This is a genomic window from Spirillospora sp. NPDC047279 (assembly GCF_040643285.1).
Taxonomy (GTDB): domain Bacteria; phylum Actinomycetota; class Actinomycetes; order Streptosporangiales; family Streptosporangiaceae; genus Spirillospora.
The window spans coordinates 56,027-279,768 of the sequence record NZ_JBEYUA010000014.1 but is presented as its reverse complement, the minus strand read 5'-3'; the positions used below and the strand labels follow the sequence as shown (position 1 = coordinate 279,768).

The 223,742-nt window shown below is 72.5% G+C and carries 215 protein-coding genes, 1 tRNA gene, 1 other RNA gene and 2 pseudogenes (2 of these 219 running past the window's edge); 93 read left to right on the top strand and 126 right to left on the bottom strand.

Features of this window, described 5'->3' with window-relative positions; genetic code table 11:
- The 4 genes from ABZ810_RS32960 to dut form a co-directional block, all read right to left on the bottom strand.
- A protein-coding gene (locus ABZ810_RS32960; RefSeq protein ID WP_358409921.1) for an AzlD domain-containing protein crosses the window boundary here: on the bottom strand, positions 1-266 show its 5' portion. It extends 49 nt beyond the left edge of the window; 266 of the gene's 315 nt are visible here — the first part of the coding sequence; its start codon is at positions 264-266; its stop codon lies off the left edge, out of view.
- A complete protein-coding gene (locus ABZ810_RS32955; RefSeq protein ID WP_358409919.1) occupies positions 263-958 on the bottom strand; it encodes an AzlC family ABC transporter permease in 696 nt (231 codons plus the stop codon). The genes ABZ810_RS32960 and ABZ810_RS32955 overlap by 4 nt, the downstream gene beginning before the upstream one ends.
- A 149-nt stretch (positions 959-1,107) precedes the next feature.
- Positions 1,108-1,944 carry a DUF3710 domain-containing protein gene (locus tag ABZ810_RS32950; protein ID WP_358409918.1) on the bottom strand — a complete coding sequence of 279 codons (837 nt, stop codon included), beginning with the start codon at positions 1,942-1,944 and terminating at the stop codon, positions 1,108-1,110.
- 3 nt (positions 1,945-1,947) lie between these two features.
- Positions 1,948-2,412, bottom strand: a complete 465-nt coding sequence (gene dut, locus ABZ810_RS32945; RefSeq protein ID WP_358409970.1) for a dUTP diphosphatase — start codon at positions 2,410-2,412, stop codon at positions 1,948-1,950.
- A gap of 308 nt (positions 2,413-2,720) precedes the next feature.
- On the opposite strand from dut, the gene ABZ810_RS32940 reads away from it, so the two are divergent.
- From ABZ810_RS32940 to ABZ810_RS32900, 9 genes are all read left to right on the top strand, one after another.
- Positions 2,721-3,365: a hypothetical protein gene (locus ABZ810_RS32940; protein ID WP_358409917.1), complete on the top strand. Its 645-nt coding sequence runs from the start codon at positions 2,721-2,723 to the stop codon at positions 3,363-3,365.
- Positions 3,365-3,916 (top strand): MauE/DoxX family redox-associated membrane protein, encoded by a 552-nt coding sequence (locus tag ABZ810_RS32935; RefSeq protein ID WP_358409916.1) that lies wholly within the window; start codon positions 3,365-3,367, stop codon positions 3,914-3,916. Before ABZ810_RS32940 ends, ABZ810_RS32935 begins: the two co-directional genes overlap by 1 nt.
- Positions 3,913-4,377 carry a hypothetical protein gene (locus ABZ810_RS32930; RefSeq protein WP_358409914.1) on the top strand — a complete coding sequence of 155 codons (465 nt, stop codon included), beginning with the start codon at positions 3,913-3,915 and terminating at the stop codon, positions 4,375-4,377. Before ABZ810_RS32935 ends, ABZ810_RS32930 begins: the two co-directional genes overlap by 4 nt.
- Positions 4,374-5,012 (top strand): hypothetical protein, encoded by a 639-nt coding sequence (locus tag ABZ810_RS32925; protein ID WP_358409912.1) that lies wholly within the window; start codon positions 4,374-4,376, stop codon positions 5,010-5,012. The genes ABZ810_RS32930 and ABZ810_RS32925 overlap by 4 nt, the downstream gene beginning before the upstream one ends.
- Positions 5,000-5,161, top strand: coding sequence for a hypothetical protein (locus ABZ810_RS32920; protein ID WP_358409911.1), 162 nt, complete (start codon positions 5,000-5,002; stop codon positions 5,159-5,161). The genes ABZ810_RS32925 and ABZ810_RS32920 overlap by 13 nt, the downstream gene beginning before the upstream one ends.
- A gap of 117 nt (positions 5,162-5,278) precedes the next feature.
- Positions 5,279-5,737: a hypothetical protein gene (locus tag ABZ810_RS32915; RefSeq protein WP_358409909.1), complete on the top strand. Its 459-nt coding sequence runs from the start codon at positions 5,279-5,281 to the stop codon at positions 5,735-5,737.
- A 64-nt stretch (positions 5,738-5,801) separates the two neighbouring features.
- The gene (locus tag ABZ810_RS32910) at positions 5,802-6,104 is read left to right on the top strand and encodes a DUF6412 domain-containing protein (protein ID WP_358409907.1); all 303 of its coding nucleotides are present in this window, start codon (positions 5,802-5,804) and stop codon (positions 6,102-6,104) included.
- Positions 6,105-6,138: 34 nt separating this feature from the next.
- The gene (yidC, locus tag ABZ810_RS32905) at positions 6,139-6,849 is read left to right on the top strand and encodes a membrane protein insertase YidC (RefSeq protein ID WP_358409905.1); all 711 of its coding nucleotides are present in this window, start codon (positions 6,139-6,141) and stop codon (positions 6,847-6,849) included.
- A gap of 99 nt (positions 6,850-6,948) precedes the next feature.
- A complete protein-coding gene (locus tag ABZ810_RS32900) occupies positions 6,949-8,232 on the top strand; it encodes a cytochrome P450 (protein WP_358409904.1) in 1,284 nt (427 codons plus the stop codon).
- 265 nt (positions 8,233-8,497) lie between these two features.
- On the opposite strand, the gene ABZ810_RS32895 is transcribed toward ABZ810_RS32900, so the two are convergent.
- The 4 genes from ABZ810_RS32895 to ABZ810_RS32880 all read right to left on the bottom strand — a co-directional run bounded on the left by ABZ810_RS32895 (position 8,498) and on the right by ABZ810_RS32880 (position 12,168).
- Positions 8,498-9,184: an HAD-IA family hydrolase gene (locus tag ABZ810_RS32895; RefSeq protein WP_358409902.1), complete on the bottom strand. Its 687-nt coding sequence runs from the start codon at positions 9,182-9,184 to the stop codon at positions 8,498-8,500.
- Positions 9,185-9,197: 13 nt separating this feature from the next.
- Positions 9,198-10,274: an acyl-CoA dehydrogenase family protein gene (locus tag ABZ810_RS32890; protein ID WP_358409901.1), complete on the bottom strand. Its 1,077-nt coding sequence runs from the start codon at positions 10,272-10,274 to the stop codon at positions 9,198-9,200.
- The gene (locus tag ABZ810_RS32885; protein ID WP_358409899.1) at positions 10,271-11,458 is read right to left on the bottom strand and encodes an acyl-CoA dehydrogenase family protein; all 1,188 of its coding nucleotides are present in this window, start codon (positions 11,456-11,458) and stop codon (positions 10,271-10,273) included. The genes ABZ810_RS32890 and ABZ810_RS32885 overlap by 4 nt, the downstream gene beginning before the upstream one ends.
- A 77-nt stretch (positions 11,459-11,535) precedes the next feature.
- Positions 11,536-12,168, bottom strand: a complete 633-nt coding sequence (locus tag ABZ810_RS32880) for a helix-turn-helix domain-containing protein (protein ID WP_358409969.1) — start codon at positions 12,166-12,168, stop codon at positions 11,536-11,538.
- Between the two features lie 93 nt (positions 12,169-12,261).
- Between ABZ810_RS32880 and ABZ810_RS32875 the strand changes: the two genes are divergently transcribed.
- Positions 12,262-13,167, top strand: a complete 906-nt coding sequence (locus ABZ810_RS32875; protein ID WP_358409898.1) for a TIGR03564 family F420-dependent LLM class oxidoreductase — start codon at positions 12,262-12,264, stop codon at positions 13,165-13,167.
- A 125-nt stretch (positions 13,168-13,292) separates the two neighbouring features.
- Here the strand turns inward: ABZ810_RS32875 and ABZ810_RS32870 are convergent, their stop codons facing one another.
- Together ABZ810_RS32870 and ABZ810_RS32865 are read right to left on the bottom strand one after the other, a co-directional pair.
- Positions 13,293-14,192 carry a metal-dependent hydrolase gene (locus tag ABZ810_RS32870; protein ID WP_358409897.1) on the bottom strand — a complete coding sequence of 300 codons (900 nt, stop codon included), beginning with the start codon at positions 14,190-14,192 and terminating at the stop codon, positions 13,293-13,295.
- Between the two features lie 55 nt (positions 14,193-14,247).
- The gene (locus ABZ810_RS32865; protein WP_358409896.1) at positions 14,248-15,216 is read right to left on the bottom strand and encodes an alpha/beta fold hydrolase; all 969 of its coding nucleotides are present in this window, start codon (positions 15,214-15,216) and stop codon (positions 14,248-14,250) included.
- A gap of 120 nt (positions 15,217-15,336) precedes the next feature.
- Here ABZ810_RS32865 and ABZ810_RS32860 point away from each other — a divergent pair, with 120 nt between their 5' ends.
- Positions 15,337-15,978 carry a TetR/AcrR family transcriptional regulator gene (locus ABZ810_RS32860; protein ID WP_358409894.1) on the top strand — a complete coding sequence of 214 codons (642 nt, stop codon included), beginning with the start codon at positions 15,337-15,339 and terminating at the stop codon, positions 15,976-15,978.
- Here the strand turns inward: ABZ810_RS32860 and valS are convergent.
- A complete protein-coding gene (gene valS, locus ABZ810_RS32855; RefSeq protein ID WP_358409892.1) occupies positions 15,975-18,539 on the bottom strand; it encodes a valine--tRNA ligase in 2,565 nt (854 codons plus the stop codon). The two genes, ABZ810_RS32860 and valS, sit on opposite strands and share 4 nt — an antisense overlap.
- A 128-nt stretch (positions 18,540-18,667) precedes the next feature.
- Between valS and ABZ810_RS32850 the strand changes: the two genes are divergently transcribed.
- Positions 18,668-18,955, top strand: coding sequence for a DUF4235 domain-containing protein (locus tag ABZ810_RS32850; RefSeq protein WP_358409890.1), 288 nt, complete (start codon positions 18,668-18,670; stop codon positions 18,953-18,955).
- A gap of 67 nt (positions 18,956-19,022) precedes the next feature.
- Positions 19,023-19,640, top strand: a complete 618-nt coding sequence (locus ABZ810_RS32845; RefSeq protein WP_358409889.1) for a maleylpyruvate isomerase family mycothiol-dependent enzyme — start codon at positions 19,023-19,025, stop codon at positions 19,638-19,640.
- A gap of 1 nt (position 19,641) precedes the next feature.
- On the opposite strand, the gene ABZ810_RS32840 is transcribed toward ABZ810_RS32845, so the two are convergent.
- Complete coding sequence (locus ABZ810_RS32840) at positions 19,642-19,890, bottom strand: hypothetical protein (protein ID WP_358409887.1); 249 nt, start codon at positions 19,888-19,890, stop codon at positions 19,642-19,644.
- 62 nt (positions 19,891-19,952) lie between these two features.
- Between ABZ810_RS32840 and ABZ810_RS32835 the strand changes: the two genes are divergently transcribed.
- From ABZ810_RS32835 to ABZ810_RS32825, 3 genes are all read left to right on the top strand, one after another.
- Positions 19,953-20,492 (top strand): DUF1707 domain-containing protein, encoded by a 540-nt coding sequence (locus tag ABZ810_RS32835; RefSeq protein WP_358409886.1) that lies wholly within the window; start codon positions 19,953-19,955, stop codon positions 20,490-20,492.
- 794 nt (positions 20,493-21,286) lie between these two features.
- Entirely contained in the window at positions 21,287-21,856 is a 570-nt protein-coding gene (locus ABZ810_RS32830) for a sigma-70 family RNA polymerase sigma factor (RefSeq protein ID WP_358409885.1), read from the top strand.
- On the top strand, positions 21,846-22,892 hold the full coding sequence (locus ABZ810_RS32825; RefSeq protein ID WP_358409883.1) for a hypothetical protein: 1,047 nt from the start codon (positions 21,846-21,848) through the stop codon (positions 22,890-22,892). The genes ABZ810_RS32830 and ABZ810_RS32825 overlap by 11 nt, the downstream gene beginning before the upstream one ends.
- Before the next feature lie 65 nt (positions 22,893-22,957).
- Here the strand turns inward: ABZ810_RS32825 and ABZ810_RS32820 are convergent, their stop codons facing one another.
- Positions 22,958-23,329 (bottom strand): peptidase inhibitor family I36 protein, encoded by a 372-nt coding sequence (locus ABZ810_RS32820; RefSeq protein WP_358409882.1) that lies wholly within the window; start codon positions 23,327-23,329, stop codon positions 22,958-22,960.
- Between ABZ810_RS32820 and ABZ810_RS32815 the strand changes: the two genes are divergently transcribed.
- On the top strand, positions 23,232-23,690 hold the full coding sequence (locus ABZ810_RS32815) for a sigma-70 family RNA polymerase sigma factor (protein WP_358409880.1): 459 nt from the start codon (positions 23,232-23,234) through the stop codon (positions 23,688-23,690). The genes ABZ810_RS32820 and ABZ810_RS32815 overlap by 98 nt on opposite strands.
- A gap of 1,008 nt (positions 23,691-24,698) precedes the next feature.
- Positions 24,699-24,896 (top strand): hypothetical protein, encoded by a 198-nt coding sequence (locus tag ABZ810_RS32810; protein WP_358409878.1) that lies wholly within the window; start codon positions 24,699-24,701, stop codon positions 24,894-24,896.
- Positions 24,897-24,915: 19 nt separating this feature from the next.
- Here ABZ810_RS32810 and ABZ810_RS32805 read toward each other — a convergent pair whose 3' ends face one another.
- Positions 24,916-25,359, bottom strand: coding sequence for an ATP-binding protein (locus ABZ810_RS32805; RefSeq protein ID WP_358409876.1), 444 nt, complete (start codon positions 25,357-25,359; stop codon positions 24,916-24,918).
- Between the two features lie 109 nt (positions 25,360-25,468).
- On the opposite strand from ABZ810_RS32805, the gene ABZ810_RS32800 reads away from it, so the two are divergent.
- Positions 25,469-26,278, top strand: a complete 810-nt coding sequence (locus tag ABZ810_RS32800; protein WP_358409874.1) for a DUF5753 domain-containing protein — start codon at positions 25,469-25,471, stop codon at positions 26,276-26,278.
- A complete protein-coding gene (locus tag ABZ810_RS32795) occupies positions 26,275-26,469 on the top strand; it encodes a DUF397 domain-containing protein (RefSeq protein ID WP_358409873.1) in 195 nt (64 codons plus the stop codon). The genes ABZ810_RS32800 and ABZ810_RS32795 overlap by 4 nt, the downstream gene beginning before the upstream one ends.
- Positions 26,470-26,547: 78 nt before the next feature.
- Here the strand turns inward: ABZ810_RS32795 and ABZ810_RS32790 are convergent.
- Positions 26,548-27,266: pseudogene (locus tag ABZ810_RS32790) on the bottom strand (MarR family transcriptional regulator).
- Here ABZ810_RS32790 and ABZ810_RS32785 point away from each other — a divergent pair.
- The gene (locus ABZ810_RS32785) at positions 27,154-27,390 is read left to right on the top strand and encodes a hypothetical protein (protein ID WP_358409974.1); all 237 of its coding nucleotides are present in this window, start codon (positions 27,154-27,156) and stop codon (positions 27,388-27,390) included. The pseudogene ABZ810_RS32790 and the gene ABZ810_RS32785 overlap by 113 nt on opposite strands.
- 302 nt (positions 27,391-27,692) lie before the next feature.
- Here the strand turns inward: ABZ810_RS32785 and ABZ810_RS32780 are convergent, their stop codons facing one another.
- On the bottom strand, positions 27,693-28,508 hold the full coding sequence (locus ABZ810_RS32780) for a hypothetical protein (RefSeq protein ID WP_358409871.1): 816 nt from the start codon (positions 28,506-28,508) through the stop codon (positions 27,693-27,695).
- 14 nt (positions 28,509-28,522) lie between these two features.
- Positions 28,523-28,819 carry a DUF4193 domain-containing protein gene (locus ABZ810_RS32775; RefSeq protein WP_358409870.1) on the bottom strand — a complete coding sequence of 99 codons (297 nt, stop codon included), beginning with the start codon at positions 28,817-28,819 and terminating at the stop codon, positions 28,523-28,525.
- 528 nt (positions 28,820-29,347) lie between these two features.
- Here ABZ810_RS32775 and ABZ810_RS32770 point away from each other — a divergent pair.
- On the top strand, positions 29,348-31,012 hold the full coding sequence (locus ABZ810_RS32770) for a serine/threonine-protein kinase (RefSeq protein WP_358409869.1): 1,665 nt from the start codon (positions 29,348-29,350) through the stop codon (positions 31,010-31,012).
- 22 nt (positions 31,013-31,034) lie between these two features.
- Positions 31,035-33,956: an ABC transporter substrate-binding protein gene (locus ABZ810_RS32765; RefSeq protein ID WP_358409868.1), complete on the top strand. Its 2,922-nt coding sequence runs from the start codon at positions 31,035-31,037 to the stop codon at positions 33,954-33,956.
- Between the two features lie 18 nt (positions 33,957-33,974).
- Here ABZ810_RS32765 and ABZ810_RS32760 read toward each other — a convergent pair whose 3' ends face one another.
- Together ABZ810_RS32760 and ABZ810_RS32755 are read right to left on the bottom strand one after the other, a co-directional pair.
- Complete coding sequence (locus tag ABZ810_RS32760; RefSeq protein ID WP_358409867.1) at positions 33,975-35,348, bottom strand: HAMP domain-containing sensor histidine kinase; 1,374 nt, start codon at positions 35,346-35,348, stop codon at positions 33,975-33,977.
- Positions 35,345-35,998 carry a response regulator transcription factor gene (locus ABZ810_RS32755; RefSeq protein ID WP_358409866.1) on the bottom strand — a complete coding sequence of 218 codons (654 nt, stop codon included), beginning with the start codon at positions 35,996-35,998 and terminating at the stop codon, positions 35,345-35,347. Before ABZ810_RS32755 ends, ABZ810_RS32760 begins: the two co-directional genes overlap by 4 nt.
- Positions 35,999-36,220: 222 nt before the next feature.
- Between ABZ810_RS32755 and ABZ810_RS32750 the strand changes: the two genes are divergently transcribed.
- Positions 36,221-36,397: a hypothetical protein gene (locus tag ABZ810_RS32750; protein WP_358409865.1), complete on the top strand. Its 177-nt coding sequence runs from the start codon at positions 36,221-36,223 to the stop codon at positions 36,395-36,397.
- 132 nt (positions 36,398-36,529) lie between these two features.
- On the opposite strand, the gene ABZ810_RS32745 is transcribed toward ABZ810_RS32750, so the two are convergent.
- The 3 genes from ABZ810_RS32745 to ABZ810_RS32735 all read right to left on the bottom strand — a co-directional run bounded on the left by ABZ810_RS32745 (position 36,530) and on the right by ABZ810_RS32735 (position 39,764).
- Positions 36,530-37,339 (bottom strand): inositol monophosphatase family protein, encoded by an 810-nt coding sequence (locus tag ABZ810_RS32745; protein ID WP_358409863.1) that lies wholly within the window; start codon positions 37,337-37,339, stop codon positions 36,530-36,532.
- Entirely contained in the window at positions 37,336-38,313 is a 978-nt protein-coding gene (locus tag ABZ810_RS32740; RefSeq protein ID WP_358409862.1) for a ferrochelatase, read from the bottom strand. Before ABZ810_RS32740 ends, ABZ810_RS32745 begins: the two co-directional genes overlap by 4 nt.
- A 122-nt stretch (positions 38,314-38,435) precedes the next feature.
- Complete coding sequence (locus tag ABZ810_RS32735) at positions 38,436-39,764, bottom strand: lytic transglycosylase domain-containing protein (RefSeq protein WP_358409860.1); 1,329 nt, start codon at positions 39,762-39,764, stop codon at positions 38,436-38,438.
- A gap of 189 nt (positions 39,765-39,953) precedes the next feature.
- Here ABZ810_RS32735 and ABZ810_RS32730 point away from each other — a divergent pair, with 189 nt between their 5' ends.
- Complete coding sequence (locus ABZ810_RS32730; protein ID WP_358409859.1) at positions 39,954-41,168, top strand: MFS transporter; 1,215 nt, start codon at positions 39,954-39,956, stop codon at positions 41,166-41,168.
- Positions 41,169-41,177: 9 nt separating this feature from the next.
- Positions 41,178-42,488, top strand: coding sequence for a D-arabinono-1,4-lactone oxidase (locus tag ABZ810_RS32725; RefSeq protein WP_358409858.1), 1,311 nt, complete (start codon positions 41,178-41,180; stop codon positions 42,486-42,488).
- Between the two features lie 55 nt (positions 42,489-42,543).
- Here ABZ810_RS32725 and ABZ810_RS32720 read toward each other — a convergent pair whose 3' ends face one another.
- Positions 42,544-43,506, bottom strand: coding sequence for a hypothetical protein (locus ABZ810_RS32720; RefSeq protein WP_358409857.1), 963 nt, complete (start codon positions 43,504-43,506; stop codon positions 42,544-42,546).
- A gap of 445 nt (positions 43,507-43,951) precedes the next feature.
- Between ABZ810_RS32720 and sepH the strand changes: the two genes are divergently transcribed.
- A complete protein-coding gene (sepH, locus tag ABZ810_RS32715; RefSeq protein WP_358409855.1) occupies positions 43,952-45,766 on the top strand; it encodes a septation protein SepH in 1,815 nt (604 codons plus the stop codon).
- A gap of 30 nt (positions 45,767-45,796) precedes the next feature.
- Here the strand turns inward: sepH and ABZ810_RS32710 are convergent, their stop codons facing one another.
- A complete protein-coding gene (locus tag ABZ810_RS32710) occupies positions 45,797-47,344 on the bottom strand; it encodes a PH domain-containing protein (RefSeq protein WP_358409853.1) in 1,548 nt (515 codons plus the stop codon).
- Positions 47,341-47,892, bottom strand: coding sequence for a PH domain-containing protein (locus ABZ810_RS32705; RefSeq protein ID WP_358409851.1), 552 nt, complete (start codon positions 47,890-47,892; stop codon positions 47,341-47,343). Before ABZ810_RS32705 ends, ABZ810_RS32710 begins: the two co-directional genes overlap by 4 nt.
- 353 nt (positions 47,893-48,245) lie before the next feature.
- On the opposite strand from ABZ810_RS32705, the gene ABZ810_RS32700 reads away from it, so the two are divergent.
- From ABZ810_RS32700 to ABZ810_RS32690, 3 genes are all read left to right on the top strand, one after another.
- The gene (locus ABZ810_RS32700) at positions 48,246-49,229 is read left to right on the top strand and encodes an ATP-binding cassette domain-containing protein (protein ID WP_358409849.1); all 984 of its coding nucleotides are present in this window, start codon (positions 48,246-48,248) and stop codon (positions 49,227-49,229) included.
- Positions 49,226-50,059, top strand: a complete 834-nt coding sequence (locus ABZ810_RS32695; RefSeq protein WP_358409848.1) for an ABC transporter permease — start codon at positions 49,226-49,228, stop codon at positions 50,057-50,059. The genes ABZ810_RS32700 and ABZ810_RS32695 overlap by 4 nt, the downstream gene beginning before the upstream one ends.
- A gap of 254 nt (positions 50,060-50,313) precedes the next feature.
- Positions 50,314-50,700 (top strand): hypothetical protein, encoded by a 387-nt coding sequence (locus ABZ810_RS32690; protein ID WP_358409846.1) that lies wholly within the window; start codon positions 50,314-50,316, stop codon positions 50,698-50,700.
- Between the two features lie 84 nt (positions 50,701-50,784).
- Here the strand turns inward: ABZ810_RS32690 and ABZ810_RS32685 are convergent, their stop codons facing one another.
- Positions 50,785-54,228, bottom strand: a complete 3,444-nt coding sequence (locus tag ABZ810_RS32685; protein ID WP_358409845.1) for a BTAD domain-containing putative transcriptional regulator — start codon at positions 54,226-54,228, stop codon at positions 50,785-50,787.
- Between the two features lie 84 nt (positions 54,229-54,312).
- A complete protein-coding gene (locus tag ABZ810_RS32680; protein ID WP_358409844.1) occupies positions 54,313-55,692 on the bottom strand; it encodes an NAD(P)/FAD-dependent oxidoreductase in 1,380 nt (459 codons plus the stop codon).
- A 381-nt stretch (positions 55,693-56,073) separates the two neighbouring features.
- Here ABZ810_RS32680 and ABZ810_RS32675 point away from each other — a divergent pair, with 381 nt between their 5' ends.
- The 3 genes from ABZ810_RS32675 (at position 56,074) to ABZ810_RS32665 (ending at position 61,421) form a co-directional block, all read left to right on the top strand.
- Positions 56,074-56,655: a YbhB/YbcL family Raf kinase inhibitor-like protein gene (locus ABZ810_RS32675; RefSeq protein ID WP_358409842.1), complete on the top strand. Its 582-nt coding sequence runs from the start codon at positions 56,074-56,076 to the stop codon at positions 56,653-56,655.
- 251 nt (positions 56,656-56,906) lie between these two features.
- Positions 56,907-58,961, top strand: a complete 2,055-nt coding sequence (locus ABZ810_RS32670; RefSeq protein ID WP_358409841.1) for a hypothetical protein — start codon at positions 56,907-56,909, stop codon at positions 58,959-58,961.
- A 150-nt stretch (positions 58,962-59,111) separates the two neighbouring features.
- A complete protein-coding gene (locus tag ABZ810_RS32665) occupies positions 59,112-61,421 on the top strand; it encodes a bifunctional SulP family inorganic anion transporter/carbonic anhydrase (protein WP_358409840.1) in 2,310 nt (769 codons plus the stop codon).
- A gap of 160 nt (positions 61,422-61,581) precedes the next feature.
- On the opposite strand, the gene ABZ810_RS32660 is transcribed toward ABZ810_RS32665, so the two are convergent.
- The 6 genes from ABZ810_RS32660 to ABZ810_RS32635 form a co-directional block, all read right to left on the bottom strand.
- On the bottom strand, positions 61,582-61,830 hold the full coding sequence (locus ABZ810_RS32660) for a hypothetical protein (protein WP_358409839.1): 249 nt from the start codon (positions 61,828-61,830) through the stop codon (positions 61,582-61,584).
- Between the two features lie 236 nt (positions 61,831-62,066).
- Positions 62,067-62,462, bottom strand: an RNA gene (gene rnpB / locus ABZ810_RS32655) — RNase P RNA component class A.
- 25 nt (positions 62,463-62,487) lie between these two features.
- Positions 62,488-63,816, bottom strand: a complete 1,329-nt coding sequence (locus ABZ810_RS32650) for a TrpB-like pyridoxal phosphate-dependent enzyme (RefSeq protein WP_358409838.1) — start codon at positions 63,814-63,816, stop codon at positions 62,488-62,490.
- A 78-nt stretch (positions 63,817-63,894) separates the two neighbouring features.
- Positions 63,895-65,070 (bottom strand): bifunctional RNase H/acid phosphatase, encoded by a 1,176-nt coding sequence (locus ABZ810_RS32645; RefSeq protein ID WP_358409836.1) that lies wholly within the window; start codon positions 65,068-65,070, stop codon positions 63,895-63,897.
- Between the two features lie 2 nt (positions 65,071-65,072).
- Positions 65,073-65,816, bottom strand: a complete 744-nt coding sequence (locus ABZ810_RS32640; RefSeq protein ID WP_358409834.1) for a C4-type zinc ribbon domain-containing protein — start codon at positions 65,814-65,816, stop codon at positions 65,073-65,075.
- Complete coding sequence (locus ABZ810_RS32635) at positions 65,813-66,622, bottom strand: Nif3-like dinuclear metal center hexameric protein (RefSeq protein WP_358409832.1); 810 nt, start codon at positions 66,620-66,622, stop codon at positions 65,813-65,815. The genes ABZ810_RS32640 and ABZ810_RS32635 overlap by 4 nt, the downstream gene beginning before the upstream one ends.
- A gap of 120 nt (positions 66,623-66,742) precedes the next feature.
- Here ABZ810_RS32635 and ABZ810_RS32630 point away from each other — a divergent pair, with 120 nt between their 5' ends.
- From ABZ810_RS32630 to ABZ810_RS32620, 3 genes are all read left to right on the top strand, one after another.
- A complete protein-coding gene (locus ABZ810_RS32630; RefSeq protein WP_358409831.1) occupies positions 66,743-67,267 on the top strand; it encodes a pyridoxamine 5'-phosphate oxidase family protein in 525 nt (174 codons plus the stop codon).
- Positions 67,268-67,312: 45 nt separating this feature from the next.
- Positions 67,313-67,687 carry a hypothetical protein gene (locus ABZ810_RS32625; protein WP_358409830.1) on the top strand — a complete coding sequence of 125 codons (375 nt, stop codon included), beginning with the start codon at positions 67,313-67,315 and terminating at the stop codon, positions 67,685-67,687.
- A gap of 95 nt (positions 67,688-67,782) precedes the next feature.
- Complete coding sequence (locus ABZ810_RS32620; protein ID WP_358409828.1) at positions 67,783-68,181, top strand: hypothetical protein; 399 nt, start codon at positions 67,783-67,785, stop codon at positions 68,179-68,181.
- A 67-nt stretch (positions 68,182-68,248) separates the two neighbouring features.
- Here ABZ810_RS32620 and ABZ810_RS32615 read toward each other — a convergent pair whose 3' ends face one another.
- The 9 genes from ABZ810_RS32615 to ABZ810_RS32575 all read right to left on the bottom strand — a co-directional run bounded on the left by ABZ810_RS32615 (position 68,249) and on the right by ABZ810_RS32575 (position 87,170).
- Positions 68,249-69,292 (bottom strand): hypothetical protein, encoded by a 1,044-nt coding sequence (locus ABZ810_RS32615; protein WP_358409826.1) that lies wholly within the window; start codon positions 69,290-69,292, stop codon positions 68,249-68,251.
- Positions 69,289-71,028 carry a class I SAM-dependent methyltransferase gene (locus tag ABZ810_RS32610; RefSeq protein ID WP_358409825.1) on the bottom strand — a complete coding sequence of 580 codons (1,740 nt, stop codon included), beginning with the start codon at positions 71,026-71,028 and terminating at the stop codon, positions 69,289-69,291. The genes ABZ810_RS32615 and ABZ810_RS32610 overlap by 4 nt, the downstream gene beginning before the upstream one ends.
- Positions 71,025-72,347 carry a glycosyltransferase gene (locus ABZ810_RS32605; RefSeq protein ID WP_358409823.1) on the bottom strand — a complete coding sequence of 441 codons (1,323 nt, stop codon included), beginning with the start codon at positions 72,345-72,347 and terminating at the stop codon, positions 71,025-71,027. The genes ABZ810_RS32610 and ABZ810_RS32605 overlap by 4 nt, the downstream gene beginning before the upstream one ends.
- Positions 72,347-73,204: an alpha/beta hydrolase gene (locus ABZ810_RS32600; protein ID WP_358409822.1), complete on the bottom strand. Its 858-nt coding sequence runs from the start codon at positions 73,202-73,204 to the stop codon at positions 72,347-72,349. The genes ABZ810_RS32605 and ABZ810_RS32600 overlap by 1 nt, the downstream gene beginning before the upstream one ends.
- The gene (locus ABZ810_RS32595; RefSeq protein ID WP_358409821.1) at positions 73,197-73,871 is read right to left on the bottom strand and encodes an alpha/beta fold hydrolase; all 675 of its coding nucleotides are present in this window, start codon (positions 73,869-73,871) and stop codon (positions 73,197-73,199) included. The genes ABZ810_RS32600 and ABZ810_RS32595 overlap by 8 nt, the downstream gene beginning before the upstream one ends.
- Before the next feature lie 62 nt (positions 73,872-73,933).
- On the bottom strand, positions 73,934-74,233 hold the full coding sequence (locus ABZ810_RS32590; RefSeq protein WP_358409819.1) for a hypothetical protein: 300 nt from the start codon (positions 74,231-74,233) through the stop codon (positions 73,934-73,936).
- A gap of 2 nt (positions 74,234-74,235) precedes the next feature.
- Positions 74,236-78,801 (bottom strand): beta-ketoacyl synthase N-terminal-like domain-containing protein, encoded by a 4,566-nt coding sequence (locus ABZ810_RS32585; RefSeq protein WP_358409817.1) that lies wholly within the window; start codon positions 78,799-78,801, stop codon positions 74,236-74,238.
- Complete coding sequence (locus tag ABZ810_RS32580; RefSeq protein WP_358409816.1) at positions 78,798-85,832, bottom strand: SDR family NAD(P)-dependent oxidoreductase; 7,035 nt, start codon at positions 85,830-85,832, stop codon at positions 78,798-78,800. The genes ABZ810_RS32585 and ABZ810_RS32580 overlap by 4 nt, the downstream gene beginning before the upstream one ends.
- A 297-nt stretch (positions 85,833-86,129) precedes the next feature.
- Positions 86,130-87,170 (bottom strand): alpha/beta fold hydrolase, encoded by a 1,041-nt coding sequence (locus ABZ810_RS32575; RefSeq protein ID WP_358409814.1) that lies wholly within the window; start codon positions 87,168-87,170, stop codon positions 86,130-86,132.
- Between the two features lie 167 nt (positions 87,171-87,337).
- Here ABZ810_RS32575 and ABZ810_RS32570 point away from each other — a divergent pair, with 167 nt between their 5' ends.
- Both ABZ810_RS32570 and ABZ810_RS32565 read left to right on the top strand, forming a co-directional pair.
- Positions 87,338-87,787, top strand: a complete 450-nt coding sequence (locus tag ABZ810_RS32570) for a universal stress protein (protein WP_358409812.1) — start codon at positions 87,338-87,340, stop codon at positions 87,785-87,787.
- 73 nt (positions 87,788-87,860) lie between these two features.
- Complete coding sequence (locus ABZ810_RS32565; protein ID WP_358409810.1) at positions 87,861-88,706, top strand: hypothetical protein; 846 nt, start codon at positions 87,861-87,863, stop codon at positions 88,704-88,706.
- A gap of 57 nt (positions 88,707-88,763) precedes the next feature.
- Here the strand turns inward: ABZ810_RS32565 and ABZ810_RS32560 are convergent, their stop codons facing one another.
- Entirely contained in the window at positions 88,764-89,438 is a 675-nt protein-coding gene (locus tag ABZ810_RS32560; protein ID WP_358409808.1) for a hypothetical protein, read from the bottom strand.
- A 153-nt stretch (positions 89,439-89,591) separates the two neighbouring features.
- Between ABZ810_RS32560 and ABZ810_RS32555 the strand changes: the two genes are divergently transcribed.
- A complete protein-coding gene (locus ABZ810_RS32555) occupies positions 89,592-90,125 on the top strand; it encodes a helix-turn-helix domain-containing protein (protein ID WP_358409806.1) in 534 nt (177 codons plus the stop codon).
- 87 nt (positions 90,126-90,212) lie between these two features.
- Here ABZ810_RS32555 and glnII read toward each other — a convergent pair whose 3' ends face one another.
- Positions 90,213-91,232 (bottom strand): glutamine synthetase GlnII, encoded by a 1,020-nt coding sequence (gene glnII, locus ABZ810_RS32550; RefSeq protein ID WP_358409804.1) that lies wholly within the window; start codon positions 91,230-91,232, stop codon positions 90,213-90,215.
- Positions 91,233-91,477: 245 nt separating this feature from the next.
- Positions 91,478-91,549: transfer RNA gene (locus tag ABZ810_RS32545), tRNA-Val, on the bottom strand.
- A 209-nt stretch (positions 91,550-91,758) separates the two neighbouring features.
- Between ABZ810_RS32545 and ABZ810_RS32540 the strand changes: the two genes are divergently transcribed.
- Positions 91,759-92,913, top strand: coding sequence for an acyl-CoA dehydrogenase family protein (locus ABZ810_RS32540; protein WP_358409803.1), 1,155 nt, complete (start codon positions 91,759-91,761; stop codon positions 92,911-92,913).
- A 58-nt stretch (positions 92,914-92,971) separates the two neighbouring features.
- Here the strand turns inward: ABZ810_RS32540 and ABZ810_RS32535 are convergent, their stop codons facing one another.
- The 5 genes from ABZ810_RS32535 to ABZ810_RS32515 form a co-directional block, all read right to left on the bottom strand.
- Positions 92,972-93,772 (bottom strand): SAM-dependent methyltransferase, encoded by an 801-nt coding sequence (locus ABZ810_RS32535; protein WP_358409801.1) that lies wholly within the window; start codon positions 93,770-93,772, stop codon positions 92,972-92,974.
- 91 nt (positions 93,773-93,863) lie between these two features.
- Entirely contained in the window at positions 93,864-94,772 is a 909-nt protein-coding gene (locus tag ABZ810_RS32530; protein ID WP_358409799.1) for a PAC2 family protein, read from the bottom strand.
- Between the two features lie 74 nt (positions 94,773-94,846).
- The gene (cbbX, locus tag ABZ810_RS32525) at positions 94,847-95,821 is read right to left on the bottom strand and encodes a CbbX protein (protein ID WP_358409797.1); all 975 of its coding nucleotides are present in this window, start codon (positions 95,819-95,821) and stop codon (positions 94,847-94,849) included.
- 20 nt (positions 95,822-95,841) lie between these two features.
- The gene (locus ABZ810_RS32520; protein ID WP_358409795.1) at positions 95,842-96,285 is read right to left on the bottom strand and encodes a ribulose bisphosphate carboxylase small subunit; all 444 of its coding nucleotides are present in this window, start codon (positions 96,283-96,285) and stop codon (positions 95,842-95,844) included.
- Positions 96,285-97,718 carry a form I ribulose bisphosphate carboxylase large subunit gene (locus tag ABZ810_RS32515; RefSeq protein ID WP_358409793.1) on the bottom strand — a complete coding sequence of 478 codons (1,434 nt, stop codon included), beginning with the start codon at positions 97,716-97,718 and terminating at the stop codon, positions 96,285-96,287. The genes ABZ810_RS32520 and ABZ810_RS32515 overlap by 1 nt, the downstream gene beginning before the upstream one ends.
- A gap of 181 nt (positions 97,719-97,899) precedes the next feature.
- Between ABZ810_RS32515 and ABZ810_RS32510 the strand changes: the two genes are divergently transcribed.
- Together ABZ810_RS32510 and ABZ810_RS32505 are read left to right on the top strand one after the other, a co-directional pair.
- Entirely contained in the window at positions 97,900-98,775 is an 876-nt protein-coding gene (locus ABZ810_RS32510) for a LysR family transcriptional regulator (protein ID WP_358409791.1), read from the top strand.
- A 99-nt stretch (positions 98,776-98,874) separates the two neighbouring features.
- Entirely contained in the window at positions 98,875-100,056 is a 1,182-nt protein-coding gene (locus ABZ810_RS32505) for a saccharopine dehydrogenase NADP-binding domain-containing protein (protein ID WP_358409790.1), read from the top strand.
- Here the strand turns inward: ABZ810_RS32505 and ABZ810_RS32500 are convergent.
- Positions 100,022-101,233 (bottom strand): GAF domain-containing sensor histidine kinase, encoded by a 1,212-nt coding sequence (locus tag ABZ810_RS32500; RefSeq protein WP_358409789.1) that lies wholly within the window; start codon positions 101,231-101,233, stop codon positions 100,022-100,024. The genes ABZ810_RS32505 and ABZ810_RS32500 overlap by 35 nt on opposite strands.
- Complete coding sequence (locus tag ABZ810_RS32495; RefSeq protein WP_358409788.1) at positions 101,230-101,889, bottom strand: response regulator transcription factor; 660 nt, start codon at positions 101,887-101,889, stop codon at positions 101,230-101,232. The genes ABZ810_RS32500 and ABZ810_RS32495 overlap by 4 nt, the downstream gene beginning before the upstream one ends.
- A gap of 192 nt (positions 101,890-102,081) precedes the next feature.
- On the opposite strand from ABZ810_RS32495, the gene ABZ810_RS32490 reads away from it, so the two are divergent.
- Complete coding sequence (locus tag ABZ810_RS32490; protein ID WP_358409967.1) at positions 102,082-103,035, top strand: phosphoribulokinase; 954 nt, start codon at positions 102,082-102,084, stop codon at positions 103,033-103,035.
- 183 nt (positions 103,036-103,218) lie between these two features.
- Here ABZ810_RS32490 and ABZ810_RS32485 read toward each other — a convergent pair whose 3' ends face one another.
- From ABZ810_RS32485 to ABZ810_RS32460, 6 genes are all read right to left on the bottom strand, one after another.
- Complete coding sequence (locus ABZ810_RS32485; RefSeq protein WP_358409786.1) at positions 103,219-104,307, bottom strand: ion channel; 1,089 nt, start codon at positions 104,305-104,307, stop codon at positions 103,219-103,221.
- Between the two features lie 101 nt (positions 104,308-104,408).
- Positions 104,409-104,780 carry a hypothetical protein gene (locus ABZ810_RS32480; RefSeq protein ID WP_358409785.1) on the bottom strand — a complete coding sequence of 124 codons (372 nt, stop codon included), beginning with the start codon at positions 104,778-104,780 and terminating at the stop codon, positions 104,409-104,411.
- 63 nt (positions 104,781-104,843) lie between these two features.
- Positions 104,844-105,305 carry a peroxiredoxin gene (locus tag ABZ810_RS32475; RefSeq protein WP_358409784.1) on the bottom strand — a complete coding sequence of 154 codons (462 nt, stop codon included), beginning with the start codon at positions 105,303-105,305 and terminating at the stop codon, positions 104,844-104,846.
- Between the two features lie 154 nt (positions 105,306-105,459).
- A complete protein-coding gene (locus ABZ810_RS32470; RefSeq protein WP_358409783.1) occupies positions 105,460-105,888 on the bottom strand; it encodes a DUF3052 domain-containing protein in 429 nt (142 codons plus the stop codon).
- Between the two features lie 205 nt (positions 105,889-106,093).
- Positions 106,094-106,501 carry a YjbQ family protein gene (locus tag ABZ810_RS32465; RefSeq protein ID WP_358409781.1) on the bottom strand — a complete coding sequence of 136 codons (408 nt, stop codon included), beginning with the start codon at positions 106,499-106,501 and terminating at the stop codon, positions 106,094-106,096.
- 59 nt (positions 106,502-106,560) lie between these two features.
- Complete coding sequence (locus tag ABZ810_RS32460) at positions 106,561-106,755, bottom strand: DUF1918 domain-containing protein (RefSeq protein WP_358409779.1); 195 nt, start codon at positions 106,753-106,755, stop codon at positions 106,561-106,563.
- Between the two features lie 228 nt (positions 106,756-106,983).
- Between ABZ810_RS32460 and aceE the strand changes: the two genes are divergently transcribed.
- Positions 106,984-109,761 (top strand): pyruvate dehydrogenase (acetyl-transferring), homodimeric type, encoded by a 2,778-nt coding sequence (aceE, locus tag ABZ810_RS32455; protein WP_358409778.1) that lies wholly within the window; start codon positions 106,984-106,986, stop codon positions 109,759-109,761.
- Between the two features lie 78 nt (positions 109,762-109,839).
- Here aceE and ABZ810_RS32450 read toward each other — a convergent pair whose 3' ends face one another.
- Positions 109,840-110,691, bottom strand: a complete 852-nt coding sequence (locus tag ABZ810_RS32450) for an LLM class flavin-dependent oxidoreductase (RefSeq protein ID WP_358409966.1) — start codon at positions 110,689-110,691, stop codon at positions 109,840-109,842.
- A 169-nt stretch (positions 110,692-110,860) separates the two neighbouring features.
- Between ABZ810_RS32450 and ABZ810_RS32445 the strand changes: the two genes are divergently transcribed.
- From ABZ810_RS32445 to ABZ810_RS32430, 4 genes are read left to right on the top strand one after another with little or no spacing between them, the layout of a single operon-like run.
- On the top strand, positions 110,861-111,229 hold the full coding sequence (locus tag ABZ810_RS32445; protein WP_358409777.1) for a YciI family protein: 369 nt from the start codon (positions 110,861-110,863) through the stop codon (positions 111,227-111,229).
- Between the two features lie 5 nt (positions 111,230-111,234).
- Positions 111,235-111,555: a YciI family protein gene (locus ABZ810_RS32440; protein WP_358409775.1), complete on the top strand. Its 321-nt coding sequence runs from the start codon at positions 111,235-111,237 to the stop codon at positions 111,553-111,555.
- Positions 111,552-112,784, top strand: coding sequence for a DUF6596 domain-containing protein (locus ABZ810_RS32435; RefSeq protein ID WP_358409774.1), 1,233 nt, complete (start codon positions 111,552-111,554; stop codon positions 112,782-112,784). The genes ABZ810_RS32440 and ABZ810_RS32435 overlap by 4 nt, the downstream gene beginning before the upstream one ends.
- A gap of 42 nt (positions 112,785-112,826) precedes the next feature.
- Entirely contained in the window at positions 112,827-112,994 is a 168-nt protein-coding gene (locus tag ABZ810_RS32430) for a hypothetical protein (RefSeq protein WP_358409772.1), read from the top strand.
- A 46-nt stretch (positions 112,995-113,040) separates the two neighbouring features.
- Here the strand turns inward: ABZ810_RS32430 and ABZ810_RS32425 are convergent, their stop codons facing one another.
- The 3 genes from ABZ810_RS32425 to ABZ810_RS32415 all read right to left on the bottom strand — a co-directional run bounded on the left by ABZ810_RS32425 (position 113,041) and on the right by ABZ810_RS32415 (position 114,760).
- Positions 113,041-113,439, bottom strand: a complete 399-nt coding sequence (locus tag ABZ810_RS32425; RefSeq protein ID WP_358409771.1) for an ATP-binding protein — start codon at positions 113,437-113,439, stop codon at positions 113,041-113,043.
- 166 nt (positions 113,440-113,605) lie between these two features.
- On the bottom strand, positions 113,606-114,490 hold the full coding sequence (locus tag ABZ810_RS32420) for an SDR family NAD(P)-dependent oxidoreductase (RefSeq protein WP_358409964.1): 885 nt from the start codon (positions 114,488-114,490) through the stop codon (positions 113,606-113,608).
- Between the two features lie 96 nt (positions 114,491-114,586).
- The gene (locus tag ABZ810_RS32415) at positions 114,587-114,760 is read right to left on the bottom strand and encodes a hypothetical protein (RefSeq protein WP_358409769.1); all 174 of its coding nucleotides are present in this window, start codon (positions 114,758-114,760) and stop codon (positions 114,587-114,589) included.
- A gap of 123 nt (positions 114,761-114,883) precedes the next feature.
- Here ABZ810_RS32415 and ABZ810_RS32410 point away from each other — a divergent pair, with 123 nt between their 5' ends.
- Positions 114,884-115,417: an AAA family ATPase gene (locus tag ABZ810_RS32410; protein ID WP_358409962.1), complete on the top strand. Its 534-nt coding sequence runs from the start codon at positions 114,884-114,886 to the stop codon at positions 115,415-115,417.
- 83 nt (positions 115,418-115,500) lie between these two features.
- Entirely contained in the window at positions 115,501-115,932 is a 432-nt protein-coding gene (locus ABZ810_RS32405) for an SMI1/KNR4 family protein (protein ID WP_358409767.1), read from the top strand.
- Positions 115,933-116,162: 230 nt separating this feature from the next.
- On the opposite strand, the gene ABZ810_RS32400 is transcribed toward ABZ810_RS32405, so the two are convergent.
- Both ABZ810_RS32400 and ABZ810_RS32395 read right to left on the bottom strand, forming a co-directional pair.
- Positions 116,163-116,636 carry a hypothetical protein gene (locus ABZ810_RS32400; RefSeq protein WP_358409765.1) on the bottom strand — a complete coding sequence of 158 codons (474 nt, stop codon included), beginning with the start codon at positions 116,634-116,636 and terminating at the stop codon, positions 116,163-116,165.
- Positions 116,637-116,917: 281 nt separating this feature from the next.
- Positions 116,918-118,738, bottom strand: coding sequence for a serine/threonine-protein kinase (locus tag ABZ810_RS32395; protein ID WP_358409764.1), 1,821 nt, complete (start codon positions 118,736-118,738; stop codon positions 116,918-116,920).
- Positions 118,739-118,908: 170 nt separating this feature from the next.
- Here ABZ810_RS32395 and ABZ810_RS32390 point away from each other — a divergent pair, with 170 nt between their 5' ends.
- Positions 118,909-119,412: a DinB family protein gene (locus ABZ810_RS32390; RefSeq protein WP_358409762.1), complete on the top strand. Its 504-nt coding sequence runs from the start codon at positions 118,909-118,911 to the stop codon at positions 119,410-119,412.
- 580 nt (positions 119,413-119,992) lie between these two features.
- Complete coding sequence (locus ABZ810_RS32385; protein WP_358409761.1) at positions 119,993-120,220, top strand: helix-turn-helix domain-containing protein; 228 nt, start codon at positions 119,993-119,995, stop codon at positions 120,218-120,220.
- 357 nt (positions 120,221-120,577) lie between these two features.
- Here ABZ810_RS32385 and ABZ810_RS32380 read toward each other — a convergent pair whose 3' ends face one another.
- Genes ABZ810_RS32380 through ABZ810_RS32350 form a run of 7 tightly spaced genes read right to left on the bottom strand, consistent with a single transcriptional unit; the run spans position 120,578 to position 127,842 of the window.
- Positions 120,578-122,443, bottom strand: a complete 1,866-nt coding sequence (locus ABZ810_RS32380) for a helix-turn-helix domain-containing protein (protein WP_358409759.1) — start codon at positions 122,441-122,443, stop codon at positions 120,578-120,580.
- A 38-nt stretch (positions 122,444-122,481) separates the two neighbouring features.
- A complete protein-coding gene (locus ABZ810_RS32375; RefSeq protein ID WP_358409757.1) occupies positions 122,482-123,258 on the bottom strand; it encodes a 3-hydroxybutyrate dehydrogenase in 777 nt (258 codons plus the stop codon).
- Positions 123,255-124,259 (bottom strand): branched-chain amino acid ABC transporter permease, encoded by a 1,005-nt coding sequence (locus ABZ810_RS32370; protein WP_358409756.1) that lies wholly within the window; start codon positions 124,257-124,259, stop codon positions 123,255-123,257. Before ABZ810_RS32370 ends, ABZ810_RS32375 begins: the two co-directional genes overlap by 4 nt.
- On the bottom strand, positions 124,256-125,119 hold the full coding sequence (locus ABZ810_RS32365; RefSeq protein WP_358409755.1) for a branched-chain amino acid ABC transporter permease: 864 nt from the start codon (positions 125,117-125,119) through the stop codon (positions 124,256-124,258). Before ABZ810_RS32365 ends, ABZ810_RS32370 begins: the two co-directional genes overlap by 4 nt.
- A gap of 19 nt (positions 125,120-125,138) precedes the next feature.
- Complete coding sequence (locus ABZ810_RS32360) at positions 125,139-126,377, bottom strand: ABC transporter substrate-binding protein (RefSeq protein ID WP_358409753.1); 1,239 nt, start codon at positions 126,375-126,377, stop codon at positions 125,139-125,141.
- A gap of 18 nt (positions 126,378-126,395) precedes the next feature.
- A complete protein-coding gene (locus tag ABZ810_RS32355) occupies positions 126,396-127,097 on the bottom strand; it encodes an ABC transporter ATP-binding protein (RefSeq protein WP_358409752.1) in 702 nt (233 codons plus the stop codon).
- Positions 127,084-127,842, bottom strand: coding sequence for an ABC transporter ATP-binding protein (locus ABZ810_RS32350; protein WP_358409751.1), 759 nt, complete (start codon positions 127,840-127,842; stop codon positions 127,084-127,086). Before ABZ810_RS32350 ends, ABZ810_RS32355 begins: the two co-directional genes overlap by 14 nt.
- A 271-nt stretch (positions 127,843-128,113) precedes the next feature.
- Between ABZ810_RS32350 and ABZ810_RS32345 the strand changes: the two genes are divergently transcribed.
- Both ABZ810_RS32345 and ABZ810_RS32340 read left to right on the top strand, forming a co-directional pair.
- Entirely contained in the window at positions 128,114-129,460 is a 1,347-nt protein-coding gene (locus ABZ810_RS32345; RefSeq protein WP_358409750.1) for a tannase/feruloyl esterase family alpha/beta hydrolase, read from the top strand.
- 69 nt (positions 129,461-129,529) lie between these two features.
- Entirely contained in the window at positions 129,530-130,258 is a 729-nt protein-coding gene (locus ABZ810_RS32340) for an alpha/beta hydrolase (RefSeq protein WP_358409748.1), read from the top strand.
- A 96-nt stretch (positions 130,259-130,354) separates the two neighbouring features.
- On the opposite strand, the gene ABZ810_RS32335 is transcribed toward ABZ810_RS32340, so the two are convergent.
- On the bottom strand, positions 130,355-130,906 hold the full coding sequence (locus tag ABZ810_RS32335) for a hypothetical protein (RefSeq protein WP_358409746.1): 552 nt from the start codon (positions 130,904-130,906) through the stop codon (positions 130,355-130,357).
- A 150-nt stretch (positions 130,907-131,056) separates the two neighbouring features.
- Positions 131,057-131,452, bottom strand: coding sequence for a VOC family protein (locus tag ABZ810_RS32330; protein ID WP_358409745.1), 396 nt, complete (start codon positions 131,450-131,452; stop codon positions 131,057-131,059).
- Between the two features lie 262 nt (positions 131,453-131,714).
- Here ABZ810_RS32330 and ABZ810_RS32325 point away from each other — a divergent pair, with 262 nt between their 5' ends.
- Positions 131,715-134,813: a M14 family zinc carboxypeptidase gene (locus ABZ810_RS32325; RefSeq protein WP_358409743.1), complete on the top strand. Its 3,099-nt coding sequence runs from the start codon at positions 131,715-131,717 to the stop codon at positions 134,811-134,813.
- Positions 134,814-134,870: 57 nt separating this feature from the next.
- On the opposite strand, the gene ABZ810_RS32320 is transcribed toward ABZ810_RS32325, so the two are convergent.
- Positions 134,871-135,575, bottom strand: a complete 705-nt coding sequence (locus ABZ810_RS32320; protein WP_358409742.1) for a YafY family protein — start codon at positions 135,573-135,575, stop codon at positions 134,871-134,873.
- A 128-nt stretch (positions 135,576-135,703) separates the two neighbouring features.
- Between ABZ810_RS32320 and ABZ810_RS32315 the strand changes: the two genes are divergently transcribed.
- Positions 135,704-136,969, top strand: coding sequence for a PQQ-binding-like beta-propeller repeat protein (locus ABZ810_RS32315; RefSeq protein WP_358409740.1), 1,266 nt, complete (start codon positions 135,704-135,706; stop codon positions 136,967-136,969).
- Between the two features lie 97 nt (positions 136,970-137,066).
- The gene (locus ABZ810_RS32310) at positions 137,067-138,359 is read left to right on the top strand and encodes a PQQ-binding-like beta-propeller repeat protein (protein ID WP_358409738.1); all 1,293 of its coding nucleotides are present in this window, start codon (positions 137,067-137,069) and stop codon (positions 138,357-138,359) included.
- 23 nt (positions 138,360-138,382) lie between these two features.
- Here ABZ810_RS32310 and ABZ810_RS32305 read toward each other — a convergent pair whose 3' ends face one another.
- From ABZ810_RS32305 to ABZ810_RS32295, 3 genes are all read right to left on the bottom strand, one after another.
- Complete coding sequence (locus tag ABZ810_RS32305; RefSeq protein WP_358409736.1) at positions 138,383-139,339, bottom strand: alpha/beta hydrolase; 957 nt, start codon at positions 139,337-139,339, stop codon at positions 138,383-138,385.
- A gap of 91 nt (positions 139,340-139,430) precedes the next feature.
- Entirely contained in the window at positions 139,431-141,386 is a 1,956-nt protein-coding gene (locus tag ABZ810_RS32300) for a PhoX family phosphatase (protein WP_358409735.1), read from the bottom strand.
- Positions 141,387-141,540: 154 nt separating this feature from the next.
- Positions 141,541-142,578: a PHP domain-containing protein gene (locus tag ABZ810_RS32295; protein ID WP_358409734.1), complete on the bottom strand. Its 1,038-nt coding sequence runs from the start codon at positions 142,576-142,578 to the stop codon at positions 141,541-141,543.
- A gap of 82 nt (positions 142,579-142,660) precedes the next feature.
- Between ABZ810_RS32295 and ABZ810_RS32290 the strand changes: the two genes are divergently transcribed.
- From ABZ810_RS32290 to fabF, 10 genes are all read left to right on the top strand, one after another.
- Positions 142,661-143,986, top strand: a complete 1,326-nt coding sequence (locus ABZ810_RS32290; RefSeq protein ID WP_358409733.1) for a sensor histidine kinase — start codon at positions 142,661-142,663, stop codon at positions 143,984-143,986.
- Between the two features lie 11 nt (positions 143,987-143,997).
- Positions 143,998-144,696, top strand: coding sequence for a response regulator transcription factor (locus tag ABZ810_RS32285; RefSeq protein ID WP_358409732.1), 699 nt, complete (start codon positions 143,998-144,000; stop codon positions 144,694-144,696).
- 174 nt (positions 144,697-144,870) lie between these two features.
- Positions 144,871-145,878 carry an alpha/beta hydrolase gene (locus tag ABZ810_RS32280; protein ID WP_358409730.1) on the top strand — a complete coding sequence of 336 codons (1,008 nt, stop codon included), beginning with the start codon at positions 144,871-144,873 and terminating at the stop codon, positions 145,876-145,878.
- Positions 145,856-147,157, top strand: a complete 1,302-nt coding sequence (locus tag ABZ810_RS32275; RefSeq protein WP_358409729.1) for an acyltransferase — start codon at positions 145,856-145,858, stop codon at positions 147,155-147,157. The genes ABZ810_RS32280 and ABZ810_RS32275 overlap by 23 nt, the downstream gene beginning before the upstream one ends.
- Before the next feature lie 11 nt (positions 147,158-147,168).
- Positions 147,169-148,197 (top strand): alpha/beta hydrolase, encoded by a 1,029-nt coding sequence (locus ABZ810_RS32270; protein WP_358409727.1) that lies wholly within the window; start codon positions 147,169-147,171, stop codon positions 148,195-148,197.
- An 85-nt stretch (positions 148,198-148,282) separates the two neighbouring features.
- Positions 148,283-149,464 (top strand): helix-turn-helix domain-containing protein, encoded by a 1,182-nt coding sequence (locus ABZ810_RS32265; protein ID WP_358409726.1) that lies wholly within the window; start codon positions 148,283-148,285, stop codon positions 149,462-149,464.
- A gap of 145 nt (positions 149,465-149,609) precedes the next feature.
- Positions 149,610-150,545 carry an ACP S-malonyltransferase gene (locus ABZ810_RS32260; RefSeq protein ID WP_358409725.1) on the top strand — a complete coding sequence of 312 codons (936 nt, stop codon included), beginning with the start codon at positions 149,610-149,612 and terminating at the stop codon, positions 150,543-150,545.
- 77 nt (positions 150,546-150,622) lie between these two features.
- On the top strand, positions 150,623-151,579 hold the full coding sequence (locus ABZ810_RS32255; RefSeq protein ID WP_358409960.1) for a beta-ketoacyl-ACP synthase III: 957 nt from the start codon (positions 150,623-150,625) through the stop codon (positions 151,577-151,579).
- 54 nt (positions 151,580-151,633) lie between these two features.
- Positions 151,634-151,888, top strand: coding sequence for an acyl carrier protein (locus ABZ810_RS32250; RefSeq protein WP_358409724.1), 255 nt, complete (start codon positions 151,634-151,636; stop codon positions 151,886-151,888).
- An 81-nt stretch (positions 151,889-151,969) separates the two neighbouring features.
- On the top strand, positions 151,970-153,262 hold the full coding sequence (fabF, locus tag ABZ810_RS32245) for a beta-ketoacyl-ACP synthase II (protein WP_358409722.1): 1,293 nt from the start codon (positions 151,970-151,972) through the stop codon (positions 153,260-153,262).
- 67 nt (positions 153,263-153,329) lie between these two features.
- On the opposite strand, the gene ABZ810_RS32240 is transcribed toward fabF, so the two are convergent.
- Positions 153,330-153,824 (bottom strand): DUF3145 domain-containing protein, encoded by a 495-nt coding sequence (locus ABZ810_RS32240; RefSeq protein ID WP_358409721.1) that lies wholly within the window; start codon positions 153,822-153,824, stop codon positions 153,330-153,332.
- A 295-nt stretch (positions 153,825-154,119) separates the two neighbouring features.
- Complete coding sequence (gene lnt, locus ABZ810_RS32235; RefSeq protein WP_358409720.1) at positions 154,120-155,583, bottom strand: apolipoprotein N-acyltransferase; 1,464 nt, start codon at positions 155,581-155,583, stop codon at positions 154,120-154,122.
- Between the two features lie 195 nt (positions 155,584-155,778).
- On the opposite strand from lnt, the gene ABZ810_RS32230 reads away from it, so the two are divergent.
- From ABZ810_RS32230 to ABZ810_RS32215, 4 genes are all read left to right on the top strand, one after another.
- Positions 155,779-156,957: a S8 family serine peptidase gene (locus ABZ810_RS32230; protein WP_358409718.1), complete on the top strand. Its 1,179-nt coding sequence runs from the start codon at positions 155,779-155,781 to the stop codon at positions 156,955-156,957.
- Between the two features lie 106 nt (positions 156,958-157,063).
- Positions 157,064-157,615, top strand: coding sequence for a sigma-70 family RNA polymerase sigma factor (locus ABZ810_RS32225; RefSeq protein WP_358409717.1), 552 nt, complete (start codon positions 157,064-157,066; stop codon positions 157,613-157,615).
- On the top strand, positions 157,612-158,097 hold the full coding sequence (locus ABZ810_RS32220) for a hypothetical protein (RefSeq protein ID WP_358409716.1): 486 nt from the start codon (positions 157,612-157,614) through the stop codon (positions 158,095-158,097). Before ABZ810_RS32225 ends, ABZ810_RS32220 begins: the two co-directional genes overlap by 4 nt.
- Entirely contained in the window at positions 158,094-160,604 is a 2,511-nt protein-coding gene (locus tag ABZ810_RS32215) for a CHAT domain-containing protein (RefSeq protein WP_358409715.1), read from the top strand. The genes ABZ810_RS32220 and ABZ810_RS32215 overlap by 4 nt, the downstream gene beginning before the upstream one ends.
- 11 nt (positions 160,605-160,615) lie before the next feature.
- Here the strand turns inward: ABZ810_RS32215 and ABZ810_RS32210 are convergent, their stop codons facing one another.
- From ABZ810_RS32210 to ABZ810_RS32170, 9 genes are all read right to left on the bottom strand, one after another.
- Positions 160,616-160,792, bottom strand: a complete 177-nt coding sequence (locus tag ABZ810_RS32210; protein ID WP_358409714.1) for a hypothetical protein — start codon at positions 160,790-160,792, stop codon at positions 160,616-160,618.
- 7 nt (positions 160,793-160,799) lie between these two features.
- Positions 160,800-161,774 carry a pyridoxal-phosphate dependent enzyme gene (locus tag ABZ810_RS32205; protein WP_358409713.1) on the bottom strand — a complete coding sequence of 325 codons (975 nt, stop codon included), beginning with the start codon at positions 161,772-161,774 and terminating at the stop codon, positions 160,800-160,802.
- A gap of 47 nt (positions 161,775-161,821) precedes the next feature.
- The gene (locus ABZ810_RS32200; protein ID WP_358409712.1) at positions 161,822-162,430 is read right to left on the bottom strand and encodes a dihydrofolate reductase family protein; all 609 of its coding nucleotides are present in this window, start codon (positions 162,428-162,430) and stop codon (positions 161,822-161,824) included.
- 49 nt (positions 162,431-162,479) lie between these two features.
- Positions 162,480-163,643, bottom strand: coding sequence for a hypothetical protein (locus ABZ810_RS32195; RefSeq protein ID WP_358409711.1), 1,164 nt, complete (start codon positions 163,641-163,643; stop codon positions 162,480-162,482).
- Positions 163,633-164,844, bottom strand: a complete 1,212-nt coding sequence (locus ABZ810_RS32190; RefSeq protein ID WP_358409709.1) for a hypothetical protein — start codon at positions 164,842-164,844, stop codon at positions 163,633-163,635. The genes ABZ810_RS32195 and ABZ810_RS32190 overlap by 11 nt, the downstream gene beginning before the upstream one ends.
- Positions 164,841-165,443, bottom strand: a complete 603-nt coding sequence (locus ABZ810_RS32185; RefSeq protein ID WP_358409708.1) for a hypothetical protein — start codon at positions 165,441-165,443, stop codon at positions 164,841-164,843. Before ABZ810_RS32185 ends, ABZ810_RS32190 begins: the two co-directional genes overlap by 4 nt.
- 94 nt (positions 165,444-165,537) lie before the next feature.
- Positions 165,538-166,368: a sulfurtransferase gene (locus ABZ810_RS32180; RefSeq protein ID WP_358409707.1), complete on the bottom strand. Its 831-nt coding sequence runs from the start codon at positions 166,366-166,368 to the stop codon at positions 165,538-165,540.
- Between the two features lie 68 nt (positions 166,369-166,436).
- Positions 166,437-167,522 carry a nucleotide pyrophosphatase/phosphodiesterase family protein gene (locus tag ABZ810_RS32175; RefSeq protein WP_358409958.1) on the bottom strand — a complete coding sequence of 362 codons (1,086 nt, stop codon included), beginning with the start codon at positions 167,520-167,522 and terminating at the stop codon, positions 166,437-166,439.
- Between the two features lie 56 nt (positions 167,523-167,578).
- A complete protein-coding gene (locus ABZ810_RS32170; RefSeq protein ID WP_358409705.1) occupies positions 167,579-168,160 on the bottom strand; it encodes a DUF5998 family protein in 582 nt (193 codons plus the stop codon).
- A 135-nt stretch (positions 168,161-168,295) separates the two neighbouring features.
- Here ABZ810_RS32170 and ABZ810_RS32165 point away from each other — a divergent pair, with 135 nt between their 5' ends.
- Positions 168,296-168,532, top strand: coding sequence for a hypothetical protein (locus ABZ810_RS32165; RefSeq protein ID WP_358409704.1), 237 nt, complete (start codon positions 168,296-168,298; stop codon positions 168,530-168,532).
- 22 nt (positions 168,533-168,554) lie between these two features.
- On the opposite strand, the gene ABZ810_RS32160 is transcribed toward ABZ810_RS32165, so the two are convergent.
- On the bottom strand, positions 168,555-171,020 hold the full coding sequence (locus tag ABZ810_RS32160; protein ID WP_358409703.1) for a GNAT family N-acetyltransferase: 2,466 nt from the start codon (positions 171,018-171,020) through the stop codon (positions 168,555-168,557).
- Between the two features lie 224 nt (positions 171,021-171,244).
- Here ABZ810_RS32160 and ABZ810_RS32155 point away from each other — a divergent pair, with 224 nt between their 5' ends.
- Positions 171,245-172,171: a sugar kinase gene (locus ABZ810_RS32155; protein WP_358409702.1), complete on the top strand. Its 927-nt coding sequence runs from the start codon at positions 171,245-171,247 to the stop codon at positions 172,169-172,171.
- Here ABZ810_RS32155 and ABZ810_RS32150 read toward each other — a convergent pair.
- Both ABZ810_RS32150 and ABZ810_RS32145 read right to left on the bottom strand, forming a co-directional pair.
- Positions 172,161-173,228 carry a LysR family transcriptional regulator gene (locus ABZ810_RS32150; RefSeq protein ID WP_358409701.1) on the bottom strand — a complete coding sequence of 356 codons (1,068 nt, stop codon included), beginning with the start codon at positions 173,226-173,228 and terminating at the stop codon, positions 172,161-172,163. The genes ABZ810_RS32155 and ABZ810_RS32150 overlap by 11 nt on opposite strands.
- 114 nt (positions 173,229-173,342) lie before the next feature.
- A complete protein-coding gene (locus ABZ810_RS32145; RefSeq protein WP_358409700.1) occupies positions 173,343-175,472 on the bottom strand; it encodes a RecQ family ATP-dependent DNA helicase in 2,130 nt (709 codons plus the stop codon).
- Positions 175,473-175,586: 114 nt separating this feature from the next.
- Here ABZ810_RS32145 and ABZ810_RS32140 point away from each other — a divergent pair, with 114 nt between their 5' ends.
- Entirely contained in the window at positions 175,587-176,066 is a 480-nt protein-coding gene (locus ABZ810_RS32140; RefSeq protein ID WP_358409699.1) for a hypothetical protein, read from the top strand.
- A gap of 98 nt (positions 176,067-176,164) precedes the next feature.
- On the opposite strand, the gene ABZ810_RS32135 is transcribed toward ABZ810_RS32140, so the two are convergent.
- The 5 genes from ABZ810_RS32135 to ABZ810_RS32115 form a co-directional block, all read right to left on the bottom strand.
- The gene (locus ABZ810_RS32135; RefSeq protein ID WP_358409698.1) at positions 176,165-178,009 is read right to left on the bottom strand and encodes a class I SAM-dependent methyltransferase; all 1,845 of its coding nucleotides are present in this window, start codon (positions 178,007-178,009) and stop codon (positions 176,165-176,167) included.
- 50 nt (positions 178,010-178,059) lie between these two features.
- The gene (locus ABZ810_RS32130; protein ID WP_358409697.1) at positions 178,060-179,121 is read right to left on the bottom strand and encodes an alpha/beta hydrolase family protein; all 1,062 of its coding nucleotides are present in this window, start codon (positions 179,119-179,121) and stop codon (positions 178,060-178,062) included.
- Between the two features lie 248 nt (positions 179,122-179,369).
- Positions 179,370-179,969, bottom strand: coding sequence for a lactate utilization protein C (locus ABZ810_RS32125; RefSeq protein ID WP_358409696.1), 600 nt, complete (start codon positions 179,967-179,969; stop codon positions 179,370-179,372).
- On the bottom strand, positions 179,966-181,369 hold the full coding sequence (locus ABZ810_RS32120; RefSeq protein WP_358409694.1) for a lactate utilization protein B: 1,404 nt from the start codon (positions 181,367-181,369) through the stop codon (positions 179,966-179,968). Before ABZ810_RS32120 ends, ABZ810_RS32125 begins: the two co-directional genes overlap by 4 nt.
- On the bottom strand, positions 181,366-182,070 hold the full coding sequence (locus ABZ810_RS32115; protein WP_358409956.1) for a (Fe-S)-binding protein: 705 nt from the start codon (positions 182,068-182,070) through the stop codon (positions 181,366-181,368). The genes ABZ810_RS32120 and ABZ810_RS32115 overlap by 4 nt, the downstream gene beginning before the upstream one ends.
- A 389-nt stretch (positions 182,071-182,459) precedes the next feature.
- Here ABZ810_RS32115 and ABZ810_RS32110 point away from each other — a divergent pair, with 389 nt between their 5' ends.
- The 4 genes from ABZ810_RS32110 (at position 182,460) to ABZ810_RS32095 (ending at position 186,666) form a co-directional block, all read left to right on the top strand.
- Complete coding sequence (locus ABZ810_RS32110; protein ID WP_358409693.1) at positions 182,460-183,788, top strand: threonine/serine exporter family protein; 1,329 nt, start codon at positions 182,460-182,462, stop codon at positions 183,786-183,788.
- Positions 183,789-183,882: 94 nt separating this feature from the next.
- A complete protein-coding gene (locus tag ABZ810_RS32105) occupies positions 183,883-184,209 on the top strand; it encodes a hypothetical protein (protein ID WP_358409691.1) in 327 nt (108 codons plus the stop codon).
- A complete protein-coding gene (locus ABZ810_RS32100; RefSeq protein ID WP_358409690.1) occupies positions 184,209-185,411 on the top strand; it encodes a DUF6745 domain-containing protein in 1,203 nt (400 codons plus the stop codon). Before ABZ810_RS32105 ends, ABZ810_RS32100 begins: the two co-directional genes overlap by 1 nt.
- A 103-nt stretch (positions 185,412-185,514) precedes the next feature.
- Positions 185,515-186,666, top strand: a complete 1,152-nt coding sequence (locus ABZ810_RS32095; protein ID WP_358409688.1) for a histidine kinase — start codon at positions 185,515-185,517, stop codon at positions 186,664-186,666.
- Between the two features lie 3 nt (positions 186,667-186,669).
- Here the strand turns inward: ABZ810_RS32095 and ABZ810_RS32090 are convergent, their stop codons facing one another.
- Positions 186,670-186,903, bottom strand: a complete 234-nt coding sequence (locus ABZ810_RS32090) for a hypothetical protein (RefSeq protein WP_358409687.1) — start codon at positions 186,901-186,903, stop codon at positions 186,670-186,672.
- Positions 186,904-186,958: 55 nt separating this feature from the next.
- Here ABZ810_RS32090 and ABZ810_RS32085 point away from each other — a divergent pair, with 55 nt between their 5' ends.
- Positions 186,959-187,285, top strand: coding sequence for an MmcQ/YjbR family DNA-binding protein (locus ABZ810_RS32085; protein WP_358409686.1), 327 nt, complete (start codon positions 186,959-186,961; stop codon positions 187,283-187,285).
- Here the strand turns inward: ABZ810_RS32085 and ABZ810_RS32080 are convergent.
- The 7 genes from ABZ810_RS32080 to ABZ810_RS32050 all read right to left on the bottom strand — a co-directional run bounded on the left by ABZ810_RS32080 (position 187,257) and on the right by ABZ810_RS32050 (position 193,676).
- On the bottom strand, positions 187,257-188,159 hold the full coding sequence (locus ABZ810_RS32080; RefSeq protein WP_358409954.1) for an STM4011 family radical SAM protein: 903 nt from the start codon (positions 188,157-188,159) through the stop codon (positions 187,257-187,259). The genes ABZ810_RS32085 and ABZ810_RS32080 overlap by 29 nt on opposite strands.
- Before the next feature lie 14 nt (positions 188,160-188,173).
- Positions 188,174-189,490: an STM4012 family radical SAM protein gene (locus ABZ810_RS32075; protein ID WP_358409685.1), complete on the bottom strand. Its 1,317-nt coding sequence runs from the start codon at positions 189,488-189,490 to the stop codon at positions 188,174-188,176.
- Positions 189,487-190,278: an STM4013/SEN3800 family hydrolase gene (locus ABZ810_RS32070; protein WP_358409683.1), complete on the bottom strand. Its 792-nt coding sequence runs from the start codon at positions 190,276-190,278 to the stop codon at positions 189,487-189,489. Before ABZ810_RS32070 ends, ABZ810_RS32075 begins: the two co-directional genes overlap by 4 nt.
- Positions 190,275-191,336, bottom strand: coding sequence for an STM4014 family protein (locus ABZ810_RS32065; RefSeq protein WP_358409682.1), 1,062 nt, complete (start codon positions 191,334-191,336; stop codon positions 190,275-190,277). Before ABZ810_RS32065 ends, ABZ810_RS32070 begins: the two co-directional genes overlap by 4 nt.
- On the bottom strand, positions 191,333-192,253 hold the full coding sequence (locus ABZ810_RS32060; RefSeq protein WP_358409681.1) for an STM4015 family protein: 921 nt from the start codon (positions 192,251-192,253) through the stop codon (positions 191,333-191,335). Before ABZ810_RS32060 ends, ABZ810_RS32065 begins: the two co-directional genes overlap by 4 nt.
- 6 nt (positions 192,254-192,259) lie before the next feature.
- Positions 192,260-193,192: an STM4015 family protein gene (locus tag ABZ810_RS32055; protein ID WP_358409679.1), complete on the bottom strand. Its 933-nt coding sequence runs from the start codon at positions 193,190-193,192 to the stop codon at positions 192,260-192,262.
- Between the two features lie 97 nt (positions 193,193-193,289).
- Positions 193,290-193,676, bottom strand: coding sequence for a VOC family protein (locus ABZ810_RS32050; protein ID WP_358409678.1), 387 nt, complete (start codon positions 193,674-193,676; stop codon positions 193,290-193,292).
- A 290-nt stretch (positions 193,677-193,966) separates the two neighbouring features.
- Here ABZ810_RS32050 and ABZ810_RS32045 point away from each other — a divergent pair, with 290 nt between their 5' ends.
- From ABZ810_RS32045 to ABZ810_RS32035, 3 genes are read left to right on the top strand one after another with little or no spacing between them, the layout of a single operon-like run.
- Complete coding sequence (locus tag ABZ810_RS32045) at positions 193,967-194,908, top strand: heavy metal-binding domain-containing protein (protein WP_358409677.1); 942 nt, start codon at positions 193,967-193,969, stop codon at positions 194,906-194,908.
- 13 nt (positions 194,909-194,921) lie between these two features.
- A complete protein-coding gene (locus ABZ810_RS32040) occupies positions 194,922-195,737 on the top strand; it encodes a heavy metal-binding domain-containing protein (protein ID WP_358409675.1) in 816 nt (271 codons plus the stop codon).
- Positions 195,737-196,141, top strand: a complete 405-nt coding sequence (locus ABZ810_RS32035; protein WP_358409673.1) for a hypothetical protein — start codon at positions 195,737-195,739, stop codon at positions 196,139-196,141. The genes ABZ810_RS32040 and ABZ810_RS32035 overlap by 1 nt, the downstream gene beginning before the upstream one ends.
- 60 nt (positions 196,142-196,201) lie before the next feature.
- Here ABZ810_RS32035 and ABZ810_RS32030 read toward each other — a convergent pair whose 3' ends face one another.
- The 3 genes from ABZ810_RS32030 to ABZ810_RS32020 are packed head-to-tail and all read right to left on the bottom strand — an operon-like array spanning position 196,202 to position 196,804.
- The gene (locus tag ABZ810_RS32030) at positions 196,202-196,396 is read right to left on the bottom strand and encodes a DUF397 domain-containing protein (RefSeq protein WP_358409671.1); all 195 of its coding nucleotides are present in this window, start codon (positions 196,394-196,396) and stop codon (positions 196,202-196,204) included.
- Entirely contained in the window at positions 196,306-196,596 is a 291-nt protein-coding gene (locus ABZ810_RS32025; protein ID WP_358409669.1) for a DUF397 domain-containing protein, read from the bottom strand. The genes ABZ810_RS32030 and ABZ810_RS32025 overlap by 91 nt, the downstream gene beginning before the upstream one ends.
- Before the next feature lie 13 nt (positions 196,597-196,609).
- Entirely contained in the window at positions 196,610-196,804 is a 195-nt protein-coding gene (locus ABZ810_RS32020) for a DUF397 domain-containing protein (protein ID WP_358409668.1), read from the bottom strand.
- 247 nt (positions 196,805-197,051) lie between these two features.
- Here ABZ810_RS32020 and ABZ810_RS32015 point away from each other — a divergent pair, with 247 nt between their 5' ends.
- Together ABZ810_RS32015 and ABZ810_RS32010 are read left to right on the top strand one after the other, a co-directional pair.
- Entirely contained in the window at positions 197,052-197,465 is a 414-nt protein-coding gene (locus ABZ810_RS32015; RefSeq protein WP_358409666.1) for an ATP-binding protein, read from the top strand.
- 173 nt (positions 197,466-197,638) lie between these two features.
- A complete protein-coding gene (locus tag ABZ810_RS32010) occupies positions 197,639-198,178 on the top strand; it encodes a hypothetical protein (RefSeq protein ID WP_358409664.1) in 540 nt (179 codons plus the stop codon).
- A 19-nt stretch (positions 198,179-198,197) separates the two neighbouring features.
- Here the strand turns inward: ABZ810_RS32010 and ABZ810_RS32005 are convergent, their stop codons facing one another.
- The 4 genes from ABZ810_RS32005 to ABZ810_RS31990 all read right to left on the bottom strand — a co-directional run bounded on the left by ABZ810_RS32005 (position 198,198) and on the right by ABZ810_RS31990 (position 201,242).
- Positions 198,198-198,446, bottom strand: a complete 249-nt coding sequence (locus ABZ810_RS32005; RefSeq protein ID WP_358409663.1) for a hypothetical protein — start codon at positions 198,444-198,446, stop codon at positions 198,198-198,200.
- Between the two features lie 144 nt (positions 198,447-198,590).
- Entirely contained in the window at positions 198,591-199,400 is an 810-nt protein-coding gene (locus tag ABZ810_RS32000; protein WP_358409661.1) for a MetQ/NlpA family ABC transporter substrate-binding protein, read from the bottom strand.
- Positions 199,401-199,459: 59 nt separating this feature from the next.
- On the bottom strand, positions 199,460-200,116 hold the full coding sequence (locus tag ABZ810_RS31995; protein ID WP_358409659.1) for a methionine ABC transporter permease: 657 nt from the start codon (positions 200,114-200,116) through the stop codon (positions 199,460-199,462).
- Between the two features lie 103 nt (positions 200,117-200,219).
- Positions 200,220-201,242 (bottom strand): ATP-binding cassette domain-containing protein, encoded by a 1,023-nt coding sequence (locus ABZ810_RS31990; RefSeq protein WP_358409658.1) that lies wholly within the window; start codon positions 201,240-201,242, stop codon positions 200,220-200,222.
- Positions 201,243-201,881: 639 nt separating this feature from the next.
- Here ABZ810_RS31990 and ABZ810_RS31985 point away from each other — a divergent pair.
- From ABZ810_RS31985 to ABZ810_RS31975, 3 genes are all read left to right on the top strand, one after another.
- Positions 201,882-202,448: a hypothetical protein gene (locus ABZ810_RS31985; protein ID WP_358409656.1), complete on the top strand. Its 567-nt coding sequence runs from the start codon at positions 201,882-201,884 to the stop codon at positions 202,446-202,448.
- 167 nt (positions 202,449-202,615) lie between these two features.
- Positions 202,616-202,990, top strand: coding sequence for a hypothetical protein (locus ABZ810_RS31980; RefSeq protein ID WP_358409655.1), 375 nt, complete (start codon positions 202,616-202,618; stop codon positions 202,988-202,990).
- Positions 202,987-203,316, top strand: a complete 330-nt coding sequence (locus ABZ810_RS31975) for a hypothetical protein (RefSeq protein ID WP_358409653.1) — start codon at positions 202,987-202,989, stop codon at positions 203,314-203,316. The genes ABZ810_RS31980 and ABZ810_RS31975 overlap by 4 nt, the downstream gene beginning before the upstream one ends.
- Positions 203,317-203,335: 19 nt before the next feature.
- Here the strand turns inward: ABZ810_RS31975 and ABZ810_RS31970 are convergent, their stop codons facing one another.
- The 5 genes from ABZ810_RS31970 to ABZ810_RS31950 all read right to left on the bottom strand — a co-directional run bounded on the left by ABZ810_RS31970 (position 203,336) and on the right by ABZ810_RS31950 (position 208,841).
- The gene (locus ABZ810_RS31970; RefSeq protein WP_358409651.1) at positions 203,336-204,919 is read right to left on the bottom strand and encodes an amidase family protein; all 1,584 of its coding nucleotides are present in this window, start codon (positions 204,917-204,919) and stop codon (positions 203,336-203,338) included.
- A 149-nt stretch (positions 204,920-205,068) separates the two neighbouring features.
- Positions 205,069-205,674, bottom strand: a complete 606-nt coding sequence (locus tag ABZ810_RS31965; protein WP_358409650.1) for a response regulator transcription factor — start codon at positions 205,672-205,674, stop codon at positions 205,069-205,071.
- A complete protein-coding gene (locus ABZ810_RS31960; RefSeq protein ID WP_358409649.1) occupies positions 205,671-206,795 on the bottom strand; it encodes a histidine kinase in 1,125 nt (374 codons plus the stop codon). The genes ABZ810_RS31965 and ABZ810_RS31960 overlap by 4 nt, the downstream gene beginning before the upstream one ends.
- A gap of 70 nt (positions 206,796-206,865) precedes the next feature.
- The gene (locus tag ABZ810_RS31955; protein WP_358409648.1) at positions 206,866-207,522 is read right to left on the bottom strand and encodes an ABC transporter ATP-binding protein; all 657 of its coding nucleotides are present in this window, start codon (positions 207,520-207,522) and stop codon (positions 206,866-206,868) included.
- Positions 207,523-207,683: 161 nt separating this feature from the next.
- Entirely contained in the window at positions 207,684-208,841 is a 1,158-nt protein-coding gene (locus ABZ810_RS31950; RefSeq protein ID WP_358409646.1) for a lactate 2-monooxygenase, read from the bottom strand.
- A gap of 73 nt (positions 208,842-208,914) precedes the next feature.
- On the opposite strand from ABZ810_RS31950, the gene ABZ810_RS31945 reads away from it, so the two are divergent.
- From ABZ810_RS31945 to ABZ810_RS31935, 3 genes are all read left to right on the top strand, one after another.
- Entirely contained in the window at positions 208,915-211,437 is a 2,523-nt protein-coding gene (locus ABZ810_RS31945) for a DNA topoisomerase IV subunit A (protein WP_358409644.1), read from the top strand.
- 196 nt (positions 211,438-211,633) lie between these two features.
- The gene (locus tag ABZ810_RS31940) at positions 211,634-212,182 is read left to right on the top strand and encodes an NAD(P)-dependent oxidoreductase (RefSeq protein ID WP_358409643.1); all 549 of its coding nucleotides are present in this window, start codon (positions 211,634-211,636) and stop codon (positions 212,180-212,182) included.
- 47 nt (positions 212,183-212,229) lie between these two features.
- Complete coding sequence (locus ABZ810_RS31935; RefSeq protein ID WP_358409641.1) at positions 212,230-212,433, top strand: hypothetical protein; 204 nt, start codon at positions 212,230-212,232, stop codon at positions 212,431-212,433.
- A gap of 9 nt (positions 212,434-212,442) precedes the next feature.
- Here the strand turns inward: ABZ810_RS31935 and ABZ810_RS31930 are convergent, their stop codons facing one another.
- Positions 212,443-212,811, bottom strand: coding sequence for a nuclear transport factor 2 family protein (locus tag ABZ810_RS31930; RefSeq protein WP_358409640.1), 369 nt, complete (start codon positions 212,809-212,811; stop codon positions 212,443-212,445).
- Positions 212,812-212,991: 180 nt separating this feature from the next.
- Here ABZ810_RS31930 and ABZ810_RS31925 point away from each other — a divergent pair, with 180 nt between their 5' ends.
- Positions 212,992-213,558: a thioredoxin family protein gene (locus ABZ810_RS31925; RefSeq protein ID WP_358409639.1), complete on the top strand. Its 567-nt coding sequence runs from the start codon at positions 212,992-212,994 to the stop codon at positions 213,556-213,558.
- A 22-nt stretch (positions 213,559-213,580) separates the two neighbouring features.
- Here the strand turns inward: ABZ810_RS31925 and ABZ810_RS31920 are convergent, their stop codons facing one another.
- Positions 213,581-214,018, bottom strand: a complete 438-nt coding sequence (locus ABZ810_RS31920; RefSeq protein WP_358409638.1) for a hypothetical protein — start codon at positions 214,016-214,018, stop codon at positions 213,581-213,583.
- A gap of 150 nt (positions 214,019-214,168) precedes the next feature.
- On the opposite strand from ABZ810_RS31920, the gene ABZ810_RS31915 reads away from it, so the two are divergent.
- Both ABZ810_RS31915 and ABZ810_RS31910 read left to right on the top strand, forming a co-directional pair.
- Entirely contained in the window at positions 214,169-214,615 is a 447-nt protein-coding gene (locus ABZ810_RS31915) for an NfeD family protein (RefSeq protein ID WP_358409637.1), read from the top strand.
- Positions 214,612-215,463: pseudogene (locus tag ABZ810_RS31910) on the top strand (SPFH domain-containing protein); the annotation flags it as partial. The gene ABZ810_RS31915 and the pseudogene ABZ810_RS31910, both read left to right, overlap by 4 nt.
- A 31-nt stretch (positions 215,464-215,494) precedes the next feature.
- Here ABZ810_RS31910 and ABZ810_RS31905 read toward each other — a convergent pair.
- From ABZ810_RS31905 to ABZ810_RS31870, 8 genes are all read right to left on the bottom strand, one after another.
- Positions 215,495-216,091: a PadR family transcriptional regulator gene (locus tag ABZ810_RS31905; RefSeq protein WP_358409636.1), complete on the bottom strand. Its 597-nt coding sequence runs from the start codon at positions 216,089-216,091 to the stop codon at positions 215,495-215,497.
- 139 nt (positions 216,092-216,230) lie between these two features.
- Positions 216,231-216,890 (bottom strand): response regulator transcription factor, encoded by a 660-nt coding sequence (locus tag ABZ810_RS31900; RefSeq protein WP_358409635.1) that lies wholly within the window; start codon positions 216,888-216,890, stop codon positions 216,231-216,233.
- Positions 216,887-218,014, bottom strand: coding sequence for a histidine kinase (locus tag ABZ810_RS31895; protein ID WP_358409634.1), 1,128 nt, complete (start codon positions 218,012-218,014; stop codon positions 216,887-216,889). Before ABZ810_RS31895 ends, ABZ810_RS31900 begins: the two co-directional genes overlap by 4 nt.
- Before the next feature lie 93 nt (positions 218,015-218,107).
- The gene (locus tag ABZ810_RS31890) at positions 218,108-219,658 is read right to left on the bottom strand and encodes a N,N-dimethylformamidase beta subunit family domain-containing protein (RefSeq protein WP_358409633.1); all 1,551 of its coding nucleotides are present in this window, start codon (positions 219,656-219,658) and stop codon (positions 218,108-218,110) included.
- A gap of 69 nt (positions 219,659-219,727) precedes the next feature.
- Complete coding sequence (locus tag ABZ810_RS31885; RefSeq protein ID WP_358409631.1) at positions 219,728-221,083, bottom strand: APC family permease; 1,356 nt, start codon at positions 221,081-221,083, stop codon at positions 219,728-219,730.
- A gap of 97 nt (positions 221,084-221,180) precedes the next feature.
- Positions 221,181-222,479: a hypothetical protein gene (locus tag ABZ810_RS31880; protein WP_358409629.1), complete on the bottom strand. Its 1,299-nt coding sequence runs from the start codon at positions 222,477-222,479 to the stop codon at positions 221,181-221,183.
- Positions 222,476-222,895, bottom strand: a complete 420-nt coding sequence (locus tag ABZ810_RS31875) for a hypothetical protein (protein WP_358409628.1) — start codon at positions 222,893-222,895, stop codon at positions 222,476-222,478. Before ABZ810_RS31875 ends, ABZ810_RS31880 begins: the two co-directional genes overlap by 4 nt.
- Positions 222,892-223,742: the 3' portion of a molybdopterin-dependent oxidoreductase gene (locus ABZ810_RS31870; protein WP_358409626.1), read on the bottom strand. It continues 277 nt past the right edge of the window; only the last 851 of its 1,128 coding nucleotides appear in the window; the start codon falls outside the window, past its right edge — the gene reads right to left on this strand; it ends in the stop codon at positions 222,892-222,894. Before ABZ810_RS31870 ends, ABZ810_RS31875 begins: the two co-directional genes overlap by 4 nt.

The following is a 223,742-nucleotide window of genomic DNA, read 5'->3' as shown; positions in this document are numbered from 1 at the left end:
ATCACGACGGTCATCGGGGCCTTCAGTGCCACCGCGGTGACGGCGGCGCCGATGCCCGCGAGCTTGGCGTCCACGTGGAGCCCCTCGCTCCCGCCGAACGCGTCGTAGGCGATCAGGGCGGACAGCAGCACGGCGGGCAGCAACGCGATCACCGGGAGGGCCCACGCCGGCAGCTCGCGGCGGCCCAGCGCCGCGGGCCCGGCCGCCTTGATCACGAACGTGCCGAGGGTGAGCAGGCCGATGGTCAGCCAGAGGGTGGTCGTCATGCCGTCTCCTCCTTCTCGGGTCCGGAGTCCTCACCCCCGCCGCGTTCGGGGATCAGGCCGATGAGCGCGACGGCCGCCGCCGCGACCACGGGGACGCCCGGCGGCATGAACGCCGACCCGGCCAGGACGACGCCGACGGCGAGCACCGCCGCGACGCGGGCCCGGACGCGGTGCAGCTCGCTGCCGAGCAGCGCGATGTAGAACGCGGGGAAGATCGCGTCGAGGCCGAACGCGTCCGGGTCGGGCAGGTTCTCGCCCGCGAACACCCCGAGCGCCGTGCCGCCGACCCACCCGACGAACTGGGTCGCGGAGATGCCGAAGAGCAGCTTGCGGTCGTAGGTCCCGTCCTCGTCGCGCCCGAGGACCATGGCGGCGTCGATCACCGCCTGCCCCTGCACCGCGCGCCACGCCCGGCCGCCCCGGAAGGCGGGCGCGAACGCGAAGCCCATCGGCAGGAACCGCCCGTTCATCAGCAGCCCGGCGCCGCTCGCCGCGAACGCCCCGCCGCCGCCCGCCAGCACGCCCACCGCCGCGAACTGCGACCCGCCCGCGTACACGATCGCGGACATCAGGACGGGAGCGACCACTCCCATCAGAGGCACCGCCAGCACCCCGAACGAGACCCCGAGCGCCACGGTGGCCGGGAACACCGGCATCCCCCGCCGCACCCCGGCGCGCACCGTCGCGGACATCGGATCGCCTCCGTAACCTGCATTCGGCAATAGGTGGTTACTCTCTCATACTTCCCATCTCCCCCGGAACATGCAAAAGGCCGCCCACCGGTTTCCGGTGAGCGGCCTTCGGGCCGAGCCGACGCGGGCCCGTGTCAGGTAAGCCCGTGTCAGCGAACCTCGGTGATCTCGGGGCCGCGCTCGAACGGGTTGAAGGTCTCGACGCCCTCGTCGCCCTCGTCCTCGCCGGCCTCGGAGAACTCCTTGGGGATCTCCAGGGGCAGCAGGTCGCGCGGCGGCATCGGCGACTCGCCGCGCACGACCACGATGTTGCGGAAGACGTCCTCGAGGACCTGCCACTGCTCCTCGTCCTCGATCGCGGCGCCCTGCACCACGGCCTGGAGGAACCAGCGCGGGCCGTCCACACCGATGAAGCGGATCAGCTGCGGCGCCCAGCCCTGCTCGATGAACTCGGCCGGGATCTGCTCCTTGACCTCGTCCGGCATCTCGGCCAGGACCTCTTCGGTCAGGGCGGCCGGGACCATCGCGACGAGCTCGGGACCGAACGGGCCCTCACCCTCCTGCGTCTGGCCCTGGGCCTCCTCCTCGATGTCCTTGGCCGTCTCGCGCCGCACGTCGGCCCAGATGCCGCTGCGCTTGGGCGCGGCGAACGCCTGCAGCTGCATGGCGCTCTCCTCGTACTGGACCAGCACCGCGACCGGACGGCCGTCGAGGGGGTTGCCCTCCTCGTCGACCTCGGTGGCCTCGAAATTGACCTGGAAGCCCAGCCCCGGCGCGACCGGCACCTGCATGGATCCGAAATCCAGGCGCTGCAGGTCGGGGAAGGACTCCTCGGAGTCCCAGGGACCGCCCTCCTGACCGCCCTCCTGACCACCCGGCGCCGCGTCGTCGGGAGTCTCGGCCTCGGCGGCCTCGTCAGCCTGCTCGTCGGTCAGCTCGGGCTCCTTCGCGGGCTCCTCAGCCTGCCGGCGACGTCCAAAAGCCACGACTCACGCTCCTTCTTGACTGTGCTCATTATCCGCGAAACCCCCGGTGGAGCCGAATCCGTCGGCGCCCCGGGCGGATCCGGGAAGCTCGGTGACCTCGTGGAAAACGGCCTGCTCCACCCGCTGCACCACCATCTGCGCAATGCGGTCACCGCGCCGCAGCCGTACCGTGGCGCGGGGGTCGGTGTTCAGCAGGGTCACCTTGATCTCACCCCGATAGCCGGCATCGACCGTACCGGGTGCGTTGACAATGGTCACCCCAAACTTAGCGCCCAAACCGGACCTGGGGTGAATGAAGGCGGCATAGCCTTCCGGCAGCGCGATCGACATCCCCGTCGGCACCACCGCGCGCTCTCCCGGGGGCAGTTCGACGTCGACGGCGGCCACCAGATCGGCGCCCGCGTCACCGGCGTGGGCGTACGACGGGACGGGCAGGTCCGGGTCGAGACGCTTGATCAGTACGTCCACCTTGCTCACGGGTCCACCTCACGCTCGGTATCGGTCGCGGCGACCCTACCGAGAGGCCAGGCCGGGGCCGGGGCAGAAACGCCGCCCGGGCGCGTCCGGTCGTCCGGCGCCTGGTGGAACGATGCCCGCCTGGACCTTACCCGCTTCCGCGTGTGGATCGGATGCTGACCGGATGCGGCTGCACCTACAGACCGGAGGGCGGAAGGCGCGTAGCGTCACATCCGTCACTGCTCGTACATCCTGTACGAAGGGTCACGGCTTTGCGACGTCAGGTCACCCACCGGTCCCTGGACGGTATCCGGGTCCGGATGTCCGGTTCACACGATCTCTCCCGACCGTTCACCTCGGTGGCCCGGATCGCGGTCGGCGACCGGCTGCACGAGATCTCCAGCGGCACGAACGCGGACGCGCGGGCGTGGGCGCACGACATCGGGGTGCGTTCGTTCGACGACGAGTTCCGCATCCAGGGCGGCCGGCTGAGGGTCGGCCGCACCTCGGCGCGGGATCCCGACACCAGGAGCGCGGACCCGGTGCTGGCCGCGATCTGGGAGGGCCGTCGGCACGCGGTGTTCACGCACCTCTACCACGGGCGCCCGGCCGACGCCGTGGCGTTCTTCCACGGCCTGCGGCTCACCGAGCATCCCGACGGCGTGGTCGCGGTGGCGCGCGGCCGGGCGGTACGGCGCACCGAGCCCGCCGATCTCGTCAAGGAGGTCCCTGAGCTGGGGCTCCTGGAGGTCACCGCGCTCACCACGACGACCCGGCGGCGGCTGCCCGCCTGGCGCGGCGCGCGGGTCGCGGGCGGCGAGCTGTTCCGCGACGAGATCGAGGGGCAGGGGCGGTACTTCCTGCTGGCCACCACGTCGCTGCTGGTCACCGTGCTGCCGGACGAGGAGTGGGTCCAGGAGGTACCGAGACGGCTCGCCGGGCTGGCCGTGGAGGCGGTGGGCTGATGGACGACCCGGGCGTGACCGCCCTGCTGGGCGGGGTGGCCGCGGTCGCGGTGCCGCTGGTGCTGCTCGGCTCGTTCGTCGGCCATCTGCGCCGGCCGGGCCTGCTCACCGCCGCGCTGCGCGCCCAGCGCGTCCTGCCCCGGCCGCTGGCCGCACCGCTCGCCGGGCTCGTCCTGCTGGCCGAGGCCGCCCTGGGCGGGATGGCCGCGACGGGCGCGCTGCAAGGGCGGACGGACCTCGCGCGCGGCTCGCTCGCGGCGGCCGCCGCACTGCTGGCGGCGTACGGGCTGTACGGGGCGTATGTGACACGCGCCCGGCCGGGCGGAGTGCCGTGCGGCTGCGCCGGCGATCTCACCACCCCGATGACGGGCTGGGTCGCCGCCCGCGCCGGGCTGCTGGCGCTGCTCGCGCTGCCCGGCGCCGTGTGGGGGCCGCCCGGTGACGCCGGGGCCGTCGAGATCACCGTCACCGCGGCCGCCGGGGCCGCCTTCGCACTGATCCTGTGGACCCTCCCGCAGGCCATGATCTACGAGAGGAGCGCGGCCGGATGAGCTTCCAGACCAGCGCCCTGCTGCTGTCCTGGGTGGCGATCGTGCTGCTCGCGCTGGTGGTCGCCGGCCTCGTCCGGCAGGTGCACGCGCTCGGCCAGGCCGCCGCGGGCGGCGGCGGGCCGCGGCCGAGCCCGCTGGGCCTCGCGCCGGGCTCGCCCGCCCCCGCCTTCGACCGGCTCGGCCCGGGCCTGCTGCTGTTCCTCGACGTCGACTGCGGGGTCTGCGCCGACGTCCTGGAGGCGGCCGGGTCGCTGGGCCGCCCGGTGCACGCGATCTTCGCCGGTCCGGCGCCGGACACCCCCGGCGTCACGGTGCTGGCCCACGAGCAGGACGGGCTGTTCGCGGCCTACGCCGTCCCGGCCACCCCGTTCGCGGTGGTCGTGGACGCCGGCGGACGGGTGCGCACCGCCGAGCCCGTCGGTTCCCCCGATGCCCTGCGCGACCTGGAGGCAGCGCGATGACCGAAGCACCGCCCACCGGCGACCGGATCACCGAGGAGCCCTGGCCGGAGGATCCGCGGCTGGAAGATCTGCCGCTGAAAGATCTGCGGCTGGAGGACATCCCGCCGCTGCGCGGCCCGCGCCCGGCCGGCGCCGAACGGGTGCGGCGGCGCCCCGCGCCGCCCGACACCGGCGTCTCCGGGGTCGGCCGCCGCAACGTGCTGCGCGGCATCGCCACCGCCGGGGCCTCGGTGGGGCTCGGCGCGCTCGGCGTTTTCCCGCAGGCCAGGCAGGCCCTCGCGGCGGGTTACGCGCAGCGGCCCGGCTACCAGATCCTCGGACGGTGCCCCTCGTACGCGGCCAACCACAACTGCTCGCCCGGCTGCGGCCCGAGCGTCGTGTGCCCCACCTGCTGCCGTACGTCGGGCTCGCTGAAGGGCTACCACAAGTCCGGCAAGTCCCATCCCGGCTACTACATGCTGCGGCCCAACCAGTGCTACAGCGGCGGCTGGGACGGCTGGTTGTGGGCCTACTCCAAGAGTTGCGGCAGCTGCCGCAAGGGCGTCACCTGGCGTTGCCACGACGGCTGGAAGAAGTCCGCCAAGGGCAGCTGGTACAAGACGATCTGCCGGAAGGCGACCAGTTGCCGCAACTGACCGCCGTCCGGCGGCGGGCGGCCGAACCGCTGCTGCCGGTCGCCGCGCTCACGCTGCTGGCGGTCGCGGCGGCCGCGCTCGACGCCCGGGTGCTCTGCTGGTCGTCGCTCGGCGCGCTCGCGGGCTTCGCGCTGTCCGGCTCGGTTTGAACGCGCAACTCGGAGGCCGTCCTCTTCTCGCCAGGTTGGCGAGCGCCGGTACGGCAGGGCGAGGTCCTTGCCGTCTTCACCCTCGGGCTGCTGCTCGGGGGCAGCCTGAGCGCGGCGGTGGTGTGGCTGCTGTCCGGGCTCGCCGCTCCCCTGCCGGAGACGGTGCGCGCGGCGGCGATCCTGGTGGTGGCGGCCGCCGGCGCGGCACGCGAGCTGGGCCTGGTCACCATCCCGCTGCCGCAGAACGCCCGGCAGATCCCGCAGGAGGTGCTGCGGGTCCGGCTGCGGCGCGGGGCGGCGCAGTTCGGCTTCGAGCTGGGGACGGGGGTCCGCACGTACGTGTCGGCGTCCAGCCCGTACGTGCTCGCGCTGGCGCTCCTGCTGAGCCATCAGGGCCCGGCCGCCACCATCCTCACCGGCACCGCGTTCGGCGCGGGCCGTGCCCTCAGCGCCGCGCTCACCTACTGGTCCCGCGACCCCGACCGGGCCGCGGTCATCGCCGTCCGCATGCGGTGGATCACGTCGGTGACCGCGCTGGCGTTCCCCGTCGCCCTGGCCGTGCTTTTCCTGCTCTGATCGGAACCCACCGCCCCGGACCGCGCCCCGGGAACCATCAGGCGTTCCCGATCGTCCACAGATCGTGCTCTGGCCGCTGATGATCTCCGCGCTGCTGCGCGTCGCCGGCCTGACCGATCTCTGGCAGCCGGGCGAGGCGTTGCCCGCCCTGGCCGCCCTGACCGCCGTCGCCGGCCTGCTCATGCTGGCCGCCGCGCACATGCTCGCCGCCGCCCGGCACGAGCCGCGGTCGTCCCTGGCCCGGGTCCGCACGATGTTGCGCGACCGCACCCTGCGCACGGCCTTCCTGCCGCAGCGCGACCCGGACGCGGCGGGCCGCCCGCGTCCCCGAGCCCCCGGCTTGGAGATCACCGCCACCAGCCGTTGATCTTCATCTCTCTCATGCCGGAGGGCTCTCACCCATGTCTCTCACGTCCGTGTTCGACGCGCCCGTCTCCGCCGCCTACCACCTGGTGACCGGGCTGGCCGGCGCGCTGTCCCCGTTCACCGGCGAGCTCGCCACCGTCGCCGCGATCGTCGTGTTCACCGCCGCCGTGCGGCTGCTCCTGCTCCCGCTCGCGGTCTCGGCCGCGCGCGGCGAGCGCACCCGCGCCCGCCTCCTGCCCCAGGTGCGGGCGCTCCAGAAGAAGCACGCCAAGAACCCGCAGAAGCTCCAGCAGGCGACCGCCGACCTGTACGCGAAGGAGGGCGCGACGCCGCTGGCGGGGTGCCTGCCGATGTTCGCGCAGTGGCCGTTCTTCTACGTCATGTACCGGCTCTTCGTGTCCGCCTCGATCGCCGGGCACCAGAACGCGCTCCTCGCCCACACGCTGCTCGCGGCGCCGCTCGGGCAGAACTGGCTCTCGGTGCTCGGCGGCGGGATCCTCTCCCCCGCCTCGCTGGTGTTCCTCGGGCTGTTCGCGCTGCTGGCGCTGGTCGCGTGGTGGTCGTCGCGGCGGGTGACCGTGGAGGGGCCGATGGGGAACGTGGCGCGGCTGCTGCCGTTCGGCACCGTGGTGATGGCGGCGTTCGTGCCGCTGGCCGCCGGGGTGTACCTGGTCGTCTCGACGGCCTGGACCGCGGTCGAGCGCGCCGTGCTGCACCGCCGGATCGTCGCGGCGGCCGCCACCTGATCGAGCCGATCGATCGAGCCGTCTGATCGAAACGGGTATTGACGGGGGTGGGCGGCGGTCGGTTCGATAGAAACCGAACGGCATTCGGAGGAGGGCACCGTGGCCATCGAGACACTCGACCCGACCGTCGACCTGTCCGACCTGGAGTTCTGGGGACGTCCGCAGCGCGAGCGGCTCGCCGCGTTCGCCGAGCTCCGGAGCAAGGACGGGCCCGCCTTCTACCCCGAGCTCAAGCTCCCGTTCATCAAGTCGGGCGCCGGCTACTACGCCCTCGTCCGGCACGCGGACGTGGTCGAGGCCAGCCGCAACGCGGAGGTCTTCAGCAGCGAGCCGTGCTCCAACAGCATCGCCGACCTGCCCCGGTACATGGCGCGCTACTTCGGCTCGATGATCAACATGGACGATCCGCGGCACGCCAAGATCCGGCGGATCGTGTCCCGCGCGTTCACCCCGCGGGTGCTGGCCAAGCTGGAGACCGACCTCCAGGCCACCGCGACCCGCATCGTCGACGACCTGCTCGCCCAGGGACCGTGCGACTTCGTGACCGAGGTGGCCGCGCGCCTTCCGGTGCAGGTCATCTGCGACATGATGGGCATCCCCGAACGCGAGCGGCCGATGGTCTACGACCGGACCAACGTCATCCTGGGCCTGGGCGACCCGGAGTACACCGGCGGGCGCGAGTTCGTCAGCACCGGCATCACCCGCAGCGGCGTGCTCTTCGGACTCACCAAGGGCATGACCGCGGGCTACGAGCTCAACCACCTGGCGATGAAGCTGGCCCGCAAGCGGCGCAGGCACCCCGGCGACGACCTGGTGTCGGCCCTCGTCCGGGCGAACGTCGACGGCGAGTCCCTCACCGACCAGGAGATCGGCTCGTTCTTCATCCTGCTGGTGGTGGCGGGCAACGAGACCACGCGCAACGCGATGTCGCACGGCCTCAAGCTGCTGACCGACAACCCCGAGCAGCGCGCCCTGCTCCTCGGCGACTTCGACGAGCACATCCCCGGCACGATCGAGGAGATCCTGCGGCTGGCCACGCCGGTCATCCAGTTCCGGCGCACGGTCACCCGCGACCACGTGATGAACGGGCAGCAGTACCGGACGGGCGACAAGGTGCTGCTCTTCTACAACTCGGCCAACCGCGACGAGGCGGTCTTCGAGCGCCCCGACGTCTTCGACATCACCCGCTCCCCCAACCCGCACGTCGCGTTCGGCGGCCCCGGCCCCCACTTCTGCCTGGGCGCCAACCTCGCGCGCCGCGAGATCACCGTCATGTTCCGCGAGCTGTTCACCCGCGTTCCCGACATCCACGCCGCCGGGCGGCCCGACCGGCTCTTCTCCAACTTCATCAACGGCATCAAGCACCTCCCCTGTGCCTGGTGAATCACTGACGGTGGACATTCCCATGCCTGAAGCCGAGCCGCTGCGCCCCGAAGACCCGCAGGCGGCCCGCCCGTACCGGCTCACCGGGCGGCTGGGCATGGGCGGCCAGGGCGTGGTCCACCTCGGCTCGGGCGCGGCCACCCCGTCAGCACCACCGCCGACCCGAACTTCTCCATCTCCAACTCGCAGCACGAGGACACGGCGGGCACCTACACCTACCGCCTGATCCTGCACAGCCCGTCGACCGCCGAGAAGGTCGTCACCGTCAAGGTGTGCTGACCAGGTCGAGGACGGCGGACAGGGACGTGATCTCGGGGCCGGGCCAGTCGACGGGCTCGAAGCGGTGGTGCTCGACGCCGTCGTCGAGGACGCGGACGGCGGTCATGCCGACGGCCTCGGCGCCCTTGAGCTCGTTGCTGCCGCCGTCGCCCACGTACAGGCAGTCGGCGGGCCGGACGCCGAGGCCCTCGTAGGCGAGCGCGTAGATGCGCGGGTCGGGCTTGCGCATCCGCGCGGTGTAGCTGAAGACGGGCACCTGGATGTAGGGCGCGACGGCCTCGCCGTCCCACTCGTCGGGGAGTTCGTCGGTGCAGTCGCTGACGAGCGCGACGCCGAGGTCCCACTCGCGCAGTCGCCGCAGCGTGGAGACGGCGTCGTGCCGGAACGTGCGGAACGCGCGTTCGCGGGTGCGGCGCCGTTCGGTCGCCTCCGCGAGCTGCTCGGCGGACGGGGACAGGCCCATCCGCGAGGCGATCTCGGCGAGCGCGGTGGAGAAGTCCCCCAGGTCGCCGACGCAGCGTTCGGGCCACGTCTGCCACCACAACGTGCGGAACTCCTCCACCGGAGCGCCGATCGTCTCCGCGACCGTGGAGACGGCCGCGACCCGTTCCTCGGGTGCGCTGGCCACGGTGAGGGTGCCGAAATAGTCGAAGATGACCGCCTTGTATCGCACCCCCGCAGCCTACTCAGCCGAGCAGGCCCAGCCGTTCGGCGAGCCGTGCGCGGTGCAGGCGCGGCGGGCCCAGCAGCAGCTCGTCGCTCTTGGCGCGCTTGTAGTAGAGGTGCGCGTCGTGCTCCCACGTGAAGCCGATGCCGCCGTGCAGGAGCAGATGGTCCTTGGCGACCTGGAAGTAGGCGCGGCCCAGGTACGACTGCGCGAACGCGGCGGCGAGGGGCAGCTCGTCGGGACTCTCGTCGGCGGCCCACGCGGCGTACCGGACGATCGACTCGGCCTGTTCGAGCGTGCAGTGCATGTCGGCGAGCTTGTGCTTCACGCCCTGGAACGAGCCGACGTAGCGGCCGAACTGCACGCGCAGCTTGGCGTACTCGACGATCGTGTTCAGGCAGTGCCGCAACCCGCCGAGCTGCTCGGCGGCGAGCGCGACCGCGGCCAGGTCGAGCGCGCGGGAGACCGCCTCGGTCGCGTCGGCGGGGCCGACGCGGCGGGCGGGGGTGCCGTCGAACGTCAGCGTGGCCTGCGGGCGGGTGAGGTCGAGGGTCGTGAGCGGGGTCCGGGTGAGGCCGGCCGCGCCCGGCTCGACCGCGAACAGGCCGAGGCCGCCGTCGGCGTTCGCGGCGACGAGGATCAGGTCGGCGTCGGCGCCGTTCAGGACGCGCGGCGCGGCGCCGTTCAGGAGATCGCCGTCCGCGGTGAGGGCCGGGCCGCCGGGGACAGGGACGGCGAACGTGGCCACCGTGCGGCCGGCGGCGACGTCGGGCAGCAGGTCCTTGGCCTCGGCCTCGAGCAGGACGTTCACGGCGAGGACCGCGGAGGCGAGGTAGGGGGCGGGGGTGAGCGCGGCGCCGAGCTCCTCCATGACGACGGCGACCTCGGCGTGGCCCGCCCCGGCGCCGCCGTGCGACTCGGGCACGGCGAGGGCGGCGAGGTCGAGCTCGCCGGTCAGGCGGCGCCACACGTCCGGGTCGTAGGAGTCGGGCGACTCGGCGATCTCCCGGACGCGCGCCATGGGCGAGGTGCCGGCGAGGAACGAGCGCACGGACTCGGCGAGGTCCTTCTGCTCGTCGGTCGGGATGAGCCTCACTGGCCCGCCTCCTTCGTCTGGGTGCCGACCTTGAGATCGCGGAACGGGATCCCGCGGTCCACCTGCGGCTCGCGCGGCAGGCCGAGCACCCGGTCGCCGATGATGTTGCGCATGATCTCGTTGGTGCCGCCGCCGAGCGCCATGCCCGGCCCCCACGCGAGCGCGCGGGCGATCTTGCCCTCGTCGTCGTAGGCGACGCTGTCCGGGCCGAGGATCTCGCTGGCGATGTCGGCGCTGGACAGGGTGAGGTCGGCGAGCAGCAGCTTGGCGATCGAGCCGCGCGCGCCGGGGAAGATCCCGGCCTTGACCTCCTGCGTGAGGCGGGCGTTGAACAGGTCGAACGCGCGTTCCTGGAGGTAGAGGTCGATCAGCTGGTCGACCACGCCCGGCTCGTGCAGGATGCCGCGGTCGCGCGCGGCGGCCGACACCGCGGCGAACGAGGCGGGGCGTTCGGTGCGGGCGGCGCCCATGCCGATCGAGACGCGCTCGTGCAGGAGCGTGGTGACCGCGGCCGACCAGCCCTCGTCGACCGTGCCGACGATCTGGTCCGGCGCGACGCGGACGTCGTCGAAGAAGATCTCGTTGAAGTGCGACTCACCGGTCATGTCGCGCAGCGGCCGGACGGTGACGCCGGGGTCGTGCATGTCGATGATGAACATCGTGATGCCCTTGTGCTTCACCGCGTCGGGGTTCGTCCGGGCGATGAGCAGGCCGTAGTCGGCCTGGCGGGCGACCGACGTCCACACCTTCTGCCCGTTCACCACCCAGGCGTCGCCGTCGAGCACGGCGCGCGTCTGCAACGACGCGACGTCCGACCCGGCGCCGGGCTCGGAGAACATCTGGCACCAGATCTCCTCGCCGCGCAGCAGCGGCCGGACGTACCGCTTCTTCTGCTCCTCGGTGCCGATCGAGATCAGGGTCGGGCCGCACATGCCGAAGCCGATCCCGAACACCCCGACGGGGAGCGTGACGTCGCGGGCGGCCTGCTGGAACGCGCGCTCCTCGGCGGCCGTCAGGCCCTGGCCGCCGTACTCGGCGGGCCAGGTGATGCCCGAGTAGCCGGCGTCGTACAACTGCGCCATGAACGCGCGGGCGGTCGGCAGGTCGGGCTCGCGGGGCAGATCGGCGGCGTTGGCGTCGAGCCAGGCTCGGGCGCTCCGGCCGTATTCGTCAAGATCCGTCACAAGGCGGCTCCTCGATGAGACGCGGTCAGCGTCCACTTACGCTAATGCCTGCCCCGGCAAAACGGAATCCCGTTCGGTTAGTGTGCGCCACCCGCCGGCTCGGTGTCGGTGCCGCTGATCGCGGCGCCCGGCAGCGGCGTGCCGGGCCGGGCGCGCAGGCCGTCGAGCATCAGCCCGGCCAGCCGTCCGGGCACGGCGCCGGCCAGCTCGGCGGGGATGTCGGCGGCCTGGTGGACGTGCACGCTGATGAGCATGCCGATGTCGCCGGGCCCGACGTCCTCGCGCATCACGCCGTCCGCCTGCGCGCCCTCGACCATCCGGGCCAGCAGGTCGACCATCTGCCCGCGGACCTCCGACACCTCCGGGTCCCGGCGGATCCGGGTGTGCAGCTCCGGGTCGACGGTGGAGCTCAGCACGCCCATGCGGAGCTCGACGCAGCGCCGCACGAACCGGCTGAGCGCGCTCCAGGCGTCCGGCTCCTCGTCCCACGCGGCCTGCGCGGCCGCGACCACCTGCCGCAGCGTGTGCGCGGAGATGCCGATCATCAGCTGCTCACGTTCGGGGAACCGCCGGTAGAGGGTGCCGATCCCGACTCCGGCACGTTCGGCGATGTCCTCCAGCGGCGGCATGCCGCCGCGCTCCACGATCAGCGCGCGGCCCGCCTCGAGGAGGAGGTCCCTGTTACGCCGCGCGTCCGCGCGCAAAACCATGCCCACCGCCACAACTGGAGGAAATTCCTCCGCCTATGTTACCGTCGGGCCATGCGGAGGAATTTCCTCCGTTTAATCCTCCGGAGGTACCGCATGCGCATCGGGCTGTTCCTGAACGAGCTGGGCGTCCCCCTCGACGCCGTCGTCGACGAGGCCCGGCAGGCCGCCGAGGAGGGCTTCGCCGGGGCCTGGATGGGCCAGCGGCCCGGCTGGGACGCGCTCACCTCGCTCGCGGTGGCGGGCCGCACCGTGCCCGGCATCGAGCTCGGCACCGCCGTCGTGCCGACCATCCCCCGCCACCCGCTGGCCCTGGCCGCGCAGGCCCTCACCGTGCAGAGCGCGACCGGCAACCGGCTCACCCTCGGCCTCGGCGTGAGCCACCGGCACGTGATCGAGGGCCAGTTCGGGCTGTCGTTCGAACGCCCGGCGCTGCGGATGCGCGAGTACCTGACCGCGCTGGCCCCCCTGCTGCGCGGCGAGACCGTCGACTACGAGGGCGAGACGCTGACGGCGGCCGGAGACGTGGTGGCGCCGGGCGCCGAGCCGCCGTCGGTGCTCGTCGCCGCGCTGGCGCCCGCCATGTTGCGCGTCGCGGGCGAGCTCGCCGACGGAACGATCGTCCTGTGGTCCGGCCCCGAGGTCATCGAGGGCCACATCGTTCCGAAGATCACCAAGGCCGCGGCCGGGCGGCCCGCGCCGCGCGTGGTGACCGCCTCGTTCGTCGGCGTGACCGACGACGCGGACGCGCGCCGCGCCTGGGTCGCCGACACCTTCGGCATGGCCGGGGAGATGCCCGCCTACCGCGCGATCATGGACCGCGGCAACGCGGCCGGCCCGCAGGACACCGTCATCGTGGGCGACGAGACCGCGGTCGAACGCGAGATCGGCCGCCTCGCCGACGCCGGCGCCACCGACCTCGTCGCGATGCCGTTCGGCCCCGAGGAGGAGCAGAAGCGCACCCGCGAGCTCCTCGCCGCCCTCGCCCGGCGCGCCTCCTGACCCCGGACGCGGGTACGCCCGCCCGGTGGGACGCGGGCGGGCGTACGAGCGGGGGTCTGGACGGCTGGGCGGGGGCGGCGGGCGGCCCTCGACGGCGCGGATGCCGAGGCCCGCCCGCCACGTCGTCAGGAGGCGGACCTGCCCGCCTCGTGGCCCGCGGCGAGCGCGGCGGGAGATGTCGCGAGGTAGTCGAGGGCCTTCTGCGTCGAGCATTCCTGGGACGGGTGGTAGCCGCGCCGCAGGTAGGCCCCGGCCGCCTTGATCATGAAGCGGTTGCTGGGGAAGACGCCGCGGCGCACGGCCCGCCGGTAGTCGCGGATCCGCGGGCGCACGCCCTTCAGGGTCGGGTCCTTGCGGCAGAGGTACGCGGCGCCGAAGTAGACCGACAGCGGCAGCGCCAGGACGCCGGCGAAGAACGCCAGGAAGCGCCGCCAGTAGGCGCCCGAGACGTGCTGGAAGACGTCGAACGCCACGGAGCGGTGCTCGACCTCCTCGGCGCCGTGCCAGCGCAGCAGGTCCATCATCGTCGGGTCGGCGCCCGCCTCGTCCAGCTCGTGCGCGTCCAGGATCCACTGGCCGAGGACCGCGGTGTAGTGCTCGATCCCGGCGATCATCCCGATCCGGAAGTTGAGCCACTGCCGCCGGGAGACGACCGGCAACGGGCGCCGGTCGCCGAGCAGGTTCCGGAACAACCACTCGATCTTGATGGTGAGGGGGCGCGGGTCCAGGCCCTGGGCGAGCATCTGGCGGTCGAGCACGCCCTGGTGGGAGTAGGCGTGCACGGCCTCCTGGCCCATGAACCCCTTGACCTCCCCGCGGAGCCGCTCGTCGTCCTCGACCAGGGGCAGCGCCTGCTTGTAGACGTGCACGAACCAGCGTTCGCCCGCCGGGAGCAGCAGGTGCAGCACGTTGATGAAGTGCGTGGCGACGGGCTCGCCCGGGATCCAGTGCAGGGGCGTGTCCGACCAGTCGAACTTCACCCGGCGCGGCGTGATCGTGGGATGCCGCTCGTCCAGCCCGCTCATCGTCCGCCCTCCCTCGCAGCGATCATGTAGGACGGGAACCCGGGCGCGCAGGCGTTCACGCCGGACTCCCCACTGTGATCCCGGTGACGTTCGGCACCCGGCACGCCTGGAGCCCGGCCGCCTCGGGCGCGCCCTCGACGTGGTCCACGAACTCGGCGATCCAGCCCGCGACGAGGGCGGGGTCCTTGCGGACCGCGCCCCAGTGGCCGGCCGCGAGCTCGCGCCGCCAGAGCCTCCCGACGTACCGCCCGACGTCCTTGGACTGGTGCGGCGACACGAACGCGTCGCGCGTCGGCACGATGACCTGCACGGGGACGTCGGTCCCGCACAGCGTGCCCGGGCGCAGGAAGCGCAGCGCGTTGGCGCGGTAGAGCTTCATGCCGTACAGCGCGTCCTTGAGGAACGTGGGCGCGGGCCGGTGCTCGATGCGCTCCATGCGCTCGATCACGACCGGGAACAGCCGGGCGCCGCCGAGCCGCCAGGCCAGCCGCGGCACTCCGGGGATCGCGCCGAACGCGAGGTACCAGGAACGGGCGAACTGGCCGGCGAGCTGGGCCAGGTGGCGCGGCGTCGGGCGGCGCAGCCGGTCGCGGACCCACTGCCCGAAGTGCTCGATGCACGGCCCGGAGATCGAGGTGAACGAGGCGACGCGCCCGTCCAGCCGGCCGCCGGTGACCGCCCCCCAGCTCTGCACCGACCCCCAGTCGTGCCCGGCCAGATGAACCGGGCGGCCCGGCGACACCGCGTCGGCCACGGCGCGCAGGTCGTCGTTCAGGACGTCCATCACGTACGCCTTGGTACGCCGCGGCCGGCCCGAGGCGCCCGCGCCCCGCACGTCGTAGGTGACCACGTGGAACCGCGCGGCGAGGACCTCCGCGACCGGCTCCCAGATCGCCTGGGTGTCCGGGTAGCCGTGCACGAGGACGACGGTGGGGGTGCCGTCGCGCGGCGCCGGGCCGTACTCCCGCACGGCCAGCCTGACCCCGTCCGCCTTCACCTTGCGCACCCTGGGTGTGAGCGTCACGCCTCGCTCCCGTCCGCTTCGCACCGGTAATTGGATTCGGTATCTAATATGGGGAGCAAGTTGAACTTGAGTCAAGAGTGCGCGACGGCCAATTGGACCGGAGTCGAATATGCTGGCGCGATGACCACCGCGGCCGGTCCGGACAAGCCCCTGCCCGCGTCCACCGGACGGGGCGAGGCACGCCGCGCCGCGATCCTCGACGTCGCCGCCGGCCTGTTCGCCGACCGGCCGTACGACCTGCTGTCGATCGACGAGATCGCGCGCGAGGCCGGGGTCGCCAAGGGCCTGATCTACTACTACTTCGGCAGCAAGCGCGGGCTGTTCCTGGCGCTGATCGAACGCGCCGCCGGCATCCTCGGCTCGCTCGCCGAGGAGTTCGACGGCCTGTCCCCCACCGAACGGCTGATCCGCACCCTCGACGGCTTCCTGTGGTGGGCCGAGACGCACCGCTCGGCGTTCCAGACCGTCACCAGCGGCGGCGTCGGCGTCGACGCCGAGGTCTTCGCCCTCTACCGCGGCGCGCGGCGGCGGCTGCTCACCGCGATGTCGTACGGGCTGATCGGCTCGGCCGCCCCGCGCCCCACGCTGCGCGTCGCCCTCGACGGCTGGTTGTCGTTCGTCGAGGGCGCCACGTACTCCTGGCTCGAGGGCGACGACCTCGCCCGCGACGAGGTCCGCGACCTGGCCGTCCGCGTCCTGGGCGGCGCCCTCCAGGCCGTGGGCGTGGCCGACCCCGACGCCGACACCCCGGGTGCTCCCTAGGACGCGGTGGGCTCGGCCAGGGCGACGTCGACGGCGAGGGCGTCCGACCGCTCCTCGGTGAGGACGAGGTCGGCGATGCGCCCGGCGGCCGACAGGTCGGCCTGGGCGATCCGGCCGGTCCCGGCACCGCGCACGACCGCGCGCGAGACGTCGGCGCGCATCGACGCCCTGGCCTCGGACTTGGCCTTGCGGACCTGGCGCAGCGCCTCGGCGGTGACGGCGAGGACGTCCCGGTCGCCGCCGGACGGGAGGTCCGCCGCGTCCGGCCAGGAGGCGCGGTGGACCGAGCCCGAACGCCACCACGACCACACCTCTTCGGTGACGTACGGCAGGTGCGGGGCGAACAGCCGCAACATCACCGACAGGGCGGCGCGCAGCGCGGTGCGCGCCGACCGCGCCGCCGGGCCCTCACCGTAGGTGCGGGCCTTGACCAGCTCCAGGTAGTCGTCGCAGAACTCCCAGAAGAAACGCTCGGTGCGTTCGAGCGCCCGCGTGTAGTCGTACCCCTCGAAGGCCGCCGTCGCCTCGTCGACCACGGCGGCCAGCGCGGCCAGCATCGCCAGGTCGAGCGGCTCGGTCACGGCCGCGCCGTCGGCGGCCGGGTCGCCGCCGGTCTGGTCGCCGTCGGCCGGGCCGAAGCCGAGCACGAACTTCGACGCGTTCAGGATCTTGATCGCGAGCCGCCGGCCGACCTTGATCTGACCGGTGTCGAACGCGGTGTCGGTGCCCGGCCGCCCGTTGGCCGCCCAGTAGCGGACCGCGTCCGAGCCGAACTCCTCCAGCAGCGCGATCGGCGTGACCACGTTGCCCTTGGACTTGGACATCTTCTTGCGGTCGGGGTCGAGGATCCACCCCGACAGCGCGGTGTCGGACCAGGGCAGCGAGCCGTGCTCCAGGTGCGCGCGGACGACCGTCGAGAACAGCCAGGTCCGGATGATGTCGTGCGCCTGCGGCCGCAGGTCGTAGGGGAAGACGCGGCCGAACAGGTCCGGGTCGTGCTCCCAGCCGCCGGCGATCTGCGGGGTCAGCGAGGACGTCGCCCAGGTGTCCATCACGTCCGGGTCGGCCATGAAGCCGTTCGCCTTGCCGCGCTGGTCCTCGGTGTAGCCGGGCGCGACGTCCGAGGACGGGTCGACGGGCAGCGACGCCTCGCTCGGCACGATCGGGTCGTCGTAGATCGGCTCGCCCGCGCCGTCCAGCCGGTACCAGACCGGGATCGGCACGCCGAAGAACCGCTGCCGCGAGATGAGCCAGTCGCCCGCCAGGCCCTCGACCCAGTTGTCGTAGCGGGCCCGCATGTAGGGCGGGTGCCAGACCATCTCGCGCCCGCGCTCCAGCAGCCGCGCCCGCAGGTCGGCGTCCCGGCCGCCGTTGCGGATGTACCACTGCCGGGTGGTGACGATCTCGAGCGGCTTGTTGCCCTTCTCGTAGAACTTCACCGGCCGGACGATCTTGCGCGGCTCGCCGTCCAGGTCACCGGACTCGCGCAGCAGCTCGGCGACGCGCTCCTTGGCCGAGAAGATCGTCTTGCCGGCCAGCTCGTCGTACGGGTGCGCCGGGACGCCGGGCGGCGGCTCGGTGGCCAGCCGGCCGTCCCAGTCGACGACCGCCCGCGTCGGCAGGTCGAGCTCGCGCCACCAGGTGACGTCGTTGACGTCGCCGAACGTACAGATCATCGCGATGCCCGACCCCTTGTCGGGCTCCGCCAGCCGGTGCGCCAGGACGGGCACCTCGACACCGAACAGCGGCGTCTTCACCGTCGTGCCGAACAGCTCCTGGTAACGCTCGTCGTCCGGATGCGCGACCAGCGCGACGCACGCCGGCAGCAGCTCGGGCCGCGTCGTCTCGATGTAGACGGGCCGGTCGTCCCCGTGGAAACGCAGCCGGTAGAACGCGCCCGGGTGGTCGCGGTCCTCGAGCTCGGCCTGCGCGACCGCGGTGCGGAACGTGACGTCCCAGAGCGTCGGCGCCTCGGAGACGTACGCCTCGCCCCGCGCGAGGTTGCGCAGGAACGCCCGCTGCGACGCCGTCCGCGACTCGTCGCCGATGGTCGTGTAGAGGTGGTTCCAGTCGACCGAGAGGCCGACCCGGCGCCACATGTCCTCGAACGCCTTCTCGTCGATCTCCGTCAGGCGTTCGCACAGCTCGATGAAGTTGCGCCGGCTGACCGGGATCTGCCGCTTGGCGTCGGGCTTGTCCGGCGGCTCGAAGCCCGGGTCGTACGACAACGAGGGGTCGCAGCGCACGCCGAAGTAGTTCTGCACGCGGCGTTCCGTCGGCAGGCCGTTATCGTCCCAGCCCATGGGGTAGAAGACGGCCCTGCCCCGCATCCGCTGGAAGCGGGCGATCGTGTCGGTGTGGGTGTAGGAGAAGACGTGGCCGACGTGCAGGGACCCGCTGACCGTGGGCGGGGGCGTGTCGATCGAGTAGACCTCGGCGCGTTCCCGCGTCCGGTCGAACCGGTAGGTGCCCTCGTCCTCCCAGACGCGTACCCACTTCTCCTCCAAGCCGTCCAGGGAGGGCTTGGCGGGAACGTTCGGCGTACGCGGCTGTTCTGTCATGTCCCAATGGTATTGACAACGGGCGTGCACGCATGCCAATTAACCCGCCGCCGGGGCGATCGGGCACGTCACCCGGGACGCACGGTGTTCCGGTAGCGTCGAATCAGATCCGAGGTAGTGGAGGAACGATGGCGGACAAAGGTGACATCGGCTGGCGCCTGATGGCGGGTGCCGCCGCCTTCGCGGGCGGCTGGGTGGCCAAGAAGGCGATCACCCTGGCCTGGAAGAAGAGCACCGGCAAGGAGCCGCCGACCAACCCCGAGTCGCCCGACGTCGCGCTGAAGGAGGCCATCGGCTGGGCCGTCCTGATGGGCGTCGGCATGGAGGTGGCGCGCCTGCTGGCCACCCGGGCGGCCGCCCACCAGTGGGCCAAGGGCACCGGCCAGAACCCTGAGAAGCTCAAGGCCGAGGTCTGACCCCTCGTTGGATCAGGGGTTCGGTGCCCGCCCCCGAGGGCACCTGCGTATCGTGGTCGATCCCGGCGTGACGAAGGGATCGACCACGATGCCCGCACTCCCCTACGAGAACGAACTCAAGGCCGAGCGCCACCGCCTGATCGACACCCTCGACGGCCTCACCGACGACGACTTCGACAACGGCACCACGCTCTGCTCCGAGTGGGCGCCCCGCGACGTCCTCGGCCACGTGGTGGGCCTCGACCACTTCCTGGGCTCCTACCTCCCGTACGGGATCCGCGTCAACGACGCCAACCAGGCCCAGGCCGACCGCGCCCGGCGCGTGTCCCGCGACCGCCTCATGGAGTGGGCCCGCCACTGGGCCGCCCACCCGTCCATGACCAGCCGCCTCGCCGCCGGCATCCTCCTCGGCGACCTCGGCGTCCACCACCAGGACGTCATCCGCGGCCTCGGCCTCAAGCGCGACGTCCCCGACCCCGTCGCCACCGCGATCTTCCGTGAGGGCCTCCAGCTCAGCATGTGGCTCAACCGCCGCACCGCCCGCTACCGCCTGATCCCCACCGACGGCCACCGCCCCGTCGCCCTCCCCACCGCCAACCAGGGCGAGGTCCGCGGCACCCGCGAAGCCCTCGGCCTCTGGCTGACAGGCCGAGACTCCGTAGTCCCCGAACTGGAGTTCTCCTGACCTACGTCCGGCGCCAGCGGCGTTCGAACTGCCGCCGTCTCGACCGTTCCGAGATGGACGACACCAGCAACCCGATGAGAAGGCGCATCAGGAACGACGCCGCCGACAAGCCGCCGAAGAAGAGCGCCGTGAACCCCACCCCGCTCCAGTCGGCCTGGGCCGCTAAAGCCACCGCGAACACCACTCCGACGGCCATGAAGAAGAACCCCATGACCGTCAGCCGACCCAGATAACCCTCAGGCACGCTCATCCCTCCCGTTCATGAGATGAGGCGGACGGCGACCAGGTTCCCGCCGCCGTTACAGTGCGGGTGTGCCCCTTACGCCCGAACCCCCCTCGTCACGAATCGGCGACACCGACCGCGAATCAGCCGTGAAACGCCTGCAGAACGCGTACTCCGAAGGGCACATCTCGCACGAGGAGATGGACGAACGTCTCGACCGGGCGTTCGCCGCCAGGACACAGGGCGACCTCGCGCAGGCCCTGGACTCCCTTCCGCAAGAGAAGGTCAGCACGTCCTCGATCGGCGCCATCACCGGACGCATCAAGCGGCGCGGCGCCTGGCGCGTGCCCCGCCACCTCAAGGTCGAGTCCGCGTTCGGCCGGGTGACTCTGGACATGTCCCGGGCGGTCTTCGAGCATCCGGAGGTCGACATCGAGCTCCGCCTCACCACCGGCCGGGCCAGGATCGTCGTCCCGCGCAACTCGACCGTCGAGATCGACGGCCTGGAGACCGCCTGGAAGGCCACCGCCTACAAGCCCCGGCGGAGCACCCGCCCGGACGGCCCGACGATCCGCATCTCCGGCTCCATGGGCTTCGGCCGCCTCAAGGTCCGCCACGCCTGGCGCTGACCCCCTGGGAACGTGCCAGAACGACCCGGACCAGCTTCCCGCCCTCGGTGAGACCCTCGACGCTCCAGTCGTCCACGAGCTGATCAACGATGAAGACCCCGCGCCCGCCCTGCGCCGCGACATCGGGCGCCTTCATCACGACCGGCTCCGAAGACTCGTCCCACACCTCCACCATGGGCCGATCGACGACCCGGCGTACCCGGCCGGGGTCACCGGCCGGATCCGCGCCAGGCGGACGGCGTCCACCAGCGCGGTCCACGAGGTCCGACCGGTCTCCGACGCGCGACGAACGAATACGGTCGGCCCGGGATCCATCAGATGCCCGCAGCAACTGCAACCCGCCAGCGCCCAGCGCAGCCGCGCCCATCAATGCGGCCCCGGTTCACCGCGTCATGACCACGCCGATGCTCTGGCGCCAGCGCCAAAATCCACCTACGTCCTCATCGGCCCATCCGTGCACAACACCGCCTCGACCAGCTCGAACAACGCATCCGCCCGAGCCGTGGCAGCCGTACGACTCAGTCCGGAACCCCGACAGCACAGCTGGCGTCTGCCCGCAATCCGGCGCTGTCGGCGGGTTGAGCGCGACAGCGTGAGCAGGGGCCTTGTGAGGGTGCCGCGGGAGGGCGACCATCGGTGGGAACCCCAGAGCATGAGCCCTGCCGACATGGTCGGCGTTCAGAGCTTCTGCGGATCCGGAGCCGGTGCCGTCACCCCACTCGACATGAAAGTGACCTGGGTCACATCTGGTGAAGGTCAGGGACTGCCGGACATGTTAGGGGCGAGGAGGGAAGGTGGTGGACCTTGAGGAGCAGTTCACTGAGATCTTCCGGCGTCACCATGAGGCGGTCTGGCGGTACTGCGCGCGGCGCGTCGGCCCCGATGCGGCCTTCGATGTAGCGGCTGACTCGTTCCTGATCGCCTGGCGGCGTCTGGGTGAAGTGCCGGCTGGTGGTGGGGATGTGCTGCCCTGGCTGCTTGGGGTGGCGCGCAAAGTGGTGGCCAACGAGCAGCGTCGTAGGCGGCGCGGCGATCGGCTGGTCGCCAAACTCGGTCAGTTCGCCCGAGCACCCGCACCGGTCAGTGGGAACTATCCGGATGCCGGTATGGCGTTGCCGGACCTGGTGACGGCGATGCGCACCTTGTCACTTCGGGACCAGGAGGCTCTGCAATTGGTCGGGTGGGACGGCTTGAGCGCGAGTGAGGCTGCGCGTGTGGTCGGCTGTTCGCCGTCGGCGATGGCCAACCGTATTAGGCGTGCTCGGCAGCGATTGGAGACCGCGCTGGACGTATCGGGCGAGCGGGGTGTGAACGCGGACCGTAACGCACCGCCTCACGGAGAGGGAGTGGCATATGAGAACTGAGGACGGTCGTGACCTGGTGGCGACAAGCGATCCCTTGACACCCGCCGAACTGGAGGGCCCCGCACGGCAGGAACGCGAAGAGCGTGCGCGGGCGTTGTTGCAGCAGATCCTGACAGAACCGCGGACCCGCGGCGATGCGCGGGAGAGGGCACCGAGTGGGCCCCACGCGAACCGTCGGCGCGTCCTGCTGGCCGGTGCGGGCGCCGTCGCCCTGACCGTCACCACTGCTGTTGCGTTGTCGGCCGTGGAAGGAAACGGCGATGAGGACCACATCGAAACGCCGCGATCACTGGACTATCAGCTGGCGTCAGGAGGGGATGTTCCCGAGCTCGCCGACCTCCCTCCCGCCGAGCCGGTGTTGCTAAAGCTGGCAACTGCCGCCGACCGTCAGAGCAGCGAACGTCCGGTCGCGGGGTCGGTCGCCTACACCAAGACTCGAGATTGGTACCTCAACGCGTCAGTGCGGAACGGGCAGGGCACTCCGGAGCTTTCGGAGGAGACTGTTCAGAGGCTCTGGGCACCGGATGGCACCCGGCGCTCCATCACACATCGACCAGGCGAACGAAGCGAGGATTCCCAGCAGGAGGGAGCACGCCCTCAGTGGCTGGATCCCGAGTTCGATGCCGCGCAGCTTGAGCGCCGCCTGCTGGAGCAGCCTCAGCACGGTGAAGAGCCCCTAAGTTATCGGCTGGTCGGCGCGGTCGCCGACGTCCATCTCAACGAAGTCGTCGAGCCGCGGGCAGCTGCTTCTGTGTGGCGGCTCCTGGCCACTCAAGCGCAGGTTCGTTCACTGGGGCAGGTCCAGGATCGAGGCGGGCGAATCGGTCAGGCCGTCACCACTGATTGCAGTTACGCCGGAGGCTGGTCTGAGCGACGCGTCCTGATTATCGATCCCGGCAACGGCCGCCTCCTGGCCTCGGAGAAGTTGTATGTGGTCAAACCGAAGCGCTTGATGGTCCACACCCCGGCAGTCAATGAGTACCACGTCTACCTCGACCGGCGCTGGGTTGCCCACATTGACAGTGTTCCGCGATAAGGAAAGCTGTCGCCGCCATTCATGAAAGGCGGCGACAGCTCAACCTCATGGCATGGGAGAAAATATCAGCAGGGGTTGTTGCTCTCCGCCAGGTAGATGAGACGGTAGTGACGTACGTTCGTGGAGTCGCTTACGCGCGTACCCGCCTGATAACACTTTGATGGCTGACCCTGGTAAGGTGCTATGAATACCCGGTTACTGCGCCGGTTGTAGAACGAGTAGAACCAGGGGACGCCATAGTCGTCCAGGTTCTGCCAGTACCCTTGAGAGCGGAATTGATACCGTGCGCCGCCATAGAACTGAGCGGCCCAAACGCAATACCATCCGCTGGGGCAGTCGTTGAGGCCCCTGACGCAGAAGACATTGATCAAGGTGTTCCTTGCATGGCCGCATCTGGACCATCGCAAGGCGCTGACCGGCTTCACACGCACGGTCATGGTGCGTGCATTCATCAGCGAGCGCCGTGCGGCTCGATGGTCGCGCGAGCTCCTTGTCGAGCACAGTCCGGAGCCTGAGCCTTCGGACACCTGCCAGCACGGCGACGACACTCAACTCCTACTTGAACAGGCGCTGGCCACCCTCGGGCCCCGGCAAAGAGCGGTCGTTGTCCTCCGCCACTGGGAGCTCCTCACCGTAAGTGAAGTCGCTGATACTTTGAGCTGTTCGCCGACAACGGTGCGCAGTCAGACTTCTCGCGCTCTGACCGCCCTGCGTTCGTGGCTTGGGCGTTCTCAAAGATTCCGGGATGCTGGTGACGACGCCTGCTCCGATCGGATTGGGCTGCGTTATGAAGATTAGGTCTGTTCCGAAGTGAGATGAGGGGCGAGTGTCCTGCGCCGACATTCCAACACCGGGGCGTTTGATGGCGCCAAGGGTGATTGTCCGGCGCCGAACCAATAGGAAACAGGCGGTCTTGGCAAGCAGGTCGGGTCGCCGCCTCCGGGGGCAGCCGCGATGAGGCGAGTTGGTCATGCCGTCACACTCGATGTGCACGGATACGAACGAAGTGACATGGTCGACGACGAACTCCGAGAACTCGCGCGGCTGACCCGGATGCGGCAGGTATCGCGTCCGGCCCCCGGCTGGAGCGCCGTGATGTCCACTCTCGGATTCGACGTTCCCGCCGACTAGAAGCAGTTCATCGACAGGTACGGGGGCGGGAGCTCTCAACGACTATCTGCAGATATATGGCCCCGCGGAAAATGTCCAGGCCTTCAGCTTGAAGGTGAAAGGGGCTGTACTGGGACACTTTCCTCAAGGAAATCTGGGAAGACGGCCTCCAGCTCTTCTGAATCGCCGAACCCGAGACCCACCAGATCGCTGGCCGGTGGCCTTCTACAGAGTGGAGGGTGAAGCCTGGGAATTCCATTCACGCTCGGCTGTTGGGTCCTGCTCGCTCTCGCCAGAAACGAACTCTCCACCGAGCCGTTCCCGCCGTCCTGGCCCTCAGACGAGGGTCTCACCCACTGCCCATACCCCTGACGACCGGGTGGCGACGAAGAGTTCGGTCGGCGCGCAGCCGCTTTCTCGTAGGGAGGCTCCCTGCACAGCACGCCACCGCCAGGTTCCGGGCTGATCGCGTGGCGGACCAAGGTGAAACGGTGACCCCTCCGCCAAGACGCACTCCGAGCTCATGCAGGCTCTGGACTCGCTCCCGGAGGAGGCCCCAGACACCACGTCCACGATCGCCGTCGCCAGCGGGCGGATCCAGCGGCGCGACGCATGGCGGGTGCCCCGGAATCTCAAGGTCGAGTCCGCGTTCGGAGCAGTGCACCTGAATCTGTCCCGGGCGGTGTCGAACATCCGGTGGTCGACATCGAGCTGCAACTCGGCACCGGCCGAGCCAAGATCACTGTGCCTCGCGACGCGATCGATGGTCTGCAGACCGTATGCAAGGACACCCTCTACACGCCCCGGCGGAACGCCCGCGCCGGCGGGCCGACGATCCGGATCTCCGGGACCATGGGGTTCGGACGGTTGAAGATCCGCCACGCCCACCGTTGAGGCACTTCCCGTTCGCCGTTCACCACTCCGGCCTGTCGGTTGTGAACGGCGGGGCTCCTAGCACTACGCGGATGAGCTTGCCGCCCTCGGTGAGGCTCTCGACGCTCCAGTCGTCCACGAGCTGGTCCACGATGAAGATCCCGCGCCCGTCCTGCGCCGTGACGTCGGCCGCCTTCATGACGATGGGCTCCGGAGACTCGTCCCACACCTCGACGACCGGCCGTCCACCGGCGCCCAGATAGCAGCGGAGGACGATGAGCTGGTCATCGCGGGACGCCCGGACCGCGTTGGTGATCAGTTCCGAGACCACCAGCCGCACGGTGTAGTCATCGCCGAGACCCCAATGCGACCACGCAAAAGCCGCAATATCCCGCGCTTCCTTGATCGCACTGTTCACCGGCTTCAGTACGACGGTGAATATGAACGGGTCTTCGCCTTTTCCCAGCGAGCATGTGATCGTCATTGACCGGCCTTCGCGTTTTCGGAATCTGCTGACGAGAATGCATCGCCGGAGCTAACTTGTCGCGTGTCGATGACACATCCGACACACCGGAGCGAGGCGCATGGCCCCTGTGAAGTCACTGGACCCGAACAGCTCGCTCAAGCACTGGATAGCTTCCGACCTGCGCTTCTGGCGGGAAAGGGAAGAGCTTTCCCTCTCGCAGATGGGCCAGATCATGGGGTGCAGTAGGCACACCGTGTCGAACGTCGAACACGCGCGCGACGGATGGAACATGAATGAAGATCAGGCCGCGCGGCTGGACACGCACCTCAGGCTCAACGGCCACTTCAGCCGACTCCTTCGATACGCCCGCAGCGCCCACGATCCAGATTGGTTCGCCGAATACACCAAGCACGAGGCCAAGGCCCTGGAGATCCGCCTCTACCGACTTTCCCTCATCCCAGGCCTCTTTCAGACACCGGAGTACGCCCGCGCTCTCATTGCGGGAACCCGAATGGTCGAGGATGTCGAAGCGGTCGTCGAGGAACGCATGAGGCGGCGTGAAGTCCTGGCTCGGAACGATCCCCCGCTCGTCTGGGTGGTTCTCGACGAGAGCGTCCTCTACCGGCTGGTCGGTGGATCGGACGTGATGCGGCAGCAACTCACGCTGCTGCGGGAGGCCAGCGAGATGCGAAGCGTCACAATTCAGATCGTTCCCCAGGACACGGGGTACTACCTTGGACTCGACGGATCTTTCAATGGACTCACCATGAACAAGGGTGATCTCGTCTTTGTCGAGGCCCCTGGCGGCGGCAGGCTTGTACATGGCGATACAGAAGTCCGCTATTTCGGGGTACTTTGGGCCCAGATCGGAGCGAGTGCCCTGCCCCGGAACTCCTCACGAGACGTCATTGAACGAGCACTGGAGCGGATCAAATGATCACCTGGCGCAAGTCCAGCCACAGCGGCGGCGGAAACGCGGGCGGCCAAGACTGTGTCGAGGTCGCGGACCTGAACGAGCTTGTCGGCATGCGCGACAGCAAAGCCCCCGACACCGGGCATTTGTCCCTGCCCACCGAGGCGTTCGCCGACCTCGTGGCGCGTGCGAAGCGGGCGGAGCTGGACCTTTAGAGATCGAAACGTCGACGAGCCCCGGCCATGCGCCGGGGCTCGGCTGTTTCTGGGCCCCTTCTCCCTGGCTGTGACCGTTTACCTATCCGCGGGGGGAGTCGTCCCAGGTGTTTCGGGTGTGGTGTGGAGGATCTCGCGGGCCTGCTCTGCGGCGCGGGTGAGGCTTTCGCCGACGAAGTCGAGGTAGCGGGCGATGTTCTCCAGGCGGGTGGCGGCCGGCGTGTCGCGGCCGAGAACGCCGACACCCTGCCGGGCGAGGTCGACGCCCTGGATGAGGGACCGGGCGCTGGCGACCGTCCACTGGTGCCAGAGTTCGTCGTCGACGACGTAGCGTTCGCGGCGGACGAGGTCCTGACTGTCCAGGAAGGTGATCGCCTTGGAGATGGACGCCGGGCTGACCTGGAGGCGCTGGGCCAGCTCGGACGCGGTGAGGCTGCCGGAGTCGGTGGTGTAGAGGCAGCTCAGCACCCGGGCCATCATCTTGGGCAGGCCTGAGCCATGAGGACGGTGGTGAACGTCTCCTCGTACTCACGTACGGCCTCGGAGTCGCGTCCGTGCGGCTGCGGGACCGACTGCGCCCCGCGTCGCGTGCTCTGCCTGCGCCGGTGGGTGCGGCGCTCGGTGGCGCGGTGGGCCAGGTCGGCGCGGTAGCCGGTGGGGCCGCCGTTCCGCATCACCTCACATGTGATCGTCGAAGTCGGACGATCCAGACGTCTGGCGATCAGCCCGAACGCCGAGGCCGCCAGCAACAACGCGATGCCACTGATCCTGCTGCCGCTCCTGTCCAGCGCCTTCATCCCGGTCGACACGATGCCGGGCTGGTTCCAGCCGATCGCCGAATACCAGCCGTTCAGCCCGCCGTCGAGACCCTCCGGGGCCTGCTGCTCGGCACCGAGATCGGCAACAACGGCTGGCTCATGATCACCTGGTGCGTGGGGCTCTCGGTCCTCGGCTACTTCTGGTCGGCCGCCAAGTACGACCGCGACCCGAAGTAACCGCCATGACAGAGCGGGCCACCTCCCGCAGTCCCTCCCACCCAAGGGCGGCGTACACCGACAGCATGTCGGGGTGCGCCGCCCCGTTCGCGTCCAGGGCGGGATCGGGCGATCACGGCCACCATGAACGGCGGCGCGGGGGCCTTGTCCCGAGGGGGCCGGGACGAAGCCCCAAGGGGGTGTCCGAGCGAGGTGTTGGAATGGGGTTGCTCAGAAGCGAGGTGGCACTTACTTGCCCGCGTGCGGGGGGTCCAGGGGCGGGCGGGGGTGGAGGTCGAACACCGGTGGGGCCTTGGTGCCGCGGAGGTCGTGGCGGATCTCCTCGGCCAGGCGCTTGGTGGCGGCGCGGTTGAGGGCGGCGCCGGCGGCGGCGCCGGTGAGGAAGGGGCCGAGGGTGCTGAGGCTGCGACCCATGGTCTTGAGCAGGCGCTTGCGGAGGGCGACCTTGGCCGCCGAGCCCAGGGCGCTGGTGAACGAGCCGGTCTCGAGCGGGTTGACGCCGCGGCGCTTGGCCCAGGCCGTCATGAACGCGGCGGCGCGGGCGGTGCCGGAGCCCTCGACCCGGACGCCGTAGACCTCGTGCAACTCGGCGATCATCTTGACCTCGATCGCGGCGATCACGACGGCCTCGGCGGCGAGCTGGGCGGGGGCGGTCAGCAGCAGCGGGGGCGCGGCGAACTGGACCGCTGCGAGCGCCCCGCCGGCGGCGCCGACGGCGGTCGTGCCGTTGGAGGCGACCCGGACCAGGTTCTCGGCGAGGGCTTCCCCTTCGAGGTCGTGGTGGTGGGCGCGCAGGGTCTCCAGGTCGCGGATCGGGATGTGCGGGCCGGCGGCTATCAGGATGTCGGCCATCAACCGGCCGCGCGCGTAGCCCGCGGCGCCTGCCTTGCGCGTGCTCTGTGCGAGCAGGCGGGCGAGTCGCCCGAGCAGGCGGCCGCGGGTCTCGCGGTCCATGTCGTCGTCACCGGAGAGCCGGCCGATCAGCTGGCCGATCTCCTCGCTCTCCGGGACGGCGACCTCGTTTTCGCGTTGTTCCCCTGCCACAGGCGCGCCTCCTTTCAGGCGGCGCACTCGCGGCAGATCGGCTGGCCGTTCTTTTCGCCGGCCAGCTGGCTGCGGTGGTGAACCAGGAAGCACCGCGTGCACGTGAACTCGTCGGCCTGCCGAGGGACCACCCGGAAGGTGAGCTCCTCGTTGGACAGGTCGGCGCCCGGGAGCTCGGCGACCTCGCCGGCGTCCAGGTCCTCGTCGATGATGCTCGCGGCCTTGTCAGCCCGCCGAGCCTGCAGCTCCTGGAGGCTGTCCTCGTTGAGGTCGTCGTCTGTCTTTCGTGGGCTGTCGTAGTCGGTCGCCATCTTCTATCTCCATCCCCCTCAGTCCTTTATGCGCCCCGTCGCGCGGATCTAACGCTCGGGAGGCCGTTCTTGTGCCCGATCCGGGCGGGAAATTCTGTCACGGGCAGTGGCCTGCGACACACAAGGCGCGACTGATCCCACCGGCGACACCGATCACCCCAGATCACTCCCCCGATATGTGTCATACATCACATTCCCGGTCGGGTATCCCAGACTGAATCAGGGTCGAGACGCCCCACCGGGGCATCCCGCGGCGGCGGGATCATATCGGTCCCGGAGGCGTTGTGCGCGCCGACCGGCCCACCGCGCCGAGGAGGGCCGGAATCAGCCGTGGAATGAAGAGGAGAAGGCAGGCGAACCAGACGCTCCGGTGAAACGTCTGAACTAACGCGATATCGTGCCCGCCTGAGGTTGGGGCGGGTCCCCTATCCGGGGCGCTCCCGCATCATCACGGTCCGGGGTCGTCCGACGACGGGGGCCGGCGTCCGACACGCGGCACATTTTACTCATGGGTCACTGGAGGATCAGATGCCGGATGCCGCTCCCCTGGAGCCAGGCGATCCCCGCGCACTGGGGCAGTACGAGGTCGTCGGGCGGCTCGGCGCTGGCGGGCAGGGCGCGGTCTTTCTCGGCAAGACGGCGGGCGGCGAGTACGTCGCCGTCAAGCTGCTGCACGCCCAGATGGCCGCCGACCCCGCCGCGCGCGCCCGTTTCACCCGCGAGGTGGCCGCCGCGCAGAAGGTCGAGCCCTTCTGTACGGCGCGGGTCATCGAGGCCGACGTCCACGGCGACCAGCCGTACGTGGTCAGCGAGTTCATCGACGGTCCCTCGCTGCACGACGTGGTCGCCCACAACGGCCCGCGCTCCGCCGAGGAGCTGGAACGGCTGGCGATCGGCACCGTGACGGCCCTCGCGGCCATCCACGAGGCCGGGATCGTGCACCGCGACTTCAAGCCCAACAACGTCATGCTGGCGTCCGACGGGCCGCGCGTGGTCGACTTCGGCATCGCCCGCACGGTCAACTCGCAGGAGAGCGCGGTCACCGCCACCGGCATGGTGGTCGGCACCCCCGGCTACCTGGCACCCGAGCAGCTCACCGGGGCCCCGCTGACGCCGGCGGTCGACATCTTCGCCTGGGGCGCGACGATGGTGTTCGCCGCCACCGGCCAGTCGCCCTTCGAGGCCGACACGCTCCCGGTGATCATCAACAAGATCCTCAACGAGGATCCCGACCTGTCGGCGCTGCCCGCCGGGCCGCTGCGCGACCTGGTCGGACGCTGCCTGTCCAAGGACGCCGGGCTCCGGCCGCCCGCGGCCACACTGCTCCTCAACCTGCTGGGCCACGTGGGCGCCGCGCCGTCCAACCCGGGCGCGGGCCAGGAGGACCTGCTCAACCAGGGCACCCGGATCGCCGCCCAGATGCAGGCGCCGCCGCCGGTCCCGCAGCAGCAGCACGCGCCGCCGCCCCAGCAGATCACCCCGCCGCCGATGCCGCTGCACCAGGGCGGGGGCCCGCACACGCCGCCGCCGCAGCCGATCACACCGCCGCCCATGCCGATGTACCAGGGCGGGGGCATGCCGCCGGGGCCGCAACACCAGCAGCCGATGCACATGCGGCAGGGCCCTGGCGTCCCGCCCGGCCCGCCGATGTACGGGCCGCCGCGGCAGAGCGGCTCGTCCAGCGCTCCGGTGATCATCGGTGTCGGCTGCGGCGCCCTGCTGATCGTCGCGATCCTGGTCGTGGTGCTGCTGGCCGCCATCGGCGGGGACGACGACCCGCCGCGCTACACCGCGCCGACGTACACCCCGCCGACGCTGAGCATCCCGACGGCGCGGGTCACGCCGCCGAGCGACGGCGAGCTCATGGGCACCTGGGAGGGCCCGGCGAGCCAGCCCGCCCAGAGCGACCCCGACCACCGCAGCTTCACCGCCCGGTTCACGATCTTCCGGAGCACGGGCATCGCGCGGTACACCTACAAGGACATCTCCGACAACTGTTCGACCTCCCTGTCCTATGTCGGCGGCGACAGCAGCAAGGCGACGTACCGCGAGAGGGTCATCGGCAGCAGGGCCAACTGCGCGGACGGCTACGTCACGTTCTTCCTGAGCTCGGGTTCGTCGATGCGCTGGGAGTGGCGCGAATACCAGACCACCTCGGCCGCCCAGGCCTTCGGCACGGCCACCAAGCGCTGATCCCCGGGGAGGGCACCCGTCCATGCAAGTGCTCCCGCTGAGGCCGGGTGACCCCGACCGGCTGAGCGGCTACCGCCTGTCCGGCCTGCTCGGTGAGGGCGGGCAGGGGTCGGTGTTCCTGGGCGAGGACGACGACGGCGTGAGGGTGGCCGTCAAGCTGCTGCACGCGCGCTTCAGCGGCCACCCCAAGGCCCGGCAGCGGTTCGCCGCCGAGCTCGAGGTGGCGCGCCGGGTGGCGGTGTTCTGCACGGCGCGCATCCTGGACGCCGACGTCGAGGGCGACCGGCCCTACATCGTCAGCGAGTTCATCGACGGCCCGCCGCTCGCCGACGTCCTGACGTCGGACGGGCCGCGGACCGGGGCCGACCTCGACCGGATCGCGATCGGGACGATCACCGCGCTGGCCGCGATCCACCAGGCCGGGGTGGTGCACCGGGACTTCAAGCCGGCCAACGTGCTGGTGCCGCCGGACGGCCCGCGAGTGATCGACTTCGGTATCGCGCGGGCCCTCGACGCCACCGGCACGTTGTCGAGCACCGCGGTCGGCACGCCCGCCTACATGGCGCCCGAGCAGATCTCCGGCGCCCGGGTGGGGCCCGAGGCCGACGTCTTCGCGTGGGGCACCACGATGGTCTTCGCGGCCACCGGGCGGCCCGCGTTCGGCCAGGACTCGATCCCGGCGGTCATGCACCGCATCCTCAACCTGCCGCCCGACCTCGGAGCGCTGGCCGACCCGCTGCGCGACGTCGTCCTGCAGTGCCTGAGCAAGGACCCGGCGGTACGGCCGTCCTCCCAGCAGGTGCTGGTCCAGCTGCTCACCCTGGCGGGCAGCCTGCCGCAGGCGGGCGGCTCGGGCCCGCAGGACCAGCCGGCCACGATGCTCACCCAGGGCGCCGCCGCGGCCGCCGCCGTGGACGCCGGGCCGCTGCTGCCGCCGCCGTCGGGGACCCCCGCCGGGGCCTCAGGGCCTTCTGGGGCCTCCGGGCCGGGTGTGCTGGCCCCTCCGGCGCTTCCGCCCGGATTCGAGCGGCACGAGTCCTACCAGCCGCCCCCGCCACAGCAGCACCAGCAGCAGCTCCCGCACCAGCATCAGCGGTTCCCCCATCAGCAGCCGCCGAACGGACCGTACGGCGCGCCCGGCCCGTATGGGACGCCGCCGCCCGGCGCACCGCCGCCCGGCAACGGCGGCGTCGCGGCCCCCTGGCAGCAGGCCGGCACCTCGCCCGGCGTCCAGATCACCTCGCCGCCCGGAGGCCCCGGCGCCCCCGGCGGGCCGCGCAGGCGGCCGAGCCTCGGCGTGCTGGCGGGCGCGGGCAGCGCGGCGCTCGTCGCGCTCGTGGTGACCGGCTCGGTGATCGCGGTGAACGTGCTCGGCGACGAGGAGAAGGACCGCCCGACGACGACCAGGAAGGGCGGCACGTTCAGCACGGTGCTGAACAAGTTCTACACCGGTGAGGATCTCAACCCCACGCAGGCGGGATTCGGCACCGGCAGCCGCTTCGTCACCAAGCAGCTGTTCACGGGGCTCACCGAGGTCACGCCGGCCGGCGCGGTGACCAATCGCGTCGCCACCCGGGTGGCGCCGATCGACTCCGCCTGCACGTCCTGGCAGATCGACGTCAGGAGCGGGACGCGGTTCAGCAACGGCGAGGCGGTGACCGCCGAGTCGTTCGTGCGGGGCTGGATCCGCGCCGCCCAGGGCAAGGCCGGCGCGGCGGGCACGCTGATGAGCAATATCAAGGGCTACGGCGAGGTGAGCGGGGGGCGGTCCTCGGTGTTCACCGGCGCCCGGGCCGCCGGGCAGAGCCGCATCGACGTCACGCTCGACAAGCCCGACTGCGAGTTCGACCGGCGGCTGTCCGATCCGGCCTTCTTCCCGGTGCCGTCGACCGCCGGCAAGTCCGACCACTCCACCTACAACGGCAACCCGGTCGGCAACGGCCCGTTCAAGATCGAGTCCTACACCCGCGACCAGCGGCTCACCCTGGTGCGCAACGAGTCGTGGGGCTTCGGGCAGACCAACCTCGACCGGGTCGACGTCCGGTTCACCGACGACGCGCAGACCGTGGGCCGCGCCGGGTTCGGCTCCGGGGAGTACCACTGGACCGAGGTCTCCACCCAGCAGCTGCCGGCCGCGCGGGCGAGCGCCGGATCACAGGGCACGGTGCTCGTCCGGCCCTCGATGAGCATGAACTACCTCGTGCCGATCACCACGACCGGCCCGATGAAGTCCAAGGAGGCCCGGCTCGCGGTCTCCTACGCCCTCGACCGCAAGGAGATCACCAGCACCCTCTTCGGCGGGGCCTACACCCCGGCGGCCGGCCTGGTCTCCCCCGCGGTGCCGGGCTTCGGCCACGCCGGCGTCTGCCCCTCGTGCGCGGCGCCGGACGCGACCAGGGCGAAGCAGCTGGCCGAGGACGGCGGACTCAAGCCCGGCAGCAAGCTGACGTTGTACGTGCGCGACCTGACCACCTACCGCCAGTGGTCGGAGATCGTCCAGCGGCGGCTCCAGCAGACCCTCGGCGTGGTCGTGGAGATCAAGACGGTCCCGCTGGACGACGCCGGCATGCGGAAGGTCATCCTCGCCAAGGACGCGCCGGGCGGCCTGCTGACCTACGGGTGGGCGCCGGACTACCCGTCCGCCTACAGCGCCCTGCACCCGATCCTGGGCGGCGACCAGGTCGCCACCGGCGACAACGGCCTGGTCAACTTCTCCGGCTGGCGGAACGAGGAGTTCGACCAGGCGCTCGGCAACGCGATCAAGACTCCGCAGGGGTCGTCCCGGCTCAGCGGGTTCCAGCAGGCGGAGAAGCTGGCGCTGGACGACATGGCCCTGATCCCGCTGTGGAGCTACGGGCGCCCGGTGCTGGCCAGCACCAAGTTCGCCGGGCTGGGACCCGACCACGACGGCGATCCCCAGCTCGCCACCGCCTCGCTCAAGTAGCCCGGCCTGGCCCCGGTCTCAGCCGAGGGGCAGGCGGACGGTGACGATGAGGCCGCCGCCGGACCGGGGCGTCGCGTAGACCGTGCCCCGGTGCGCCAGCACCACCGAGCGCACGATGGACAGCCCCAGCCCGGCCCCCTTGGCGGACTCGACCCGGTCGGAGTTGAGGCGGCGGAACGGCTCGAACAGCCGGTCGACCTCGTAGTGCGGGATGAGCGGCCCGGTGTTCTCCACCTGGACGGTCGCGAAGCCGTCCAGGACGCCGGTGCGCACCCAGACGTCGCCGCCGTCCTCGTTGTGCTTGATCGCGTTGTCGACCAGGTTGGAGACCAGGTGCTCCAGGAGCACCGGGTCTCCGAGGGCGTTGCCCGGGGTCAGCTCTCGGTGCACGGCGACCTCGTTGTCGTGGTCGCGGCGGGCGCTGACGTCGAGCACGGCCTCGGCGACCTCGCCCAGGTCGACGGCGGTACGGGTGGTCAGCTCGCGCTCGCTGCGGGCCAGCAGCAGCAGGCCCTCGATCAGCCGTTCGTGCCGGGCGTTGGTGGCCAGCAGGGTCTTGCCGACGGCCTTGAGGTCGCCGGACACGTCCGGATCGCCCAGCGCCACCTCCAGCAGCGTCCGGTTGATCGCCAGCGGGGTGCGCAGCTCGTGCGAGGCGTTGGCGACGAAGCGCCGCTGGGAGTCGAAGGCCTCGCCGAGCCGTTCGAGCATCGCGTCGAACGTGTCGGCCAGCTCCTTGATCTCGTCGTCCGGGCCCTCCAGCGCGATGCGTTCGTGCAGCGTGCTCTCCGACAGCCGGCGCGCGGTCGCGGTCACCCGCTGCAACGGGCTCAGCGCCCGGTCGGCGACGAAGTAGCCCAGCACCAGCGCGATGACGCCGACCCCGGCCAGCGCGACCAGCGAACGGCCGACCAGCTGCCGCATCGTCTCCGAGACGTACTCGTGCTTGAGCTTCTCGAGCACCTCGGGGCTCAGGAACGGGTCGTAGATGGTGATGCCGCCGAGGATGTTGGCCACCAGGACGTACATCACGAACAGCAGCAGGCCGCCCGCCATGAAGAACAGCAGCCCGTACAGGACGGTGAGCCGGAGCCGCACGCTCACCTGGCCGGGCAGCGCCTTGAGGTCCGCGGCCAGCGAGAGCCCGTCGCGCCGGCCGCCCTTGCGGCCGCCGCCGTTCTTCGGCTGGTCGATCATCTGCCGGCCGGGCGCCCGGAACAGCCGCCGGCCCGCCGTCGAGGTCGGCCGCGCGGTCTGCGTGGTCTGTGCGGACGCGTGCGTGTCGGCGTCGGAGATCACGTCCTGCGGCCCGGTGTCCTGGGCGCGGGCGGCATCGCGGGCGCCGTCTCCGGCGCGGTCGCGGTCCTGGTCGGGCGTGTGTGCGGAGCTCACAGCCGGTACCCCACTCCGGGCACGGTCTCGATGACCGGCGGATCACCGAGCTTCTTGCGCAGGGTCATCATCGTGACGCGGACGACGTTGGTGAACGGGTCGATGTGCTCGTCCCAGGCCTTCTCCAGCAGCTGCTCGGAGCTGACCACGGCGCCCTCCGCCGCCAGCAGCACCTCCAGGACCGCGAACTCCTTGCGGGTCAGGTCGACCGGACGCCCGTCGCGCAGCACCTCGCGGCGGGACGGGTCGAGGGCGATCCCGGCGCGCTCCAGCACCGGCGGCAGCGGCGCCGAGGCGCGGCGGCCCAGCGCGCGCACCCGCGCGATCAGCTCGGCGAACGCGAACGGCTTGGCGAGGTAGTCGTCGGCGCCGATGGACAGTCCCTCGACCTTGTCGTCCAGCTCCCCCGCGGCCGTGAGCATGATGATCCGCGCGGGGTAACGCTGGGAGACGAGCTGCCTGCACACGTCGTCCCCGTGGATCCTGGGCAGGTCGCGATCGAGGACGATCACGTCGTAGTCGTTGATCCCGGCGCGCTCCAGGGCGCCCGCCCCGTCGTACGCGACGTCCACGGCCAGCGCCTCCCGGCGCAGCCCGGTGGCGATCGCGTCGGCGAGCACCCGCTCGTCCTCGACGACTAGAACACGCACTCGCAGTCCCCCTCGGTCGTGATGCGCACGCGCCGTACGGCACCATCGTCAGGTATGTCACGGGGCTCGTAAGACGCCCGTAAGCCTCCCTTCAGCATGCCGCCACACCCCCTCTGGATGATGTTGCGGGGGCGTTCGGGAAGCTTCGCGAAATCCCCCTTGGCGATAGGTTTACTTTCAGCGCGGCCATGGGTAGGGACCGCCTGATCCGGAAGGAGGCCCATGGGCGAGCTGTCACGAATGATCAGGCAGCGACTCGATGACGCGTACGAGTCGCTCCGGAGCGCCCACGCCGACGGCGACACCTACCTGGCGGACATCCGTCAGGAGGAGATCAAAGAACTGCGCCGGATCGCAGCGAACCATGACATCGGCGTCGAACCACCCCGCTGCGACTGAGGACGCCTCTGAAGAACATTCGAGGAGACCGGGCCCCGCGGGCCCGGTCTCCTCGTCTTTCGCGTTCCCAGAGCCGCTCAGGCCCCTTTCCTGGCCCCTTTCCGGGCTTGGACCGCTCCCCGGCCCGCCGGGTCAGTCCCGGGCGGGGTCCAAGGGCGCCAGGAGGTCGTGGAGGGCCTCGAACGTGCCGGGGCCGGCCGCGATGGTGATCTCCGGCCCGGCGGGGGCGCCGTGCAGGCCTCCGACCAGCCCGCCCGCCTCCTCGACGATCAAGGACCCGGCGGCGACGTCCCACGCCTGGACGCCCCGCTCGTAGTAGGCGTCCACCCTGCCCGCGGCGAGCGAGCACATGTCGACGCAGCACGAGCCGCCGCGCCTGATGTCGCGGACCCTGGGCAGGACGCCGGTCAGCACCTCGGCCTGGCGGGCCCGGCGCTCGGCCGCGTACCCGAACCCGGTCGCCACGAGGGCCTGGCCGAGCGGCACCGCCGCGTTCACCTGGAGATCGCGGGCGCCGGTCGCCGACCGCAGCAGCGCGCCGCCGCCGCGCAGCGCCGTGCAGGTCTCGCCGCGCCGCGGCATCTCGACCACGCCCGCCACGGCGACGCCGTCGACCTCGGCGGCGATGCTCACCGCCCAGTCGGGCAGGTCGTACAGGTAGTTGACGGTGCCGTCGATCGGGTCGATCACCCAGCGGACGCCACTGACGCCGGCGGAGGTGCCGCCCTCCTCCCCGAGGAAGGCGTCGTCGGGCCGGGCGGCGCGGATGCGCTCGACGATCAGGCGTTCCGCCGCCCGGTCCATCTGGGTGACCACGTCGGTCGGGCTCGACTTGGTCTGGACGACGTCCGGGCCGTCCACCGGCCGCTTGTCGACCAGCATCCGGCCCGCCTCGCGGGCGGTCTCGACGGCCAGCTCCAGCAAGTCCTCGGACCCGCTCACGGTCGTTCCCCCTCGGTCGGCGGCTCGGTCGGCGGCTCGGACAGCGGCTCGGACAGCGACTCGGACAGCGACTCGGTCAGCAGCTCGCGGGCGAGCGCGGCGAATCGTGGATCGGTCCCGGGAGTGGCGACGCGGACGAACCGCATGCCCAGCTCCTCGGCCTTGCCCGCCGCCTCGACGTCGAGGTCGTACTTGACCTCCATGTGGTCGGACACGAAGCCGATCGGGACCGTCACCACCGAGCGCACGCCCTCGCCGTGCAGTTTCTCCAGGTGGTCGCTGACGTCGGGCTCCAGCCACGGCTGGCTCGGCGGCCCGCTGCGGCTCTGGTAGACCAGCGCCCACGGGACGCCCGGCGCCGCCTCGTCGGCCACGGTTTCGGCGACCTCCTCCAGCTCGGCGACGTACAGCTCGCGGCCGGGCTGCTCCAGCGGGACGCTGTGCGCGGTGAACACCAGGCGCGTGCCGTCCGGCGCCTGCGCCAGCGCGGCGCGGGTGCCGTCGACGAACGGGGCGACGAACCCGGGGCGGCGGCAGTAGACGGGGAGCTTGACGATCTCCGGCGCGCCGGGCACCTCGGCGCGGGCGCGGACGATGTCCTCCACGTACTGCTCGCTGGTGGAGTAGCCGTTGTAGGCGGACGTGACGAAGGCCGCCGCCCGGCGCACGCCGTCGGCCCTCATCCGGCGGACGGTGTCGGCGAGGTAGGGCTCCCAGTTGCGGTTGCCCCAGTAGACGGGCAGGCCGATCGAGTGCGCCGCGAGGTCGGCCTCGATGGCGGCCTTGAGCTCGCGGCACTGCTGGTTGATCGGGCTGACCCCGCCGAACAGGAAGTAGTGCTCGCCCACCTCCTCGAGACGCTCGCGCGGGATGCCGCGGCCCCGCGTCACGTTCTCCAGGAAGGGGATCACATCCTCGGGCTTTTCGGGCCCGCCGAAGGACAGCAAGATCAGCGCGTCGTACGGCGTTGTCATGCCTCCATCCAACCAGCCGTCCCGCCGTGCCCGGCGTCACCCCCGGCGCGCGTCACACGTGGCGTCCGACGTGCGCCTTTCGCCTGTTGCGGGGGTGCCGGGAGTGTCGTGACACGACCGGATCAGCGGTAGCGGGCCGCATATGCCCGGGCCAGCCCCAGCACCTTCTGGACGTACCAATCGGCGTGGTTGTAATGCCAGACCGCGCGGTAGAGCTGCTTGCCGCCCCGGCCCGCGCCGTTCGCGCACAGGTACTTGGCGGCGGCCGGCACGGCGTCGTAGGGGTTCATGATGTCGGCCTTGCCGTCGCGGTCGCCGTCCACCCCGTAGGCCTTCCACGTGGCGGGCATGAACTGCATCGGGCCGAGCGCGCCCGCGCTGGACCGGCCCGCGTTGCGGCCGTGGTCGCTCTCGACCTGGCCGATCGCGGCGAGGACCGTCCAGGAGAGGCCGGGGCAGCTGGTGGCGGCCTGCCGGTAGAGGTCCATGTAGCTGCCGGGACGGCCGCCGTCGCCCTGCGTCTTGTACTTGGCGTCGTTGAGGTCGACCACGTTGGCGCCCGTGCCGAGGACCCTGCTCACCGCCCGGACGACCTGGGCGGGGTCGGCGCCGGGCGCGTTCACCATCACCGCGACGTTGGGGACCAGCCCCAGCTGGGTGCCGGTCTTGCGGCTGACCAGCATGTCGATGCCCGGCAGGCCGAGTGACCCGGCGCCGCCCATGGTCACGCTGGGCATCGTCCGGGCGACAATCGGGTACTGGAAGCCCCTGCTCAGCCTCAGCTGCTCGGCCGCGGCCGTCGAGACCACGAACTGGTCGGCGGCGAGCGCCGCCCACAGCTCGGTCTTCTTGGCCGTGCCCGGCGGCGTCCAGGAACGGAAGGACGACGGGTCGACGGCGAAGGTGTTGACGGCGCGGCCCTGGAGCTGGACGGCCCCGCCGGCGACCGCGACCACGTCGCGCACCTTGCCCAGCTTGGCGATCCTGGCGATCTGGGCGGGCGCGATCGAACCGCCCCCGCCGCTCACGGCCAGCACGTCCGGCGGCACCACCCGGCGCAGCGGCGCGACCTGGCCGGGGTCGGTCACGTTCGTCACCGGCCCGGTGGGCGGGACGGTCGGCGGCGGCTCGGACGTCGATCCCGCGCCGGGCCTGCCGGAGCCGCCGCCCGAGCCGGCCACGGCGTGGACGCCGCCCGCGACGCCCGCGGCGAGCAGCACGGCGACGCCGGCGACGAGAAGGGGCCGGCGGGACCGCTTCCCGGACCCGCCGGGCTTCGCGGCCTTCCCGGGCGGGACGGGAGGCGGCGGGACGGCGGCGTCGTCGCGCGATTCGGCGTGCGGCTCGGCGTGCGGCTCGGCGTGCGGCTCGGCGCGCGCTTCGTCGTGCGGTCCGCCGGGAGCCTCGGCGTCATCGTGCGACTCGGCGGAAGGCGGCTTCGCGGCGGCCATCTCCGCGATCGAGGGGGCCTTCCGAGAGGTGCTGTCGCGCGGTGAGGGAGGAGCCACAACCAATCCCAACGAGAGTCGCTACGGGTGGGTTACTTGTCTTTGCAGTTGTTTCGCCCAGGTAACGTGATCTTGGGTCTGCAGGTCAACGACGAGACCGGGGCCGCGTCTCCGGGGGTGAGGAGACGAGAGTTGCCCAATCCGTACCGGGAACTGCTGGCCGTTCCCGGGGCCCGGACCTTCGTCGCCGCGGGCTTCGTCGGACGCATGTCGATGGCCATGGTGGGCATCGGCATCGTCCTTCTGGTGTCCGCGGTCACCGGATCGTACGGTATCGCCGGTGCGGTGTCGGCGGCCCTCTCCCTCGCCTACGCCGCCGGCGCCCCTCTCAGCGCCCGGTTCGCCGACCGTTACGGCCAGCGCCGGGTGCTCGTCCCGCTTGCGCTGGCGAACGCCTCGAGCTTCGCCCTGCTGATCGCCTTCAGCCTGCTGCGGCTGCCCGTCTGGACGCTGTTCCCGGTGGCGGTGCTGGCCGGGCTGACGCAGCCGTCGCTGGGCGCGTGGGTGCGGGCGCGCTGGAAGCACGCGCTGCGGGCGACCCCGGCGCGCCTGCACACGGCGTTCTCGTTCGAGTCGGTGGTGGACGAGATGATCTTCGTCTGCGGCCCGATGATCGTCACGGCGCTGGCGACCGGGGTGCATCCGGCGGCGGGCGTCGGCGCGGCCGCCGCGTTCACCCTGGCCGGCTGCCTGGCCCTGGCGGCGCAGCGCGGCAGCGAGCCGCCGCTCAGCCCGCCGCCGCCGGAGGGCGGCTCGGGCAGCGTGCTGCGCAACCCGGCGGTGATGGTCATGGCGCCGGTCTTCCTGATGCTCGGCGCGGTCTTCGGGGCGATCGACGTGAGCGCGATCGCGTTCGCCGAGGAGAAGGGCCACAAGGCGCTCGCCGGGGTGCTGCTGGCCTGCTACGCCCTGGGCAGCGCGTCGGCGGCGCTCTGGTACGGGGCGCGGCACTGGCGCAGCCCGCTGCACCGGCGGTTCCGGATCGGGCTGCTGCTGCTCGCCGCCGCGCTGGCGCCGCCGCTGCTGATCTCGAACCTCTACCTGATGATGTTCGTCGTCTTCTTCTCCGGCCTGGCGATCTCCCCGACGATCATCCCGGGGTACGGGATCGTCGAGCGGGCCGTGCCGCCGCACCAGCTCACCGAGGGCCTGGCGCTGGTGTCGACCACGGTCGGGCTCGGGGTCGCGCTGGGCGCGTCCACCGCCGGCCGGGTGGTCGACGTGCACGGGGCGCACGCCGCGTTCCTGCTGCCGCTGGGCGCCGCGCTGATCGCGGCGGCGATCGGCCTGGCCGGGACACGGAGTATCAGTAAACATGAACTTTCTTCACGTACGTTGTCCGGGTAGAGTCGCCGCATGTCCCCCGCGAGTACGCAAAAGTGGCAGAACTGGGCAGGGAACCAGCAGGTCACGCCCCGGCGCGTCGTGACGCCGCGCACCACCGACGAGGTGACCGGAGCGGTGCGCAACGCCGCCGCGGACGGCCTCACCGTCCGCATGAGCGGGACCGGGCACTCCTTCACCGGCGCCGCCCTCGCGCAGGACGTCCTGCTGCGGCCGGCCGGGCTGACCGCGGTGCGGTCGGTCGACACCGCGAGCGGGCTGGTCACCGTGGAGGCGGGCCTCCCCCTCCACCGGCTCAACCGGATCCTGGACGAGCACGGGCTGGCGCTCGCCAACATGGGGGACATCCAGGAGCAGACCGTCGCGGGGGCGCTCCAGACCGCCACGCACGGCACCGGCCGTGACGCGGCCGGCCTCGCCTCGCAGGTCACCGAGCTCGAGATGGTCATGGCCGACGGCAGCGTGATCACCTGCTCGCGCGACGAACGGCCCGAGCTGTTCGACGCGGCGCGGGCCGGCGTGGGCGCGCTCGGGGTGGTCACCGCCATCACCTGGCGCACCGTCCCGAAGTTCCTGCTGGAGGCCCGCGAGGAGCCGATGAAGTGGGACGAGGTGTTGTCGCGGATCGACGAGTTCGACGCGGCCAACGAGCACTTCGAGTTCTACTGGTTCCCGCACACCGAGGGCTGCCTCACCAAGCGCAACAACCGCGTCGAGGGCCCCGCCCGGCCGCTGCCGGCGTTCAAGGGCTGGCTGGACGACCGGTTCCTGTCCAACACGGTCTTCGGCCTGATGCAGCGCGTCACCCACCGCGTCCCGGCGACCGCGCCGTTCCTCAACGGCGTCTCCGCCAAGGCCCTGGGCGCCCGCACGTTCAGCGACACCTCCCACAAGGTGTTCACCAGCCCGCGCACGGTGCGCTTCAAGGAGCAGGAGTACGCGATCCCGCGCGAGCGGCTCGTGCCGACGTTGCGCGACCTGCGCGCGCTCTTCGATAAGCGCGACTGGCGGATCAGCTTCCCGATCGAGGTGCGCCTGCTGCCGGCCGAGGACGCGTGGTTGTCCATGGCCCACGACCGGCCGTCGGCGTTCATCGCGATCCACGTCTACAACCGCGACCCGCACGAGGAGTACTTCCAGGGGGTCGAGGAGCTCATGACGGCGGTCGGCGGGCGGCCGCACTGGGGCAAGATGCACACCCGCGACGCCGCCTATCTCGAGACCGTCTACCCGCGGTTCGGCGACTTCCTGGCTGTGCGCGACCAGGTCGACCCCGACCGGCGTTTCCTCAACGCCTACACCCGGCAGGTCTTCGGCGCCTGACCGGGCGGGCCTCCCTCCGGAAGGTCCTTCCTCGGGAAGGTCTTCCTCCGGCGGGTCAGCCGCCGTCCTGGGGCACGGTGTTCCTGTCGGCGGGCGGGGGCGTGTCCGCGCCGCCGTCGTCCGGGGTCGAGGCGGACGGGGTGGGCGCGGGGGTCTGCTCGGACGGCGCGGGCTCCGGAGCGGACGGGCTCGTCTCCGGAGCCGTCGGCTGACCGCTGCCGCCGGTCGGCGTCGGAGTGGGCTCACCCGAGGGGCCGTCGGACGGACCCGTGCTGGGACCGTCGCTCGGCGTCCGCTCGGAGGGCCGGTCGTCCGGCTTCTCGTCACCGCCGCCACCGCCGGTGAACGCGTTGGACACCTTGCCGCCGCTGTTGCCGAACGCCGCGCCGGTGCGCCACTCGAAGATCGTGATGCCACCGATCACCAGCGCGAAGACCGCCACCGAGGAGACGGCGAGCACGGCCCAGCGCCGCTTGACCCATTCCTTGGTGTTGCGGAGCGCGGCGCGCGAGGCGGCCTCCTTGACCGCCTCCTCGCCCGCCTCCGCCGCGAGCGCGTCCGCCACGGCCTCCGTCGGCGGCCCGTCCACGCGGGTGACGTCGGCCGCCCGCGCGATGTCGGCCCGGGTGGCGTCGTCGGCCCGCGTGACGTTCGGGTCGCCGCCGAGCGCCCGCAACCCGTCCACGCGGGTGGCGTTGGGGTCGTCCATGAAACGTGTCGCGTCGACGTCACCCGGCCAGGCCACGGTCCGCGTCGGGTCGCTGCTCGTCGCCCGGGACGCCGCTCCGCGCGCGGCCTGCTGCTCCTGGAGATGCGTCATCTCCCGCAGCTGTTCCTTGCCCTGGTCCAGATAGTGCTTCCCGACCGCGGCGCCCGCGGTCGAGGCCACGCTCATGAACGCCGCACCCAGGATCGTGCCGTACACGCCCAGGTACGACGCTCCCCAGGCGGCGGCGAGCGTCGCCACCCCGCTGGCCACCAAGCCCGTCGTGCTGAGATCCGGCAACTTGTGCCGCATCAAACAAACCCCCGTTCCGGTCCTTCCGCATTTTGCCCCGCAGAGGAAACTAGCCGGACCATGCGGGTGTTCCAGACTTCCGGCGTGATGTCCGCTACCCAAAACGGTGGAGCTCGCACGTCCCTTCAGGCACAGTGTGGAAAAGGATCCACAAGAATGTGGCAGGGCGTCCCCAGCGGTCCTCCGGCAGGGGCAAGCTAGGTCAGGTGCCCTCTTCACCCTCGTGAGGAGGGCTTCGAGAGCGGCGATGTTCGGACATGCCGGGTACGGTGCTGGCAGCAAGGCGTGTCCGGAGGAGAGACTCGGGAGTCCGGGGGAAGGGCACGCATGCGCCCTCGGTGGGCACCGAACGACCGACCGTCACGAGCACGAGTGAGGCGGGCTCGCGACCGGACGTGTCGTCCGGCATCCATCGGTGCCGTCTGGAAGGGCAGGAAGGACACGCATGCAGGAGCTGCGCCTCGTCGCGGTCAGCGAGGACGGTACGTACCTCGTCCTGGCGACCGCGGGCCGAGGCACCCGGTTCACCCTGCCCGTCGACGACCGGCTGCGCGCAGCCGTACGTGGGCACTTCTCCCGCCTCGGCCAGTTCGAGATCGAAGTGGAGAACCCCTTGCGTCCCAAGGAGATCCAGGCCCGGATCCGGTCCGGCGAGACGGCGGAAGAGATCGCCGAGTCCGCCGGTATCCCCGTCGAGCGTGTGCGCTGGTTCGAGGGCCCGGTCCTGCAGGAACGCGAGTACATGGCCCAGCAGGCCCAGCGGGTGACCGTCCGCCGCCCCGGCGAGTCCACGCCCGGCCCGCCGCTCGGTGAGACCGTCGAGGAACGCCTCGGCCGCGGCGGCGTCGACCTCGAAGAGGTCGAGTGGGACTCCTGGAAGTGCGAGGACAGCACCTGGCGCGTCCGCCTCTCCTTCTTCGACAACGGCCGCCCGCACGCGGCCGAGTGGGTCTTCGACCCGCGCCGCCGGCACGTCTCCCCGCTGGACGAGGTGGCCGCCCGCCTCACCGCCGTCGAGTGGGACGACTCCCTCAGCGACACCGTCACCCCGCTGGTCCCCCGCCGTCCCGCGATGAAGGTCGTCTCCGACGCCCGCACGGTGGAGCCGCCCGGGCGCAGCGAGCCCCCGATGCGCAGCGGGCCGCCGGTCCGGAGCGAGCCGCCCGTACGGAGCGAGCCCCCGGTGCGGAGCGAGCCGCCGATGCGCAGCGAGCCCCGCCGCGAATACATCGTCGAGCGCGGCCGCATGGTCGACCCGCGCCCGCAGCCCGCCGAGCCCGCCCGCGAGTCCGCCCGCGAGTCGGCGGCGGCACCCGCGCCGCCGCGCATCGAGCCGCGCCTTCCCGAGACCGAGTCGCTGGTCCGCGTGCCGCCGCCGATCCAGGAGGAAGAGCCCGCCGCTCCCGTCGAGGACCGTTCCGTCGTGGAGCGTCCCGCTTCGCCCGCGCCCGCGCCGCAGCCCGTGGCCGTGCCGGAGCCCGCCGCCGAGCCCGAGGCCGTCGAGCCGGTCGCGGAGGCCGAGCCCGTCGTCGAAGAGGTGGCCGAAGAGGTCGAGCCCGAGGTCGCCGCCGCTCCGGAAGAGGAGCCCGCCGCCGAGGCCGAGCCCGTGGTCCAGGAGATCGAGGACGAGACCGAGGACGAGGCGGAGCCCGAGCCGGTCACCGCGGAAGAGCCCGAGGCCACCGACGAGGTCGCTGAGGACGAGCCCGCCGAGCCCGAGGCCGAGGCCGTCGAGGTGGACGAGGAGGAGCCGGAGGCCGCTCCGGAGCCCGCCGCCGTTCAGCAGGACGAAGAAGAGCAGGAAGAAGAGGACGCCGAGGACGAGGCGGAGGACGAGGACGAGGCGCCCGCCGCCGCCGCGCCGGTCAAGGAGGAGGCGCCCAAGCCCGCGCCGAAGCCCAAGCCCGTTCCCGCCCCGGAGCCCGAGCCCGAGCCGGTCGCGGAGGAGGCTCCGGCGGAGGAGGAAGAAGAGGAAGAGGCCCCGGCCAAGCCCGCCGCGCCCAAGCCCAAGCAGCAGGCGCCCAAGCCGGCGCCGCCGCGCCACCGCGAGCCCGCCCGCGCACCGGCGAAGAAGAAGCCCGCGGGCCGGCCGTCCATGCCCGCGGCCGCCGCGGCGGACAAGCCCGCCGAGCCCGCGGAGACTCCGGCCGCCGCCGGGCCGCCTCGCCCGGCCGCCCGCAACCGCCGCAAGGCCAAGGGCAAGCGCGCGTCCGTCCCGTCCTGGGACGAGATCATGTTCGGGGCCCGCCGCCCCGAGTAGAGCCGAACGGCCGGCCCCCTTTCTCGCCCGTCAGCGGTCGAGGAAGGGGGTCACCCATGTCGGGGTGATCCCGGCCGCGAAGGCCGTGGCGTCCTCCTCGGACATGTCGATCGCGGGATAGCCGCCGTCGCCCGCGCCGACCGCGACCACGAGGGTCGCCAGGCCGAGGCGGCGCTGGAAGAGGGTCTGGCGGACGCGCCAGCCGACCACCGCGCCGTGCTCGACGACGGCCTGGTGACGGCGGAGCGAGCCGGAGCGCACGGTCAGCCGTTCGCCGTCGGTGGCGTGGCCCAGCTGCCGGTAACGGTCGATGCCCAGCGGCACGGCGAGGACCACCACGACGGCGCAGCCGTACGCCACCCACGGCTGGCCCGCCAGCACGGCGAGCACGCCGATGCCGGCCGGGGGCGCGATCGCGCGCATGACGCGGCGGCTGCGCGCGGCCTTCGGGTGTGCGATCAGCGGCGCCGGTACGGGGCCGAGCACGCGCCGAGCGAGGGCCTCCACGGCGGTGCGCGGCGCGGCGGGCAGGAGGCGTCCGCGATGCGCGGCGTCGCCCAGCCCGGTGACGAGGGCGCCCAGCCGGAGCACTCCGGAGACACGTTCGAACGGGTTGTCGGCGAGCTCCACGCCCCGGATGCGGCGGCGTTCGAGCGACACGCTGCGGCGCGTCATGAGACCGCGCTCCGCCACGATCGAGCCGTCGCGCTCGTACACCGTGAAGTCCCAGTTGAACAGCGTGAACACGATGACCGACATCACCGGCATGGCGACCAGGAACAGGATCGCCAGGATGATGACGGCGAGCGTCGGGAGGCCCACGACCTCGTGGCCGAGGTCCTCCAGGCGCTCCCGGGTGATCAGCCCGAAGTCGTCGCTCAGGTTGTAGAGGGTGCCGAGGAGGCTGCCGGCGAGCGCGAACGGGGTGAGCAGGTAGGCGCCGCTGAGCGGGGCGTACACGTACCAGCGCGGGTTCATCCGGCCGAGGACGCGGCGGCGTGCGGCGGGGTCGCCGGCCTCTCCCGCGGCGCCGCCTTCGACGGCGCCGGCGGTCTCCGCGGACCCGGCCGCGGCCGGTCCGGCGGCCGGTGCGGCGCGGGCGAGGAGCACCTTGCGGAGGCGTTCGGCCTCCTGGCGCGAGACCGCGTTGAGCGCGCCCTCTCCCCCGTCGGCCCCGGCGTCGACGTTGACGATCGCCAGCCGCAGCAGGCGGTGCGGCAGCGTGGCACTGATGTCGACGCCGCGGATCCGGTCGCGCGGGATCGTCTTGACCGACCGGCCGATCAGGGCGCGGCGCAGCTCGATGCGGTCGTCGTGCACCGTGTAGGTGAACGTGGCCCACGTCGCGATGTGGAAGACGAACCCGACCGCCAGGCCGGCGAGCGTGAAGTAGAACGCGGTCGACAGGCCGCCCACCGCGAGCCCGGCCGCGCCGGCGGCGAGCAGCGCGAGGAGCTCACGGGTGGCGCCGACGACGAAGGTCAGAGGATGGAGGCGCAGGGCGGCGGGCGGTGGCGGCTCGGCGGCGCCGGGCGGCGGGGGTCCCTCCTCCGGAGGATGAGCCTCCTGGACGTTCACGTCGCGTCGTCCCGCAGGTCGTGGGCGCGGTGCGCGAGATCCTCGGCCAGGCGGGTCGCGATCGCGACGGGCAGGCCGGACACCTCCGACGAACCGGCGTGCGAGGCCGTGTTGACCTCGATCGTGGCCAGGCCCAGCAGACGTTCGAGCCAGCCCTGCTTGGTGTCGACGGTCTGGATGCGGCTCACCGGCACCAGCAGCCACTCGCGGCTGAACCAGCCGGTGCGCGTGTAGACGACGTCGGAGCTGACCTCCCAGCGGTGGACGCGGTAACGCCAGACCGGCGCGATCGCGATCATCAGGACGCCGGCGGCGCCCACGATCGCGGGCAGCCACCAGACGCGCCCGTCCAGCCAGCCCGGCAGGCCGTCCCATCCGGCGTCGTCGACCCAGGCCGCGGCCCCCCACGCGAGCCCGAACGCGACTCCCCACGCCAGCAGGTATTCGAGCGCCCAGTAGGTGATGGCACGCGGGGACACCCGATGGGCGGGCGGCCGCAGGCGCGGGCTCCCGCCGTCGGGCTGGTGGGCGCGGCGCACCGACGTCACGGCCACGAGTCTAGATCCCAGGCGGCCCCCGCCAGTGGAGCGTCACCGGCAAGCCCCGGCGCGGATGCGGCGCTCCCGGCCCGCGCTCGGGAGGGATGCCGACATTGAACGGACCTGGCGTATTTGCCCTGACTTGACACGAAGATGTGCTCCCGATGCTCGGGGCGACGCAAGATGAAGGAATCGCGGCCGGGCCCGGTCGTCCTCTCAGCGTTTTGTCAGACCCGCGTGCGAGCATCGACGATCTATCAGCGATCTGCCAGAGCCGCCGGAAAAACTGGATGCATCACCCCGCGCAGGCCTTGTAACTTTGCACGCCGCCCCGGCGGAGACCAGTACCTAGGAGAGATCAGATGTCACACGCCATCCAGGCCGAGGGCCTGGTGAAGCACTTCGGTGAGACGAAGGCGTTGTGCGGAGTCTCGCTCCAGGCCGAGTCCGGCACGGTGCTGGGCGTCCTCGGCCCCAACGGCGCGGGCAAGACGACCACCACCCGCATCCTGGCCACCTTGATCCGCCCGGACGAGGGCAACGCCCAGGTCGGCGGCTACGACGTCCTCAAGGACGCGCACCGGGTCCGCCAGCTGATCGGCCTGACCGGGCAGTACGCGGGCGTCGACGAGATGCTGACCGGCACCGAAAACCTCGTGCTCATCGCCCGTCTGCTCGGAATGTCGCGCCCCGACTCCAAGTCCCGCGCGGCCGAGCTGCTCGAACGTTTCGACCTGTCCGACGCGGCCGAGCGCGCCGCCAAGACCTACTCCGGCGGCATGCGCCGCCGTCTCGACCTGGCCGCGAGCCTGGTCGGCCGCCCGGAGATCCTGTTCCTGGACGAGCCGACGACGGGGCTCGACCCGCGCAGCCGCACCGGGTTGTGGGACATCGTCCGCGGCCTGACCGACGACGGCGTGACCGTCCTGCTCACCACGCAGTACCTCGAGGAGGCCGACCAGCTGGCCGACGACATCATCGTCATCGACCACGGCACGGTCATCGCCAGCGGCACCTCCGACCAGCTCAAGGCGCAGGCCGGCGGCCAGGTCCTCCAGGTCCGCCCGGTCAACGCCGCCGACGAGATCACCGTCGCCCGCGTCGTCGCCGACCTGCTCGACGCCACGCCCGAGCAGCGCGACGGCCTGGTCTCGGCTCCGGTGACCGACCCCGCCGTCATGCCGGCCGTGGTGCGCAAGCTGGACGAGGCCGGGGTCACCCTCAGCGAGCTCAACCTGCGCAAGGCGACCCTCGACGAGGTCTTCTTCGCGCTCACCGGCCACCACACCGACGACTTCGAGGCCGAAGCCGAGGAGCTCATGTCCCAGGAAGAGGCCAAGGCATGACCGCCGCCACCCACACCACGCCGCTCCCCCGCCAGGTCGGCCTGGGCACCGGGCTGCGCAACACGATGACGCTGACCTGGCGCAACCTGGTCCAGATCAAGCACAACCCGATGGAACTGATCGACCTGAGCATTCAGCCGATCATGTTCGTCCTGCTGTTCGCGTTCGTCTTCGGCCCGGCCATGGCGGGCAGCGTCAGCGACTACCTGCCGATCCTCATCCCCGGCATCATCGTGCAGAACGCGCTGTTCGCGTCGATGACGACCGGCGTCGGGCTCAACACCGACGTCACCAAGGGCGTCTTCGACCGTTTCCGCAGCCTGCCGATCGCCCGCACCGCACCGCTGGCGGGCCGCATCATCGCCGACACCGTCAAGCAGGCCTGGTCGATGCTCATCGTCCTGGTGGTCGGCTTCGCCATCGGCTTCCGCGTGGAGACGTCCTGGATCAATCTGGTCCCCGCGTTCCTGCTCCTCCTGGCCTTCTCGCTCCTCTTCGCCTGGGTCTCGGTCTTCGTCGGCCTGGCCGTCAACGAGCCCGAGAAGGTGCAGATCTTCGGATTCACGATCATCTTCCCGATCACGTTCCTGAGCAACGCGTTCATCCCCGTCTCCGACAAGTACCCGACGTGGATCCGCACCATCATGGAGAACAACCCCGTCTCCCTCCTGGGCGACGCCATCCGCGGTCTCCTCATCGGCCACGACGTGACGGACCCCAGCGTCGCCCAGCCCGTCGCGGGCCCGGCCATCGCCGCCCTCCTCTGGGGCGTCGCCATCGCGGCCGTCTTCATCCCCCTCTCCATGCGAGCCTTCCGCCGCGGCGTCTGACCCCGGAAGCACCACCCACGAGCGGCACGACAGGAACGCGGCACGACAGGAACGCGGCACGACAGGAACGCGGCACGACAGGAACGCGGCACGACAGGAACAGCGACAAAGAGGCGTCCGGCCAAGCCGGGCGCCTCTTGCCATCCACCGTGAACCTGCCCGCGTTCCCTCCGCGGAGATCGTTCCCGCCGAACAGGCAAAGCTCCCACCACCGGCCATTGCACTCCGTGATTCTCTGAACGCACTATGTAGTCATGCTTCCAAGAAACAGGACGAACACCACGACCCTCACCAGCCGCGCGGGCAAGGGTGCGCTCATCACAGCCGCCGTCCTCGCCCTCGCCGCACCGCTCACACCGGCCGCGGCAGCCACCGGAAGGCAGGCCTCGGCAGCGACGTCCGCCGCGGTTCCGCCACCCCCGACCGGCTGCGGCCAGACCTACACACGCGAGTGGCCCTACCTCTACTACTTCTGGAAGAACTGCAGCGCGACCAACGCCCGGGTCCTGGTGGTCTACTACAGCGGGGGCAGGGAGACGATCTGCGTCGAGAGCAACTGGTACCGGTACCTGGGCCGCACTCTCGAATCCGGCGGAGCGCCCTTGCTGTCCTACACCGACCGCGTCGGCACCTGCCCCTGAGAAGCGGAGCGCCGGAGCTCTGAGTCGGGGGTCGTCCCCCCCGTTCCGATCCTGGGGTGCGCCGGATCGTTCCGCGGCGTGCGGCTAGCCGGAGAGGGCTTCGCCGGGTGAGGTGGGGCGTTCGAGGGAGTAGACGGTGAGGACGTCGTCGAAGGTCCAGGCGCGGCCGCGTTCGTAGGGGGCGACGAAGGCGTCGCCCAGGGCCGCGCGGGCCGCGGCCTCGACGGAGAGCCCGTCGCGGAACGAGGCGTCGGGGCCGCCGCGCAGGCCGTCGGCCGCGCCCAGGAGCAGGGCGCACTTCTCGAAGTCGGACTCGGCGAGGGCCAGGGCGGCGTGGCCGACCAGGGCGACGGCGACGATCGGGTGGTCCAGGACCTGGACGGCGCAGCGCAACGACTCGGCCAGCAGGGGCCGGGCGTGCTCGACGTCTCCCCTGGCGATGTCGAGCAGGGCGCGCGAACAGAAGATCATCGCCTGAAAGTGCGGCGGGCCGGAGACGGTGGCGATGAGGTCCTGCGCCTGGGACAGGTGGCGGGCGGCCAGGGTGTGGTCGCCGTCATGACGGGCGATCTCGGCGAGCTGGAAGTGCAGGGCCGCCATGCCCTCGGGGCTGCCGGCCCGCTCGAACTCGCGCAGGGCGAGCCGGAGCATCTTGACGGCGCGGTCGTGCTCGCCGAGGAGGGTGAGCTCGTTCGCGAGCTTCATGTGGGTCTGCATGACCGGGGTCGGCCCGCCGCCGAGCACGTCGTTGAGGCGCAGCGACTCCTGGTAGAGGGCGACGGCCTCCTCGTGGTCGCCGCGGCGGCCCGCGAGCTCCGCCTGCGAGGTGAGGGTGAACGACAGTCCCCAGCGGTCTCCGGTGAGCCGGAAACATTCGAGGGCGCGGGCGAAGTCGGCCTCGCCCGCGTCGCGGTGACCGTAGTTGAGCCGGAACTGGCCGCGGGTGAAGTATCCGATGCCGCGCACCCAGGGGTCGGCGTCGTCCAGGAGCGGCTCGACCGCCCGCACGGACGACTCCTCCCAGCCCTCCAGGTACATGTCCAGGGCGACGCTCGTCGCCCGCAACATCGGAGAGAGCCGTTCGGGCTCGTCGGCGTACAGGTCCCGGATGCGGCGCGCCTCGAGCAGCCACGCGGTCACCCGCTCGGTCTCGCCGTGCGTGTGCAGCAGCGTCGCCGCGCCGAGCACGAGAACGACGGCGGTGGTCCGGTCCTCGGGCAGGCCGGGAAGCTCGAGGACGCCGATCACGCTGTCCTCGCTCTCTTCGAGCATTCCGCGCATGAACCAGTACCACCCGAGCGCGGCGCAGATGCGGGCGGCGAGCACCGCGTCCGACACGGAGATCGCCCAGCGGAGCGCGGCGTGGATGTTGTCGTTCTCGGCGAAGAGCCTGCGCAGCCAGCCGAGCTGCTCGTCCCGGTACAGGTGCGGCTCGGCGGTCTCGGCCAGGTCGAGGAAGTGCCCGGCGTACGCGCGGCGCGTGCGCTCCTCGTCGCCCGCCTCGGCCAGCCGCTCCAGCCCGTACGCGCGGATGGTCTCCAGCATCCGGTAGCGCGGGCCGTGCTCGGTCTCGGTGACGGTGACCAGCGACTTGTCGACCAGCGCCGTGAGGACGTCGAAGACGCCGGACCGGGCGAGACCAGGTCCGGCGCAGACCTCCTCGGCGCTCTCCGCGGTCGCGCCGCCGCTGAAGACGGCGAGCCGGCTCCACATCGCGCGTTCGGCCTCGTCCAGCAGGTCCCAGCTCCATTCGACGACGGCGCGGAGCGTCTGGTGGCGGGGCAGCGCGGCGCGGTTGCCGCCGGCGAGCAGGCCGAAGCGGTCGTTGAGGCGCGCCGCGACCTGGGCCGGCGTCATGGAACGCAGCCGGGCGGCGGCCAGCTCGATGGCCAGCGGCATGCCGTCGAGGGCGCGGCAGATCTGCGCGATGGACGCCACGTTGCGGTCGGTCACGGCGAAGCCGCGGGAGACGGCGGCGGCCCGGTCGGCGAGCAGCCGGACGGCGGGATAGGCCAGGGCCTCGACGGCACCGGCCTCCGGTGGCGGCAGCTCGAGCGGGTCGACCGGCCACAGGGTCTCGCCGATGATGCCGAGCGGCTCGCGGCTGGAGGCGAGGATCCGCACCCCCGGGCAGTCGGCCAACAGGCGGGCGGCCAGTTGCGCGGTGGCGTCGAGCAGGTGCTCGCAGTTGTCGAGGACGAGCACCATCCGCTTGGTCGCGAGCGCGGCGGCGAGCCGGCCGAGCGGATCGGCGCTCTCCATGGCCCTTCGGCCGCCGGCGGCGCTCGTCCACACCGTCTTCTGGACGCCCAGCGTGGTCAGCACGGTGACCGGGACCTCGGCCGGGTCCTCGACCGGCGCGAACTCGACGAACCACACGCCGTCGCGCACGCGCTGCTGCCAGCGTTCGCCCGCCTCCTGCGACAGCCGGGTCTTGCCCGCCCCGCCGGGCCCGGTCAGCGTGACGAGCCGGTCGGCCGCCAGCAGTTCGCTGACCTGGGACAGCTCGTCGTCACGTCCGACGAAGCTGGTGATCCGCGCTTTCAGGTTGCCGAGCGGCTCGTCCGCAGCGCCGGAGGGCCGAGGCCGCTCCGAAGCGCCGGGCGGCAGGGGCCGGTCCGGACCGCCGTGAGGCCGGCCCAGGGCGCCGGGAGGCCGAGGTTGCTCCGGCCCGCCGGACGGCTGGGGCTGGTCCGGGGTGCCGGGCGCCCGGTCCGGGGTACCGGGAGGCCGGTCGGGGGCCGCGGGCCGCCGCCGGTCGGCTCCCGTCGGCGCGGGACGGGCAGGCCGGGGAGCGGCTGCGAGGGAGGGGTCCTGGCGGAGGACGGCGAGGTAGACGTTCTCCAGCTCGGGTGAGGGGTCGACGCCGAGGGCGTCGGCGAGCGCGGACCTGGCGGCGGTGTACTCGGCCAGCGCGTCGGCCTGGTGGCCCGCAGCGTAGAGGGCCCGCATGAGCTTGCCGCGGAGGGGCTCGCGGAGCGGGTCGGCGGCGGTGAGGGCCTGGAGTTCGGGGATGAGCTCGACGTGCCGCCCGAGCCGCAGGTCCGCCTCGATGCGTTCGTCCAGCGCGGTGCGGCGCAGGCCGTCCAGGCGCGCGGCCGGTCCTTCGGCGAACGGGCGGCCCGCCACGTCCTCCAGCGCCGGGCCGCGCCAGAGGTCGAGCGCCCCGCGCAGGGCGGCCGAGCGGCTCGCGGCGTCGTCGTCGCGCAGCGCGCGGGCGACGCGGGACTCGAAGTCGTGGGCGTCCACCGCCTCGCGCGGGACGAGGAGCCGGTAGGTGCCCGGTCGCGACTCGAACGCCTCGCGCCCGAGCACCGCCCGCAACCTGGAGACCAGGGACTGGAGGGCGTTGACGGCGGCGGCCGGCGGGTCGTCGTCCCAGAGGCCGTCGATCAGCCGTTCGGCCGAGACGGTGCGTTCGGTGGTGAGGGCCAGCAGGATCAGCAGGGCGCGCAGCCGCGCACCGCCCACCTCCACGATGTGGCCGTTCGCGGCCACCTCCAGGGGGCCGAGGATCCTGATCCGCACCTTTTGATTGTGTCCCAAAACCGCAGTGCCCCGCCGCGCGGAGGCGGCGGGGCACTGCGGTTTCGCGATCGTCGCGCGGCGCCGTCAGCCGAGCTGGCGGGCCGGAGCCTCGATCTGCTTCTGCGTGACGTCGTCGATCGCCGCGAGCTGGAAGTCGGCCCGGGGCTGCTCGATGGTGCCGAGGGAGATGGTCTCGCGCTTGAAGAACAGCGCGAGGGTCCAGTCTGCGAGCACCCGCGCCTTGCGGTTGAACGTCGGGACCATCATCCCGTGGTAGGTGCGGTGGAACCACCACGCGGGCAGGCCCTTGAGCTTGAAGCCCATCGGGTTGGCCACGCCCTTGTGGAGGCCGAGGCCGGCGACCGCGCCCAGGTTGTTGTGCGCGTACGGCTTGAGCGACTTGCCGCGCAGCGCCCGCACGATGTTGTCGCCGAGCAGCTTGGACTGCCGCAGCGCGTGCTGCGCGTTGGGCGCGCAGAACATGCCGTCCTGGGTGAGGTCGGGCACCGCGGCGTTGTCGCCCGCGGTCCAGGCGCCCACGACGCCCTCGATGGTGAGGTACTCCGTGGCCTTGATCCGGCCCTTGTCGTCCAGCGGCAGGTCGCTGGCCTTGACGACCGGCGACGGCTTGACGCCCGCGTTCCACACCAGGGTGCCGGCCGGGAAGTCGCTGCCGTCCGAGAGCTCGATCCGGCCGTTCACCGCGGACTGCAGGAAGGTCTTCATCTTCACGTCGATGCCGCGGCCGCGCAGCTGCTCGGCGGTCCACTTGCCCATCTCGGTGCCGACCTCGGGCAGGATGCGGTCGGCCGCCTCGACCAGGTAGAACCGCAGGTCACGGGGGGTGACCTTGCGCATGTACTTGGTGGCGTCGCGCGTCATGTCCTCGATCTCGGCGACCGCCTCGACGCCGGCGAACCCGCCGCCGACGAAGACGAACGTGAGCGCCTTGCGGCGGATCTCCTCGTCGTCGGTCGACTCGGCGATCTCCAGCTGGCCGAGGACGTGGTTGCGGAGGTGGATGGCCTCGCCGACGGTCTTGAGGCTGATGCCGTGCTCGGCCAGGCCGGGGATCGGCAGGAGGCGCGGGATCGCGCCGGCGGCCATGACGATGTAGTCGTAGGAGATCCGCTCCGGCGGGCCGGCCAGTGGCTGGACGATCGCCCACCGCTCGGAGTGGTTGATCTCGGTGACCCGGGCGTTGCGCACGCTGCACAGCGGCAGGGTGCGGCGCAGCGGCACCACCACATGCCGCGGGGAGATGTTCCCGGCGGCGGCTTCGGGGAGGAACGGCTGGTACGTCATGTACGCGTTCGGGTCGACGACGGTGACCCGGACGTCGCCCCGCTTGAGCTCGCGCTTGAGCTTCTTCTGAAGGCGGAGCGCGGTGTACATGCCCACATAGCCGCCACCCACGATCAGGATGTGGGGAGCGCCAGGGGTCCCCTCGGCGGTCCTGGCCATTGCGGCCCTCCAATGTCACGGTCGGCTTGTGAAGACATTCACAAGCTACCGGATAGAACGCACCAAGCGCCAACCAAATTCCCTGAAACATCCCCAGAACTTTCCAAAACGGCAATCTGGAACGTTACGAGCATGTGAACTTCTGCACTCCTTCGCCCCGGATCGGACTCCAGGGGACGGACCACCCATGATGAACGTCACACCGGGATTCTCCGGGAGCGCCGTCGCCCCGAGGGAGAAAAGGCCCGTTCCACCCCTGGAGAGCGCCTAAGGTTGGGGCGGACGAGGAAAGGGCCGCCGCCGGTGCGGTGCGCCCGCCCCCAAGATGAACGGAATCCTGCGGAGCGCGGCGTACCATCTCGCCCGGGAGCGATATCGATGATGAGCAGAAAGCGGCGTCCGATCCTGGCCGCGACGGGCGCCCTGGTGGTGGGTGGGGCCCTGACCGGCTGCGGCCTGATCGGGCTGCCCCAGAACAAGAGCGCCGAACTTTCCGAGTGGTTTCCCGTGACCAGCCCGGTGTTCCGTGATGGGCAGGACTTGCCCACGCGCTACGGCTGCGCGGCGTACTCTGGCGGACAGGGCAAGACTCCGCCGCTGCGGTGGACGGGCAAGCCGGCGGGGACACGGTCGTATGCGATCGTGGTGGACGACCCCGACGCCGGCAACGGCGCCTACGTGCACTGGGTGATCGGCGGCATCGGCGAGAACACCCAGGACCTCGTCGAGGGCACCAAGATCGACAAGACCTGGGTTCAGGGTCTGAACACCGGCAAGAAGGTGGGCTACCTGCCCCCCTGCCCGCGACGCGGGGGCGGGGAGCACCGGTACAGGTACACCATCTACGCACTGGACAGCGCGGTGCCGTTCGAGCAGGGCGCATCGCTGAAGGATTCGCTCGGGGCCATCGCCAAGCACACGGTGGGCCGGGGCAGGATCATCGGGAACTTCGGGACCGAGTAGGCGCGTTCATCCCTGAGGCCATCGGGCAGGGAGGGACAGAACAGGTCTCCGAGTGACGAAGCTGACGGGGGCGTACGGGTCGGCCGAATTGGCCGATCGGTGCGCGCCGTGTGAGGGTAGATGTGCGCGAAAGGTGTGACAACGGTCATAGCGGTCGGCCAGAATCGGTTTAGGCTCCCGTCGGGAGCCGGGCCGCTAGCGATAATCAGGACGAACCCGCGGGCCGTAGGGCCAAGGCATTGGGTGGTGGCATGACTTCTTACATCGTGGTCTTCGGCCTCATAGTGGTCGTGGTCCTGGTGGTCGTCCTGGTGGCCTTGGGGATGCGGGCCAGCAGGGGCGGCCGCGACGACGACGACTGGATGGCCGACGAGCAGCCGTCCAGGGGCTACCGTTCCGCCCCGGCGGACGAGATGGCCGACGACGGCTACAACACCGGCTACGACGGCGGGTCCTATGGACCGGGCCAAGGCGAGCCGGGGTTCGACCGTCGCGTCGCGGGCAACGCCGGCGGTGCCGGTCCGCTCGCCGCGAGCCCGCTCGCCGCGCCCACACCGCCTCCCGCGCAGTCCTCTCCCCCGCCGCCCAGCGGACCGGCCAGCGACGAGATGGCCGACGACGACTACTGGGCCACGATCACCTTCGACAAGCCCAAGTTCCCCTGGCAGCACGACGGCGCCCCGGAGAAGACCGAGGCCGAGCTCGCCGCCGACCCGCTCAACAACCAGGGCGGCCCGCAGTCCCCCGAGCCGCCGGTGCCCGCCGAGCGGCCGGTCCCGGGCGGGCTGGCCCAGCCGGTCTCCATGAACGACGGCGCTCCCTCCCATGGTCCCGGGCAGGGCCCCGGCGGCCTGGGCGGCCCCGGCCCCTCGTCCGGTCCCGGCTCGGGCGCGGTGGGCGGTCTGCTGGGCGGCCGCAACGGCACCGGCCCGCAGCAGGTGCCCAGCCCGCCCGCGTCGTTCACGCCGGCCGCCGCCCACTACAACAACGACCCCAGCGCGACGGCCGCCGACCTCCAGCCGCTCGGCGGCGGGACGCAGCCCCCGTTCGGCGGCGGCGACCCGTCCTACGGCGCGGACCAGCCGGCCTACGGCCCCTCGTCCGACCAGCCCGCCTACGGTTCCTCCTCCGACCAGCCCTACGGCATGGGCGACCAGCAGCAGCCCTACGGTGATCAGCCGTACGGAGACCAGCAGCCCTACGGTTCAGAGCAGTCCTCGCCGTACGGAGACCAGCAGCCGTACGGCTCCGAGCAGCCCTATGGCGACCAGCAGCAGCCCTACGGCGGCGGCCAGGAGCAGCAGCCCTCCTTCGGCGGCGGCAACACCGGGGGGCAGAGCTCGTTCGGCTCCAGCGACCCGCTCGGCGGCGGCCCGCTGTCCTCGCCCGGCCGCCAGGACTCCTTCGACCTGCCGCTGTCCGGCGGCCCTCTCTCCAGCGACCCCCGCACGTCCGACCCGCTCGGCCTGCCGCTGGGCGGCACCGACCCGGGCCGCGGCTACGGCGAGCCCGCCCCGGCCGCGGCGTCCCACTCCGACCACCCCGGCGGCGGCTGGGACAACGGTGCGGGCGGCGGATCGGCCGGCGATACCGACGGCAACAAGCTGCCCACCGTCGACGAGCTGCTCCAGCGCATCCAGACCGACCGCGCCCGCTCGTCGGCCTCCACGCCGGGCCAGTCGGGCTCCTCGTCGTACGGCAGCGGCCTCGGCGACCCGCTGGGCGACCCGCTCAACACCGGCGGCGGCTCGTCCTCCTACGGGTCCTCCAGCGGCGGCTGGTCGTCCTCCTCGGCGGGCACCGGCTACGACTCCGACTCCAGCGGCACCGGCGGCGGCTTCTCCGGCCTGCCCGGCGGTACGGGCGACGGCGGCAACGGCTACCCGTCGGCCCCCTACAGCGAGGCTCCCCGCTACGACGACCCGCTGGGCGGCGGCACCGGCGGCGGCACCGGCGGCTCGTACGACTCCTACGGCTCGTACGGGAACGGCTCGGGCGGCTCGGGCGACAACGGCACCTCGCCGGGCAACTACGGCGACTTCAGCGGCAGCAGCTACAACGGCGCGTCCGACCCGCTCTCGGCTCCGCCGGAGTCCGGCCAATACGGCGGCGGCTACGGCGACCCTGGGGCGACCCAGCAGTTCGGCAACGGCTCCTTCGGCTCGCAGCAGCAGGGCGGCGGCTACGGCCAGTCCGGCGGCGACACCGGGGGCCAGTACGGCAACGGCGGCAACCCGCCCTCGTACGGCCAGCGCTCGCAGCAGCAACACGACGACTGGGAGAGCCACCGCGACTACCGTCGCTGACGCGCCACCCCAGCACAGAGCCGGAGGGCCGCCCGATTTCGGGCGGCCCTCCGGCTTTCGCCACGAACCGCATGACCTCGCACGAGATCCGGTCCACTCGTTTGTGTCATCCCGGGCGGACATGATCGGTGCCGTGATTGCATACGTTGCGTGACGTTCAAGACACTCAACGTATCCACGCTGCGACGAGACCTCCCGGCCTCGTTCGTCGTCTTCCTCGTCGCGATCCCGCTGTCGCTGGGCATCGCGGTGGCCTCCGGGGCCCCGATCGCCGCCGGCCTGATCGCCGCGATCGTCGGCGGGATCGTGGCCGGCCTGCTCGGCGGCTCTCCATTGCAGGTCAGCGGCCCGGCCGCCGGCCTCACGGTGATTGTGGCCTCACTGATCCAGACCTACGGCTGGCGCGCGACCTGCACGATCACGGCGCTCGCCGGGCTGCTCCAGCTGGCGCTGGGCTCGGCCAGGGTGGCCCGGACGGCGCTGGCGGTGTCGCCCGCGGTCGTGCACGGGATGCTGGCCGGGGTCGGCGCGGTCATCGTCCTCGCCCAGGTGCACGTGGTGCTGGGCGGCAGCCCGCAGCACTCGCCGCTGAACAACCTGTGGCAGCTGCCCGGCCAGCTGCTCTCGTCGCACTCGCACACCGTCCTGCTGGGCGTGCTCACGATCGCGGTGCTCGTGGTGTGGGCGCGGCTGCCCAAGACCGGGCTCGGCGCGAAGCTGCGCTGGCTGCCCGGGCCGCTGCCCGCCGTCGCGCTCGCCACGCTGGTGGCCTGGGCGTTCGGCTGGGACGCGCCGCGCGTCGACCTGCCCGACACGCTGCTGGGCGGCTGGCAGCCGCCGGCGCTGCCCAAGGGGACGCTGCCGGAGGTCTTCGGCGCGGTCGTCTCGGTCGGCGTCGTCGCCGCCGTGGAGTCGCTGCTGTGCAGCGTCGCCATCGACCGGACCCGGCCGCGCGGGGTGCCGTCGGCCGACCTCGACCGCGAGCTGCTCGGACAGGGCGCGGCCAACACGGTGTCCGGCCTGCTGGGCGGCCTGCCCATCGCGGGCGTGATCGTGCGGAGCTCGGCGAACGTGGCGGCCGGGGCGCGGTCCCGGACGTCCACCGTCCTGCACGGCGTCTGGATCCTGGTCCTGGCGCTGTCCTGCGGCCCGGTGATCGAGCAGGTCCCGCTCGCCGCGCTCGCGGCGCTCCTCGTCGCCCTCGGCGTGAAGATGATCGACACCGCGCGGGTCCGTGACCTTCGTCACCACCGCGAGGCGCCGGTCTACTTCACGACCATGCTCGGCGTCGTGGTCCTGGGCCTCGGCGAGGGGGTGCTGCTCGGCATCGGGATCTCGGCCGTGATCGCGCTGCGGCGGCTCACCCGGCTCACCGTGCGGGTGGAGCAGGCGATGACGGTCCCGGTCCAGATGTCGCCCGAATTCGCTGGTGACGTACCGCCTCCGGGCCGCTGGCACGTGATCGTCGAAGGCACGCTGACCTTCCTCGGCGTACCGAAGGTGACCAAGGTGCTGCGCCAGGTGCCGGCCGGATCGAGCGTCGATCTGGACCTGAACGTGGACTTCATGGACCACGCCGCGTTCGAGGCCATCCACGAGTGGCGGATGGCCCACGAGCGTCAGGGTGGCAGGGTCGACATAGATGAAGTCCACGAGGGTTGGTATGAAAGAGCTGTGACTGGTGATATGTCGCCGCCGCGTAAATCGTCCCCGCCTGCCCGCTGGTGGGCTCCGTGGGCGAATCGTCGGCGCCGCGCTGAAACTCCGGAACTGGACGCGCCGGACGTGTCCCCGAGCGCCCTGCTGCTCGCGGGCGTCCGCGAGTACCACGGCCGGACGGCCCGCCTCGTGCGGCCGATCATGGCCGAGCTCGCGTTCGAGCAGAAACCCGAGCACCTGTTCATCACCTGCGTGGACTCGCGCGTCGTGCCGAACATCATCACGGCCAGCGGTCCCGGCGACCTGTTCATCAACAGGAACGTCGGCAACCTCGTCCCGCGCCACGGCTCCCGCACCCACGACGACTCGGTGGCCGCCACCGTCGAATACGCCACGAACGTGCTCGACATCAAGACCATCACGGTCTGCGGCCACTCCAACTGCGGCGCCATGGCGGCCCTGCTGGCGGGCGGCACGGAGGTCGACCACCTCCCCGCCCTCTCGCGGTGGCTCAAGCACGGCAACCACAGCCTGGCGCGCTTCCTGGCCGACGAGCCCGAGGACGGCGTGCCGCCGCTCACCCGGCTCTGCCAGATCAACGTGATGCAGCAGCTCGACAACCTGCTCACCTATCCCTGGCTGCGCAACCGCGTCGAGGCGGGCAAGCTCGAACTCGTGGGCCTCTACCTGGATCTGGAGTCCGCCGAGGTCAACGTGCTCGACCGGACGGCGGAGAGCTTCATCCCCGTCCCGGACGAGGCGCCCGACGACGACCCGACCGACGCCCGCGCGCTGACCTGACCCGGACCACCACCCGACAACCACCACCCGACCCGGAAAACGATCATGGGTCGTCCCCCGACAGGACGACCCATGATCTCTACCCGGCCCACGGCACCCGCCTCCGTGGGACCGTGTTCGGCCGCTCCCGGCAGGCCCTGTCGCCGGGAGACGGCGATGGTCACATCCCGACGAGCTCCTCGTCGGCCCGTCGTTCCCCGCGCCCCGCCGGGCGGGGGTTCCACTCGTCGCTCCGTGCCGTCTGGTCGTCACGGATGTACATTCCGGCCACCCGGCGCGCCCAGCGCGCCTGCGCGCCGTCGGCAGGCGCGTACAGGGCGTCCCGTCGGCTGGACCGCGAGAACGCGGCCACCATCATCAGTGGCACCAGCAATCCGACGAGCGCTGCCACCGCGATCACGATGAACATCGGCGCTCCTCTCCGCGGAGCGCCCGTTGGTCCGGCACTCCGCCGCCACCGCCGATCTCCCCCAAGGGATCAGCTGTACCTAGGACGTTAGAGGCGCCGTTTCCGATCCTTTGTGTCGTGTGACCCGAACAGACCGAGATGAGACCCACTTCCCGATTCGGTGTGAAGTTCACGAGATCAGGGAAGGGACGGAGTGTCGCTGAGGGGCCACAAAACGCCTGAAAGGGCAAGAAGGGCGGACGAGTCGGCCTGTAAGCCGGGTTTTGTGGCCCGCCCGCTGGGGCGGGTGGCGGCCATCCATCTCGGACCGCCGTTGCCGGCGGTCTCCAGCGGTCTACCCGCAGGCTCGGGCGGGCAGCCCTCAGGCACCTGCGCGAAGGGCCTGTCGGCCCCTCTTCTTGACCTTGCTCCAGGTGGGGTTTACCGAGCCGCCCACGTCACCGTGGGCGCTGGTGAGCTCTTACCTCACCGTTTCACCCTTACCACCGGCCGGAGCCGGTGGCGGTCTGCTTTCTGTGGCACTGTCCCGCGGGTCACCCCGGGTCGGCGTTACCGACCACCCTGCCCTGTGGAGCCCGGACTTTCCTCGGCGGGGACCCGAAGGCCCCCGACGCGGCCGCCCGGCCGGCTCGTCCGCCGTACCAAGAGGTTACCGCCTCAGGGCAGGCGGCCGAGCGACTCGGCGACGCGTTCGGGCGAAAGGTCGAAGTCTTCCATCTCGCCGGACAGGTAGCGGTCGTAGGCGGCCATGTCGAAGTGGCCGTGGCCGCAGAGGGCGGTGAGGATCACGGTCTCGGTGGTGGCCTCGCGGGCCGCCTCGATCGTGGCGGCGAGGGCGTGGGTGGGCTCGGGCGCGGGCACGATGCCCTCGGTGCGGGCGAACAGGACCCCCGCCTCGAAGCACTCGCGCTGCGGCTTGGCGACCGCGTCGAAGAGGCCCAGGTCGTAGATGTGCGAGAGCAGCGGCGCCATGCCGTGGTAGCGCAGGCCGCCCGCGTGGATCGGGTCGGGGACGAAACCGTGGCCGAGCGTGTGCATCTTGAGGAGCGGCGTGAAGCCCGCCGTGTCGCCGAAGTCGTAGGCGTAGCGGCCCTTGGTGAACGAGGGGCAGGCGGACGGCTCGACGGCGAGCAGCCTGGGGGCCATCCGGCCCGCGAGCTTCTCGCGCAGGAACGGGAAGGCCAGGCCGGCGAAGTTGGAGCCGCCGCCGGTGCAGCCGACGATGAGGTCCGGGGTCTCGCCGAGGAGCGCCAGCTGCTCGCGGGCCTCCTCGCCGATGACCGTCTGGTGCATGAGGACGTGGTTGAGGACGCTGCCGAGCGCGTAGCGGGTGTCGTCGGCGGCGCCCGCCTGCTCGACGGCCTCGCTGATGGCGATGCCCAGCGAGCCGGGCGAGCCCGGGTGCTCGGCGAGGACCTTGGCCCCGGACGTGGTGAGCGGCGACGGGCTGGGGTGCACGTTGGCGCCGTACAGCTCCATCATCGAGCGGCGGTGCGGCTTCTGGTCGTAGGAGGCGCGCACCATCCAGATCTCGCACTCCAGCCCGAACTGGGCGCACGCGAACGCCAGCGCGCTCCCCCACTGCCCGGCCCCGGTCTCGCTGGTGAGGCGGCGGACCCCCTGGCGCGCGTTGTAGAACGCCTGGGGCACGGCGGTGTTGGGCTTGTGGGAGCCGACCGGCGAGACGCCCTCGTACTTGAAGTAGATGCGGGCCGGGGTGCCCAGGGCGCGCTCCAGGCGGCGGGCACGGACCAGCGGCGTGGGGCGCCACAGCCGGTAGACCTCGCGGACCTCCTCGGGGATCTCGACGAAGGGGTCGGTGGTGACCTCCTGCGCGATGAGGTCCATCGGGAAGAGCGGCGCCAGGTCGTCCGGCCCGACCGGCTCGCGGGTGCCCGGATGGAGCGGCGGGGGCGGCGGGGCGGGCAGGTCGGGAACGACGTTGTACCAGCTCGATCCGGCTCGCGGGATCCCGGTGTCGGCCACGGCCCCTCCACTTCTTCGTGACGGTCCTCATACGCACAGTAGTCGAGCGCGGGGCGGCCGAGGAATGTCCGGAACCGGTCAGCCCCCGATGTGGTGGGTGTCGTTGAACGAACGCAGGCTCGCCGGGCCGTCGTCGTACCAGTGGATGGACGACAGGGCCGCCACGTCCAGCTGCATCCGGTAGATCACCCCCATCGGGGCGCCCAGCGCGTCCTTGATCAGGAGCTTGATCGGCGTCACGTGCGACACCACCAGCACGTGCTGGTGGCGGTGGCGCACCTTGAGCTTGTCGAGCGCGGTCCTGACCCGCCGGTCGGTCTCGGTGAAGCTCTCCCCGCCCGGTGGCGGCACGGAAGGGTCGGCCAGCCACGCTTTCAGCTCGGCGGGCCACCGTTCGCCCGCCTCACGGAAGGTCAGGCCCTCCCAGTCGCCGAAGTCGGTCTCCCGGAACCCCTCCTCGACCCGTACATCGAGGCCGGTCACCGCGGCGACCTCGGCCGCGGTGTCGCGGCAGCGGCGCAGCGGCGAGGAGACGATGGCGTCGAGACCGGCCGCCTTGAGCGCCACCGCCGCCGCCCGCGCCTGCGCGAGCCCGTTGCCGGTCAGCGGATAGTCCCCCGACCCGGCGAAACGTTTCTCCACCGACAGCGGGGTCTCGCCGTGGCGGAGCAGCAGCGTGCGGGTGGGCACGGCCGTGGCCCGCGACCAGGCCGGCGCCACCTGCGGCTGCTCGGCGGGCGTGCCGTCGGCCCCCGGGTCGTCGAAGAGACCGGGGGCCCGCGGTTCAGGGGCGGGCGGCTCCTCGTCGAGCTTGCGCTCCCACTGCTCGCCGCGGGCCGCCGCGTCCATGGCCTCGTTGGCCAGGCGGTCGGCGTGCGCGTTGCGGTTGCGCGGGATCCAGGTGTAGGTGACCGAGCCGAGACCGCGTTCGGCCAGCTCGCGGGCCTCCAGCGCCAGCGGCACCATGTCCGGGTGCTTGATCTTCCAGCGGCCGGACATCTGCTCGACGACCAGCTTGGAGTCCATCCGGACCTCGACCCGGGCCTTCAGGTCCAGGGACGACGCCGCCCGGAGCCCGGCGATCAGGCCGCGGTACTCGGCCACGTTGTTGGTCGCGTGGCCGATCGACTCCGCGACCTCGGCGAGCACCTCGCCGGTGAGCGCGTCCCGCACCAGCGCGCCGTACCCGGCGGGCCCCGGGTTGCCCCGGGAGCCGCCGTCGGCCTCGACGACCAGTTTCCGCCCCGACGCCACGCCTAGAGGCCCGACTCGGGGGTGCGGATCAGGATGCGGCGGCACTCCTCGCAGCGGATGACCTCGTCGGCGTCCGCCGCGCGGATGCGGTTGAGGTCGACGGTGTTGAGCGCCAGGTGGCAGCCCTGGCAGGCGCCGCGGTAGAGCTTGGCCGCGCCCACCCCGCCGAACTGGCCGCGCAACTTCTCGTACAGCGCCAGCAGCTCGTCCGGGACGTCCTTGGCCACGGTGGTACGGGCGGTGCTGGTCATGCCCGCCTCTTCGTCGATCTTCTGCTGGGCCTCGTCGCGGCGACCCCCGGCGGTGGCGAGCTCCTCCTGCGCGGTGCCCTGCTCGGCGCGCAGCCGGCCGACCTTGGAGTCGGCCTCCTCGCGGCGCTCCATGATCTCCAGCACGACCTCCTCGAGGTCGGACTGGCGGCGCTGCAACGAGGCGAGCTCGGCCTGGAGGCTGCTGAGGTCCTTGGCCGAGGTGACCTGGCCGGAGTCGAGCCGCTTCTGGTCGCGGTCCGCCCGGCTGCGGACCTGGTCGACGTCCTGCTCGGCCTTCTTCTGCTCGCGGTCGAGGTCGCCGACCTCGGTCTCGGCGGCGACGATCGCGTCGCGCAGCTCGGTCAGCCGCGATTCGAGCCGCTCGATGTCGGCCAGCTCGGGCAGCGTGCGGCGGCGGTGCGCCAGCCGGTCGAGCGCGGTGTCGAGCTCCTGGAGGTCGATCAGGCGCTGCTGGGCTTCCGATGCGGCTTTCACTTTGCTCCTTCGTAATGCAGGCTCCACGCGTCGGTGACGAGCGTGGACACCCGGGTCGTGACATCGAGCTTGAGGGCCAGCCGGCGTTCGGCATCGGCCAGCCAGGGCCACTCGGTCGCCCAGTGCGCCGCGTCGACGAGTGCCGGGCCGTCGTACTCGGCGAACTCCGACGCGGGATGGTGCCGCAGGTCGGCGGTGAGGTAGACGTCCACTCCGGCCGCGCGCGCGGTGTCCAGTAGCGAGTCTCCCGCGCCGCCGCAGACCGCGACGGTACGGACGGGACGGTCCGGGTCGCCGGCGGCCCGGACGCCCTGCGCGGTGGCGGGCAGCCCGGCCGCGGCGCGGGCGGTGAACTCCGCCAGCGTGACGGGCGCGTCCAGCTCCCCGATCCGGCCGAGCCCCCGGGCCGGATCGTCGGCGGACGGGACCATCGGGCGCAGCGGCCCGGTCAGTCCCACCGCCCGCGCGAGCGCGTCGGAGACGCCGGGATCGGCCACGTCGGCGTTGGTGTGCGCGGTGTGCAGCGCCATCCCGCTGGTGATCATCCGGTGGATGAGGCGGCCCTTCGGCGTCGTCGCGGCCACGCTGCTGACCCCGCGCAGCAGCAGGGGGTGATGCGTGACGATCAGGTCGGCGCCCCACTCGCGTGCCTCGTCCACCACGGCGGCCACCGGGTCGACCGCGAACAGCACCCGGGAGGCCTCCTGATCAGGGTCGCCGCAGACCAGTCCCACGGCGTCCCACGACTCGGCCCAGGCCGGGGGGTAGAACTCCTCGAGGACCGCGATGACTTCGGAGAGGCGCACGTCCCGCAGGCTACCGTTCCCGGCGGCCCCAGCCGAGTCACGCAGGGCGACCGAACGTGTCCGCGTCCGGAACCGTCTGGAACGATGGGGGCGGAAGAGCCAGACCGAGGGGAGAACGCCATGTCGGCTAAGGGCACCGCGCAAGAAGTGGTTCCCAGCGCCAGCCGCCCGTACATGCCCGGTTACGGGATCAAGAGCGCGACGGAGGGCACCGGCCTGCTGCCCTGGTCATGGGCGGTCGAACGGCTGAAGACCACGCGCAACTTCTGGCTCTCCACGGTGTGGCCGGACGGCCGCCCGCACACGATGCCGGTGTGGGGCGCCTGGTCGGGCGACGCGTTGTGGTTCAGCAGCAGCCTGCCGTCCCGCAAGATCGCCAACATCCGGGAGAACGAGCAGGTCACGGTGGCCACCGAGGACGCGGAGAACCCGGTGGTGCTGCAGGGCAGGGCCGAGCTGGTCACCGAGCCGGAACGTCTCCAGGGCTTCATCGACATGGTCAATGCCAAGTACGACACCGGCTATCGTGTGGACTTCCTGGATCCTGAGGTCAACGCGACGGTCGCCGTGTGGCCGGATTGGGCGTTCGGGCTGCAACAGGGAGACTTCAGCGGTTCTCCCACCCGCTGGTCGTTCACACGATGAACGGCGGGCGGGATCAATTCGGAGACTCATCGCGTTGGAGAGTGTGTGAAGTCACCCTTTCGCCGCCGCAAGCGCGTCAAGGGCCGCCCCCTGGGGACGGCCCCCAAGCCCGCCGAGCATGAGCCGGTCGACTGGCCCCAGGAGGGCACCGGCAAGTCCTCGCTGATGGGCGCCATCCGGGGCGACGGAGAGACCGGTGCCGGGTTCGGCGGCGGCATGTTCGAGGACCTGGCCTCCGCCTTCGAGGGTTCCAAGAAGGTCAAGATCGAGGAGCAGGAGCAGCAGAAGCTGCGCAAGGCCGACGACATGCTCCAGGCGGGCTCCAGCGGCCGCGACAACCTCGACTCGGGCAAGATCCGCATCCGCCGCTCGAACGGCGAGGGCGAGACGCGTCCGAACGACACGCGCCCCGGCGAGTGACCCCCCGGTTCGAGTGACACCACCTCGGTACGAGTAAGGCCCATGTGTCCCATTTATGTCGAACATGAGTTCGAATATCGGGTTATCGTGAGCGGGTGAGCACGTACATCCCGCCCGGCTGGCCCGCACAAGTGCACCCCCCGGGCACCGAGCGCTTCGAGGACACGGCGATGACCTGGCTGCTCGAGCTCGTGCCGCCGGAGTACCGCCGCTACGGGGTGCTGCGCCGCTACCCGATCGCGCTGGCCCGCATGGCCCGCCACCACGTCGACGCCTCCGTCGAGGCCGCCCGCGACGGTTTCCGCACCGCCCGGGTGGAGCTCGCCGAGGCCGTCCCGCCGCACGGCATCGAGGCCGTCCTGGAGACCTACCGGCGCGAGGGCGGCCGCCTGGTCGCCCTCGCCTCGGCCATCCAGCTCGTCGAGACCGCCCTGCGCAGCCAGGACCTGCCCGACGACCCCGAATACCGCCGCCCCTTCACGCCCAAGCTCTGACGGCGCCCGCTCCGGCTCACGCCGCTCCGTCTCGTGGGCGAGCCCTGACGCTCCGGGCGGCGCCGCCTCACATCGCCCGGGCGGCGCCGGGCGACGGGGTGGCGGTGAGGAAGCGGGGCGCCCGCCGGGCCCGGCCCGCCAGGCGGGTGGTGACGGCGGCGCGGATCTTCGGCACGGCGCTCATCGGGACCAGGGCCACCCCGCAGCGCCCGATGACCAGGCCGCCCAGGGCGCCCGCCTCGCGGGCGGTGTCCAGGGCCAGGTCAAGGGTCGCCTCGCCGCGTGCGTGGGCCTCGGTGAGCAGCGGGCCCAGCGCGGGGATCGAGCCGGCGCGCAGGGCGGCGGCGGCACGTTCGGCGAGGGCGCCCGCGGGACGGGCGGGCGGCGCGGCGGACGCCCCCACATCCATGATCAGCAGGCGTAGGCCGATAGCGGTCAGATCACAGGGCAGGTGCTCGACCCTGCCCGCGACGCCGGAGCCGGCCCCGGCTCCGGCTCCGTTCCCGGTGATCAGCAGGGCGTGATCGGCGCGGGCGTGCCGCGCGGCCAGGTAGGACGCGGACGGGGCGCCGGCCCCGCCGGGCCGGGCCTCGCCGGCGCCGAGGCCCAGCTCGACGGCGCAGGCGGTCTCCGCGCCGGTCAGCAGGCCCATCTCGGCCGGCAGCTCGCGGTTGACCATGACCCGGGTCGCGGGGCGGTCGCAGGTGATGAGCGCGTTGACGGCGGGGAGCGCCCACTCCGGGACGGCGCCCGCGGCCAGCGCCGCCGGCAGCCGCCCGCGGCCGACCGAGAAGCGGTCGGCGTGATGGCTCATCGAGTAGAACTCGGCGGTGCCGTCGTCGCCGGCCGGGCCGAGCGCCGCGATGACGCCCCAGGGCAGCGCGACCGCCAGCTCGGGGCCGCCGCCCAGCAGGGTGAGCCCGCCGGGCGCCCGCCACACGCCCGCGGGCGTGTGGCCGTAGGCGCGCTCGAAGACGTGCGCGGTGATGCGCACCTCGGGATCGACCGCCAGTTCCGGATCGACGGCCGGCCCGGAGTCGACCGCCGGCCCGGGATCGACCACCGGCGCCGGGTCTGCGACCGGCTCGGTGCCGGTTCCTGCGTGGGTCACCCTTGGTCCTTTCGTGCCAGCACCCGGTAGCCCGGGAACGGTGCGGCCCAGGCCACCGCGGCGATCCAGCGGGCCACGGCCGCTGTCCTGGCCGTTCCCGCGCCGCGCAGCGGCCCGGGGCCCGGGGCCGCGTACCGGTGCCGCGCCCGGCCGCGGGCGACGACCCGCAGGCCCCGGCCGGCGAGCGCCGCCTCCAGGTTGCCCCTGGAGATCAGGTGCCGGTGTCCCGGCTGCGACCAGCGGCCGACCCTCGGGTCGGGCAGCTCGATCAGCAGGTGGCCGCCCGGCGGCAGGATCTTGGCGGCGGCGTCCAGCTCGGCGAGGGGGTCGTCGACGCCCTGGAGGTAGTGGTTCATGCTGACCAGGTCGTACCGCCCGGACAGCTCGTCCTTCAGGTCGGTGAACCGGCCGCGGTACGCCGCGCGCAGCCACCCGCGCCGCGCGCCCTCGGCCACGCCGGCGGCGGTGTCGAGGCCGTCGAACGCGGTGCCCGGGACGAGCGTGCGGGCCGTTCCGCAGAAGCGGCCGTGGCCCGCGCCCACGTCGAGCCAGGCGCGCGGGCGGACGGGGACGTGGGACGCCGCGAACTTCACCCGTGCCCGCCGCGCGCCCAGCCGTTCGGTGGGCTCGGAGCCCAGGCCGAAGGGCTGGCGGCCGTGCACGTCGCGGCCGTAGAACTCCCGCCCGGCGTCGTTGAGCGCCGGGTGCTGGAAGACGTGCCCGCAGTCGCCGCACCGTTCGAGCGTGAACCGCCCCGGCCGGTCGTGGACGACGTCCCCGCTGGTCAGGATCTTCCGGAACGCGAGCGACCCGCACCAGGGGCAGTCGTCGCGGCGCGGCTGGAGAAACCGGTCGACGCCGTGCGCGACCTCACCCGCGTACCGCGCGGCGTCCTCGCGTTCCCGCTCGGCGAGCCGCCGCTCCCACTCCCCCGGCCGCCCCCTGAGGGTCGCCCAGACCTGCCACGGCGTCCGGACGACGCGCAGCAGCGCCGACCGGTGCAGGTCGCGCGGCCTGATCGCCGACCCGGCGAACACGATGTAGGGCACGGCGCTGTAGGCGACCACCGCGAGGACGCCCCACCAGGGGTCGGCCACCAGGGCCGCGCCGACGAGGCCGTACGAGACGAGCGTCGAGCCGGTCCGGCGCGGCACCGAGACTCCGAGGCCGCGCAGCCACGCCCGGCGCCCGCCTCCCGACGTCGAACGCGGCGCCGTGCGGCACGGCACGGCGACCATGCCCGCCCCGCTGCCGACCCCGTCCATCGGCGGCAGCGCGTACTGCCGCAACCGCGCGGTGGCCTCGCCGAACGCGCCGCGGTCCAGCGCTCCGGCCGGCACCTCCGCCCGCGCGAGCACGTCGCCGGCGACCAGCGCGGCGAAGCCGGCGCCGCGCCCCGGCGCCACCGGGTCGCGGCGGTAGGTCCGCAGGTCGACGTCGCGGGCCAGGTCCAGCGCCCGTTCCACCGGCAGGTCGGCGGGGACCAGGTCGAGCACCTGGAGGTCGTGCGCGAAGGCGTGGTCGAACGCGGCGCGGCGCAGCCGGCCGGGCACCGCCACGCCCTCGGCGGTGACCAGCTTGTACGCCGCGTCCCGCCCGTCGTCCTTGTCGCCGGCGCGGCGCGCGGCCTGCTCGTCCTCCGGCACGGGCAGGACGCGCAGTGGCGCCAGCCTCCGGCGCAGCCGCACCGCGCCGGCGACGGTGCCGGACGCGACGAGCAGGGGGATCCAGATCATGCGAGCTTCTCCAGCCGTTCGGCCGCCTGGGCCGCGCCCCCGGCGGCGGTGAAGGAGTCCCGGACACGCTCGGCCGCGGCCCGGTAGGACGGGTCGGTCAGCACGTTCTCCAGCGCCGACCGCAGTTCGTCCGCGCGGACGCGGGCGAACCGCACCGGGATCCCGGCGCCCGCCGCCTCGACCTGCCGCGCGACGACCGGCTGGTCGTCGCGGATCGGCGCGACCACCAGCGGCAGGCCGTGGGCCAGCGTCTCGCAGACGGTGTTGTGACCGCCGTGCGACACCACCGCCGACAGGCGCTCCAGCAGCGCGAGCTGCGGCACGTGCTCGCGGACCAGCACGTTGGGCGGCGGGTCGGCGACGGTGCCGGGCGGGGTGACGAACACCGCGCGCACCGGCATGTCCCGGACGGCGTCGGCGGCCACCCGGAAGAACCTCTTGCCCGCCGCGCCGTTGATCGTGCCGAGCGACACGAGCACGGCGGGACGGTCGTCGCCGTCCTCCAGCCACTCCCACGGGAAGTCGCCGCCCGGCGGCCGCCCGAGCGCGGGCCCGACGAACGCGATGTGGTCCGGGAAGAACGAGACGTCCCCGACCAGCGCCGCGGTGGAGAACACCAGCACCAGGTGGTCGGAGAACCGCAGGTCGAGCAGGTCCTCGATGCCGTGGTCGAGCTGGAAGTCGGCGATCTGCTCGCGCACCCACTCCTCGACCAGCGGCATGCCCGCCAGCGGCCGGGTGAACTCGGCGGAGGTGGTGGCGGAGGTGGCCCAGGGCAGCCCGCGCAGCCGCGCGGCGACCGGGGCCGCCAGCACCTGCTGGTCGGAGACGACCACGTCCGGGTCGAACGTGTCGATCGCCGCCTGGACGCCGGGCATCATCACGTGCCCGAGCGGGACGATGAACTCCTCCCAGAGGAACTTCAGCGCCGCCGGGCCGCGCAGGTCGAGCCACCGGCCGCGCGCCGCCTCCAGGCGCCTGGTGAACGTCTCGTTCTCCGCCGGGAAGATCTGGGCGCCGCCGGGCAGCAGCGGCTCCAGGCCGGCCCGGTGGCCCACCCAGGCGACCTCGTGCCCGCGCGCCGCCAGCTCGGCCGCGACCGCGACCGTCGGGTTGACGTGCCCGGCGAGCGGCGGCACGGCGAACAGGAACCGCCGCCGCGGGCCTGTCTCGTCCACGGTCGGCCCGTCCTCCTCCGGTTCCGCCGCGGCCTCCTCCGGTTCCGGAGCGGCGTCCTCGGGTTCCGGCGCGGGCTCAGGGGCCGGGGCGAGCAGCGACGGTACCTGGACGCGGCGTCCCCTACGGCCTTGGCGTGCCATCAGGCACCTCCGTTCGAAGCGGCGGTCGCGGCGAGCGGCACACGCGTGCCCGCGTGATGGGCCAGCCAGGGCAACATCACGTCGAGCAGTTCCGCGGTCCCCTCCCGCAGGACGGTGTGCGCGTGCTCCGGCATGACGTGCAGCGTGCAGTCGGGGACTGCGCGCAGCAGCAGCCGTCCCGCGTCCACCACGTCCGAGTGCCTGCCGTAGACGGCGAGCACCGGGCAGGCGACGGTGGCCAGGTCGGCCGGCAGGACGGGCTCCACCGCGGCGAGGTCGTCGAGCAGGCTGGTGCCGTTGATGAGCGCGTCGGCGGTCCGCGCCTGCCTGCCGCGCTGGCGCCAGCCGATGGCCATCAGCTGGTCGGCGAGGCGCTCGTACTCCAGGACGAGCGCGGACTTGCCCAGCGTGTTGAGCATGTCCTCGGTCCACTCGCCGGCACGTTCGGCGGGGCCGTACGACTCGATCAGCACCAGCCCGGCGACACGTTCGGGCCGGGCCAGCGCCGCGTTCAGCGCGACGACGCCGCCGAAGCTGTTGGCGACCAGGTGGACCGGCCGCGTGTGGCCGAGGGCGTCGAGCACGCCGAACAGGTCGGCGACGGCGTCGGCCGCCGAGTAGCCGGTGGCGGTGCGCTCCGACAACCCGTGGCCGCGCAGGTCGTAGAGGACCGCGCGCGCCCCGGCGGCCGACACCGGCCCGGCGAGCGTGTAGTAGAAGCTGGAGAGGTTGTCCATGACCAGCCCGTGGACGAACACCACCACGGGCGGATCGGACGTGCTCCCCCGTTCGAGATCGTGCGCGGGGTCCATCGTCTGAACGTGGAACCGGATCCCGCGTGCGGTCACCTCAGGCATGCGCGTCCTCCAGGAAGTCGGTCAGCAGGCGCGTGAGCCGCGCCCGCGCCGTGATGTGCAGGTCGTGCCCGCCGTTCAGGACGTGCCGGCGGGAGGCGGGCAGCGCCCTGCCGACGAGTTCTCCGGACGCGCGGAACGGGGACTGCGCGCCGACCACCGTCAGCACCGGCACCTCGCCCACCCCGCGCAGGTCGTCCTCGGTCATCGGGGGCTCGGCCGCCAGGTCGGTGAGCAGGCTCGTCCGCTCCAGCAGCGCGGCCGTCCGCCGCCCGCCGCCGGTCCCGGGCCGGGCGCCCGCGCCGACGGCCGGCACGACGGCGGCGGGGTCGCCCGCGAACGGCGGGTCGACCAGCGCCAGCCGGGTGACCCGGCCGGGATGGTCGCGGGCGAACCGGACCGCGACGGCCGCGCCGTAGCTGTGCCCGGTGATCGCGAACGGCGGCAGGTCGCCCGTCAGCTCGGCCAGGTCGCCGGCCATCGAGGCGGTGCCGTAGCCGGTCGGGGTACGTTCGCTCATGCCGTGGCCGCGCCAGTCGAGCAGCCGCACCGGCCGCCGCCGGGCCAGCGCCGGCGCGACCGTGAAGAACCAGGACGCGGCGCTCCCGGTGAACAGCCCGTGCAGCATCACCAGCGGTTCCGGGCCGACGCTCCGTCCGAGATCGACCACATGGAACCGCACACCCCGCGCGCACACGAACGCCATGACCGGAAGGCCGCCCCCGCCCCGGTTCAGACGCCGGCGGGCTGCAGCCGCGACTCGATGTGCGCCACCAGGTCGCCGACCGTCATCCGCATGATCTGGTCGAGGTCCATGCCCGCGATGAACGCGGCGAAGTCGACCCGGTCGCCGTAACGCCCCTGGAGCCTCTCGGCGAGCGCCACGAACTCGATGCTCTCCAGCGCCAGGTCCTCGTTGAACGTGGTGCCGGGCCCGACCTCCAGGTCGAGCAGGAAGTCCTCGCCGACCACGTCGACGAGCATCCGGACGACCTCGGTGAGAACCTGGCCGGTGCCAGCGGTGCTGCTCATGCTCATCCCTCCTGGGAGTCGTGGGAGTGTCTGCTCTGCGTCGTGACGGTCCACGTCACGACATGCCCGTCCATCACGCGCGACGTCACCGCGGTCAGCGAGTCGGGCGCGGCCACCAGCAGCCGGTCGCCGTCGGCGGCGGTCACGACGTGGTCGGCCGTGCTGACCGGCCGCCGGTCGCCCGGGGCTCCGGCCGCGTCCCTGGCCGCGTCCCTGGCCGCGTCCCTGGCCGCCGCCTGCCGCGCGGCGGCGCGCTTGGCGGTCAGGACCCGGGCGGTCTCGGTGGCGGCGTCCCCGGGCAGCCGCGCCACCAGGGCCAGCTCGCCCTCGTTCAGGGTGGGCTCGTCCCCGGCACCGCCCGCAGCACCGCCCGCCGGGCCGCCGGGGCCCGGGTCCGGAGTGAGGGGGCGGACGTCGATGCCGGCCGGCGCCGCCGCCGGCCGCACCACCGCCACGCCCAGCTCGCGCGACCGGCCCACCGAGACCGCCAGCGGCTCGTCGAACGGGCCCGTGACGTGTGGCAGCCCCGCCTCGTCCGTGCGCACGGTCAGCTCGGCCGGGAACAGGGGCCCGTGCCCGCGTTCCCACAACCAGTGCCGTACGGCGTCCTTGGCGGCGATGCGGCCCAGCAGCCACGGCCCCTGCTCGCGCGGCGTCAGGGCCTGGTACTCGGCCCGTTCGGCGGCGCACAGGTACTGCCACATGAGCAGGTCCCGCGACGAGGTGCCGTCCCAGCGCTTGCGCGCCAGGCACCAGTCCCCCGGCTGCGCCTCGCCGATGCCCGACACCTCGGGGGTGAACTTGATCCGCCACACCGCCTCGTCGGTGAAGAAGCGGTGCGTCGTCCATCCCTCGACGCGCCCCCACACCCGGCCGTCCGCGCCGACCATCTCGGCGTCGCACCTGATCGTGGTGTCGGAGATCGCGCGGTTGCGGACGGTGGCGTCGAGGCGTTCCCCGGCGGGCGGCAGCGGGCCGTACCACGACACCCGTTCGATGCCGATCGGGAACACGGTCTGGTCCTTGTCCCCGTACACCTGGATCCAGTGCCCGCACAGCTGCCCGGCGCTGTCCATGAGCGCGCCCGGCGTGGGCAGCGAGGTCAGCCCGGCGCGCAGGCCGTCGCGGGCGATCGCCGACATCTCGCTGACGCCCTGGTAGAGCGGTCCGTGGAACATCCAGCGTTCGGCGTAGAAGCGGTCGGCTCGCACCACGGGCGGCCCCTCGGCCGTGAGCGGCGTACGGTCCGGCGCGGGCGGCGAGGGGTAGGCCGGGGCGAGCAGGACGGTCCCGTCGGTGTGGCCCTTGATGACCACCTTCACGCGCCGGACGCCGCCGGCGGGCACGCCGCCCGGGTCGGCCTGCGCCGCGTGGACGTCGGCGGTGGTGGCCGGCTCGGCCACGACCCACCGCAGCGCCCGCACGTCCTCGAACCCGATGACGACGAGGTCGGGGAACAGTTCCCGCGCGGTCTCGGCCATCACTTCGAGCAGGGTGGTGAGCGGCACGACCGGGAACCGGTCGGAGGTGTCCGGCCAGCCCGCGGGCTGCGGGATCAGGCAGTGGTCGATGACGTACGGCATCGACTCCAGCGAGAACACCCGCGAGGTGGTCAGCTCGGTGACGCGCGGGCGCGGCGCGGGCATCGTGTCCGGGGACGGGGGGACGGCCCCGGCGTGCAGGGCGTCGATCACGACCTGCGCGCTCTCGGCGGCCTCGCGCAGCAGCGCGTCCAGCTCCGCCATGATCGGGTCGTCGGCGGGCAGCGGCGCGAGGCCCGCCGTCGTCATGCCGGGCGTCGTCGCGCCCGCACCCGCGCCGGTGCCCGAGCCGATGTCCAGCGCGGGAACGGCGCCGTCCAGCCGGACCAGCGGCGTGCCGAGGTCCAGCCGCAGCGCGGCCCGCTGGTCGCCGCCCTGCCCGGGGACCGGCTCGTCCCGGTCGAAACCGCCGTAGCCTTCGGCCCACAGCGCGGCCACGACGCGGCGCAGCTGCCCGAGCCCGTCGCGCTTGGGAACGTTGACGGGCATCGCGAGGTGCTCCCGGCCGCCCAGCCGGTCGCCGACGAACCCGGTCAGGCTCCCCGGACCGACCTGCACGAAGGCGCGCACGCCCGCGCCGTACAGCTCCTCGACCAGCTCGCTGAACCGCACCGGCTCCAGCAGGTGGCGCACGACCAGCTCGCGCACCTCGCCGGCCGCGGCGGGGAACGGCGCGGCCGTCGTGCCCGACCACAGCGGGACGCGCGGCGGGTGGAGGGGGAGCACGTCGAACGAGCGGTGCACCGAGCTCATGTAGGCCTGGGCCATCGGGGTGTGGAACCCGGACCGGAACGGCAGTTCCTGGCCCAGCACGCCCTCGGCGCCGAGCCTGGCCAGCACCTCGCGCACCGCGTCGGGCGGCCCGCAGATCACCGACTGGTGCGGGCAGTTGTCGTGGCTGACCACGACCTCGGCGGACGTCCCGATGGCCTCCTGCGCCCGGTCGGCGCCGCATCCCAGCGCCCCGTACATGACGTCGGGGACGTCGAGGGCCTCGTGGTCGAGCGCGGCCATGACCGCTTCGACCGCGCCGCCCTCGTACATCCCCGTGGCGATCATCGCGGTCCACTCGCCGAGGCTGTGCCCGGCGGCCACGTCCGGCTCGATCCCCAGCTCGGCCAGGGCGGCGGTCAGCAGCCGGCCCACGGCGATCACGTCGGCGGCGTGGCCCAGCAGGTCCGCGCGGCCGGTGAGCTCGGGGCACGCCATGCCGAAGTGGTCGGCGACGTCGTCGATCCGCGGCTCGAAGGACGGCTCGAACCCCGGGTAGAGGAAGGCGACCTTCCCGCCCGCGGCCAGCAGGGGCCGCGGGGTGAACCAGATGTCGCTGCGGCCCCGCCACGGCGTGCCGCGGAGCACGATCGCGCGGGCCAGTTCGAGCCGCCGGGGCGTGGGCTCCACGATCGCCAGCCGGCACGGCAGGTCCGGCGGGTCCTCGCCCGCCGCCGCGAGAGCCATCAGCTCGCCGTCCCCGGCCTCCAGCAGCCGGGCGAGCTCGGTGTCGGTGCGGGCCGCCAGCCGCAGCACCCCGCCGTCTCCGCCCGCGTCCCGCGGGGCGTCCGGCGTGCGGGGGCCGGAGAGCCTCCCCCGTCCCGGGCCGCCGCTCCCCACGTTCGCGGGCGGCTCTTCGAGGATGACGTGGGCGTTGGCGCCGCCGAAGCCGAAGGCGTTGACGACGGCGCGGCGCGGCACGCCCGCCGCGGGCCGTTCCCACGTCGCCGACTCGCGGACGGGGCGCAGCCGGCCGCCCGCCAGGGCCGGGTGCGGCTCGTCGATGTTGAGGGTCGGGGGCAGGACGCCGTCGCGCACCGCGCAGGCGGCCTTGATCAGGCCCGCCATCCCGCTCGCGGGCATGGCGTGGCCGATCATCGACTTCACCGTGCCGAGCGCGAGCGGCGGCCCGTCCGCGCCGAACACGCGGCGCAGCGTCTCCAGCTCCGCCTCGTCGCCCGCCGGGGTCCCGGTGCCGTGCGCCTCGACCAGGCCGAGCGCGTCCGGCGCCGCCGGGTCCAGGCCCGCGTCCCGCCAGGCGCGCTCCACGGCCAGCACCTGGCCGTCGACGAGCGGGCTCATGATGCTGCCGGCGCGGCCGTCGCTGGACGACCCGACACCGCGGACGACCGCGTGGATCCGGTCGCCGGCGCGTTCGGCGTCCGACAGCCGCTTGAGCAGCACGACGCCGGTGCCCTCCGACAGGAGCGTGCCGTCGGCGGAACGGTCGAACGGGCGGATGCGCTCGGTCGGGCTCAGCGCGCGGAGCTGGCTGAACACGCTCCACACCGTGGCGTGGTGGGCGTGGTGCACGGCTCCGGCGAGCATGGCGTCGCACTGGCCCGAGCGCAGCGCCCGCACGGCGTGCTCCACCGCCAGCAGCGACGACGCGCAGGCCGCGTCCAGCGTGTACGCGGGTCCGCGCAGGTCGAAGCGGTTGGCGATCCGGGACGCCGCGAAGCTGGGCACGAGCCCCACCGAGGCGTCCGGGCCGTCGGGGCCGAGGCGCTCGCGGAACGCGGCCTTGATCTGGGCCAGCCGGTCGGCGCCGAGGCCGGGCACCAGTTCCGCCAGCACCGAGGTGAGCTGGTGGGCGGTGCGCACCCGCTGGTCGAAGCGGGCGATGCCGGGCGTGATGTAGCCGCCGCGCCCGATGACGACGCCGATCCTGGACCGGTCGGGCAGCCGCCCGTCGCCGCCGGCGTCCGCGATCGCCTCGGCCGCGGTGCGCAGCGCGAGCAGTTGGTCGGGCTCCATGCCCGCCACCGCGGCGGGCATGATCCCGAACCTGGTCGGGTCGAACGTGGCGAGGTCGTCCACGAAACCGCCGCGGCGGCAGTAGAACCGGTCGCTCTCGGGCGCCCGCCCGTAGGCCTCGGGGTCGTAGTACAGGGCCGGGTCCCACCGGTGGGCGGGCACGTCGGTGATCGCGTCGATGCCGGCGCGGACGTTGCGCCACAACTCCGCCGCCGACCCGGCGCCGGGGAAGACCGCCCCGACGCCGACGATGGCGATCGGTTCGGGGTCCGGCGTCACCTGGCCGCCCCGGTGAAGACGACCTGGACCTCGTCGCCGTGCGCGATCTCGCGGAGCAGGGCGGTCACGGCCGCGGCCGGGTCGATCAGCGCGATGCCGCGGCGGGCGTACTCGCGGGCCAGTTCGGGCGAGACCATCCCGCCGCCGGCCCACGGCCCCCAGTCGGCCACCAGCACCTTGCCGCCCAGCTCGGTGCGCCACACGCGGGCGAGGGTGTCGCAGGCGTCGTTGGCGGCGGCGTAGTCGGCCTGGCCGCGGTTGCCGTAGATCCCGGAGATGCTGCCGAAGACCACGAAGAAGCGCAGGTCGGAACGGACCGCGGCGACCAGCGCCCCGGCGCCGTCGACCTTGGTGCGGTAGACGCGGTCGAACGACTCGGGGGCCTTGTCGCGGACGAGCCGGTCCTCCAGGAGCCCGGCGCCGTGGACCACGCCGTCCAGCCTGCCGTGCCGAGCGTAGACGTCCTCGACGACGGCGCGCACGGCCTGCGGGTCGCGCACGTCCGCCGCGTGGTAGCGGACCGACGCGGCGGCGCCACGCAGCGCCTCCAGCGTGCCGCGCACCTCCCGTTCGGCGAGGATCCGGCGGATGGCCGCCTCGATCTCGGCCGGGGTGCGGCCGCCCTGCGCGACCAGCGCCCGGCGCAGCGCCACCTCGTCGGTCGCGGCGGCGACGGCCGGGTCCTCGGCGCCCGGCTCGGGCGTACGGCCGACCAGCTCGATGTGGCAGCCGGTCGTGCGGGCCAGTTCGAGCGCGAGCCGGGCGGTGATGCCGCGGGCCCCGCCGGTGAGCAGGACGACGCCGCCGGTGCCCAGATCGAGGCCGTGGGCGGGGGCGTCGCCCGGAACGTCCGGCGCGGGGGCGGGCAGCTCGACCGGCGCGACGGTGAGCGTGCGGCGCTGGTCGCCGTCGTACCCGACCTCGACCGGCGCCTCGGCGACGAGCATCTCGCCGAGGATGCGCAGCGCGACGGCGCGCGGGCTGTCCTTGGTGTCGACGTCGACGGCGCGCACGAGCACCTCCGGGTACTCCTGGGCGAGCGTGCGGGCCAGGCCGCGCAGCCCCGCGCCCGGCGACGGGTCGCCGATGCCGCTGCCGTCGAAGCGCCGCCCGAACGTGCCGCCCGCGCCGCTGGCGAAGACCAGCCAGCGCAGGCCGCCGCCGAGCATCACCTCGCGGATGCCGCCGTACGCGCCGGGCAGCACCGGGCCGCCGCCGGGACGCAGCGCGGCCAGGTGGATGAGGCCGTCGCAGCCGCCCTCGGGCTCCAGCGGGGTGCGCACCTGCGCGCCCTGCTGCTCCAGCAGGTCGGCGAGTTCGAGCGCGATGCCGCAGCCGTCGTCGACGATGACGAACCGGCGGCCGGCGAAGAGGCCGGGCATCGGCTCGGGCGCGGGCAGCGGCGGCAGGTCCGCCATCCGGATGATCTGGCGGACGGGGGCGCTCACCACCGGGACGGGGGCGGGCTCGCCCTGGGCGGGGACCGGCACCTCGACGGTGCCCGGGCCTCCCGACATCATGTGCGCGGGCGCGGGCGCGGGGGCCTCCGGCCGGTCGGCGCCGATGCCCAGACGGCCGCAGATCCACGGAACGATCTCGCCGATCGTCTTGATGCGGGCGAGCTGCTCGACGATCGGCTCGTCCAGCCGGGTGCCCGCGGTGGTGAGGCCGACCCGCTCGGCCAGCTCACCGATGATCTCGGTGCGCTTGATGGAGTCGATCGACAGGTCGGCCTCGAGGTCCAGTCCGGCGCCGAGCATGTCCTCGGGGTAGCCGGTCCGCGCGGCGATGACCGAGAGCACCGCGGCCCGGACGCCGTCCGGCGTCAGCGCGGCGGGCTCCGGCACGGCCGGGTCCGCGGGCGCCGGGGCCTCGGGACCGGGTGCGGGCGGAGGCGCGGCGTCCGAGGACGCGGGCGGCGCGGCGGGCGCGGAGGCCGCCTCGGGCGTGGGGCCCGCGCCGGGCAGCACCTCGCCCGCGTACACCGCGCGCGGCGCCGGGACCGGGGCGGGCGCGGGCGCGGCGGGCGGCGCGGCGGGCGCGGACCTGCCGAGGAGGGAGAGCACCACGTCGCGCTGGGCGGCGACGAGCTCGCGGCTGGTCCGCAGGTACTCCAGGACCGCGGCCTCGGTCACGCTCGGCGCGGGCTGGTCATCGGCCATGGTTCCTCCGGTGGGGAGCTCGACCCGCTCGGCGGGGCGCAGCGCGTTGGTCAGGTATCCGCCGTCGGCGGTGCGGACGAGGTGCCCGTTGACGGTCCAGCCCGGGGTGCGGCGGACGTCGGCCGCCGTGACCCGGCGCGCGTCGCGCCCGGCGAACAGCGGCAGCGGGTCGACGGCGACGCCGGCCACCGCCAGCCGCGCCAGCGCCTCCAGCAGGCCTTGCAGGCCGGACTCGCCGGTCGCGTCGACGCCGACCGCGGTGTGCGGCCGGTCGCCGAGGATCCTGCCGACGAGCCCGGTGAGCACCCGGCCCGGCCCGGCCTCGACGAACACCCGCGCGCCCGCCGCGTACATCGCCTCGATCTGCTCGACGAACCGGACCGGCGCGGCGACCTGGCCCGCCAGCGTGGCGCGCAGCCCGGCGGGTTCGGTGTCGTACGGCGCGGCCGTGGTGTTGGACCACACGGGGAACGCGGGCGACCGCAGGTCGCGCCCGGCGAGCTCGGCGCGCAGCGTGGCGGCCGCCCCCGAGACGAGCGGGCTGTGGAACGCGCACGCGACGGGGAGCGGCGTGGCCGCCAGGCCCTGCCGGTCCAGCACGGCCAGCGCGGTCTCCAGCGCCGCCGTGGAGCCCGAGATCACCACCTGCCGGGGCGCGTTGTGGTTGGCGACCACGACCTCGGAGACGTCCGCGAGCGCCGCCCGCACCTCGTTCAGGCTCGCGGTGACCGCGGCCATCGCGCCCGGGTCCCGGCCGCCCTCCGCCTCGCCCGCGCCGGCGGCGGCCAGGACCGCCTCGGCCCGCGCCGCGCTCAGCGCGACCAGGTCGTCCTCGCCGAAGACGCCAGCGGCGCACAGCGCGACGAGCTCGCCGTAGCTGTGCCCGGCGGCCAGGTCGGGGCGCACGCCCAGCTCGGTGAGGAGCTTATGCACCGCCAGCCCGGCGATGCCGAGCGTGGGCTGGGCGACGCGGGTGTCGGTGATCGCCGCGCGCTGCCGCTCGTTCTCCTCCGGGGTGAACGCGGCGGGCGGGAACATCGCCTGGGCGTAGCGCCCGCCGGCCAGCCGCAGCAGCCGCTGAAGGCGCGGGAACGCCACGAACAGGTCACCGAGCATGCCCGGCCGCTGGCTGCCCTGGCCCGGGTAGAGGAACGCCACCTGGCCGGGCTCGGCCGTGCCGGAGCCCGTGCCGGAGCCCGGGTCGGGGACGAAGACGCCGGGCGCGGGCCGGAACTCCAGCGCGGCGGCCAGTTTGACCCGCAGGTCGTCCGGCCCGGTGGCGACCAGCGCCGCCTGCACCGGGCCGTCACCGGCGGCGAACGTGCGGGCGAGGTCGCGCAGCCGGACCTGCCCGGCGTCGAGCAGGGCGCCGAGCCGGTCGAGCTCGGCGCGGGCGGCGGCCCGGTCGGTGCCGCGGATCAGGAACAGCTCGGCGGGCCACTCGGCCAGGCCGGAGACCGGCTCGGGCGCGCCGTCGTACCCGGCGAGCACGGCGTGGAAGTTGGAGCCGCCGAACCCGAAGCCGCTGAGCCCGGCGTACCGTTCGCCGGGGGCGGCGGCCCACGGCCGGGCGGCGGCGCCGAACACGAACGGGCTGGTGACCGCGTCCCAGGCGCTCGACGGCCTCCGCAGGTTGAGCGTGCCGGGGAGCACGCCGGTGTGCAGCGCGTACGCGGTCTTGATCAGCCCGGCCAGCCCGGCGGCGCACTTGGTGTGCCCGATCTGCGACTTGACCGAGCCGAGCGTCACGCTGCCCGGCGCGGCGCCGGCGGCGCCGAACGTCTCGGTGAGCGTGGCCAGCTCGGTGCGGTCGCCGACCTCGGTGCCGGTGCCGTGCGCCTCGACGAGCCCGACCCGGGCCGGGGAGACGCCGGCCCGCTCGTACGCGCGGCGCAGCGCCAGCCGCTGCCCCTCGACGCGCGGCGCGGTCAGGCCGAGCGAACGGCCGTCGCTGGATCCGGCCACCGACTTGATGACGGCGTAGACCCGGTCACCGTCGCGCTCGGCGTCCTCCAGCCGCTTGAGCACCACGCAGGCGACGCCCTCGCCGAGGGCGATGCCGTCGGCGTCGGCGTCGAACGTGGCGCACCGGCCGCTGGGCGACAGCGCGTGCACCGACGAGAAGAGCAGGTAGTCGTTGATCCCGTTGTGCAGGTCGGCGCCGCCGCACAACACCATGTCGCTCGTCCCGGCGGCCAGGTCCTTGCAGGCGGCGTCGAGCGCGGCCAGGGACGCGGCGCAGGCGGCGTCGACGGTGTAGTTGGCGCCGCCGAGGTCGAGCCGGTTGGCGATGCGGCCCGCGATGACGTTCGTCAGCACGCCGGGGAACGAGTCGGCGGTGAGCCGCGGCAGCTGCTCGTCCAGGCCTCCGGGCACCTCGCCGAAGAACTGGGGCAGGATCGCGCGGGTGCCGTAGGCGGTGCCGAGCTCGGTCCCGCCCTCCGCGCCGAAGAAGACCGAGGTGCGCGAGCGGTCGAACGGCCGGTCGGCGTAGCCGGCGTCGGCCAGCGCCCGCGCCGCCACCTCGAGCGAGAGCAGCTGCATCGGCTCGACGCCGGCGAGGGAGCTGGGCGGGATGCCGTAGGCGAACGCGTCGAACGGGATGTCGGGCAGGAAGCCGCCCCACTTCGACGGGGTCTTGGCGCCCGAGCCGCCGCCGCGGGTGGCGGCGGGGTCGTAGTAGACCTCCGGGTCCCACCGGTCGGCGGGCACCTCGGTGACCGCGTCGACGCCGCCGACGATGGTGGCCCAGTACTCGCCCGCGTCGCGGGACTCGGGGAAGACGCAGCCGATGCCGACGATCGCGATGTCGGCGGGCGCCGCGGACTCGGCGGGCTGCTCGCCGGCCTCCAGGTAGATGCCCAGCAGCGCGGCGCGCGCGGACAGGAAGCACGTGGCGCCGGTCGTGACCTGCTCGTGCAGGCCGGTGATGCTGGTGGTGGCGGTGCGCAGCGCGGCCACCTGGCCGAGCATGTACATGCCCTCGCGGCGCTGCTCGTCCGCCTCGACCATCTCCAGGCCGGCGGCGTGCGGCGTGCGGCGCAGGCCCTTGGCGGCGACGCGCAGGCGTCCGAGGTTGAGCTCCTCGAGCCGGGCCCACATCTCCTTGCGGCCGGCGCCCGCCGCCTCCAGCTCGGCGCGGGCCGACTCGAACGCCTGGACGTAGGGGGTCCGGGCGCAGCGGGTGGCGTGGCCTGGCGAGGTCTCCAGCAGCGTGGTCGCGTCGCACTCGACGGCGGCGCGCTGGAACCCGGGCAGGATCGCGCCCGCCGCGACCGCCTCGTAGGTGAACAGGTAGGCGGTGCCCATCAGCACGCGGACGTCGGCGCCGCGTTCGGCCAGCGGGCCGGCGAGCGCGGCGACCATGGCGGCGGACCGCTCGTCGTGGATCCCGCCGGCGAACATGACCGAGAGTTCGGCGGCGGCACCGGGTTCGGCGTCGGCGAACTCCAGCAGCCGCTCGATCTGGGCGTCCCAGAGCGGGAAGCTGCCGCGCGGCCCGACGTGGCCGCCGCACTCCAGGCCCTCGAAGACGAACTTGCGGGCGCCCTCGGCGAGGAAACGTTCCAGCAGCCCCGGCGACGGGGCGTGCAGGTAGGTGCTGATCCCGGCCTCTTCGAGCGGGGTGGCCTGCGACGGCCGGCCGCCCGCGATCACCGCGTACGGCGGCCTGACCTCCCGGACGGCGGCCAGCTGCGCCTCGCGCAGCTCCGGCGGCGCGAAGCCGAGCACGCCGACGCCCCAGGGCCGGTCGCCGAGCCGGTCGGCGGTGTCGAGCAGCAGGTCGCGCACCTCGTCGCCGGTCATCAGCGCGAGCGCGAGGAACGGCAGCCCGCCGTCCTGGGCGATGGCGGCGGCGAACGCGGAACGGTCGCTGACGCGCGTCATCGGGCCCTGCACGACCGGATAGTCGCGGCTGATGGGGGTGCCGGGCGGGTTGTCCTTGGGGGCCAGCGGCTCGGCCTTCACGGCGGCCTTGATGTGCGCGGTGATCTGCTCGCGCACCGCCTGCACGACGCCGCCCGCGGTCTTGTACCGGCCGGCCAGCGACGCGGCCTGCGGGCCGTCCTGCCCGACGGGCAGCAGCTTCTGCCGCAGGCCGGTGGCGCCGAGCAGGGCGTTGACCCCGGCCGGGTCGAGCCCGGCCAGCTCGATCCGCGGCAGGTCGGGCCGCGTGTAGACGCGGTGCCCGTTGACGACGGTGGTCTCGCTGCCGTCCATGGCGGCGAGGGCGGCGGCCACGTCGGCGGGCAGGTCCGTCTCCCGCACCAGGGCGAGCTGGACGTCGAGCACGACGCCCGCGGCGCCGCCCGCGACCGCGGCGGCGGCGGTGTGCGGCCCGATCCCGCCCGCCGCGTACACCGGCACCTCCACGCGCGGGTCCGAGAGGAGGTGCTGGAGCAGCACGAACGTGGTGAGCTCGCCGACCCGGCCGCCGGCCTCGCAGCCGCGCGCGATGAGGCCCGACAGTCCCGGGACCGGGGCGGACGCCGCCGCCTCCGCCGGGCTCACGACCTCGATCAGCAACCGGCGCCCGCGGGCGTACGCGGCCGCGTCGCCCGCCGCCGGGGCGTCCATCACGACCGTGTCCACGGCGTCCGGGAGGTCGTCGGGGCGCACGCCGCACCCGGCCGGCACCCGGACGCCGAAGGGTCCCTTCCACCAGCGGACGACGTCGGCCAGCGCGGCGCGCGCCCGGTCGCGGTCCAGGCCGAGGTCGAGCACGCCGAGGCCGCCGGCCCGTGCCACCGCTACCGCCAGATGGGGCGCCGGTCGGCCGAACGGGCCGATCCCGATGATCTCGGCCTGCGCCCGGCCGCGCGCAGACCCCGCCCGGCCGTCCCGGACCTCGGCCCTGTCCCCCGCCATCCAGCGCCCCCCGACGTCCCGCGCGGCCGGATGACCCGTCCTGACCCGCGCGGCTAGAAATCCTTGCCGTGATCCCCTCGCGTTCAGGGGCTCGTCGTCGACCGTCAGCGGGCCCACGCCCCGTGACGTCGGGCAACGATACGTTCAGTAATGATCGAATCACCCGGACGACACACCCCGGGCCGCCGCGATGCGGCTCCTAGGGAGTCCCTGGGGCGTTCTTTGACACAACGAAAACCCCCAGGCGCCGCGGACGAGATCACTCGTCCGGGTGCCCGGGGGCGGGTCGTGCGGGCGTCAGACGGAGGCGGCCGCGCGGCGGTGCGGGCGGATGCCGTGGCGCACGATGCCCTCGTCCAGCCAGCGGTCCAGATGCGCCCAGGTCGTCTCGCGGGCCGAGCGTCCGGTGAGCACGCCCAGATGGCCGCCGGGCGCGATCTCGAAGCGCACCCGCTCGGCGGACGGCAGCAGGCGGGTCAGCGGATGCACCGCCTTGACGGGCGCCAGCGGGTCGCCGCGTCCCGCGATGGCCAGAACAGGCGCCCGGACGGCGTCCAGCCCGATGCGCCGCCCGCCGATCTCGAAGCCGCCCCCGGCCAGCGCGTTCTCCCGCAGGAGCGCGGTATAAAGCTCCTCCAGGGTGCGCCCCGGATAAGTCACCATGCTGTTGGTGAAGTGGTCGACCGCCTCGATCTGAGCCAGAAACTCGATATTATCGAGATTGGTCAGCATCGAGTAAGGACGCATCACGTATTTGTCGAATCCCACCGTCTGATAAGCACGTTTCAGCGGCGCCGCGGGGCGCACCGCCCGCAGGTCGATCGGGGCGGCGATGACCGCCACCGAGGCGATCGGCAGGTCCGGATCGGCCGCGGCCGCGAGCAGCGAGAGGATGCCGCCCAGGCACCAGCCGACCAGCTGGACGGGCTGGCCGCCGGCGTCCTCACTGACCCCGCGGATCGCGCCCGGCAGGATCTCCCCCACCCACTCCTCGAAACCCTGAACCCGGTCGGTGTCGCCGGTCGGGCCGTAGTCCAGCAGGTAGCTGCGCCGACCCGCGCTCACCACGTGCTCGGCGAGGCTGCACCCCCGGCGGAGGTCGTAGCAGCGCGTGGGCGCCGCGAGCGGCGGGACGAACACCACCGGCGGCCCGGCCGGGATCACCCCCTCCGGCGACCGGTAGCGGAAGACCGACCGGCGCGGCCCGTCGTCGATCATCTCCGCCGGCATCGGCCGCAGATCCGCGACATGCCCGTAGAGGAGTTTGTGCGTGACATTGGACGCGGCGGCCCGCAGGCTCCGGGGGGAGGGAATCATTTCGATTTCATCCATCTCCATTCGAGGACCATCCTCTTTCTACACCGGGTCCGGCGAGACTCAAATCACGGCGCCGTGAAGCGCGTGTTAAATCACTCTGACAACACGTTCCCGACCGTCCGGAAATGCGGCTCCGGCGACGACCGGCCGGTCATCGCCGGCGGCCGGCCGGGGCCTAAACTGATCACATGAGTGAAACGCCGTTCGAGCTGGGCACCGACGGGCCCCGGGTCATCGTCACCGGCGTGGACGGCTCGGAGACCTCGATGCGCGCCGCCGCGTACGCCTGGGGGCTGGCCCGGCGCAGCGACGCCCGGCTCGTCCTGGTTCAGGTCCTGCCGCTGGCGTCCCTCTCCACGCTGACGCCCGGCGGGGCCGCCGTCATGCGGGAGGCGGGCGAGGAGGTCGCCGCCGAGCTGCGCGCCGAGCTCGAACGGGCGATGCGGGAGCACCCGGTGCGGCACGAGTTCGTCACCGAGCAGGGCGACGCGTACTCGGTGCTGGCCCGGGTGGCCGACGAACTGCGGGCCGACGCGGTGGTGGTCGGCGCCTCGGCGCAGGCCGGTCACCGGCTGATCGGCTCGGTGGCGGTCCGCCTGGTCAGGGCGGGCCGCTGGCCCGTCACGGTGGTCCCCTGACCCCGGTTCCGGCGCGGTGATCGCGGGTAGTCGTCAAGTGATCGGGTGACTGCCGGTGAGCGGGAGGGAAGCCGTGCGTGATCCTTTCTTGACGGAGGCCCGCTGGGCGGGCGAGACCGTCCGGGTGGCCGGCTGGCTCAAGCGCGAGCCCGCCGCGCCCCAGCGCATCGACCTGCTCCTCCGCGAACGGGACGGGAGCCGGGTGCTCACCTTCCCCGCCAGCACCGGGCCGCCGGAGGCCGAGCCAGCGGGCGCCGCCGAACGGGTGCGGTTCGAGGCCGGCGTTCCGGTGACGGCCGCCGCCGGAGGGGCGCCGCTCCCGCACGGCCTCTGGGACCTCGAGCTCTCCGTCGGGCAGGGCGGCGACGCCGTCGTCACGCCGCTCGGCCGGGACCGCGCCGCCGAGATCGACGTGTCGCCGCAGCGGCACTTCCTCACCGACTCCACGACGGTGACCCTTTACTTCAGCGTCCACGGCACACTCGCCATCGACGCCGGCGGCGAGTCCCACACGGCCGGCACCACGCGCGCCGCCACCGTCGCCTGGAACGACCACGACGAGGAGCTGGTGGTGGCCGGGCGGCTCGCGCTCCGCGACTTCAGCATGCCGATCTCGGCGACGCTCACGCTGCGCGAGCACGACAGCGGCCGGGTCTACGAGGTGATCGCGATGCTCGGCACCGGCCCCGAGGGCCTGTCCTACAAGGCCGACATCCCGATGACCAGGGCGTTCATCGACGATCCGCTGCCCCGTGGCACCTGGGACGCGTACCTGATCCTGGGCTTCTCCGGGATGCACCGCGAGCTGCGCGTGCTGGCCGCGGAGCAGCCCGCGGCCAGGCAGGTCAGGCGCCGGCTCCGGCCCGTCCGCATCACCACGACGCGGGCGCCGGAGCCGCTGGTCATCACGGTCGGCTGAGCCCCGGGAGCCGCCCGGTCCCGCGGATCACCCGGCGCCGGGAACCGCCTGGACGTCTCACCAGCCGCCCGGCAGGAAGGGCGGCGGCTTCGGCCCCGGCGGGGCCGGCGAGCGCGGCGGGCGCGGCGGGCCGGGGTGGCGCAGCGACGCGGCGGCCACCACGGCCAGCAGGGCGACGGCGCCCGCGCCGCCCACCAGGTTGAGCGCGCCGGTGGCCAGCGCGACGTCCCAGGCTCCGCGCAGCGTCAGCGGCAGGATCGTCACGAGCAGGACGGCGAGCCCGCCGATCCAGCAGAACGCGCGGATCGGCCGGGCCGCGACCGCGATCAGGACGTGCAGCAGGGCGGTCGCCTGCACGGTCGCCGCCAGGGCGCACACCCCGTAGGTGGTGGCGGCGGCCTCGGCGGTCATGCCGCCGCTGCCGGCGGGCACCTCGATGCCGAGCAGGCTCCGCAGGGCCAGCACGCCGGCGAACACCGTCACCGCGGCCAGCACGGCGACGCCGAGCCCGCACAGCCACAACCGCCGCAGGCTGACCTGCGGCCGGGACGACAACGACTCGTGCAGCGCGAGGAAGTCGTCGAACCTGCTCGCCGGGGCGAGCCCGATCGGCGGCGGGATCGAGGCGGGGCAGCGGAACGAGCGCTGCCAGGGGCGCTGCTGCGGTATCCGCGGCGGGCCCCCTCCGGGCAGGCGGCCGTCGGAGAACGGCCCGTACGGCGTCTCGCCCATGTCCCCTCCCCCGATGCGACGAGGGAGTGCTACCCGGGACCGGAGAGGAAAACTCCCCTTACCTCACCAATTTGTCGTCATTCGACTACAGTCCGGCCGCATCGCGGCGAACCGGGTTTCCTGCAATTACGGAATTCCGGTTAGAGTCGGGGCGTGGCGTCCACCGACGACCGGTCCGCCGACGACCGGCTGAGCTCGCTCGAAGCCCGCATGGCCGACCTCGAGGCCCGCCTGGCCGCGGCCACCGCCGCCGGCGCGGAGCCCCAGGCGCCGGGCGCACCGCCCGCGCCCGCGGAGGCGACCCGGGACGAGACCGGGTACGTGCGGTACGGCGGCGAGGCCAGGCTCGGCGGCTACGAGTGGGGCTGGGACGTGGCCCGCAGCCCCGGCGAGCTGGTCCGCCTGCCCGCCGCGCCGCTGGCCGCCGTCCTCCAGGCGGCCGGGCATCCCGCCCGGCTGGAGGTGCTGAAACTGCTGCTCACCGGCCCGCGCACGGTCACCGAACTCCAGTCGGAGCTGGGCCTCAACTCGACCGGCCAGCTCTACCACCATCTCAAGGCGCTCACCGGTGCCGGGCTGGTCGAGCAGACCGAGCGCGCGGTCTACCGGCTGCCGCCCCCGGTCATCTTCCCGGTGCTGGCGATGACCGCCGCCGCGTTCGACGTCACCCAGGCGCGCAACCGCTGAACGCCCGCGGGCATGGAAGAGGGGACCCCCGGAAGCGCCCCGCCCCGGAAGTCCCCTCTGTCTCAGGAGGTCTCGATCAGATGATGATCAGACCTGATCCGCCTTCTCCAGCGCGGAGCAGCAGGTGTTGACCAGCAGACGCGTCACGTTGTACGGGTCGATGTTGGCGTTGGGGCGACGGTCCTCGATGTAGCCCTTCTTCTCGACCTCGACCTGCCACGGGATGCGCACGGAGGCGCCGCGGTCGGACACGCCGTAGCTGTACTGGCTGTAGTGCGCGGTCTCGTGCTCGCCGGTGAGGCGCTCCTCGATGCCGTGGCCGTAGCCGGCGAGGTGCTCCTCGACCTTGCCCTCGGCGCCGAGCGCCTCGCAGGCGGTGACGATGGCGTCGTAGCCCTCGCGCATGGCCTTGGTGGAGAAGTTGGTGTGCGCGCCCGCGCCGTTCCAGTCGCCCTTGGCCGGCTTGGCGTCCAGGGTGGCGGCGACGTCGAACTCCTCGGCGATGCGGTAGAGCAGCCAGCGGGCCACCCACAGGTGGTCGGCCGCCTCGGCCGGGCCCGCCGGGCCGATCTGGAACTCCCACTGGCCGGGCATGACCTCGGCGTTGATGCCGGAGATCTTCAGGCCGGCCTCGATGCAGGCGTCCAGGTGCTTCTCGACGATCTCGCGGCCGAACACCTCGTCGGCGCCGACGCCGCAGTAGTACGGGCCCTGCGGGGCGGGGAAGCCGACGGCCGGGAAGCCGAGCGGGCGGCCCTCCTGGAAGAAGGTGTACTCCTGCTCGATGCCGAACCAGGAGTCCTGGGCCGCGTACTTCTCGGCGATCGGCAGCAGCTTGGCGCGGTTGTTGGTCGGGTGCGGGGTGCCGTCGACGAGGTAGACCTCGCAGAGCACCAGCTTGTTGTCGCCCCCGCGGATCGGGTCGGGACACGAGAAGACCGGCTTGAGCACGCAGTCCGAGTTGTCACCGGGCGCCTGGTTGGTGCTGGAGCCGTCGAAGCCCCAGTCCGGCAGTTCGGCGCCGGAGGCCAGGACCTTCGTCTTCGAGCGGAGCCGCGCGCTGGGCTCGGTACCGTCGATCCAGATGTACTCGGCCTTGTAGGTCAACGTCTGTCCCTTCGTCGCAGCCGACCTGACGGGTTCTTCCGGCCTTCCTCAGTCGGCCGAGTAGAGCGTGACAATCGGCCATTTCGGACCTGTTGCCCAAATGTGAACGGCATGTTAAACAGCATCTGACCTGGGCGAATAAAGGTGAGAGACCGGTCACACAGCCCCGATTCCGGACACAAACGACACAGGGCCGGCATGATCGGAGCCCATGCTCCGGATCATGCCGGCCCCGCGGCGGAGGGTGGGCGCGGACGGTTTCGAACCGCCGACCGCTCGGTTGTAAGCCGAGAGCTCTACCCCTGAGCTACGCGCCCCAGCCGGACGTCTCCCCAGCACATGGCGGGGGTCCCCGGCGACCGGGCAAGCGTACCCGGTCGGGGGGCTCGATCGCGAAACGGATTCCCCCTGACGGCAGGCCCGGGAGGGCGGACGGGTGAACGCCCGGCGGCGGCGGGGAGCACTAACCGAATCGCGCTCGGTTAGCTATGGATCGGGCCGGACGGGCCCAGTAGGGTCAGGCGTCATGGCAGACCGGGACGAACTGATCGCGCGGGCGCGGGAGCTGGCCCCTGGACTGGCGGAGCGGGCGCAGGCCGCCGAAGAGGCCCGCGAACTCCCCCAGGAGACCATCGACGAGCTCACCGAGGCGGGTTTCCTCGAGGTGCTCGTGCCCAAGGCGCGCGGCGGCCGCGAGCTGGATCTGGTCACGCTGTGCGGGATCTCGCGCGAGCTCGGCGCGGGGTGCGCGGCGACCGGCTGGGTGACGTCGATCTACATGCTGCACAACTGGCTGGCCTCGCTGTTCCCGGCCAAGGCGCAGGAAGAGGTCTTCGCCGAGCGCCCGTACGCCTACATCCCCTGCACGCTCGCGCCGACCGGGCGCGCGGAGCCCGCCGACGGCGGCTTCCAGGTCACCGGCCGCTGGTCGTGGGGCACCGGCATCATGCACGCCGACTGGGCGATGGTCAGCGCCATGGGCGAGGCCGGGCCGCTGGTGTGCCTGCTGCCGGTGGACGAAGTGATCGTCCACGACGTGTGGTTCACCAGCGGGATGCGCGCGACCGGCAGCAACGACATCGAGGTGGCCGGCCGGTTCGTGCCCGCCCACCGGGTGGTCCCGCTCGCCGACTTCGGGCAGGGCGCCGCGCCGGGCGCGGACCTCCACGAGGGCCCGGCGTACCGCTGGCCGTCGGTCCCGGTGCTGGCGCTGGCCGGCGCGGCCCCGATCCTGGGCGCGGCGGAAGGCCTGCTGGCCTCGTTCAAGGAACGCATGCTCAAGCGCGTGATGGTCTACTACGGCACGCGGCAGGCCGACCGGATGAGCGGCCAGATCAAGCTGGCCAAGGCGACCGCGGAGCTCGCCGCCGCGCGGCTGCTGCTCGACGACGCGATCGGCCACCTCCAGCGGACCTACGAGGAGGGCCGCGAGTACACGATCGCCGACCGGGCCCGGGCCCGGCTGGTCGGCGCCCAGGTGGTGTCGACGGTGCGCGGCGCGGTCAACGACCTGTGCGTGGCGTCCGGTGCCAGCGGGCAGATGTCGCACATGCCGTTCCAGCGGGTCCAGCGCGACATCAACACGATCTCCGGGCACGTCATCTACGACGTGGACGAGACGTACGCGCTCTTCGGCATGATCGACCTGGGCCTCGACCCGGGACCGGCCGCGCTGGTCTGAGCCGGGCCCGCCGGGGCCCGGCTCAGCCGAGCCGGCCGCGGTGGGGCCGGCGGGCCCGTCAGGGCTTGCGGCCGACCGCCGCCACGAACGGCACCTCGGGCCCGTCGCCGTCCCACTTGGTGACGGTGACCAGGCCCGGTTCGAGGATCTCCAGCCCGTCGAAGAACCGGAGGATCTCCTCGCGCGTGCGGGTGATCGTCCCGCCGCCGCCCCGGTCGGCGAGCTTGTCGCGGTACAGGTTCTCGATCGTCCTGCCCGCCGGGTTCTCGATGGACGACGAGATGACCAGGAAGCTGCCGGACGGCATGGCGTCCATGTAGGCGGTGACGAGGCCGTGCGCGTCCTCGTCGTCGCCGATGAAGTGCAGGATGCTCACCAGCATGACGGCGGCCGGGCGGGTCAGGTCGAGCAGCCGGACGGTGACCGGGTCGTCGAGCACGGCCGCCGGGTCGCGCAGGTCGGCGTGCACGACGCCGGTGCGGTCGTTGGCGGCCAGCAGCGCCCGGGCGTGCACGATGACCTCGGTGTCGTTGTCGACGTAGACCACCCGGGTGGACGGGTCGCAGGACTGCGCCACCTGGTGCACGTTGTCGGCGGTGGGCAGACCGGCGCCGATGTCCAGGAACTGGCCGACCTCGTGCTCCTTCACCAGCCGCGTGACGACGCTGCCGAGGAACTCGCGGTTGGCGCGGACGATGGTGGTGACGTCCGGCAGCACCTCGGCGAGGTCGACGGCGAACTGCCGGTCGGGGCCGAAGTTGTCCTTGCCGCCGAGCCAGTAGTCGTAGACCCTCGCGATGCTCGGCCTCGACGGGTCGTATGAGAACGCGCTCTCGTCGGGGTCGGGCCTGCTGGACACGCACTCACCGCCTACCGGGTCGGAGTTTTTCGAATTGTGGCATGCACCCGGCCTCGCCGCCGGGATTCCGGCGATCACTTGGCGGACGTTTTCAGGAGTTCTGGTCGGGTCCGTCCTGTTCGGCCAGGAAACGTTCGAACTGGGCCCCCAGCTCCTCGGCCGTGGGCATGTCCTGGTCCTCGGCGAGGAGGTTGTCGCGCTCGGTGGCGCCGGCGAACGCGTCGTACTGCTGCTCCAGCGCCTTGACGACCTTCTCGACCTCGTCGTTGCCGGTGACCTGCTCGGCGATCTCGGCGTCGGTCTTGGCGGCGGCCTCGCGCAGCTCGTCGGACGGCAGCACCAGGCCGGTGGCGTTGACGACCGCCTCCATGGCGGCCACCGCGGCCGCCGGGTAGGCCGACTGGGCCAGGTAGTGCGGGACGTGGACGGCGAACCCGATCGCGTCGTGGCCGGACTCGCCGAGGCGCAGCTCGAGCAGGCCGGCCGCGCTGCCCGGCACCTGCACCTTGTCGAACCAGGACGAACGCGTGATCAGCTCGGGCCGGGTGGCGTGCGAGGTCATCCCGACCGGGCGGGTGTGCGGCACGCCCATCGGGATGCCGTGGAACCCGATCACCAGGCCCACGTCCAGCTTCTTGACCAGCGAGCGGACCGAGGCGGTGAACCCCTCCCAGAGCCGGTCGGGCTCCGGCCCGGTCAGCATCAGGAAGGGGCTGCCCACCTCGTCCTTCACCAGGTGAACGACCAGCTCCGGCACCTCGTAGGAGGCCCAGTGATCACGGTCGTAGGTCATCATCGGGCGCCGCGCCCGGTAGTCGATCAACGAGTCCACGTCGAACCGGGCGATCACCCGGTGCTCCAGGGAGTCGAGGAGGGTCTCGCGCACGAGCTGCCCGGCGGACCCCGCGTCCACGAAGCCGTCGAGGCTGTGGAGGAGCACCGGCCCGGTCATCTCCGGCAGGTCGGCGTCCAGCTCGTACAGGTCCTCAGGGTTCTGCACCGTCTCCCCCACATCTTCACGTCGATGCTCTCAACACTAGGACATGGGCGGCGTCATCCTCCGGGCGAGTGTGATCACTGTCGCAGTGTGAAAACCCGGCTGGCGAGGAAGTCGTCCGGCTTCAGCGTGGTCAGCTCGGGCCGGCCGACCGGCCCGCCGGCGGCCAGCAGCCGGCTGGCGTGCCGCAGCCTGGCCCGCTCGATGGCGTTGCGGACGGACCGGGCGTTGGCGAAGCGCGGCTGGTCGCGGCGGCGTTCCAGGTAGTCGCGGAAGACCGGGACGGTGCCGGGGTCGAGGGTGTAGCCCTCACGTTCGAGCATCAGGTGGCCGATGGCCTCCAGTTCGCCGGTCGTGTAGTCGGGGAAGTCGATGTGGTGGGCGATGCGCGAGCTCATCCCGGGGTTGGAGGCGAAGAACGAGTCCATCCGGTCCTTGTATCCGGCCAGCACCACGACCAGGTCGTCCCGCTGGTTCTCCATGACCTGGAGGAGGATCTCGATGGACTCCTGGCCGTAGTCGCGCTCGTTCTCGGCCCGGTAGAGGTAGTAGGCCTCGTCGATGAACAGCACGCCGCCCATCGCCCGCTTGAGGACCTCCTTGGTCTTGGGCGCGGTGTGCCCCACGTACTGCCCGACCAGGTCGTCGCGGGTGACCGAGACCAGGTGGCCCTTGCGGATGTAGCCGAGCCGGTGCAGCAGCTCGGCCAGCCGGACGGCCACGGTCGTCTTGCCGGTGCCCGGGCTGCCGGTGAAGCACATGTGCAGGCTGGGGCGGCCCGACACGATCCCGAAACGCGACCGCATCCGGTCGACCAGCAGCAGCGCCGCGATCTCCCGGATGCGGGTCTTGACGGGCGCCAGGCCGACCAGGTCGGCCTCCAGGCCGTCCAGGACCTCGTCGGCCTGCGACTCCCGGCGTTCGCTCGCCAGGTCGATCCGCGCGTCCGGGTCCAGCGGCCGAAGGGGTTCCCCGGCGTCTGCCTCAGCGGAAGGGGACGCCGGGGAACCGTCTGCGGACGATTCGTGTGAACCGTTCCCAGAGGGTCGCATACCGAATCCGGATCTTTCACTCATGGGGTCTCCGCGTGACCGTTCCCCGCGTAGCGCTCACCCTGGGGGCGGTCCAGCGCGTACGGGTGCATGCGGACGCGCACCCGGCGGTCGCTGGTCTCCTCCCGGTCGAGCCGGAAACCGGGCTCCTCGGCCGGCCGCTGCACGATGAACGACAGCGCGGTGGTCTGCCGCCCGTAGCTCGCGTCGTAGGCGTTCAGCCGGATGTAGAGGTTCGGGTAGGCCCGCCGGCACTCGTTGATCTCGTAGAGGACGGCGGCGGGGTCGGCCATGTCGAACATCGGCAGCCCCCACATCTCCCAGTAGTCGTTGCGCGGGTGCGGGTCGTCGGTGAACTCGACCGAGCACGGCCAGCCGTGCTCCAGCGCGTAGGCGATCTGCGCCGAGATCTCGTCGTCGGTCAGATCGGGCAGGTACGAGAAGGTGCCTTGGGTGATTCGCATCAGACGCTCACAGGTGTCTCGACGACGTCGGGGGTGTCGGTGGACTCGTAGGTGAACGTGATGTCGCCCCAGGTCGACAGGGCCACCTCCAGCTCGCGGCTGTGCTTGGCCGCGGCGCGCAGGATGTCGGTGCCCTCGGCGAGGAAGTCGCGTCCCTCGTTGCGCGCCTTGATCATCGCCTCCAGGGCGACGCGGTTGGCGGCGGCGCCCGCGGCGATGCCCATCGGGTGGCCGATCGTGCCGCCGCCGAACTGCAGGATCACGTCCTCGCCGAGGTAGTGCAGCAGCTGGTGCATCTGGCCGGCGTGGATGCCGCCCGACGCCACCGGCATGCAGCCCGGCATCGACGCCCACTCCTGGTCGAAGTAGAGGCCCTTGACCGGGTCGGCGGCGATCTTGTCCAGCCGCAGCGTGTCGTAGAAGCCGGCGACGGTGTTGGGGTCGCCCTCCAGCTTGCCGACGACCGTGCCGGCGTGGATGTGGTCGACGCCGGCCAGCCGCATCCACTTGGCGATGACGCGGAAGCTCACGCCGTGCGTCTTCTGCCGGGTGTAGGTGGAGTGCCCGGCGCGGTGCAGGTGCAGCAACATCCCGTTGGCCCGCGCCCACTTGGCCATCGACTGGATCGCGGTGTAGCCGATGGTCAGGTCGATCATGATGATGACGCTGCCGAGCTCCTTGGCGAACTCGGCCCGCTCGTACATGTCCTCCATCGTCCCGGCGGTGACGTTGAGGTAGTGGCCCTTGGTCTCGCCGGAGGCGGCCTGGGCGCGTGCGACACCCTCCATGCAGAACAGGAACCGATCGCGCCAGCGCATGAACGGCTGCGAGTTGATGTTCTCGTCGTCCTTGGTGAAGTCCAGGCCGCCGCGCAGCGCCTCGTACACCACCCGGCCGTAGTTGCGCGCCGACAGGCCCAGCTTGGGCTTCACGGTCGCGCCGAGCAGCGGGCGCCCGTACTTGTTGAGGTACTCGCGTTCCATCACGATGCCGTGCGCCGGCCCCTGGAACGTCTTCACGTAGTGCGTCGGGATGCGCATGTCCTCCAGGCGCAGCGCCTTGAGCGCCTTGAACCCGAAGACGTTCCCGATGATGGACGACGTCAGGTTCGCGATCGACCCCTCCTCGAAGAGGTCGAGGTCATAGGCGATGTAGGCGATGAACTCGCCTTCCTTGCCCGGCACCGGCTCCACCCGGTAGCACTTGGCCTGGTAGTTCTCGTACGAGGTCAGCCGGTCGGTCCACACCACCGTCCAGGTGGCGGTGGACGACTCGCCGGCGACCGCCGCGCCCGCCTCCTCGGGCGGCACGCCCTGCTGCGGCGTGATCCTGAAGGCGGCGAGGATGTCGCTGTCCTTCGGCTGGTAGTCCGGCCGCCAGTACCCCATCTCCGCGTAGGGGATCACGCCCGCCGACCATCTGCCCGCGTTCATTCGTCCGCTCAGCTCCCGTCATCAGCTACCCGGCGGCGCGGCGGGCCGCCCCGGAAAGGGCGACACCCCAGGGGATGGGGCGGCCCGCCGCACGTTCGTCCAGGTGTGTCCGTGGACGACTCGAGCGTGCCCCGGCGATACTTGCCATGTCCATCAAGTGTTTCGCGGTGAAGGTTGAGCGATGACTGAATCCAGGTTGCGGTCGTTCATCGCGCTGGCCGAGACCGGGTCGGTCCGGGCGGCGGCGCAGCGGCTGTACGTCACCGAGTCGGCCGTCTCGTCCTCGATCACGGCCCTGGCCCGTGACCTGGGCGTTCCGCTCGTCCAGCGGGTGGGGCGCGGGGTGAGCCTGACCCCGGCGGGCACGGTGTACGCCGGGTACGCGCGGCAGGTGCTCGGGCTGCTCGAACAGGGGAGGGCGGCGGCGCGCGGCGAGGCCGACCCGGCCCGCGGCTCGCTGCGGCTGGCGGCCGTCCCCACCGCCGCCGACCAGATCCTGCCCGACCTGCTGGCGGGCTTCCGCGCCCGCTGGCCGGAGGTCGGCCTGGCGGTGGAGGTCGGCCCGAGCCGCCAGCTGTGGCGGCGCCTGGCCGACCACGACGCCGATCTCGTGCTGGGCGGCCGGCCGCCCGCCGGCGTCCCGTCGCAGGTCATGGCCACCCGCGAGAACGACCTGGTGGTGGTCGCCGCCCCCGCCGTCGCGGCGGCGTTCGCGCTCGGCACCACCCCCTGGGTCATGCGGGAGCCGGGGTCGGGCACCCGGGCGACCGCCGAGGCCTATCTCGCCGAGCACGCCGCCGGCCCGCCGCAGCTGGTGCTGGGCTCGAACGGCGCCGTCGTCGCGGGCGCGGCGGCCGGGCTGGGCGCCGCGCTGGTCTCCCGGGACGCGGTCGCCGCCGAGCTGGAGGCCGGCCGGCTGGTGATCACCGATGCGCCCGGCACCCCGCTCGACCGGCCCTGGCAGGCCACCGCCGGCCCGGCTCCGACCGCCACCACCAGGCTCTTCGTCGCCCATCTGCTGGAGGCCACCGGCTGGCACGCCCCGGCCGCCGGGTGAGGCAGCTCACTCTTGTTGGATGCGGTGTCCGGTTGGCCGTGCGCCGGGCAGGGGTACAGAATCGGGTTCGGGACCAGCGATCTGAAGGACGTGGGAACGATGGCCAGCGACCGCGAGTACGACGTCGTCCTCTTCGGTGCCACGGGGTTCACCGGCGGGCTGACCGCCGAGTACCTGGCCGAGCACGCGCCGCCGGACACCCGCTGGGCGCTGGCGGGCCGCAACCAGGCCAAGCTGGAGGCGGTGCGCGACCGGGTCGCCGCGATCAACCCGGCCTGCAAGGAACTGCCGCTGCTGCACGCCGACACCTCCGACACGGCCTCGATCGAGGCGGTCGCGCGCGCCGCCCGCGTCGTCATCACCACGGTCGGCCCGTACGTGCGGTACGGCGAGCCGCTCGTCGCCGCGTGCGCCCGTACCGGCACCGACTACCTGGACCTGACCGGCGAGCCGACGTTCATCGACCGGATGTACGTCAAGTACCACGCCGAGGCGGTGCGCAGCGGCGCCCGGATCGTGCACGCGGCGGGCTTCGACTCGATCCCGCACGACCTTGGCGCCTACTTCACGGTCAAGCACCTTCCCGAGGGCGTCCCGCTGCACGTCGAGGGCTTCGTGCGGGCGAGCGCGGACGCCTCGGGCGGCACCTGGCACTCCGCGATCGGGATCTTCGCCGACGTGCGCGGCATGATCGCCGCCGAGCGGGAGCGCCGCCGCCTGGAGGGGCCCGGCCCGGAGGGGCGGCGGATCCGGATCTCGCGGCGCCCCGCGCCCCGCACCCGGACCCGCTGGCCGCTGCCGCTCCCGACGATCGACCCGCAGATCGTCACCCGGTCGGCCGCCGCGAACGACCGCTACGGCCCCGACTTCTCGTACGGACACTACGTCGCCGTCAAGCGCCTTCCGCTCGCGGTCGGCATGGCGGCGGGCGCGGGCGCCGCGATCGCGCTGGCCCAGCTGCCGCCGACCCGCGCGCTCCTGCTGCGCATGCGCACGCCCGGCGAGGGGCCGTCGGCCGAGCGGCGCGCCGGGCACTGGTTCAGCGTGAAGTTCGTCGGCGAGGGCGGCGGCGAGCGCGTCGTGACCGAGGTCAGCGGCGGCGACCCGGGCTACGGCGAGACCGCCAAGATGATCGCCGAGTCGGCGTTGTGCCTGGCGTTCGACGACCTGCCCGCGACGTCCGGCCAGGTCACCACGGCCACCGCCATGGGCGACGCGCTCATCGGCCGGCTCGACCGGGCGGGCATCACCTTCCGGGTGCTGTCCGAGGAACGGGTATAGCCGCCTCGACGGTGGTGCCGCCGCCGGGGCGGCTGGTGATGGTGACCTTGCCGCCCAGCAGCTCGGCACGTTCGGCCATGCCGCGCAGACCGTAGGAGTCGGGGCGGCGGCCGGGCGCGAACACGTCGTGGATCGAGAATCCGGTGCCGTCGTCGACGACCGTCAGCCTGACCCGGTCGCTGTCGTGCTCCAGCAGCAGGTCGACGCACGAGGCGGCGGCGTGCCGGAGGCAGTTGCCGACCGCCTCCTGCGCGATGCGGTAGAGCGCGGTCTGCACGTGGTCGGGCAGCGCGTCCTCCAGCTCGCCCTCGACGGTGACCGTGATGTCGAGGGCCGACCCCGGCAGGTCGGCCTCCCGGGCGAGGGTCGCCAGCGCGGCCGACAACCCCAGGTCGTCCAGCACCGGCGGGCGCAGGCCGCCGATCGCCGCGCGCGTCTCGGCGGCGGCCAGGTCGCACAGCTCGCGGGCGAGCAGGATCTGCGCCCCGGCCTCCGGATGGTGGCCCGGCAGCGCCCGCTGCGCCGCCGACAGGTGGAAGCCCAGGCCGGCCAGCCGCTGCGCGATGCCGTCGTGGATCTCCCGGCTGAGCCGCGACCGTTCGGCCTCCTGCGCCGCCACCGCCCGTTCGGCGAACCGCTCGGCCGCGTGCTCGCGCTCCTGCGCGGTGCGCAGCCGGCGGCAGGACGACAGGACCGGCGCGAACAGCTCGGCCAGCGAGGCGACCAGCGCGACGTCGTCGGCCTGGACGGTGCCCGCCGACCGTACGTCGATGACCGCGATGACGGCGTGCCCGCTGTGCACGGGCACCGCGACGCCCCGCCGGTCGGCGTGGTGGCGCGTCCGGCCGTGCGCCGCCACCCAGCCGGCGTCGCCCTCCCCCAGCGGGACGGGCGGGCCCGACCATTCGAGGGCGCGCTCGTCCTCGTCCAGCACGTACACGTCGCAGAACGTCAGGGCCTTGGCCGACCGCACCACCAGCCCGGCCAGCTCGTCGGCCATGCTCATGACGCCGCCCGAACCCTCCTCCGACAGGACCCGGTCGGAGCAGGCGACCGTCACGATGCGGACGAGCAGGTCCTGGCCGCGTCCCTCGAGGCGGGCGAGCGGCGCGAGCGGCAGCACGTCGTCGCCGTTCGACGCTCCGGCGGCCGGCGGTGCCGCCTCGCCGGTGGTCAACGGAAGAGCCCCTCGCGCAGGGCGACCGCGATGGCCGCCGAGCGGTCGGCGACCTCCAGCTTGCGGTAGAGGGCCCGCAGATGGCTCTTGACCGTCTCCTCGCTGAGCACCAGGCGCGCCGCGATGGCCTTGTTGGACAGCCCGCCGACCAGCAGCGACAACACCTCGCTCTCGCGCTGGGTGAGGCCGCGGTTGGCGCCCGGCCAGAACTCGCCGCGGGTGAGCCGGGCGGCGGTGACGGCCATCCGCCCGGCGAGGGTGGGGTCGACGACGGTCTCGCCCTGGATGACCTCCTCGAGCCGGCGGACCAGCTCCGGGCCGTCGACCCGTTTGAGCAGGTAGCCGCCCGCCCCGGCGCGCAGCGCCTCGAAGACGTACTGCTCGTCGTCGTACACCGACAGGAACACCACGCGGGCCTCGGGCACCTGGCGGCTCAGCACGCGGCACAGGTCGAGGCCGCTCTCCGGGCCGAGCCGGACGTCCAGCAGGACCACGTCCGGCCGCAGCATGGTCACCAGCCGGGTGGCCTCGGCCGAGCTCCCGGCCTGGCCCACCACGCGCACGCGCCCGGTGAATCCCGCCAGCATCGCCTGGAGGCCGGCGAGGATCATCTCGTGGTCGTCGACGAGGACGACCCGTACGGGGGCGGCGTTCATCCCGGCACGATAACAACCAAAGCTACTCACCAGTAGCCCTACTTTCACGACCCCTCGGGCGGTTTCACCCCCATATCCCCCAAGGTCTCCCCCGACTGGGGGAAGAGCACTCGCCGCCGTGACCTTAGCGTCCGCAGTGACAACTGAACGCCGCCGGACGGAGGAGCAAGAGTGCCCCATCGGATCGTGCATATGCTCCGGGCGCGCGGGTCTGGCCGCCGCCCCGTCATGCTCGCCATCGCGGGGGACAGCGCCGCGGGCAAGACGACACTCACCAGGGGGCTCGTGCAGTGTCTGGGGGCGGACCGGATGACAGCGGTCTGCGTGGACGACTACCACCGTTACGACCGCCGGGAACGAGCCGGGAAACCCTTCACGGCGCTGCATCCCGACTGCAACCACATCGACATCATGGAGCAGCACCTGCAACTGCTGTCGATGGGCGAACCGATCCTCAAGCCGGTGTACGACCACAGCACCGGTGAGCTCGTGCGGCCGGAACTGGTCGAGCCGCGCGACTTCGTGATCGTCGAAGGTCTGCTTCCCCTGCACACGCGGCTGGCCCGCGCCTGCTTCGACATCACGGTCTACCTCGACCCGCCCGAGCCGCTGCGGCACGGGTGGAAGGTGCAGCGCGACTGCGCCAAGCGGGGGTACACCCCCGAGCAGGTGAGGGCCGAACTGGAACGCCGCGAGCCGGAGAGCGCGGCCTACATCCGGCCACAACGCCGGTGGGCCGACATTGTGGTGCGGTTCGGGCCCGTCGCGGCCCGGCACGACCCGCCCGGCACGCCCCTGTCGGCCGAACTGCTGCTCCGCCCCACGATCGACCACCCCGAACTCGGCCCGGTCATCGAGGAGGCGGCGCCGGCGGGCGGCGACACCGCCATGCACCTGCGCCTGCACCGCGACACCGACGGCCGGCCGGTGGATGCCCTGCACGTGCACGGGTACGTCTCTCCGGAAGAGTCGCAGGTCGTCAAGAAGGCGATCTGGGAACGGCTCGGCCCGCGTGCCGGGAACGGCGGCCTCGACCAGGACGCGCTCGGCCGCCTCGGTGAGGGCGACGTCAGCGACCCGCTGGCGATCACCCAGCTGCTCCTGCTCTACCACCTGCTGGACGCCGACCAGCGCCAGGCGGCCTGACGCCGCCGGGCCCCGGTCACCCGGATCCCACCGGATCCCGTCAGATTCCGCGGATCGCGCGGGGAGGCCCCGGACCAACCCTTCCGGGCCGCGCGGTATCGCGGCCGCCAGGAGGGCACCCCATCTGGGCGCGTGGGTGCTCTCCTGGCTTCTTTTCGCGCCGGTCCCGCGGCCTCGCCGGTCTCAGCCGGAGGAGGTCGCGGGCGCCGCGGCCGGCAGCTCGTGCCAGGGGATCTCCGGCCGGTCGGGCGCCACCACGGCCAGCGACTGCCCGCCTCGGACGATCTCGTCCGGGTGCGCGGCGAGCCGGAAATGAGCGTTGGGCCGGTGCGACTCGCCCACGGCCAGCAGCGTGCTCCCGCGCCGCAGCAGGAAGATCGCCATGTCCAGCCGCGGCCACTCCCCCGCGTCCGCGGGGATGTCCACCCGGTAGAGCGACGAGTCGGCGTCCAGCGTGCTGGCGAGGTTGTGGTAGATCCCGGCGACGCCCGGGTTGCGGATGGCGACCGCGACCACGGCCGGGTCGTCGATGTCCACCGGCTCGATGTCCGGGCCGATCAGTTCGAGCGCCCGGGTGATCTCGGCGCGGCGGCCGCCGTCGTGGACGCCGGCCAGCGTGTGGACGTGTGACCGATCGTGGTCACGCAGATGGGCGCTCACGCTCAGCATCACCCGGACCGTCTCGTCGTCGGTCCGGCCCGCCACCAGCACCGTCCGCGCGTCCTCCAGGCAGGCGCGCCCGAACGCGGTGTCGTCGTACGCCACGACGTCGTACACGCCCTGGTCGGGGTTCTCGCCGGTCAGCTGGTCCTCCCAGAAGATCGTCACCACCGGGACCTTGAGGAAGTCGGCGTCGGCGCGCAGCTGCTGGATGATGGCCCGCAGCCCGTCCCGGTCGTACCCGATGATCACGATGTGCCGCTTGTGGTGCAGCTGCGCCTGGCCGTTGGCCTTCATCGTCCTGCCCTTCGCCATCCAGAGGGTCAGCTCCGCGAACAACATCAGGCCCGCGGTCAGCCCGGCCACCACGACGATCACGCCGCCGATCCGGCCGCCCGCCGTGGTCGGGAACAGGTCGCCGTAGCCGACGGTGGTACCGCTGACGAAGAAGTACCAGACGTAGTTGAGGGGTTGCTTGATCTCGGCGCCGGGCTCCTCGAACACCACGATCAGCACCCAGCCGGTCACCGCGGCGCCCAGCAGCACGAGCGCTGGCCCGCGCCAGGCACGCCTGCCGATCCGGTGGACCAGGCGCATGAACAACAGCGGCATCGGAGGTGTCCCCGTCCCAGGTGGCTGTACAGATGCTGCGACGCAGCGTGGCAGCCCACAAAAGGGACGTCAACCCGCAAATCAGCTGAGCGGGCGGCGCCTCAGCGTCCGGCGACGCCGCCGCGGCCCAGCACGCGGCTCAGCGCGGCCGCGACCTCCTCCGAGAAGCCCGAGTCCGCGGGCGGCGCGCCGGAGCGCACCAGGTCGCGGCCACCGCCCGGACCATCGGGATCGGCCGCCTCGCGGACGGCCTCACGGGTGTGCCCGCAGTCGCGGCACTCCACCTCACCGAGCCGGCAGACGAGCGCGGCCGAACCACAGACGGCGCACCGATCGAGATCGGCCGCCCAGTCGTGCTCGGTCTGGCAACGGGGACAGATCAGCACCTGGTGATCCGCCTGGACCCCGCGCTTCCACGGGCTCGCGCCACGAGCGGGGTCGGTCTGCCGCGCCCCGCATCGGAAGCAGGGCATCACACCTCCAACAGGTGCGGGGACCGGGTCCGCCCCGACATGGGCGGACCCGACCCTGGGAATCTAGATATCGGCGAGCGCCTTGCGGTATTCGCCGAAGTCGCGCGCTTCCGCCGGAGGGTGCACGACCTTCCAGCGCACGACGCCCTCGGTGTCGATGATGAAGGTACCGCGAATCGCGATGCCCTTCGCGTCATCGAAGACACCGTACGACCGCGCCACGCCACCGTGCGGCCAGAAGTCCGACAGCAGCGGGAACTGGTACTTCTCCTGATCGGCCCAGGTGCGCAGGGCCCACACCGAGTCGACGGACACCGCCAGCACCTGGACGTCGTCCTCCCCGCCCAGCGTCGGCAGCTCGTCGCGGATCGTGCACAGCTCACCCGTGCACACGCCGCTGAAGGCCAGCGGGTAGAAGACCAGGACGACCTTCTTCTTCCCACGGAAGTCCGACAGCTTCACCGGGGTACCGTGCTGGTCCTTCAGCTCGAAGTCCGGTGCGGCGTCGCCTACCTCGACCGTCAATGCCTCTCCCGCGGTCGTCCCCGCGCGCCGGCGGGGGGAATGTCGGCCTCCACGGTCGTGGAGGACGGGTGCGCGACCGAGCGCGCTCGCAGCGGACCGGAGCGGTCCGCCCGGCCCAGTCTGCCACCCCGGCCCTGCGGGATCCTCGCCGAGGCTACTTGCGGACCTTGGGCGCGACCAGCAGCGTGCCCGACCATTCCTTGGCGGCACTGACGCTCTTGGTCTGGCTCAGTCCTGCGGACGTGGCGGCCTCATCGATGTCGCTCGGCTCGACGTGACCGTCACGGCCGGCCTTGGGCGTGAGAAGCCAGATGCGGCCGGCGTCGTCGAGCGGCACCAACGCGTTGGTCAGCTCGTCGAACAGGTCTCCGTCCTCTTCACGCCACCAGAGCAGCACGACGTCGACCACATCCTCGTAGTCCTCGTCGACCAGCTCGGAGCCCGTCAGTGCCTCGACGGAATCACGGAGCTCCTCGTCGACGTCGTCGTCGTAGCCGATCTCCTGCACCACCAAGCCCGGCTTGATCCCGAGCCGTTCGGCCAGGCTGCGCTCAGACTGCGCCTGACCCGCGGTCGCGCTCACGAAGGTCCTCCTATGTTCGGTAGTCCGAGGGGCGTGGTTTCGGGCACCCTGCCGAGTGCCTCACTCACACCTCTCCGGTGTTTGCGGGACAGTCCACACAAGTGATGGGCACTCGCGCAAGTGTCTTCCCGCCTTTTGGTGGGCTCATTGGCCCGAATACGGTGTTCCTCGTAACAGGACACACGCAGAGCGTAACAACCCACGTTCATCCCGCAAGGAAGGACAATCGGACCTGACGATCCGGATTGTCGATATTGAGGTCGACGAGGGCGACCGATTGCCATGTGCCGAGCGCCAGCCGCCCGTCCAGGACGGGGATCGTGGCGTACGGCGGCACCAGGGCCGGCATCACGTGCGAGCGCCCGTGCCCGCGCGAGCCGTGCGCGTGCCGCCAGCGGTCGTCGGCCGGCAGCAGGTCGCCGAGGGCCGCCAGCAGGTCGTCGTCGCTGCCCGCGCCCAGCTCGATGATCGCCACGCCGGCGGTGGCGTGCGGCACGAAGACGTGCAGCAGGCCGTCCCCGCCGGCCCCCGCGGCGAACCGCTCACATTCCCCCGTGATGTCGTGGACGACCTCGTGCGTACCGGTGGCCACCCGGACCACGGTGCTCTCCATGATCAGTGTCTACCCGATCCGCGCCCGAACCCACCAGTGGGAACCGGTCAGTGAATCGGTCAGCTTTCCGCTGCCTGGGGCTCGATGACCGCGTCCGGCCCCGGGTAGCACAGGGTCTCGTGGCCGTCGTCGAAACGTACGACGTACGGCGGTCGGCCGTCCTGGCCGCGAACCTCGATGATCTCGCCCTGCCTGTCCGGCTGCCCCACGATGTTGCCATGGACGTGCAGCCGGTCTCCGACGGTAGCCTGCATGGTGCCCCCTGCGTTCGGCAGCGGTCGTGTGCAAGTTCCACCTTCGTACGACTTCGGCGCGCCGTCGAGGGCCTTGTCTCCGATGTCCGCGACACGCCCGCTGACCGGCCGAAAGAGTTACTGGCAAGTAGAGATGCGTTAGCCGTCATTACCGACGACGATGGATCACGAGAACACACGACGAACAGTCGTACGAGGAAAAAAGACGGTAAGCACAGAGGGGACCCCGTGGCTTCCGGACGTCAACGCTTTTCGATCATCAGCGACGGGCTGCCGAGCCAGCTCCCGGACATCAATCCGGACGAGACCCGGGAATGGCTGGAATCGCTCGACACGGTCATCAAGACCGAAGGCAAGGGCCGCGCGCGCTACGTGATGCTCCGGCTCCTGGAGCGCGCCCGCGAGCAGCAGGTCGGCGTGCCGAGCCTGCGCAGCACCGACTTCATCAACAGCATCCCGCCGGAGCACGAACCCTGGTTCCCCGGCGACGAGCACGTCGAGCGGCGCATCCGCGCGTACATCCGCTGGAACGCGGCGATCATGGTGTCGCGCTCGAACCGGCCGGAGCTCGGCGTGGGCGGCCACATCGCCACCTACGCCTCCGCGGCGTCCCTCTACGAGGTCGGCTTCAACCACTTCTTCCGCGGCAAGGACCACGGCGAGTCGGGCGACCAGGTCTTCATCCAGGGCCACGCGGCGCCGGGCATCTACGCGCGCGCCTTCCTCGAGGGCCGGCTGCCCGAGGACAAGCTGGACGGCTTCCGCCAGGAGATCTCGCACCCCGGCGGCGGCCTCTCGTCCTACCCGCACCCGCGCCTGATGCCGGACTTCTGGGAGTTCCCCACCGTCTCGATGGGGCTCACCGCGATCGACTCGATCTACCAGGCCCGGTTCAACCGTTACCTCTACAACCGCAAGATCAAGGACACGTCCCGCTCGCACGTGTGGGCGTTCCTCGGCGACGGCGAGATGGGCGAGCCCGAGTCGCTCGGCGCCATCGGCCTGGCCGCGCGCGAGGAGCTCGACAACCTCACATTCGTGATCAACTGCAACCTCCAGCAGCTGGACGGCCCGGTCCGCGGCAACGGCAAGATCATCCAGGAGCTGGAGTCGTTCTTCCGCGGCGCCGGCTGGAACGTCATCAAGGTCATCTGGGGCCGCGACTGGGACCCGCTGCTGGCCCAGGACGCCGACGGCGTGCTCGTCAACAAGATGAACACCACGCCCGACGGCCAGTTCCAGACGTTCTCCGTCGAGGGCGGCGACTACATCCGGGACAAGTTCTTCGGCGACGACCCGCGCCTGCGCAAGATCGTCCAGCACCTCTCGGACGACGACCTGCGCAAGCTGTCCCGGGGCGGCCACGACTACCGCAAGGTCTACGCCGCGTTCAAGGCGGCCCGCGAGCACGTCGGCCAGCCCACGGTCATCCTGGCCCACACCATCAAGGGCTGGACGCTGGGCACCGACTTCGAGGCCCGCAACGCCACGCACCAGATGAAGAAGCTCACCAAGGCCGAGCTCAAGGAGTTCCGGGACCGGCTCTACCTGGAGATCCCCGACTCCGAGCTGGAGGCCGACCTCCCGCCCTACTACCACCCGGGCGAGGACAGCGACGAGATCCAGTACATGCGCGAGCGCCGCGCGGCGCTGGGCGGCTTCCTGCCCAAGCGCACGGTGCGGGCCAAGGCGCTCAAGCTGCCGGGCGACCCGGTCTACGCCGAGCTCAAGAAGGGGTCGGGCAAGCAGAACGTCGCCACCACCATGGCGTTCGTCCGCCTGCTCAAGGACCTCATCAAGGACGACAACATCGGCGCCCGGTTCGTCCCGATCGCTCCTGACGAGTACCGCACGTTCGGCATGGACTCGCTGTTCCCGACCGCGAAGATCTACTCGCCGCACGGCCAGACGTACGACGCGGTCGACCGCAGGCTGCTGCTCTCCTACAAGGAGGCCGAGAGCGGCCAGATGCTGCACGAGGGCATCAGCGAGGCCGGCTCCATGGCGTCCACCATCGCCGCCGGGACCGCCTACGCCACCCACGGCGAGCACATGATCCCGGTCTACATCTTCTACTCGATGTTCGGGTTCCAGCGCACCGGCGACCAGATGTGGGCGCTCGGCGACCAGATGGGCCGCGGGTTCCTCCTCGGCGCCACCGCCGGCCGCACCACCCTGACCGGCGAGGGCCTCCAGCACGCCGACGGCCACTCGCCGCTGCTGGCGGCGACCAACCCGGCCTGCGTGCACTACGACCCGACCTGGGCGTTCGAGCTCGCGCACATCACCCAGGACGCCCTGCGCCGCATGTACGGCTCCACCGAGGAGCACCCGCACGGCGAGGACGTCTACTACTACCTCACCATCTACAACGAGCCCTACCAGCAGCCCGCCGAGCCGGCGGGCCTCGACGTCGAGGGCCTGCTCAAGGGCCTCTACCGCTACAAGGAGGCGGCGTCCCTCGACGACGCCCCGCGCGCCAACATCCTCGCCTCCGGCGTGGGCGGCCGCTGGGCCCTGGAGGCGCAGCGCCTCCTCGCCGAGGAGTGGAACGTCGCGGCCGACGTCTGGTCCGCCACCTCGTGGAACGAGCTCACCCGCGAGGCCGCGGCCTGCGACGAGTGGAACCTGCTGCACCCCGACCAGGAGCAGCGCGTCCCGTACGTCACCCAGAAGCTCCAGGAGGCCGCCGGCCCGATCGTCGCGGTCTCCGACTTCATGCGGGCCGTCCCGGACCAGATCGCCCAGTGGGTACCGGGCGACTACTCGTCCCTCGGCACCGACGGCTTCGGATTCTCCGACACCCGGGCCGCCGCCCGCCGCTTCTTCCACGTCGACTCCGCGTCGATCGTCCTCGCCGTGCTGACCCGCCTCGTCCGCCAGGGCGACCTCAAGCCCGAGGTCCTCCCCCAGGCGATCGAGCGCTACCAGCTCAACGCCGACGTCAGCACCGTCTTCGCCGGCGGCGTGGGCAGCGCCGAGAGCAACACCGGCGGCGACGCCTAGGAAGCACCCGCGGCACAGGGCCCCGGGATCACGACGGTGTAGGCCGTGATCCCGGGGCCCTCGCCTTGGGCGGCCCCGTCAGAGGTGGGTGGCGAGGGCCTCCAGGAGGTCTGCCTGGTCGTCGGCGGAGAGCGGGAGGATGTTGAGGGCGAGGTGCGCCTCGTCGGCGCCCAGCTCGCCGGCGCGGTCCAGGTCGGCGAGGGCGGCCTCGACGAAGGACCTCTCGGTGATCTCGGCTCCGGGGAGGAGCGGGATGACGTTCACGACGACGGTGCCGGTGCCGCCGGCGTCGCGGTACCAGGCGATCTGGTCGCGGGTGTCGTCCCAGTTCACGGCGGTGGTGATGAAGCCGTCCCCGAGGCGGGCGGCACGTTCGATGGTGGGACGGGTGATCGCGCCGAACAGCAGCGGGACGGTGTCGCCCCAGGGCTTCGGGCCGACCTTGGACGGCGGGATCCGGTAGTGCTCGCCGGTGAACTCGACGGGGTCGGGGGCCCAGCAGGCCCGCATCGCCGCCACGTGCTCGACGAAGCCGGCACCGCGTCGTCCGGGCGGGACGCCCGCGGCCGTGAACTCCTCGGGGATGTAGAACGGCGGCAGCCGGGTGCCGCCGCCCTGCCCGACGCCCACGTCCAGGCGTCCGCGGGACAACTGGTCGAGGGTGGCCAGCCTGCGGGCCAGGACGATCGGCGGCTGGAAGATCGAGTTCACGATGCCCGTGGTCACCCGGATACGTTGGGTGTGGGCCGCCGCCCAGGTGAGCATCTCCAGCGACTCCCAGACGTGCGTCTCGGGCAGGCCGGCGTCGTTGCCCCAGTGCGGCCCGACCGGGATGAGGAGCCGGTCGCTGGCCGAGACGGCGTGGAATCCGAGCCGCTCGGCGGTCCGGGCCACGGTCACGACGGCGTCGGGACCGGCGTACGGGGCGATGATCGGCAGGGAGACGCCGATGCGCGGGGTAGGGATGGTGACCTCCAGGGTTGGTGTTCCGGGGATGGGTCGGAACGGGGTCGGAGATCTTGCGGTGGTCCGGACGTCAAGAACGCGGAGCCGGCTCCGACCCACTGGTGAACGGGCCATCCGGCACGAAGGAGACGATGTGAAGTTCCTGCTGATCATGCACATGAACCCGAAGGTCTTCGAGGCCCTGACCGAGGAGGAGCGTCAGGAGGTGATGGGCGGGCACGGCGCGTTCATCGAGACGATCAAGAAGAGCGGCGAGATGATCGACACCGTCGCGCTGGCCGACCCGTCGGAGAGCGCCGTCGTCCGGGTCCGCGACGGCGGCCCGGCGGTGACCGACGGCCCCTACCTGGAGTCCAAGGAGTTCCTCGGCGGCTACTACCTGGTCGAGTGCGAGAGCAGGGAGCGCGCCCACGAGCTGGCCGCGATGATCCCGGACGCGGGAGTCGAGGGCCTGGGCATCGAGGTGCGGCCGGTGGTCTTCCGCGGCACGCCGCAGGACTGAGCGCCGTGAAGTTCGTCCTGAACCTCTACCGGGACCCGCCCTGGGACGAGCGCGACCACGGCGCGTTCCTGGCGGCGGCCCGGGAGGCCGGCGAGCTGGTCGGCGTCCTCGTGCTGGCCGACCCGTCCACCAGCGTCGTCGTCCGGGTGCGGGGCGGCGTCGCCACCGTGACCGACGGGCCGTACCTGGACGCCGGCGACCAAGTCGGCGGGCAGTACCTGGTCGACTGCGACGACCGCGACCGCGCCGTCGAGCTGGCCGGGCTGCTGCCCGGAGGCGGGGTCGAGGTGCGACCCCTGATGGACGCCGCCGGGATGGAGATGTGAGCGAGTCCGACCCGATCGGGGACCTGCTGCGCCCGCTGGCGCCGCAGGTCCTCGGCGTGCTCCTGCGCCGCCACGGCGGGTTCGAGGAGTGCGAGGAGGCCGTCCAGGACGCGCTGCTGGCCGCCGCCACCCAGTGGCCGGACCAGGGCGTTCCGGACAGTCCCCGGTCGTGGCTGGTCACGGTCGCGTCCCGCCGCCTGGTCGACCAGGTGCGCAGCGAGACGGCGCGGCGCCGCCGCGAGGCCGAGGCCGCCGTCCGGGAGCCGTCCGCCGGCGTCGTGGCCGGGCCCGGCGAGGACGCGCCGGGCGACCGCGACGACACGCTCACGCTGCTGTTCCTGTGCTGCCATCCCGCGCTGACGCCCGCCTCCCAGGTCGCGCTCACGCTGCGCGCCGTCGGCGGGCTCACCACCGCCGAGGTCGCCCAGGCGTTCCTGGTCCCCGAGGCGACGATGGCCCCGCGGATCAGCCGCGCCAAGCAGAAGATCAAGGCGGCGGGCGCGACGTTCCCGCCGCGGGCCGACCGGCTGGACGCCGTGCTTCAGGTCCTCTACCTGATCTTCAACGAGGGGTATGCCGCCAGCTCCGGCCCCGACCTGCGGCGCGGCGAGCTGACCGGCGAGGCGATCCGGCTCACCCGCGAGGTGCACCGGTCCCGGCCCGGCGACGGCGAGGTCGCCGGCCTGCTGGCGCTGATGCTGCTGACCGACGCCCGCCGCGCCGCCCGCACCGCCCCGGACGGCGGCCTGGTGCCCCTGGCCGAGCAGGACCGCGCCCGCTGGGACCGCGCCATGATCGACGAGGGCGTCACGCTGGTCAGCGAGGCGATGGCGACCTCCGAGCTGGGCCCGTACCAGCTCCAGGCGGCGATCGCCGCGCTGCACGTCCAGGCCCCGCGCGTCGAGGACACCGACTGGGAGCAGATCCGCGTCCTGTACCGGATCCTGGCCCGCATCGCGCCCAACCCGATGGTCACGCTCAACCACGCCGTCGCCATCGCCATGACGCGCGGCCCCGAGGCCGGCCTCGACCACCTCGCCGACCTGGACGACGACCCCCGCATGGCCCGCCACCACCGCCTGTACGCCGTCCGCGCCCACCTCCTGGAGATGGCCGGCGACCCCGGCGCCGCCCGCCTTCACTACGAACGCGCGGCCCGCCTCACCATCAGCCTCCCCGAACAGCGCTACCTGCAAGACCGCGCGACCCGCCTCGACCCCGACAGATAGGGCAAGATCGACGGCAGGTACCGCCCCGCCGAAGGAGTGCCCATGGTCAAGGACACCATCGCCCACCTCCGCGACCACCTCGCCGCGGCCGCCGGAGACTTCCCCGGCGCCGTCCAGGTCGAGATCGTCGAGGACGAGACCGGCATGTTCAGCGTCCGGCTCGAAAGCGGCGAAGAACTCTTCGTAGCCCTGGCCGCCGTAGTCACCTGACGGTCGGCGGTCGCGCTCCGCGCCCGGCGGGAGGCGTCGGTGGGGGTCATGTGACGGGGATCCAGGCCCAGACGATCTTGCCGCCGTCCTCGTGGCGGAGGCCCCACTCGAAGGCCAGGCAGGCGACCATGAACATGCCGCGGCCGCCCTCCGCCGTGAGGTCGGGTGCGAGGACGACCGGTTCCCGGGATGAGGGGTCCCAGACCTCGATCGCGACGAAGCGCGCGTCCTTGAGGGACACCCGGACGGTGATCGGGCCGCCCCCGGCGTGCCGGTAGGCGTTGGTCACCAGCTCGCTGACCACGGTCAGCGTGTCGTCGTGCGAGGTGACTCCCCACGTCGTGAGCTGTTCGGCCACGTACGTGCGGGCGATCAGCGGAGCCTGGTCCGTGGCCCGGTTGAGAAAGAGGACGGGAACCTCGATCTCCAAATCTGCGTAGATCATGGGAGCCGACCTTCGAAACGGAGGGGGGTGAGCTGTCGGTCACCATGAAGCCACGCTTCGAAGGCGGCTTCTACGAACCTGTGAAACAAGAAAGAGCTCGCCGTTAACGTGCCGGTGAAGGTTCAGGCGGTTCGCCAGGGGCGTTCGGGAGAGCTGAGGGGTCTCGTCAGGCGGGCAGGCCCACGAGCCGGGCGCTGGCGGTCCAGAGGGCTCGGGCCGCCGCGGGGTCGCGGGCCAGTTCGGAGGGGTCGGGCCAGGTGAGGCGTTCGCGGCGCAGGGCTGCGTAGGCACGGCCGTCCGGCGGCGTCGCCGTTCTCAGGGCCAGGTCGGCCAGGGTGTTGCCGGCGGCCGGACGGGTGTTGAGGGTGCTGCTGAACCTGCGCAGTGGACGGCCCAGCGGTGTGCCGAACAGCGACCACGCCATCCGGAGGGGCAGCGACAGGTCCTTGGCCAGGCCCGTTCCGAACACCTGCCCCGGGTCGTAGCTGAGCACGGTGGCCCGCCGCGCCTGGATGTCGGGGTGTTCGGCCAGCGATCGGGCGGTGAGCACGGTGCACAGCTTGGACGCGGTGTACGCGTGCTCGCCCGCCTTCTTCGGACGGGGATGGAGGTCGGGGTCACGTTCGGGGTGGGCCAGCAACTCCGCGTCGGCGTGGCGCGGGGGCGTCAGTCCGGCCTTGGTGGCGGGGTCGTGCGTTCCGCTGGTCGTGAGGACGATCAGCGCCTCGTCCGCCAGCGTCGGCAGCAGCAGCCGTGCCAGCAGGTAGTGGGCGAGGTGGTTGACGGCGAAGGTCGTCTCGAAGCCGTCGGCCGTCCTGCCCCCGGCGTCGGGACGCACGACGCCGGCGTTCAGGACCAGCACGTCGATCGGGGTGCCCTCCAGCCGTTCGGCGAACGCACGGACCGAGGCCAGCTCCGCCATGTCGAGCGGGATCGGCTCGCCCACCGGCGCCGACCGGCGCGCCCCCAGGATCAGCCGGGTGCCGGCCGGCCGGGCCAGCCGCTCGGCCGTGATCGCGCCGAATCCTGACGTGCCGCCGGTCATCACCATTGTTGGCACGCTGCCACCTCGACGGGGGGAGAAGGGACTGCGGAGGGCTCTGCCCGCAACCTACAGGAGCCGCTCAGCCGACGCGGGCGCGGCGGATCACTGGACGCGGCCGGCCGCCGCGGCCTCCTCCGGGCCGCAGAAGGACCGGGTGAACGCGTCGACGGCGTCGCCGCGCGCCTTCCTCGCGCGGGCGCCCAGGCAGAGCGAGGTCGGCTGTTCGCGGGCCCTGGCCGCCTGCACTGGGCCTGCCACGACACGCGTTCTCCGCACGAATCCGCTCCTTCCGGGGGCGATCTTCGCCCGTATTACGGGGCTCTCTCGCGCGGTGGTTCATCATTGATCTGTGCCTTGAATCCACCTGTCGGCTGTCTGAAAACAGAAGGGACGTGCACCATCCTCATCGTGATCACCGGAGGGCCGGGCTCGGGCAAGAGCACGCTGATCGAACGGCTGGAGGCGGACGGCCACGCTCGTACGCACGAGGCCGGGCGTGGCGTCATCCAGGACCAGATGGCCATCGACGGCCCCGGGCTCCCCTGGCGCGACGTCGGCCTCTTCGCCGAGCTGATGCTGAGCTGGGAGCTCCGCTCGTACCACCTCGCGAGCGCGCGGCCCTCCCCCGTCTTCTTCGACCGTGGCGTGCCCGACGTCATCGGCTACCTTCGCCTGGAAGGCCGGCCCGTCCCGGCGCACCTCGCCAAGGCCGCCGCGACGTTCCGGTACGACCGCGTCTTCATCGCCCCGCCCTGGCCCGAGATCTACGAGCAGGACGCCGAACGCAGGCAGCCGTACGAGGTCGCGGTGAAGACCTACGAAGCCATGGTCGCCACCTACACCGACCACGGCTACGACCTCGTCGAACTCCCCAAGGACTCCCCCGCGGCCCGCGCCGCGTTCGTCACGACCCGCTGCGGGCCGCGCGGCTAGGACTTCGCGATCCCCGTTCCGGCTCCGGCACCATCGGTGGGGGCGCCTGGACGGCGCGGGCGCACGTTCGTCATGATGCGCGGATGTGGCGCGAACTGATCGAACGACACACCCCCCAGGCCCGGTTCGCTTCTCCGGCTACGGAACAGGCGCTACAGCAGGCCGAGGAGACCCTGGGGCACCTGCTCCCCAACGACCTGGTCAAGCTGCTCACCGAGACCGACGGCGTGATCGACCCGAACGGCTACAACCTGATCTTCTCCGCCGAACAGCTCCTCAAGGGCAACCTGGAGATGCGCACCTATCCCGCCCTGAAACGGCTCTACATGTCGTTCGAGCAGCTGCTGTTCTTCTCCGACGTCCCCGGCGACGGCAACCTGTTCGCCTACGCCCTCGTCCCCGAGGGCAGACCGGACATCTTCGTCTGGGACCACCGGACCGACGATCGGCGTTCCGTCGCGCCGTCCCTGGAACGCTTCATCGAGGCGTGGCCCGCCGGCCGCATCCAGCTGTGACCCGACGGCTCCCCGGCCCGGCCGTTCTCGCTGGCGCGCGGCCTCCGCCGCCCTCACACTGACGCCCATGGAACACGTCGAACGGCTGGTCCTCCGCACCGTCACGGCCTGCACCGCCGGCCTCGTCCTCGCGGCCCTCCTGATCCTCCTGCTCCGCCCCCTCTTCTAACCCCGGCCCCGCCCCGCAGGACGATGTGACGTCGCCAGAACGCCGGCTGCTCGGTCGAAGATCAGTTCTTCGCGGCGAGGAACACCTGGACGACCCCGGCGATGGTGCCGACGACCGTCAGAAGTGTGATCAGGGTCTGCTTGGACTCGATGGTGGCGACCTGCGGCTCCATCGGCAGCTCCGTGGCCGTACGGTCGTGTGGCCCCGGCGCGGGCGCCGACACCTGGCGCGGCGGTCGCCTGAAGCCGAGCATCCGCAACAGGGCGTCGTTCTTGTAGACGGCGTGCGAAGGCTGGTCCTTACAGGCGATCAGCCGCCCGTACGCCTGGTTCTTGCAGGGATGCCCCCGGCTCGTCTCCACGCCGCACAACGTCGGCACGGCGCACAGCTCGTAGTAGGCGATCACCAGGATCGGAAGGATCCAGAGTTCCACACGCCCCTGGTTCCAGGCGAAGACGCCCAGCAGGATCGCGGCGCCCCACCACATGATGATCTTGTTTCGGTTCCGTTCGGCCCTTGTCGGTCGTCGCGCCATCTCGCGCCCCCCTTGTCGCCTCCGCTCGACGCGAGGAGCGTAAACGCGGACATCGGTGACGTGAATGCACATTGACACACAAAGGCCCACGATTTGTCGTGGTCGTTCTTCAGAGCGTGTCAGGCAGGTCGGGGAACCAGGAGCCGTGGAAGCCCTTGGGGACGGCTCGGGGGGCGTTCGTGCGGACCCAGCGGTTGCGGGAGCGGCGGTGTGCCGCTCGATGACCACCACGGTGCCACAGGGCCTGCACGCCGTCCGGCCTCCCGGTCACGTCCCCGGCATCAGACGACCCTGGCGCAGAGCACTCCCTTGCGGTAGTTCTCCCACGTCCGCGAACCGCTGGGGCACCTGCTCTGGTAGTAGCCGGTGAACTGGAGGATGTAGTCGAACTTCTTGGGGACGGTGCTCTTGCCGCACCCCCACGAGGTCATCAGGCCGTGCCCGGTGATGGACACCCGGCCCTTGGTGTCGCTCTTCCTGCCCAGGAAGCACTCGCCGTCCTTGAACTCCCGCCGCACGCAGAGATAGATCCTGTCCCCGCCGTACGAGGGAGACCTCCACCACGTCTCCCCGTCCAGCGATTCGGCATCGCACGCGCTGCTCGAATCCTCGATGTCGTACACCTTCACGTAGGCGTCGCGCCTGCCGCAGGACACGACGTTCGGCCTGCTCTCGCTCCACTCGCTGAAGTCGTACGGATCCGCGTACGCGTCCAGGCACTCCCCGACCGAGACCTCCTCGAACGCCTCGTAGGTCGAGTCCGGGCTCGGCGTGGCGCTCGGGGTCGACCGCGCGCTCCCCCCGCCCGTGGTGAGCCCGGTCGTCCGGCGCGAGAACGGGGTCTCGCTCGACGACTCCGTCGGGGTCCGGGTCGAACTCGAACCCGCGTTGCTCGACCTGCCGTTCCGGTCACCGTTGGCGATCGCGATCAGCACGACGATCAGCAGCACCCCCACGACCCCGGCCACGATCCCCACGTTCGACGTCACCGACGTCGTCGGAGGCCTGCCCGGCGGCCGCCCGGCCGGAGGCGGCCCGGCCGGAGGCGGCGCCCCCTGCGGAGCCCGCCCCTGCCCGGCCTGAGGTCCGGCCTGCCGCCCGGCCCTCTGCCCGGCGTTCGCCCCGGCCGCCTGCCCAGCGTTCCGCTTCGCCCCTTTCCGCTCACCGCCCGGAGCGCGGTCCCTCCGTTCACCGGCGCTCGGCCTTCCCGCGAAGACCTCGGTCTCGGCGACCCGCGTGGCGATCATCGTGGTGTACGTGTCCGGCAGGGGCATCTCCTCGCCCGTCGCCAGCACGGAATACCGTTCCAGGAACTCCCCCACCGGGGGACGATCGTCCGGATCCTTCTCCAGCCCGGCCGCGATCAGCGGGAGAAGCGACGCCGGGACGCCCGTCAGGTTCGGGTCCTCGCGGCAGACGCGGTAGCCGAGGGCGTCGGGCGGCCCCTCGCCGAAGGGGTGGCGGCCCGTGGCCGCGAAGGCCAGCACGGCGGCCAGGCAGAACACGTCGCCGGCCGGTCCGACGTCGCCGCCCGCGTACTGTTCGGGCGACATGTACCCGGGCGTCCCCACGACCACCGTGGACACGCTCTGCGAGGACCCGTCGAGCGCGCGGGCGATGCCGAAGTCGATGATCCGCGGACCGTCCTGGGCGAGGAGCACGTTTCCCGGCTTGAGGTCACGATGGATCACGTTCTGGTCGTGCACGGCCGCCAGTCCCTCGGCGAGCCCGGCACCGAGCGCCGCGACCGAAGCCTCGGGGAGCGCGCCGTTCTCGTCGACGGCGTCCTGCAACGAGGGCCCGGCGATGTACTCCGTCACCAGCCAGGGCGGATCCGCGTCGGGGTCGGCGTCCACCACCTGCGCGGCGTAGAAGCCGCCGATGCGCCGCGCCGCCGCGACCTCCTTGGTGAACCTCCGCCGGAACGCGGGGTTGTCGGCGAAGTGCGGGTGAACGACCTTGACCGCGACCAGCCGCCGCCCTTGCGAGCGCCCCAGATAGACCTGGCCCATCCCGCCGCCGCCCAGCCGCGCCAGCAGCCGGTACGGCCCGATCCGTTCCGGATCACCGGCCCTGAGCGCCTTGAGTCCTCCGCCGGACATCCCACCTACCCCAGCCAGCCAAACACCAACGTCTACTCGAGAAAGGGTAAACGAGGATGATCGCCCCGCACCATGTCTTCTGACTCGATCGCGTTCGGACCGCGACCCGGCGTCACGGCCGCGGGACACCGGCCGCATACGCCCCGGACACGCGTTGACATGATGTGACCATGGACGAGCCGACGAGGACCCCGCCGCCGCTGACCGGAGACGAACGTTCGACGCTGACGGCCTTCCTGCAGTGGCACCGCGACACGTTCGCCCAGAAGTGCGCCGGGCTGACCACCGACCAGCTCCGCGAACGCGCCGTCCCGCCCTCCGCCCTCTCGCTCCTCGGCCTGGTCCGCCACCTGGCGGAAGTCGAACGAAGCTGGTTCCGCAGGGTCCTGAACGGCGAGGACTGCGGCTTCCGGTGGAAGAAGCACCGCAAGGACCAGACCCCCTTCGAGGTCGCGACCGCCGACCCCGGCGAGGCGTTCGCCGCCTGGCACGAGGAGTGCGCGGGCGCCCGCCGCCTGGAGGAGGCCACCCCGTCCCTCGACACCACCACCGAGTTCGAGGGCGTCACCTACTCCCTCCGCTGGATCCTCGTCCACATGATCGAGGAGTACGCCCGCCACAACGGCCACGCCGACCTCCTCCGCGAACGCCTGGACGGCACCACCGGCGCCTGACCCGCCGGGGCGGTCATCTCCTGGGATTCACCACGCGGGCCGGCGGCTCACCAGTTCGGCTGGCGGGCTTGCGGCCGGGGATCGTGCTGCCGGCAGGCGCGACATGGGCAGGCCACGATGAAGGGTCCGTCGGCGCGCCGGTCGGCGGGCCAGCGGGCGTCGATCTCGGTGGCCGCCGTCAAGCACCCGGGACAGGCGTCGGGACGGTCGGGCCGCCACTGCACGCCGCCGTCCGTGAGGTCGCCGGCGGCCAGGCCGCACAGGGTCAGTCCCCAGTGCCCCGAAGCGTGGTAACGCCGAGGCGAGCCGCCCGAGACCTCGTCCCATCGTTGATCCGGTGGCGCGTAGCAGGGCCGGGTCGGGGTGGGGACGTGGCCGGGTGGGCCGGTATGGAAGAGCTGCGCATCGGCCCGGCACCATTCACACGCGTAGCCGGTCGCCGTCTCGCGGCGGGACCGCCAGGTATAAGCCCGCTTGGTGGGGTGCTCGCAGATCGGGCACGGGCCGATGCCCGTCGGGGGATGCGGGGGCTCCGCGGTGCTGGAGCAGGGCCGCGAGCATCGGGTCGGCCGGTTCCCCGATGCCGTACGCGACGTCCAGCGTCCCCGGCCAGAGCAGGGCGAGCACGGGCGTCGCGGTGATGATCCCGAGGCCCGGCGCGCTCGCGGCCGAGCCCCGGTCCCAGAGCGAGCTGTGCCGGCTGACCGGCATGGACCGGACCACGATGGTGTCCGTGGTGGACGAGCTCGAACGGCACGGCGGCTACCTGGGTGTGAGTGCGGGATGGTCGCGCTCGGCGAGCGTCTAGCAGGGGATGATGTAGGCGACCGGTTCCCGGTTCACGCCCCTGTCCTGGTAGTGGTATGCCGGAGGCATGTACCACCAGCTCCCGTCGCTGAAGTCCGCGAATGGCTGGGTGCCGGTGGTCTGGTTGTTGACAGGAACCACGTCTGCAGGCCGGAGCCGAGGAGCTCGCCGCAGGGACCGCCAAGACCGACGACCCTCCGCTCTTCGGGTCCGAGGTCGGTCCGTGATCGCCTGCCCCAGGTGCTCGTTCACCTCATGATTCGTTCACCTCGCGCTCGGGCGTGACCGCACGAGGAACTGGCTGATTCGCGGAGCCGCGGCTTCCCCTGGCGGCTGGTTGTCGGCTTTGGTGCTGCGGTTACAGGGCGGTGCGGAGGTGGTTGAGGCGTAGGGCGAGTTGGAGTTCCAGGGAGCGGTCGGGGGTCTGCCAGTCGTCGCCCAGGAGCTGGGCCACTCGGTCGAGGCGTTGGGTGACGGTGTTGACGTGGATGTGGAGGCGTTCGGCGGCGCGGGAGAGGCTGCAGCCGGCGGCGAAGTAGGTCTCCAGGGTCTGGATGAGGGCGGTGCCGCGGCGTTCGTCGTAGGCGAGGACGGGGCCGAGGGTCGTGTCGAGGAAGGACGGGACGTCGCGGCCGTCGCCGACGAGGAGGCCGACGAAGCCGAGTTCGTCGGGGCTGGCTCCGTCGCCGGCGCGGCCCAGGGACAGGAGGGCCTCGGCGCAGCGTTCGGCCTCGCGGTGGGCGGCGGCGAGGCCGCCCGGTTCGACGGGGCCGGACGCGCCGGCGGTGGCGGGGACGCCCAGGGCGGCGGCGAGGTCGCGGGCCGCGCGGCGGGCCTCCGGGCCCGGTGAGGTGCCGGGGAGGAAGAGGACCACCTCGCCGCCGCGGGCGGCGGCGAGGCCGTGGTGGAGGGCGGCGTGGGAGGTGGCCCAGAAGCCGGCGCGGCGGCGGTCGCCGTCGTGGCGGGCGACGACGAGGACGTGCGGGGCGTCCAGGTCGACGCCGACGAGCTTGGCGCGGTCGCCGAGCGCCTCCGGGTCGGCGCGGTCGGTGAGCAGGTCGTCGAGGAGCTCGCCGCGGACGCGGCCCTCGGCCTCGGCGACGCCGCGGCGGAAGAGCAGGAGGAGCGCGGTCACCAGGGCGGCGCGTTCGAGGATGCGCTGGTCGGGGTCGGGCACGTCGTCGGGGGTGCGCAGGACGAGCGTGCCGAGGACCTCGGTGCCGGCGACGACGGAGGCGATCCACAGGCCGCCGCGCTGGACGGCGCGGCCGAGGGAACGGGAGGCCGCGGCGGCCGCCTCGATCTCCCGGTCGTTGTGCTCGCCGATGTCGCCGAGGGCCGCGAGGCGGCGGCCCTCGGCGTCCAGGAGCAGGAGCGCGCCGCCCAGGACGTCGGTGACGACGGCGGCGACGTCCTCCACTCCGCCGCCGCGGACGACCAGCGCGGTCATGCGATCGTGGGCCTGGGCGGCGCGTTCGACGGCGTCGTTGCGGGCCTGGAGCTGCCGGTTGGCGGAGGAGAGCTCGGTGAGGGCGGCGCGGGTCTCCTCCAGGAGACGGGCGTTGTCGATGGCGATGGCCGCGTGCGCCGCGAAGGAGGCGAGGAGGATGACCTCTTCCTGGACGAACGGGCGGGCGCTGCGGTTGGCGGCGTAGAGGACGCCGATCACGCGGGCGCCGAGCAGCATCGGGACGCCGAGGATGGCGACGAGGCCCTCCTCGCCCACGGCCGAGTCGATGAACGACAGGTGGTGGAAACGTTCGTCGGCCGGGTAGTCGGCGCTCGTGTAGGGGGTCGCGGTCTGCGCGACGAGGCCGCCCAGGCCCGCACCCATGGGCAGGCGGAGGGCCCGGAACGCGGCGGAGACCGAGCCGTCGGTGACGCGCATGTAGGTGTCGCCGCGCTCGTCGTCGTTCAGGGTCATGTAGGAGATGTCGGCCTGGAGGAGGCGGCGGGCGCGCCGCACGATGGCCTCCAGGACGGCGTCCAGGTCGCGCAGCCCGGCGAGGTCGCCGGCGGTCTCGAAGAGCGCGGACAGCTCGGCCTCCCGGCGGGCGTGGTGCTCCAGGAGCGTCCGCACCCGCAGGGCGGCGAGCTTGGTGCGTTCGAGCTCGGCCAGGTGCTCTGGCGGGGCGCCGGAGGCGCGGGCCTCCAGCAGGGGCGCTTCGAACTCCACCGGGGAGGCCTCGCGGGCGAGGAGTTCGAGGAAGATCTCGCAGGTCATGGTCCGGCCGCTCTCATGGGCCCATGATCCGGCCATCGTCAGTGCGCGGTCCAGCCGCCGTCGATGGCGAACGAGGCACCGGTGACCATCGACGCCGAGGGCGAGCACAGGTAGGCGACCATGTCGGCGACCTCGTGCGGTTCGATGAGGCGCCGGATCGCGGCCGGGGCGAGCATGATCTGGTCGATGACGGCGGCCGGGGCCAGGCCGTGGGCGGCGGCCTGATCGGCGATCTGGGCCTCCACGAGCGGTGTGCGGACGTAGGCGGGGTTGACGCAGTTGGACGTGACGCCGTGGGCGGCTCCTTCGAGGGCCATGACCTTGGAGAGCCCTTCGAGGGCGTGCTTGGCGGCGACGTACGCGGACTTGTAGGGCGAGGCGCGCAGGCCGTGGACGGAGGAGATGTTGACGATCCGCCCCCAGCCCCGTTCGTACATGCCGGGCAGGACGCGGCGGGCGAGGCGGAACGGCGCCTCGACCATGATCCGCAGGATCTGCCCGAACGTGTCGGCCGGGAACTCCGGCAGCGGGGCGACGTGCTGGATCCCGGCGTTGTTGACGACGATGTCGACGTCGCCGAGATCCAGCCGTTCGACGGCCGCCATGTCGGACAGGTCGGCGGTCAGGGCCGTCCCGCCGAGCTCGGCGGCGGCCTCGCGGGCGGCGCCGGCCCGCACGTCGAGGATGGTGACGGCCGCGCCGGCGGCGGCGAGGCGGGCGGCGCAGGCGCGGCCGATCCCGCTCGCGCCGCCGGTGACCAGGGCGTGCCTCCCCGCCAGGTCGAGCCGCCCCGACACGTCGTTTCCGCCGGTCACCGGGCGGTCACTTCCTGGCGGTCGGACGCGGCCGCGTCGGCGGGCGGCGGCGCGGGCCGGCGGCGGCGCCGGGCGGCGAGCAGGTCGCGGGCGGTGCCCCAGACGCCGCGCCGGAACACCAGCACGATCACCACGAAGATGCCGCCGGTGACGAGCCCGGTCTCGGTGAAGCCCGCGGTGGCCAGGTAGTCGTTCAGCTCGACGATCAGCGCGGCGCCGATCACCCCGCCCCACAACGTGCCGATGCCGCCGAGCACGACCGCCATGACGGCCTGGCCCGAGGTGGTCCAGTAGACCTCGTGCAGCGACGCGAAGCCGTGGCTGATCGCGTACAGCCCGCCGGCCAGCCCGGACAGCGTGGCCGACAGCACGAACGCCAGCAGCTTGTACCGTTCGACCGGGTAGCCGAGCGCCTGCGCCCGCGCCGGGTTGTCGCGGATCGACACCAGCACGCGCCCGAACGGCGACCGCACGACCCGCCACACCGCGAAGAGCCCGAGCAGGATGAACGGCAGCCCCGCGTAGTAGAAGTAGAACGGGTCGGACAGGTCCACCCCGAAGAACTCCCGCGGCACCCCTTGGAGGCCGTTCTCCCCGCCCGTCAGGTCGCGCCACTGGTTGACCACGAAGTAGATCATCTGGGCGAACGCGAGCGTCACCATCGCGAAGTAGATGCCGCGCAGCCGCACCGACAGGTACCCGATCGGCAGCGCGAGCACCGCCGCGAACAGTGCGCCGCCCAGCACCGCCACCGGGAACGGCACGCCGCCCCAGTGCACCGCGATCAGGCCGGCGGCGTACGCGGACCCGCCCCAGAACGCGGCGTGCCCGAACGACAGCAGGCCGGTGAAGCCGAGCAGCAGGTCCAGCGCGGCGGCGAACAGCGCCCAGCAGGCGATGTCCATCGCCACCGGCGGATAGATCAGCCACGGCAGCGCGACCGCCACGACCAGGCCGATGACCAGGAGCACCGGCCGCCCGGCCAGTCTGGAGAGGATCACGAGAGCGCCTCCTCGCGGCCGAAGAGCCCGGCGGGCCGCCAGAGCAGCACGACCGCCATCAGGATGAAGACCAGGGTCTGGGACAACGCCGGCACGTACAGGTTGCCCAGCGCCGACACCACCCCGATCGCGAAGCCCGCCGTCACCGAGCCGAAGATCGAGCCGAGGCCGCCGATCACCACCACCGCGAACACCGTGATGATGAGGTCGGCGCCCATCAGCGGGTTGACCGCGCGCATCGGCGCGGCCAGCACGCCCGCCAGCCCGGCCAGCGCGATGCCGAACCCGAACACCGGCGTGACCCACCGGCCGACGTCGATGCCGAGGGCCCGGGTGAGCTCGGGCTTCTCGGTGGCCGCCCGGACGATCGTCCCGACCCGCGTCCGGGTGAGTGCCAGCCACACCAGGACGCAGGTCACGACGGAGACGGCGAGCACGAAGACCTGGTACGCGGGGTAGGTGAAGAGCCCGAGGTCGATCGACCCCGACAACGCCGGCGGGCGCGGGTAGGGCTGCGACTGCACCCCGTACCTGGCCTTGACCAGGTCCTGGAGGATCAGCGTGAGGCCGAACGTGAACAGGAAGCCGTAGAGCGGGTCGAGCGGGGTGAGCCGCCGGATGAACGCCCGTTCCAGCACCACCCCCACCAGGCCGAGCACGATCGGCACCAGGACGAGCGCGAACCAGAAGTTCACGCCGAACGAGTCCAGCAGGATGAACGCCCCGAACGCGCCGAGCATGTAGAACGCGCCGTGGGCGAAGTTGACGACGCCGAGCATCCCGAAGATGACGGCGAGGCCGAGGGCGAGCAGGGCGAAGAACGCCCCGCCCACCAGGCCGTTGAAGGCCTGTTCGAGCATGATGACCTCCCGGGCCGGCTCAGAGCTTGCAGGCGGGGTCGGGCTGCTGGAACGCCTCGTTCGCCGGAATGGTCGTGAGGATCTTCTCGTAGTCCCAGGGCTCCTTGACCTCGCTCTGCGGCTTCACCTGCGCGAGGTTGACGTCGTGCAGGAGCAGGTGGTCCTGGGCGCGGACGGTGGCGTTCTTGGCGAAGACGTCCTGGAACTTCAGGCCCTCGAGCTGCTTCACCACGTCGTCGGACTTGTCGGTGCCGCCGCGCTGCACGGCGTCCAGGTACTGGAGGGCCGCGGAGTAGTTGGCGGCGTGCGCGAACGTGGGCCGCTTGCCGGTCTTGGCCTGGAACTTGTCGGCCCAGGCGCGGTTCTCGGCGTTGGCGTTCCAGTACCAGGGGTCGGTGAACTTGGTGCCGGCGAGCGCGTCCGCGCCCAGCGAGTGGATGTCGGTGAGGAACATCAGCCCGACCGCCAGCCCGATGCCCTGGTCTCGGATCTTGTACTCGTTGTACTGCTTGACGAAGTTGACCAGGTCGCCGCCCGCCTGCATGGTGCCGAGCACCTGCGGCTTGGGCTTGAGGTTCGGCGCCTTGAGCAGGAACGTGGAGAAGTTGTCGTTCGGGAACGGCGCCGGGTCGCTCTTGACGATCGTGCCGCCCGCGCCCTTCACCGCGGTGGTGAAGCTCTTGTTCATGTCCTGGCCGAACGCGTAGTCGGGGTAGACCACGTACCAGTTCTTGCCGCCCTCCCTGGTCACCGTGGTACCGGTGCCGTGCGCCAGCATGTAGGTGTTGTAGCCGTAGTGGAAGGTGTACTTGTTGCAGTTGGCGCCGGTCAGCGCGGTGGTCGCCGCGCCGATGTCGATGAACACCTTCTTCTTGGCCTTGGCGATGTTGGCGACGGCCAGGGCGGCCGACGACGTCGGGACGTCCAGGATCGTGTCGGCCTTCTGCCGGTCGTAGAGCTCCTGCGCCTTGGAGTTGGCGATGTCGGGCTTGTTCTGGTGGTCGGCCGAGATCACGTCGATCTTCTCGGCGACGGCCTTGTCGCCGTACTTGGCCTGGTAGTCGGCGACGGCCATCTTGACCGCCTCGATGCTGTTCTTGCCGGACAGGTCGGCGTAGATGGCCGACTGGTCGTTGAGGACGGCGAGGACGACCTTGCCGTCACTGATCTTGCCGCCGCCCCCGCCCGGCCCGCCGCCGCAGCCCGCCGCCAGCATGCCCGCAGCGGCGACGGCCGCCGCGCATCCGAGACCCTTCATCGTTCTGACTCCTAAGTCCTAAATTCCGAGGTGTTCGAGGAGCTCGCCCTCGCGGGCCTTCATCTCGTCGTTGTCGAGGGACAGGGCGACGCGGCCTTCGGCGAGCAGGTAGTGGCGGTCGGCGACGGTCGCGGCGAAGTGCACGTTCTGCTCGATGAGCAGGACGGTCACGCCCTGCGCCTTGACCTCGCGGAGGATGGCGCCGATCTGCTTGACGATCAGCGGGGACAGGCCCTCGGTGGGCTCGTCGCAGAGCAGCAGCCGGGCGCCCATGCGCAGCACCCGGGCGAGCGCGAGCATCTGCTGCTCGCCGCCGGAGAGCTTGGTGCCGGGGAACCCGCGCCGCTCCTTGAGCTTGGGGAACGTCTCGTAGACACGTTCCAGCGGCCACGGGTCGGGGCCGACCTTCGGCGGCAGCGTGAGGTTCTCCTCGACGCTGAGCGTGGCGTAGACACCGCGGTCGTCGGGCACGTACCCGAGCCCGCGCCGGGCGCGCCGGTGCGCGGCGAGCCGGGTGACGTCGTCGCCGGTGAACGAGACGCGGCCCTCCGCGCGCCCGTACGAGCCGTGCAGGCCCATCACGGTGCGCAGCAGCGTGGTCTTGCCGGCGCCGTTGCGGCCGACCAGCGTGACGATCTCTCCCTCGCGGACCTCCAGGTCCACGTTCCGCAGGGCCTGCGCCTCGCCGTACCAGGCCGACAGGCCCTCAACGCGCAACATCGGGATCTCCCAGGTAGGCGGTGACGACGCGCGGGTCGTCGCGGATCTCGTCGTAGGGGCCCTCGACCAGCACCCGCCCGTTCTGCAGCACCGTCACCCGGTCGGCGAGCCGCGCGACGACGCTCATGTTGTGCTCGACCATGACGACGGTGCGGCCTTCGCGGACGCGCCGGACGAGATCGACGGTGCGGTCGATGTCCTCGACGCCCATGCCCGCCGTGGGCTCGTCGAGCAGGAGCACCTTGGGGTCGAGGGCGAGCGCGAGCGCCAGCTCCAGGGCGCGCTTGCGCCCGTACGCGAGCGTCCCCGCCGGGATGTCTGCGTGGTCGGTGAGGCCGACCTCGTCCAGCAGTTCGGCGGCGCGCTCGGAGAACCGGTCGAGCGTGCGGTCCGAACGCCAGAACCGCCAGGTGAGGCCGGTGCCGCCGGCCAGCGCGAGCTGGAGGTGCTCGCGCGGCGTGAGCTGGGCGAACAGGCTCGTGATCTGGAACGAGCGGGCCACGCCGTGCCGGGCCACCTGCTCGGGGCGGCGGCCGGTGAGGTCGTGTTCCCCCAGCCGGATCCGTCCCTCGGTCGGTTTGAGGAACCCGGTGAGCAGGTTGAACAGCGTGGTCTTGCCCGCCCCGTTCGGGCCGACCAGCGCGTGCACGGTGCCGCCCGCCACGGAGAGGTCGACTCCGTCCACGGCGCGGAACCCCCGGAACTCCTTGACCAGGCCCTGCGCACACAGAACAGGACCGTCCATGCGGCCTCCTCGGGATAGCGGGGTGCCCGGAGCCAGGCCCCGGGTGGTGTGACGCAGGACACTAAATCGACATTCCGGACCGTTCCATGTGGCCCGTCCACACATTCACGAGCGCACATGAGGATGTGACCCACACCACACCCAGCTCAGCGCCCTTTGTGGCGCCTTCCAACATCCGGAAGCCGCGAATTGTGGTGGACCACCACGTGGCCCGGGTCACAGGCGCTCCCCACCATGAGGCCACCACTCCCCCACCCTGTGAGGAGCCGCCATGACCCCGCCCCGACGATCAGCAGGCGCCCTAGCGGCAGCCCTCGCGGCGGGCGCCGCCTTGCTGAGCGCCCTCCCGGCCCAGGCGTCCGCGACGAACTGCGCCCCGGTCGCGGTCCCGGGCGCGGGGAGGCAGATCACCGCCTGCCTGGACGACCTGACGACCGCCGGAACGGTGGCGTCCGGCCACACCATCCCCGCCGACTGGGCCGGCCTGCACCCCGCCGGCGCCCGCAACCCCACGGGCGTTCCCGGCACCCAGATCGACGGCTACTTCCCCGACACCTCGACGTTCAACACCGCGCACGGCTGGAACCACGACGCGCAGTTCGTGATCCGCCTCCCTTCGCGCTGGAACGGAGGCCTCGTGGTGGCCGGCTCGCCCGGTGTCCGCGGCCAGTACGCGAACGACTTCACGATCTCCGACTGGGCGCTCGCCAAGGGGTACGCCTACGCCGCCACCGACAAGGGCAACGTCGGCGCCACGTTCTACCGCGACGGCCGGCGGCCCGGCGACGCGATCGCCGAATGGAACACCCGCGTCACGCAGCTCACCCGCGCCGCCAGGAAGACCCTCGCCCTCCACTACGGACACCAGCCCCGCCGCACCTACGCCGCAGGGGTCTCCAACGGCGGCTACCTCGTGCGCTGGCAGCTCGAACGCCACCCCGAGCTCTACGACGGCGGCGTCGACTGGGAGGGCACGCTGTGGCGGGCCGACGGCCCCAACCTGCTGACGTTCCTGCCGCCCGCCCTCCGCGGTCACCAGGCCGGCGATCCCTCAGCCGTCCAGGCCGCGGGCTTCCCCGCCGCCACCTCGTTCCTCTGGGACTTCCACCACGACGTCTACTGGGACCTCACCCAGCGCATCTACCGCGAGGAGCTCGACCCCGCCTTCGACGGCGCCACCGAGGCGGGCACCCCGTTCTGCGCCTCGGGCACCCCCGCCTGCGACGCCGACTACGACTACGTCACCCGCCCCCGCGCCGTCCGCGAGGCCGTCCAGAAGATCTCCCTCACCGGCCGCATCGACCGCCCCCTCCTCACCCTCCACGGAACGCTCGACACCCTCCTGCCCATCACCCACGACTCCGACGTCTACGCCCGCATGATCCGCCAGAACCACCGCACCCCCCTCCACCGCTACTACCGGATCGAGGGCGGCAACCACGTGGACGGCCTCTACGCCACGTACCCCGACAAGATCCGCCCGATCCTCCCCTGCTTCCGCACCGCCTTCACCGCCCTGGAGTCCTGGACCACCACCGGCAAGACCCCACCACCCTCCGCAACCCTCCCCCAAACCCCCACACAAGACCCAGCCAACACCTGCCCCCTAACGCGCTGAAGCCCCGCCACCGCTGCCCTGACATGATGAACGCCGCAATCACGCCCAGTTTCTGAGAGGCCGGCGGGTATGGCGACGTTCGTGCTGGTGCATGGAGGTGGCGACGTCGGCTGGTACTGGCATCTGGTGGAGGCTGAGCTGCGGGCGCGGGGGCACCGGACGGCCGCGCCGGACCTGCCGTGCGACGACGACACCGCGAGCCTGGACGACTACGCGGCCGCCGTGGCCGACGCGGCCGCCGGGCGGGGCGACCTGGTGATCGTGGGCCACTCGTACGGCGCGTTCACCGCGACCCTGGCGGCCCACCGGCTCCGGGCACGGCTGCTCGTCCTGGTCGCCGGAATGATCCCGGCGCCCGGCGAGACCCCCGGCGACTGGTGGAGCAACACCGGCTACCGGCAGGCCGCCGAGGAGCAGGCCAAGCTGGACGGCGGCAAGACCGGCCACGACGACCCGCTCATCAGCTTCTACAACGGAGTGCCGCTCCCTCTGGCCGAGGAGGCCCTGCGAAGGAGCCGCGGAGAATCCTCGGCCGTCTGGAACACGCCCTGGCCACTCGACGCCTGGCCGGACGTGCCCACGAGATTCGTCCTCTGCCAGGACGACCGGTCCTTCCCCGCCGCCTTCATGCGTCAGGTCGCGCAGCAGCGCCTGAACACCGTCGCCGACGAAGTCCCCGGCTGCCATTGCGTGGCGCTCAGCCACCCCAGGGAACTGAGCGACCTCCTGGCGAGCTACCTCGACGAACCACCCCGTTCGCGCGGCCGGGCGATCTTCGATGGACTGTCCCCCGGATGACGGAGAGGCCTGCGTGAACGAGTTCGTGCGGGCGGCGGACGCGGCGCGGGCCGGGTCACGGTGGGAGCTGGTCCTGCGGAGTGGAGGGCCGTTCGGTTAGGGTGCCGGGGTGAAGGTGTGCTGGTCGGGGTTGTGCAGGTAGTTGAGGTACGTGCTGGGCACCTGGCCGCGGAGGAGGCGCAGGAGGAAGCCCGTCGCCGTGCCCTCGTGGAATTCCCAGTGGTCGCCCCGGGCGGTTTCGACGGCGATCTGCCATGAGGCGGGGTCGGTGCCGGGCCTGGCGGCCCAGTGGAGATAGGGGCCCAGGTCGGAGTAGGCCCACAGGATGGGGCGTACGCCGGGTTCGTTGAATGCCTCGGGTCTGGAGCGGAACTCGGGAGGGCTATGGGTCTCCGCTTCCCAGATGGTCTCCAGTCCGCTTGTGCGCTCCTGGTGGATCAGCACCTGGTCGTAGTCCTCGTCGGTCGCGTACGGCTGTAGCAGGTTCGTGTAATCGCCGATCACGCCCGGACCGATGGCGTCGACCAATTCCCGGAAATCACCGGGGACGCTCGCCCCGAGGGTCTGGCCCGCGGTCTCCCAGTCGGCCGGCGCACCTCGGTACGGCTCGGCCCCCAGGATGTCGCGGAGATCGTCGAGATCGCTCATCGCCTGCCTCTCGCCGGTCGTCGATCGTCACGAAGCCGATCACGCTACCGACGGGACCCTGCGTTCCGGTTGTCGTCGGGTTGTTCCAGCGTTGGTGACCCCGGCCGTGGGGCCTGGGCCCCACGGCTGTGACCAGTTGTGGCCGCGAGGTCACTGAGGGGGCATGGGCGGGGTGAAAAGCCCGAAGCGGTTGCCCGCCGGGTCGACGACGTAGGCGAAGCGCAGACCGGAGGGCGTGCTGTCGATCGGCTTGACGACCTTGCCGCCCAGGCGTTCGGTACGGGCACAGATCGCGGCCACGTCCTCGACGAGGACCATGAAGAGCGCCTGGTTGTCGTCGCCCTCGTAGTGGGCGTTGCCCCCGGCGTGGGCGAGCCCGCCCTGCGCCTTGCCGCCGCCGGGGTAGCTGATCAGGTCGTATCCATCCTTGTCGGGATCGATGTCGAACTGCCAGCCGAACAGTTCGCCGTAGAAACGGCGGGCGTCCTCCGGGGCCTCGGCACCGACCTGGAACCACGCCACGGTGTTGAAGGTGGGAACTGTCATGGTCTCCTCCGCAACGAATCGACCTGCTGCTTTCACGACCCACCTTCCAGGGCCGTGGCGACAACCCCCTGTCGGTGTTTCTGTCAACGTCTCCCGCCCATGCGAACGGGCACCCCGGCGCTGGCAGATATGAACAAACCTCAAAAAGGCCATTGACCACCACATGCGCCTCGGCAACGCTGACCTCACTCTGAGGAGAAGTACGCGCGCGCCCCCGCTCGGCCAGCTACTCCTCGTTCCCCCCAAGTGCCATGGAGGCGCGATGAGGCGCAAAGTCACCTCATTCATCGCCGCGTTGACCCTGGGAGCCGGAATGGTGGCGGCCGTACCCGCCGCCACGGCCGCGCCCGCGGGTCCGACGCGTGCCAACGACCGGATCGAGGTGTTCACCGGCCAGCTCACGGCCGACCACGTCAAGAGGTTGCGCGAGTCCGGGCTCGACCACGAGGACGTGGCCCTGGGCAAGGCGTCCGGCGGGAAGATCTCCGTCGAGGCCGTGATGAGCCGCGCCAAGGGCGAGGCGCTGATCGCCAAGGGCGTGCCGCTGAAGCTCAAGACCGTGGACGGCAAGACCGCGAGCCAGCAGGCCAGGACGCTCGCCGCGCAGGGCAACGTGTTCCGCCCGTACTCCGGCGCCGGCAACATCCGCGAGGAGATCGTCAAGGCCGCCAAGGACCACCCGAACATCGCCAAGGCCTTCGACCTGGGCACCTCGGTCAAGGGCAAGCCGATCACGGCGGTGCGGGTCACCAAGGGCGCGCGGAGCCAGCCGTTCAAGAGCGACCGGCCCGCGGTGGTGTACCAGGCCACGCAGCACGCGCGTGAGTGGATCACTCCGGAGAACGTGCGCCGCCAGTTGCACCACTTCCTGGACAACTACGGGAAGAACGCCGAGATCACCAAGATCATCGACACCACCGACCTGTGGTTCGTCCCGGTGGTCAACGTCGACGGCTACGACCAGACGTTCAACCCCGACTACCGGTTGTGGCGCAAGAACCTGCGCGACAACGACGGCGACGGGCAGCTCACCAACCTCGACGGCGTCGACCCCAACCGCAACTTCCCGTACCACTGGGGCTACGACGACGAAGGCTCGTCCCCGTACCCCGAGAGCGAGACGTACCGCGGCAAGAGCCCCGGCTCCGAGCCCGAGACCAAGGTCCAGGACGCGTTCATCAAGCGGCTGCGGCCGAAGTACATCATCAACTACCACTCGGCGGCCGAGCTCCTGCTCTACGGCGTCGGCTGGCAGACGCAGACGCCCAGCCCGGACGACCACGTCTGGGAGGCGCTGCTCGGTGACGACGCGCACCCTGCGGTGCCCGGCTACGACCCCGACCTGGGCGCCGAGCTGTACACCACCAACGGCGAGTACGACGGCCACATGACCGAGACGCACGGCGCGCTCACCACCACGCCGGAGATGTCCACCTGCCAGACGGTCAGCGCCATCGACCCGGACGACCAGTGGGACCCGAACGACTGCGCCAGCGTCTTCAACTTCCCGGACGACGAGAAGCTCATCGCCCAGGAGTTCCAGAAGAACCTGCCGCTGGCCATCGCGACCGCCAAGTCCGCGCACACCCCCGACAAGCCGGTCTCGGTCATCGGCCGCACCACGCCCGACCTGGTCGTGGACGCGTTCGACACCTCCTACGGCAAGGACCAGCCGGTCGCCGTCGTGGCGCGCCGCTCGCTCAGCGGCCTGGAGCTGAACTACCGGATCAACAGCGGCCGCACCCGCACCGCCGGCGTCCGCGAGTGGAAGGGCGGCGAACGGTACGGCGACGAGGGCCGCGACTACTACGGGGAGTACCGCGGCACCGTCCGCAACACCAGACCCGGTGACAAGGTGGAGGTCTGGTTCGAGGCGCGCAACAAGAAGGCGCCCGTCGCCAGCTCGCACTTCACCTACACCGTGGCGCCGCAGATCGGCGGCAACGTGCTCGTCCTGTCGGGCGAGGACGTCACCGGGGCCAGCCCGGCCCAGGGCGTCACCGAGGCCAAGTACGCCTCGCGGTACGTCGCCTCGCTGAAGAAGGCCGGCTACAAGCCGGACGTGTACGACACCGACAAGCAGGGCCGCAAGGCCCCGCACCACCTCGGCGTCCTCAGCCACTACAAGGCCGTCGTCTGGGAGACCGGCGACGACATCATCACCCGGCAGGCCGGGCAGCCCGGCGGCACCGCCGCCAAGCTCGCGCTCGACACCGAGCTGAACGTGCGCGACTACCTCAACGAGGGCGGCAAGCTGCTGTACGCGGGCAAGTTCGCCGGGTACGCCTCCAACGCCAACGGCGCGTACTTCTACCAGCCGAACGCGCCCACGTCGCCCGAGTGCGCCAACCCGCAGGACCTCACCTGCCTGCCGCTGCTGAACGACTTCCCGCAGTACTACCTGGGCGCCTACGTCTACATCGACGGCGGCGGCCAGGACGCCGACGGGAACCTGTTCCCGCTCAAGGGGACGGCGGGCACGTTCAACGGGCTCGCCGCGGCCCTCAACACCGGGGACTCGGCGAACAACCAGGATCACACCGGGGCGTTCGTGTCGACGTCCAGCTTCCTGCCGAAGAACAAGTTCCCGCAGTTCGCCAGCGAGGCGCCGGTGAAGTGGCAGCGGCCGGGCGCCAACCCGTTCGGGCCGCACTCCGGCTCCTGGTACGCCTACAGCCAGCGCGGCGACTACTCCTACAAGCGGCTGACCAAGACCATCGACCTGACCGGGAAGACCAGCGGCAAGCTGGACTTCTGGACCTCGTTCGAGACCGAGGCGAACTGGGACTTCCTGTTCGTCGAGGCCCACACCGAGGGTCAGGACGACTGGACGACGTTGCCGGACGCCAACGGCAACACCTCGCAGGAGACCGGCTCCAGCTGCGCGTCGGGCTGGCGGACCATCCACCCGTTCACCCAGCACTACCAGGGCGCGGACTGCTCGCCCACGGGCACGACGGGCGCGTGGCACGCCGCCTCGGGCAACTCGGGCGGCTGGAAGAACTGGTCGGTCGACCTGACGGCGTACGCCGGCAAGAAGGTCGAGCTCTCCGTCTCCTACGTCAGCGACTGGGGCACCCAGGGCGCCGGCGTGCTGCTGGACGACGCGACGGTGACGACCAGCGCCGGAACGGACTCGCAGACCTCCTTCGAGACCGACTTCGGCGGCTGGGCGACGGCGGCGCCGCCGGAGGGCTCCGGCCTGATCAGCGCCACCTGGACCAGGTCGGACCAGGCGCTCGACGAGGGCGCCGTGATCACGACCAGGGACACCGTCTACGCCGGGTTCGGCGCGGAGGGCCTCGACACGGCCGCCCGCGACGACTTCATCAGGAGGGCGATGCGCCACCTGCTGAGGTGATCTGAGAACGGCCGGAGCGGCCCGCCCAGGGGATCCCCCGGGCGGGCCGCTTCGCGTTCAGACGAACTCCAGCGCGCGGATCGCCATGTTGGGCGGCTCGTCGGTGAGGTCTTCGAGGCGGCGTTCGGGCGCGGTCTCCTCCAGCAGCACCGCGCGGCGCACGCGGTCGATGCGGAAGATGCGGGCGTCGCCGCGCAGCCGGCACCAGCCGACGAGATACCAGGTGCGGGTGCCGCCGGTGAACACGACCGGCTCGACGTCGCGTTCGGTCTCGGTGCCGTCCTTGTCGGAGTAGGTCAGCCTGACCACGCGCCGTGCCGCCATCGCCTCCTCCAGCACGGCCGGGACCGAGGCGGGCTCGTCGGCCTCCAGCGGCGCGAAGAGCCGGATGCGCCCGGCGAGCTCGCGCGCCGACTCGCTGTCGGCGGCCGACATCGCCGCGACGATCTTTTGCAGGGCGGTCCGGGCGGAGCGGGAGAACGGCGAACCCTCGGCGCGGCCCAGGGTGATCGCGACCGCGACCGCCTCGGCCGGGGTGAAGTTGAGCGGCGGCAGCGTGCGGCTCTTGTCGAGCGTGTAGCCGCCCGCCCGGCCCACGTCGGCGTAGATCGGCACGCCGCCCTGCTGGAGCGCGGCGATGTCGCGCTCGATCGTGCGCACGCTGACCTCGAACCGCGCCGCGAGCGCACGCGCGCTGACGCGGCGCGGGGCACAGGCCCGCAGATGCTCCACCAGGGCGTAGAGGCGGTCGGTCCGGTTCACCCCGTGACAGTACGCCGCGGGTACGACATTCCCGGCGTGGAACCCATCGCGCTAGTTTCGACGTCTGAGTCGCGGATCTTGATGAAGGGGGTCGGCCGGTGCCGCCACGGGGCTCGACAAAAGCGGTCATGGCCGTCGCCACGGCATTAGTCGTCCTGATCATGTTCGTCGCGGTGGTCCGGTGCGCCCCGGACTCCTCGCGTTCCGCGCCGCCGTTGTGGACGCTCGAGGCGCGCGCGGTGGCCGGGTCGGAGAAGGACGTCTCGCCGGCGAGCTGGGCATCGGGACCGGTGCTGGCGATCACGCGGGCGCGGGACGTGACCGGCTACGACGCGGCGACCGGCAAGGTGCGGTGGAGGCTCCCCCTGGCCGGCCGGGTGTGCGGGGCGTCCGCGTTCCCCTCGAAGGGGCGCGTCGCGGTGCAGTTCGGGCCGGACGCCCGCTGGGACTGCGGCCGGATCGCACTGGTCGACCTGGCCTCCGGCACCAAGGTCTGGGAAGCGCCGATCACCTCGGCCGCGCCCGTGTGGAGGGGCCAGGTGGTCATGAGCGGCGACACCGTGGTGGTGCGCTGGGGCAAGGGCGTGACCGCGCTCGGCCTGAACGACGGGAAGCAGCGGTGGAACGCTCCCGCGAGCCGCTCCGAGTGCGGCGCGCAGTCGCTGGCGGGCGGTTCCGTGCTGGTGGCCGCCTACGCGTGCTCCTCCAGAGCCTCCGCCACGGGGAGCGCGACCTGGCACGTGCGCGAGCTCGACCCGGCCACCGGACGTCCCCGCTGGAGCTACGCGGTGCCCGCGGGGCATGAGGTCTCGGCGTTGCCGTCCACCGGTCCCGTCATCGTCCTGCTGCGGCCCGAGAAGCGCCCCGCCGACTCAAGGCGTCTGGTGACGCTCACGTCGACGGGGACCGTGCGCGCCGACATCCCCCTCGCCGACCGGTCCGCGATCAGGTGCGACGCCTACGACCCTTCGAACTGCGAGGGCATCGTGGTGGACGGAGAGACGATCTACACGCGGCCGGGCACCGGCGCGCGCAAGGACGTGCCGCCGATCGTCGCGCTGAGCATGGACGGCGGCCGGGCCCGGTGGAGCACCGAGAACCCCGACGGCAACCGCCTGATACCGGTCGCGATGGAGGACGGCGGGCAGCGGCTGATCGCCGTCCAGCCGGGGCGGCGGCTCAACCGTTCCCCGCGGCAGCCGCCGCAGCTGGTCGCCGTGGACGTCGCGAGCGGCCGGACCACCGTCCTGTGGGGGCTCGACAAGAGCATCGACACCAACATGCGGCTGATCACCCAAGCCGGCCGGCACTACGCCCAGGGACGCTTCTTCCTGGTGAAGACCTCGGCCCTCAGGAACGACGACGAGACCGTCGTCAGCGCCCACGGCCCGTGAGCCGGCGTCCGGCGCGTCCGAGACGACGACGCATCCAGAACGCGGATCCAGAACGTGGACGCATCCAGCGAACATGCCTGAGAAGAAGGAGCCATACGTGTCCCTGCGGGTCTTAAGGGGAGGCACCGTGACGGCGGCCGGGCTCCTGCTCACGTCCGTCCTCGTCGGGTGCGGCTCGGACTCCCCGGGCGGCGGCGACGTTCCGCTGCTGTGGCGGCTCGACGGGCGCGCGCTGGCCGGGGCCGAGAAGCAGGCCCGCACCGCGAGCTGGCTGTCCGGGCCGACGCTGGCGGTGACGCGGGCGCGGGACGTGACCGGCTACGACGCCGCCACCGGCAAGGCGCGGTGGACGGTCGCCCTGCCGGGCAGGGTGTGCGAGGCGTCCGCGCTCGCGTCCAAGGGGCGCGTGGCGGTGCAGTTCGGGCCTGACGGGAGGGAGCGGTGCGGCCGGATCGCGGTGGTCGACCTGACCTCCGGCACCAAGGTCTGGGAGAGGCCGATCTCCTCGGCCGCGGCCGTGCCCAAGGGCCAGGTGGTCATCGGCGGCGACGCCGTGGTGGTGCGCACGCGGCTGGGAACGGCGGCGTACGCCCTCGGCGACGGCAGGCCGCGGTGGACCGCCCCGTCGCCCCGCCGGCGGTGCGGCATCGAGGCGCTGGCCGGTGGTCACGTGCTGGTGGCCTCCTACGAGTGCGGCCGGAAGGCCGGCGGGCCCCGGCACGTGCGCGGGCTCGACCCGGCCACCGGACGTCCCCGCTGGAGCTACGCCGTGCCCGCGGGCCAGGAGGTCGCGGGACTCCCCTCGGCCGCTCCCGCCGTCGTCGCGCTGCGCCCGGTGGACACCAGCGCCGCCACGCGCCTGGTCGCGCTGTCGGCGGCCGGAGCGCCCACCGCCGACGTCCCCGTCACCAGCCGGCACACGATCAACTGCGAGGTCTCCGACCCGTCCCGCTGCGACGGCATCGTGGTGCACGGCGACACCGTCTACACCCGCCCGAAGGCGGCCGCTCCCAACGACGCCTCCCCGGTCGTCGCGCTCGACGTGAACGGCGGGCGGGTCCGGTGGAGCACCGGCGTTCACCATCGCGGCGAGCTGATCCCGCTGGGGATGGACGACACCGGGCAGCGGCTGATCGCCGCCCAGCCGAGGGTGATCGCCGCCCGCCGAGGGTCGCAGCCGCCGCGCGTGGCGGCCGTGGACGTCGCCACCGGCCGGGTCACCACGCTGTGGCCGCTGGCCGGGAAGGACGACAGGGAGAAGGTCGGCCCGAAGCTGAGCGACTGGACCGACCGGCACTTCGCCCGGGGACGCTTCGTCCTGGTGAACACGCCGTACGTCGAGGCCGACGGCGAGGTGGCGGTCAGGGCGTACGGCGAGGGATCCCCGTGACGGAGGGATCTGGGGTCAGGAGGTCACAGTGAACGGAAGAACGCGATCAGGGCCTCGTTGACCTCCTTCGCGCGTTCCTGCTGGGTCCAGTGGCCGCACCCGGGCAGCATGATCGTCTCGCGCAGGCCGGGAACGAAGTCGCGCATGCGGGTGATCGCCTCGGACGCCCCCGGGGTGGTCACCACCGGGTCCCGGTCGCCGGCGATGTAGAGGGCGGGCGGGGTGACCGGCGCGCGGTGCCAGGCGGCGGAGAGCTCCCAGTTGCGGTCCAGGTTGCGGTACCAGTTGAGGGGCCCGCGGAATCCCGAGTCCTCGTACTCGCGGACGAACACCTCGACGTCCTCGGGGGTCAGCCAGTCCGGGTACTCCCCCGCTCCCGAGCCGATGTCCAGGATCCCGCCGTCCTCCGGCACGACCGGCGCGCCGGTGGGCGCGTCGCCGCCGATCCCGGTCAGCAGGCCCCGGAACGCACCGGCCCGGTCGCGGTCGAACTCGGCCTCGGGCACGTCCGGCTGCTGGAAGTAGACCATGTAGTAGTTCTCACCGAACAACCGGCGCATGGAGGCGACCGGCGGCTTGGACGCGCGCGGCCGGTGCGGCACCGAGAGGGCGGCGACGCCGCGCACGAGGTCGGGGCGCAGCTGGGCGGTGGCCCACGCCACCGGCGCGCCCCAGTCGTGGCCGACGACGAACGCCCGCTCCTCGCCCAGCGGCGCGAGGAGCCCGACGGCGTCGCCCACCAGGTGCAGCATCGAGTACTGGTCGACGGCCTCCGGGCCGCCGGTGCGGGCGTAGCCGCGCTGGTCGGGGGCGACCGCGTGGAAGCCCGCCTCGGCCAGGGCCGTCAGCTGGTGCCGCCACGAGTACCAGCACTCGGGGAAACCGTGCAGCAGGAGGACCAGCGGCCCCTCCCCCGCCTCCGCGACGTGCATCCGCAGACCGCTCTGGGATTCGACGAACCGGTGCGTGATCTCAGTCATGCGGCCGACCGTACGCCACCCGTTCGGCGGGCCGGGGGCCGGGAGGTGTCCACCTCCCGGCCCCCGGGCACACGCCCGGTTCAGGCACGGCTCAGGTGCCGATGACCCCGCCGTCCTTCCGGCGGATCACGACGGTGGCGGGACGCGGACGGCCCGCCGCGTCGTACTCGGGCCAGTTGCTGACGGCGCGCGGGTTCTCCGGCGTCGGCGTGCCGAAGGCCGCCGTGGACTCGCCCGGGTGCTGGACGTTCACGAACATCGACCGCTGGTCGGGCGCGATCGTCCAGCCGGTGATCTCGGCGCCGCGCGGGCCGACGAGGAAGCGCCGGATCTCGCCGGTCTTCGGGTCGGCGGCGAGCAGCTGGTTGTTGCCGATGTTGTCGTAGCCCTTGCTCGCCAGGTTCTGCGACGAGTTGGAGATGTCGGTCTCGATCCAGAGCCGGCCGGACCGGTCGAAGCCGAGGCCGTCCGGCGAGCCGAAGATGTTGTCCGGGCCGAGCTTGACCGACGGGTCGTACGCGGGGTCGCCGCCGAGCGCGAAGATGTCCCACTCGAAGGTCAGCGCCGTGTTGTCGCCGTGCCGCTCGCGCCACCGCACGATGTGGCCGTACGGGTTGGGCTTGCGCGGGTTGACCGCGCCGCCGTTGCCGACGCCGTTGGTGAGGGTGAGATAGACGTCCTTGTTGTGCGGGTGGACGGCGACCCATTCGGGCCGGTCGAGCTTGGTGGCGCCGACCGTGTCGGCGGCGGTCCGGGTGCGCAGCAGGACGTCGGCCTGGTCCTTCCAGCCGTTCGCGGCCGTCAGCGGGCCCGTGCCGAAGACCAGCGGCAGCCAGGTGCCGGTGCCGTCGTCGTTGAACTTGGCGACGTAGAGCGTGCCGTGGTCGAGCGGGCTCTGGCGGCGCGCGCGCAGCCTGCGCCACGAGTCGCCGCCGACGAACTTGTAGACGTACTCGCCGTCCTGGTCGTCACCGGTGTAGGCGACGACACGGCCGCGCGACTCGGTGAACGTGGCGCCCTCGTGCTTGACGCGGCCGAGCGCGGTGCGCTTGACCGGCGTGCTCTTCGGGTCGAACGGGTCGATCTCGACGACCCAGCCGAACCGGTTGGCCTCCTTGGGGTTGGCCGCGATGTCGAAGCGCGGGTCGGCCTTGTGCCAGTTGTACGGGGCGCTGCTCGCCTGGAGGCCGTAGCGCTTCTGCTCGGTGTCCGGCGTCCAGCCCGCCTGGTCGGTGCCGAAGTAGCTGTTCCAGTTCTCCTCGCAGGTGACGTAGGTCCCCCACGGGGTGAAGCCGCTGGAGCAGTTGTTGAGCGTGCCCTTGACCGGCCCCTTGGCGGCGATCTCGGGGTGGCCCGGCTTGACCGGCCCGGAGAACGTCATCGGGGTGTTGCCGTGCACGCGGCGGTTGTAGCGGGAGTCGACCAGCCGCCAGCCGCGGCGCCGGTCCCGTTCGATCTTCACGACGCTGACGCCGTGCGCGTGCAGCGCCTTGTCGACCTTCTCCTGGGTGACGGCCGCGCCGCCGTCCTTGTAGAGCAGCGTCGTGTCGACGTACTCGTGGTTGAGGACGAGCAGGCCGCTGTCACCGCCCCGCGAGGTCGGGAAGTAGTGCATGCCGTCGTGGTTGAACCCGATCTGCTGCGCCTGCTCGGCGGCGGTGTTGGAGGCGTCCTTCTTCCAGGCCGGGCCCCCGGCGCGGATCGGCGTCCCCCACGGGATCAGCACCTGCGCGGTGTAGCCGTCCGGCACGGTGAGGGTGTCGGCGGCGCTGGGCGCCACGGCCTTGAACCCCAGCAGCCCGCGGCGGCCGCGGTCCGAGGCGCCCGCCGCGGCGACGGCCTGCCCGCTCGTCCCGCCGGCGGCGTGCGCCACCCCGGCCGCGGTCCCGGCGCCGAGGAACCCGGCGGCGGCCACCATCCCCCCGGTGCGCAACACCCCGCGACGCGAGACACGGCGCTGGACGACCTCCTGGAACGCCTCGTTCGACGAGGGGTTCGAGCTCAGGTCGTCAGGGTCGACAGGGGAGCCGGCGAATGCTTCGGACATAGCGAGAACCTCGTTCACGACGTACCGGCGGTCACGGCGGACGCCGGACCGAACAGCCGACAGTGTGCCGATGCCGGAGGGTCCGACGAGCGGCCCACAGGTGAATAATCAGGCATTTCACCCAAGCCACCAAGAGGGCTCAGGTGCCGTTCACTCAGAGTTTCCCGCGTGTCCAGACGAGCAGGTCGGAGGCGGTGAGCGTGTTGACGATCTTGTCCGCCGGCACCCCGCAGCGCGCCGCGCGCTCGCATCCGTTCGGCTGCCAGTCGAGCTGGCCGGGCGCGTGCGCGTCGGAGTCGATGGAGAAGCGGCAGCCGGCCTCGAGGGCGAGCCGCAGCAGCCGTTTGGGCGGGTCGAGGCGCTCCGGCCGCGAGTTGATCTCCACCGCGACGTCGTAGGCGGCGCACGCGTCGAACACCAGCCGCGCGTCGAACTCCGACTCCGGCCGCAGCCCGCCGCGCCGGCCGCCCGCCTTGACGATCCGGCCGGTGCAGTGGCCGAGCACGTCGACCCGGGGGTCGGCGATGGCGGCGACCATCCGCTTGGTCATGGCGACCTTGTCCATGCGCAGCTTGGAGTGCACGCTCGCCACCACGACGTCGAGCCGGTCGAGCAGCTCGCGCTCCTGGTCGAGCGAGCCGTCCTCCAGGATGTCGACCTCGATGCCGGTCAGGATCCGGAACGGCGCGAGGTCCTCGTTCAGCTCGGCGACCACGTCCAGCTGGCGCCGCAGCCGGTCGGCCGACAGCCCGTTGGCCACCGTCAGCCGCGGCGAGTGGTCGGTCAGCGCGATGTAGCCGTGGCCGAGGCCGCGGGCGGTCTCGGCCATCTCGCGGATCGGCGACCCGCCGTCGGACCAGTCGCTGTGGGTGTGCAGATCGCCCTTCAGCGCCGCGCGCAGCGCCGCCGTCGCCTCGTCGACCGGCTCTCCCTCGGTGGCCTCCAGCCGCCGCAGGTAGACCGGCACCTCGCCGCGCAGCGCCTCCTCGATCACCAGCGCGGTGACCTTGCCGATCCCGGGCAGGCCGGTCAGCGTGCCGCTCCGGGCGTGCCCGGCCAGCTCTTCGGGCGGCAGCGAATCGACCAGGTCGGCGGCCTTGCGGAACGCCCGCACGCGGTAGGTCGGCTCGTGCGCGCGCTCCAGGAGGAACGCGATCCGGCGCAACGCCTCGACGGGCTCCAGGGCATCCACGATCAGACCGTACCCAGGTATGACACCGGTGTCGCACCCTGGTGTCATACGGTGTCCCTCAGCCACCTCTAGCCTGGGCCTTATGACCAGCGACGACTCCCCGAACCGCGGCGCGGCCGACACCGTCGGGCTGCTGGTGCGCCCGATCGTCGCCGCCGCGTTCACCGGCCGGGCCGGCCCGCCCCCGCGCGAGCGGCCCTGGCCGCCCGGGCTGCGCCGGACCCGCCGCCTGGGGATCGGCCGCCTGCCCTTCGGGGTCGTGGCGCAGCTCGTCGACCTGGGCATCGCCCTCGCGATCCTCTTCGGCTCGTTCTCGGTGCTCACCAACGAGGCGCGCAAGATCGATCCGGGCTACGCCAACCCGCTCCTGTTCTTCGTCATCGCGCTCAGCGCCGCCGTCCCGCTGGCCCTGCGGCAACGCCACCCGCTCGGCGCCTGGCGGATCATCGCCGTCGCCACGGTGATCTTCACGCCCGAGATCAACCAGTGGATGACCACCCCGTACCTGCCGGGCGCCGCCATCGCGGCGCTGCTGATCCTCTACTCGGTGGCCGTGCGCTGCGAGCGCCACATCACGATCGGCGTCGGGCTGATCTCGATCGTCGGCGCCTGGATCCTGTCCGCCCAGAACGGCGGCGGCGCCTCCCTGGTCATCCTGATCCCCCTGCTGGCCGGCTTCGTCGTCCGGCAGCGCACGACCTCGCGGCAGGAGCTGCTCGACCGCGAGGAGGCGGCGCGGCGCGAGCTGGCCGAGCAGGAACGCCGCCACCAGGCCACCGAGGCGGTGCTGACCGAGCGGCAGCGCATCGCGCGCGAGCTGCACGACGTGGTCGCCCACCACATGTCCATGATCGCCATCCAGGCGGAGGCCGCGCCGTACAGGGTCACCGAGCTGCCCGGCGAGACCCGCCAGGACCTCGCCGAGATCCGCGCGACCGCTCTCGACGCGCTGACCGAGCTGCGCCGCATCCTCGGCGTGCTCCGCCAGGAGGAGGGCGCCGAGACCGCGCCGCAGCCCAGCCTGGAACGGCTGAACGAGCTGTTCGCCGGAGCGCGCGGCGCCGGGCTCACGGTGTCGGTGGCCGAGACCGGCGACCGGCGCCACGTGCCCCCGGGCTACGAGCTGACGGTCTACCGGATCGTCCAGGAGGCCCTCAGCAACGCCATGCGGCACGCCCCCGGCTCCACGGTCGTCGTCGCGATGGACTTCGTGGCGGACGAGCTGCGGGTGAGCGTGGTCAACGAGGCGCCGCCCGGCGGCCGGCGTGCGCAGCCACCGCCGCCGGACGGCGGGCACGGCCTGGTCGGGATGCGCGAACGGGCTGCCATGCTGGGCGGGGAGCTCTCCGCCGAGCCGACCCTCGGCGGCGGGTTCGCGGTGGACGCGACCCTGCCGACCCGACGTTAGAAGGGGACGCCGTGAGCATCCGGGTGGTGATCGTCGATGACCAGGGCATGGTGCGCAGCGGCTTCGGCGTGCTCCTGAACGCCCAGCCCGACATCGAGGTCGTCGGCGAGGCGGTCAACGGCGAGGAGGGCCTGCGGGTCGTCGCGGCGCTGCGTCCCGACGTGGTGCTCATGGACGTCCGGATGCCCGTCATGGACGGCCTGGAGGCGACCAGGAGGCTCCTGTCGTCCACCCCGGACACCCTGGAGGCCTCCGACGCCGACGACGGCGTGCTGCCCAAGGTGCTCATGCTGACCACGTTCGACCTCGACGACTACGTCTACGAGGCGCTGCGGGCGGGGGCCAGCGGCTTCCTGCTCAAGGACGCCTCGGCCACCGAGCTGTCGGACGCCGTCCGGGTCGTCGCCGCCGGCGACGCGCTGCTGTCGCCGTCGATCACCAAGCGGCTGATCTCGGAGTTCTCCCGGCTCGGCGCGCCCCGGCCGCCCGCGCGCAAGCAGCTCGGCGAGCTGACCGAACGCGAGACCGAGGTGCTGGCGCTGGTCGCCCGCGGGCTGTCGAACGGCGAGATCGCCGAGAAGCTGGTCGTGGCCGAGCAGACCGTCAAGACCCACTTCGGCCGCATCCTCATGAAGCTCAACCTCCGCGACCGCGCCCAGGCGATCGTCTACGCCTACGAGGTCGGCCTGGTGACGCCCGGCTCGGCCTGACCCTCGAGACGGGCACCGCGCAGACTCGCACCGCGTAGGACTCACACCGCGTAAGACCGGTAAGACCGGGGTCGTACGGCCGAAGACGGCTCCCCGGGGTGATCCGCGCTACACGTCCCGATTCCTACCTTCCTGATCAGTGGAAACCAGCACTGACCAGGAAGGACGTGGACCATGGGTCGCGGTCACCCGAAGCAGCCCCACCGCTCCCCCGCGCGCCGGATCCTGCTCACCGCCGCGGCGATCCTCACCGCCGTGACGCTGACGAGCGCGGGGACCACCCCCGACCCGTACACCGGGCCCGCCGCTGCCGCCGCCGCGCCGCGCCTCACCACGTCCACCCTGGACGAGCGGTGCGCCGCGGTCCGTGCCGACATCGCCGCCGCGCTGGCCACCGCGCGCCGGATCGGTGACGACGACCGCGCCCGCGTCCTGTCGGCGTTCCTGGCCTCCGGACGCCGTTTCCTGGCGTTCGACGCGCGCGGCCACGGCAAGGCCGTCGAGGTCCACGGCGACCTGGCCCGCGCGGGCCGGGTCGCCGTCGTGGTGCCCGGCGCCGACGGCGAGCTGGACAACTACGACAGCTGGAAGTTCGCCGGCGGCGGCGCCCGCGCCCTGCACCAGCAGATGAGCCGCGAGGCCGCCGGCGAACGTGTCGCCGTGGTCGCCTGGCTCGGCTACGACTCGCCGTCCACGCTCAGCCCGGTCGTCCTGACCGGCGACCGCGCCGCCACCGCCGCCCGCCGCCTCGGCCGGTTCCTGGACCAGCTGCACCGGGTCAACCCGGCCGCTCGCGTCGCCCTCCTCGGCCACAGCTACGGCTCGGTGATCGTCGGCAAGGCGGCGGCCGGGCGCACCGCCCCGCCGGTGACCGAGATCGCGCTGTTCGGCAGCCCCGGCACCTCGCTGGACTCGGCCGCCGACCTGCGGACCCCGGCGCGGGTCTGGGCGGGCCGCTCCAGCGGCGACTGGATGCGGTACCTGCCGCACGCCGAGTTCGCCGGGCTCGGCTTCGGCGCCGACCCCACCGCCGCGACGTTCGGCGCCCTCCGCTTCGACGCCGGGTCCGGCACCCACGCCGAGTACCTCAAGCCCGGCTCCACCTCCCTGCGCAACCTCGCCCGCATCTCCCTCGGCCGGACCCCACAGGAGGTCAGCCATGCTCGGCACACCGACGCGTAAGCCCGTGGACGTCCCCCCGCCGCGTCCCTCGGACGCCTCCTCGCCGCGCCCCTCGGACGCCCCGCCACGAGGCCTGGCGGCCCGGATCGGCGCCGCCACCCCGCCCGGCCGCGACCGCGCCGTCGACGCGCTCCGGGCGATCGCCATCCTCGGCGTGATCCTCGGGCACTGGCTGGTCACCGCGTTCGTCACGACCGGCGACGGCCAGCTGCGGGTGACCAGCCCGCTGGCCGAGATGCCCGCGTTCGCGCCCGTGTCGTGGGTGCTCCAGACGCTGGCGATCTTCTTCCTGGTCGGCGGGTACACCGCGGCCAAGGGGTTCCGGCCCGGCGAGCCCTACCTGCCCTGGGTACGGCGGCGGACGGCGCGGCTGCTGCGCCCCGTCCCGGTGCTGCTGATCGCCTGGGTGCCCGCCGTCGCCGGCCTCCGGTGGGCCGGATACACCCCGGACACCCTGCAAGCGCTGGTGAAGCTGGTCCTGAGCCCGCTGTGGTTCCTCGGCGTGTACGGGGCGCTGACGGCGCTCACCCCGCTGGCCGTCGCCCTCTGGAACCGCCTGGGCCTGTGGGGCGCCGTGCTGCCGCTGGCCGCGACGGCCGCGATCGACCTGGCCCGCTTCGGCCCTGGAGGCTCCGACGGCGCCCCGGCGTGGCTCGGGCAGCTGGGCTGGGCGACAGTGATCACCGGCTGGCTGGTGCCGTTCTTCCTCGGCGTCGCGTGGGCGAACGGGGCGCTGGCCACCCGGCGTGCCGCGCTGACCCTGCTCGGCGGCGGCGCGGCGGCCACCGCGCTGCTGATCATGTACGCGGGTTACCCGGCGAGCATGGTCGGCGTGCCGGGCGCGGAGATCTCCAACCTCAACCCTCCGACGCTGGCCGCCGTCGCCTTCGGGGTCGCGCAGACCGGGCTCGCCCTCCTGCTGCGCCGGCCGCTGGCCCGCCTGATGACCCGCCCGCGCGTCTGGGCGGGGGTAGCCCTGGCCAACCTTTCCGCCATGACGGTGTTCCTCTGGCACCAGACGGCGATGATGGCGATCACGGTCGGCGCCGCCCTCACCGCCGGTACGCTTCCAGGACTCCACTCCCGTCCGGACTCTCCGGAGTGGGCGCTGGACCGGCTGCCGTGGCTGCCCGCGTTCGCCGCCGCCCTGGCCGGAGCCTGGGCCCTCGCGCACCGCTTCGAACGGGCCCAACCCGGAGGCCGCGCCGTCCGTCTCACAAGGGGACGGAACACGCACGACGACCCCCGGGTGCACCGAGCACCGAAAACCATCCGGTAGAAAGACGGACCATGCCGCCTCGATCGAACGCCCCCCAGGCACGCCGCGCCCGCCGCCTCCGGCGGGCGCTGGCCTGTGTGATCACCATCACGGGCGTTCTGCTGACGACCGCGGGCACCGGCCACGCCGACCCGTACGCGGCCCCGGCGGCGGTGCCGTCGCTGGCACCGTCCACGCTGGACGCGCGGTACGACATCGAGCGGCGGGCGATCGAGCAGGCCCTGGCGACAGCGCACGAGGTGGGCGACCAGGACCGGGCCCGGTCGCTGGGCTCACTGCTCCAGCCGGGGCGGCGATTCCTCTATTTCGATCCGCGCGGCCGCGGCCGCGCCATCGAGGTCGTCGGGGACCTGACCCGCGCCCGCCGGGTGGCGGTCCTGGTCCCCGGCGCCGACAGCACGCTCACCGACTTCGACTCCAAGGCCGACAAGCCCTGGTCCACGCCCGGCGGCGGGGCCCGCGCGGTCTACGCCCAGGCGCGCAGGGCCGATCCCTCGTCCGAGCTCGCCGTCGTCGCCTGGCTGGGGTACGCCTCCCCGCGCACGTTCAGCAGCGACGTGCTCACCGACGAGCGCGCCCGGCAGGGCGCCGTCGAGCTGCGCGGCCTGCTGAAGGGTCTCCAGCGCGTCAACCGCACCGCCGAGGTCGGGCTCCTGTGCCACAGCTACGGCTCGGTGGTCTGCGGCCGGGCAGCGCTGGCCGGGCCGGGCGCGGGCTGGCGGCAGGTCACCGACATCGCCCTGTACGGCAGCCCCGGCACCACCGCCTGGTCTGCGTCGCGGCTCGGAGGCACCGCCCGCGTCTGGGCCGGGCGCGGCAGCACCGACTGGATGGAGGACGTGCCGCACGTCCGGATCTTCGGTCTCGGGCTGGGCCCCGACCCGGTCTCCCCCGATTTCGGCGCCCGCGTCTTCGACGCCGGGACGGCCGGGCACAGCGACTACCTCGCGCCCGGCTCGCGTTCCCTGGACAACCTCACCCGCATCGCACTCGGCCGGGATGCTCATCCGGTGAGTGTTCCGGGCTCCGAAAGCCGCTGATTCTGGCGTTCTGGTGAGCACTTTCCGGTCCCGTCCCCCGCTTCGGCCGGTATCGGCATCCCCCTGATGGTGGCAGTCTGGAGACGTGGACAACGCGAACGAGGCCGCCATCCGGGAGCAGACGACGGCGCGGCTCGAGAAGGCCATGGGCACCTTCGGGACGGCGGCCCTGGCCAGCATGGAGGGGCAGCTGCCCTGGTTCCGGCGCATGCCCCCCGACCAGCGCTCCTGGATCGGGCTCGTCGCCCAGGCCGGCATCGCCGCGTTCGTCGAGTGGTTCAAGAACGCCGAGGAGAGCAGGCCGCAGATCGCCGGCGAGGTGTTCGGCACCGCGCCGCGCGAGCTGATGCGCTCGATCAAGCTCAAGCACACCATCGACATGGTCCGGGTGATCATCGACGTGGTGGAGACCCGGCTGGACGAGCTCGCCGCGCCCGGCGGCGAGGCCCAGCTGCGCGAGGCGATACTGCGCTACACGCGGGACGTGGCGTTCGGCGCCGCGCAGGTCTACGCCCAGGCCGCCGAGACCCGCGCCGCCTGGGACGCCCGGCTGGAGGCCCTGGTCGTCAACGCCGTGCTGCGCGGCGAGGTCGACGACGGCATGCACTCGTGGGCGGCCGCCCTGGGCTGGACGTCCAAGCCGGTGACCGTCATCGCCGGCTTCACCCCTGAGGACGAGGACCCCGAGGTCACCATCGACCAGATGCAGCTGGCCGCCCGGCGCGCCCGCGTCGACGTGCTGGCCGGCGTCCAGGGGCACCGGGTGATAGTGATCGTCGGTGGGGCCGAGGACCCTCTGGAGGCCGCCCGGCCGGTCGCCGCCAAGTGCGGGCCGGGCCCGGTCGTGGTCGGGCCGGCCGTCGACGACCTCTACGACTCGACCGTGTCGGCGCGGGCCGCGCTGGCCGGGCTGCGCGCGGCGGCGGGCTGGCCGGACGCCCCGCGCCCGGTGCTGGCCGACGAGCTGCTGCCCGAACGCGCGCTGGACGGCGACGAGGAGGCCCGCCACTACCTCATCGAGCACGTGTTCGACCCGATGTGCGCGGCCGGCGCTCCCCTGCTCGACACCCTGACGACCTACCTCGAGCAGGGGTCGTCGCTGGAGGCCACCGCCCGGCTGCTGTTCGTGCACCCCAACACGGTGCGCTACCGGCTCAGGAGGGTCAGCGAGCTGACCGGGCTGGCGCCCACCGACGGCCGCAACGCCTTCACGCTGCGGATCGCCCTGGTGCTCGGCAGGTTCGGCTCCCGGCCGCCCAGGCACTGAGATCCCAGGCCCGGGCACTGAGACGCCCGGGCCCCCGGGCATTGTCCCGTTATGCCGCCTTGTAGGGGTCGTACAAACCCCTGCGACGAAAGTTCGTGCTGATCCGCATCGGCACCGCAGACCCTCAACCGGCAGGCTGGGGTCTGTGATTCTCCTCGCATCGCCCGGCCAGGGCGCCCAAACCCCCGGATTCCTCCAGCCTTGGCTCGAGGTGCCCGGAGTCGCCGACCGCCTGGCCTGGTGGTCCGCGGTCACCGGGCTGGACCTGGTCCGTTACGGGACGACGGCCGACGCCGAGGAGATTCGCGACACCGCCGTCGCCCAGCCGCTGCTGGTCGCCGCCGCCCTGGCCGCCTACGAGGCCCTCTACCCGGCGGACCGCGCCGGTGGCTCGGGCCCGGACGCGGTCGCGGGCCACAGCGTCGGAGAGCTCGCCGCCGCCGCGATCGCCGGAGTGCTCTCCCCCGAGGCCGCCCTGGTGCTCGTCCGCGAGCGGGGCAAGGCCATGGCCGCGGCCGCCGTGGTCACCGAGACCGGCATGACCGCCGTCCTCGGCGGCGAGGCCGACGAGGTGCTCGCCGCGATCGACAAGCACGGGCTCACCCCGGCCAACGTCAACGGCGCCGGCCAGATCGTCGCCGCGGGCACCATGGAACGGCTCGCCGCGTTCGCCGACGAGCCCCCGGCCAAGGCCCGGCTCCGCGCGCTGTCGGTGGCCGGTGCGTTCCACACCGAGCACATGGCCCCGGCGGTCGACACGCTGCGCGCGCTCGCGCCCGGCGCGCCGGTCGGCGACCCCGCGATCCCGCTGCTGTCCAACCGTGACGGCGCCGTCGTCGGCTCCGGCCGCGACTACCTCGGCCGCCTGGTCGAGCAGGTCAGCGCCCCGGTGCGCTGGGACTCCTGCATGGCGACCATGCGCGAGCTCGGCGTCAGGGCGATCATCGAGCTGCCGCCCGCCGGCACCCTGGTGGGCCTGGCCAAGCGCGAGCTCAAGGACGCCGGCGTCCAGACCCTCGCCCTCAAGACCCCGGAGGACCTCGAGAAGGCCCGCGAGCTGATCGAGGCGCACACCTCATGACCTCACGACCGTCCGCGCCCGAACCGAATGTCACACCGGGCGCGCGCCCCACGACCTCACGACCGTCCGCGCCCAGGCTGCGCGTGCCCGACGTCACGCCGGGCGCCCGCATCCTGGCGTTCGGCGACTACCAGCCCGCCCAGGTCGTCACCAACGACGACCTGGCCAAGACCGTCGACACCAACGACGAGTGGATCCGCAGCCGCGTCGGCATCGCCGAACGCCGCATCGCGGGCCCGGACGAGTCGCTGGTCGACATGGCCGTGCACGCCGGCGGCAAGGCGCTGGCCGCCAGCGGGCTCTCCCCCGAGGACATCGACCTGGTGATCGTCGCGACCGCGTCGCACGACGTGCCGATGCCCAACGTGTCGGCGCCCACCGCGCACCGGCTCGGCATCCGCGCGCCCGGCGCGTTCGACCTCAACGCCGCCTGCTCGGGCTTCTGCTACGCGCTGGCCACCGCCAGCGCGGCGGTGCGCGGCGGCAGCGCCCGCAACGTGCTGGTCATCGGCGCCGAGAAGACCTCGCAGTGGATCGACTGGACCGACCGCTCGACCTGCATCATCTTCGCCGACGGCGCGGGCGCCGCGGTGGTGACCGGCAGCGACGAGCCCGGCATCGGCCCGGTCGTGTGGGGCAGCGCCGGCGACCAGTCCGACAAGATCTCCATCGCCGACCGCAACTCGTTCATCACCCAGGAGGGCCAGGCGGTGTTCCGGTGGGCGACCACCGCGATCGCCCCGATCGCCCTGGAGGCGTGCGAGCGCGCCGGCATCGCCCCGGCCGACCTCGCGGCGATCGTGCCGCACCAGGCCAACCTGCGCATCATCGACGCGATCGCCCGCAAGGTGGGCGCGACCGACGCCGTGGTGGCGGACGACATCGTCACCTCCGGCAACACCATGGCGGCCTCGATCCCGCTCGCCCTGGCCCACATGATCGAACGCGGCGACGTCCAGTCCGGTGCCCCGGCCCTCCTGATCGGGTTCGGTGCCGGGTTGGCCTACGCTGCCCAAGTCATCCAGATCCCGTAGGCGCCCGACGCCCTGCGCACCGCTCTGGACCAACCAATGAGGAGAAGTCACAGCATGAAGGCACAAGCCACCGAGCAGGAGATCCTGGACGGCCTCGCCGAGATCATCGACGAGATCGTGGGCATCGACAAGGCCGAGGTGACGCCGGAGAAGAACTTCATCGACGACCTCGACATCGACTCGCTGTCGATGGTAGAGATCGCGGTGGCCGCGCAGGACAAGTTCGGCGTCGAGATCCCCGACGACGAGCTTCGCAACCTCAAGACGGTCAAGGACGTCATCAACTTCGTCCAGAACCTGCAGGCCTGACATGCCGGGGTGCGGCGCGCCGCCGCCGGCCTGGCCGGGGCGCGCCGCTTCCGTTCCCCCAGTTTGCGAGGAGTACTCACTATGAGCACCAGCCAGACCACCGTTGTCGTCACCGGCATGGGTGCGACGACACCTCTCGGCGGCGACGTGCCGTCGACCTGGTCCGCGCTGCTCGCCGGCAAATCCGGAGTGCGCAAGCTGGACTGGGACAACGTCGACGAGCTGCCGGTGCAGTTCGCCGCCCAGCTCGCCGTCGACCCGTCGGAGGTCATGCCGAAGCAGGCCCTGCGCCGGTTGGACCGCTGCCAGCAGATCGCGCTCATCGCGGCCAAGGAGGCCTGGGCCAGCGCGGGTTTCAAGCCGCGCACCAAGAAGGGCTACGAGGAGGGCGCCGAGGGCTTTGAGATCACCGACGGCGACCGGCTCGGCGTCGTGGTGTCCTCCGGCATCGGCGGGCTCCACTCGGCTCTCAACAGCTACTCGGTGTTCCTGGAGAAGGGCTGGTCCCGCGTCTCCCCGTTCACCGTTCCCATGCTCATGCCGAACGGCTCGTCCGGCCACGTCGGCATCGAGTACGGCGCGATGGCCGGCTCGCACGGCCTGGTCAGCGCCTGCGCCTCGTCCGCCGAGGCGGTCGGCTACGCCATCGACATGATCCGCAACGGCCGCGCCGACGTGGTGATCTGCGGCGGCACCGAGGCCTGCATCCACCCGTTGCAGATGGCCTCGTTCGGCGCGATGCGCGCCATGTCGACCCGCAACGACGAGCCCGAGCGCGCGTCCCGCCCGTACGACAAGAACCGCGACGGCTTCGTGCTCGGCGAGGGCGCCGCCGTCATGATCCTGGAGTCCGAGGAGCACGCCCGTGCCCGCGGAGCCCAGATCCACGGGATCGCCGCCGGGTGCGGTTACTCCGGCGACGCCTACGACATCGTGCTCCCCGACCCGACCGGGTCAGGCCAGGCCAAGGCCATGCGCCGCGCCCTCGCCAACGCCGGTCTGGAGCCCGAGGACATCGCGCACGTCAACGCGCACGCCACCTCGACGCCCGCCGGCGACGTCGCCGAGCTGGCGTCCATCAAGGCCGCGCTCGGCCAGGACGCCGGCACCAGGCTGACGGTGACCGGCACCAAGTCCATGACCGGCCACCTGCTCGGCGGCGCCGGGGCCCTGGAGTCGGTCATCACGATCCTCACCCTGCGGGAGGGCCTGGTGCCCCCCACCGCCAACCTCGAGGACATCGACGACGAGGTCGACCTGGACGTCGTGCACGGCGAGCCGCGCAAGCTGCCCGACGGCCCGCTCGCCGCCCTCAACAACTCGTTCGGCTTCGGCGGCCACAACGTGTCCGTGGTCTTCCAGCGAGCCGTGTGACCCACACGCAGAGCGGCCCGGCACCCCCTGGGGTGCCGGGCCGCCGCCGTTCGCTTTATTCGCTCATTTACACGGCCGCGTGGAGCCAGCGGACGGGCGCGCCGTCACCGGCCCTGCGGAAGGGCTCCAGCTCGTTGTCCCAAGGGGTGCCGAGGAGCCGGTCGAGCTCGTTCTCAAGAGTGCTCTTGCCCACGGCGGCGTTGGCCATGACGGCGCGCAGCCGGTCTTCGGGGACCATGATGTCGCCGTTGGCCCCGATGACGCCCGTGAAGACGCCCAGGGACGGCGTGAAGCTGTAGCGCACGCCGTCACAACCGGGGGTGGGATCCTCGGTGACCTCGAAGCGCAGCAGCTTCCAGCTCCGCAGGGCGGAGGTGATGCCGGCCGCGGTCCCGGCGGCCGCCTCCCAATGGAGTTCGGCGCGCAGGGTGCCGGGCGCGGCCGGCTGATCCGCCCACTCAAGCGAACAGGGCACGCCGAGAACACCTGCGGCGGCCCACTCGACATGCGGGCTCAGCGCAGGTGGCGCGGAGTGGACGTAGAAAACGCCACGTGCGGTCACCGGACCTCCTGGATCTGTACTGAGGCTCGTCTTCCCCTACGGCCTCGTGCGTCCCAGGACGGCGTCCGCGTCCCTCATTGTGCATCATCCGGGCCGGTCGCACCACTGCGCGACCGTTGTTTGCCGAACGCTTGACGGCGAGCAACGCCTGCTGAAGGCTCCACTGTCGCGCCGTGAGGTGCGTTCAAGAAAAACGCGAAGGCGCACAAAAAAAGCGACGACCCCGCTCGCATCCCGCAGGATCCCCCGCAGCGGGCCCGCGAGCGGTGGTCAGGTGGCCGTCGCAGGAATGACGTTATGAAGGGACACGTCCCGTAGGACAGGGACTCCGGTCCCTGACGCGCCGGGTACGGTTCGGGATCTCGCGAACGCCCGTCCGGAACGCTGCCAGGACCGTCACGGCGACGGCCAGGTAGGCGACGTAGTCGCCGAACCGGGCGTACGGGGTGCGGGCGGCGGCGGGCGGGACGCGCAACGTCACCACGAGCGAGCCGCGGCGCGGGGTGTCGAGCCAGGCGAGGCGCCGCCCGCGCGCGTCGTAGGCGGCGGACACGCCGGTCAGCGCCGCCTGCACGGTGGGGCGGCCCGTCTCGGCCGCGCGCAGGGCGGCGAGGGCGGCGTGCTGCCGCGGCGCCCAGCTCTCCTGGAACGTCGACGTCGCCGACTGGTAGACGATGACCTGCGCGCCCCGGGAGACGACCGCGCGCCCCAGGTCGGGGAACGTCGACTCGAAGCACACCAGCGGCCCGATCGTCACACCGCCGGCGGTCATCACCGTCGGGCCGGTGCCGGGCACGCGGTTCTCGCCCGCCGCCGCGCTGATGCTGCTGAGCCAGCCGAACGCGTCGCGCATCGGGATGTACTCCCCGAACGGCACCAGCCGCGTCTTCACGTACCGGTCGCGGCGGCCCTCCGGCCCGAAGAGGATCGAGCTCTTGGAGATGCGCCCGGACGCGTCCCGGGCGTCCTCGTTCACCAGCAGGTCGCCGCGGGACGTCAGCGCCGTCATGCGGGACGCGACGTCCGAGCGGCTCGCGAGGTCGTAGCCGACGCTGCTCTCGCCCCACACCACCAGGTCGGCCGGCGGCAGCGCGGCCGTGATCGCCTCGCTCGCCGCCAGCCGCGTCGCCGGATCGGGCACGACGCCGGGCTGGACGAGCGCGACGTCGAGGGTGCGTTCGGCGGGAGGTTCGTCCCGCAGCAGGAACGTCACCGGGCCGGCGAGCAGCAGCGCCGCCGCCGGGACCGCCAGCCGCGCCCGCCACCGCGGCACGAGCACGGCCAGGACGACCGCGGTGTTGAACGCGACGATCGCGAACGAGACGAGCCACACGCCGCCGAGCGCCGCCAGCCCGAGCACCGGCGGGTACCGCCACTGGCTCGCGCCGAGCAGCGCCCACGGCCCGCCCAGCCGCGGCCACGTCCGGATGAGCTCGATGACGAGCCAGCCGCTCGGCAGGACGGCCAGCGCGGCGACCGGGTGCGCCGGGACCAGGTGCCGCACCGCCGCGCCCCACACGCCCCAGGGCAGCCCGAAGACGATCGCGACCAGCAGCAGGCCGGGTCCGATGTTGGGCAGCGTCCAGTGGAGCGCGGCGAGCAGGTATCCGGCACCGAACCACCAGCCGCGCAGTGCCGCCTCCCGTACGTCCGGTGCGGACCGGATCAGCATCATGCCGGGCACGAGGACGACCCAGGCCAGGAAGCCGAGGTCCGCCCGCGGGAAGACCAGCACCGGCACCGCCGCCCCCGCCGCCAAGCTCCCGAGCCTGCCGCCACCGATCACCTCTCCAGTAACGCACCGCGCGCCCTCCCCCCGCCAGCGGCGGGCCGGACCCAATGCGGTGGCCTCCTGCCGGATGTGGCGGCTTCTTGCCGAAGTACGGTTACCGCCCGCCGCCGAACGGGCACTATGAGCGCTGAAGCGGTCACGGTGCGTGAAGACGGGTGGCGCGTGTTCGATCAGGAAGTACGGCTGGAGCGGTTGCTCGCGCGCCACCGGGACGCGGCCGTGGTCGAGCCGTTCACCGGCCGCCCGGCGCTCATCAGGCGCGACCAGATCCTCGTCGCCGACCACGACGCGCCCGCCGCCGAGGACCTCGTCCGGCGCTGGTACGACTCGCGGCAGGCCGAGCCCGGCGTGACCAGGCTGCGGCTGCGCTCACCCGCGAGGGTCGACGTCTGCGAGCTCGCCGCCCAGCTCGGGGGCGACGGGCGGCACCGCAGGCTCAGCGTCTCGCCCAACCATCTCGTCCACGGGCAGCCGCTCTGGTGGAGCGGCCCCGCCGATCTGCCCCGGCCCGCCGCGCCGCTGCCCGCGCCCGCCGGTGCGGCGGCGGGCGATGCCCGGCGGCCCGTCACGGTCGCGGTGCTCGACACCGGCCTGTCCCCGCACCCCTGGTACGAGGGCACCGAGTGGTACGCCGAGCAGCGCGACGAGGTGACCGAGGTCGTCGACGCCGACCTGGACTTCGAGCTCGACGCGCAGGCCGGTCACGGCACGTTCGTCGCGGGCGTGCTGCTCCGGCACGCGCCGGCCGCGCGCCTCCGCGCCCGCCGCGTCATCGGCGGCGACGGCGTGGGCGACGAGGTCGACGTCATCCGCGCGCTCGCCTGGCTCGCCGCCTGGGGCCGCGCCGACATCGTCAACCTCTCGCTCGGCTGCCACACCTTCGACGACCGGCCCTCCCCGGTGTTGTCCCGCGCCGTCGCCGCCCTCGGCCGCCGCACGGTCGTCGTCGCCTGCGCCGGCAACGCCGCGTCCGACCGCCCGTTCTGGCCCGCCGCGCTCAAACCGGTGATCGCGGTGGCGGCGCTCGGCGCGGACCGCACCGACCGCGCCTGGTTCTCCAACTACGGCTGGTGGGTCGACGCCTGCGCGCCCGGCGTCGGCGTCACCAGCACGTACCTGCGTTTCGACGGGACGCGGCCGCGGGTCAACGGCATCGACCCCGACGCGTTCGAGGGGTACGCCACCTGGAGCGGCACCTCGTTCGCCGCGCCCGCCGTGGCGGGCCGCATCGCCGGTCTCGCCGCCTCCGCCGGCCTCACCGCCGTCGAGGCCGCCGACCGCGTCCTCGATCCGGCCACCGCGCCTACCCTTCCCGACCTCGGCGTAATCATCAGGCCTTGAGCACGGCACGGCGGCGAAGCGGTAACCGTGCGCGCCGCCCTGCTGTGCGCACGCGCCGCCTCGCCTACTGTCGTCGACCAGCGGGGGGCCTGGTGAGGAGACTCCGATGGCCCGGCAAGTCGACACGGCCGACCTCTTCGTGCAAGCGCGCGCGGGCGACGGCCGTGCCTGGGGCGAACTGGTCGACCGGTACAGCGGGCTGCTCTGGTCGATCGCGCGGTCGTACGGGCTGAACGAGCCCGACGGCGGCGACGTGGTGCAGATGACCTGGCTGCGCCTGATCGAGCGCATCGACCAGATCACCGACCCGGGCGCCGTGGGCGGCTGGCTGGCGGTCACCGCCCGCCGCGAGAGCCTGCGCACCGCCCAGCGGCGCGGCGACCGGCGCCTGCCCTACGACGTCCACGAGCTGCCCTACGACGTGCACAAGCGCTCCCAGTCGCCACCACCCGAACAGGTCCTGCTCGCCCGCGAACGCCTGGGCGACGTGGGCGCGGCCCTGCACGCGCTCCCGCGCCGTTGCCAGGTCCTGCTGCGCATGCTCGCCCTCGCCACCAGCTACGCCGAACTGGCCGCCGCGCTCGACATCCCCATCGGCAGCATCGGCCCGACCAGGACCCGCTGCCTCGACGCCCTCAAAAGGAAGCTGGCCCCGTGAACGGCATGAACGACCCCGACGGCATGAACGACGACGAACTCCTCGCCCGGCTGCGCACCACGTTCGAGGCCCTCGACCCCGTTCCGGCCGGCGTCCTCGCCGCGGGCCGCTCGGCGCTCGCCTGGCGGCACCCCGGCGGGTCCCTGGCCGAACTGGCCGACGATCACAACCGTCCCGTCGCGGGCGTCCGCGGCACGCCCGTCCGCCTCCTGACGTTCACCGGATCCGGCGTCACCGTCGAGCTCGAGGTGACCGGCACCGGCACCACGCGCGACATCACCGGCCGCCTCGTCCCGGCCGGACCCGCCCACGTGCGCGTCCGCCACCCCGCCCGGCCCGACCACACGACCCGGCCCGAGCACGCCGCCCGAACCGACACCGCGGGGCAGTTCGACCTCGCCGACGTCCCCGAGGGCCTGGTCAGCCTCATCTTCAGCCTCTCCGACGCCACGTCCATCGTCACCAGCTGGGTACGCCTTTGACCCACCTCCTCCGCCTCGCCGCCATCGACCCCGCCACCGCCTATGCCCTCGCCCTCGGCGACGGCCCCGGCGATGGTCTCGGCGACGCCGACCGGGTCACCGCGCTGCGCGCCGCCGCCGTCGCCGCCAACGAACTCGGCCTGCTGGACGAAGGCCTCGCCCACCTCGACGAAGCCCTCTCCTGTGCCGTGACCCCGTACGCGGCGGCGCAGGTCCGCATGAACCTCGTCGGTCTCCTCGCCGCCCGCGGCGACATCACCGGCGCCCTGTCCACCGCCGCCGAAGCCGAAGGCGTGCTCCACGGGCCGGACGCGGACCGCCTGGCGGCCAACATCGCCGGGGCGCTGGCCCGCGCCGGCCGCCTCACCGAGGCCGACGTGACCGCCGCCCCCGCCCTCAGCCGCCTGCGCGACGGCGGCGACCCCGTGACGTTGCTCGGCCTCCTCACCAACCTCGGGCTCGCCCGCGTCCTGAACGGCGACGGCCCCGCCGCGGAGTCCCTTCTGAACGAGGCGGTCGAGGTGGGGCGGAGCGCCTCGCTGCGGCACCAGACCGCGATGGCCCAGGCCAACCTCGCGTACGTGGTGTCGCGGCGCGGCGACCTCGCCCACGCGTTCCGCCTCTACGCCGAAGCCGAACCGGGCCTGACCGGCGAACGCCTCGCCCAGACCCGCCTCGACCAGGCGGAGACCCTCATCCACGCCGGTCTCACCTCCGACGCACGTCCCCTCCTGTCCATGGCCCTGCGCGACGCGGAGGACCACGGCTACGCCTGTGACCTGGCCGACGGCCTGCTGCTCCTGGCCCACGCCGAACTGTCCGACGACGACCCCGAACGCGCCGCCGCCACCGCCGAACGTGCCCGCGCCCTCTTCGCCGCCCAGGAGCGCACCGGCTGGATGCTGCTCGCCGAGCACCTCCTGCTCAGAGCCCGCTGGACGGCGGGCGAACGTTCCGCGCTCCTCCTCGGCTCCGCGACCGCCACCGCGGAACGCCTCGAACGCGGCGGCTGGCTCGAAGCGTCCGCCGAGGCCCGCATCATCGCCGCCCGCGTCGCCCTGCACCTCCGCCGCCCCGCGAGCCACCTGTTGAAGCCGCTGGCCCGCGCCCGGACCAACGGCCCCGCGTCCCTCCGCGTCGCCGCGTACCACGCCATCGCCCTCGACCACTGGGCCCGCCTGGACCGCCGCGGCGCCCTGGCCGCCATCTGGTCCGGACTGAACGTCCTGGAGGAACACGCCGAAGCCCTCACCGCCATGGACCTTCGCGCCCGAGCCGCCGGCCACGGCTCCGAACTCGCGACCCTGGGCCTGCACCTGGCCCGTTCGGCCCGCGAACTCCTCACCGCCGAAGAACGCCGCCGCACCCTGGCCCGCCGCCCGCTCTCCGCCCACTCCTCCACGCCTGAACGAGCCGCCCTCCTCACCGAGCTGCGCAACGTCAGCACCCGGCACTTCGCCCTCAGCGCCCGAGGCGAACCGTCCGGCCTGACCGAACGCCTCGCCTCCCTTGAAACCGAGCTGCGCGCTCTGACGCGGCGCCATCGCACCGACCACCCACAGAGCCGAACGGCCACCATTCCCGCCCTCACCACGGCTCTGGGCGATCGCACGCTCCTCGAACTCATCCAGATCGGCGACGAGCTCCACGCGGTCACCATCACCAGGGGCCGTCTCCTCCGCCACCACCTGGCCACGTTCACCGAGGTCGCCCAGCACGCCCGCCTGACGCGCGCCGCCATCCGCAGGCTCGCGACCGATCCCGACGACGCGCAGGCGGGTCTCGGCCTGGAGCACAACACCAGTCGTCTCCAGGACGTTCTGCTGGCGTCTCTTCCGTTGGATCGCGTGGATCGCGAGCTGATCATCGCGCCGACCGGAGCTCTTCATGCCCTTCCCTGGGCTGCCCTTCCCGCCCTGGCCGGCCGTCCCTTCACCGTCGTCCCGTCCGCCACCTCATGGATCGTCGCCCACGAGCAGCGTCGTCGTGCGGGCCGCCAGGGTCACATCGTTCTCGCCGCAGGTCCTGATCTTGCCCATGCCCGCGCCGAGGTGAACGCCCTCCGGGTTCTTTATCGAGGCGCGCGTACTCTCACCAGAGCCGAGGGCCTTCGTACCGCCCTGAACGACGCGTCGCTCGCTCACATCGCCGCGCACGGTGAGTTCCGCGACGGGAACGCTCTCCTCTCGTCGCTCCGCCTGGCCGACGGACCTCTCATGGGGTACGACCTCGAAGCTCTTGAGGCGCCACCTCAGTTGGTCGTCTTCTCCGCCTGCGACGTGGGCCAGGCCGAAGCCGACTCCGCTCTGGGCCTGGTCGGCATCCTCCTGGCGCGCGGCACCGCCACGGTGATCGCCAGCGTCAGCCCCGTCCGCGACGAGGAGACCCCTTCGTTCATGGTGGCCTTCCACCGGGCCCTGGCCACCGGCCTCTCCCCCGCCCACGCCTTGGCCTCCGTTCCGCGTACCCCTGGTGTCCTGGGCTTCCAATGCTTCGGAGCCCTATGAGATAGGAGCACCTACGAGCCGCCCGGCACCCGGGCCGCGCTGGAGGCCGGGCGGATCGTCTTCCCCAAGGCCCGCGTCATCTGTGACGCGGTGGAGGGGTTGCCCAGCGAGACCGCCGCGCTGCTGGAGGCGTCCGTCCTCCCCGCGGCGGACGTGCTGACGACCGGCCAGATGCGTCGGCGTGCCATCGTCCGGTCAAGACGCGTGAGCCGCACCCACCCAACGGTGGTACGCGTCCACGTCGACGTTGCTGCCGCACACGATGGTGACGACACGTCGACCCGCGAAGCGTTCACGGTCTTCGAGCATCGCCGCCACACCGAGCGCGGCCGACGGCTCGACGACCAGGCCTGCATGCTCGAGGAGCATCCGCATGCCGGCAGTGATCGACTCTTCCTTCACCAGAACGGCGTCATCGGCCACCTGAAGGAGGTCGTCCAGAACGGCGGAGATGGGACGCCGACCGGCGACGCCGTCGGCGATGGTGTTGGTCGAGTCGGTGGTGACGACCCGCCGCTGACGCCACGAATGCGTCATGGCCGGAGCGCCCAGCGGCTGAACGCAGACCACCTCGACGTCGGGCGCCAAGGCTTTCACCACGTGCCCCACACCCGTGGCCATCGCCCCGCCGCCGAGAGCGATCAGAACGGTGTCGAACGACGGCGCGGCGTCCACCAGCTCCAGGCCGATGGTCGCCGCGCCCTCGCAGGTCTCGATGTCCAGGCTGTCCTCGACCAGCCGGATGCCGTCGCGCTGCGCGATGGCCTCCGCCCGTTCGCGAGCCAGGTCGAAGTCGCCGTCCACCAGCTCCAGCCTGGCCCCCAGCGCGCGAATACGATCGAGCTTGGCCACAGGCGCGAAGCGGGACGCCACCACGGTCACGTCGAGCCCCCGCCCCCGGCCCGACCACGCCAGAGCCTGCCCCAGATTGCCCGCGCTGGCGCACACCACGTCTCTCGAACCGTTGTCCGCAAGCAAGCTCGCCACCAGCTCAGTCCCGCGCCCCTTGAAGCTACGGACCGGGTTCGCCGTCTCCAGCTTGATGCTCACGGCGCACCCCAGCTCGGCCCCCAGCCCCTCGCACCCGTACAACGGGGTGTCGAGAAAGACCGGGTCGATGACCTGGCGAGCAGCCCGAATCCGACCAGTGTCAAGCCGCGTCTTCAGCACGACAGACCAGCGTAGTGATCACCCAGCAACCCCATGACCACCCCCGATCAATCGGTGGTGAAGTCGCCGTAGGTGGGTTTGCCCGTGGGGCGGTAGACGCTGAGGACGCAGCCGCTGCTGGTCGTGGTGGACTCGATGAGGTCCATGGCGGTGGGCGTACGGCCGGGTTCGAAGAGGCGTTTGCCGGTGCCCAGGACCACGGGATAGGTCCACAGGCGAAGTTCGTCGATCAGGCCGGCGTCCAGGAGGGACTGGGCCAGGGCGCCGCTGCCGTGGATCTGGAGTTCGCGGCCCGGGCGGCTCGCCAGCTCGGCGACCTCTTCAAGGGACCTGAGAACGGTCGTGTTGTCCCAGGCGGCGGTCTGGAGGGTGGTGGAGACGACGTACTTGGGGCGGGCGTTGAGGCTGCTCGCCACCGGGTTGCCGGGGTCGGTGACGGTCGGCCAGTAGGCGGCGAAGATCTCGTAGGTTCTGCGGCCGAGGAGGAAGGCGTCGGCTTCGGCGAACCACGTCGTGGTGTGGGTCTGGAGTCCCTCGTCGGCGTACGGGAACTGCCAGCCGCCGTGTGGGAAGCCGCCGCTGGTGTCCTCGGTGGGCGTGCCCGGGCCCTGCATGACCCCGTCCATCGAGAGGAAGGTCGCCAGCGTCACTTTCATGATGATCCCTTCGTGGCTTACCCGAGGAGACCAGGGTGGAGGCGGAAACTCATCGTTCGCCGCGCTGGAGGCGGGCGATGAGGTCCTGGCGGAGGTGGCCGTAGCCGGTTTCGGCCCAGACGCTCTCGGCTTCGAAGTAGGGAGTGTCGCCGTCCATGAGGGTGGCGGGGGTCCTCTTGGCGCGGACGGCCTTGGCGCAGGTGCGGCAGGCCTTGACGTCGAGGCTGCGGCGGCTGCCGAGGGGGCGCCAGGTGACGGGGACGGGTCCGTCGCCGTGCAGGGGGTTGAAGAAGCAGAGGGGGGTCGGCGGATGCTCGGCGCCGCCCTCGGTGACGGACTGGGCGGACGCCAGGGCGTCGCGGCCCTGGTCGACGAGGACGAGGGTGCCGGCGAGGTCGGGGACGCCGGTGGCGGAGTCGAGGACCTTGCCCGCCGCCTGGTAGGCGTCGAGGGCGCGGGTCATGAGCTCGCTGGCGCGCTCGCCGGTGACGGTGACGTCGTCCAGGACCTCGCCGAACGTGACGACCTCGTGGGCGGCCTGCTCGCGGAGCTGGTCCTCGGAGGCGCGGGCGGCGGTGGCGAGGACGTTGCGGGACAGGAGGACCTCGCTGTGCCTGACGGCGGGCACCCTGCGGCGGCGCCAGATCAGGAGGGCCGCCACGGCGGCGACGGCCGCTCCCCCGGCGGCGAGGGGCAGGGTGAGGCCGGTGCCGGAGTCCTCGCCCGGGGCGGTCCGCGGGGAGGGGTTGCGGCTGCGGTAGCGGCGGTCGATCTCGGCCGAGATGCGCCGGTACTCCTGCTCCCCGGTGCCGGCGATGATCAGGTCGAGGGTGCGGGAGAGCTTGGCGGAGAGGGGCGCGTCGCGCAGCCTGTCGTCGAGGGTGGCGGCCCAGGCGGCACGGCGGGCCTGGTGCTCGACGCCGAACTCGCGGGCCGCGACGTCGTTGGGGTCGTCCCTGAGCGTGATGTAGATGCCCTTGCTGCCCAGGCGGGACTGGACGACGGTGGCGAGCTGGTCGGCGTCGTTCCAGGTGCCGCCCTTGACCAGCGGGACGAGCAGGATGAACGTGGGCGCGGGCGCCTTCTGGAGCTTGGCCAGGAGGGCGCGGCGCTCGGCGGGCGGGAGCGCGCTCTCCAGCGACGGGTCCACGTAGATCGGGGAACGGCGGAGGGCGGCGGCGAGGCGTTCACCTGCGGAGGGTTCAGTCGACACCCAGATACTCCAGGACGCGGGGGACGAGGTTCTTGCCCGTGCCGCCGAACGCGGTGTCGCGCCAGACTCCCGGCACGGTGTAGTGCGGCTGCGGGCCCTTGGAGCCGACGGGGACGCGCAGCGCCCATCCGCGGAGCTCGGCGGGCTTGAGCTTGGCGCAGAAGTCGCAGATGGGGCGGCGTTCGGGCACCAGGCCGGTCTTCCGGCGGACGGTGGACGCGCCGTGCAGCGGGTTGACGAAGCAGGGCGCGGCGGGTTCGGGGTCGCGGTCGGCGAGCGCCGCGCGGCCCTGGCGGGCGAGGACGATGACGCCGACGAGGTCGAGGTGCTTGTCGCCGGCCTCGTCGTGGAGGATCTTGGCGGCGTCGTACGCGGACGCGGCGTAGGTGTGCCCCGGGTTGTCCTCGTCGGCGCCCGGGAGCTCGTCGCCGAGACCGCTGAGCTCGGTGGCCGCCAGGTGGCGAAGCCTGCGGAGGGACGGCCTGGTGAGCTTGCGGGGCGTGGTGTTCCGCTTCCGGCGCCGACTCGGCCGGAGCCCCAGCGCGCCGCGGCCCAGCCAGTAGAGCACCGTTGCGCCCAGCGGGCCCACGAGGAGGAGCCCGAGGAGGAAGGGGCCGCCCTCCTCCGCCTTCTCCGGCCTGAGCTCGACCTCCTTGCCGAACGCCTCCGGCGTGGAGTAGAGGCGCGGCTGGACGGGCCGCCTCTGTTCGGAGATGCGCACCCCGTCGAGACGGGCGATCAGGCGGACGGTGAGGCCGTTGAACGGGTTCTGGGAGTCGCGCTGGTAGTCGATGTCCGCGTAGGACACCCGGCGCGGGACGTTGAAGCCCTCGACCTCGAAGCGTGCCCGCGAGTCGGCCATCAGGTAGAGCCCGTCGCGGCCGAGGCGCTCGTGCAGGGCGTGGAGCAGCGCGTCGCCGCGTCCCTGGGTCTCCGACTCCTGCGGGTTGGGGATCAGGATCACGAAGACCGGGGTGCCGAGCGCCTGGCTGGTCGTGGCCATGGCGGTCTTGACGCGCGCGCGGTCGGCGCCGTTCAGGGTGAACGAGAGGTCCGGGTCGACGAAGAGGGGGTCGCGGGCCAGCGCCGTGGTGACGCGGGTGAGGCGTTTGTCGGCGCCCGGCGGATAGGGCTCGGCGAGGGCGGGGGGTGCGAGGGCGATCATCGCGACGAGGGCCGCGAGGAGGGGGCGCAGGATCATCGGCGGGTCCTCCACCGCCGCAGGAGGACCAGGCCGCCGAGAATCGTGACCCCGCTCAGCGCGGTGCCGGCGGCGAAGGCCCGGGTCTCCTTCCGCTCGGCCTCCTTCTCGGTGCGGTCGTGGGCGTCCAGGGCGATGCGGGTACGGGAGGGCGGGCGTGGTGCGCGGTTGTCGCGGCGCTCGCGGGCCTTCCCGGACAGGGAGACCTCGACGAAACGCTCGATCACTTTGACCGCTCCGGCGTCGGTCGGCAGCTCGTTGTTGGCCGCCGACCAGGACATCTCGGCGTCCAGTACCCGGCCGGAGCCGAACTGCCGCGCCTCGCCGGGGGTGCCGGAGGGCGCGACGACGATGTAGAGCCCGTTCTTGTCCAGCCGGTCGTGGAGCAGTGCGACGAGGTCGTCGGCGTCCTCGTTCGGCAGGCTCGGCGTGACCGCCACGAACGCGGGCACGCCGAGCCGGGAGACCGAGGCCTTGATCCGGGCGGCGGCGTCGGCCGGCAGGGCGCGCGGGGCATGGTCGGTGACGTAGATCGGGTCGCGTTTCAGGACCGCCGCGAGCTGATCTCCGCGGTCGGAGGCGGCCGCTGGGGCGGGCATGACGAAGGCGCCGAGGAGCACTCCCGCCCCCAGAGCACCAGAAACCAGGTCAGACCACCCGCGCCGCATGAGGCGTGAGTCTAGTGAACGATGCTCAGGCCTCGCCCGTCGCCACCGGATTCGCCGGGTCGTTCACCCAGTTGGACCAGGAGCCGACATAGAGCGCGGCGGGCACGCCGGCGACGGTGAGGGCGAGGATCTCGTGCGCGGCGGTCACGCCGGAGCCGCAGTAGGCGCCCACGTCGGCGGCGTCAGTCGCGCCGAGCTTGGCGAAACGTTCGCGCAGCAGGTCGCCCGGCAGGAAGCGGCCGTCGACGCCGACGTTGCCCAGGGTCGGGGCGTTGACGGCGCCGGGGATGTGGCCCGCGACGGGGTCGACGGGCTCGGCCTCGCCCCGGTAGCGCTCGCCGGCCCGCGCGTCGAGCAGGACGCCCGACTTGGCGAGTTCGGCGGCGCCGTCGGCGTCCAGGACCGGGAGGCGGCCGGACTGGGCGACGAAGTCGCCGGGCTTGACGGCGGGGTCGTCGGTGGTGACGGGATGACCGGCCTTCTTCCAGGCGCGGTATCCGCCGTCCAGGACGCGGACGTGCTCGTGGCCGAAGTAGCGCAGCGTCCACCAGAGGCGGGCGGCCGCGGTGGAGTCGGCGTCGTCGTAGACGACGACCGGGACGTCCGCGCGCACCCCGGCGCGCCGCATGGCCTCCTCGAAGGCTGCCGGGCCCGGCAGCGGGTGCCGGCCGGCGGACCCGGGCGGCCCGGCCACGTCGCGGTCGAGGTCGACGAAGACCGCGCCGGGCAGGTGACCGTGGCGATAGGCCTCGATTCCGGGCGGGCCGGACAGGTGCCATCGGACGTCGAGAAGGGTCGGCGACGGCTCCCTGCGGAGCGATCGGGCCAGCGCGGACGCGTCGATGAGAGGGTGCACATCGCCAGTTTGACCGGCGGCGCCCGGATTCGGGAGAGGCGCGGAATCGTTTGTCACGTTGCCCCAGCTTAGGCGCGTGTCACCCGGAGGAGCGGGACCAGTTGCTCGGCGGGTACGAGCGAGCCGTGCATGCCCGTCATCAGGGACGCGAAGGGTTCGAGCCGGGAGGCGATGATGGCCATGTCGGTGTAGGGCACGGCGATGACGTCCCCGATGCGGCCCAGCATCTCCGGCTCGACCGGGCCGAACCAGCCCTCGGCCACCGCGTCCTCGCGGGAGTAGACCCAGGCGCGGTCGCCGAGAAGCCCCTGCCACGCGGCGAGGACGTCGGGCGCGGCACCGTCGTCGGCGTAGACGTAGCGGCAGCGCGCGTCGCCGCCCAGCATCGCGACGCCCGCCTGGAGCTCGGGCACCTGGTCGTAGTCGACGCGTTCGGTCGGGTCGACCATGCCGTGGTCGGCGGTGACATAGAGCGCGGAGCCCGCGGGCAGCACCGCGGCGATGCGTTCGGCGAGCAGGTCGACGAAGCGCAGCTGGAACCGCCAGTCGTCGGATCCGCAGCCGTAGCGGTGCCCGGTCGAGTCGAGGTCGGCGTGGTAGACGGTGACGAACGAGCGGTCACCCTCGCGCAGCGCCTGCTGCGTGCGCCCGACCAGCTCGCCCAGGTCTTCGGCGGGACGGTAGGTCGCGCCGCGCACGGTGGCGTTGCTGAGCCCGGAGTCGCGGTAGAAGCCGAGCGCCACGTACGAGACGTCCACCCCGTCGGCCGCCGCCTTCTCGTAGACGGTCGGGGCGGGCTGGAACGTCCGCGGGTCGACCTCCGGGTCCTTCCAGCGCAGGCAGTTGAGGAGCCGTCCGGCGCCGGGGATCGCCACCTGCACGCCGAGCAGGCCGTGCCCGCCGGGCGGCAGGCCGGTCGCGAGCGAGCCGAGGCTGGCGACGGTGGTGGCGGGGAACCCCGCGGTGAGCGGCCCGCCGGGCAGGGTCGACAGGAACGGCGCCTCGTCGGGATGGGCGCGCAGCAGCTCCCAGCCGAGCCCGTCGATGATCAGCACGCAGGCGCGCGGCAGCTCGGGCAGCTCCAGGACGTTGGCGAACCCGGGCACGTCCAGCGCCGCCAGCACCGAGGTCGGCACGTCGGCCAGCGCGCCCATCCCGTACCGCGGCACCGGGACGGGCGGCGGCGCGGGCGCGCCGGGCGGACGGCCGCTCAATGGGTGATGGAGGACGAGAGCGCCTCGGCGAACGCCAGCACCTGCGAGACCGCGTCGGCCCCGTCGGCGGCCTCGCTGACGCGCAGGGACAGGTCGTCGGCGGTGACGCTGCCGGTGTAGCCGTGGTCGGCTTCGCAGTTCTCGTCGCCGCAGGTCGCGGGCTCCAGGTCGATGTGGGCGATCGCGCCCCAGCCGATGGTCAGCACGACCTCGGTGGGCGGCACGCCGGGCACGTACGACGCGGGGTCGGGGACCACCCGGGTCACCGCGACCGACTGGACCCGGTCCATCCTGACGGCCTCCGTGGTGGTCGAGGCGTGCGGCTGCGCCATGCCCTCGCCCGGCGGGTGCTCGTCGGTGTGGCAGACCAGCAGCCGGCTCGCGGACAGGACCAGCACGGTGACGTGCCGCCTGACCTCCATCGCTGGGTCGAAGGTCGCCTCGTGATGGACCACGTAAGCAAGCACTGACTCGGCACCGATGGCCGACTCCACCGCTTCCGCGACCAGGGCCGGGTAATAACCGCTGCGCTCGATGGCGGTCCGCAACCCGTGGGCCGTCTCTCGGGTTTCCCTCATGACCCCATCCTGCCCTGTTCCGGGCGGCCCGCGCACATGGCGGGGCCCCTGTCGATCCACTTGGTGATCCGCTTGCCGAACCACCGCCGGTGCGCGACATGGTCATCTCGTCGATCCGGGGGTACGAGACATGTCATGGAATACACGAATCCGATGCCGTCGCCGCCGCCCGTACCACCGCCGCCCGCGCCGGCGCCGCCAGGCCCGCAACCGCCGATCCCGCCGCCCGAGCCGCCCGTTCCGCCGCCCGAGCCCGCGCCCGGCCCCACGCCCGGCCCGGCTCCGCAGCCGCCGAGCCCGGTGCCGCCCGGGCCCGCCCCGGACCCGGTGCCGCCGACGCCGGAGCCCAGCCCGCCGCCTCCGCCCGGCTAGGCGGCCCGGCTAGGCGGCCCGGCTAGGGCATTCTCCGGGGGCCCAGCTCGGGGCGGGGCCCCCGGGGGCGCTCCAGCCGGAGCGTGACGCTCTGGACGGCCACGCCGGACGGTGACACCTGGACGGGGTCCAGGACGAGCCTGGCGACCTCGGGGAGGTCGTGGGCGAGCTTGGCCACGCGCTGGAGGAGCTCCTCGAGGCTCGCCACGTCGACCGGGGCGGCGCCCCGGTGGCCCAGCAGCAGCGGGGCCGTCCGGATGGCGCGGACCAGCTCGGCGGCCTCCACGTCGGTGAGCGGCGCGAGCCGGTAGGCGCGGTCGTCCAGCAGCGCGGCGGTCTCGTCGGCCAGGCCGAACGAGATGATCGCGCCGAAGGAGGAGTCTTCGGAGGCGACGACGCGGGTCGGCACCCCGGCGCCCTCGGGGGACTTGCCGACCCCGACGCCGTAGCAGGCCAGCAGCTCGACGGCCTGGTCGTGGCCCGCCTCGGCGGTGCCCGCCTCGAGCCACTCCTCGACCAGGGCGCGGGCGCGCCTGCGGTCGGTGTCGGTGAATTCGGGCAGCCGGCCCGGCGGGCGCTGCCGCCACTGCGCGTAGCGGATCACGTACGCGAGGGCGCGGACGGCGTCCTCAGGGGCCGGGTAGGACGGGATGGAGCCCTCCCCCGCCGAACCGTCGGGGGCCGCCACCCGCAGGTCGGCGGGCATGCCCTTGGAGCCCAGGTAGGTGGCCACGATGGGCTTGTCGCTGCCCGCGGCCAGGCGCATGAGCTTTTCGGGGACGCGCAGGTCGTAGCCACCGATGGTGGGCGGGGTGAACAGCGCCACGACGGCGTCGACGGTCTCGTCGGCGAGCGCGGTCTCCAGTGCCGCCTCGTATTCGTCGGCGTCGGCCAGCGGGCCGAGGTCGATGCGGCGGCGCGCCTCCAGGCCGAGCGCCGCGGCGGCGTCGGTGGCGAGCAGGCCGAGCGAGTCGGAGTTGTCGATGATCGCGATCCGGTCGCCGGCCGGGAGCGGCTGGTAGGCGAGCAGCTGCGCGACGTCGAAGAGCTCGGAGAGGTCCTCGACGCGGATGACGCCCGCCTGGGCGAAGAGCGCGCTCACCGCGTGGTCGGGCAGGCTGAGGGCGCTGGCGGCGTGGCCGATCGGCACGCCCTGGGTGCTGCGGCCGCTCTTGACCGCCACGATCGGCTTGCGGCGGCTGAGGCGGCGCGCGAGGCGGGTGAACTTGCGCGGGTTGCCCAGCGACTCCAGGTAGAGCAGGACGGCCTTGGTGGCCTCGTCCTCCTCCCAGTACTGCATGAGGTCGTTGCCGGACACGTCGGCCCGGTTGCCCGCCGAGACGAACGAGGAGAGCCCGAGGCCGCGTTCGGCGGTGCGCTGCAGGATCGCGATGCCCAGCGCGCCGGACTGGGAGAAGAAGCCCACCGGCCCGCGGCCGGGCATGGTCGGCGCGAGGGTGGCGTTGAGCCGCACCTCGGGGTCGGTGTTGGCGATGCCCAGGCAGTTGGGGCCGACCACGCGCATGCCGTAGGCGCGGGCCAGGCGCACCAGCTCCCCCTGGCTGGCGCGGCCCTCGGGCCCGGTCTCGCCGAAGCCGGACGACACCACGATGAGGCCGTGCACGCCCTTGCCGGCGCACTGCTCGACGACCTGGTGGACGGAGTCGGCCCGCACCGCGACCACGGCCAGGTCGACGTCGTCGGGGATGTCGAGGACCGAGGCGTACGCGCGGACGCCCGCGACCGCCATGGCGGTCGGGTGCACCGGGTAGATCGGGCCGCTGAAGTCGCCGTGCAGCAGGTTGCGCAGCACGGTCTGGCCGACGCTGTGCTCGGCGCGGCTGGCGCCCACCACCGCCACCGAACGCGGGAACAGCAGCCGCTGGATCGACCGGGACTCGGCCCGGTGTTCGCGGGCCGCCATGACCTCGACGGAGGTCTCGGTCGGCTCCAGGTCGAGGACGAGCTCGATCACGCCGTCCTCGAAGTGCTGCTCGGCGCGGTAGCCGGCGTCGCGGAAGACCCTGGTCATCCGGCGGTTGTCGGGCAGGACGCTGGCCACGAAGCGGGTGAGGCCGCGCTCGCGGGCCGCCGCCGCGATGTGCTCCAGCAGGACGGCGCCCAGCCCGCGGCCCTGGTGGGCGTCCTCGACCAGGAACGCCACCTCGGCGGTGCCCGGACGGTCGGGCAACCGGTCATAGCGGACGACGGAGATCATCGACCCGGCGATCGTGGCGATGAGCGCCACCCGCCGGTCGTAGTCGACGGTGGTGAAGTGCTCGATCTCACGTTCGGTGAGCTGCGGGCGCGGCGAGAAGAAGCGGTAGTAGATCGACTCCGGCGAGAGCCGGGCGTAGAAAGCGCGCAACAACTCGGCGTCGTCGCTGCGCACGGGGCGCAGATGCGCCGTGCCGCCGTCGGTGAGGACGACGTCGGCCTCCCAGTGGGCCGGATACTCCGGCCGGTGCTCCGGCTGCCCTTCGGTCACGTACCCGAGCGTAAGGCACGGACCTGGCAGGGGCGTCACCACTGGTCCCGGGCATGATCCGGACGTTCGGCCCGGAGGAAACCAGTGCAACTCCGTGCAAAAAAGCCCTGTTCCCGGCTTTCGCTGCGCGTTCGAGACCTAATCGGGGTCCAAGAGCTGTTACGGTCGTCCACACGCCCCTGAATGCCGCTCGCGCGGGCCGTGTTGATCGAGGTGATGACTCCATGACGCGCGTGGTCGTGGTCGGCGATTTGATGACTGACACCGTTGCCCGTGCCGCTTTCCCCCTCGCCAAGGGCAGCGACACACCCGCCGCCGTGACCTCGCACGGGGGCGGCTCGGGCGCCAACGTCGCCTCCTGGCTCGCCCTGGAGGGCGTCGAGGTCGCGTTCGTGGGTCGGCGTGGCTCCGACATCGCGGGCCGTAACCGGGACATGGAACTCATGGGGTACGGCGTCGACGCCCGCCTCGTGATGGACCAGGAACGCCCGACCGGCACCTGTGTCGTGCTGATCACGCACAAGGGCGACCGGACGATGCTCTCCGACCCGGGCGCCAACGCCGCCCTGCTGCCCGAGGACATCGAGCGGTGCAAGGACCTGTTCAACCAGGGCACCCACCTGCATCTGTCCGGCTACGCGCTGATCAACGAGGGCAGCCGCAAGGCGGCCAAGCACGCCCTCGACCTGGCCCGCAAGGCCCAGATGTCGATCACGGTGGACGGCGGCTCGTCGTCGCCGCTCAAGCGCATGGGCGCCGAGCCGTTCCTGGAGTGGACGCAGGGCGCCCGGCTGCTGATGGTCAACACCGACGAGGCCGAGGTGCTGACCGGCCGCGACACCCCCGAGCAGGCCGCCAAGGTGCTCACCGCCTGGTACCCGCAGGTGGTCATCAAGACCGGCGCGGACGGCGCGCTCTGGTACACCAACGGCCGTCCCGAGCCGATCACCGTGGCCGCCGAGCCGATCGAGAAGATCATCGACGGCACCGGCGCCGGTGACGCGTTCGTGGCCGGGTTCCTGCCCGCGTGGCTGGAGGGCAAGCCGCCCGCCGACGCCCTCGCGGCCGGCAACCGCCTCGCCGTGCAGGCCATGCAGCACCTGGGCGCCCGGCCGAGCCTCGACGTGATGGACAACCCGATCAAGAACTAGCGCGGGCCGGCGCCCGGAAACGGGCGCCGTCCTCTCGCACCGCCTGCCACAGCCGGTTGAGCGGATGCCCGGCGGCGTACCGCCGCAGGTCGGCACGCCGGGCGAAGGCACCGGTCATGATCTCGGCCTTGGGCTCCATGTCGTCGTGCAGGCGCAGCGACCGCAGCGGCATCTCGTCGGGGTCGCGGTGCCCCGACATCCGGCGGCCGATCGACTCGGTCACCACCATGCAGCCCTGGACGAAGCCGGACCGCAGCAACGACAGCCCGTAGTGGATGTCGTCGATGTCGGCGACCACGTCGAGGCGGTCGCGGAAGCTCTGCCCGTACCAGCACGCCAGGAAGTCGGCGATCAGCCCGGCGGGCGGCAGGACGAGCGGGATGTCGGCCAGGCTGCTGGTGGGCACCGGGTCGTCGGGCAGGTCCTCGGGCGTGAGGTTCGTCAGCAGGATGGGAGAGCCGCAGGCGAACTCGACCACGTCGTAGTCGCGCAGCCGCACGTCGCCGTCCGGCGTGCTGACGATGCTCCCGCACATCAGGTCGACCTGGCGGGTCTCCAGCCGTGACCACAGGTCCTTGGTCCGGACGTGGACGACCTTGAACTCGACGTCCTCCTCGTGGAACTCCTCCTGCACGCGTTCCCAGGCCCGGGAGATGATCGGGAGGGTGAACTCGGTGGTGCCGACCGTGAGCATGCGGCCGAGCCGGCGGCGGCTGAGGTGGACCGACTCCGTCCAGTGCTCGATGGTCGTGCGCGCCAGCCTGACCGACGCCTCGCCGGTGGGCGTGAACAGGTAGTCCTTGCCCCGCCCCTGCCGCATGGTGAGCACCTCGCCGCACAGGACCTGGCAGTTGCGGTTGAGCGTGTCGAGCTGCTTCTGGACGCTGGACTGCTCGCGACCGAGCGCCCGCGCCGCCCGCAGCGCCGACCCGGTCTCGTGCACGACGAGCAGGGTCCGCAACTGGTCGAACGTAGTGTCGAGCAGCGCGGGCGGGCAGTCGAGCAGCAGGTCGAGGGCCCGCTGGGCGGTGACGGAGGCTGGGGTCTTCGAAGACACGGACAGGGACGGTACTACTCCCACCGGGCCTCGGCAGAACTGGCAGAAAATACCCGGAAGGCCATTTGAACTGGCCGGATGGACATCCTTCGGTCGAAACGGTCCAATCGCCCGCTAGTTGATCACAGCGAGCACGAGGGGCAGCACGGCCGGAACGCCCGCCTGGCGCAGCTGGCGGGTCGCGACGGTGACCGTCCAGCCGGTCTCGATACGGTCGTCGACCAGCAGGATCGGGCCGCCCGCCGCACGGGCGGCCTCGGCCACGTCGTCGGGCAGCGCGAGCGAGTGCCAGACCGAGCGCAGCCGCTGGGCGCTGTTGTGGCGGCGCGGCGCCGGCTCCCCCAGCGGCACGAACTCGCCCAGGTAAGGCAGCCGGCCGATCTCGGCGATGCGCCGTGCCAGCCCGCCGACCAGGCGCGGCCGGGTGCGCGAGCCGACCGAGACGACGCCGGCCGGGCGCTCGGCCCAGTCCCAGGCGGTCAGCACCTTGACCACGGCGTCGAACATCTCGGCGGACGCCTCGGTGTCGGGGGCGTGGTCGGCGAGGATCTCGCGCAGCCGGTTGCCCCAGCCGATGTCGGTGAGACGGCCGAGGGCGCGGCCGGGCTCGGCCACGACGTCGGGGCCGATGCGGCCGGAGACGCCGAGGTCGTCCTTGACCGCGGTCGGCCACATCTTGCGCGGCGCCACGTCGACGCCGGGGCGGCGCAGGCGGTCGCGCGCCTGGGCGGCGCCCGCGTCGCTGACGTCGGCGGGCCAGTGCTCTCCCGTGCAGTTGTCGCACCGCCCGCAGGGCGCCGCCGCGGGGTCGTCCAGGCGGCGGCGCAGGAACTCCTCGCGGCAGCCGGTGGTGTCGAGGTAGTCGAGCATGGCCTGCTGCTCGCGGGTACGTTCGGCGGCGACCCGCTCGTAGCGTTCGCGGTCGTAGGCCCAGGGCTCGCCGGTGGCGGTCCAGCCGCCCTTGACCCGCCGCACCGCGCCGTCGACGTCGAGCACCTTGAGCATCATCTCCAGGCGGCCGCGGCTGAGGTCGACCCGCGGCTCCAGCGCGCCGGTCGACAGCGGCCGGCCGGCCGCCTCCAGGGCGTCGAGGGTGGCGCGGACGACCGGCTCGGGCGGGAAGGCGAGCCCGGCGAAGTAGGCCCAGATGTCGCGGTCTTCGAGGCCGGGCAGCAGCACGACCTCGGCCCGCTCGACCCCGCGCCCGGCGCGGCCGATCTGCTGGTAGTAGGCGACCGGCGACTGCGGCGCGCCCACGTGCACGATGAAGCCGAGGTCGGGCTTGTCGAAGCCCATGCCGAGCGCGCTGGTGGCGACGAGCGCCTTGAGCTTGTTGTCGTGGAGGTCCTGCTCGGCCTGGAGGCGTTCGGCCGGGTCGGTCTGGCCGGAGTAGGCGGCCACCTCGTAGCCGCGCTCGCGCAGGTAGCCGGCGATCTCGTGGGCCGCGGCCACGGTGAGCGTGTAGATGATGCCCGAGCCCGGCAGCCGGTCGATGTGCTCCCCCAGCCACGCGACGCGCATCTCGGCCGCCGGGAGCTTGACCACCGCCAGCCGCAGCGACTCGCGCTCCAGCGGCCCGCGCAGCACCAGCGCCTCGCCGCTGAGCTGCTCGGCGACGTCGTCGGTCACCCGGGCGTTGGCGGTCGCGGTGGTGGCGAGCACCGGGACGCCGGGCGGCAGGTCGGCCAGCAGCGTGCGCAGGCGCCGGTAGTCGGGCCGGAAGTCGTGGCCCCAGTCGGAGATGCAGTGCGCCTCGTCGACGACCACCAGGCCGGCGCCCGCGGCCAGCTTGGGCAGGACGAGGTCGCGGAAATCGGGGTTGTTGAGCCGCTCCGGGCTGACCAGCAGGACGTCGACCGCGCCCGCCTCGACCTCGGCGAACACCTGCTCCCAGTCTTCGGTGTTGGCGGAGTTGATCGTCCGGGCGTGGATGCCGGCCCGGTCGGCGGCCTCGATCTGGTTGCGCATCAGGGCCAGCAGCGGGGACACGATCACGGTCGGGCCGGCGCCGCGCCGCCGCAGCAGCCGGGTCGCCACGAAGTAGACCGCCGACTTGCCCCAGCCGGTGCGCTGGACGACCAGGGCCCGCCGCCGCTCGACGACCAGCGCGTGGATCGCCGTCCACTGGTCGTCACGCAGCCGGGCGTGCTCGCCCGCCAGCGCGCGCAGGCAGGCCTCCGCCTCGTCGCGCAGGGAGTCGTCGCGCTGGGAGTCGTCGGCGAGCACGGTCTCATCGGTGGCCATCCCCCCTTGCTATCAGCCACCCCCGACACTGTGCACGCAATCTAGGTTGTGATCCTGACTAACTCGCTCTACTGTTTAGCTTGCTAGGTGAGTTACGTAGCGAAGGAGAGAACGATGGACGAGCAGCACTCCGCGCCCGATCCCGACGAGCCCGGACCCGACGCCCACGGCTCCGACCGGCCCGGCGCGTCCGGCCCCGCACCGTCCGTCATGGCCCTCTGCCTCCTCGGCATGAGCCTGGCGATCACCAACATGCTGCTGGGGGCGTCGGCCGTGGGGCTCGCGCTGATCGGCGTGCAGGGGATCGCGATCCTCGCGCTGGTGTACGTGATCGTCCGCACCGCCGTCCCCACCGTCGTGCGCACCGCCGCGCAGGCGGACGGGCCGCGCCCCCGCCGGGTCCCCGCCACGGCGATCGCCGCCCCGATCGGCATCGCGGCCGTGGTCACCGCCGTGCTCTACGGGCTCTTCCCCGGCAGCGACGCCGCCGGCACCCTGGCCGGGGTCTGCGTCGGCCTCGGCCTCACGCTGAGCCTGGGCGCGCTGATCGTCAGGCTCGCCATGCGCGCCGCCCGCCCCCGCCGCTCTCGCTGAGGAGCGGTGCAAGGCGCCACGGCGGTACGGCGGTACGGCGGTACGGCGGTACGGCGGTACGGCGGTACGGCGGCGGTACGGGTGACCCTGGCCCCGCCTCAGGCCTCGGGCGCTTCCGGCATGCGCCGCGCCAGCACGCGGTAGGTGTTGGCCCCGCCGAAGCGGCGGATGAACGGGTGCGCGAGCTGGTCGGCCGCGCCTGCCGCCGCCGCCAGCGGCAGGCCCGCGAGCGTCACCGCGACGCGGGCGGCGATGCGCAGGTGCCGCCGTCCCGGGTCGTTCCAGGGCCGGTCGGGGTGCGGCGGGGCGATCCGGTTGAGCAGCAGCGTCGCGACCATCAGCAGGTCCAGCTCCTGATGCGCGGCGCCGCGGTCGACGGCCACGACCTGGAAGCCGCGGGCGGCCAGCCCGGTGGTCAGGTTGGCCAGCGGGATGAGGTGCAGGTGCTGCGGCTGGAACCAGTTGTGCCACCATCGCCCGGCCAGCCGCGCGACCGGCGACTCGGGGTCGGGCACCTCGATGAGCAGGTGCCCGCCGGGCGGCAGGACCCGCGCGGCGGCGTCCAGCTCGGCGGGCGGGTCCAGCGTGTGCTCCAGGTAGTGGTGCATGCTCACGACGTCGTACGTGCCGGCGAGCTTGTCGGCCAGCTCGCGGAACTGCCCGCGGTGGGCGAGGTCGACCCAGCCGCGCCGTTCCGCCTCGATGACGCTCGACCCGAAGTCGAGCGCGTCGAACCGCGTGCCGGGCCAGATGTCGCGGGCGGCGTTGCAGAAGTGCCCGTGCCCGCCGCCCACGTCGAGCCAGGCGGACGGTGTCGCGTGCCCGCGCAGCATGCGCGCCCGCGCGCGGTAGTGCGGCGCTCCCAGGCGGAAGCCGCGCTCGACCTCGGCCTCGCCGATCCCGTCGTAGTAGTCCCGGTAGTAGAAGCCGAGCCCCTCCTCCGACAGGCGCGGGTTCTGGAAGCTGTGGCCGCACGCGGTGCAGCGGTCGACGCGGAACGTCCCGGGCTTGCGCTGCTGGTAGTCGCCGCTGACCAGGCGCTTGCGCACCACGGTGGCGCCGCACCACGGGCAGTCGGGTCTCGGCGGCTCCACGAAGCGTTCGAGGCCCGCGCCGACGCTCGCCCGGTACTCCGAGCGCAGCCGCGGCAGGTCCGGGTTGGGCTCCTCCCGTTCGAACGCGACGCGCAGCATGCGCAGCGGCGCCGCGACCGGCCGCCGCACCGCGAAGCCGAACCGGTCGTGCGGGCTGAGCGGCGTGCGCCACGTCGCGAGCAGGGGGTTGGCGCCGGCGGCCGCGACCACCGCCGCGCCCCACAACGGGCGGCGCGCCGACAACACGCCGAGCACCCCCAGGGCGCCCAGGGCGCCCGCCAGGTACGTGGGCAGGTCCAGCTGCCAGCGCCGCCGCAGGATGGCGCGCCGTTCGGTGATGCCGACGGCCGACGCGGGCAGGGCCTTCATCCGCGGCACGACGGCGAGGTCCATCGTCACGGGCGCGTACTGCTTCAGCCGGGCGGTGACCGCGTCCATCTCGTCCGCGGAGAGCCCTTCCAGCCTGGTCAGGCCCGCGCGCCTCAGCACGGCGTCGCTCACCAGGAGCGCGTGCCCGGCGCCCTCGCCGCGGGCGAGCCGCGCCCTGCGGAACGAGGCCGGGTCCAGCCGCCGCACCAGCTCCAGGGCCCGCGCCGAGTCCAGCCCCTGCGGAACGAGGTCCAGGACGTCCAGGCCGTGGGCGGCGGCGTAGGCGCTCGCGGCCAGGCGCGTCGCCCCGTCCAGCCGTACGCCCCGGGCGGTCACGAAGTGGTGCTCGCCGGAGACCTCCGCCCCGGCCACGGCCGGAGGGAGCACGGGCAGCCGCGCGGCGCGCGTCCGGCGCCAGATCCCGTCCGCGACGAGACCGGCGGCCACCGACGCCGTCGCCCACGAGGGCCCCGCGGGCATCGGCCTCGCGGGTCCCGGCCTGGCGGGCATCGGCCTCGCCCGCACGGCGCTCACACCCGGCCCGCGCCGACCGCGTCCATCATCAGCGGCCACGCCTTGTCGAGCTCGGGCTTCCAGTAGTTCCAGTTGTGCCAGCCGTCGCCGTAGACGTTGGTCGTGGCCGGGATGCCGAGCTGCTGGAGCCGCGCGACGAAGTCGGTGGTGGTGGAGCCGACGATGAGCTCGCCGACGGCGCCGAGGAAGTTGCGCTGGAGCGGCGTCTCGAGCGGCTTGTCGTAGGGCCCGGGCAGGCCGGTCGTGCCGCTGGAGATGTAGAGGCCGGTGCCGCGCAGCCGCTCGGCGAGCTCGTACGGGTCGTAGGACTTCCAGTTCTTGTCGTCCCACCCGGGGACGCCCCAGACACGGAACGGGTCGAAGTCGAACGGGATGCCCTGGATCATCAGGACCCACGGGAGGCCGGGCTTGGTCAGGTGCAGGATGCCGCTGAAGCTGGCCGCGTACCGGAACGTGCCGGGGTGCCGCGCCGCGTAGGCGATGGCGCCCTGCCCACCCGAGGAGACGCCGAGCGCGGCCCGGTTCGTGCCCGCGCGGTAGTTGCGCTCGAGCAGCTGCATCACCTCGGCCATGTGGAAGGTCTCCCACTTGGGCGTCCCGCGCTGGCCGTAGTTCCACCAGTCGGCGAACCCGCCGTTCTTGCCGCCGGACGGCATCACCACCATCACGTCCCACTTGGCGGCGAGCCCGACGATCTGGCTGCCCCGCACCCAGGAGGTGTAGTCGTCGTTGCCGCCCTGGTAGGCGTAGACGACGGGCCAGGTGCGCGCGGCGCCGCGCGACCAGCCCTTCGGCACCAGCACCCGGACCATCTCGGTCGCGCCGACCGAGGGCGACTCCACGGCGAGGTCCACCGTGGTGTCGTCGATCCACTTCTCCCCGGTGATCCGCGCTCCGCTGTCGGCGGTACGGAGCGCCGGGGCCGCCGAGTGCCCTGGGGCGGACGCGGCGAGCGTGCCGGCGGACGCGCTCGGCACCACGCTCGACATTCCGGCGGCCAGCACGAGGACGAGGGACCCGTGGGCCACCCGCCGCAGGAACACTGAGTCGCGACGCATCGACATTCCTCCGCGATCGGTCAGGGGTGAGGGTCCCGATCCCGGCCGTGCCCGGATGGCAGGCCTCTGGGGACCGTCGCGACGCTATGCCAGAAATGTCCGTCCGCGTGAGACAGATCACGCACCAATTCGGTGCGCGAATTCACCGAAAAGTGACAAGAAGAGCCAGGTCAATTCCTATAGACCCAGTAGACACTGGCTAGTTTTTCACTCTGTGACGATCTTCGGTTCCAGGGTGTCACCGGAACTCAGACGATCACCACTTCGAGGGTGCGCGGCCCGTGCACCCCCTCGACCCGGTCGAGCTCGATGTCGCTCGTGGCCGACGGGCCGCTGATCCACGTGAGCGGACGGGACGGGTCGAGCCGCGCGAGCGCCTCCGGGACGGTGCGGACGATCTGGTCGCGGCGGACGACGCACAGGTGGTGGTCGGGCACGAGCGTCAGGGCGCGCCGCCCCTGATCGGGCGACGCGTCCAGGACGATGGTGCCGGTCTCGGCGATCGCCACCGCGCAGCCCGTCACGACGCCGTCGAGCCCGTCGAGCCGGTCCGCCGACAGCGGCGGGTCGTCGCGGACCGTCTCCACCCCCGCCAGCCATTCCGCGGGCACCCCCGCGGGGGCGACGACGCGCCCGCCGCGGGCGGTCAGCAGCTCGGCGACCGCGGCGTCGGTGTGCACGACCGCCTTGTAGTCCACCAGCCGGTCGATCAGGAGCTCCACGATGTCGGCGCCGGCTCGCGTCCGCTGGTAGCCGCGGGGCACCGGCGCGTCCTCGGGGCCCTCGTCGCGCGGCACGTCGGCGAGCGCCGCCCGCACCTTCGCCAGGATCTGCTCGCGCGTGCTCATCGGGTGCGCTCCCACCAGTCGCGGAACGATTCGGGCGGCGGGGCCGGGATGTCCCGCGTGTCGGTCCAGGCTGCCAGCGGCCCGGGCAGGCGCCGCGGCGTCAGCCGCCGGAAGCGGCCCGCCGTGCGCTGGGCGCGGGCGAGGAGCGCGGGCGAGGCGAGGACCCGCCGCGCCGCCCCCATCGCGAGGCGCTCGGCCCGGTGGCCGCCGCCCGACACGACCTTGGCGCGCAGGTCGAGCAGCACCTCGGGGATGTTGATCTCGACCGGGCACACGTCGTAGCAGGCGCCGCACAACGTGGACGCGTACGGCAGGGACGCGTCCAGCTCCGACGACAGGCCGCGCAGCTGCGGCGTCAGGATCGCGCCGATCGGCCCCGGATAGACCGACCCGTAGGCGTGCCCGCCGGAGCGTTCGTACACCGGGCACACGTTCAGGCAGGCCGAGCAGCGGATGCAGCGCAGCGCCTGCCGTCCCACCTGGTCGGCCAGGACGTCGGTGCGGCCGTTGTCGAGCAGGACGAGATGGAACTCCTGCCCCTCGGTCGCGCCGGTCCACGTCGAGGTGTAGGGGTTCATCCGCTCGCCGGTGGACGAGCGCGGCAGCGTCTGCATGAAGACCTCGAGGTCGCGCCAGGTCGGCACGAGCTTCTCGATGCCCACGACCGAGATGAGCGTCTCGGGCAGGGTCAGGCACATCCGGCCGTTGCCCTCCGACTCCAGCACGACGAGGGTGCCGGTCTCGGCGACCGCGAAGTTGGCGCCCGAGATGCCGACCTTCGCCGACAGGAACCGTTCGCGCAGGTGGAGGCGGGCGGCCTCGGCCAGCGCGGGCGGGTCGTCGGCCAGGTCGTCGGGCGCGGGACGGCCCCACTCCGACATCGACCGGCGGAAGATCTCCCGGATCTCCGACCGGTTGCGGTGGATCGCCGGGACGAGGATGTGGGACGGCAGGTCGTCCCCCAGCTGCACGATGAGCTCGGCCAGGTCGGTCTCGTACGCCGTGATGCCGGACGCGGCGAGCGCCTCGTTGAGGCCGATCTCCTGCGTCGCCATCGACTTGACCTTGACGACCTTGGTCTCGCCGGTCGCCTTCACCAGGCCGGTCACGATGCGGTTGGCCTCGGCCGCGTCGGCGGCCCAGTGCACGTGCCCGCCGGCCTTCACCACGGCCGCCTCGAGCTGCTCCAGGTAGACGTCCAGGTGGCGCAGCACCCGGTCCTTGATGGCGGCGCCCGCGGCGCGCAGCTCCATCCAGTCGGGCTGCTCCTCGACGACCGCCGCGCGCTTGCCGCGGATGGTGTGCGTGGCCTTGTGCAGGTTGTGGCGGAGCTGGGCGTTGCCCACGGCGCGGGCCGCGGCCTGCGGGAAGGCGGGCATGCCGACGAACGTGCCGCTCATGAGGGGTCCTCCTCGGTGGAGGCGAGGATCTGGGCCAGGTGCATCGTCCGCACGCCGGCGCGCTGGCGGCGCATGGTGCCGCCGACGTGCATCAGGCACGAGTTGTCGGCGGCGCACAACACCTCGGCGCCGGTGTCCAGGACGTTGCGCACCTTGTCGGTGCACATGGCCGCCGAGACGGCGGGGTTCTTCACCGAGAACGTTCCACCGAAGCCGCAGCACTCGTCGGCGCCGCCCAGCGGCAGCAGCCGCAGGCCGCGCACGGCCGACAGGAGCTTCTCCGGCCGCGACCCCACGCGCAGGGACCGCAGCGAGTGGCAGGTCGGATGGTAGGTGACGCTGTGCGGGAAGTAGGCGCCCACGTCCACGACGCCGAGCACGTCCACCAGGAACTCCGACAGCTCGTAGACGCCCCGCGGCGGCTCGACGCCGAGCGTGGGGTACCACTCGCGCACCATCGCGGCGCACGACCCGGACGGCATCACGACCGCGTCGTACCCGGCGAACGTCTCCCCCACCCGGCGGGCCAGAAGCTCGGCGTCGGCGCGGTATCCGGTGTTGAAGTGCATCTGCCCGCAGCACGTCTGCGCGGACGGGAACTCGACCGTGCAGCCCAGCCGCTCCAGCAGCCGGACGACCGCCTTGCCCGTGCCCGGGAAGAGCGTGTCGTTGACACAGGTCACGAACAGCGCGACGCGCATCGTCGCGGTCACCTCCCGATCCCGTGGACGCGGCGCGCGGTGCCGCCGAAGACCTCGCCGCGCTCCATCTCGCTGAGCCCGTCGAACCCGCCGCGCAGGTGATGCGCGTCGATCATCATTGATCCTCTCTCGCCGTCATTCTCCTCCTTGAGGAACGGGTGCCTCACAGGACAGCAGACCAGCGTCGCGCAGGTCCGTCCAGAGCCCGGGCGGCACGGCTCGCGCCGTGACGGCGGATTCCGAACAGGCCTGAAAGCCCCCCACCCGCCGTCCTAAACGCTCGGTCACGCAAGGTAGCCTTCCTGAGGAAGATCAGTGATCAGGCACGGAGGACCACGTTCGCTATGGGGCGGGCAGCGGACCGGTTTCGGCGCACATTTCAGGTACTGATGGACGGGGCTCCGCACGAGCCCCCCGAGGACGAGCCCGGCGAGATCGTCGATCCCCGGGCCATCGACCTGGTCCTGCGGGTCGGTGACCTCCTCCTCGCCAGCGGCGAGTCCACCGAGCGCATCAACGAGGCGATGCTGGGCCTGGCGCTCGCCTTCGAACTGCCGCGCTGCGAGGTCCAGGTGACCTTCACCGCGCTGATGGTCTCCGTCCACCCCGGGCAGGGCGCCGCGCCGGTGACCGCCGCCCGGACGGTGCGGCGGCGCACCCCGGCCTACTGGCGGCTGACCGAGCTGCACGCCCTCGTCCAGGAGGCCTCCATCGGCATGCTGGAGCTGGAGGAGGCGCACAGGCGGCTCGCCGAGATCAAGCACGGCCAGGCCCCGTACCCGCCCTGGCTGCTGGTCGTGTGCTTCGGGCTCATCGCCGCGTCCGCGGCGGTCCTGGTGGGCGGTGGCCCGCTGATCGCCGCCACCGCGTTCATCGCCACCGTGCTGGGCGACCGCACCGGCGCGGCGCTGGCCCGCCGCGGCGTGGCCGAGTTCTTCCAGCTGTCGGTGACCGCGGCGATCGCGGCCGGCGCCGCCGTGCTGGTGATCGCGATGGGCAACCCCAACCGGGCCTCCACCATCGTCACCGGCGCCGTCCTGGCCCTGCTGCCGGGACGCCCGCTGGTCGCCAGCATCCAGGACGGCATCACCGGCAACATGGTCAACGCCGGGGCCCGCCTGCTGGAGGTCTTCTTCCTGATCACCGCGATCGTGGCCGGCCTGGGCGTGGTGGTGTACGCGGCGGTGCACTTCGGCGTGCCGATCGACGTCCAGCACCTGCCCGACTTCCCGGCCTTCCTGTCGCCGGTGGCGATCCTCGCGGCGGCCGCCGTCTCGCTGACCTTCGCGGTCTGCCTGGCGGTGCCGCGCAAGGTCCTGGTGCCCGTCGCGATCGCGGGCGGCATGATCTGGATCATGTACGTGCTGCTGCTCGGCTGGGGCGTGCGGCCGGTGCTCGCCTCGGCGATCTCGGCCGTCGTGATCGGCACGCTGGGCAGCTATTACGCGGCCCGCCACCACGCGCCCCCGCTCCCGTACGTCGTCCCGGCGATCTCCCCGCTGCTGCCGGGCACCCTGCTCTACCGGGGCATGGTCGAGCTCAACGTCGGCGACCCGCAGGCGGGCCTGCTCAGCCTGGTCGGGGCGTTGTCGGTGGGGCTGGCCCTCGGCGCCGGGGTCAACCTGGGCAACGAGCTCGTGCGGGCCTTCCAGCGCGTCGGGCTGAGCGCCTCGGGCCGCTGGGCCCGCCCGGCCGCCCGCCGTACCCGCGGTTTCTGACCCGTTCCGCGGGTGGTGCGAGCGGGCGGAACGGCGTGACCGGGGGGAACGGCGCGCCCCCGGAAATGTCGGTGCCGGACGCTACGTTCACGGCATGTACCGACAGGGAGACATCCTCATCCTGCCCGTGCCGGAGGAGTCCGTTCCGCAGGCCGTCCGCGCCCTGCCGCCCACGCCGCGCGACGGCCGGGGCCGGATGGTGCTGGCCCTCGGCGAGGCCACCGGGCACGCCCACGCCCTCCAGGCCCAGGGCACGTTGCTGCGTGATCCCGACCCGCTCCGGCCCGACTACCTCCACCTGCCCGCGGGCGGGCGGCTGAGCCACGAGGAGCACGCCGCGATCAGCCTGCCCAAGGGCTGGTACCGGGTGATCCGCCAGCGTGAGTACGTGCCCGGCGCGGTCCGGGTGGTGGCCGACTGATGGCGGTCCTGACGGGCGCTGAGCCGACGGGCACCGAGCCGACGGGCACCGAGCCGACGGGCACCGACTGGTCCGCGGCGGCGTTCGCGACCGGCGCCGGCGACCGCGAGCGCGCCGAGGCCGGCGTCCGCGCCGCCTACGCCGCGGCCGGGCTGGCCGCCCCCGAACGTTTCGTCTGGCTCCCCTCCCCCGCCGCCGGCGCGGTCGCCGCGGTGATCCTCACCGGGCGGGCCGAGGTGCTGGAGCGCGCGGGCCTGGCCGACCAGGTCGCCGCCGTCCGCGCGGTGCTCCCCCATGACGCCCTCCCCACAGGCACCGTTCCCACGAACGCGGGGGCGGGCGGGTCCGTACGCGAGGCCGTGCGGACCCGCCCGTGGGAACGTGTGCGTGCCGAGGCCGCCGCCGAGCTCGGCCCGCAGGGCTGGGCGCGCGCGTGGGCCGAGACCGGTGCGCCGCTGTGGTCCCAGGTCAACGACCTGGTGTCCCGCGTCCGCCAGGCCGTCCGCCGGCCCCTTGAGCCCGCCGACGGCGAGGCGGCGCAGGAGACGGCCGCCGAGCTCGCCGCCGGTGTGGCCGTCCTGCGGGGGGCCTGCGCGGAGGCCGTGCTGGGGCAGCACGACGCTCCCTGGCTGGCGCTCTTCGACTCCCTCGGCCGCCTCGACGGGCTGGCCGGTCTCGCCGAGGTCGCCGGGTCGGCGGGCTGGTGGTGGCCCTACGAGCGGCTGGCCGTCATGACCGAACGCCCGTCCGAGCTGCACCGCGACGAGCCGGGCCGGCTGCACCGGGGCGACGGCCCGGCCCTCGCCTACGACGACGGGTTCGGCCTGCACGCCTGGCGCGGCATGCCGATCCCGGCCGACTTCGTCGCCTCGCTCGCCGATCTGGGCCCCGCCCGCATCGACCGCGAGGACAACGCCGAGCTCCGCCGGGTGATGCTCGAGATCTTCGGCTACGACCGCTACCTGGCCGAGACCGGCGCCCGGCCCGTCCACAAGGACGAGACCGGGGTGTTGTGGCGCATCGACCTGCCCGGTGACGAGCCGGTGGCCATGGTCGAGGTGGTCAACTCCACCGCCGAGCCCGACGGCACGTTCCGCACCTACTACCTGCGCGTCCCGCCCTCCATCCGCACCGCCCGCGGGGGCGTCGCCTGGACCTTCGGCGTCGACGAGGCCGACTACCGCCCGCAGAAGGAGACCTGATCCGCCCGGTGGGGCGCCCCCGGGCGCCGCGCCGGGCCGCATCCGAATAGACGGGCCCCCGATCGGGTATCTCCGCAGGTCGGGGGACGTTTTCGGGAGTGGGGTGCGGGTGGCCCGGGTGGACGAGCGCGGCGAGCGCGGCGAGCCGGTCAAAGCGGCCGGGCCGCCCTGGATGTTGCTCTGCGACCTGGCCGTGTCCGCCGCCCTCGTCGTCATGGCCCTCCAGGAGACCGGTCGGTCGCCGCTGTGGCGGGCGTCGGAGGTGGCGCTCGCACTGTCGGTGACGTTGCGCCGCCGGTTCCCGATCGCGGTGATGGCGTTCGTGGGCGCCATGCAGGTGCGCACCCTCGGCACCGAGACCGTGGTGGAGCTGATCAGCTTCATCGTGGCGGCGCAGGCCCTGGTGGCCTACGGCCGGTCCGGCCGGCTCAGGTGGATCGTGCTGGGCGTCGCCGTCGTCGCGTTCATCGAGCCGTGGGACGGCGACTGGTACGCGGTCGACCCGGTGGGGCGGATCTTCGTCTGCACGGCGGTCGTGGTCGGCTCGGTGGCCCTGGGGTTGTACGAGCGTTCGCAGCACACCCTGCGCGCCAGCCTGGCCGACCGGGCCGAGCTGCTGGCCCGCGAGCAGACCGCCCAGGGCGCCCGCGTCCGCGCGGAGGAGCGCAACCGCCTGGCGGCCGAGCTGCACGACGCGCTCGGCCACGAGATCAGCCTGATCGCGGTGGAGGCCGGGGCGCTGGCGGTCGCCGACGGCGATCCCGCCGCCCGGTCCTCGGCGGCCGAACGTATCCGGGCGAACGCCCGCCAGGCGCTCGAGGAGCTGCGCCAGATCGTCGCGGTGCTCGACGGCGGCGACGCGGCCGACCGGTCCCCGTTCACGCTCGCCGGGCTGACGACGCTCGCCGAGCGCATCCGCCAGACCGGCGCCCGGGTCAGGCTCACCGTGTCGGAGCCGGGCGGCCTGCGCGACGACGTCGAACGGCTGACCTTCCGGATCGTGCAGGAGGCGCTGACCAACGCCCTCAAGTACGCGCCCGGCGCCGACCTGTCCGTCACGGTCGCCGAGGCGGCCGGGTGCCTGAGCGTGGCGGTGGTCAACGGGCCGGGCGACGTGTCCGCCGCCGCCCCGGCCGGTGGCGGGCGCGGCCTGCACGGCCTGTCGGAGCGGGTCCGCCGCCTGGACGGCGGCTTCCAGGCCGGCCCGACCCCCGACGGCGGGTTCCGGGTCGTCGCCCGGATCCCCATTGCCTGACCCTCAGGAGCCGGCGGACCCGCACGGGTCGTCGCCGGCCCGGTGCTCGTTCTGCTGGCGCGGGATGCCGGTGGCCTTGACGCCCCGGAAGTCCGCGCCGACGACGACCTCGATGGTGGTGGCGGGGAGGCGGGCCGGGACGGCCTTGGCGCCGGGGATCAGGGCGGCGACGGCGGCCAGCACCACCGACGTCCAGGCGAGGACGCGGTCGCGGGGTGTGGGGAGAGTCGCGGTCATCGGTGATGTCTCGCCACATCCCGGCGTCCGGGTTCACGTTCTATCGTGGGCGGTCATGGGCGGTCTGGACGATGTGAGGCGAACCGTGCTGGCGCTGCCGGGCACGGAGGAGGTGCCGGGGCGCAACGGGCACACCTACTTCCGCACCAGCGGGACGATCTTCACCTGGGTGACCGAGGACGAGCGGACGGCCATGGTCAAGGCGCTGCGCGAGGAGCAGTCGGCGCTGGTGGCCGAGGCGCCGGAGGTCTACTCCCCCGGATACTCCTCGGGCCGGTTCGGGTGGGTCGTGGTCGAGCTGGCCGAGGTGGGCGGCGGGGAGCTGGCCGAGCTGCTCGGCGAGGCGCACCGCCTCACCTACCGGCCGCCTCGCCGAACATGACGGGGATCCGTTCGAGGACGCCGCCGGTGAACACGTCGTAGAGGCCGAGCGGCTCCAGGTGGACATAGCCGATGTGGCAGTCGCACACGTCCAGCGGGCACGGGCGCGGCGCCAGCTCCGCGCGGAACGAGCCGTCGTAGAGGTTGCCGAGGACCGCCGGGACGAAGTGGCAGCGGCGGACCGTGCCCTCGCCGTCGACCGAGACGACCGTGTCGCCCGTCCGGCAGGCCCGGCCCCGGCTCGCGTGCGGGTGGCGGCTGTAGGAGAAGAGCGGATCGATCTCCGTCCAGCCCGCCGCCTCCTCGTCGGTGTAGGTGCGGCCCTCCGCCGCGTTCACCCAGAGGTAGACGCCGGGCGGCAGGTCGGCGCGCAGGCGGCGGGCGTCGGCCAGGTGCTCGGGCTGCCCGACGACGCCGACGCTGAAGCGGATGCCGCGGGCGGCGAGGTCGCGGCACTTGCCGAGGAACCGCTCGTACGGCACCTGGCCGGGGTGGTAGGTGGCCCAGAGCGCGAGGGTGGCGGGGTCGGCGCCGGCCGTCCACGCGACGCGGTGGCTCAGGTTGGTCTGGATCGCGACGCGCTCGACGTGCGGGAGGTGGCTGAGCTCGGTCAGGGCGCGCCGGTACCAGGAACGGACGAGGCCCTCGCCCCACGGCGTGAAGAGGATCGAGACGGGCTGGGCGCGGGCGGTCACCCAGGCGGTGAACCGTTCGAGGGCGGCACGGTCGGCGCGGAGCTGCTGGGGGGTGTCGCGGCGCTTGGCGAACGGGCAGTAGGGGCAGTCGTAGTCGCAACTGGCGAGCGGCCCCCGGTAGAGGATCGTCAGGTGCTCGCTCATCGGGAGGCGGTCGCTCATCGGGAGGTGGCGGCTCATCGGGAGGTGGCGGCTCATCGGGCCTCGTAGGCGGCCATGAGGGCGCGGACGCCGCCGGAGAAGAGCGCCGGGCCGACCGCGTCGGAGTGGGCCAGCCCGTCGGGGGTCAGCCTGATGACGTCGTCGTCGCGGTCGAGCCAGCCGCGTTCGCCGAAGGCGCGGAGGTCGGCGGCGAAGTCGGCGGCGGCGTCGGCGCCGAAGCGCGCCCGGTAGGCGGCCCGGTCGAGGCCCTCCGCCTGGAGCAGCGACTGGAGGAGGTGGCGGCGGCGCCGTTCGCCGTCGTCGAGGGTGAAGCCGACGCGGGCGGTGCCGAAGTCCCGCTCCCGGACGTAGTCGTCGATGATGCCGCGCACCTGGCTCGCCCCCACCGCGTACTCGAACGAGTAGTGCAGCGAGGACGTGTACGAACGGGCGCCGCAGCCGAGGCCGATCATGCCGTCGGTCTGGCAGCAGTACTCGGTGCCGCCCCCGGCGCCGCCGGGCAGCCGGAACATGCGCATGGAGACCTGCTCGTAGCCGTGGCCGATCAGGTGGTCGCGGCCGATCCGGTAGAGCTCCAGGCGCTGGTCGTCCCAGTCGCGGGCACGGCGGCCGAGGCCGGTCAGCGGGCGCACGTAGAGCGGGTAGAGGTAGAGTTCCTCGGGCTTCCAGGCCAGCGCCGCGTCGAGCGAGTGCAGCCAGGTCGCCGGGGTCTGCCCGTCGATGCCGTAGATCAGGTCGATGTTGAGCACCGGGAAGCCGACCGCGCGGATGCGGTCGAGCGCGGCCTCGACCTCTGCGCGCTTCTGCGGCCGGACCGCGGCGCGGGCCTCGTCGTCGAGGAAGCTCTGCACGCCGATCGACACCCGGGTGGTGCCGCGGTCGCGCAGGACCGTCAGGCGGTCGGTGGTGGCGGTGGCGGGCGAGGTCTCGACGCCGAGCGGGATCGCCGGGAGGTCGGCGAAACGGGCGGCGACGTCGCACAGCCGTTCCAGCTCGGGCGCGGTCAGGTAGGTCGGCGTGCCGCCGCCGAACGCGGCCGTGGCGAACGCGGCGTCGCCGCCCAGGGCGTCGGTGACCGCGGCGGCCTGCCGTTCGAGGGCGTCGAGGTAGGCGCCGGTCAGCTCCTCGGGCGCGCCCGTGCGGGTGAAGAGGTTGCAGAAGCCGCAGCGCATCTCGCAGAACGGCACGTGCAGGTAGAGGAAGAGGGCCCGGCGGTCCTCGTCCGCCCAGACGTCGGCGAGGCTCGGCTCGGGACGCAGGGGACGGTAGGCGGTCTTGTGCGGGTAGGCGTAGACGTAGCCCTGGTAAGGCGTGGTGATCGAGCCCTGCTGGGGCGTCGCGAGTGTCATGAGAGCACGAACTCCCCGTACGGAACGGTCCAGACGACCTCGTGGCCGACGCGGTGGCCGGTGTGGCCGTCCTCGCCGTAGGCCGTGCCGTGGTCGGAGCACACGATGACGAAGCACGGCCGCCGCATGAGAGCGAAGAGCCGCGCCAGGCCGCGGTCGACGTGGCGGAGGGCGGCGGCGTGGCTGGCGCGCGAGTCGCCGTCCTCGCGCGTCCCGCCGTCCAGGTAGAACCAGTTGGGCTGGTGCAGCGCCGCGACGTTGAGCAGCAGGAAGAGCCGCCGCCCGGCGGGCAGGCGGCCGACGACCTCGGCGATCCGGTCGATCTGGTTGCCGAGCGAGCCGGGGTCTGTGACGCCGAACGCGGGCTCCCAGTGGCTCTCGGCGAACAGGCCCGGCAGCGCCGAGCCCAGCGGCGTGAGCTTGTTGAAGAAGCCGACGCCGCCCACGCAGACCGTGTGGTAGCCCGCCTCGGCGAGCCCCGCCGGGAGGTCGGCCGCGTCGAACGTCCAGGTGCCGTCGGCCGTCGTCTCGCTGCCGGGGAAGCTCCCGGCGAACAGGCGCGGATGCGGGCCGGGGCTCGCCGGGGTCGGCAGGAACCCGGCGAGCATCGCCGTGTGCGCCGCGTAGGTGAAGCTGCCCGGCGTGTGCCGCCGTTCCCAGCGACCGCCCGGCAGGAGCCCGGCCAGCGTGGGCGTCTCACCGGCCGCCGCCAGCTCGGCCGCGACGTCGTAGCGCAGCGTGTCGAGCGTCACCAGCAGCACGTCGTGGCTGCCGATGACCTCGTTCATGTCGTACATACCTGGGCGTTCCCCATCAAAGCGGCTCTGACCTGGGCAGTGTAGGTGTCGAGCCCTTCGGCCGACGTACCGGGCAGGCCGGTCAGTCCCGGCAGGAGGTCGCCGAACGCGTTCGCCTCGCCCACCGCGAACCGCCGCCAGCCGACGCCCACCAGCAGGTCGACGCCGACCATGAGGCTGCGCGGGAAGCAGGCCGCCGCCGCCTCGCAGACCTCCAGCGCCCGCCGCCAGCCCCGTTCGCCGAGGGCGTCCCGGACCGCGCCGAGATCGCCGCGCGCCCCGCCCAGGTGCAGGTTGGTCATCGGATGCGGGCTCGTGCGCACCACCGCGTGCGTCGCCTCCCCCGCGATCACCACGACCCGCAGGTCGAGCGGGCGGCCGCCGATCGAGGCCTTCGGCATCCAGCCCTCCACGTGCAGCCCGTCCGGCGCGAGCACGTCGATCAGCCGCGCCACGTCCCGCTCGGACTCGTACACGCTGACGCGCAGCGAGTTGTGCGGGCCGTCCGGGCCCATCGCCACCGACGTGACGGCCCTGATCCGCCCGCCCGGCGCGGTCTGCAACGCGACGACGCCGGCGGCCGACGAGCCGTGCGCGGCCTTGACGAACACCCGCCGCACGCCCGCCGCGTCCATCCGCTCCCGGAGCTCGGCATGGCTCGTCACCCGCGGCAGCGCCGGAGGAACGGGCACCCCCGCCGCCGCCAGCAGAGCGTGGCAGCGGCGCTTGTCGAACATCACCGCGATCTCGCCCGGATCGTTCAGCAGCCGCGCCCCGGTCGCGGCGAGGCGATCCAGCCCGGCGGTGAACGTCGCGTACCAGCGCGCGCCCCCGCCCACCCGGGCCGGATCGCCGGGGCCGCGCAGCAGCGCGTCGGCCGCCGCGTCCTCGCCGGGCGAGTCGATGCGCACCACGTCGCCCGGCCCGATCCCGAGCCCGGCGCCGCGCAGGACGTCCGTCCAGGCCACGACGCGGGGCTCGGACTCGCAGGCCGCCGCGAAGAGGCGCACCCGGCGGTCGCCCGGCGTGCCCACGACGGTGACCGTCATTCCGTGACCGCCACGTAGAACCCGGCGCTCCACTCGTCCCAGATGCCCTCCCGGACCGCGTCCGTCAGGTCGAGGTCGACGCCGGCCAGGGCCGAGCGCAGCCGTTCGGCCATCGTCTCCGACAGGTACGCGTGGTGCAGGTCGAGGCCGCGCAGGTGGGTCAGCGGCTGGCCGATGAGCAGCGCCTCCGCGCCCGCGTCGGTCAGGGTGCCCAGGGACAGGCTCAGCGACTCCAGCCCGGCCACCACGGGCGCCGCCGCCACCATCGCCGCGATCTCGTCCTGCATGTCGCTGTTGCGGAGGCCGAGGTGGCGCAGCGCCGGCAGCCGTTCGCCGGCCAGCAGCGGCGCCACGTCGCCGATCTCCGCGCTCCCGCCGTAGACGCGTCCGCCCAGCCACAACTCCAGATGCCGGAGCGCGGGCAGGTCGCACGCGGCCACGGCCCGGACGGTCGCGCCGGACAGCCCGCTCCCTTCGAGCCGCAGCACCTCGAGCGACCCGCTCGCGAACGGGCTCAGCTCGAGCCCGCCGCGCGCCTCGAACCGCTCCAGCCCGGGGAACGCCTGGAGCACCGGCGTGACGTCGCCCTGGCTGATCCACGAGACGTGGTACTCCTCGTCCACGATGTCGCCGAGGAACAGCGCGCGCAGCCTCGGGAACCGGTCGGCGTGCGCGATCAGCGCCTTGGCCGCCGCGGGCTCCTCGGCCCCCCAGAACCCGACGACCAGGCTCGTCACCCGGGTCGTGTCGACCGCGTCCACGAACCGTTCGAAGACCTCCGGGTAGTCCGGGCCGCCCCAGTCGCCCCGGACCGCCCAGGCGACCTCGTCCTCCTCCGGCAGCGGGTCGCCGGTATCCGGGGCGAACGTGACGACCCGCAGGCCGTCGAACTCCTCAAGATGGTCGTCGAAGCTCACTCCGGCTCACTCCGAGACCGCGACGTAGCGCCAGTCGTCGTCCTCGGGCGTCTCCTGGTCGTCGAGGTCGACCTCGACCCCGGGCAGCGCCGCGCGCACCCGCTCGATCATGGCGTCGGTCAGGAAGTGGTGGTGCAGGTCGAGCTCGCGCAGATGGGTCAGCGGCTGGCCCGCGAGCAGGCTCTCCGCGCCGTCGTCGGTCATGACGCCCATCGCCAGACTCAGCGTCTCCAGCCGCGCGACGACCGGCGCCCCGGCCACCGCCCCGGCGATCTCGTCCTGGAGCTCGGAGTTCTCCAGGCCGAGGTGCTTGAGCGCGGGCAGCCGCTCCCCGCTCAGCAGCGGCGCGAGATCGGCCACCGTGGCGTCACCGCCGTACTCGGTGACGCCGAGCCACAGGTCGAGCCGCTCCAGCGCGGGCAGCTCGCTCGCGCCCACCGAGCGCACCACGCCCGCCGGCAGGCCGCCGGCCTCGAACCGCAGCACCTTGAGGACGTCGCTCTTGAACGGCTCGAGCCGCAGCCCCGTCCCACCCCGCACCTCGAACCGCTCCAGCAGCGGGAACGCCGCGAGCAGGGGGCTGATGTCGGTGTGCTCGATCCACGAGATCTCCGACTCCTCGCCGGTGATGTCGCCGAAGAACAGCGCGCGCAGCGCCGGGAACCGGTGCGCCTCGTCGACCAGCAACTTCACCGGGTCGGTGTCGACGGTGTCGTACGAGGCGCCCCAGTAGCCGATGACCAGGGCGGTCACCTGGGTCGTGTCCACCCGCTCCAGGAACGCCGCGAAGATCTCGTCGAACGGCTTCTCGTCGAAGCCCGTCCGGACCGCCCAGGCGACCTCTCCCGCCGCGGGAAGGTCGGTCTCCGGCCCTGTCTCCTCGTTGAAGGACTCCACCCGGAGTCCGCCGTACTCCACGAGGTGTTCGTACACGCCCATGCGTTCCCTCTCACAGATCGTCGGGTCCCTGGTCTATCAGGAACGGACGACAAACCCGCACCGAACCGAGCGAACCGCTCCAGCACGCCCCGCCCGCCTAGTCGAGGTAACCGACGTGACCCTCGTCGTCCATGTCGAGGGACCCTCTGGGGATCACGCAGAACTCGTTGCCCTCGGGGTCGGCCATGACGAGAAATCCCCCCGCCTCGTACCCGGGCACGCGGCGGCCGCCCAGGTCCTCGATCCGGCGTTGCTCGGCGACCGGATCGGCGACCTCCACGTCGAAGTGCGTGCGGTTCTTGCCGGGCGTCGGCTCGTGCACCCGCTGGAAGCCGACCACCGCGGCCCCCTCCCGGCGCCGGAGCCAGACGTACGGGCCCTTCTCCGCGGCCACCGGCGTCCCGAGCACCTCCGCCCAGAACTCGGCCAGGCGCCGCGGCTCCCTGGAGTCGATCACGATGGCACCGATCGTCGGCTTTTCCATCCCTTCATGGTGTCAGCCGCCCGGTCGCCGGCTCGGACAGCGCCGGCGCCGGGAGGGGAACACGATGATCGCTCTCCGTGCGGCCCGGCTGTTCGACGGCGTCGGTTCCGTGCTGTACGACGCCACCGTGCGGATCGCCGGCGGGCGGATCACCGCGGTCGACACGGGCCGTCCTCCCGCCGGCGCCACCGACCTCGGCGACGTGACGCTGCTGCCCGGGCTGATCGACGCCCACCTGCGTCTGGGACTTTGTGTGGCGGTGGCCGTCGGGGGCGTGCGAGGGTTGGGGAGTGATCACCTCGGAGTGGGGTTCGGGCCTGCCCCCCGAGGCGCGGGCTCGGCTGTCGCAGGCCCGTGCCGGCCGCACCTGGACCTCGTACCTGTCGGTCGGCGAGTTCGCCTCGCTGCGCGCCGCGGGCTTCGAGCCCGTCGGCGCGGTCATGGGCAGCACGGTGCTCGGCCTCGGCGTGTGGTCCGACCGTCCGGGAGGCTGCGGCTACCGGCCCGAGCCCACGAAGGTCGAGTTCGATCGTTCCGGCCGGCCCGTCCCCGCCCACGACCGTCTCGGGCGGCCCCTTCCCACCTCGGTCACCATCACGACCAGGAAGCGGGCCGGCTCGGGCGGCTACTACACCTACGTCAAGGCCCTCTCCCGTGCCCGGCGGACCGCCCTGGAGCGGATGGCCGCCGAATGCGAGGCGCTCGGCGGTGACGGGGTCGTGTCCGTACGGCTGGACGTCGCCCCGTTCCTCGACGTCGTCGGCCAGTTGGAGTTCCGGGCGACCGGGACCGCCGTGCGGGCTCACGGGAAGGTCCGGCCGGGCCGGGTCTTCCTGTCGCACACGTCCGGCCAGGAATTCGGCAACCTGATCGCCACCGGCTGGGTGCCGGTCGACCTGGTCTTCGGCGCGTCGATCGGGATCCGGCACGCCGACGAACGGACCGAGGAGGAGATGCGCGCCTCGGCCCCGGCGCGTGAGGTCGACGGCCCGACCGAACTCGTCGAACTCACCCGGCAGGACGCCCGCCGGCGACTTCTCGCCGATGTCGGGCGGACCGGCGCGGAGGGTGCCGTGTTGTCGGCCGTGGACCTCGAAACGCATGAACGGTCCTGCCCGGTCGGCGGCGGCACCAAGGACCACATGGTGAAGTCGACGTTCGTCGGCACCTCGATCACCGCGTTCCAGACTGATCACCAGATGCCGCCTTCGCTGCCGTTCATGCGACTGTGACCAGGAGGAGTGAATGAAGGACCCGGCCGCCCAGGGGGTGCCCGCCGACGCGATGGCCCGGCTGGCGGAGCTTCGTCCCGGAGAGCCCGGCGGACTGTTCACCAGCGACCTGTCCGTCAACGAGTTCCTGCTCGTGCGGGAGGCCGGGTTCCGGCCGCTCGGCCTGGTCCTGGGCAGCTCGATCTACCACGTCGGCATCCAGGTCGGCCGGTGGGGCAAGAACATGGAGCTCGATCAGCTCTCCAGCGCCCTGTACCACGCCCGGGACCTGGCGATGACCCGCATGGAGGCCGAGGCCGACGAGCTCGGCGCGGACGGGATCGTCGGCGTCCGGCTGCGCGTCGAGTTCCGGGAGTTCGGCAGCGACATGGCCGAGTTCATCGCGATCGGCACCGCGGTCAAGGCCGAGGACCAGAGCATCACCTGGCGCAACAACAAGGACCAGCCGTTCACCTCCGACCTGAGCGGGCAGGACTTCTGGACGTTGATCCAGGCCGGCTACGCGCCGCTGGGCATGGTGATGGGGACCTGCGTCTACCACGTCGCGCACCGTCGCATCACCTCGGTGTTGCGGAACGCCGGGCAGAACGTGGAGATCCCCGAGTTCACGCAGGCGTTGTACGACGCGCGGGAACTGGCGATGGCGCGCATGCAGGCCGAGGGGCGGCAACTGGAGGCCGAGGGCATCGTCGGGGTGGAGCTCCGCCGGCTTCACCACAGCTGGGGCGACCACACGATGGAGTTCTTCGCGATCGGCACCGCGGTGCGGCCGCTGCGCGACGATCACACGATCGCCAAGCCGCAGCTGGTGCTGGGGCTGGACCGCTGATGTCCGATGCCGTGGACGACTTCCACGAGGTGGCCGCCGCGCTGCGGCAGGACTCGGCCGACGTGGCCGCGTACGCGAAGGTGCTGACCACCACCCTGGCGGATGCGCTGCCGCCGGACTGCGTCACCGTGAAACGCGCCCGTTCGCTGGGCGCCCGCATGCGTGGGCGTGACGCGCGGGTGAGCCGCGTGATCGTACGGCTGGGCGAGTTCACGCTGTATCTGACCGACACGCGCGACCGGTGCGTCGCCGAGGTGCATCACGAGGTACGCGGGGTGGTGCTCTCCCGCGAGGAGGTCTCCATCGACGTGTGGATCGCCAGGCTCACCCGCGAGCTGGTCGCCTACGCCGAAACGAACGCCCGAGCCGCCGAGGCCCTGCGCCGCCTGATCACCGGCACCTGACGCCGAGCTCGTGGGGCGCGGGCATGCCCCTCACGCGATGCGGAGGCGGGTGATCTCCGCTCAGGCGTACGCCCCGGCCTTGATGTCGTTCACCAACGCGGCCAGCTCACGCCGCCCCACCACTAAACAGGCCCCGCCCGGATCCTTCGAATCCCGGATCAAGGTCACGTCCTGAACGTTGGTCGACAACTCAACACACTCGCCCTGGCCACCCTGGCTGTGACTGCTCTTGCGCCACTGAATGCGATCGACCATTGCGCCTCCCACCAGGAGTCGTAGCGCCCCGCCTTGACGCGGCCCAAGAAGGCGGCCAGCTCTGCCGCAGTCAACTCGAGACACTCGGCGGCAGGGTTCTTGGAGTCCCGCAGCAAGGTGACGTCATCGAGATTCGTGGACAACTCGACGCACTCACCGCCTTGGGTGCTGCTCCAGCTGCTCTTGCGCCAGTGGATCATTGGGATGCTCCAGCTACAAGTCGTAGCGGCCCGCCTTGACGTCGTTCAGGAAGCCCGCCAGCTCACCCGCCGTCAACGCCAGTCGCGCCCCGGCGGGCTTCTTCGAGTCACGAATCAAGGTGACCTCGTCGACGTTGATGGACAACTCGACGCACTCGCCCTCGCCGCCATGCTGACTGCGGCTGCTTTTACGCCACTGAACCGTCATGCATGCTCTCCAGAATCCTCAGGATCAGGGCCATCGAGTCGAGATCGGACAAGGCTTTTGCGCATCTCGTACGCGAGGCAGGCGGCCATGCTCTCGCGTGGATCAATCGGCTCAGATGGGGGCATTTCCAAGGACCTCGCTTGCTATTACGCGAAGTAGCACCGGAACGTGTTCCCACCCTAATCCGAGGCCGTCACTCTACGGAGGCAGATCGAATCAGAACGCGACCACTTCGAGGTTTCAGGCGATGCGAAAAGCCTTCATGTGCTGCTATCTGGCCACTCCCGGCGCGGTCGGGATCGCGCGCAAGGCCGCTGAGCTCGCCGTTCTCGGCTGGGGCGTACACCGGGGCACCGCCGACGACGTCGGGCTGGTGGTGTCGGAGCTGCTGACGAACGCCGTGCGGGCCTGCCCGCACACCGAGGTGCGCGTCGCCGTGGAGTGGAGCGCGCCGGACGCCGTGACGGTCGAGGTCTGGGACTCCTCGCCGAGGCGGCCGGTGGAACGGCGTCCGGCAGGGATCGACGAGGGCGGCCCGGACGATCCCGGCGGGCGTGGGCTCGGGATCGTCCAGGCGCTCGCGCGGCACTGCGGCAGCCGCCCGGACGGGAACGGCAAGACCGTCTTCGCCGTGATCGGTGTCGGCGGGCCGGTGCGTTGAGACGCCGGGGTTCCCCCGTGCGGGGGATGCCGGAGGGCCGCGCGGGGGAAGCCCGGGGGCCGCGCGAACGTGATCGTGGTGGGCATGAGCAAGAAGGTGAAGGTCAAGCTGTTGGTGCTCGCCGCCATGACGGTGGCCATCGCGGTGGCGATGCTGGCCACGGGAGGTTCGTGATGACCGCCGTACTGGACGCGCCCGTGAAGGTCCTCCGCACGACCAAGGGGCCGGTGCCGCGGTGGGCCGACTGGGCGGCGCAGGCGACGCTGTGGTGTGCGGCGCCGTCGGGGATCTGGCGGATCCTCTTCGGGCTGGGGCTGCCGGTGGGGTTCACCGGGGCGCAGGACCCGAGCCAGGGGCCGGGCTACATGTTGCCGTACGTCATCGCGCTGACGGCGTTCTCGGAGGCGGTGGCGTTCCTGAGCATGGGGCTCGTCCGGTGGTGGGGCGAGACCTGGCCGGGCTGGGTGCCGTTCCTGCGCGGCAGGGAGATCCACCCGCTGGCGGCGATCATCCCGGCGAGCCTCGGAGCGCTGGCGTTGATGGCGATCTGGACGCCGCTGATGTTCGGCATGGGCGGTACGGCCGACCCCGACTTCCCGCACGGGGCGAAGGCGGTCATCTTGTACGTCTGCTACCTGCCGCTGGTGGCCTGGGGCCCGCTGCTCGCGGCGGTGACCGTCGCCTACGCGATCCGGCGGCGCAGGTACGGCTGAGCCGCACGGACCCGCCCGCTCAGGACGGCTCGGCGGGCTGCTCCATCGGGTCCATCGGGAGCGGGACGGGCACGACCTTGCGGCGGAAGCGCCGGGGCCGCCGGGCGCGGGTGTCGTCCCGGACGTACAGCCCGACGGAACGGCGGGCGACGAGCCGGGAGAACGACCGGGTCCGCGGCTTGAGCGGGTCGCCGCCGGACGCGGTGCGGAAGCTGACGAGGAAGAAAAGGAAGAAGAGCAATATGACGCTGGCGATGACACTGGTCACGATCAGCACTGGGGGGCTCCGATCTGCTCAGCCGGTGCGCTGTCCACCGTGGAATCCCCCTTTCCTCCTCGATCATGCACGCCGAGACCCCCGGGACAGGGAAAGCTCCCCGGAGGTCTCACACGTGACGGCTCGAACGGCAGGTCAGGCGGCCGGGAGCACCGAGCCCTGGTACTTGTCGGTGATGAACTTCTTCACCTCGGGCCCCTGGAGCAGCTCGACCAGCTTCTTGATCTGCGGGTCGTCCTTCTTGTCGGCCTTGGTGACGATGCCGTTGACGTACGGGTTGCCCTCGGCCTTCTCCAGCGCCAGCGCGTCCTTGGCCGGGTTCAGCTTGCCCTCCAGCGCGTAGTTGCCGTTGATGACCGAGGCGTCCACGTCGTCGAGCTGGCGGGGCAGCGCGGCGGCGTCGGTGGGCTTGAACGTGATGTCCTTGGGGTTGGACGCGACGTCCTTCTCGGTCGCGGTCTCGCCCGCGCCCGGCTTGAGGGTGACCACGCCGTTGTCGGCGAGCAGCTTGAGCGCCCGCGCGAGGTTGGACGGGTCGCTGGGCAGCGCGACGGTGGCGCCCTGCTTCAGCTCGGCGAGGTTCTCGACCTTCCTGGAGTAGACCCCGAGCGGCTCGAGGTGGACGCCCGCGACGAACTCCAGCTTCTGCCCGGTCTTCTGGTTGGACTCGGTCAGGTACGGCTTGTGCTGGAAGTAGTTGGCGTCCAGCTGCCCGTCGTTGAGCGCCGGGTTCAGCTGCTCGTAGTTGCTGAACTCCTTGACGTCCAGCGTGATGCCGGCCTTCTCCGCCAGGTTGTCCTTGACGTACGTGAGGACCTCGGCGTGCGGGACGGAGGTGGCGCCGACGGTGAGCTCGTCGTCGGACTCGGCGTTGCCCGAGCCGCAGGCGGCGAGCCCGAACAGCAGTCCGGCGGAGGCGATGGCGACGGTTATCTTGCGCAGCACGAGGAGTGCCTTTCTCGCTTGGTGATCAGTTGCTGATCGGTGAGGTGGGTGAAAGAAGGTCATTTGTGGCTGAGGCGGCGCACGAAGAAGTCGCCGATCAGCTGGATGATCGCCACCAGCACGACGAGGAGCGCGATGATCACCAGCATCATCGTGACCTCGAAGCGCTGGTAGCCGTAGCGGATGGCCAGGTCGCCGAGGCCGCCCCCGCCGATCGCGCCCGCGATGGCGGAGTAGCCGATCAGCGCGATGACGGTGATGGTGAGCCCGGCGATCAGGCCCGGCCTGGCCTCGCGGAGCAGCACCTTCCAGGTGATCTCCCGGCGCGAGGCGCCCATCGCCCGCGCCGCCGAGATCACGCCCGGGTCCACCTCGCGCAGCGAGGTCTCGACCAGCCGGGCGTAGAACGGGATGGCGGCGACGACCAGCGGCACGACCGCGGCGGTGGTGCCGATGGAGGTGCCGACGACGAACCGGGTGAACGGGATGATGCCCATCATCAGGATGACGAACGGGATCGACCGGCCCACGTTCACGATCAGGCCGAGCACCGCGTTCACCGGCCGTGCGGCGAGCAGGCCGCCCCGGTCGGTCAGCACGAGCAGGACGCCGATCAGGATGCCGCCGAGCGCGGTGAACAACGTCGACCACAACGTCATCTGCAGGGTCTCGAGGGTGCCCTGGCGCAGCAGCGGCGCCATGTCGGTCCAGGTCATTGCGCCGCCTTGTCTGGACCGAGGAGGGAGGAACGACCGACGAGGGAGGACATGGCGTAAAAGCGCCATGGCCCGGAGCGGCGGAGCCGCGACCATGAGAACCTCACGAGAGCACCTCCTCGGGGGTCCGGGGGGTGCCGGTCTCGCCGTGCACCTCGACGGTGAGGCCCGCCTCCCGCAGGTGGGCGAGCTGGGCGGCGTTGATGTGCGGGTCGCCGGGCAGTTCGATGCGCAGCCGGCCGACGCGGGTGCCGCCGATCTCCTCGACGGCGCCGCCGAGGATGTTGACGTCGATGGCGTAGGTGCGGGCGAGGGTGGAGACGAACGGCCGGTCGGCGCTGTCGCCCTCGAACGTCACGTCCGCCACGGTCGTCCCGGCGCGCACCGTGGCCGCCGGGAGCGGGAACAGGCCGCGGGCCAGCTCGGAGCCGGGCTTGAGGAGCAGGTCGCGGACCTTGCCGGACTCCACGACGCGTCCCTCGCGCATGATCGCGGCCGAGTCGCAGATGCGCTTGACCACGTCCATCTCGTGCGTGATGAGCAGCACCGTGAGGCCGAGGCGGCGGTTGAGGTCGCGCAGCAGCTCCAGGATCGAGGCGGTGGTCTCGGGGTCGAGCGCCGAGGTGGCCTCGTCCGACAGCAGCACCTTGGGACGGCCGGCGAGCGCGCGGGCGATGCCGACGCGCTGCTTCTGCCCGCCGGAGATCTGCGCCGGGTAGGCGTCGGCGTGCTCGGTGAGGCCGACCAGGTCGAGCAGCTCGGCGACCCGTTCGGCGCGTTCGGCCCGGGGCACGCCCATGACCTCCAGCGGGAACGCGACGTTGCCGGCGACCGTGCGGCTGGACAGCAGCCCGAAGTGCTGGTGGATCATGCCGATGCCCTGCCGGGCCTTGCGCAGCGCGCCGCCGGAGAGGCCGAGCAGGTCCTGGCCGTCGACGACGACACCGCCGGCGTCGGGGCGTTCCAGCAGGTTGACGCAGCGGAGCAGGGTGCTCTTGCCGGCACCGCTGCGGCCGAGGACGCCGAAGATCTCACCCTCGCGGACGTCGAGGTCGACGCCGTCGACGGCGGCCACCTCACGGCCACGCGTGCGGTAGACCTTTCGGAGTTTTTCGATCTGGATCAAGGGAATTCATCCGTGCGGAAGTCCCCGCCGGAAGGCGGAGCGGGTGATCAGGACAGGACTGCTGCGCGCCGGGCCGGTCTAGGCGCGGCCGGGCGGCCACGGCGCATGGCTCAGCAGATGGAGTTCGAAGATCATGTGCGGCTCAGGCTCAGGGTGGGAGTTCGCTCGCTTCGGGGCGCGAGGCTCAGGCAGGGGCCCTCAGCGGTCACACATTCGCCGACAGCACGCACGGCGCGCCGCCCGCGGGGTTCGCGGGGCGCGCATCAGGGAGTGGCGTACGTCGATCATGATGTCATCAGTAAACCCGCTCGACACAGATGACGCAAATCGATCGCACCCCCTATGACCTGCGTCACCGTGCCTTCGGGTAGCCGACGAAGGCCGATCCCGAGCCGGCCCGTGCCCACGCCCAGCCGCGCTGGGCGCCGACGGGGCCGCCGCCGGGATCGACCCCGGCGTCGCCGGTGGGGACGCCGCCGGGTCGCCGCCCGGACAGCGAGCCCTCACCGTCGCAGGTGATCAGATGAGGTGAAATCAGCCGAGTCCGCCGTTTAGAGTTGGGTCTCGACATCGGGCCCGCTTCCGGATGCTGGGGGAGGGCCCTTTCCGCTGTCTGGAACGATCAAGAGGTCCCCGGAGATGACCGACCACGAGCTGCACGACGAGCTCCTCCGGCTGCTGCGCGACGGGATACCCCAGTCCGCCCCCGCCGAGTTCGACGACGAGACGGGCTTCCTGCCCCTGGGGGTCGACGTGGACGGCGACGTCGGCGTCGTGACGTTCCTGTGCCGCGAGCCGGTCGGGCTGTTCATCGAGGGCACCGCGTTCCACCGGCGGCACGGCGAGTGGATGGAGCTCGGCGGCGGCGGCGGGTCGGCCCCCGAACGCCCGCTCGCCCGGCGCACCGCCGACGAGCTCGGCGGCCACCACATCGTCACCTACGGCACCGGCAAGACGGTCCGCAACGCCGACCGGCTGCTGCCCTGGGGCGCCAAGTGGGTCAGCCAGGTGCGGCTCCAGGTCTCGGCCGAGGTCGCGCGGCTCCGGGTCGGGCACCGGTACGTGACCGTGCCCGCGCACGGCCACGCGGTCGTGGTCTGGGGCGCGCGGCGGGCGCCGCTGGTCGAGGCCCTCGCGGAGGACGACTCGGTCCTCTCCTCGCTCGACCTCGGCGTCGCCTTTGGACCGCTCCCCACCTCCGCCTGACGAGCTTTTCCGGTATCTGAAAGCCTCCTCACCAGCCCGTAAACCAATTCGATTACATACGGTTATTAACGATCACTAACTGTGTTAGCTTCCCGTCACCGGAAACCCAGTGACGGGAGGTGTCCATGGGTTGGCGAGCGTTGTTGGCATGGAATCCGTTCGGCACGATGATCGCCGGTGCCGCGATCATCCTCGGCGGTCTGGGGCTGGTCATCGGCGAGGAGGTCAGTCAGGGCATGACCAACAGCCTGGCCGGTCATGCCAACGTGATCGCCCACCTGTGGGGCGCGATGTTCACGATCGGCGGGCTGCTCAACCTCTACGGCCTCTACGCCCGCCGGCTGCTGATCGAGGTGCCCGGGCTCTACCTGATCACCGGCGGCTACGCGTTCTACTGCCTGACCGTCATCACCGGGCTCAAGACGCACGGGCTGGCCGCGGGCACCATCTCCGGCGCGCTCACCATCGGGTGCGTGCTCAAGGCGCAGGCCATCATGGGCCGCGCCCGTGCCGTCTCCCGCGAGGGCGGTGAGGCGGCGTGAACACCACCGACATCATCGTCTCGATCGCCCAGGTGGCCGCGGGCGGCACCATCGTCCAGGCCATGGTGGCGGTGTTCCGGCGGCGCGGCGAGCTGCGCCAGCTCGAACGGCAGAACGAGTCCGTCGCGGTCGACACCGCCGACCAGCTCGTGGGCATGCTGCGGCGCGAGCTGGTGGAGAGCAAGCAGGAGCTCGCCGACGTCAAGCAGGACCGCGAGAACCTCCAGCGCCAGGTCGGCTCGCTGAGCGAGCACGTCTCCAAGGTCAGCGCCGACCTGGCGGTGGCGCGCGCCGACATCAGCCGGATGCGCGACACCGCCTCCTGACCGCGCGGCCAGGCCCTGGTCAGAGGCCCGGCGTGGTCGCCGGCAGCTCGCGGTGGCGGGTCGCCTGCTCGTAGGCGTAGCCCATCCCCAGCAGGGCCGGCTCGGCGAACGGGCGTCCCAGCAACTCCACCCCGACCGGCAGCCCGTTCGCGGTGAAGCCCGCGGGCACGCTCAGCGCCGGGAAGCCGCTGAACGCCGACAGCCGGCAGTTGAGGTACGACTGGGTCTCGCCGATCACGGTCGCCGGGCGCGTGATGGTCGGGTAGACGACCGCGTCCAGGCCCTTCTCGCGCATCAGGGCGTTCAGCCGCTGCTGGAGCAGGTCGCGCTGCCGCAGCTTCTCCTCGTACGACGGGTTGGGCAGGGCCGGGCTGTTCACCCAGGCCTTCAGGGTCGACAACACGCTCGGCGTCACCTGCCCGGAGGCGGCGATGTCGGCCAGCGTCACCTGGTCGTACGGCGCCTCCAGCCCGGCCAGCCAGGCCGGGCCGCCGCGGGCGGACGACGCGAGGTAGGCGTTGAGGTCGCGTTCGAACTCGTCCCGCACCCGGTTGGCGCCCGCCGCCGCGGTGAGGATCTCCGGCTGCGGCCCGAGCTCCACCACCCGCGCGCCGAGCCGTCCCATCTGCGCCACCGCCGCGCGGACCCGCGCCGTCGTCTCCTGCTCGTCCGAGGTCGCCGTCGCGAAGTAGTCGGTGAAGACCCCGATGCGCTTGCCCCGCAGCCCGCCGGTGCGCAGCCCCTTCTCGTAGCCGCGCGGCACCTTCCCCAGCGACGCGCGGGTGACCGGGTCCTTCGGGTCGTACCCGGCGGTCGCGTCCAGGACCAGCGCCACGTCGCGGACCGACACTCCGATCGGCCCCGCCACGTCCTGCGTGCCCGCCAGCGGCGCGACCCCGTCCCTGCTCGACAGGCCCATCGTCGGGCGCAGCCCGACCAGGTTGTTGTGCGCCGCCGGGATCCGGATCGACCCGCACGTGTCGCTGCCCATTCCCACCGGCGCGAACGCCGCCGCCACGGCGGCGCCCGTCCCGCCGCTCGACCCGCCCGGGTGCCGCGCCGGGTCGTAGGGGTTGCGCGTCTGCCCGCCCAGCGAGCTGATCGTGTAGATGTTCATGGCGTACTCGTGCATGTTGGTCTTGGCCAGCACGATCGCGCCCGCCTTGCGCAGCCGGCGGATCTGCTCGGCGTCGTCCGGCGGCCGCAGGTCCTTCAGCGCGACCGAGCCGCTCGTGGTCGGCATGTCGTGCGTGTCGAAGTTGTCCTTGATCACGATCGGGATGCCGTGCAGCGGCCCGCGCACCCGCCCGGACCGCCGTTCGGCGTCCAGGCGCGCGGCCTCCTCCCGCGCCCGCCCGTTCACGCCGATGACCGCGCTCAGCGCGGGCCCCCGCTTGTCGTACGCCTCGATCCGGCGCAGGTAGGCGTCGACGAGCTGGACGGACGTGACCCGCCGCTTCGCCAGCAGCTCACGGAGGTCGCTGACCCCGAGCCCGGCCACCTGCGGAACGCGGTGGCCCGGCTTGGCCTGGGCGGGGGTCGGCATGAGGGTGACGGTCAGAGCGGCGGCGGCCGTGAACGCGACCAGCGGTCGGAGTGGCATTCAAGATCCTTTCCGGGGATGTCCGGAGCGTAAAGGATCAACGATTTCGGTGCCGTTGCCGTCACGTTTCGAATGCGTTGTCAGTGCCCGTCAGTGCCCGTCAGTGCCCGTCAGTGCCCGTCAGCGCCCGTCAGCCCGTCAGCGCCCCGTCAGAGCCAGCCGGCGTCCCTGGCGGCCCTGGCGGCGGCGTGGCGGTTGTCGGCGCCGAGCTTGGTGACGGCCGCGGACAGGTAGTTGCGGACGGTGCCCTCGGACAGGCCCAGGGAGCGCGCGATGCGGGAGACGGGGGCGCCGTCGGCGGCGGCCCGGAGGGTGTCGAGCTCGCGCGGGGTGAGCGGGCACTCCTCGGCGGCCAGGGCGTCGGCGGCGAGCTGCGGGTCGATGTAGCGGGCACCGGCGGCGACCTGGCGGATCACCTCGGCGAGGCGGGCGCCGGGGGCGTCCTTGCCGAGGAAGCCGCGGACGCCCGCGGCCATCGCGCGGCGGAGGTTGCCGGGGCGGCCGTGCGCGGTGACGATGACGAGCCGGCAGCCGGGCAGGTCGCGGGAGAGCCGCTCGGCCGCGGCCAGGCCGTCGAGGCCCGGCATGTCGATGTCGAGGACCGCCACGTCGGGGGCGAGCTTGAGCGCGCGGTCGACCGCGTCGTCGCCGCGGCCCACGTCGGCCACGACCTCGATGCCGTCCTCGGTCTCCAGGAGGAGGACGAGGGCCTCGCGGATCAGGGCGTGGTCGTCGGCGAGCAGGACGCGGATCATCGGGCGGCCGTCCCTTCCAGGGGCACGGTGGCGGAGATGCGGAAGGTGCCGTCGCCGTCCGGGCCGGCGGTGAACTCGCCGGAGGCGGCGGCGACCCGTTCGGCCAGGCCGTGCAGGCCGGTGCCGGGCGTGTGCGAGCGGCGGTCGGCGCCGTCGTTGACGATCTCCAGCCGGACGTGGGAGTCGGCGGTGAGGGTGATCTCGCAGTACGTGGCGCCGCTGTGCCGCAGGATGTTGGTCGCGGCCTCGCGGGCCACCCAGCCGAGCGGTTCGTGCACGTGGGCGGGCAGGTCGGGCACCTCGGGCCGCCCGCAGCGGATGCCCGCCGCCTGGAGGACGGCCGAGATGCCGTCCAGCTCGGTGCGCAGGGAGGTGGCGCGGTAGCCGCGGACGATCTCGCGGACGTCGTGGACCGCCGTCCGGGCCATCGTCTGGATCTCGGTGAGCTCCTTGCGGACCCGGGCCTGGTCGCGGTCGACGAACCGTTCGGCCACCTCGGCCCGCAGCGCGACCGCCTGGAGGCTGTGGCCCAGCACGTCGTGCAGGTCGCGGGCGAAGCGCAGGCGCTCCTGGCCCACCGCCGAACGGGCCAGCTCGGCACGGGCCTCCCGCAGCTCCTGGACGACGTGGAAGAGCCACACGGTCACGTACCCGGAGAACGCGGTGATCGGGAAGCCGACCGTCTGGTAGAGGATGCTCAGAACGGGCAGGCCGAGCAGCAGCCCGTACGCCGGGGTCAGCAGGGTGGCGGCGGCGGTGACGATCACGGCCGGGCGGAGCGGGAGGACGATGGCGACCAGGCCCGCCGGGACCATCAGCGTGTTGCCCCAGCCGTTCTCGCCGCCGAGAAGGGCCGGGAGCATCCAGCAGACCGCGGCGATCGCGGCCAGGCCCAGGCTGTGCGAGGGCGCGGTGCGCCGCATCAGGTTGAGCCACAGCAGCCGCGCGTAGAGCCCGAAGACCCCGGCGACGCTGACCGTCGCGAGCAGGAGGCGGCCCGGGTCGCGGCGCACGACGAGCTCGTCCCAGAACGCGGGCGCCAGCAGGCCGGTCAGCGTCACCAGCGTGAGCGCCACGATGGCCGCGGCGACCACGGTGGGCCTGGGGATCCTGGGCTGCACCCGCTGCTCCCGTCGGTCGGGGAGCCTCAGGGTATGTGACCGTTCCCCGGCCGGGCGCGCGCGCCGATCATCAGGCGGCGCTCGCGCGGACGGGGTCCCGGCCGACGGAGAGGCGCCCGTCGTCCACGACCCCGACCCTGTCCGCGCGACAGGCCTCGTCCAGGTCGTGGGTGGCCAGCAGCACCGTGACCCCGTTCGCCGCCACGAACCGCAGGATCCGCCAGATCCGGCGGGCGTCCGCCTCGTCCAGGCCCGCGGTGGGCTCGTCCAGGACAAGCACGTCCGAACGCCCGATCAGGGCCAGCGCCAGATCCAGCAGCCGCCGCTCCCCGGCGTCCAGCCGCTCGAACGGCACGTCCGCGAACCCGGCCAGCCCGGTCAGGCGCAGGGCCTCGTCGCGCGTCAGGGGGTCGGCCGTCCAGCGCCGCCAGGTGTCGACGACCTCGGCGACGGTCAGCCCCGGGAAGAGCCCGCCGTCGCGCCAGACCGCCGCCGCGGGCAGGGCGTCGCGGGCCGCGTACGGGTCGGCCCCGCGCACCCGTACCGTCCCCGAGGCGGCCCGCCGGTCCCCCGCCACGGCCTCCAGCAGCGCGGTGGTGCCCGCGCCGCGCCGCCCCAGCAGCGCGTAGATCTCCCCCCGGGCGACGGAGAACGAGGCGTCCCGCACGACCTCGCGCTCCCCCGAACGGATCTTCAGTCCCCGCACTTCGATCACCTTCGCCCTCATGACCTCCATGCTGCCGATCATGAGGGCGAACGTGCAGTCACGCCCGTCAGGAACCCCCGGTGAGGTTCGCGGGGCCGACCCGTGACAAATGTCAGGCGGGCAGGACCGGGCGGGCAGGACCGGGCGGGCAAGAGTCAGGGGGCGGGGCCAGGCGGGCAGGCTCAGGCCAGGAAGCCGGGGCCGAGGTCGGCGGGGCGGGTCACCCCGGCCAGGGTCATGGTCAGCTCCAGCTCCGCCTGGACGCAGCGCAGCACGTGCCGGACGCCCGCCTCGCCGCCGAGGGCCAGCCCGTAGGCGTACGGGCGGGCCAGCAGGACGGCCTTCGCGCCCAGGGCGAGCGCCTTGGCCACGTCGGAGCCGGTCCGGACGCCGCTGTCGAAGAGCACGGTGATCTGGTCGCCGACCGCCTCGACCACGCCGGGGAGCGCGTCCAGGGAGGCGATCGCGCCGTCGACCTGGCGGCCGCCGTGGTTGGAGACGACCACGCCGTCCATGCCCGCGTCCACCGCCTGCCGCGCGTCGTCGGGGTGCTGGATGCCCTTGAGCACGATCGGCCCGTCCCAGTGCTCCCGCAGGAACGCCAGATCGTCCCAGGTCAGCGAGGGGTTACCGAAGTTGGCCACCCAGTGCAGGATCGCCGTGTCGCGGTTGGCGTCGGTGACCGGGCCGCCGACCGCCTTCTGGAAGACCGGGTCGCTGAAGTAGTTGGCCACGCCGATGCCGCGCAGGAACGGCAGGTAGGCCTGGTCGAGGTCGCGCGGCCGCCAGGCCATGGTGAAGGTGTCGAGCGTGACGACCAGGGCGGTGTAGCCCGCCGCCTTGGCGCGCTCGAGGAAGCTGGCCGCCAGGTCGCGGTCCTTGGGCCAGTAGAGCTGGTACCAGCGCGGCCCGTCCCCGTTCGCCTCCGCGACCTCCTCCATCGTGTACGAGGCGGCCGTGCTCAGCACCATCGGCAGCCCCGCCGACGCCGCGGCGCGGGCGACCGCGAGCTCACCGTCCGGGTGGAAGATCGACTGCACGCCGATCGGGGCGAGCAGCACCGGCGCCGGCATCGGCGTCCCGAGCACCTCGACCGACAGGTCCCGTTCGGAGACGTTCCGCAACATCCTGGGAACGATCCTCCAGCGCTCGAACGCCGCGCGGTTGGCCCGCGCGGTCGCCTCGCTGCCCGCCGAACCCGCCACGTAACCGAACGCGCGGGCCGGCAGCCGCTCCTCGGCGAGCGCTTCGAGCCTGGTCAGGTCGGTCGGCAGTTCGGGCACGACCTCGCCCAGACCCTGCAGGTAGATCTCGTTCTGGAAGTCGGCCAGAGCACTCATTCGGAACCTCCTTCGCGGCGCGCCGGGACGGCTGAGTGTCAAACTGTCCCCGGGACCGGCAACAATGTCCCACATGGCACGACGCGGATCCCAAGCCCCTCCCCCGCCGCCGGACTTCGAAGAGAACATCATCGATGTCGATGTCTCCGAGGAGATGCGCGGCAGCTTCCTCGAGTACGCCTACTCGGTCATCTACCAGCGGGCGCTCCCGGACGCGCGCGACGGGCTCAAGCCCGTCCAGCGGCGCATCCTCTACTCGATGAACGAGATGGGCCTGCGGCCCGACCGGGGGCACGTCAAGTGCGCCCGCGTCGTCGGCGAGGTCATGGGCAAGCTGCACCCGCACGGCGACAGTGCGATCTATGACGCGATGGTCCGGATGGCCCAGTGGTGGTCCATGCGGATGCCGCTGGTCGACGGGCACGGCAACTTCGGGTCGATGGGCGGCGACGACCAGCCCGCCGCCATGCGGTACACCGAGGCGCGGCTGTCCCGCGCGGCCATGCTCATGGTCACCTCGATCGACGAGGACACCGTCGACTTCCGGCCCAACTACGACGGCCAGGAGATGGAGCCGGAGGTCCTGCCCGCCGCGTTCCCCAACCTCCTGGTCAACGGGGCGGCCGGCATCGCGGTCGGCATGGCGACCAACATGGCGCCGCACAACCTCGGCGAGGTGGTCGCGGCGGCGCGGCACCTGATCGACAACCCCGACGCGACGCTCGACGACCTGATGCGCTTCGTGCCGGGGCCCGACCTGCCGACCGGCGGCAAGATCGTCGGCCTGGACGGCATCCGCGACGCCTACGAGAGCGGGCGCGGCACGTTCCGCACGCGGGCGACCGCGCACATCGAGAGCGTGACGCCGCGCCGCAAGGGCATCGTGGTCAGCGAGCTCCCCTACGCGGTCGGCCCCGAGCGGGTCAAGGCCAAGATCAAGGAGCTCGTCAACGCCAAGAAGATCAACGGCATCGCCGACCTGAAGGACCTCACCGACCGCAACGTCGGGCTCCGGCTGGTCATCGAGATCAAGAACGGCTTCCACCCCGAGGCCGTGCTGGAGGAGCTCTACCGGCTCACGCCGATGGAGGAGACCTTCGGCATCAACAACGTCGCGCTGGTCGACGGCCAGCCGCGCACGCTGGGGTTGCGCGACCTGCTCCAGGTGTACGTCGACCACCGCATCGACGTGGTGCGGCGCCGGTCGATGTTCCGCCGCAAGAAGCGCGAAGACCGGCTCCACCTCGTCGACGGCCTGCTGATCGCCCTCCTCAACATCGACGAGGTCATCCAGGTCATCCGGCAGAGCGACGACGCCTCGCAGGCCAAGCAGCGCCTGATGCAGATCTTCGAGCTGTCGGAGATCCAGGCCCAGTACATCCTCGACACCCCGCTGCGCCGGCTCACCCGCTACGACCGGCTGGAGCTGGAGAAGGAGAAGGAGCAGCTGGCCCGCGAGATCGCCGAGCTGACCGCGATCCTGGAGTCGGAGACCAAGCTGCGCGCCCTGGTGTCCAGCGAGCTCGGCGACGTGGCCGCCGAGTTCGCGACCCCGCGCCGCACCGTTCTGCTGGAGTCGTCCGGCCAGGCCAAGACGGCCGCCGTGCCGCTCGAGATCGCCGACAACCCGTGCCTGGTGCTGCTGTCGTCGACCGGCCTGCTGGCCCGCACCGGCACGGCCGACCCGCTGCCGGTCGAGGGCTCGCGGTCGCCGCACGACGTGCTGGTCTCGGTGGTCCGCGCGACGGCCCGCGGCCAGGTCGGCGCGGTCACCTCGGCCGGTCGCATGATCCGGGTGGACGTGCTCGACCTGCCCGCGCTGCCGCCGACGTCCACACCGCCGTCGCTGGCGGGCGGCGCACCGCTGAGCGAGTTCGTGGTCCTGGAGGCCGGTGAGACCGTGGTCGGTCTCGGCGCGCTCGACGACTACGGCGGCGGGCTGGCGCTGGGCACCGAGCAGGGCGTGGTCAAGCGGGTGGTGGCCGACTATCCGGCCAACCGCGACGAGTTCGAGGTGATCGGCCTCAAGGACGGCGACCGGGTCGTCGGCGCGGTGCAGCTCGAGTCCGAGGAGATCGACCTGGTCTTCATCACCACCGACGCGCAGCTCCTGCACTTCCAGTCGTCCCTGGTCCGGCCACAGGGCCGCGCGGCGGGCGGCATGGCGGGCATCAAGCTGGCGTCGGGGGCCAGGGTGCTCTGGTTCGGCGCCGTCGACACCGAGTGGGACGCCCGGGTGGTGACGGTCTCCGGCTCGTCGGACGCCCTGCCGGGCACCCAGACCGGCGCCATCAAGATCGCCGACTTCGCCGAGTATCCGGCCAAGGGGCGCGCGACCGGCGGCGTGCGGTCGCACCGTTTCCTCAAGGGCGAGGACACCCTGATCCTCGCCTGGGCCGGCGTCACGCCGGTCCGCGCCGCCGCGACCACCGGCAAGCCGATGCAACTGCCCGAGGAGCTGGGCCGCCGCGACGGCTCGGGAGAGAAGCTGCCCAAGGCCATCGCCGCGGTCGGCGGCGCGCTCGGCCCGCTGGTCGAGGGCGATCAGCGCGGCGAGGCCGGTGCCGGAGCCGGCGCGGCCGAAGCCGAGGAGTAGGCCGGACGCACACGACGCCCGCGCCCCGCCCCCGCGCTCTGCGGGAGCGGGGCGCGGGCGCGCTCCGGAGACCTCACCCCGACCGGCATCGCCGCGGACGCGCGCGTCACCCCGCGCGCACTGCGGTACGCGCGGCGAAATCCACACCGCGAAACCCACACCGCGATGGGCACGGCCCGGATGCGAGACTGCCGGGATGTCATTGCGAAAGATCGTGCTGACCGGCGCGGCCGGACGCGTCGGATCGGCTCTGCGCGCACCGCTGCGCGAGATGTCGGCGACGCTGGTCCTGGTCGACCGGGTGCCGCTGGACGTCGCCGGGCCCGGCGAGGAGGCACACCAGGTCGAGGTGGCCGGGTCGGCGGACCTCGTCCCGCTCGTGTCCGGCGCGGACGCGATCGTGCACCTGGCCGGGGTGCCGGACGAAGCTCCCTTCCCCGACCTGGTCGAGGGCAACGTGCTCGGCACGCACCATGTCCTGGAGGCGGCCCGCCGCACCGGCGTGCGGCGCGTCGTGCTGGCCAGCAGCAACCGGCTGACCGGCTTCTACCCGACCGGCGAGACGGTCTCCCCCGACATGCCGCCGCGGCCGGACGGGCTGTACGGCGTGACCAAGGTGGCCGTCGAGGCGCTCGCCCGGCTGTACGCGGACAAGTTCGGGCTGGAGGTGGTCTGCCTGCGCATCGGCAGCTTCGAGATCGAGCCGTCCGAGCCGCGCCACCTGGCCACCTGGCCACCTGGCTGAGCCCGCGCGACTGCGCGGGCTTCGTCCGCGCGGCGCTCACCGCCGACGTGGGCTACCTGGCCGCGTACGCCGTCTCGGCCAACACCCAGCGGTTCTGGGAGCTGAGCGAGGAACTCGGCTACCGCCCGCTGGACGACGCCGAGGTGTACGCGCCCGGGATCGACGGCACGTTCACGATCGGCGACACGCCCCAGGGCGGTGAGTTCGCGAGCCGGGCGTTCACGCTCGGCCGGGCCGGGCTGCCCGAGTGAACGCCCGGGTCACTGCTCGATGTCGTCGGGCCCCCACAGGGCCTCCATCCGGGTGACCTTGCCGTCCTCGCCGAACGTCATGACGTCGATGGCGTGGATGCGCATGCCCATGGCGGGGACCTCGACGGTGAACGCCATGGCGGCCTTGTCACCGTGCGAGCCGCGGATCGGGCCGTCCAGCGTCAGCTTGGTGCCCACCGCCATCGCGTTCACGTAGAACTCGTCGATCGCGGCGCGGCCCTGGATCGGCGGGGTGCCGACCGGGTCCTCGATCACCGCGTCGTCGGCGAACAGCCCGGACACCGCGCCGGGGTCGGCGGCGTCGAACCCGTCGACGTACGCCTGCAGCACGGCCTTCATCTGCTCCTGAGTCGGCATGCCCGCCCCTTCGTCCCAACGGCCCGGTCGCACCGGCCCGGTCGCACCGGCGGGCCGCAGCTTACCAACCAACCGCTTGGTCGATCCAGCGCGGGCGGGCGGGCACCGGCGCGATCTTCACCCGCCGGTCCCCCGCCCGGGTGAGCACGGCCGCCGGGATCGGGCGCGAGAATGGACGGCATGGCGATCGCATCGTTCATGGTCCCGCTCGGGACGCCCGCACCCCCGTTCAGCCTGCCGTCCGCCGACGCCGGCATCGTCTCCCTGGAGGACTTCGCCGGCGCCCCGGCGCTGCTGGTGATCTTCCTGTCCAACCACTGCCCGTACGTGCGCCGCATCGAGGACGCGGTGGGCGCGGTCACGGCCGAGTACGCGGCGCGCGGGCTCGCCACCGTCGCCGTCTGCAGCAACGACGTGGCCAACTACCCCGACGACGGCGCCGACCACCTGCGGGAGCAGGCCAAGCGGGCCGGGTTCGGGTTCCCGTACCTCGTCGACGAGCCGCAGGACGTTGCGCGCGCTTACCGGGCGGCCTGCACGCCCGACTTCTTCCTGTACGACGGGGACCGGCGGCTCGCCTACCGCGGCGAGTTCGACGGGGCCCGGCCGCGCAACGACCTGCCCGCCGACGGCTCCTCCCTGCGCGCCGCGCTCGACCACGTCCTGGCGGGCGAGGCCGTCCCCGGACCGCACACGCCCAGCCTCGGCTGCGGCATCAAGTGGAAGCCGGGCGGCGAGCCGGCCTGACCGTTCGCCGGGCGGGGCCGGGTCAGTTCGCGCCGACGCGAGGGCGCGGAAGAGCCTGCTCGGCCTCAGGCACCTGCTCGGGAGCCTGCGCGGACTGCCGCGCCTCGGTCGCCCGCACCTGGTCCGGCGGCGCCTGCTGGGGCCGCAGACCGCGTTCGGCCGCGGCGGCGACCGCCTCGAGCAGCTCGGCGGGCCCGCCGGAGGCGTCCTCGTAGTGCCAGAAACGGATGAGCCGCTCACCCTCGGCGCCGGGGTTGAACCGGCCGAACGCGAAGCAGCCCGCGATGGCCATGCGGACGACGACCCGCTCGCCGTCGTCGATCTGCATGCAGTAGGAGGCCGCGTCGATGAGGCCGATCGCGGCCCGGGCGTTGCGCCCGTCGTCCCGCGTGTCGGCCCGGTTGATGCGCCATTGTGCGTACGGTCGCAGGTAATCCGCGATCATCCATGTCTTGGGCACGCCAACGTCCTCTCGGGGCTCACCGGACGGGGAGTCACTACCCATGGTGAGCCGACGTCCACGGAACGTCGGGTGATTTGACCCGTCCGTTGCCCGTTTCGGCCGCCCCGTTGACCCTGTTCTCCCAGGTCACGGGGAAGGACCGTACGCGTGGACCACGCGTGGCTGATCTGGCTTGCGGCCGCCGCCGTGCTCGGGGTCCTCGAGGTGCTCACCGTGACCATCGACCTCGGGCTGCTGGCGGCCGCCGCCCTGGCGGGCGCCGGGGCGGCGGGGCTCGGGCTCGGCACGCTCGGCCAGTTCGTCACGTTCGCCGTCGTCGGCGCGGCCGGGCTGCTGCTGGTCCGCCCGTACGCCAGGCGCCGGCTCGACCGCGTGCCGCCGCTCCGCACCGGCACGGCCGCGCTGGTCGGCCGGGAGGCCGTCGCTCTCGTGGACGTCGACCGCGGCCACGGCCTGGTGCGCCTCGGCGGTGAGGACTGGACCGCACGGCCCTACGACCCCGCGATGACGATCGCCGCGGGCACCCGGGTGGAGGTGCTGGCGATCGAGGGAGCGACCGCGCTGGTGCATCCGCGGGATGAGGAGTTGTCATGACCGGCTTGATCGTGGGCGCGGTGATCGCGCTGCTGATCGTGGTACTGATCGTGCGGGCGGTGCGGATCGTGCCGCAGTCGCACGCGTCCAACGTGGAACGGCTCGGCCGCTACCTGCGCACCCTCGAGGCGGGCCTGCACATCGTCATCCCGTTCGTGGACAAGGTGCGCCCGCGCATCGACCTGCGCGAGCAGGTGGTGTCGTTCGACCCGCAGTCGGTCATCACCGAGGACAACCTCGTCGTCTACATCGACACCGTCATCTACTTCCAGGTCACCGACCCGCGCGCGGCCGAGTACGAGATCGCGAGCTTCATCCAGGCGATCGAGCAGCTCACCACCACCACGCTGCGCAACGTGATCGGCGGCATGGCGCTGGAGGAGACGCTGACCTCGCGCGACACCATCAACGCCGGGCTGCGCGGCGTGCTGGACGAGGCCACCGGCAAGTGGGGCATCCGGGTCAACCGCGTCGAGATCAAGAGCATCGAGCCGCCGCCGACCATCAAGGAGGCGATGGAGAAGCAGATGCGGGCCGAGCGGGACAAGCGCGCGGCGATCCTCACCGCCGAGGGCGCCCGGCAGTCGGCGATCCTGACGGCCGAGGGTGAGAAGCAGAGCTCCATCCTGCGGGCCGAGGGCGACCGGGAGTCGCGCATCCTGACAGCTCAGGGTCAGGCCGGGGCGATCGAGACCGTCTTCGCCGCGGTGCACGCCGGCGACCCCGATCCCGCCGTCCTGGCCTACCAGTACCTGCAGACGCTCCCGCAGCTGGCCCGCGACGGCAACACGTTCTTCGTCATCCCGAGCGAGCTCACCACCGCCATGCGGAACCTCGGCAAGGCCTTCGAGAACGGAGCCCCCGACCGCTGAACGCGCCTCAGCCCGACGGGTCACGGCCGGGAGCACGACCGGAAGAGGCCAGCTCGTCGAGGTCGGTGAGCATCTGCTCGGCCAGGTCGCGTTCGGCCGCGTAGTAGCGGGTCGCCCACCGCGCCACCAGCTCGGGATAGGCCCATCCGGGCACGTCGGCCGCGGTCCGCCGGGAGAACTCGGCCTCGTCGCACAGGCGCTGGGCGTTGTCGCGGTGCTGCGCGACGATCTCGCGCAGCCGCTCCGGGGTCGCCAGGTGCCCGAGCCACACCCGCAGGGCCGCGCCGTGCTTGAGGACCGGCGGCTCGACCGGCGTGCCCTCCACCCACTCGGCGAGGGCGACCCGGCCGGGCCCGGTGATCGTGTAGACGCGCTTGGTGCGGGTGTCGTCACCGGTGATCGTGCGGGACGAGGCGTACCCGACCTGCTCGAGCCGCTTGAGCTCGGAGTAGATCTGGCTCATCGCCGGGCTCCAGTAGAAGAACCGCAGGCTGTGCTCGGCCCATTGCCGGACCTCGTAGCCGGTGAGCTCCTCGCCGAACGACAGGATCCCGAGCACCGCCCAGGCGGTGGCCGGCAGGGGCCGGTCTACTGATCGCGGCATGCCCGCAAGAGTAGCCATTGATCACCCGTCATGACCCGACTCGGGGTGACAAGATCCTGACAGATATTCCTGACAAATCTGGCACTGCGGCACAGGGTTCGGGCCGGCCCGGCGGTTCGCCCAGGCCGGGCACCGGCCGTCACTCGGCCAGGCCGTGCCGGAACGCGTAGGTCACGGCCTGTGCACGGTCGCGCAGGCCCGCCTTGGCGAAGAGGTTGTTGATGTGGGTCTTGACCGTCGCCTCGGTGATGAAGAGATCACCGGCGATCTCGGCGTTGGACCGGCCCTTGGCGATCAGCGCCAGCACCTGGGCCTCCCGGCGGGTGAGCCCGTCGGGCAGGTCGCCGTGCCGCTTCGGCCGTTGCTCCCCCGCCGCGACCGCCTCGACCAGGCGGCGCTGGACGGCCGGATCGAGCGGCGACGAGCCGCTCCGCACGGTCGCGACCGCGGCGGCGATCTCCTCGCCGCCGGCGTCCTTGGTCAGGTAACCGCGGGCGCCGGCGCGCAGCGCCGCGAAGATGGACTCGTCGTCGGCGTACGTGGTCAGCACGACGACCTCGATCCCGGGATGCGCGGCCTTGATCCGCCGGGTCGCCTCCACGCCGTCCACCCGCGGCATGCGCAGGTCCATGAGCACGACCTCGGGCGCCAGCTCGGCCGCCCGGGCGACGGCCTGCTCGCCGTCCGCCGCCGACCCGACCACCTCGATGTCCGGGAGCAGCTCCAGCAGCAGGATCAGGCCCTCGCGGACCACCGTCTGGTCGTCGACGACCAGCACCCGCGTGCGCTCGCCGCTCATGCGGGCACTCGCAGCTTCACTCGGAACCCCTCACCCTCCGGACCCGTCTCCAGCGTCCCGCCGATCAGCTCGGCCCGTTCCCGCATGCCCACCAGGCCGTAACCGCCGCCCAGGTCCGTCAGGGCCGCCTCGGTGCCGCCGGTGTCGATCACGTCGAGCTCCACGCCGCCGTCACCATAGGCCAGCAGGAGCCGCACCTGCGCGCCGGGGGCGTGTTTGCGGACGTTGGTGAGCGCCTCCTGGGCGGTGCGGATCACGGCCAGCCCGGACTGCGGCGACAGCTCGTGCGGCGTCCCGGTCACCTCGACCTCGCAGGACCGCCCGGTGCCGTCCCGGAACTCCTCGGCCAGCTCCGCCAGCGCCTCCTCGAGCCGCGGCGCGTCGCCGCGCAGCGTCGCCAGGGCCCGCCGGGTCTCCTCCAGCCCGGCGCGCGCCAGCCGCTGCGCACGTTCGACCCGGTCCAGGGCCTGGACGCGGTCGCCGTCCCGCGACAGCAGCAGCCGCGCGCCCTCTAGATGGACGATCTGCGCGGACAGCGAGTGCGCCAGGATGTCGTGGATCTCGCGGGCGATGTGCGCGCGCTCGTCCAGCACGAGCGTGTTGGCCTCGGCCCGCCGGGTGGCCTCCTGGGCCTGGACCCGCTGCCGGGTGGCCAGGGCACCGAGGCCGACCCCGCCGATCGCCGCCATCAGCCCGAAGTCGGAGTCCAGGCCCGCCGCGACCGCCGCCACCAGCGCCAGGCCCACGCTCCACCACACCGGCAGCAGGGTGACCAGCACCCACAGCGCGATCAGGGAGAAGACGAACCCCCCGTTCTGCCGTCCGGACAGCAGGTACAGGCCCAGCGATCCCGCCAGCGCGGCCGGCAGCAGCCCGATCGCGGTCCACCAGCGCCGCGAGCGCTCGCAGTGGCGGGCCGTCCGCGCCGCCCAGATGCCCACGGCCAGGGTTCCGATGGTCAGGACGTTGAGAACGACCAGGAGCAGGCCTTCGCCGTGCAGCGCGGGCCTGGGCTCGGAGTCGAACAGGTCCCGGACGTAGAACACCAGACCCCAGGCGAGGGACGCGGCGACGACGAGGCCGCGAAGCCACCGGGAGCCGGGCCGGAACCAGTCGGATCTCACACCCTGAAACTACCGACACCGGCCCTCCCCGGGATCGGCGCCGGGCTGGACGACGCTCTCTCCACCCCCGGGTGGACGGGCGGTGGCCCGTGGCTAGTAAGGGCTGAACTCCGGCAGGTCGTCGTTGGCCGGGTGGGCGGTGCCGAGCGGCCCGGCGGCCATGGCGTGCAGGAGGTTCTCGGTCACCTTCGTCACGAACCGGCGGCCCGCCTCGGTGATGCCGTGGCCGCATTCGGGGCCGCGCATCGCGCACACCCAGCGCATGGTGCCGGTCGCGACGACGCCCGAGCCGCTCCTGGTCGTGTAGTACGTGGCCTGGGCGGTCATCGGCACGCCACCGCAGTCGATCCGCGAGTGGGCCAGCACCTCGATGGGCCGCGGGGTCGGGCCGGCCGGGTTGATCGCGTCGGTCTCCGGCCCGATCAGCCCGGGGAACGCGGTGCCCCTGCGGACGCCCGTACCGCGGAACAGCCAGCTGCCGGAACGGCGGACGGTGAACGACCCGGCGGCCGGGAAGCAGTTGTACATGATCCCGATGAGGTCGCTCTCCGGCCGCGGCGCGGGCGGCAGCCGCCAGTCCTGCGTGGACTCCTTGGGGTCGGTCTTGGCGACGGGATCCTCGGCCGCGTCCTTGTAGCAGGTCACGAGCCGGTCGGCGCCGAGCCGGGTGGGCCCGAGGCGGATGTGCCGGTTGACCGCGTTGGCGCCGAGGAACGCGACGTTGACGCCGCCGTCGCGCGCCCTCGTGACGTTCGTGCGCATCGCGGTCGACCAGTACTCGTCGTGCCCGAGCGTCACCAGCCCGCGCGCGCCGCGCAGCAGGCCGCCGTCGGCGTGCAGGTCGTTGTCGGTGGCGTAGGCCAGCTTCAGCCCGGTCTTCTCGGCCAGCACGATCGCCGGGTGCTCGTAGGCCATGTACTTGCCGGTGCCGTCCTTGTCGTAGGGACGGTCGAAGCTGACGGCGCGCGACCGGTCGCCGTACCCGCTCGGCCCGGCGTAGAGGTTGTAGCCGCCCCAGGTGTTGTACGCCTGCCAGGTGGTGGTGGCGTTGAGGAGCACGAGCCGTCCCGTGGCGTCGGCCGAGCGCAGCGTGATCGGGACGTACCGCTGGGCTCCCGAGTCCGCGGTCAGCCGCAGCAGGTAGACGCCCTCCGGCCAGCCGTTCGTCGGCACGGTCAGCGAGGGCCGCCACGGCGCGGTGACGGTGTAGTTGCGGTCGCTCACCTTCGGGAAGGCCTGCCGGGTCCCCGCCTGGCGGGGCGACTCCCACACCTTGCGCGCCTGCGCCCCGCCGTACCAGCCGACCCGGAACGCCTCGGTCCTGAAGCCGGGCGTGGTCGTCGACACGAACAGCCGGAAGCCCTCCCCCGGCAGCACGCTCACCCGGTCGGCGTAGCCCTCGATCTCGCCGGTCCCGCCGCGCTTGCGGATCTTCCAGCCGGGCGTGCCCGGCCGGGCGTTCTCCGCCGCCACGTCGAACGGGGCGGGCGAGGCGGCCGGGGCGGCACCCCGGCCCGGCGCCGCCGGCCCGGTCGCCGCGCCGGCCGGGCTGCCGCCGTCACCGGCGAACGAACATCCGGCCAGCAGCAGGACGGGCACGACGGCGAGCAGCGTCCAGACGGTGATCCCCCGAGATGCGAGCACAAGCGTGCATTCTGCCGGAACTCAGGGGGCCGACGTGGCCCGTGCGACCGGCGAGGCGTGGACCGGCGATCACTCGATCTTGCTGACGTCGATCGAGTCGATCTTGCCGACGACGAGCCGGTTGACGAACCACAACACCACGCCGATGCCGACGAGGATCGCCGCCCGCAGGTAGACCTCGCCCTCGCGCCCGGTGATGGGCAGCGTCAGCACCAGGCAGCTGACCGCCCCCACGATCGGCATCCAGGTCGGCGCCCGGAAGTGCGCGTGCTCGACCGTGTCCTTGCGCAGCACCAGCACGCACACGTTCACCAGCGCGAAGACGAACAGGAGCAGCAGCACGGTGGTGTCGGCGAGGCCGCCGATGTCGCCGGTGCTGACCAGGATCACCGCCAGCGCCACGGTGAAGACGATCGCCGCCCACGGCGTCGCGCGGGTCGGGTGCGTCACCGCGAAGACCGACGGCACGATGCGCTCGCGCGCCATCCCGTACACCAGCCGGGACGCCATGATCATGTTGATCAGCGCGGTGTTGCCGACCGCCAGCAGCGCGATGAGCGCGAACAGCTTGGGCGGGAACGTGAACCCGGCGACCTTGACGACCTCCAGCAGCGGCCCGGTGGAGGTCTCCAGCGTCTCGGTCTCGACCAGCATGGTCGCGGTGAACGCGACCGCGATGTAGATGACGACCGTGACGGCCAGCCCGGTGAAGAGCGCGAACGGGAAGTCCCTGGCCGGGTTCTTGGACTCCTCCGCCAGGTTGACCGAGTCCTCGAAGCCGAGCAGCGCGTAGAACGCCAGCGCGGTGCCGCCCAGCACGCCGAGGAACGCCCCGTTCGCCGGGTGGAACTCCAGCGCCCGGCTCGGCTCGCCGTCGCCGCTGATGAGCGCGAAGACGCCGATCACCATGATGACCAGGAGCCCGAACGCCTCGATCAGCGTGAGCACGATGTTGACCTTGATGGACTCGGAGATGCCGGCGAAGTTGACCAGCGTCACGAGCGCCAGGAAGATCAGCGCGCCCACCAGCGTCGGCAGCGACACGAACTCGGCGAGGTACTGGCCGCCGAACGCGCGGGCCGCCGCGCTCGCCGAGGTGATGCCGCTCATCATCACCGCGAACGCGACGATGAACGTCACGAACGGGATGCCGAACGCCTTGTTGGTGTAGAGCGCCGCCCCGGCCGCCTGGGGATACTTGCCCACCAGCTCGGCGTACGCGGTCGCCGTCAGCGCCGCGAGCACGAAGGCCGCCAGGAACGGGACCCACACCGCTCCGCCGACCTTGCCCGCGACCTGCCCGACCAGGGCGTAGATGCCCGCGCCGAGAATGTCCCCGACCACGAACAGCATGAGCACCCTGCGCCCGATGACGCGTTTGAGGCCGCCCTCGCTCTGTTGCGGATCGACCGCCGTCTCCGACATGCACCACTCCCTTGTCCTCGGCCCTGGAACCCCCGGTACCCACGAGCCGACTACTTATCGTCGATGATCCGGGACGGAGAGCCACCTCCGACACGCGTCACCATTCGGACAGGACGAGGGATTGCACCACCAGGGCGGTGATCGCCTGGGCGGCGAGCCAGCCCCGGGCCGGGGGCGCGTGGCGGCCCGCGGCGACGACCGTCCATGCGGCGTACGGCACCCAGATGCGTTCGACCTCGCCCCGGGTCACACCCGAGAGGGCGAGCGCGATCATGCCCAGCAGCGCCGCGCCCACCAGCAGCGCCGGCACGGGCGGCAGCGCACGGGCCCGCGCGGCCCGGCCGAGCGACGCCAGCGTGGACGGCAGGGCGTGGGCGACGGCCGGTCCGGTGAGGAGGCCCAGGACGGCGAAGTCCGCGACGAGGAAGTACCAGTAGGAGCGCATCGCCGACCCTCGGCTGACCCGGTACGTCTCGTGCGTCGCCGCCACCCCGTCCGGCCACCAGAAACCGAGCAGGGTGAACGCCAGCGGGACGATCGCGCAGCCCAGCGCCAGCACCGCGATGACCCGCCGGGACGGACGGGCGATGATCAGCACCGCCGCCGGGACCGCGAACAACGGAAGCAGGCCGTAGCTCAGGTACGGCAGCGAGCCGAGCAGCAGCCCCCCGCCGAGCGCCGCCACGAGGTGGTTCCGCCTGGCGGCGACCGCCACGAGCGCCGTCCCCCAGGCCCCGACGCCGAGGAAGAACGCGTCCATCGCGGTCGCGACCCAGAGCACCAGCGGCGCCATGACCAGGAACGGCAGCGCGCGCCGTGCCATGTCCTCGCCCGCGAGCCCGCGCACGGTGAGCGCGACGGCGGCCACGGCGGACGTGCCGACGAGGACGATCACGATCGCGGCCCACGTCGTCCCGCGCAGGCCGGCGGCGTCCAGCGCCCAGAACACCAGCGTGGGCAGCGGCGGATGGCCGCGGATGTGGGTGGGGTAGCCGTGCAGCCGGTCGGTGAACGTGCGCAGCCACTCCAGCGGGTCGGCCCGGACGGCGTCGAGCCCGGCCGGATACTCGGACGGGGCGTCCAGCGGCCACGCGAGGCGGTCGAACCCGTCCCCGCACGCGAGCGCGACCGTCCACGCCAGCGTCGCCGCCCACGACACCAGGAGCAGGGGACGCCAGCCCAGGCGCCGGGCGAGCACGGGCAGCGCCGCGACGCAGACCACGGCGACGCAGATCGCCGGGATCATCTGCCAGGTGTGCGGCTCGCCGCGCGCCTCGGCGTGCAGGGGCGGCAGCTTGTCCTCGGTCTCCAGCCCGGCCTCGCGCAGCACGTCCCCGACCACGAACGACGCCACGATGAACGCCGCCCAGACCGGCACGGCGATCCGCCCGGTCACCGCCGGACCCGATTCCGGAGCCGGCCCCGGTTCCAGAGGAGCCGGACGGCCGTGACGGCCGCCACCAGGGCCAGCAGGACGGCGAGGCCGCGCCCGTACGCGAGCGGGAGGATCGACGGGTTGTCCGGGCGGCGGCCGGTGCTGTTGATCATCGCTAGCGCCACCAGGACGAGCGCGCCCGCCACGATCAGCGCGACCCGGACCGGGCGGCGGCCGGCGGCGGGCAGCCGGGCGGTGAGCGCGCCGGCCAGGAGCACGGCGGGCACGAGCACGGCGTCGTGGAGGATCGCGGCCCCGGCGAACCACACCAGCCAGGGCCACGGCTCGGACTCGGCCACGATCCCGCCGAGCCCGAGCAGGATGAACGCCCCGCCGAGGACGTGGAGAACGACGCGGCCCTTCAGGCGGCCCTTCACGCGATCACCACCGCGTTCAGCCACTTGGTCTGCAGGACGCCGGGCCGGTTGGGCGCGATGAGCCTGCACGGACTGCCGTGGTCGAGATCGAGCGGTGCCCCGTTCAGGTCGAGGGCCAGGAGGGTGAGCGGGTCCTTCCAGTGCGGCGGGTCGACCCACGACTTCCGGTACGGGCCGCCGCGTTGCAGCGACTCGACCCGTACGCGGGCGTCGTCGGCGGCACCCGCCATCCGCAGCAGGTCGCGCAGCCGCACGCCGGTCCAGGTCGCGCCCGCGCTCCAGCCTTCGACGCACGAGATCGGGAGGCGCTCGGTGTGCTGCGGCAGTGCGCGCAACTCGGCGAGCGTGAACGAGAGCTCGCGTCCGACGCGGCCCGTGACGGTCAGCCGCCAGCCACCGTCCCGCGCGGTCGCCGAGACCCCGGCGGCCAGCGCGGTCGTGTTGACGGGCACTCCGGCGGGGCCGGTGCCGACGCGGCGCGGCGCGAGCACGGCGAGCCTGGCGAGCGGCGAGAACGTCTCGCCCGCCGTCGTCAGCGCCACGGCCGCCGACGCCGCCGCGACGGTGAACAGGAAGCCGCGCCGGTCGATCCCGTCCTCGGGACGTTTCATGACCGTCCGCCGGACCTTGCTCCACTCGTTCGCGATGTGGACGAGCAGGGCGCCGACGACGACGTAGGCCGTCCAGTAGTGCGCGACCGTGAAGGGGAACGGGAACGCGTACCAGTAGGCGATGTTCAGCAGCCCGGTGACGAGCTGGAAGAGGGCGCCCGCGACGAGCAGGAACACCAGGCCGCGTTCCGTCGCGTGCCGGGCCGACCGCACCGGCGGCCACTGCAGCAGCCGGG

Excerpts from the sequence above, each read along its gene's own strand:
- ABZ810_RS32250 (WP_358409724.1), top strand. The coding sequence starts at position 151,634 with ATGAAGGCACAAGCCACCGAGCAGGAGATCCTGGACGGCCTCGCCGAG.
- ABZ810_RS32775 (WP_358409870.1), bottom strand. The coding sequence starts at position 28,819 with ATGGCGACCGACTACGACAGCCCACGAAAGACAGACGACGACCTCAAC.
- ABZ810_RS32425 (WP_358409771.1), bottom strand. The coding sequence starts at position 113,439 with ATGATCTACGCAGATTTGGAGATCGAGGTTCCCGTCCTCTTTCTCAAC.
- ABZ810_RS32690 (WP_358409846.1), top strand. The coding sequence starts at position 50,314 with ATGCTTCCAAGAAACAGGACGAACACCACGACCCTCACCAGCCGCGCG.
- ABZ810_RS32280 (WP_358409730.1), top strand. The coding sequence starts at position 144,871 with ATGGGTCGCGGTCACCCGAAGCAGCCCCACCGCTCCCCCGCGCGCCGG.
- ABZ810_RS32325 (WP_358409743.1), top strand. The coding sequence starts at position 131,715 with ATGAGGCGCAAAGTCACCTCATTCATCGCCGCGTTGACCCTGGGAGCC.
- ABZ810_RS32085 (WP_358409686.1), top strand. The coding sequence starts at position 186,959 with ATGGGCGGTCTGGACGATGTGAGGCGAACCGTGCTGGCGCTGCCGGGC.
- ABZ810_RS32770 (WP_358409869.1), top strand. The coding sequence starts at position 29,348 with ATGCCGGATGCCGCTCCCCTGGAGCCAGGCGATCCCCGCGCACTGGGG.
- ABZ810_RS32290 (WP_358409733.1), top strand. The coding sequence starts at position 142,661 with ATGACCAGCGACGACTCCCCGAACCGCGGCGCGGCCGACACCGTCGGG.
- yidC (WP_358409905.1), top strand. The coding sequence starts at position 6,139 with ATGTCTCTCACGTCCGTGTTCGACGCGCCCGTCTCCGCCGCCTACCAC.
- ABZ810_RS32210 (WP_358409714.1), bottom strand. The coding sequence starts at position 160,792 with ATGGCACGCCGACGCATCTGGCCGGTCGTCAGCACGTCCGCCGCGGGG.
- ABZ810_RS32605 (WP_358409823.1), bottom strand. The coding sequence starts at position 72,347 with ATGGCACGCCAAGGCCGTAGGGGACGCCGCGTCCAGGTACCGTCGCTG.
- ABZ810_RS32700 (WP_358409849.1), top strand. The coding sequence starts at position 48,246 with ATGTCACACGCCATCCAGGCCGAGGGCCTGGTGAAGCACTTCGGTGAG.
- ABZ810_RS31985 (WP_358409656.1), top strand. The coding sequence starts at position 201,882 with ATGACCGACCACGAGCTGCACGACGAGCTCCTCCGGCTGCTGCGCGAC.
- ABZ810_RS32480 (WP_358409785.1), bottom strand. The coding sequence starts at position 104,780 with ATGCCCTGCTTCCGATGCGGGGCGCGGCAGACCGACCCCGCTCGTGGC.
- ABZ810_RS32380 (WP_358409759.1), bottom strand. The coding sequence starts at position 122,443 with ATGACCTGCGAGATCTTCCTCGAACTCCTCGCCCGCGAGGCCTCCCCG.
- ABZ810_RS32350 (WP_358409751.1), bottom strand. The coding sequence starts at position 127,842 with ATGGACGGTCCTGTTCTGTGTGCGCAGGGCCTGGTCAAGGAGTTCCGG.
- ABZ810_RS32305 (WP_358409736.1), bottom strand. The coding sequence starts at position 139,339 with ATGACTGAGATCACGCACCGGTTCGTCGAATCCCAGAGCGGTCTGCGG.
- ABZ810_RS31970 (WP_358409651.1), bottom strand. The coding sequence starts at position 204,919 with ATGCCACTCCGACCGCTGGTCGCGTTCACGGCCGCCGCCGCTCTGACC.
- ABZ810_RS32510 (WP_358409791.1), top strand. The coding sequence starts at position 97,900 with ATGACTGAATCCAGGTTGCGGTCGTTCATCGCGCTGGCCGAGACCGGG.
- ABZ810_RS32125 (WP_358409696.1), bottom strand. The coding sequence starts at position 179,969 with ATGAGCACGCGCGAGCAGATCCTGGCGAAGGTGCGGGCGGCGCTCGCC.
- ABZ810_RS31930 (WP_358409640.1), bottom strand. The coding sequence starts at position 212,811 with ATGCCGACTCAGGAGCAGATGAAGGCCGTGCTGCAGGCGTACGTCGAC.
- ABZ810_RS32740 (WP_358409862.1), bottom strand. The coding sequence starts at position 38,313 with ATGACAACGCCGTACGACGCGCTGATCTTGCTGTCCTTCGGCGGGCCC.
- ABZ810_RS31965 (WP_358409650.1), bottom strand. The coding sequence starts at position 205,674 with ATGATCCGCGTCCTGCTCGCCGACGACCACGCCCTGATCCGCGAGGCC.
- ABZ810_RS32185 (WP_358409708.1), bottom strand. The coding sequence starts at position 165,443 with ATGCCCGCCCCAGCGGCCGCCTCCGACCGCGGAGATCAGCTCGCGGCG.
- ABZ810_RS32130 (WP_358409697.1), bottom strand. The coding sequence starts at position 179,121 with ATGCGTCGCGACTCAGTGTTCCTGCGGCGGGTGGCCCACGGGTCCCTC.
- ABZ810_RS32670 (WP_358409841.1), top strand. The coding sequence starts at position 56,907 with ATGACTTCTTACATCGTGGTCTTCGGCCTCATAGTGGTCGTGGTCCTG.
- ABZ810_RS32070 (WP_358409683.1), bottom strand. The coding sequence starts at position 190,278 with ATGAACGAGGTCATCGGCAGCCACGACGTGCTGCTGGTGACGCTCGAC.
- ABZ810_RS32145 (WP_358409700.1), bottom strand. The coding sequence starts at position 175,472 with ATGGCCACCGATGAGACCGTGCTCGCCGACGACTCCCAGCGCGACGAC.
- ABZ810_RS32940 (WP_358409917.1), top strand. The coding sequence starts at position 2,721 with ATGTCCGGTTCACACGATCTCTCCCGACCGTTCACCTCGGTGGCCCGG.
- ABZ810_RS32270 (WP_358409727.1), top strand. The coding sequence starts at position 147,169 with ATGCCGCCTCGATCGAACGCCCCCCAGGCACGCCGCGCCCGCCGCCTC.
- ABZ810_RS32460 (WP_358409779.1), bottom strand. The coding sequence starts at position 106,755 with ATGCAGGCTACCGTCGGAGACCGGCTGCACGTCCATGGCAACATCGTG.
- ABZ810_RS32610 (WP_358409825.1), bottom strand. The coding sequence starts at position 71,028 with ATGATCTGGATCCCCCTGCTCGTCGCGTCCGGCACCGTCGCCGGCGCG.
- sepH (WP_358409855.1), top strand. The coding sequence starts at position 43,952 with ATGCAGGAGCTGCGCCTCGTCGCGGTCAGCGAGGACGGTACGTACCTC.
- ABZ810_RS32120 (WP_358409694.1), bottom strand. The coding sequence starts at position 181,369 with ATGAGCGGCACGTTCGTCGGCATGCCCGCCTTCCCGCAGGCCGCGGCC.
- ABZ810_RS32465 (WP_358409781.1), bottom strand. The coding sequence starts at position 106,501 with ATGGAGAGCACCGTGGTCCGGGTGGCCACCGGTACGCACGAGGTCGTC.
- ABZ810_RS32050 (WP_358409678.1), bottom strand. The coding sequence starts at position 193,676 with ATGGAAAAGCCGACGATCGGTGCCATCGTGATCGACTCCAGGGAGCCG.
- ABZ810_RS32400 (WP_358409765.1), bottom strand. The coding sequence starts at position 116,636 with ATGGCGCGACGACCGACAAGGGCCGAACGGAACCGAAACAAGATCATC.
- ABZ810_RS32825 (WP_358409883.1), top strand. The coding sequence starts at position 21,846 with ATGAGAACTGAGGACGGTCGTGACCTGGTGGCGACAAGCGATCCCTTG.
- ABZ810_RS32765 (WP_358409868.1), top strand. The coding sequence starts at position 31,035 with ATGCAAGTGCTCCCGCTGAGGCCGGGTGACCCCGACCGGCTGAGCGGC.
- ABZ810_RS32675 (WP_358409842.1), top strand. The coding sequence starts at position 56,074 with ATGAGCAGAAAGCGGCGTCCGATCCTGGCCGCGACGGGCGCCCTGGTG.
- ABZ810_RS32110 (WP_358409693.1), top strand. The coding sequence starts at position 182,460 with ATGGACGGGGCTCCGCACGAGCCCCCCGAGGACGAGCCCGGCGAGATC.
- ABZ810_RS32015 (WP_358409666.1), top strand. The coding sequence starts at position 197,052 with ATGCGAAAAGCCTTCATGTGCTGCTATCTGGCCACTCCCGGCGCGGTC.
- ABZ810_RS32720 (WP_358409857.1), bottom strand. The coding sequence starts at position 43,506 with ATGCGGCACAAGTTGCCGGATCTCAGCACGACGGGCTTGGTGGCCAGC.
- ABZ810_RS31980 (WP_358409655.1), top strand. The coding sequence starts at position 202,616 with ATGATCGCCGGTGCCGCGATCATCCTCGGCGGTCTGGGGCTGGTCATC.
- ABZ810_RS32200 (WP_358409712.1), bottom strand. The coding sequence starts at position 162,430 with ATGAAAGTGACGCTGGCGACCTTCCTCTCGATGGACGGGGTCATGCAG.
- ABZ810_RS32135 (WP_358409698.1), bottom strand. The coding sequence starts at position 178,009 with ATGCCCGCGGGGCCCTCGTGGGCGACGGCGTCGGTGGCCGCCGGTCTC.
- ABZ810_RS32870 (WP_358409897.1), bottom strand. The coding sequence starts at position 14,192 with ATGAGCGGGCTGGACGAGCGGCATCCCACGATCACGCCGCGCCGGGTG.
- ABZ810_RS31945 (WP_358409644.1), top strand. The coding sequence starts at position 208,915 with ATGGCACGACGCGGATCCCAAGCCCCTCCCCCGCCGCCGGACTTCGAA.
- ABZ810_RS32485 (WP_358409786.1), bottom strand. The coding sequence starts at position 104,307 with ATGCCGCTGTTGTTCATGCGCCTGGTCCACCGGATCGGCAGGCGTGCC.
- ABZ810_RS32225 (WP_358409717.1), top strand. The coding sequence starts at position 157,064 with ATGGCCCGGCAAGTCGACACGGCCGACCTCTTCGTGCAAGCGCGCGCG.
- ABZ810_RS32490 (WP_358409967.1), top strand. The coding sequence starts at position 102,082 with ATGCTCCGGGCGCGCGGGTCTGGCCGCCGCCCCGTCATGCTCGCCATC.
- ABZ810_RS31885 (WP_358409631.1), bottom strand. The coding sequence starts at position 221,083 with ATGTCGGAGACGGCGGTCGATCCGCAACAGAGCGAGGGCGGCCTCAAA.
- ABZ810_RS32065 (WP_358409682.1), bottom strand. The coding sequence starts at position 191,336 with ATGACGGTCACCGTCGTGGGCACGCCGGGCGACCGCCGGGTGCGCCTC.
- ABZ810_RS32540 (WP_358409803.1), top strand. The coding sequence starts at position 91,759 with ATGGCAGACCGGGACGAACTGATCGCGCGGGCGCGGGAGCTGGCCCCT.
- ABZ810_RS32140 (WP_358409699.1), top strand. The coding sequence starts at position 175,587 with ATGGACGAGCAGCACTCCGCGCCCGATCCCGACGAGCCCGGACCCGAC.
- ABZ810_RS32820 (WP_358409882.1), bottom strand. The coding sequence starts at position 23,329 with ATGACCGTGCGTGTGAAGCCGGTCAGCGCCTTGCGATGGTCCAGATGC.
- ABZ810_RS31940 (WP_358409643.1), top strand. The coding sequence starts at position 211,634 with ATGTCATTGCGAAAGATCGTGCTGACCGGCGCGGCCGGACGCGTCGGA.
- ABZ810_RS32735 (WP_358409860.1), bottom strand. The coding sequence starts at position 39,764 with ATGGCCGCCGCGAAGCCGCCTTCCGCCGAGTCGCACGATGACGCCGAG.
- ABZ810_RS32010 (WP_358409664.1), top strand. The coding sequence starts at position 197,639 with ATGACCGCCGTACTGGACGCGCCCGTGAAGGTCCTCCGCACGACCAAG.
- ABZ810_RS32115 (WP_358409956.1), bottom strand. The coding sequence starts at position 182,070 with ATGCGCGTCGCGCTGTTCGTGACCTGTGTCAACGACACGCTCTTCCCG.
- ABZ810_RS32430 (WP_358409772.1), top strand. The coding sequence starts at position 112,827 with ATGGTCAAGGACACCATCGCCCACCTCCGCGACCACCTCGCCGCGGCC.
- ABZ810_RS32880 (WP_358409969.1), bottom strand. The coding sequence starts at position 12,168 with ATGGTTTTGCGCGCGGACGCGCGGCGTAACAGGGACCTCCTCCTCGAG.
- ABZ810_RS32300 (WP_358409735.1), bottom strand. The coding sequence starts at position 141,386 with ATGTCCGAAGCATTCGCCGGCTCCCCTGTCGACCCTGACGACCTGAGC.
- ABZ810_RS32345 (WP_358409750.1), top strand. The coding sequence starts at position 128,114 with ATGACCCCGCCCCGACGATCAGCAGGCGCCCTAGCGGCAGCCCTCGCG.
- ABZ810_RS32630 (WP_358409831.1), top strand. The coding sequence starts at position 66,743 with ATGTCGGCTAAGGGCACCGCGCAAGAAGTGGTTCCCAGCGCCAGCCGC.
- ABZ810_RS32925 (WP_358409912.1), top strand. The coding sequence starts at position 4,374 with ATGACCGAAGCACCGCCCACCGGCGACCGGATCACCGAGGAGCCCTGG.
- ABZ810_RS32850 (WP_358409890.1), top strand. The coding sequence starts at position 18,668 with ATGGCGGACAAAGGTGACATCGGCTGGCGCCTGATGGCGGGTGCCGCC.
- ABZ810_RS32725 (WP_358409858.1), top strand. The coding sequence starts at position 41,178 with ATGTCCCCCGCGAGTACGCAAAAGTGGCAGAACTGGGCAGGGAACCAG.
- ABZ810_RS32570 (WP_358409812.1), top strand. The coding sequence starts at position 87,338 with ATGAGTGAAACGCCGTTCGAGCTGGGCACCGACGGGCCCCGGGTCATC.
- ABZ810_RS32395 (WP_358409764.1), bottom strand. The coding sequence starts at position 118,738 with ATGTCCGGCGGAGGACTCAAGGCGCTCAGGGCCGGTGATCCGGAACGG.
- ABZ810_RS32365 (WP_358409755.1), bottom strand. The coding sequence starts at position 125,119 with ATGCTCGAACAGGCCTTCAACGGCCTGGTGGGCGGGGCGTTCTTCGCC.
- ABZ810_RS31995 (WP_358409659.1), bottom strand. The coding sequence starts at position 200,116 with ATGACCTGGACCGACATGGCGCCGCTGCTGCGCCAGGGCACCCTCGAG.
- ABZ810_RS32155 (WP_358409702.1), top strand. The coding sequence starts at position 171,245 with ATGACGCGCGTGGTCGTGGTCGGCGATTTGATGACTGACACCGTTGCC.
- ABZ810_RS32495 (WP_358409788.1), bottom strand. The coding sequence starts at position 101,889 with ATGAACGCCGCCCCCGTACGGGTCGTCCTCGTCGACGACCACGAGATG.
- ABZ810_RS32795 (WP_358409873.1), top strand. The coding sequence starts at position 26,275 with ATGATCACCTGGCGCAAGTCCAGCCACAGCGGCGGCGGAAACGCGGGC.
- ABZ810_RS32035 (WP_358409673.1), top strand. The coding sequence starts at position 195,737 with ATGTCCGATGCCGTGGACGACTTCCACGAGGTGGCCGCCGCGCTGCGG.
- ABZ810_RS32575 (WP_358409814.1), bottom strand. The coding sequence starts at position 87,170 with ATGGAGATGGATGAAATCGAAATGATTCCCTCCCCCCGGAGCCTGCGG.
- ABZ810_RS32805 (WP_358409876.1), bottom strand. The coding sequence starts at position 25,359 with ATGACGATCACATGCTCGCTGGGAAAAGGCGAAGACCCGTTCATATTC.
- ABZ810_RS31950 (WP_358409646.1), bottom strand. The coding sequence starts at position 208,841 with ATGAGTGCTCTGGCCGACTTCCAGAACGAGATCTACCTGCAGGGTCTG.
- ABZ810_RS32520 (WP_358409795.1), bottom strand. The coding sequence starts at position 96,285 with ATGCGAATCACCCAAGGCACCTTCTCGTACCTGCCCGATCTGACCGAC.
- ABZ810_RS32330 (WP_358409745.1), bottom strand. The coding sequence starts at position 131,452 with ATGACAGTTCCCACCTTCAACACCGTGGCGTGGTTCCAGGTCGGTGCC.
- ABZ810_RS32930 (WP_358409914.1), top strand. The coding sequence starts at position 3,913 with ATGAGCTTCCAGACCAGCGCCCTGCTGCTGTCCTGGGTGGCGATCGTG.
- ABZ810_RS32040 (WP_358409675.1), top strand. The coding sequence starts at position 194,922 with ATGAAGGACCCGGCCGCCCAGGGGGTGCCCGCCGACGCGATGGCCCGG.
- ABZ810_RS32175 (WP_358409958.1), bottom strand. The coding sequence starts at position 167,522 with ATGGGCGCGCTGGCCGACGTGCCGACCTCGGTGCTGGCGGCGCTGGAC.
- valS (WP_358409892.1), bottom strand. The coding sequence starts at position 18,539 with ATGACAGAACAGCCGCGTACGCCGAACGTTCCCGCCAAGCCCTCCCTG.
- ABZ810_RS32055 (WP_358409679.1), bottom strand. The coding sequence starts at position 193,192 with ATGGGCGTGTACGAACACCTCGTGGAGTACGGCGGACTCCGGGTGGAG.
- ABZ810_RS32860 (WP_358409894.1), top strand. The coding sequence starts at position 15,337 with ATGACCACCGCGGCCGGTCCGGACAAGCCCCTGCCCGCGTCCACCGGA.
- ABZ810_RS32390 (WP_358409762.1), top strand. The coding sequence starts at position 118,909 with ATGGACGAGCCGACGAGGACCCCGCCGCCGCTGACCGGAGACGAACGT.
- ABZ810_RS32405 (WP_358409767.1), top strand. The coding sequence starts at position 115,501 with ATGTGGCGCGAACTGATCGAACGACACACCCCCCAGGCCCGGTTCGCT.
- ABZ810_RS32750 (WP_358409865.1), top strand. The coding sequence starts at position 36,221 with ATGGGCGAGCTGTCACGAATGATCAGGCAGCGACTCGATGACGCGTAC.
- ABZ810_RS32080 (WP_358409954.1), bottom strand. The coding sequence starts at position 188,159 with ATGAGCCGCCACCTCCCGATGAGCGACCGCCTCCCGATGAGCGAGCAC.
- ABZ810_RS32340 (WP_358409748.1), top strand. The coding sequence starts at position 129,530 with ATGGCGACGTTCGTGCTGGTGCATGGAGGTGGCGACGTCGGCTGGTAC.
- ABZ810_RS32075 (WP_358409685.1), bottom strand. The coding sequence starts at position 189,490 with ATGACACTCGCGACGCCCCAGCAGGGCTCGATCACCACGCCTTACCAG.
- ABZ810_RS32875 (WP_358409898.1), top strand. The coding sequence starts at position 12,262 with ATGCGCATCGGGCTGTTCCTGAACGAGCTGGGCGTCCCCCTCGACGCC.
- ABZ810_RS32695 (WP_358409848.1), top strand. The coding sequence starts at position 49,226 with ATGACCGCCGCCACCCACACCACGCCGCTCCCCCGCCAGGTCGGCCTG.
- ABZ810_RS32420 (WP_358409964.1), bottom strand. The coding sequence starts at position 114,490 with ATGGTGATGACCGGCGGCACGTCAGGATTCGGCGCGATCACGGCCGAG.
- ABZ810_RS32335 (WP_358409746.1), bottom strand. The coding sequence starts at position 130,906 with ATGAGCGATCTCGACGATCTCCGCGACATCCTGGGGGCCGAGCCGTAC.
- ABZ810_RS32020 (WP_358409668.1), bottom strand. The coding sequence starts at position 196,804 with ATGACGGTTCAGTGGCGTAAAAGCAGCCGCAGTCAGCATGGCGGCGAG.
- ABZ810_RS32955 (WP_358409919.1), bottom strand. The coding sequence starts at position 958 with ATGTCCGCGACGGTGCGCGCCGGGGTGCGGCGGGGGATGCCGGTGTTC.
- ABZ810_RS32165 (WP_358409704.1), top strand. The coding sequence starts at position 168,296 with ATGGAATACACGAATCCGATGCCGTCGCCGCCGCCCGTACCACCGCCG.
- ABZ810_RS32025 (WP_358409669.1), bottom strand. The coding sequence starts at position 196,596 with ATGATCCACTGGCGCAAGAGCAGCTGGAGCAGCACCCAAGGCGGTGAG.
- ABZ810_RS31925 (WP_358409639.1), top strand. The coding sequence starts at position 212,992 with ATGGCGATCGCATCGTTCATGGTCCCGCTCGGGACGCCCGCACCCCCG.
- ABZ810_RS32385 (WP_358409761.1), top strand. The coding sequence starts at position 119,993 with ATGCCGTACGCGACGTCCAGCGTCCCCGGCCAGAGCAGGGCGAGCACG.
- fabF (WP_358409722.1), top strand. The coding sequence starts at position 151,970 with ATGAGCACCAGCCAGACCACCGTTGTCGTCACCGGCATGGGTGCGACG.
- ABZ810_RS32840 (WP_358409887.1), bottom strand. The coding sequence starts at position 19,890 with ATGAGCGTGCCTGAGGGTTATCTGGGTCGGCTGACGGTCATGGGGTTC.
- ABZ810_RS32580 (WP_358409816.1), bottom strand. The coding sequence starts at position 85,832 with ATGGCGGGGGACAGGGCCGAGGTCCGGGACGGCCGGGCGGGGTCTGCG.
- ABZ810_RS32935 (WP_358409916.1), top strand. The coding sequence starts at position 3,365 with ATGGACGACCCGGGCGTGACCGCCCTGCTGGGCGGGGTGGCCGCGGTC.
- ABZ810_RS32090 (WP_358409687.1), bottom strand. The coding sequence starts at position 186,903 with ATGACCGCGACTCTCCCCACACCCCGCGACCGCGTCCTCGCCTGGACG.
- ABZ810_RS32030 (WP_358409671.1), bottom strand. The coding sequence starts at position 196,396 with ATGGTCGATCGCATTCAGTGGCGCAAGAGCAGTCACAGCCAGGGTGGC.
- ABZ810_RS32515 (WP_358409793.1), bottom strand. The coding sequence starts at position 97,718 with ATGAACGCGGGCAGATGGTCGGCGGGCGTGATCCCCTACGCGGAGATG.
- ABZ810_RS32680 (WP_358409844.1), bottom strand. The coding sequence starts at position 55,692 with ATGGCCAGGACCGCCGAGGGGACCCCTGGCGCTCCCCACATCCTGATC.
- ABZ810_RS32505 (WP_358409790.1), top strand. The coding sequence starts at position 98,875 with ATGGCCAGCGACCGCGAGTACGACGTCGTCCTCTTCGGTGCCACGGGG.
- ABZ810_RS31905 (WP_358409636.1), bottom strand. The coding sequence starts at position 216,091 with ATGCCGCGATCAGTAGACCGGCCCCTGCCGGCCACCGCCTGGGCGGTG.
- ABZ810_RS32315 (WP_358409740.1), top strand. The coding sequence starts at position 135,704 with ATGGCCGTCGCCACGGCATTAGTCGTCCTGATCATGTTCGTCGCGGTG.
- ABZ810_RS32590 (WP_358409819.1), bottom strand. The coding sequence starts at position 74,233 with ATGAGCAGCACCGCTGGCACCGGCCAGGTTCTCACCGAGGTCGTCCGG.
- ABZ810_RS32105 (WP_358409691.1), top strand. The coding sequence starts at position 183,883 with ATGTACCGACAGGGAGACATCCTCATCCTGCCCGTGCCGGAGGAGTCC.
- cbbX (WP_358409797.1), bottom strand. The coding sequence starts at position 95,821 with ATGCGACCCTCTGGGAACGGTTCACACGAATCGTCCGCAGACGGTTCC.
- ABZ810_RS32600 (WP_358409822.1), bottom strand. The coding sequence starts at position 73,204 with ATGCCTGAGGTGACCGCACGCGGGATCCGGTTCCACGTTCAGACGATG.
- ABZ810_RS32355 (WP_358409752.1), bottom strand. The coding sequence starts at position 127,097 with ATGTTGCGCGTTGAGGGCCTGTCGGCCTGGTACGGCGAGGCGCAGGCC.
- ABZ810_RS32275 (WP_358409729.1), top strand. The coding sequence starts at position 145,856 with ATGCTCGGCACACCGACGCGTAAGCCCGTGGACGTCCCCCCGCCGCGT.
- ABZ810_RS31900 (WP_358409635.1), bottom strand. The coding sequence starts at position 216,890 with ATGAGCGGCGAGCGCACGCGGGTGCTGGTCGTCGACGACCAGACGGTG.
- ABZ810_RS32560 (WP_358409808.1), bottom strand. The coding sequence starts at position 89,438 with ATGGGCGAGACGCCGTACGGGCCGTTCTCCGACGGCCGCCTGCCCGGA.
- ABZ810_RS32660 (WP_358409839.1), bottom strand. The coding sequence starts at position 61,830 with ATGTTCATCGTGATCGCGGTGGCAGCGCTCGTCGGATTGCTGGTGCCA.
- ABZ810_RS32170 (WP_358409705.1), bottom strand. The coding sequence starts at position 168,160 with ATGAGGGAAACCCGAGAGACGGCCCACGGGTTGCGGACCGCCATCGAG.
- ABZ810_RS32100 (WP_358409690.1), top strand. The coding sequence starts at position 184,209 with ATGGCGGTCCTGACGGGCGCTGAGCCGACGGGCACCGAGCCGACGGGC.
- ABZ810_RS32360 (WP_358409753.1), bottom strand. The coding sequence starts at position 126,377 with ATGAAGGGTCTCGGATGCGCGGCGGCCGTCGCCGCTGCGGGCATGCTG.
- ABZ810_RS32190 (WP_358409709.1), bottom strand. The coding sequence starts at position 164,844 with ATGATCCTGCGCCCCCTCCTCGCGGCCCTCGTCGCGATGATCGCCCTC.
- ABZ810_RS31955 (WP_358409648.1), bottom strand. The coding sequence starts at position 207,522 with ATGAGGGCGAAGGTGATCGAAGTGCGGGGACTGAAGATCCGTTCGGGG.